The organism is Tumebacillus amylolyticus, assembly GCF_016722965.1.
Lineage (GTDB): Bacteria > Bacillota > Bacilli > Tumebacillales > Tumebacillaceae > Tumebacillus > Tumebacillus amylolyticus.
On sequence record NZ_JAEQNB010000001.1, the window covers coordinates 1 to 230686 of the forward strand.

Genomic DNA, 230686 nt, shown 5'->3' on the forward strand with positions numbered 1-230686 from the left:
CAGCGGGATGTCAAGTCTTGGTAAGGTTCTTCGCGTTGCTTCGAATTAAACCACATGCTCCACTGCTTGTGCGGGCCCCCGTCAATTCCTTTGAGTTTCAGTCTTGCGACCGTACTCCCCAGGCGGAGTGCTTAATGCGTTAGCTTCGGCACTAAGGGGTGGGCCCCCTAACACCTAGCACTCATCGTTTACGGCGTGGACTACCAGGGTATCTAATCCTGTTTGCTCCCCACGCTTTCGCGCCTCAGCGTCAGAAATCGGCCAGCAAGGCGCCTTCGCCACAGGTGTTCCTCCACATCTCTACGCATTTCACCGCTACACGTGGAATTCCCCTTGCCTCTCCGATCCTCAAGTCTCCCCGTATCCAAGGCAATCCCAGAGTTGAGCTCTGGGCTTTCACCCCGGACGTGAAAGACCGCCTGCGCGCGCTTTACGCCCAGTGATTCCGGACAACGCTTGCCCCCTACGTATTACCGCGGCTGCTGGCACGTAGTTAGCCGGGGCTTCCTCCTCTGTTACCGTCAGGTCCTGAGCTTTCTCTGCACAGGATGGTTCTTCACAGAAGACAGAGTTTTACAACCCGAAGGCCTTCATCACTCACGCGGCGTTGCTCCGTCAGGCTTTCGCCCATTGCGGAAGATTCCCTACTGCTGCCTCCCGTAGGAGTCTGGGCCGTGTCTCAGTCCCAGTGTGGCCGGTCACCCTCTCAGGTCGGCTACGCATCGTCGCCTTGGTGAGCCGTTACCTCACCAACTAGCTAATGCGCCGCGGGTCCATCTGATCGTGGAGCAAAAGCTCCTTTTACTCTCGAACCATGCGATCCAAGAGATTATCCGGTATTAGCACTCGTTTCCAAGCGTTATCCCAGACGATCAGGCAGGTTACCCACGTGTTACTCACCCGTCCGCCGCTGACCTCAAGAGAGCAAGCTCTCCATCAGTCCGCTCGACTTGCATGTATTAGGCACGCCGCCAGCGTTCGTCCTGAGCCAGGATCAAACTCTCAATAAAAGTTTGGTTCTGACTCGAATCGATCTTCATCTATCACTCGTTTAGTTTTCAAGGATCAATGCTGTAGCTCATCGGCTACTCAACTAATCTATCATATAGCTCCGGATCTGTCAACACTCTTTTTCAATGCACATAAAAAAACCGTGACTGCACTCGCAGCCACGGCGTTTTTCTTACTCTTCTTCTTTGGTTTCTTTCTCTTCTTCGTCGCTTTTCGGAACGCGAGCAACGGTGGAGACTTCCTCATCCTCATTGTGCAACGTGATCAACTTGACACCCTGCGTGATGCGGCTGAGTTCAGAGATGGTGTTCGACGCCATGCGGATCACGACGCCGGTGTTGGTGATGACCATGATGTCATCTTCTTCCGTGACCACCTTCAAACCGGCGATGTGCCCGGTCTTCTCCGTGCGGTCGATGGTCTTGAGACCACGTCCGCCACGTCCTTGGACACGGTAGGAGTCGATCGGCGAACGCTTGCCGTACCCTTTGCTGGAGACGACGAGTACATGGCAATCATCGCTGGTGACATCCATGTCGATGACGACATCTCCTGCATCGAGATCGATCCCTTTCACGCCGGCTGCGTTGCGGCCCATCGAACGAACGTCGTTCTCCGCAAAGTGAACCGACATGCCGTTGCGCGTACCGAGGATGATGTTGCGGTTCCCGTCGGTCAGCTTCACGCCGATCAACTCGTCCTCATCACGCAACGTCAGTGCGATCAAGCCACCCTTGCGAATGTTCTGGTATGCGGTGAGCGGCGTTTTCTTAACGATCCCGCGACGGGTCGCCAAGAACAGGAACGGTCCGTTCACAACTTCAGCGTCTTCGCTCTCTGCCACATCGTGCTCCACGACTTCCGCTTCATGCGCATCCGTGACGTTCTCAAGCGGAATGACCGCCGAAACCATCTCACCCTGCTCGATGTTCAGCACGTTGATGATCGGAGTCCCTTTCGCCGCGCGACCGAACTCCGGCACTTCGAACGCCTTGATCCGGTACGCTTTGCCTCGGTTCGTGAAGAACAACAGATAATTGTGCGACGAGGTCGTGAAGAGGTGCTCGACAAAGTCCTCCTCTTTCATCCCCGTTGCCGTTACACCGCGTCCGCCACGCTTTTGGCTGCGATAGGTGCTCGCCGGCAGTCGCTTGATGTACCCCTGGTGCGTAATCGTAATGACAACGTCCTCCACCGGGATCAGATCCGCTTCGTCGATATCACCTTCTGCTGCCGTGACAATCGTACGGCGGTCATCGCCGAACTTGTCGCGGATTTCGGTGATCTCTTCGCGGATGACGGCCATCAGCTTGGTCTGATCTGCGAGAATCGATTCGAGTTCTGCAATCAACGCCATCAGTTCGTTGTATTCGTTCTCGATCTTGTCACGCTCAAGACCCGTCAGACGTTGCAGACGCATGTCGAGGATCGCTTGCGATTGCTCTTCGGAGAGACCGAAGCGCTCCATCAAGTTGTTGCGCGCAACTTCCGTCGTGCGCGACGCACGGATCAGAGCGATGACCTCGTCGATATGGTCGAGGGCAATGCGCAGACCTTCGAGGATGTGGGCGCGGGCACGCGCTTTTTTCAACTCGAACTGGGTGCGGCGGGTGATGACGTCCTTCTGATGCTCGAGGTAGTAGTAGATCATCTCGCGCAGGTTCAGGACTTTCGGTTCCTTGTTGACCAGCGCCAGCATGTTCACGCCAAACGTCGATTGAAGTTGGGTGTGCTTGAAAAGGTTCATCAGCACAACCTGCGGCTTCACGTCGCGGCGCAGTTCGATGACGACGCGCATCCCGTTGCGGTCCGACTCGTCGCGCAGGTCGGTGATGCCGTCAATTTTTTTATCGCGAACGAGCTCGGCGATTTTTTCTACCAAGCGCGCTTTGTTGACTTGGTACGGAAGTTCGGTGACGATGATCCGCGCCTTGCCTGCGTTGGCTTCCTCGATGTGGGTCTTCGCACGCATGATGATCGAGCCGCGGCCCGTTTCATACGCTTGGCGAATCCCGGAACGGCCGAGAATTTGACCCGCGGTCGGGAAGTCCGGCGCGGTGATGATCTTCATGAGGTCTTGCACCGTAATCTCCGGGTCCTCGATCATCGCGAGAACCCCGTTGATAACTTCAGTCAGGTTGTGCGGCGGCACGTTGGTCGCCATCCCGACTGCGATCCCGCCGGAACCGTTGACGAGCAGGTTCGGATAACGAGACGGCAACACGTCCGGCTGTTTTTCCGAACCGTCGTAGTTCGGGACGAAATCGACGGTTTCTTTGTTAATGTCACGCAAAAGTTCCATCGCGATCTGCGACATACGCGACTCCGTATAACGCATCGCCGCCGCTGCGTCGCCGTCCACGGAACCGAAGTTGCCGTGACCGTCGACCAGCAGGTAGCGGGTGTTGAAGTTCTGCGCCATCCGAACGAGTGCGTCGTATACGGACGCATCCCCGTGCGGATGGTATTTCGCCAATACGTCGCCGACGACGCGGGCCGATTTTTTGTACGGTTTATCCGGCGTCATCCCGGCTTCGAACATCGCGAAGAGAATTCGGCGGTGTACCGGCTTCAAGCCGTCGCGCACATCCGGCAGTGCACGGGAGACGATTACCGACATCGCATAGTCGATGAAGGAGCTTTTTAATTCATGAGCGATGTCAATCGTCGGGTTGCGATCGATGTCTGCCATTGGTATCCCCTTAACTTAAAAAGATTAGATGTCGAGGTTCGCATAGCGTGCGTTCTGCTCGATATAGTCGCGGCGAGGTTCGACGCGGTCGCCCATCAGGTGATCGAACAGAATCTCCGCCTTCGCTGCGTCTTCGATGCTGACCTGGAGCAACGTACGGCTCTCCGGGTCCATCGTCGTCTCCCAGAGCTGCTCCGGGTTCATCTCGCCGAGACCCTTGTAGCGCTGGATGTTGACGCCTTGACGCCCGATCTCGTTCAGTCTGTCTTCGAGCTGCTTGTCGCTGTAGCAATAGCTTACGTTCTTGCCCTTGGAAACCTTGAACAGCGGCGGTTGTGCCATATAAATATAGCCCGCCTTGATCAGGTCCCGCATGTAGCGGTAGAAGAACGTCAGCAACAAGATGCGGATATGCGAGCCGTCCACGTCGGCGTCGGTCATGATGATGACTTTGTGGTACCGGGCTTTCTCGATGTTGAAGTCGTCTCCGATCCCCGTGCCAAGCGCCGTGATGATCGCGCGGATCTCGTTGTTGGACAAGATCTTGTCCAGACGAGCTTTCTCCACGTTGATGATCTTCCCGCGCAGAGGCAGGATCGCTTGGCGGTGACGGTCGCGGCCTTGCTTGGCAGAGCCGCCCGCCGAGTCGCCTTCGACGATGAACACTTCAGACTCCGCTGGGTCGCGAGACGCGCAGTCGGCGAGTTTCCCCGGCAACGACGAAACTTCCAGCGCGGACTTGCGGCGGGTCAATTCGCGTGCTTTGCGGGCCGCTTCACGAGCGCGGAACGCAAGCAGAGACTTCTCGATGATTTTCTTGCCGGTCGTCGGGTTCTCCTCGAGAAACTGCATGAACTTCTCGGCAAAAAGGGTCTCGACGATCCCCCGCACTTCCGAGTTGCCCAGTTTGGTCTTGGTCTGGCCCTCAAACTGCGGCTCCGGAACTTTGACCGAAATGACGGCACAGATCCCCTCGCGCACGTCGTCGCCCGTCAAGTTGCTCTCGTTTTCCTTGAGCAAGTTGTAGCGGCGGGCATAGTCGTTGATGACGCGGGTCAGCGCCGACTTGAAGCCGGATTCGTGCGTGCCGCCCTCGTGGGTGTTGATGTTGTTGGCAAACGAATAGATGCTGTCTTTGGAGTAGGAATCGTTGTACTGCAGAGCGACCTCCGCGGTGATGCCCTCCTTCTCCCCTTCGGTGAAGACCGGCGGTGAGAACAGCACTTCTTTGCCTTTATTCAAATACTCAACAAAGGACGCAATCCCGCCCTCGTAGTAAAATTCGTCCTGTTTTTCTTGCCCGGAGCGCTCGTCGACCAACGTGATGCGCAAGCCCCCGTTCAAGAACGCCAACTCGCGCAGACGTCCTTCGAGAATCTCGTACTCGTACACGAGCGTCTCTTGGAAAATCTCGTTGTCCGGCTTGAACGTAACAATCGTGCCGGAACGCTCGCCTTCCGCCATGTCGCCCACAGGCTCCAAGGAGTTTTGCGGCGCACCTCGCTCGTAGTCCTGACGATAGATCTTGCCGTTTTGGTGGACTTCGACTTTCAGCCACTCGGAGAGCGCGTTGACGACAGAAGCACCAACGCCGTGCAGACCGCCGGAAACTTTGTAGCCGCCGTCGCCAAACTTCCCGCCGGCATGAAGGACGGTGAAGACCACTTCAACAGTCGGAATGCCCATTTTCGGGTGAACACCCGTCGGAATGCCGCGGCCGTTGTCGATGACGGTGATGGAGTTGTCCTCGTGGATCTTCACGTGAACATGATCACAGTAGCCAGCGAGCGCCTCGTCGATCGCATTGTCGACGATTTCCCAGACGAGATGATGCAGACCCCGGGAAGTGGTGGAGCCAATATACATGCCCGGACGTTTGCGGACGGCTTCGAGTCCCTCAAGGACTTGGATCGAATTCTCATCGTAGACGTAGGCGTTCTGTTCCTGAGTCAATGTCAAACCCTCCAGAGGAAAAAGTAAATATGTATCTGTCTAAAAAGCTAGTATGACCCTAATCTATAAAATTCTATCACTTCTGCAAGCAAAGGAAAAGTCCACCGGGTCATAAGTCCCGATGGACCCCTCGTTCAAGGTCCCTATTCCAGTTCCGAGACGAACCCGGCCCGTTTTTTCAACGTCAGCGAAGAAATCGGCGAGTAAAAGACTTTACGGGTCGTCACAACAAACGACTTGCTTTCGTTTTCGTCAATGACCACGACAAATCCTTCCTCATCGGCCACGTCGAGAAACTCCTTGGTCGCATCTGCAGAGTATTTCATCTTGACGTCAAAAATCGCGATGACTTCCTTGCTCTGCACCATGACGTCCCCACCCAAGTGGATGAACATCCTGCCACACCTACCCTTCTTCCCTGGACATCGCGCCGTTGTCTACGCGGTACACGTGCGCTTCTTCCTGCATGAACTGCTCCAATCCGTACGTGCTGGTCGTGGTGATCAAAGTCTGCACGCGCTCGCCCATGCTCTCGACCAGATGCAGCTGGCGTTCGCTGTCCAGTTCCGAAAGCACGTCATCGAGCAACAACACCGGGTATTCGCCGACTTCCGCCTTGATCAATTCGATCTCCGCCAATTTCATCGACAGCGACGCCGTGCGCTGCTGACCTTGAGACCCGTACGTATGCACCTCTCGTTCGTCGATCCGCACTTCCAAGTCATCGCGGTGCGGACCGACGGACGTAGTCCCTCGAAGGATATCCAATCTGCGCTTCGATTGCAAGGTTTGGAAAAAGCGCTCTGTCACATCCGCGCCGTCCACCCAATCAAACGAGTTGACATAACGAAACGAAAGAATTTCTTTGCCCCCGGAGATGCGGCTGTGGATATCGCGGGCGAACCCTTCCAGTTTATCCACAAACTCAAAGCGTTTTTGCAAAACTTTCGCGCCATAGACGCACAATTGTTCGTCCCAGATCGCGAGCAGATCTTCGGTTTTTTCCTTCTTGGCGATCTCTTTGAGCAGCGTGTTGCGTTGGAGGAGCACTTTTTGATACTGGGAGAGGTTGTAGAGATATTGGGGCGAGACCTGACCGATCTCCACATCGAGAAAGCGGCGCCGCGTTTGCGGGCCGCCTTTGATCAATTGCAAGTCTTCCGGCGCGAACAGCACCACGTTCAAATGCCCGACAAAGTCGCTCATCTTGCGTTTTTCTACGCCGTTGACGCGGCTTTTTTTGCCTTTTTGAAGCAGGCGAAGGTCCAGTTTGTACGTGCGGTTGTCCCGCTCGACCATGCCTTGAAGCAACGCCGACTCCTCCCCGAAACGGATCATCTCCGCATCGCGGTTCGTGCGGTGACTTTTCGCCACCGATAGCATCAGCACCGATTCGACGACGTTGGTCTTGCCCTGTGCGTTCTGCCCGACAAAAATGTTCACGCGCGGCGACAGATCGAACAGCTGCAAGGATTCGTAATTGCGAAAATCACGAAGTTCCAGCGCTTTCAGCCACATCTAGCCTTGTTCCTTTTCCAGCTTGTACGTGCCGACGCCCTCGATGTGAACGAGATCGCCCGGATGGAGTTTGCGGCCGCGGCGGGATTCGACTTCCCCGTTGACCGTGATGTCGTGCTCCTCCAAAAACCACTTCGTGTGTCCGCCCGAGTCGATGATGTCAGCGAACTTCAGAAATTGGCCGAGCGTGATCTCGTCTTTGGACAGGTAAACCTCTTGTGCAGCCATGCCTCTCGACTCCTTCAGGGAATTAGTAAATGCGCACCGGCAAGATCAGGTGGAGATAGCGCGGGTTGTCCGGCAATTTGATCAAAAACGGGCTCATCGATCCCGTGAACTCGATCAAGATGTCCGGGGAGTCGATGACGCGCAGTGCATCGAGAAAATACTTCGAGTTGAACGCGATCACCAGTTCATCGCCGGTCACTTCGATCTCGTCGATCGGCTCGGAATACTTACCTGCATCCGGCGAGTTCGATGTGATCTCCAACCGATTGTGCTTGATGTTAAAGCGAACGAGGTTGTTGTCGTTCTCCTTCGCAACCAGAGACGCACGCTCGATGGAGCCTTGCAGTTCTTTGGTGTTGACGGTGAGTCCGGTTTTGAACGTGCTCGGGATGATGCGCGAGATATCCGGGTATTGACCGTCGATCAGGCGGGTATAGAACTTGGTGAGACCCATTTTGACCAACACTTGGTTCTCCGAAACCAGCACGTCGACGAGCGAATCGTCATCGGCAAGCAGGCGGCCCAATTCGTTCAGCGCTTTGCCCGGCACGATGACGTTGGCAAATTCCAACTCCGGCGGCGCTTCGACGATCGATTCGCGGGTCGCCAGTCGGTGGGAGTCGGTTGCGACGAACTTGAGGTTGCCGTTTTTCAGCGCAAACACGACGCCGGTCAGCACCGGACGAATCTCTTCGGTGGAGACGGCAAGCGATGTCTGGCGAATCATGTCTTTGAGAATATCGGATTGCACGGAGAAGACCTGGTTGTCGGCCACTTGCGGCAGACGCGGGAATTCTTCGTGATCAAGGCCGTGAAGATTATATTCGGTCTTGCCGGATCGGATGATCGTCAGGTAGTTCTGCTTGACCTCAATCTCAACCGTTTTGCCCGGCAGCTTGCGAACGATCTCGCCAAAGAAGCGAGCGGAAAGCACGATCGCCCCTGCCTCTTTAACCTGCACGATTTCTTCGTCGTCTATAAGAGTCGGTACCAAAGTCTCGATTCCGATTTCCAAGTCGGTGGCGGTGAAGTGCAGACCTTGTTCGTCGGCCGCCATCTTGATCCCCGACAACACCGGGATCGTGGACTTGCTGGAAACTGCTTTGTGTACGTTTTGTATAGCCTGGACCAACTGGTTTTTCAAAATAGAAATTTTCATCGATGAGCCCCCTCGCTGGCATCTCTCAGGTGTACTATAACAGCAACGCAATGCATATTGTTGTAGGTGATAGATATAAGATCTTTTTAGTACTAATACTAGTAGGCGCCCTGAATATGTGGATAACGCCGAAAACCCCAGCCAGAGCTAGGTTTCAGCGGTGTGGACAAATTGTGAGCATCTTCGACACAGTTATCCACATATCCAAGCCTCAAAATCACCCAAAAGTTATGCACAGTTTGATCACAAGTACTATCCCCAATTGTTAGTTGTGACCGAGTTTTTCTTTTAAAGCTTCGACGGTCTGCCGCAGCGTGAAGTCGGTTTGCAGTTCCTTCGCGATCTTCTCATGCGCATGTATAACCGTCGTGTGGTCGCGGCCGCCGAATTCGTCGCCGATCTTCGGCAGGGAAAAATCGGTCAGCTCGCGGGCGAGGTACATCGCAATCTGGCGCGGGAAGGCGATGGCCTTCGTGCGTTTTTTTGCTTTGAAGTCCTCCAATTTCATATCAAAGTGCTCGCCGACCGCTTTTTGGATGTCGTGGATCGTGATCTGCTTCGGCTTGTTGGACGGGATGATGTCCTTGAGCGCTTCGGCTGCCAGTTCCGCGGAGAGGTCCCGGTTGATCAACGACGAATACGCGACGACGCGGATCAGGGCACCTTCGAGCTCGCGAATGTTGGTGTCGATTTTGTTCGCGATGTGCGAGATGACGTCGTTTGGGATGTCCAAGGCTTCGGCCTTGGCTTTTTTGCGCAAGATCGCAATCCGGGTTTCATAGTCCGGCGGTTGGATGTCGGTGATCAAACCCCATTCAAAACGCGAGCGCAGACGGTCTTCCAAAGTCGGAATCTCCTTGGGCGGACGGTCGGAGGAGATGATGATCTGCTTGTTCTCCTCGTGCAGCGCGTTGAACGTATGAAAGAATTCCTCTTGGGTTTGTTCTTTCCCGGCCAAGAACTGAATATCGTCAATGAGGAGGACATCGACGTTGCGGTACTTGTTGCGAAAATCAATCGGCCGGTTGTCGCGGATGGCGTTGATGAACTCGTTGGTGAACTTTTCGGACGAGATGTAGACCACCTTGGCCGCCGGGTTCGAATCGAGAACATAATGACCGATCGCATGCATCAAGTGGGTTTTGCCAAGTCCAACTCCCCCGTAAATGAACAACGGGTTGTACGCTTTGGCCGGTGCTTCGGCCACGGCGAGCGACGCTGCATGGGCGAACCGGTTGCCGGCCCCGATGACGAACGTGTCGAACGTGTACTTCGGATTCAGGGCAGACGGCACAAATTCTTCGCCGGGCGTTCCGTTTTGCGTCGCGTTTGGCGGCACAGGCTTGGGTGAGTTCTCATAGAGAGATTCATCGAAAACCTGGGGGATGACAAACTTGACCGCAACCTCTGACATCGTTAACGCGGCGAGTGTATCTTTGATGATGTGGGAATACCGAGACTCCAACCAGTCGCGAGCGAAGTCGTTCGGGACGGAGACGATCAGGGTATTCGATTCAAAGGAGACGGGCTTCGTCGCCTTGAACCATGTCTCAAAACTAGGCTTGGAGAGCTTCGTCTCAAGCGTGGCCAAGGTCTTCTGCCACAGGTCAACTGCTTGCCGGTCCATAGAAGACGAGAACCTCCTCAAAAAATGCACAAATAAAAACCCACAGCCGATTGCTCTATCAACAAGAACTGTGGATAATGATGTACGCAAAGAATGTCGATATTTTATACGATTTGCCAATCGATGTAAACCATATCCCCACCCATGTGGACAAGCCGTACACAGGCAGAGGATAACTATCCACAAACTTATCCACAGCTGTTAATAACTATGTGGACGGGATTACGTTCTCCACAAAGGGCTTTTCCATTCTACCAGATAAGAAACCCTCATGACAACGGGACTTTTGGAACTTATCCACAAAGACAACACTAGGCAAGAACACTTGTTCACACCCATGTGGATTGTGGATAAGGGTGTTGCTAACCTTGTCGAAAACTCGCAAAGATGTCGAATGCGTTATCCACAGGCTTTTTCAGGCCTTTTTGCAAAAAGGAAACTTTCCCCGCAGCCTTCTTGCACTTGCGTCATCTGCCCACGTCCGCTATAATGATGAAGAATATTGTCTCTAACAAGTGACTTCGCGTCCTTGACATAGACAAGTCGTAGGGAGGTGTAATGATGGGACCGACTTACCGTCCGAATGTACGCAAGCGTAAAAAAGTCCACGGCTTCCGTAGCCGCATGGCGACCAAAAACGGCCGCCGCGTGCTTGCTCGCCGCCGTGCTAAAGGCAGAAAGGTTCTTTCCGCATAAGGCCACATTTTTGTGGCCTTTTTTCTACATAATAGGTGGGTTTACGGGCCAAAATGAGGCGGTTAAACGGCACCCTTGCTTCCGATACTAGAGATGGAATGGGGGCCAGCTCATGTTACAACGGGAACATCGACTAACAGACAAACGAGATTTTCAACGGGTGTTTCATCACGGGCATTCCTTTGCCAACCGCTATCTCGTGCTCTACTATATGAAGACTCCGAACAACCCCGCTTTTCGAGTCGGATTTTCCGTCTCTAAAAAAGTCGGCAAGGCCGTCACGCGCAACCGCGTCAAGCGCTTGCTTCGTGAAGCTTTCCGTTTAGAGAAGGAGAAAGTCACCGATCTCTACGACTTCGTGGTCATCGCGAGGCCGTCGGCGGCGGAGCTCGATTTTCATACCATCCGGCAAAACGTCCAGCATCTCTTGCGCAACATGGAGAATGGCAAGGACGCCAGCCAGCGCAAGGCCACAAGTCCCGGCAAAAAGGGCACGGGTGCCAAGCGCAATCCGCCCGCAGCTTCGAAGGGAGTCACTCCTTCATGAAAGCGGCGATCCTCGCGTTTTTTCGCTTCTATCGGAAGTTTCTCTCTCCGCTCAAGCCTCCGACATGTCGGTTTTACCCGACCTGCTCTGCCTACGGCGTGGAAGCTGTGCAGAAGCACGGAGTGACGCGGGGTCTTTTTTTGACTACCGTTCGTTTGGTAAAGTGCGGACCTTGGCATCCGGGAGGTTTTGACCCGGTGCCGGACGCTGTACATACTCATACTGATGCTCACACCACTCACACCAAGGAGGGGAACTCTGCGTGTTGCGTAAACAATCACGACTGAGCATCTTCATGCTGCTGGTCGTCCTCTCAATGACGCTCACCGGTTGTACGGCTCATACAACCAGCAATGGACAGATCGACCGTAGCGGAATTTGGGGCAAGTTCGTCGGATTCGTATCGGACGGCCTCGACTACTTCTACCATGTAATCGGCGACTACGGGGTTGCGATCCTGATCGTCACGCTGATCGTGCGCATCATCGTCTTCCCGCTGATGATGAAGCAGATCCGCTACCAAAAAGTCATGCAGTCCATCCAACCGGAGCTTGCAAAGATTCGGGAGAAACACAAGGATGACAAAGAGAAGATCAACGCGGAAACGATGAAGATCTTCCAACAATACGGGGCGAACCCGTTCTCCGGTTGCTTGCCGATCGTCGTGCAGATGCCGATTCTGTTTGCACTCTACCAAGCGATCAACTTGAACCCGGATCTCAAAGCGCATTACTTCCTCGGCATCCTCGCGCTGTCGCAGAAGCAAGGCGTCGCGAACATCATCCTCGCCGTTCTCTCGGCGACGACGACGTTCTTCCAATCCAAGATGTCGATGACAAGTGCCAAGGACGCCAACGCCAAAATGATGCTGTTCTTCATGCCGGCGATGATCGCGTTCTTCACCTGGCAGTTCCCGGCCGCTCTCGGTCTGTACTGGATCTTCGGTAACATCCTGACGATCATCCAAACGTACTTCACCAAAGGCATCCGCAACGCAGCACCGGCGGAACCGAAGGCGAAAACCGGAGGGAAGTCGAAATGAAAAAGGTGATCACAACGGGGAAGACGGTTGAACTCGCAACCGAACTCGCGCTGAACAAGCTCGGGGTCTCTCGTGATCGCGTGAACGTAACCATTTTGACGCAGCCCAATCGCGGTCTGTTTTTCGGCTTGTTTGGCAAGCGCGATGCAGAAGTTGAGGTGGAAGTGCTCGAAGTAGCAGCGGAGGTCGTCGTGCCGAAGGAAACTCCGGTTTCCACGTCGCAGTCGACTTCGGCCGCACCTCTTGCACCCGACCCGATTCTCGAAACGCGCAAATTCCTCGATGAAGTGCTGGCGGCGATGAACCTCTCGGACATCGCCGTCACTGTTGAGGAGGAGCAAGACTACAACTACTGTTTCCGACTTCGAGGCGAGTCGATCGGCATGCTGATCGGACGCCGCGGAGCCACGCTCGACTCGTTGCAGTACCTGGTGAACTTGGTGGCGAACAAGCACAGCGAGAAATTCTTGCGCGTGTCGCTCGACGCTGAGGATTACCGCTCGCGACGCAAGGAAACGCTCGAACGCCTCGCCGACCGTCTGGCGAAAAAGGCCGTCCAGAGCCGTCGCGAAGTGGTGTTGGAGCCGATGGGCAACGCCGAACGCAAAGTGATTCACAGCTACCTGCAAGGCCGTTCCGATGTGAAGACACATTCGCAAGGGGACGAACCGTACCGCAAAGTCGTGATCACACCGCGCGGCGTGACCCCGTCGCACCACAACAAACCCCGCCATCCGCGCAAATCGGAGAGCGGTGCTCCGAAAAAAAACGGCCCGCGCCGCCAAGGTTCCGGCAACAACAAATCGCCGAAATCGACCAAACGGCCGGATCGTGAACCGTCACCGAAAGCGTAGAGAAGCGGCCCGCGTGCTACACGTGGGGCCGCTTTTTTCATACTCTTGAAGCGAATCTGTGGATAACAGGTTCGCTTTTTTTTCGTGCAAATGGAACGGAATCGATATCCACATGTGGATAGTTATTGCCAATGTTTTGCGCTATGATAGAATGGTTATGCACAAGGGATGGAACGGGCAAACTGGATAGGAAGAAGCTAGACAGGAGCGAACTCGAATGAAGGAATTTGACACGATCGCCGCGATAGCCACAGCGCTTGGCGAAGGCAGTATCAGCGTCATCCGTGTAAGTGGCACCGACGCGGTGAGCGTTGTGGATAAGATCTACCGAGGCAAAAAATCGCTGGCCACTGTGGACAGCCATACCATGAATTACGGCTCGATCATTGATCCACAGACCGGCGAGCGCGTTGACGAAGTTTTTTGCGCCGTCTTTCACGCCCCGCGCACGTATACGGGCGAAGAGGTCGTGGAAATTCAAGGGCACGGCGGCATCGTCGCCGTTCAGCGCGTCATGCGTCTCGTCTTGAATCACGGAGCCCGACTCGCCGAACCGGGGGAGTTCACCAAGCGTGCGTTCCTCAACGGACGCATCGATCTCTCGCAAGCCGAAGCGGTCATCGACGTGATCCGCTCGAAAACGGACGCCGCGATGAAAGTCGCATTCCGCCAAGTCGAAGGCGGACTCTCCAAGAAGATCAAAGAACTTCGGCAAAAAATGGTCGAGATGCTCGCCCATATCGAAGTGACGATCGACTACCCGGAGCACGATGTCGAAGATGTCACCATCCAGCACGTCATTACGCAGGGTGATTCCATCGTCGAAGAGATTCACCGACTGCTCGGCGGAGCGACGACCGGCAAGATTTTGCGCGAAGGCTTGAAGACGGTCATCATCGGCAAGCCGAACGTCGGCAAGTCGTCGCTGCTCAATGCTCTCTCGCGCACCAACCGCGCCATCGTCACCGACATCGAAGGGACGACCCGCGACATTTTAGAGGAACACATCAATTTGCGCGGCATCCCGCTGAACATCATCGACACCGCGGGCATTCGCGAGACGGAGGACATCGTCGAGCGACTTGGCGTGGAGCGTTCCCGTGAAGCGTTGGAAGAAGCGGACCTCGTGCTGTTCATGATCGACGCTTCTCGTCCGCTCAACGAGATCGACCGCGAGCTGGCCGAAGCGGTGAAGATTCGCCCGACCATCGTGATCCTCAACAAAACCGACCTGCCGCGCCTCGCAGACCTCGAAGAACTGCGAACTCTCGCCGGAGACTTCAAAATCGTCGAAACGTCCGTCGCAACGGGAGAAGGCATGGAGCAATTGGAGCGAGCCGTGGAGGACTTGTTCCTGTCGGGCGGCATCGAAGGCCAAGAGAGCACCTACCTGTCCAACGCCCGCCATGTCGCGCTGCTTGAAAAAGCAGGACGCGAGATGAGCGAAGCGCTCGACAGCGCCCGGATGGGGATGACGCTCGATCTGGTCGCCGTGGACGTTCGCTCGTGCTGGATGTCGCTTGGCGAAGTGGTCGGAGAAGCGGTCGCCGACGACCTGCTCGACCAGATCTTCTCGCAATTCTGCCTCGGCAAGTAAATACGAACCATCCTAGAACCAACCAAGGGGGAGACACCCAATGCACTACCATGCTGGAGACTATCACGTCATCGTGATCGGGGCCGGACATGCGGGGGTTGAAGCGGCGCTTGCTTCGGCGAGACTCGGATGCAAAACGCTTTTGCTCACCATCAACCTCGACATGATCGCCCACATGCCTTGCAATCCGTCTGTCGGAGGCCCGGCGAAGGGCAACGTCGTGCGCGAAATCGACGCACTCGGAGGCGAGATGGGCCGCAACACCGACCTTACATATCTGCAATTACGTTTGCTCAACACGGGCAAGGGCCCGGCGGTCCATGCGTTGCGCGCACAGGCCGATAAATTTTTCTACTCGCACAAAATGAAAGAAACCATCGAGAACACGCCGAACTTGACCACGCACCAAGGCATGGTCGAGGAACTCGTAACCGAAAACGGCCGCATCAAGGGCGTCATCACCAAGACCGGCGCCACCTACACCGCGCAATCGGTCGTCGTCACGACGGGCACCTACCTGCGCGGCAAGATCATCATGGGCGAAGTCCAATACGCGGGGGGTCCGAACGGGCAGCTTCCGTCTGTCAAATTGACCGACTCGTTGCTTGACCTCGGGTTCCAACTGGCCCGCTTCAAGACCGGCACTCCGCCGCGCGTTCATCGCGACACCATCGACTTCACCAAGTGCGAAATTCAACCGGGCGACCGCGACCCGCTGCATTTCCAATTTGCAGACGACATCATGCCGCGTGAACAGATGCCGTGCTGGCTGACGTACACCAACCCGGACACGCACCAGATCATCCAAGAGAACCTGCACCGTGCGCCGATGTTCTCCGGCATGATCGAAGGCACCGGCCCGCGCTACTGCCCGTCGATCGAGGACAAAATCGTCCGCTTCTCCGAGCGTCCGAACCACCAAGTGTTCCTCGAACCGGAAGGCCGCTACACCGCCGAATACTACGTCCAAGGTCTGTCCACGTCGCTCCCGGAAGAAGTGCAGTTGAAACTTCTGCGCACGATCCCCGGCATGGAGCAAGTCGAGATGATGCGCCCCGGCTACGCAATCGAGTACGATGCGGTCATCCCGACCCAACTGCAACTGACTTTGGAAACGAAGCAAGTCGCAGGTCTGTTCACCGCGGGGCAAATCAACGGCACGTCCGGCTACGAAGAAGCAGCAGGTCAAGGTTTGATCGCCGGCATCAACGCCGCGATGAACGCCCTGAACCGCGAACCGGTCATCCTCGAACGCTCCGACGCCTACATCGCCGTCATGATCGACGACCTCGTCACCAAAGGAACGCTCGAACCGTACCGCCTGCTGACCTCGCGTGCCGAATACCGCCTGATCCTGCGCAATGACAACGCCGACCTGCGCCTCTCCGAAATCGGGTACCGCATCGGACTGCTCTCCGAAGAGCGCTTCGTCCGCTTCATGAAGAAAAAAGAAGCGATCGAACAGGAAAAAGCGCGCCTGTCCAAGACGCGCCTCAAAGCGGACGAGATCAACCCGAAACTCGCCGCACTGGGCTCCAAAGAAATTCACGACGCCGCGACGCTTGAACAACTCTTGCGCCGCCCGGAAGTCGGCTACAGCGTAATCGAAGACGTGGCCCCCGCCGCTGAACCCTTGCATCCGGAAGTGAAGGAGCAAGTCGAAATTCAGATCAAGTACGCGGGCTACATCGAAAAATCGAACGCCCAGATCGAAAAGCAACGCAAACTGGAAGAGAAAAAAATTCCGGAACACATCGACTACAACGAAATCAAAGGCCTCTCCAGCGAGTCGCGTGAAAAGCTGATCAAGATCCGTCCGATCTCCATCGGCCAAGCTTCGCGCATCTCCGGCGTCAACCCGGCAGACATCTCGATCCTCATGGTGTATCTGGAAGGCTTGCAGAGAAGGAGTGCCGTTCATGAGTGAGGTGCAAGCGCGATTTCGCGAGGCTGTCTCGACCCGCCTGGGTGTTGAGCTGACCGACCACCAGATGGGGCAGTATGAGACCTATTTCAAATGGCTCGTCGAATGGAATGAAAAAATGAACCTGACCGCGATCACCGACGAAGAGGGCGTGTATTTCAAACACTTCTACGATTCGATGATGCTGCTCAAACTCAAGCAATTCCGTCATGAAGGCACGCTGCTCGACATCGGGGCCGGAGCGGGCTTCCCGTCGTTGCCGGTTCATATCGCGGCGCCGAACACCGTTTGCACGGTCGTTGATTCGCTGAACAAGCGCATCGGCTTCCTCAACGAACTCGCCGCCGCCCTCGGCACGCCGAACTACAAAGGCGTTCACGGACGCGCAGAAGACTTCGCGAAGCCGGAAAAAAATTTCCGAGGAAATTTTGATCAAGTCACCGCCCGCGCCGTCGCTCGTCTGAACATCCTCTTGGAGCTGTGCCTGCCGTATGTGCGGGTCGGCGGGCACTTTTTTGCCATGAAAGGGCCGGAAGCAGACAACGAAGTATCTGAATCTGCCAAAGCGTTGCAAGTGCTCGGCGGCAAAGTCGTGGACCTTTTGAAAATGGACTTGCCCGACGAATTGGGCTCTCGAAACATCGTCGTCGTCGAAAAAGTTCGAGAAACGCCGAAACAATATCCGCGCAAAGCGGGGACTCCGTCGAAATCTCCGTTGTGAAGCAGGAAAAAGTGCAAGGATTGACGAAAATAGAATGTGACTTCTTTTTACCTGAGTTTTTTTACTGAGTAGGTGGGTGAGTCGGTGATGAAAGAACAACTGTCTCGTATCTTCGGTCTCGGAGAGCGGGAATCGGATAACGGTACCGGAAACGGGAGCAATCAAGAAGAAGTACGCCAGATTCCGATTGGTCAGATTGTGTCGAGCCCCTATCAGCCCCGGACGATCTTTGATGATGAACGCATCGAAGAGCTGGCGCAGACGATTCGAACTCACGGGATGATTCAGCCCATCGTCGTACGCAAAGTCGGCGAAACGTATGAATTGATCGCCGGTGAGCGTCGTTGGCGTGCTTGCACGAAACTGGGCTTTGAAACCATTCCTGCCATCATTCGTGAACTCAACGATTCGCAAGCCGCTTCCGTGGCGCTGATTGAGAACTTGCAGCGCGAAGGGTTGACGGCGATTGAGGAAGCGGTGGCCTATTCGCAGCTCTTGGAGCTGCACGGGTTGACGCAGGAGAGTTTGGCTCAACGCTTGGGCAAGGGTCAGTCCACGATTGCCAACAAGTTGCGCTTGTTGAACCTGCCGAGAGACGTACAAGAAGCGCTGATGGCACGTAAAGTCTCGGAGCGTCACGCTCGGGCCTTGCTGGCGTTGCCGTCGGAAGAATTGCAATTGAAAGTCCTCGCTGAAGTGATCGAGAAGGAAATGAACGTCAAGCAGACCGAAGCGCGGATCAAATTGTTGGTAGAAGCCGAGACACCGGCCAAGAAACCGCGCAAGATCTCGTTCTCCCGGGACATTCGCTTGGCGGTGAACACCATCCGTCAATCGCTCGACATGATTGTGCAGAGCGGAATTCATTGCGAGAAGGAAGAGGAGGACCACGAAGAGTATTACCAGTTCGTGATCCGTGTACCGAAGACCAAATCGTAAGGGTTCGCGATGATTTGGTTGCGTTTCCATGCATTGTTTTTCTAGCAGGCGTTTGCCTGCTTTTTCTGTTCTATTCTTTTTCTGCGATTTCTTGTAAAATGGAGATTGCGTGCTTACAGTTTTGAAAGAGGTGGATGCTCATGGCGAGAGTCATCGCAGTGGCGAACCAGAAGGGTGGCGTCGGTAAGACTACGACCGCCGTTAATCTGGGCGCCTGTCTGGCGAGTCTGGGGAAGCGCGTCCTGTTAATTGACATCGACCCGCAGGGCAACACCACGAGCGGGATTGGAATCAACAAAGCGGATGTGCGTTACGATATTTATGATGTGATTATCAACGAGGTCAACGCGGCCGATGCGATTTTGCCGACGGAAGTACCGCATCTCAGCATTTTGCCGGCGACGATTCAACTGGCCGGCGCCGAGATCGAGTTGGTGCCGACGATGTCGCGCGAAGTGCGTTTGCGTCAAGCGTTGCAACCGATCAAGAACCAGTACGATTACATGCTGATCGATTGCCCGCCGTCTCTTGGGCTTCTGACGGTTAATTCGTTGACGGCTTCTGATTCGGTGTTGATCCCGATTCAGTGTGAGTACTATGCGCTGGAGGGTCTGAGCCAGCTTTTGAATACGATTCGGATGGTGCAGAAGCATCTGAACACCGCTCTTGAGATCGAAGGCGTCCTGTTGACGATGCTCGATGCGCGGACGAATCTCGGCTTGCAAGTCATCGAGGAAGTCAAGAAATACTTCCGCGAAAAAGTCTACACCACCGTGATCCCGCGCAATGTGCGCTTGGGGGAAGCTCCCTCGCACGGCCAGTCGATTATCCAGTATGACCCGCGCTCGCGTGGTGCAGAAGTCTACTTGGAACTCGCGAAGGAAGTGGTGGGCGCATGAACAAACGACAAGGCGGTTTGGGACGCGGGTTGGATGCCATCTTCCACTCGAACCCGAAAACGGACGAGCAAGTGACCACAGCCACACCGAAGGAACTGCGACCGAACCCGTACCAACCCCGTCGCGTCTTCGATGAGGAGAAAATGGCGGAGTTGGTGCTGTCCGTCAAGGAACACGGGATCATCCAGCCGATTGTCGTGCGCCAAGCTGTGCGCGGCTATGAGATCGTCGCAGGGGAACGCCGTTGGCGTGCGGCCCAGGAAGCTGGGCTTGAGAACGTCCCGGTCGTCGTGCGTGATTTCACAGATGCGCAGATGAACGAAATCGCGCTGATCGAGAATTTGCAGCGCGAAGATTTGAATCCGATCGAAGTCGCCGAAGCGTATCACAGCCTCATGGAGACATTCAACATGACGCAAGATATCCTGGCGAAGAAAGTCGGGCAGAGCCGTTCTCATGTTGCCAATACGTTGCGCCTCTTGAACCTGCCGGGCGAGATCCGCGAGCATGTGTCGCGCGGGACGCTGTCGATGGGACATGCACGGGCGCTGTTAGGTCTGAGTGACAAGAAACTGCAAATTCAGCTGGCGGAGAAAGCCATCGACGAAGAACTCTCCGTTCGTGAAGTCGAACACATGGTCAACCGTCTGCAGAATTTGACCCAGCGTGAGGCGGAGAAGCCCAAACGCGTGGTGAAGGACAACCCGGTTCTCAAGCAATACGAAGAGGAATTTCGCTTCCGTTTGGGCACAGGTGTGAAAATTCACCAAGGCAAGAAGCGCGGCAAGATCGAGATTGATTATTTTTCACAAGATGATCTCGAACGCATCTTGAGTTTATTGAGCTCAAAGTAAATTGAATGTGTACCGCGATGAGCGGGATTGTGCATGAGGTTTAATGCGCGATCTCGCTCATTTTAATACGGAATTACATACCGGAGTCGAAGGGTGTAAGTTTTTGCCGTCGAGAAGCGTCGAAAAATTGTCTATTTGCTTTTTTCAGAGAAAGGGAGGGGTTGGAGGAGGGGAGCAGGGGGAAACCATGTGTTTTGTTGAGGCAAAAGAGGAAGAGAGCGCCCGGATGACAATTCGTGTGCCATAAAGTAAACTGCAAAGAGATGGTACAACCTAGATTCGAGGTTGGTTTTTACAAAGAACTGACAGGAGGCTTGTTCCGTGATCTACCTCGACAATGCTGCATCCAGTTTTCCAAAACCGCCGGACGTGCTGACCGCGATGGAAACGTGCCTCCGCGACTACGCCGCCAACCCCGGTCGAGGCACGCATCAACTCGCGATGAAAGCGTCCCGCGTGCTGTTTGAAGCCCGCTCCAAAGCTGCGAAATTGTTCGGTGTGAAGAACAGTGACAACATCGCTTTTACCAAAAATGCGACCGAAGCCCTCAACCTCGCCATTCACGGGCTTTTGAAAAAAGGTGACCATGTGATCACCTCCACGCTCGAACACAACTCCGTCCGCCGACCGCTCGAATTTCTTCGGCAGCAGGGTGTGATCGAATTGACGTATGTGTCGGGAGATGAGCACGGGCGTTTTCACGCGGAGTCGATTCGTCCTGCCATCCGTGAGAATACACGCCTGATCGCCGTCACGCACGGCTCGAATTTGACGGGGACGCTTCTTCCGATTGCCGAGATTGGGGAGATCGCCAAGGAGCACGGACTTCTCTTGCTCGTGGATGTCTGCCAGACGGCGGGGGTCTACCCGATTGATGTGGAAGCGATGAATATCAGCTTGCTTGCGTTCACCGGACACAAGAGTCTCTACGGCCCGCAAGGCACCGGCGGTCTCTACATTCATCCGGACCTCGATCTCGTTCCGCTCATGCAGGGCGGCTCAGGCGGGTACTCGGAGTTGATCGACATGCCGCCGACCCGTCCTGACCGCTATGAAGCGGGGACGCCGAACACCGTTGGATTTGCGGGACTGCTCGCCGGGCTGAACTTCCTCGAAGCGACAGGCATTGAATCCATCCGCGCCCACGAGGAAGCGCTGACCACACGCCTGCACCAAGGCTTACAAGACATCCAGGGCGTCACCGTCTACGGGCCGCCGCTCGGAGAGCCGCGTGTTCCGATCGTTTCCTTTACCATCGAGGGCTTTGAGTCGCACGAAATCGGCTTCATCCTCGATAAAAACTACAGCATCTGCGTCCGCACCGGTCTGCACTGCGCACCGCTCGCACACGAAACGGTCGGCACCCTCGAACATGGACTCGTTCGTACGTCCATCGGGTATTTCAATACAGAAAACGATATTGACGCCCTCCTGCAAGCGGTGCGTGACATCGCGTTTTAAGCAGGAGCGCTCTCTGGAGAGGAGACAACGATCCACGTGGCACTGCTAGGTACGATCGTCAATTCACTGGCGATCATCATCGGGTCTTTCATCGGGATGTTTCTCAACCGCATCCCGGATCGCATGAAGACCACTATCCTGCAAGGTCTTGGCATGGCGGTGTTCGTCATCGGTCTCTCGATGGCCTTGAAAACGGCGACCGCCGACGGGTACGACCTGTTCTACGTCATCGCCTCGCTCGTGTTTGGCGGGTTGCTCGGCGAAATTCTCGACATTGAAGGCAAACTGCACGCCTTCGGACGCTTCATTGAATCGAAGATGAGTCGCTTTGGCAACGGCAAAATTTCCGAAGCGTTCGTCTTCTCCTCGCTGGTCTACTGCGTCGGGGCGATGGCAATCGTTGGCTCGTTACAATCCGGTTTGGAAGGCAATCATAAAATTCTCTACACCAAAGCGATGCTCGACGGTTTCTCCGGGATCTTCTTCACATCGGCGATGGGCATCGGCATCGCGCTCTCGGCGATTCCCGTGTTCCTCTACCAAGGCTCGATTGCGCTCATGGCAGGCTGGCTTGCCAGCGTACTCTCTCCGGAGATCATCGGCGTCATGTCCGGTTGCGGTGGTCTCCTCATCATGGGGATCGCGTTCAACGTCTTGGAGATCAAAAAAATCAACGTCGGCAACCTGTTGCCGGCCATTTTCATCGCCGGAATCGTGAAATGGATTGCCATGAAGTACGGCTACTAAAAAGCACCACATCCGCGCACGCTATGTTACAATAGCAGTTGTGTCCTGAGGGGTACGAGGTCGAGAGGGGGTACATAAGATGGTCGATTCGAAGCAATGGATGTTGCAAAACATTGACCTCGTGATCGCGCTTTTATCCGGACTTGTCGTGCTCTTGCTGATCCTGTTCATCGTCAACACGATCCGCACAGCCCAAGTGCGCAAACGATACCGGAATCTCATGAAGGGCTTGAAGAACGCCAACTTGGAGGAGATTCTCTTCCACTATTCCGAGGACGTTCAGCGACTGCAAGAGCAAGTGCAGGGAGTTGCTTCCACGCATGAGCGCTTGCAACGCGAAATTGAATTGTCTGTCGGCCCGGTCGGCGTCCTGCGCTACAATGCGTTCCCTGATGCCGGAAGCGATTTGAGCTACAGCATCGCCCTTCTCAACCGCGAGGCGGACGGCGTCGTGCTCTCCAGCATCTTCGGCCGTGAAGAATCGCGCACGTATGCCAAACCTGTACTCGCAGGAGCTTCCACCTACAAGCTCAGCGAGGAAGAGCTAGAAGCGATCCAAAAAGCAATCGCTCAATTGAAGCGTTAGCACCCTGCCTGCAGGGTGCTTTTTTCATAGGAACCACGAGAAAAAAACATCCCGGGGCGCAGGGCACCCCGGGATGTTGTCATTCTCGATTGGACGGGACTACTGTTGTTGAATCTGTTTGAGGCGTTTCGAGATGTCCTCCGGCGTCAGGCCGTGCGCGTTGATGACCGGTGCTTGGGTCGTGGAGTTCTCGACCCCCATCACGTTGATGTCAGCGCCGGAGATGATGATGGCATCGAGGCCCTGACCGTTCTGGCTCTGATTGTCCAGATTGACGCATTGGTACCCCTCTTGGCTCAGGTAGTCACGGACCGTGCTGAGGTTTTGCTCAATCGCCACTTTTTTGTTCGTCATGATACCAAGCCCCCTTTGGATGGTCTTGTGAAACCTCTCCTAGTATGTGCGCGGGGGACAGGGCTATGCGAGGCGAACTTTTACAGAAACGGAAACAGGTTGGAACGCACCGAAGAGATCCGCTCGGAGAGCGTCGTTTTGGTGTCGAGGGACGATGCGTTCAGGTCGTTCACGGCAAGACGCGGCAGAGCTTGTGCCGCTTGAACGGCCTGAAACAGACCGTCGGCGATGCAGTCTGCCATGCGCATCACGATCGAGAGGCGCGTGTTCTGCAGCACGAAGTATTCCATGAACCCTCCGACGTTGACGATTCCGGTGATGTGGATGTTGCCGACTTCGGGCAACACTTTGTTCACACCGGCTCCCGGCTTCAACGGGCCGTTGCCGATGGTGACCAGTCCGACGCTTGCAATCTGCCCGAGGCAGGCATCGACGGCGATCACGAACGGGTCTTGGAAACGACCTTGAATCTCTTGGATCGTTTCTTTGAGGTTGACTGCATGGACAGGTGATTCAAGCGTACCATAGACAGTAACGTGAGGTTCATCGGACAAACGTGCCGACAGTTTTGCCCCCACCAGCGGGCCTAGTGCGTCGCCGGTGGAACGATCCGTACCGATACAAACGATCACGACATGGCGATCTGTGCCGTACTCCGAAACATGGGAGAGAAGTCGCTCGGCGAGAGATTCCACCGCCCGTGATTCGGTATGATCAACCTTGAACGGCGCACCGCCGATTTTCGCATTGTTTTCCTTCAACATGGACACCCTCCGCAAGCAAAGACTTTTAATAGTATATGCATGGGGGGGACATTCCATACGGGGCGGGTCGTCTAATTTTTCGAACCTTTGCCGCATACAGTCTCTAGAGGACAACCTGCGGAGGAGGAAGGTAGAGATGGTCGATCTGTGCATCGCCGTGGTACTATCATGGTGTGTCTGGTTCGGATGGCAACGAGGGTTCTGGCGGACGTGCATGGATGCCATTGCGCTGCTCGTGCCGATGTTCCTGCTGACATTTTCCATCCCGTTTTTGAAAGGCGTGCTCGTAGACAAGAGTTGGAGTTTCGCTCTCGCCAAATGGATGGCCGGTCACCTCGTTCACACATCGCCGCAATCGAGCGGTTTTTTAAATGTGACCCAAGCAACCCCCGTCGTGCAGGGACTCGGTCCGGATGTCTCCGTGATCGTGGAGCGCCTGTATGATCTGCTGTTGCTCGGCCTCATGGGCGGGACGGTGTTCGTCGGGTTGCAGATGATCTTGCGCGTCTATGAAACCCTCTGGCGCAATGCGCAGGGGATGTGGAAGTCGAGATTCGTGGGCAGTGCGGTCGGACTTGGGATCGGAGCGACGATTTCTACTTATCTGGTAAGCGTTCTGGGGCTGGTCTGCTGGTTGGACGGCATGCAGTGGTTAGACGGAGAATTAATGCATTCGATGTTTGTGCGGAGTTTGTACCGCTTGATATTTTGGTGAGGTCTCGAATTTTATAGAGAGAGTGGGGATTTGGAGCATGGAATACTGGTTGGTGGCTTTTGATTCGACGCACCATGCGTTGCGTGCCGAAGCGGAGTTGGAAGGAGCGGGGTTGGAGATCGACATCCGGCCGACGCCCAAAGCGGTGACGGCGGGCTGTGCGCTCGCGATTGATTTCGAACCGCAGGATTATGACGCGGTGCGTGCGATCATCGCCGACCGGGAGATTGTCGTGCGCGGCTATTTCAAGCCGGAGGGAGACGGCTACGAGGTGCTGCAAGCATGATAGAATAGAAGAGAGAAACCGGAGGTTTGGAGTATGGCTTACTACCTGCAGGTCTATGACAAGTTCATCGAGAAATTGCTCGACGCCCAGTTCTGGATCAACATCGGCTGGGTTGTTTTAAAAATAGCGGTGATCTTGCTGATCGCCAAAGCTGTGATGAAACTCGCGGACTCGGCGGTCACGAAGATCTTCAGCGGTCGTGCGATGCGCATGGACGAGCGCCGAAGCAAGACGATGACCACTTTGCTCCTGAACGTCACGCACTACGTAGTGTACTTCATGGTGATTCTCACCGTGCTGTCCAACTTGGGGCTCAACGTCACCTCGCTGATCGCCGGAGCCGGCGTGATCGGTCTCGCCATCGGTTTTGGCGCGCAAAGTCTCGTGAAGGACGTCATCACCGGGTTCTTCATCATCTTCGAAGACCAGTTCGGCGTCGGAGACAACGTCATGATCAACAACAACGTGAACATCCGCGGCAACGTCGAGGAAGTTGGTTTGCGCGTGACGAAAATTCGCGCGTTCCAAGGCGAGATGCACATCTTGCCGAACTCGCAGATTCAGCAGGTCACCAACTATTCGAAAACCAACTCGCTTGCGGTGTTGGACGTCTCCGTCGCCTATGAGGAGAATTTGGAGCACGTCTACCACGTCTTGCGTGAGGTAGGCGAACAGTTGCAAGCCGAAGACGAGCGCATCACCGGCAATCCGCAGGTGCTTGGCGTGCAGAACTTCGGTGCCCACGAAGTCGTCGTGCGGATGACGGTGGAGTGCAAACCGATGGAGCACTACGGAGTCGGGCGCGTGCTGCGCCAACGGATCAAGGTGGCGTTTGAGAAGGAAAACATCGAGATCCCGTACCCGAAGCAAGTCAACCTGTTCCACGGCGAAGGCGAGAAAAACGCGGCAAGCCGCCCTCAAGAGGAGCAGAAACCGGAAAAGCAAACGCAGACGGAGAAACAGCCCGGCAAGGCGTGAGACGAGAGCAAAGGGGTACCCGACATGGAAGGGAAACAGTTTGAACTGGGTGATGTCGTACAGATGAAAAAAGCTCATCCCTGCGGTACGAACGAATGGGAACTGCTTCGCTTGGGGATGGACATTCGCATCAAATGTGTGAAGTGTGGGAGAAGCGTGATGCTCCCGCGTCGTGAATTTGAGCGCAACATGCGCAAAGTGTTGCGCAGCAAGGGAGGGGAAAGCTGATGGCGGTCGAGTTGATCAAAACGGCGTGCCCGCTCGATTGCTGGGACTGTTGCGGCATGATCGCGCATGTCGAGGACGGGCACTTGATCAAAGTCGAGGGCGACCCCGACCACCCGATTACGCAAGGAACCCTCTGTGGCAAGGGCCGCAAACTCGTCGACCGCTACCATCACGACGAGCGCGTGCTGGAACCGCTGAAAAAAGTGGACGGTGATTGGCAGCCGATCTCGTGGGAGCAAGCCTTCCGCGAGATTGCTGACAAGATGAAATCCGCCCGCGTTCAATACGGACCGACTGCGATCATGCACCACTATGACTACGGGTCGTCGGGCTTGTTGAAAGTGCTCGAACAGCGCTTTTTCAATCTGTTTGGCGGTTTCACAGACACGATTGGCTCGATCTGTTGGGGGGCGGGCTTGGAAGCGCAGAAATACGACTTCGGCTTCGCGAAGAGCAACCATCCTGATGACGTGGCGGCGAATACCGATGTGATCGTCGTCTGGGGCCGCAATGTCTCGGTGACGAACATGCACATGATGCCCTATCTCAAGGCCGCGCTCAAACGCGGAGCGGAGTTGGTCATCATCGACCCGTTATTGACTGACTTGAGTGACAAGGCAGTCAAGCAACTGCATCCTCGACCGGGCTCCGACGGAGCTCTGGCGTTGGGGATGGCGCGTCATCTGCTGGATCGCGGGTTGGTGCAGGAATCGTTCGTACGCGATCATGCAGTTGGCTACGAAGTCTTCGCAGACTATCTGCGTCAGGAATGGACGGTCGAGCGAGCGGCTGATGTAACGGGGATTGAACCGGATGACATCCGTTGGCTGGCCGAGCGGTACGGTTCCGGGCAAGCGACGTCGACGATTCTCGGACTTGGCATGCAGCGCTACTCCAACGGAGGCAATACGATTCGTTTGATCGACGCACTCGTTGCGATGAGCGGGAATGTCGGGCGTCCGGGCGGCGGTGTGCAGTACGGAAACCAAGTGCATCGGTTTGACTATGACACGCTGATGGCCAATGACAAGCCGAGAGCGTACCGCGCGTTCACGAAAGTCACGGAAGCTGACGAGATGTTGGCTGTGCAAGACACCGAAGAACCGGTGAAGATGCTGTTCGTGACGCGAGCCAATCCCGTTGCGCAGTTGCCGGAGACGGGCAAGACGCTTCAAGCATACGGAGCGGTCGATTGCATCGTCGTGCTAGATATGTTCTTGCATGACACGGGTATGATTGCGGACTACTTCCTGCCTTGCACGACCGTTTTTGAAGAAGAAGACATCATGTACAGCTCGATGTGGCATCCGTACATGACCTATGTAAATCGCGTTGTCGAACCACGTGGGAACACCAAGCCCGATTGGGCGATTCTGCAAGGCTTGGCAAGAGAGTTGGGATTTGTGGAGGAATTCGGTGAGGGAGACAGTGTCCATGAGTGGATGGACATCGCCTTGAAACCGCTGGAGGAGCGCTTCGGCATCACCCGTGAGAAGTTGCAGGAGAAAGGCATCCTCGCGGCACGGGAGGAGCCGGTAGCATGGGCTGACTACAGATTCGCAACGCCCAGTGGAAAGTATGAGTTCTATTCAAAAACGGCAGAAGCGGACGGAGCTTCTCCGATTCCGGTCTACGAGGAGTCGGTGGAGAGCCCGCTGAGGGACCGAGCACGGGCAGAACAGTATCCGTACCATCTGCTGACGATTCACCCGCGCCGTTCGCTGAACAGCCAGTATTACCATGTGTTGAAGATGCCCGACAAACCGCTGGTGGAAATCTCGCCGTTGATCGCCAAAGAGACGGGCCTGACCGATGGCGACCTCGCCCGCGTCTACAATGACAGGGGCGAAATCCTCGGCACGATCAAGATCACAGACGGCCAACACAAGCGCACGATCAAGATCGAAGAAGGTTGGTGGGGAATCAAAGGCACGATGCTCAACGCCCTGACCTCCAACCGTCGCAGTGACTTAGGCATCGGCTCGACGCAGTACGATTGCCTCGTGAATCTCGCAAAAGCCTAAGCCGACGCAAAACGAAATCAAAAATCTCTATCTTTGAAATGGCTCCCAGGTCTCTGCTTTTGCGCAGAGTGTAGTCCTCCCTCGCCCAGAGCGGGTGGGGGACTTTTTTTATTTTATGGACTGGCATAAAGAACGTGTGTTCGTATATAATATAACCACAGAGAACAAACGTTCGCAAGTGTTTGGTTGAAAAAAAGTGGAGGTGACGACATGATGACCAACAAAGAACTGCAGATTGCCTACCGAGAGCACCGCCCCGTGTCTCTCATCTATATGGACCGCAACGGAGAGATCTCCCAGCGCGTCGTCCAAGTCCGAGGCTTCACCGACGACGGAATCCAAGCGTATTGCTACAAGCGACGCCAACCCCGCACTTTTTTACACGAACAGATCCTCGCCGTCTCGCTGCAAGTTCCGCGCTCTCATCTGTCGTCCCCTGCACGGCACTACGGATAGAGAACTCGCTCCCCGCACATTCTACCTCTAGACAGCAGGTTCAACAGGAGGGACAGAAATGGGCGAGAAGATCATCGCGGTCCGCAAAGACCTGAACGGAGACATCGCCGAGGTGATGACCCACACCGGGCGCGTACTCTCCATCGAGCATGCGATGCAAGAAGCTCGTCAAGGCAAATTTGACAGCATCGACGCACTCGATAAGGAAGGCAATTGGTACATTCAGTCCAGCACCGGCGATGGACAGCCGGAATCCGGGGGCAATCTCGACACCTTGCCGTCCTTCGAACAAGCGATGCACGAGGACAATCTGGAGGGCTGAGAAAAAGGGTTCCGGCACGCCCCGTGCGGAGCCCTTTTTTCACGTGGAACATTCGTTTTTTTTCCTTAGCGGATTTTGATATAATGGATAGTGGACTATTTTTGGAGGTGCTAGCCAAATGGCTTTATCCGTAGGGATCGTTGGGTTGCCGAACGTCGGTAAATCCACTCTTTTTAATGCAATCACCAAAGCAGGAGCAGAAGCGGCAAACTATCCGTTCTGCACCATTGACCCGAACGTGGGGGTCGTCGAAGTTCCGGACGAGCGTCTGACCAAGCTGACGGAGATCGTGGTACCGAACCGTGTCGTTCCGACCGCGTTTGAATTCGTAGACATCGCCGGCCTCGTTGCCGGTGCGTCCAAGGGCGAAGGTCTGGGCAACAAATTCCTCGGCCATATCCGCGAAGTCAACGCCATCGCGCACGTGGTCCGCTGCTTCGAGGACTCGAACATCACCCACGTTGCCGGCAAAGTCGACCCGCTCAGCGACATTGAGACGATCGATCTCGAACTGATCTTCTCCGACCTTGATTCGGTGGAGCGCCGTATCGACCGCACCCGCAAGTCTGCTAAAGCCGGCGTCAAGGAAGCGATTCTCGAAGTCTCGGTCCTCGAACGACTCAAGGATGCGTTTGAGAACGGCAAACCGGCGCGTTCCGTCGAGCTCGATGATGAAGAGAAATTGGTCGTCCGCGACCTGCACCTGCTCACCATCAAGCCGGTTCTCTACGTCGCCAACGTCGCCGAAGACGAAGTGGCGAATGCGGAAGAGAACCAATATGTGAAAAAAGTTCGCGAACATGCGGCTACCGAAGGCGCAGAAGTCGTCGTGATCTCGGCGAAGGTGGAATCGGAAATTGCAGAACTCGAGGGCGAGGACAAGCAGATGTTCCTCGAAGAACTCGGCCTTGCAGAGTCCGGTCTCGACCGTCTGATCAAGCAAGCGTACAAGCTGCTCGGTCTGATCACCTACTTCACCGCGGGCGTGCAAGAAGTTCGTGCTTGGACGATTTCGCAAGGCACGAAAGCACCGGGTGCTGCGGGCGTCATCCACACCGACTTTGAAAAAGGCTTCATCCGTGCTGAGACGGTCGCATACGACGATCTCGTGAACTACGGTTCGATGAACGCCGCGAAAGAAGCGGGCAAAGTTCGACTTGAGGGCAAAGAGTACGTCGTCAACGACGGCGACGTCATGCACTTCCGCTTCAACGTGTAATCCGTTCGCGCCTTACGCGACAAGCCCAATACGTGCCCCGCTGGTGGGCGCGAACTTTTTTCCGAGGAGGAGAATTTCATGTTGAACCGCATTATTCTGATCGGTCGTCTGACGGCCGACCCGGAACTGCGCTACACCCCGTCCGGTACGGCGGTAGCTCAGTTCTCGCTGGCGGTAGATCGCCCGCGCACGAACCAGAACGGCGAGCGGGAGACGGACTTCATCAACATCGTTGTCTGGCAGAAGCAAGCTGAACTCTGCGCGCAATACCTGCGCAAAGGTCGGATGGCAGCCGTCGACGGTCGTCTGCAGATCCGCTCCTACGAAAACAAAGAAGGCCAAAAAGTCCGCGTCGCAGAAGTTGTCGCGGAGGGCGTTCGCTTCCTGGACCGCGGTGAAGGCGGCGGCGGTGGTAACCAAGGCGGCGACTTCGGTGGAGGCAGCTATGGCGGCGGAAACCAAGGTGGTGGCTACGGTGGAGGAAACCAAGGAGGCGGAGGCTTCGGCGGTGGAAACCAAGGAGGCGGAGGCTTCGGCGGTGGAAACCAAGGAGGCGGAGGCTACGGTGGAGGAAACCAAGGAGGCGGAGGCTTCGGCGGTGGAAACCAAGGAGGCGGAGGCTTCGGCGGTGGGAACCAAGGAGGCGGAGGCTTCGGCGGTGGGAACCAAGGAGGCGGAGGCTTCGGCGGTGGAAACCAGGGAGGCGGAGGCTTCGGCGGTGGAAACCAAGGAGGCGGCAAGCGCAATGACGACCCGTTCTCCGATGACGGCAAGCCGATTGACATCTCGGATGACGACCTGCCGTTCTAGGGCGGTCATACGAACAGCATTGCAAGAAATGCGAGAGATCCCTTGTGTAACAAGGGGTCTTTTTGTTTTTGTACGTAAGGTTTGATTTGACAATCGATGAACCTGATGATACGATTGTGTTGTTTCAAAATAAATCGTAATGAGGTGAGGACAAATGAAAACAACAAAAAAATATACGTCCTACCCTCATCTTGCTATGTAGTTGTTCCTTTTACGAATTCATTTGGCTCTGAGGGTAGGATTTACTCTCAGGGCTTTTATATTTTGGCAAAAGGAAGGTGTATGCCTTCTTGCCGGTCAATGACAGCCACTTACGGAGTGGCTGTCATTTTTTTTTAGGGTGATTAAGAACTTCATCAGGGGGAATGTGTATTGACCTTGAGTTACACAACATGGAATTCGTTTCGTCAATCCCTTATTCCAAAGGATAAAGGACCCCCTTCGTAAGAGATCGTTTCAACCGGGGGTCGTTACCCGTTATTCAGCGCTTACCAATCATGAAGGGATGATGTTTTATTAAAAGACTCGCTCAGTATTTTCGCTCGTTACAATCCGGACAGTCATCGTACCGTCTGATTTATGAAGGTTCATACTTTGATCAAGCAGAAGGGGTGACGATCAGTGACCCAACCTATTGGAACAACGATGTTGCCTTTTGCTTTGAACGGACGCATAAACTCACACAGGATAAACCATGTATCACCATAAAAATACCGTTTGAACGTCTCGGTTTAGATGAAAGTATGGATGGAGTTGTTCTCTCAGATTTTGCATTAAGAGGATGGGTCGGTCATATTGAGGCATTAAATGAATTGATTTATAACCGTTCACGTCCTGATCAAGAAAATGGTGCTTTTTATTGTTTTCGTCCAACCAATGTGGTGTTGCAACGGAATGCATCCTTTGTCGAGTTCAGCTCAGGAACATGGTATCTATGCTTACTGATTACAGTTCAACTTCCGATCAAGGATAATGGGAAAGCGATGCGAATGCTCTGCAAAATGCTTCCCAAAGAAGTGGAGGAGTTTATTGCAGAGTTTGATCTCAGCGAATTACGTGCTTCCTTTGAGTTGGTAAAAAAACAAAACATGATTCGTGAATGGCTGAAATCCAGTGAGTATTGTGCATTTATTGCGAATGGCAGTATTTTGCCAAGAAATAAAGACAACAGCGGGCCACTGGAGGGTGCCTTGCCTTTTACATCCCCGGAAGATCTTGAAGTTGAAATTTGTGGTGTGCGTGGAATGGGAATCAAACAGGGTGTAACGGTCATCATCGGCGGTGGTTATTCGGGGAAAAGCACGATGCTGGATGCACTGAATTCGGGGATTTACAATCACGTCATAGGCGACGGACGAGAGTTTGTGATTACAGACCAAAGTGCCATGGAAATATCTGCAGAGGAAGGCCGTTCGATCCGAAATATCAATATTACGCCTTTCATAAAATGGATCCCGAATGGTTCGGCTGAACAGTTTTCAACTGACTACGCCTCAGGCTCCACATCTCAAGCTGCAAATATTATGGAGGCAATCAACTTCGGGTGTAAGCTTCTGCTGCTTGATGAAGACAGAAGCGCGACAAATTTTATGATTCAAGACGCTAAAATGCGTTCGTTAATCAAGCGTGAGCCCATTACACCTTTTACGGAACGTGTCAGGGAGCTTTATGAGTCTGTTGGCGTATCTTCCGTTCTTGTGATTGGAGGTAGCGGTGAATTTTTATCCGTTGCCGATCAAGTCATCTTGATGGACAACTTTGTGCCCAAAAACGTAACCCAGGAAGCAAAACAGTTATGTGAACACGACAAACCGAGCGAACGGATCCCCCTTACAAAATGGGAGATAGAAAGAAGGATCACCTCTGATCACTTTTCGAGCTATCCACAGGGCAGTGGTACGGAAAAGCTGATGGTTTCAGCTATGGGATACCTGATGGTAGGAGAAGAACAAGTTGATATCAGAGGACTTTACAATATCACCTCACACGCCCAGCTTGCAGCGATTGCCTTTTTACTTCGAAAAATTGCGATCAGCAATCAGGACCGAATCATCTTTCTTCATGATAAGATCAAAAATGCTCTCGAAGAGATGGAGAGAGAAGGAGTGGATCTTGTGTTTTCTTCCTTTTTCCCTGGTTTCGAGAGGTGGCTTGAACTACCAAGGATTAACGAAGTGTTATCTGTGATCAACCGAATGAAACATTTGGATTTTATAAAAAGTACACAGAACATGGAGGCGTGAATCAGTAAGAGACGTGGGGCGGGAGGGTATTCATTGGAACACGTTGAAAAAAAGAATTTAGAAAATATTTTTTATCCTGTCGATTTTGGTATCTCCCATTCGTTGCCCATATAGAGACAAGTTACAGACAAAAGGAGAAGATTCCCGATGAGATTCATGTTGGTTGTCAAAGCAACAAAAAGTTCAGAGGCCGGCATCATCCCCAATCAAGAGCATTTTGACGCAATGCGGAAGTTCAACGACGAGTTGGCGAGAGCAGGCGCACTGATTGCCGCTCAAGGACTCCACCCGAGCTCGAACGCGATTCGCATCTCGTATCCGGAACCCGGTGGAAAACCAAAGGTGGTGGACGGACCGTTCACGGAAGCAAAGGAACTGATCGCGGGCTTCACGTTGATCGAGGTGAAATCGAGGGAAGAGGCGATCCAGTGGGCGATGCGGATGCCGGACCCGCACGGCTTCGGCGAGGGCGAAATCGAGCTGCGCCAAGTGTACGAAGTGGCGGAATTTACGCAGGATCCGGAAGCGATTGCCAGAGAAACTGAAATGATTGAACGTGTGAAGAGGAAGCTGACGTAGTGGAGGAATCCGCTGTCCACCGCACCATCGATGGCATCTGGAGAATTGAGTCGGCCAAGATCATCGCCGCACTTGCACGGATCGTACGCGATGTCGGGATTGCCGAGGATTTGGCTCAAGATGCGCTTCTCATCGCGCTGGAACGGTGGACGGATGAGGGCATCCCAGAGAACCCCGGAGCGTGGCTGATGACAACTGCGAAACGTAGAGCTTTCGATCACCTGCGTAGAAGTAAGGTACGTGACCGCAAGTACGAGGAGCTAGGCCGGGAGATTGATTCACAGCAAGAGCCGGATTGGGACGAAGCGCTCGATGATCCCGTTGGCGACGACCTCCTTCGTCTCATCTTTACGACCTGCCATCCTGTTCTTTCCTCTGAAGCTCGGGTGGCGCTCACACTCCGGCTGCTCGGGGGATTGACGACCGAAGAAATCGCAAGCGCGTACCTTGTTCCGGAACCGACCGTTGCCCAGCGGATCGTTCGAGCGAAGCGTACGCTCACGGCTGTGCGAGTGCCCTTTGAATTGCCGCCGAAGGACGAGTTGCCGGCACGGTTGTCGTCTGTGCTTGAGGTCATCTACCTCATGTTCAACGAGGGCTACGCCTCGTCTACCGGCGAAAACTGGATTCGGCCCGTGCTCTGCCAGGAAGCACTGCGGCTTGGACGGATCTTGGCCGAAATCGCGCCCGATGAGCCGGAAGTCCATGGACTCGTGGCATTGATGGAAATTCAATCGTCCAGATTCAGGGCGCGGGTCAGTCCAAGCGGAGAACCGATTTTGCTCATGGACCAGAACCGAGCTTTATGGGATCACCTGCTCATTCGCCGAGGGCTGACTGCGATCGAACGGGCCGAGCGACTCGGCAGGGCGTTCGGTCCCTATCTGATTCAAGCTTCGATCGCGGCGTGTCACGCCCGTGCCCATACAGCTGCGGAGACGGATTGGGTCCGGATTTCGGCGCTGTACGAGGCTCTTTCCCAAGTCGCTCCTTCGCCCGTCGTCGAACTGAATCGTGCTGTCGCGCTCTCGATGGCGTTCGGCCCGGAAGTGGGTCTAGAAATCGTCGATGCGTTACTGCAAGAACCGTCCATGAAAAACTACCATCTCCTGCCCAGCGTTCGAGGAGACTTTCTCATGAAGCTGGGACGTAAGCAGGAAGCCTGTTTGGAATTCAAACGTGCCGCAACCCTGTCACGCAATGAAAAGGAACGCGATTTACTTTTGAGGCGCGCTTCCGATTGCGCCGCGGAGTAGGACCCCTAGAAGGACAAGGGGTCTTTTTTTTTCGGCGTGAACACCGGGGAGCGCGAAAAAAGATGATTTAAACCGTCGAAATTTGTTGAAAAGTAATAATTGTTTTTATTTTTAAAATATTGTATCTTTAAGGCGTAGGAGGGAGCACAAGTTTCCAACTACATACTACAACTCGAAAGGGAGGAATTTATCATGAAAAAAATGTCCATCAAGAAAACCGAGGCTGTAAAACTCACCACCGCTGCTTCGCTGTACGGCGAGCCGTGCTGGGTTATCGCGTAAGGACTTCTTCGTGAAAAAAGCGGGGCACAGCGATGTCCCCGCTTTTTTTCTTATCCATCGAGGAATTGAGGTGAATCACACATGGACGATCAACAAGACCAACGAAAAATACACCTGCACCCGCTGACCTTTCTCCCCGACTCGGAAGGGGTGTCCATCGGGAGGTTTGGAACGGATACATTTGCCGTGTTCCCGGAGGACGGCGCGGAGTTGATCAAGCAATTGCAAGCAGGTCTCACCGTGGGCGAAGCGGCCCGCTGGTACCAAGAAACCTATCACGAAGAGCTCGACATGGGGGATTTCTTGGAGATCTTGCGCGATCTCACGTTTGTCATCGAGGAACCCGAAGGCGGAGACCTACATACGAATGATCCCGCAACCTCCCGCTCGGACAGCTCACCGCTTCGAGGCCAAACGCTCGGAAAGTGGGCGTTCACTCCAGTCGCTTGGATTCTCTACGCGGTGCTGATCGGGGCGGGCGTTGCGTTTCTATGGAAGTACCCGGAGTTACGGCCTGCGCGAAAGCACGTCTTTTTCACCGACTATACAACCGCGATCATCCTCGGGCTGTTTGTCGGGCAGATGCTCGGCATTTTGGTTCATGAGAGCATGCACTTGCTCGCCGGTCGGCGACTGGGGCTGCCGTCCAAACTGAGCGTCGGACGTCGGATGTACATGCTGGTGTTCCAAACGTCGATGCCGGGAATCGCAGGTCTGCCGCGCAAGGTGCGGTATCTGCCGTTTTTGTCGGGGATGTTTGGGGACGTGCTGTTTTTCTCGGCGCTGGTCCTGCTTGCGGGGATTACGCAAATCCTCACAGGCGAGCTCAATCTCTTCGCAAGGTTCTGCTTAGCGCTCTCATTCACTACAATCCTGCGGTTTCTCTGGCAGTTCTACTTCCATTTGCAAACGGACATCTACTACGTCATCGTCACGATCCTCGGCTGCGTCAACTTGCAAGAGACGGCCCGGCAGAAGATCGCGAACGTTTGGTACCGCCTGATTCGCGCCGACCACAAAATGCACGACCCGTCGCGATGGGCGGAGACGGACACCAAAGTGGCGCGGTGGTACGGGCCGGTGTACAGCGTGGGGTATGTGTTTTTCCTGTACGTGTTGGTGTTTGTTATGTTCCCCATTGCGTATAAGTTTTTGTCCACCGTCTTCATGAATCTGTTGCACGGCTCCACCGACAAAATGTTGGATTCGGTGCTGTTCATCGTCTTCAACGGCATCCAATACGGGGTCGTGGTGTGGCTGTATGTGCGAGGTCGCCTGACGCGACGCCGCAGTCAAAAATCAATCGTCCAAGGAGGAGTAGGGAAATGAGCATGGCACAGACGCAAAAACATCGCTGGATCACAGGACAGACCCACGCCGACCGTGAAGCGGTGTATGGGGCAGGGGACGCGGGGCAAGGTGTCTTTTTCATCGAGGCGCATCGTCAGTTGAGAGGTCCGTATACGGCGGCCGGCGAGCTGTTGCGTCAACTGATTCCGACCGTGCAACAGCGTTGGCCGGAGCTTGTGGAACGCCACGTCGTCGAAATTTTAAGCCTTGCGCCGGAGTTGCGTGCAGTCGTGCCGACGTCCCGTGAAACGCTGACGTCTATCGCCATTCCCGAAGAGCGGACCCGTTTTTATGCCCGCGCACGCACGCTGCGCTTGACCAACGGCGTCATCGAGCTGTTGAAAAAACTCGCAGACCCGGCGCGCATGGGCCCGTTGAAACTCGTGTTTGAAAACGCGGGGGATTGCGAACACCTCGACGGCGAGTTTTTCGCGACGATTTTGCGCCGTGCTCATCCCGCGCAGATTGAAGTCACGCTCAGCACGAAGCCCGAAATAGAGCAAGAGATGGTTCGCGAAGCTCTGGAGAAATACGCCGAACGAGTTGAAGCTCCGGCGACAACCCAGCACCAACCGGCTTCAATCGAAACGGACGTTCTCGCACTCGCCAAACGCTTTGTGCAATCCGACGGCATCTCCGACCGTGCCGAGGAAATCGCGGCCTACGAATCTCTCACCGAGGAGCAACGCCAAGCTCTGCACGATGAACGGGCGGACGAGTTGGTGGCGCGTGACGAGGTAACCTTGGGTCTCGGGGCCATCCCGTGGCACCGCGAGCGGGGGAGTTCAACGAAAGCGGCGATTCTTGCGTTGCGTACTCCTCTGGATTACTGCCTCAACATGGGGTTCTACGAATCGTGCTTGGACTTCGGCTTGCGAGGACGCAAATTTGTGGATTGGTCGGATGAGAACTTGGAGATGATGTGGGCGTTCACGACGAAGTCGACCAACTCGCTGGCCGCTCTGGGTCGCGCCGAAGAAGCGGAAGTTCTCTACAACGACGCCCGCGCCCACACGGACAACGAAGTGATCCTCATGCAAGCCGCCTATGCCACGTCGATGCTCTACACCCGCCATCGCCAAGACCGCGACCACTCGACCGCCCGCTATTGGATCAACCAAGCGCTGGACCTCGCCGCGAAAGTTTCCGATGAAAAAGGGCGCATCTTCCGCACCGTTTTCTACAACAACGGCCTCGCTCTCGTCGAAATGCACGTCGGCAACATCGAAGAAGCGCTGCGCCTCGTGACGGACGGGCAAGCTCGCCTCAACGAGATGCTCGGCGAGAACGAGCAGATGTTGCACCGCTCGGTGCTCATGAACAACAAAGCGCATATCCTCAGCGCGATGAAACGCTACGAAGAAGCGCTTTCCGAATTAAACGAAGTAATCGCGATCGACCCGAACTACCCGGAGTATCACTTTGACCGGGGCAACGTGTTCAGCAAAATGGATCGTCTCGCAGAAGCCATCAACGATTACACGCACGGCATCGAAATTTCGCCGCCGTTCCCGGAACTTTACTATAACCGTGCCGCCGCGTACAACCGCATGGGCGAAACTCAAAAAGCGCTCGCCGACTACTCCTATCTCTTGGAAATCGAGCCGACCAACCTCGACGGACGCTTGAACCGCGCCACTCTGTATCTGGAAGCGGGAGAGACAGGTGCTGCCCGTTTGGACGTGGAGGAAGGGCTCGCCCAAGACCCGCAACACGCGCAACTTCTCTGCACGCTAGGCTTGATCGAGATGGCGGAAGAGCACCCCGAAGCGGCGGAAAAAGCGCTCCGCGCCGCCCTCGCCGTAGACGAAACTTTGCTGGAAGCCTACGCCAACCTCTCCGTCCTCCTGTTTGAAAAAGAGGATGCACAGGGAGCGGTCGAGGTTCTCACCGCCGCGATCCAGCACCACCCGCAAGCGGCCGTGCTGTACTTCAACCGCGCCTGGGCGTTGCAAGCGTTGGAACGTTATGAAGAGGCCGCCGAAGACTACACGCAAGCTCTGGAACTGGGCTCCGAAGAAGCGCAGGAGATCTATTTCCAACGCGGAGTTTGCCTGCTGGAACTGGGCCTTGAGGAGGAAGCGTTCGCCGATTGGAAGCGCCATCTCGCCAGCGGCGAGTCTCCGTACCTCGACACGATCCAGCAAGTCGCCCCCGTTTTGACCAATCTGTAACAAAAAAGAGGAGACCCCGCTCCGGTGGGTTCTCCTCTTTTTTCGTGCATGAGGGTCTCTATTTCGATAGACTGGACACATAACACTACTCGATGTAGACAGGGAGAGACTACGATTGACTGAGAAGAAAGAACTTGTAGCATCCTTACAAAAAAACAACTTCCTCAGCCTACAAGCCGACTGTGAGAGCTGCTTTGGGTTATGTTGTGTTGCACTGCCATACGCAGCTTCCACAGACTTCGCCAACGACAAAGAGGCCGGTCAGCCCTGCCAGAACCTGCAAGCGGACTTCCGGTGCGGCGTCCATCAAAACCTCAGAGAACTCGGCTTTCGAGGTTGTACCGTGTATGACTGCTTTGGCGCGGGGCAAAAAGTTTCCCAAGTCACGTTCGGAGGAAACGATTGGCGGCAAGTTCCGGGGTCGGCGAAGCAAATGTTCGACGTGTTCCCGGTCGTGCGTCAACTTCAGGAGTTGCTCTGGTATCTGAACGAAGCGCTGACATTCCAAGCGGCCCGTTCGATCCACGGTGCGCTCAGCGATGCAATCGACGAGATCGAGAGCCTCACACAGCGGAGTCCGGAATCTATTTTGGGGTTGGACGTTGCAGCACACCGAGCGACTGTCAACGAACTTCTCTTGCAAACAAGTCAACTCGTCCGATCTAAAGCACGTCATCAGCAGAAGTCCCCCACAGGGCATAAGAAGACCGCGGGTCGCGGTGAAAACCTCAGAGGTGCCGACCTGATGGGGGCAAAGCTTCGAGGCGCTGACTTACGAGGGGCCAACTTGAGGGGTGCTTACTTGATCGCCGCCGATCTCCGAGGTGCAGATTTGCGAGGGGCCGACTTCATCGGGGCTGATTTCCGAGACGCCGACCTCCGTGGTGCCGACCTGACGGACAGCATCTTTCTCATCCAAGCTCAACTCAACGCGGCGAGAGGCGACGCCGACACGAAAATTCCGAAGTCGCTCCTTCGCCCAATCCATTGGTAACGGTCTTCTCAAATATTCATTTACAGGAATATTCCTTGTGTGGTATATTTAGAACATGGGTACGGTAACAAGGCAAACGAAACGAGGTGCCCTACTATGAAGGAATCACGGAAAACATCCCAACCATGGACATAACAACATTCACCGCACTAGCCGAACCCAACCGCTTGCGTATCGTTGAGCTTCTGCGGGGCGGTCCCTTGACTGTGGGGGAGATCGCCGAGCGTCTTCAACTCCGCCAGCCGCAAGCCTCGAAGCATCTGCGCGTCTTGTTGGAGGCTGGGCTCGTCGAGGTAGAGGCAGTTGCCAATCGCCGGAACTACAATCTCCGAGCGGAACCGTTTCAAGCACTGGACGACTGGCTTGCTTCCTACCGCAGCATGTGGGAGGAACGATTCGACAATCTGGAGCACTACCTGCAGAAGCTCCAATCCAAGGAAAACAAGCCAGACTAAAACCAACCATCAGGAGGCCATACATGTCGAACAAAATGACGACCAAGGTAGAGGGGCAAGAATTGATTCTGGAGCGTGTTTTTGATGCACCGCGCGATCTTGTATTTCAAGCGTTCTCCGAAGCTGATCATCTGAAAAACTGGTGGGGACCGCGCGGCTGGACGCTCACGGTTTGCAACGTCGATTTCCGTCCGGGCGGCGTCTGGCATTACTGCATGAAGTGCATCGACCAGAACCAAGGGGACTTCTACGGATTCGAATCGTGGGGCAAGGCAGTCTACCAGGAAATCGTATCGCCGGAGAAGATCGTCTACATTGACTACTTCTCGGATGCACAAGGCAATGAGAACCCCGAGATGCCCTCTTCGCAGATCACGATGACGTTTGAGGAGCTCGATGGAAAAACGAAACTCGTAAGCCGCGCTCGATTCGCTTCCGCCGAAGCGCTCAAAAACGTCATGGATATGGGCATGGAGCAAGGCATCACGGAAACGTGGGATCGTCTCGCGGAGCACCTGCAATCAATCCAGTAGCCACTTGTTTAACGAAAAAAAAAAGACCACCCGTCTCCCTGAGACGAGTGGTCTTTTTTTCTTACCTACCATCTTTCCAAGCTAGATAGTCTTTTCTCAAAAGCCCCATTACAACCCCGTCCCAGTACCGGCCGTTCATGTACCATTTGTCCCGCAGGGTGCCTTCATAGACAAACCCGTTTTTCTCCAAAACTCTTCGCGAGCCCACATTCTCCGTGGCAAACGAAGCTTCCAGCCGATTCAACGCCAACTCCTCAAATCCAAACTGCACAACCTGCTCCAAAACCTCGGTCATAACCCCCCGACCCCAAAACTCCTTCGCCAGTTCGAAGCCGATCTCGGCACTCGCAAACTTCCTGCTCAACTTATACATCAACACCGTGCCCACGAGCCGATCGTCTTCCTTGCGTGCGATGCCCCACCTGATGGAGCGCTTTTCCTTGAACTCAAGTTCGTGCATCTCGAACCGCTTCACCGCTTCCTCCATCTCCACCATCGGGTCATCGTTGTACTTCATGACTTCCAGATCGGAACCGATGGAAAAAAGAGCCCCCACATCATCCGCACGCAAGGCACGCAACCGATATCCTTCGACCTCAAACTTAGGAAAACACTCAAACGAAAACACGGAATGCACCGTCCCCTCCATCCATCATCAACCGGCGGTTTCGCACGGTCCCGCGCACGATGATCTCATGATCAATTGTTACGCTTTGCAACTCTTCCTCGCGATTCTCAATCGCTTGAAACAGCATCGTCCCCGCCGTCTTGCCAATCTCGTAGATCTGCTGCGCCACCGTCGTCAGCCCCGGAGAGACCATCCGCGAAATTTCCAGATTGTCAAACCCCATCACCGACACATGCCGCGGCACTTCCAACCCTTGCTCATGCAAAAACTTCATCGCCCCGATCGCCATCGAGTCGCTTGCGGCATACACCGCCGTCAGATGCGGCATCTTGGCATAGAGCTTCGCCATCGCTTCATACCCGGCGTCAAACGACATCTCCGAATACACCACATTCTGCTCCGACGTCGGCAACTCATGAGCCGCCATCGCCCCCAAAAACCCTTCATACCGTTCCCTACCGGCAATCGGTGCGTGTGTCGGGCCGCTGATGAACCCGATGTCTTGGTGCCCGTTTTGAATCAAAAAAGCGGTCGCCTCGTAGCTCGCCTGGTAATCATTCACCCGCACCGACGGGAGATTCCACTCACGTCCCTCCGTCGAGGCGAGGATGACGGGGATCTTCAGGGCTTCGAAATTTTTTTGATAAAACTCCGTGATTTCGGTACTCGCAAAGATCAGTCCGTCCACTTTCATCTTGACGAAGTTTTTGACGTATTCGAGAAAACGTTCTTCGTTCTGAATGGTGTTGCCGATGATCACCGTGTACCGGTTGGAGAGGGCGACCTCTTCGATCCCGGACAGCATCTCGGCGTAATAGGAATTTCGTATATCGGGAATCATCGTGACGATGACTTTGCTGCGGTTGTCACGAAGCCCGGATGCAAACGGATTCGGAGCGTACCCGAGCTCTTCTATCACTTGCAGGACGCGCTCTCGCATCTCTTGGTTCACCGATTCCGGGTTGTTGAACACGCGGGAGACGGTGGAGATGGAGACGTTCGCTTTTTTCGCCACATCGCGAATCGATGGATTCATCCTGGACACCTCTTCTTCACTTACTGAGATCAATGTACCTGAAAGCAGAGCCTGGGAGCAAGCAAGGAGTTGACAAAAGATTCGAGATATGAGAAGTTTTTATCGAGAAAACGTTTTCTCGTCGTTTCTCCAGTGACGTGAACCTTGCTTATCGAATACCAAGAAAACGTTACCTATAGACTTTGGAGGGATCGAAGTGACCCAAAAGCTGAGAGTTGGCATGATTGGTTGCAATGGCATTGCCCGAGGAAAACACCTGCCGAGCTTGCAGAAGCTGCCGGAGGTGGAATTGGTCGCTTTTTGTGACGTTGTAGAGAGTGCAGCGGTCGCCGCGAGAGAGCAGTTCGGCGCTGCAGATGCGAAGGTCTATGTAGACTATCGGGAACTTCTGCTCGATGCCTCCATCGACGTTGTACATATCTGCACCCCGAACGACACGCACGCCGAGATCACCGTCGCGGCGCTGGAAGCGGGCAAGCACGTCATGTGCGAAAAACCGATGGACAAAACGGTGCAAGGTGCCAAAGCGATGGTCGAGGCCGCACGTCGCACCGGCAAGAAATTGTCGATCGGCTACCAAAACCGCTTCCGCAGCGACAGCCGCTATCTGCACGAAATTTGTGAGCGGGGCGACTTGGGCCACATTTATTTTGCCAAGGCGCACGCGATTCGTCGCCGAGCCGTGCCGACGTGGGGTGTTTTTTTAGATGAAGAAAAGCAAGGCGGCGGTCCGCTGATCGACATCGGGACGCATGCGCTGGACCTGACGCTGTGGATGATGAACAACTACAAGCCGAAAATGGTCGTCGGCACCACGCATCATCAACTCGGCAAGATGAAAAACGCCGCCAACGCGTGGGGACCGTGGGACCCGGAGAAATTCACGGTGGAGGACTCCGCGTTTGGATTCATCGTCATGCACGACGGCGCGACCATCGTCTTGGAATCGAGCTGGGCGTTGAACACGCTGCAAACCGGAGAAGCGAAATGCACGCTCAGCGGAACCAAGGGCGGTGCGGACATGCTGGACGGACTGCGCATCAACGGGGAAGACCTCGGTCGTCTGTACACCCGCCATGTAGAGCTGGAAGGCAAGGGCGTTGACTTCTACGACGGCGCGACGGAGAGCGCGGCCGATTTGGAAGCGAGACTTTGGATTCAGTCGATCCTCGAAGACACAGAGCCGGTCGTCAAACCGGAGGAGGCGCTCGTCGTCACCGAAATCTTGCAAGCGATCTATGATTCGGCCAAAACCGGCGAGGCCGTGTACTTCGATGAAAATGGGCAAAGGAGATGACGGCAATGAGCGCAGGGATTCGTGTCACCGTCTGGAATGAATACCGCCATGAACTGAAAAATCCCACGGTGGCGGAGATTTACCCGAACGGCATTCACAATGCCATCGCGAGCCCGCTTCGTGAGCAAGGCTTTGAAGTGCGCACCGCCACGCTTGACGAACCGCAACACGGCTTGACCGACGACGTGCTGAACGACACCGACGTTCTCGTCTGGTGGGGCCATATCGCGCATGACGAAGTGAGCGAGGAGATCGTCGCCAAAGTGGTGGAACGCGTCTGGAAAGGCATGGGGCTGATCGTCTTGCACTCCGGCCATTTCTCGAAAGTGTTCAAAAAACTGATGGGCACGTCCTGCGACCTGAAATGGCGGGAAGCGGGTGAGCGCGAACGACTGTGGGTCGTCGATCCGACGCATCCGATCGTCAGCGGCATCGGCGAGTACATCGAATTGGAGCACGAAGAGATGTACGGCGAGCATTTCGACATCCCGGCTCCGGATGAGTTGGTGTTGGTCTCGTGGTTTACAGGCGGCGAAGTGTTCCGCAGCGGATGCACGTTCCGCCGGGGCAGCGGCAAGATTTTTTACTTCCGTCCCGGTCATGAGACGCATCCGACGTACCACCACGAACAGGTGCAAAAAGTCATCGCCAATGCGGTGAACTGGGCGCACTCCACGCAAGGGCCGACGCCTGTGTACGGCAATGCGAAACCGCTCGAAGCGCTGGCAACGGAGGAATCGAAATGAAACTGGGCGTATTCATGGTGTTGTTCGGCGATCGATCCTTCACTGAAGCACTCGATTACGTAGCGCAAAGCGGACTGGTCACGGTCGAGATCGGCACCGGCGGCTATCCGGGCAAGGCACACTGCGACCCCGCCGAACTGCTCGCGGACAAAGCGAAACTTCGCGAGTTCGCACAGGCCGTGCAAGATCGCGGTCTGGAAATTTCGGCGCTGAGCTGCCACGGCAACCCGTTGCATCCCAACCAAGAGATCGCCAAGCAGTATCATCAAGACTTCGAGAACACCGTCCGCCTCGCCGAAGAGTTGGGCGGCTTGCAAGTCATCACGTTCTCCGGTTGCCCGGGCGAATCGGATACCTCGCAGAACCCCGTCTGGGTGACTTGCCCATGGCCGGAGGAATTCACGCAAGTTCTCAACTGGCAATGGAACGAAAAAGTGATCCCGTACTGGTCTGCCCAGCATGAGTTTTTGAAAAAACACGGTGTCCGTGTCGCCATCGAAGCACATCCGGGCTTCGTGGTGTACAACACCGAAACGATGCTGCGACTTCGCGAGGAGTGCGGCGACACGATCGGGATGAACTTCGACCCGAGCCACCTGTTCTGGCAAGGCATGGACCCGGTGGCGTGCATCAAGGAACTGGGGCAGAAGCAAGCGATCTTCCACGTGCACGCGAAGGACACGGCGTTCGACGACCGCAACATGGCGTTGCAAGGCGTCCTCGACACGAAGAGCTACCGTCAAGAATTGCAGCGCTCCTGGATTTTCCGAACGGTCGGCTACGGACACGGTGAAAAAACCTGGCGTGACATCGTCTCCGCCCTGCAATTGGTCGGGTATAACGGGACGCTGAGCATCGAGCACGAAGACAGCTTGATGGCGGTCGAGGAGGGCTTCCAGAAAGCAGTCTCCTTCTTGAAGCAACAGGTGATTCGGGAGAAGCTTGATAACGTTTGGTGGACGTAGGCACTAAAAAAGACCTTCAACGGCGTTGCTGTTGAAGGTCTTTTTTCATCAAAGCAGGGAAAAGCACACCCACAGCGAATACGTACCTCCCTGCCTAAAAACTGGAATCCAAGAGGTGTACTCATGCAAATTCTGCTCATCCGCCACGGCGAATCCGAAGCGGACATTCTCAAAGTCCACGAAGGCCGTGCCGACTATCCGATGACCGACCGAGGCCGTGCCCAAGCGCGCAAAATGGCCCGGCACGTTCTCGAAAAATTCCCGCCCGACATCATCTGGGCGAGCACGCTCAAACGAGCCAGCGAAACTGCCGAGATCCTCCAGTCCGCAATCAACTGCCCGATCCATTTCCTTGATGAACTCCGCGAGCACAACAACGGCAACCTCGCCGGCCAGCCGGATCACATCGGTCCGTTCCCGTGGGAGTTGCAACCGCATGAGAAGCACGGCGAGATCGGCGAATCGCACATCGAATTCCGTGGACGCGCCGAACAGGTCTTCTCCTACATTCGAAACCAAAGCCAAGATCACAAGCGCATCGCCATCGTCTGCCACGGCGGCATGATCTCGCGCCTCATGGAGAGCTTCCTGCAAACGCCCGTCGTCCAAAACCTCTGGACCCTCTCCGGCGACACCGCGATCCACCTGATCGAATTCACCCCAAGGGGCCGCCTCATCCACTTCACCAACAACACCAACCACCTGAACGACGAATAAAAAAAGGCCAACAAAAAAAAACGGAGCCCGCTTGCGCGACTCCGTTTTCACATACATATTGAAAAGCAAAAAGCCTCATGCTAAAATGAGGAATGGTATCTTTTTACTACGGTATTACGTTATAAAAGACCTACTATAATGATACCACATACAACGCACGTCTGTCAACCTTTGCAAAAAGGAGTGGTTCCATTGAGCATGCCCGAACAAGAAATACGAGCCGAACAACAACGGGTGGAGAAGGTCGTCACCGAAATTGACGGCCGAATCAAGACCCTGACCAAGCAACTCGGAGAGGCGAGAGCGGACATCGTGGAGATCCGCAACAACTTCTGGGACGACGTCACCGTGAATTTCGACGAGCCGGACGACATCATCGAGACGTACGCGGTGCTCAAGCAACAAGCGGAAGTCCTCTCAGAACGGGAACGCAGTCACCGGCATGCCCAGAACCAACTCAAGAAACTCATGCGCCTGCAGCAATCCCCGTACTTCGGACGCATCGACTTCACCGAAGGCGGCTCAGACAACACGGACCGCATCTACCTGGGCATCGGCTCTTTGCTGAACGAAACGGACGATGAATTTCTCGTCTACGATTGGCGGGCGCCGGTTTCCAGTCTCTACTACGACTACCCGCCGGGACCTGCCGAGTACGAAACTCCCGACGGCACCGTCCACGGAGAACTCGAACTCAAGCGCCAATACATCATCCGCGACGGGCACATCCAAAGTTTATTTGACACGGGAGTGACGATCGGCGACGAACTGCTGCAAGAAGTGCTCGGCAAACACTCCGACTCGCAGATGAAAAGCATCGTCGCCACGATCCAACGCGAGCAAAACCAGATCATCCGCAACACCACGAGCCGCCTCCTGATCGTCCAAGGAGCGGCGGGAAGCGGCAAAACGTCCGCAGCCCTGCAACGGGTCGCGTACTTGCTCTACCGCTTCCGAGGAGCCCTGACCGCCGATCAGATCGTGCTGTTCTCTCCAAACACCATGTTCAACTCCTACGTCTCGACCGTTTTGCCGGAGCTTGGCGAAGAGAACATGCAACAAACGACGTTCATCGAATACCTCGAACACCGTCTCGGCCGTGAATTCAACATCGAAGACCCGCTGACCCAGATGGAGTATGTCCTCACCGCCATGCAGGAGTCGGGCTATGAGGCACGCATCGCCGGCATTACCTACAAATCGACCACGAACTTCCTGCACGTCTTGGAACGCTATGTGGAGCACCTCGGCTCGCAAGGACTGGTCTTCAAAAATATCCGGTTCCGCGGCGAACTGCTTCTTTCGTCCGACCGCATTCGCGAGCAATTTTACTCCTACGAACCGTCGCTTCCGATTCCCAATCGCATGCGTCTGCTTGCCGATTGGTTGCAAGAAGAACTCAAGGAACTCGGGCGTAAAGAATTGAAAAAAGACTGGGTCGACGAAGAAATCGAACTCCTCGACACAGACTCCTATCTCAAAGCCTACCAACGCCTGCGCAAGAAAAACCGCTTCACCGAAAACTCCTTCGACGACCACAAGCGTGAACGGGACCAACTCGCCTACATGGTCGTCCAAGAGCGTTTCAAAAAACTTCGCTCCGGCGTCAAGCGCCTGCGCTTCGTCGACATTCCGGGCGTATTCCGTCATCTGTTCTCCGACCCAGAGCTTGCGAGACAGTTGATGGATGGAAACCTCCCGGCGCACTGGGAGGAATTTGCCGCCCAAACGGTTGAACTCGTTCGCGAAGCGAACCTCGCCTACGAGGACGCAACGCCGTACCTGTACTTGAAGGAACGACTCGAAGGCTTCCAAACCAACAACTCGATTCGCCATGTCTTCTTGGACGAAGCGCAAGACTACTCACCGTTCCAATTCGCGTTCCTCAAGCGCCTGTTCCCGCGTGCGAAGATGACGGTGCTCGGCGATTTCAACCAAGCGATCTACGCCCATGCCAACCAGAACTCTTCGTTTGAATGGCTCTCCACGCTCTACGGCTCGGAGGAGACGGAGATGATCGTGCTGACGAAGAGCTACCGTTCCACCCGTCAGATCGTGGAGTTCACGAAAACCATGCTGCCAAACGGCAACAACATTGAGCCGTTCAATCGCTCCGGCTCCGAACCGACGGTGCTCCAACTGCCGGACAAAGCCACGCTGGCCGCTCAAGTCACCGACCGCGTCTTGCAACTGCAGGCGCAAGGTCACAGCACCATCGGTATCATCTGCAAAACGGCCGTCGAGAGCCAAGAAGCCTATGACGTGCTGAAGGAACACCTCTCCCTGCGCTTGATCACGCAAGAGAGTGGCTCTTTTGAAGCCGGCACCCAAGTCATCCCCGCGTATCTCGCCAAGGGAGTCGAGTTCGACGCCGTCATTATCTACAACGCTTCCCAGGAACAATACGGACGAGAAAGCGAGCGCAAATTGTTCTACACCGCTTGCACCCGAGCCATGCACGACCTGCACATCTACTATGTAGGCGAAAAAAGTCCGTTTTTGCCGTAGACATGTATCTCTCAAAAATAAGGTAATCCAGAAGAAGTTGGACAACGTTTCATAGACATAATGTCGCAATCAAGTAACAAAAGCCCCTGGTACTCAACGTACCGGGGGCTTCTTTGATGAGTTTTGAGGGGGCGTTTTCCATTGGGTGATCTTCCATTATTTAATCATGTCACATAATGTTCATATTTGATAAGATGCACCTCTGAACTTTATTGAACTAGGAGGATTGATCTTGACTAACTCCGTTTTTCGAAACATCTTAGCCTCTGTCCTTATTTTTCTTATCACAATCTCTATCATCCCATCGCAAGCTTGGGCCTATTATGTCAACATGGAAACCATGACGCCTGTTGTTCCGGTGTACAGAAACCCGGCACCGATTCCTACGATGATTGGCGACTACAACCAGCGCGTCAATGCAGAGGTTTCCATGTGGAACGTGTGTAACACCAACCATGACCAAAAAGGCATGGACCTTGCACACGCCCAAGCGGACAAACTCCGTGCGGCCATCGCAGCCCTCAATGCGGGGCAGACGCCGCAACCCTTCACTGTAGACGATCTTGACTACCAGATGATCGCACAAGCGTATTACCACAACGCCAACACCGATGCGACCATTCTCTCTACGACCTCTTCCAACGTACAAAAACTCTTTTCGCAAATTACATCCTTGACCCCAGACCTGCAAACTCCCCCCACGACCACGACCACGACTTCGAGCGACCCGTACATCGGTCCGACCACCAGCGGATTCCCGGTCGACAAGCAAATGGTCATGAACAAGATCAAGTACTCCCTCGCGCTGGCTCGAAAAGACAACGCGACCATGACCCAAGCAGCCAATGACAACGTTACCTTGCTCGCCAAGGGTGGCACAATTGGCCCGGAACTCACGTTGGATCAGGGCATCGACCGATTATTGCTCGAATCCTCCTCACCACCCGTTTACGTTACGCCGGGCTACCCGAGTTTGAACAAAGCAAACAAAGGCGTACTCCTCTCCAAACTCGCGATTGACGTGGCCGGGTACAAAACAGATTTCACCGGCTTGATTAACGCGTCCAAACAGTTGGACGGCTTGCTTCCGAATCCGTCGGTTACCGTGCCGCAGACGTACGCAGATGGGTTGGACACCATGCTGTATTTCAATGAGCAATCCTGGCAGGGGATCTCCGAAATCTCAGGTCCACTACCCGGCACAATCTCCACGGTTGACGAGTATAACCAGATCATCACCGCCGAAGTAGAGACGTACAACGAAGCGAAGGCGATCAACGACCAAGAAGCAATGGCCGAAGCGCACTACCAAGCAGAAAAAATGCGTGGCCTCATCAACTTTAACATGGTCGGCTATTCACAAGAGGACGAAGAAGACTTGCAACAGCGCATCCGCGCAGAAGGCAAACTCTACATGTCCACGACCAATCCAAACATTCAATCCCAATCTCATGCGAACGCTGATTTCATGCGCAATCAATTGAGCATCGTGCAGATGACACCGCTGAAAGTCAGTTCGTACAACTTCGGAATTGACCGCCAGATGATCGTGAACAAGATTAAGTTTATGATCGCCAAAGCGACCAACGACCAAGCGACGATGAGCCGTGTGTCTTCGGACAACTTGACCTTGCAAAATCAGGGCGGTACAATCCGCTCGGAGATGACGTTGCCGCAAGCATTGCAACATTTGCAAGCGGAGTCTGCAACGGTCCCGATCACGGTCACAGCAGGTCATCACAGTGCCAACGAGATTGCTCGCAACACGATCTTGTACCGCGTGGCGTATGCCATCAACCAAGCCACCATGAACCAGAATGGCATGTTGCTGATGTCGGACAAGATCTACAAACTGAACCAGTTCAGCGCGTTCGACGTGGGCGGAACGTTCGAAAACGACCTGTCGAGCCTAGTATCCGTCAACACCCAAGATTTCCAAAAGGGTTTGGAAACCAACGAAGATCTCGACAAGGCGATCCAACAAATGACCAACGGCATCAACCAGATGTTGGTCGGGATTGACGAGATGAACAAGTCGATCAACGATATGATTATTGCCGTTGATCAAATGAATGCCGCAGTTGCACAAATGAACGTAGGAATTTCCGATGCCGTTGTGGGCATCAACCAAATGACAGATAACATCGCCTCTGTGAACCAAGGACTCAACCAGATGAACGCGGCTATATCTTCGATGAATGCGGCCGTTTCCCAAGTGAACTCAACTGGATCGTCCATGTCCGGCTCTGCCAGCGACGTATCGGGATTGAAGACCTCCCTCGGGTACGATGACAGCTACGGGGCTCCAGATGATGGTATGCTCAGCACCCTGTGGGGCTATGTCAAAGACTTCATGGGCGTCGACGAAATCCGCAACTCCTGGAATATTCTCATCGCATCCGGCAGTTCAGCTGCCGATCGTGCGAAAGCAGTAGCCATCCTCGTTCTCGACCTTGGACTCGACATCACGATGTTTACCGGGGGAGGGGAGATTGGCAAAGGCATCTGGGAACTTGCCAAAGCGGGAGAATGGTTCGGAGGCAAACTTGCTGCCGAATCCGCAGCTAAGCAAGCCGCAATCAAAGCAACCGCATACGAAAACCCATATGAACTCCTGCGCGAATTCAACATTCCGACCACGCTCTCCCAGGACGAAATCACACTTTCCAACCAAATCGGTTTACGCATGCAGTTGAACAACCCGACGGTTATGGGCAAACTAACGTATAATGGAAACAGCACATGGACTTCCTCTGGGGGCCTCATCTATGGGGAAGACAAGGCGTTCGGCAACCGTGTCAACCACGTATTAGCCCACTTCTCTGAGAATACAGCGAAATCTACACACACTGTTTTTAGCTTGGATCGCAACCAGATTCTCCCCCTGCTTGACGAAGCATGGGCGAAGAAAGGGGCACCGCTTGCGACTGATTCGTCCGTCTATATGGTCAACATGGGCCGCGTAATCGGGACGAATGGTGAGCGGTCTTTGAAATTGGTGGTCAGACCGGGTACCAACCAAGTGATCACGGCGTATCCCGTGCCGTAAGAGAGGTGTGACAGGACAGTGGAATTTTTCAAAGACCGTGTCATGTGCCCCCGTTGTGAGGGGGCAGGCAATGTTTACGAAGTGGAAATTGTCGAACTGAACAAGAGATTCCTGATCTGCGATGAAACGGACTGTTCTTGGGAAGCCGAGGACGACGTGCGCGCCGACAACTGGATGTATATTTTCGAGCGTTTAGAAAAACGCTACGGTGTGACCTATGAATCTGTAAAGTTTCAAAACATCAACTACGATTGGTGGAAACGCAGATAAACAAGAGAGACCTCCTTTTTCCAAAAAGGAGGTCTCTTTTTTCATAAGTTCTACCCGAACGATTATGAAATAACTTACAGACAACCTCTACAATACGCAGTATCATGGAACTAGTAACTATGACCTGTCACAATGGGGGTTGTTCACATGGGTGATTTTCAAAACATCGTCAAAACCCGCCGTTCCGCGAACAAATTCGTAGAAGGCATTGAGATTCCGCGTTCGGAGTTCGAAGACATCTTCAACGTCGTCAAATTCGGTCCGTCTGCATTCAATTTGCAGCACGCCCACTTCTTGGTCGTCGATGACCCGGAATTGAAAGACGGCGTCTACCAAGCCGCGTACCAACAATACAAAGTAAAAACCGCCTCGGCCGTCATCGCCGTCCTCGGCGACACGCTCGCGTACCAGAACGCCCCGGAGATTTACGAAGGACTGCGCAAGCTCGGCGTTCTCTCGCAAGGGGAGTACGACGAAACCATCGGTGCAATCAACGGAACTTACGAAGGCAACGGTCCGGTGTTCCAACGGGAAGAAGCGATCCGAAACGCCTCGCTTGCCGCGATGCTGTTCATGCTGACCGCCAAAGACCGCGGTTGGGACACCTGCCCGATGATCGGCTTCGTGCCCGATCAGCTCAAAGCAGTCCTCAACATCCCGGACCGCTACGTTCCGGTCATGTTGATCACCGTCGGCAAAGAGGACATCTCCTCCCTTCGCCCGCGCGGCTATCGCAAACCGGTCGGGGAGTTTGTCTCCTTCAACAAGCTCTAAGACAAGTAGAAACTGTCAGGAGGGACTTCCATGCAAATTTCTGTCGATTCCGAGCAATTACATAGCACCGGTGATTCGTTTGGCACCATCGTACAGGAGATCAAAGGCACGATCTCTTCGCTGAATTCGGCGGCGAATACGGCCTCCTCCGGCTGGTCGGGGTCTTCGCATACGGCGTTCCACGATCTCTGGACGAAGTTGCACAGTTCGCTGGATCTCTTGAGCTCCGCGATGGGCGACATCTCCGGCAACTTGCACGCGGCCGGCACCGCGTATTCGACAACCGAAAGCACCATCGCCAAGTCCGCCGGGAAGTAACATCGTCCTGCGCAGGGAACAGAGCCCTGCAAAGAGCCCGGCTATGAGAAAAGGCCCTCCACCAAAAATAGGTGGGGGCCTTTTTTTTTGCATGGTTTTTTTCAGTACTATCCTTGGGTCAGTTGCCCTTGTACGCTCGCGGGCAGTTTCGGAGCGATGTAGACGATCGGGCCGTCGAACTCGATCCAGTCGAGGTTGATCATCTGGAACACATAGCGCTTGCCGGTTTGCGGGTCGGAGATGATGATGTGGTCACGACCTGCCGTCTCGATACGCCCACGGACCACTTTGGCGTTCCATTGGGAGTTGTTTTCAAACGTCAGGTAGATCGTCGCGATCTTGCCGTGGTTGAAACGCAAGATGTTCTCGATGTAGGACTCCTCGCCGGGACCACCGATCGGGTTCGGAATGTCGGTGGTCGGTCCCATCGGTCCGTCTTGCTGTTGTTGCGGGTAGCCCATGCCGGGAGCCATCGGCATGCCAGGCATTTGCATCGGCATGGCGACCGGATGATACATGGGATTCATCGGAGCCGAAGACATCCGGTAGTATCCACGTTGGGAAGAAGATTGAGAGCAGGGGGAATTCATGTACATGGTTTCTATCTCTCCTTCATAATCGATCTAGGCGAAGTGTGGGCAATGCTGATACGTCGGCTGGTAGAAGCAATGTGCTTTGAAACGGCCGACATATTGTGCATTGCGGGTGGGCCAGTAGGGGGTGATGCAGACGTTGTGATTGATATACTTGGGGTTCATGTACCACAGCGACCGGGTGGCGGGCCATAAGCGCATGCCGTCGATTGCTTTTTCGGCGAGTCGGACGTCGGCGTTGCGTGCCTTGCGGTAGAACGTGGGCTTCTCGACCGCTTCAAACATAAAATGACGGCATGTCGGGCAATAGCGCTGGTTGATCATCTGTGTGATCGTTCGCATCCCTTTAAAGTCGGAGCAATTCGCACGCACGCGGTTGACGCCGACATTGCCGACCATCAACATGCCTTGGGACAATTCACCCTCTGCTTCCGCTCGCATCAAGCGCGCCAACAAACGCACTTCCGGTGCGGTTCTTCTGATAACCGCCATGGGGTCCACCTCCAAATCTCTACACCTTCAAGGTATTAAAAAACGGGCAATCGGGAACTTGGCCTATCCGCCCATTTTTTTGAGCGTTGTAAAAAAACGTCAGATGTCATATACTAGGAACAACTACGAACCGAAGGGTGGCCTTACTTACACGACATGGATCATTCTGTATGCTAACTGACCCGAACTTCAAAGGTCTGAATGCATACGCGGCTCCGAAATCTGAGGAGCGGTGGGACGGGATAGCTCTGTCCAGAATCCATGATACGGTGTAAGGGAAGCGACCTCTTTTTTATTGCCTAAAAAGGTCCTATTCTGCCGTGGATTCATGCGTATGCATGTCCACGGCTTTTTGATGTTCGCTACTGTGAAGTGAACCCCAAAAACGAAGGGACTGACCGCTTTATGATGTTGTTGCAAACTGTGAACCTGAGTCAATCGTATGGCATCCGCGAGGTGCTCAAACATATCGAAGTTGAAATTCATACCGGAGACCGCATTGGTCTCGTCGGACGCAACGGCGAGGGCAAATCGACGTTGATGCGAATACTCGCCGGAGAGGAGACCCCGGAGGAGGGGAGTGTTTCTTTTTACGGACGGGTTGCGTATGTAGCGCAATCGCTGGAAGGATTCGAGGAGCAGACCGTTTCCGATTGGCTTGCCGCTCAGAACCTTACCGTGACGACTGCGGCCGCGAAGGAGATGGGACTGCGCGACCACATCTGGGATTTGCCGATCGCGAATCTGAGTGGCGGCGAACAGACCAAAGTTGCCCTACTCGCAGCCCTCAGCACCCAGCCGGACTTACTCCTGCTCGACGAGCCGACCAACCACCTCGACCTCGACGCCGTTCAACTCTTGGAAAAAAAGCTCCGATCCGCGAAAGTATCATTGCTTGTCATCTCTCATGACCGCCGCTTCCTCGACAACGTAACCAACCAAACGTGGGCGTTGAAAGCCTGCGAAATCACTCCCTATCCGGGCAACTACTCCCAGTACGCCGCCTGGGTGACATCAGAAGAAGAGCGCATCGAGCACAACTACCAAGAGTACCTCAAAGAACGCGACCACCTCGAAGAAGCGATTGAACGCAAACGCCAATGGGCAACCAAAGGGGAAAAGGGCCGCAAAGCCACCGATTCTTTTGCCAGAAACCTCAAAGCGGGCGACAAAGCAACGGCTGCCAACATGTTCAGCAAAGCGAAGGCTATGGAAAAACGCCTCGAACAACTGGAACCGCAGGAAAAACCGGAGAACAAATTGGTGGCGAAGGTGAAGTTCTTGGAGATCGAGACTTCCGAGCGACCGTTGCTCTTGCGTGGAGAGGACGTAACGTTCGGCTATGAAGACCGTACGATCCTCAACCGTGTGAATTTCGAAGTCAACAAAAACGACCGCATCGCACTCGTCGGACCCAACGGGACGGGCAAGAGTACGCTCTTGAAACTGCTGACCGGTCAACTCCAAGGAGAGCGTGGGAACATCCGGGTGACGCCGACCGCGACGCTTGGGTATTTTGATCAGGTGTTTGATGCACTGAATTTGGATCGGACGTTGCTCGATGATCTGTTGTACCTCCCGAAGATGGACAACACGACAGCACGGCTTTTCCTAGGGTCGTTCCTGTTCCGAGGAGATGAGGTGTTCCGCAAGCTCTCGACGTTGAGCTATGGGGAACGCGTGCGGTATGTGTTTGTGAAATTGATCCTCAGTCGTTTCAACACGCTGATTCTCGACGAGCCGTCTAACCATTTGGACATCATGACTCGCGAAAAATTAGAAGAGGCGTTGGATGATTATCCGGGCGCTTTCATCGTGGCGTCGCACGACCGCTATTTCTTGGAGAAGATGACCAACAAAGTCTGGGAGATTCGCGACGGACAATTGATCGTTCACCCGATGGGCTTCCAAGAATACATGGAACGCAAGAGCAAACCAGCCCTTGCCCCCAGCAAGAAAGAAATCAAAAAACAATTGCAAGACGAACTCCTCCTGTTGGAAACGCGCATCTCGCAACTTTCATTCGAACTGACGACCGCTACAGATGCCGTGGCCAAACAACAGTTAGACACAGAATTTATCTCCCTGTCCCGCCAAGCCAATCAAATTCGGATGCAACTGCGATAACTTGTTTCACGTGGAACACAAGATGTGTTACAATATGTATCAAGAGGTAGTGGGGGCAATCTTGCTACGGAGGTGTTCCATGTCAGCGCTGCAAACTCGAAAAGTCAAAGTGCATGTGGGGAGCAAACGACCTCATCCTGTCAAAGCGGATGAGTCGCTCAAAACCTTGTTTCACTTGTCTTCAAGACCGATCGTCGATCTCTTGAACGGATTGTTTGGCGAGGCGTTTAACCCGGAGTCTGCGCAGGTAGAATCGTTGAATACGGAGTTCATCGATGGGGAGATGGATGCCATGTATGCAGATTCTCGAATTCGGGTTACGACGGAGCAGGAAACCAAGGAGTTTCACATCGAATTTCAAACCAAGAATGACGCGATGATGATCATTCGTATGTTTGAGTACGGCTTCCAAGCGGCCAAGGGAGGTTCGCAAAAAGTAGAGGAGGGAATCGTGATTCGCTTTCCCCCTCAACTTGTGATATATCTAGAGCATGGGCCGTTACGGACGGATGAGATCTCCTGTATTGTTCAGTTTCCGCCGTATGAAGCCGGGAACCAGTATGAGTACCGAGTCCCTGTGAAACGGTTTTGGGAATTCACTGACGAAGACTTTACGGGGGACTTGTATGCGTTGATTCCCTTTCAAGTCTTCACATTTCGCAAAGTGATCTCCAGCATCGTGCAGGATCAGGGCTTGTCAGATCAGGAAAAAAAGCTATTCGTACACCGTGAACTGGCAAGGTTGAAGGAATGTATCGAACAGAGTCATGAATACATTCTGGCTGTGCATCGGCAGCGCAAGATCACAGAAGATGATGTGAACAAAATGTCTACCGTCATCTACAACCTCAGTCGTCACTTGTATAACAAGTTTGAACCCTATTACGAGTCATTTTTCGTGGAGGTGGAGCAAATGGTAAAATCCATGATCGACATGAAACTCCTCAAACAAGCGAAAGAAGTAGCCATGAACGAAGGCAGAATGCTAGGCATCAAAGAAGGAAAGTCCGAAGGTTTAAAAGAAGGCAAACTTCAAGGTCTTATGGAAGGCAAGCTCCAAGGTCTTATGGAAGGCAAAACCCAAGGCCTTATGGAGGGCAAACACGAGATGCTGCTCTCTCAATTCTCCCAGCGAAACTTCTTGGACGACCAAATGAGGGCCTTCATCCTCGGGGTATCAGACGAGGAGATGATTCAAAAACTCTCGTCCCTGATTCTTACCGCATCCTCAAAGCAAGAAATCCTGCAAGGGATTCAAGCTGAATAAAAGAGTCCGCATCAAGCCCCCCTCTTGTGAACGCAGGAGGGGGGCTTTTCTTGTCTTTTTGGGGAACAATGATGGAAGGATTATACACGAATACGAAGGGAGTTCATGCCCTTGCAAAGCTCCACTGCTTGGAAAGCGATTGCCACCACGCTCGTCCTGACCTCCCTCGTAGGCTGTTCATCGAGCAGTTCATCCGACTCGGCCTCGGGCACCCAGACCATCAACGCTTGGATCATGGGCGACGGAACTTGGAAGGACTTCTACAGCAAACTCGCCGACCAATTTCACCAAGAGAACCCGGACATCCAAGTCAAACTCGACTTCATCCCGTGGGACCAAGGCCACGACAAACTCATCACCGCGGCCGCCTCTGACGCCGGCCCGGACGTCACCACCGACGGCGGCCGCTGGACAACGGAACTCGCCGTCATGGGAGCCCTCGAACCACTCGATGACTTCCTGAACGACACCTATAAAAAAGACTTCGTCGACGCCGCCTGGGAAACGACCCAATGGAAAGGCCGCACATGGGGAATCCCCCAAGGCTTCACGACCACCGCTCTGTTCTACCGCACCGACTGGCTGCAACAAGCAGGCTACGACCATCCACCCAAGAACTGGGCGGAATTCGAAGATCTCGCCAAGAAAATGACCCACAACCACCACTACGGCTTCGCTCTCGTCGGCGACAATTCGATGGATACGACGATGTTCTGGACCCCGTTCCTCTGGCAAAACGGCGGCGAACTCCTGTCCAAAGATTTGAAAAAAGCCACCTTCAACTCCTACGCCGGCATCCAAGCGCTCCAATTCTACGTCGATCTCTACCGCAAAGACCATGCCGCGCCAGACTCAGCTCTCAGCACCAAGCGCAACGACGCGAACAAACTGTTCACCAACGGCATCGCCGGGATGACGACGACCGGACCGTGGTTTTTTTCCGAAATCAAGCGAGACAAACCCGACCTCCCCTTCGCCGTCGCACCGTACCCGGTGGGCAAACAAGCCGCAACACTCGCCACCACCGACCACATCGTCATGCTGAAATCTGCAAAAAACAAACAAGCCTGCTGGAAGTGGATCGACTTTGTCACCAACCCGCAAAACTCCCAAGCTTGGAACCAAACCATCGGCTTCATCCCGTACCGCAAATCCGGCCTTGCAGCCCTCGCCAACACAAGCGACCCAAACTTCAAAGTCCTACTCAACGAGGTACAAAACGCCCATGCTTACCCCACGCTTCCGGATTGGCCGCAAATCGACGACGAAATCGCCAACGCTGTCCAAACGGCGTTGGCGGGCAAGAAAGCGCCGAAGGAGGCGCTGGACGATGCGGCCAAGAAAGTTGACGAGATTCTGGCGCAATCGAACTAACGCCTCAGCCTACCTCTTTCTCGCGCCTGCCCTGCTCATTCTGGGGCTGGTCATCCTCTACCCGTTGTTGAACACGCTGTGGCTTTCGTTCCAGCACAAAGTCTTGATCCGCCCGGATCAGGATTCTTTTGTCGGGCTCCAAAACTATGCAAAAGTACTCGCCGATCCGGATGTACGAGCGGCGGCGTCGCATACGATTCTCTTCACACTCTGCTCGGTGGGGATGAAGGTGGTGCTCGGAATGCTGGGAGCGCTCCTTCTGAATGTAAAAATGCGCGGAGCCGGCTGGGTTCGCACGCTCTACATGCTCCCGTGGTTGGTTCCTTCGGTCGTTGCTTCTCTCGTCTGGCGTTGGATTTTCAACGACCCGTTCGGCATCGCCAACACACTGCTGCAATCGTTCGGAGGGCCTGCGGTGAATTGGCTTGGGCAGGACACGACTGCAATGTTTGCTGTGATTCTCGTGGACATCTGGCGCGGGTTGCCGCTGATGACGTTGCTACTGCTTGCAGGACTGCAAATGATTCCACGTGAAACATTGGAGGCGGCGATGATCGACGGAGCGCATGCCGGGCAGCGCTTTTGGCGCGTGGTTCTGCCGATGATGCGACCGACGTTGATCATGGCGGGGACGTTGTCGTTGATCGGAACTTTCAACTCGTTCAACATCGTCTACGTCATGACAGGCGGCGGTCCGGCGCATGCGACTGAGATTTTGGTAACGTACGTGTTCCGCCTTGCGTTCCAAAAATTCAACTTCGGTTATGCGGGGACGCTGGCTGTATGGATCATCGTACTGCTCACGATACTTACCGGCATCTACAACCGCCTGTTGCGCGAAAGAGGGGAGGGAGACGCGTGAGACTGCGGAGAATTTTTTTCACCATCTCTTGGTGGGTGGCGGCGATTCTCTTTGTCGCGTTTCTGGCGTTTCCGGTGCTGTGGATGCTCTCCACTTCGCTCAAGCCTTCGGGGGAGATCTTTCACATCCCGCCGACATGGATTCCCGAGCATCCCACGCTCCATTCGTTTACAACGCTGTGGCAAAAAGGCAACTTCTTGCGATACCTGGGCAACTCCATCCTCGTGGCCTTGGCGACGACCGGGATCGCCGTCGTAGTCGCAAGCATGGCAGGGTACGCATTCGCCCGTCTGCCGTTCGTCGGGAGAAAAAGCGTTCTGTTCGGCATCTTGGCGGCGCAGATGATTCCCGGCGTGCTGTTTCTGCTCCCGATCTTCATGCTCATGAAGCAGTTGGGGTTGCTGAACTCGTATCTGGGCTTGATCTTGGCGAACGTGACGTTTGCGTTGCCGTTTGCAATCTGGATGATGTACGGGTTTTACAAGCACATCCCCGCCGAGATCGAAGAGGCCGCTTGGGTGGACGGCGCGGGATTTGGCGGGACTTATTTTCGCGTGGTCTTGCCGATGGGGAGGCCGGGGTTGTTGTCTTGTGCGATCTTTTGCTTTTTGAGTTCGTGGGATGAATTTGTGTTCGCGCTGGCTTTGAATACTCGGGATGAACTGCGAACGATGCCGGTGGGGCTGTACAATTTCGTCGGGCAGTACGGAATCGAGTGGAACTATCTGATGGCCGGTGCTTTGCTCGTTACGATTCCGGCGATGATCTTTTTTGCGCTGTTTCAAAAACAGATCTTGTCAGGCTTTGCGGCCGGTGCGGTCAAGGGGTGATCGCCCGGCCGTTTTTTGACAATTAGGGGTCTGAGGTGCTAGTATTTTGAGTATATATGTACATTGATCGAATGAGGTGGAGACGTTGGCAGAAGAAGTGAAAAGAGACCCGGCTGTCGAGGCAGAAGTAGCTCGTCAGATGGAAGTGTTAACCCGCGGCGCAGCCGAGGTCATCCCGGTTGAGGACTTGGAGAAAAAAGTCCGCAAAAGCATCAAAACGGGCAAGCAATTGACCGTAAAACTCGGCATCGACCCGACCGGCGCAGACCTGACCTTGGGTCACACGGTCGTCCTGCAGAAACTCCGCCATTTCCAAGACATGGGCCACAAAGTCCAGCTCTTGATCGGGGACTTCACCGGCATGATCGGGGACCCGACCGACCGCACCGAAGCGCGTAAGCAACTGACCCGCGAGGAAGTGTTGGAGAACGCGGCGACGTTCAAGGAGCAGGCGTTCAAAGTACTGGACACCGATCCGGCGAAGATCGAAGTCATGTACAACTCCGATTGGCTCAGCAAGCTGAACTTCGCAGACGTGCTCGAACTCGCGTCCAAGATGACCGTCGCACGGATGCTTGAACGCGACGACTTCAAGAAGCGCTACGAAGGCAAGATGCCGATCTCGCTGCACGAGTTCATGTACCCGCTGATGCAGGGATACGATTCGGTCGCGATGAAGTGCGACGTGGAAATCGGCGGCACCGACCAGACGTTCAACGTCCTCATGGGTCGCATGTTGCAAGAAAAGGACGGCCAAGAGCCGCAAGTCGTCATCACCATGCCGCTGTTGGTAGGTCTCGACGGCGTGAAGAAAATGGGCAAGTCCGCCGGCAACTACATCGGCGTGACGGAAGGCGCAAACGAGCAATACGGCAAGACGATGTCGATCCCGGACCATCTGATCGCTTCCTACTTCGAACTGGTCACCGACGTTCCGGTCGTCGAAGTGAAAGCCATCAAGCAAGGCTTGGAAGACAAATCTCTGCATCCGCGTGATGCCAAGATGGCGCTCGGTCGTGCGATCGTCACCAAGTACCACGGGGAAGAAGCGGCGCAGGAAGCGGAGAACTACTTCAAGACCGTGTTCCAGAACCGTGAAATTCCGGAAGACCTCCCGGAGTACGAAGTGGAGCCGGGCACGAAGTGGATCGTCGCTCTGCTGACGGAATTGAAGCTCGCTCCGTCCAACGGCGAAGCGCGCCGCCTGATCCAACAGGGCGGTCTGAAAATCAACTCCGAGAAAATCGAAGACCCGCAACTGCAACTTGACGTCGAGGACGGCATGATCCTCCAAGCCGGCAAGCGCAAGTTCGCCAAGTTGATTGTGAAATAAGTGAGTGAAGTATGAAAAAGAGCCCCTATCCTCTGCGGAGGAGGGGCTTTTTTTCTGATTTTCTATTTTTCTAGAGCTCGAAGCACTCCAAGCTTTGCAAGAGAACCGGCAGACGCTCCGCAATCGCTTCTCGGGTGCCGTATCGAATCGTCGTCTCCATGTTGAGGTCTTGCTGTTGCAAGAGGGAGTAGTGGCGGTACACGAGGCTCAGGAGCATGAAGAAATGCTCGCCGTTGATCCGTTTGCGACGCTCCAGATCTCCGTCGCTGTAGGCATCGAGGAAGCCGTCTGCGATGGCTGTCAACTGCGTGCGATAGAGATGGAAATTGTGCCGCTCATACCGCGGTGCTTTGTGAAAGGACGGGAACAAGTTCCTGTAACAATTCAAAAAGTTCCCCGCAAACACCATGTTGCTGTACGCCAACGGCAACGGGTCGATGATCCGCACACGCCCCTCTGCCAAGACGAGATTCTCCGGCGACAGGTCGCGGTTGGTCAGCACGATCAACTCGTCATCTGTAAGACGGTTGGCCGCAACTCCTTCAAACGTCCGCAACACCGCATCACGGGCGAACGACAGCTCCGAGTCGAGCAACGCCTGCAATTCTTCCCGGTACTCCGCAATCTCCTCCCGCAAGTTCGCATGAGCATCGCCGGGGGCCGCACCGTGAATTTTTTCCCCATCCCATTCGAGGAACCCAAACCCCTGAACCTCCACCGGCACCCCATCCACCGCACGGAAGTACACCCCGATCTGCTTCCCGACCTCGTACGCACCCTCTGTATCCAAAGCGGACAATTGCACAGTCGGTCCCGCGTACGATTCGATCGTGAACGTCAAGTGCTCCGAAACGTGGTAGAAAAAGTCCTCCGGGCACACGCCCGGTTGGACTTTGTTTGCGTAGGCGTAGTACAACTGTTGCGCGCCGTATTCCGAGCGGAACAGTTTTTCATCATAGCGCAGGGGCTTGCAATAAGACTCTTCCTTTTGAAAACGCAACACCATCTGACGTCCGTCTGCCAGTTGAAGCAGGTAGGCGATGTGCCACGCACCTTCTCCCAACTCCTTCACGTCGAATTCCGGAGACGTTAGCGCCGGAAGTCCGGCAATCTGCAGGGCGTCGGCAATTTTTGAAGACAACGGCAAGAGAATTCCTCCCTTATTACTTGGGAATATATTCCCAACAATTTATCACACTACTAGGAATGGTGCAATGACAACCGACGATTCATCATTTTGGTCAAAAGTGGGATGCTAGGAAAAAGCATACGTAATGAGGTGAACGCAGTTTGGCAGGGACGAAACGCACGGCTAGATGGGTGGCGGGAGGACTATTGGCGCTGGTCGTCGCGGCAGGGGCGGTCTCTGCCATCCAAAACTATCGAGAGTCACACCGTACCGTGGCGTTGCCTGAACTATCCCCGTACAAGAATCTGGCGGAGGAGCGCTTGTATCGCTTTGTCAAAACGTTTCTGACCGATGGACAGGGCGGTGTCCGCACCAACCTCATGCCGACGACTTCCGGCGCTGTGACAAGTGGAGACACGGCGAGAGGACATGCTGTGTTGTCCGAATCGGTGGGGCTCCTGATGGAGTATGCCGTGCGCGCAAGCAACCGCGAATTGTTCGAGATTGAAGTGCGACTCTTGGAACAGCGCTTTTTGACAGGAGAGTACTTCGTGCGCTGGGTGGCACCGCCGCTTGGGGAGAAAACTCCGGTCTCCACCGTCAACTCCTCGATTGACGACCTCCGTTTAATCGGGGCGTTGCTGGCGGGAGATGAGAAGTTTGGCGATGAACATGCCCGCCGACTTGCAGAGCACATCGCCAAGGGATTGCTTTCTTACAACGGGCAATCCGGGTTTCTGCGTGACTTCGCCGATGTAGCGACCGGGAAGCGGGCGGACGAGGTGTCGATTCGGTATTTGAATCTGGGGGTTTTAGCCAAACTAAGCGGTACCGACCTCGCCTACAAGCCGGTGTACGAGCAATCCCGTCAGCTTTTGCAGAGGGCCCAGCAACCTTCGGGCCTGTATGCGACGGTGTGGTTGCCGGACACGGGCGCTTTTCGTCAACAGGACGGGGAGGTGGAGGTCGACCCGCACATGGCGGAGCAACTGGTGGCGGCTCTCTATGCCCAAGAGGCGAAGTTGTCAACGGAACGAATGACAACCCTTTTGAAAAAAGCGCTCGGGGCCGCCGGCCGCCTCCCTGCTACGATCGACCGCGACGGAGCTCCGGCAACAGACATGGAATCGCCAGCGGTCTATGCGCTGGCTGCGATCTATCTGCATCGTGCGGGCGAGGAGTCTGCAACGGCCGCTTGTTTGAAGCGATTGGAAGAGATGCAAGTTCAAAAAGGAGAGCGCTACGACGGCGGATATGTGGATCTGAGTTCGTTGGAAGCGTTCTCGTTTGACCAACTGGAAGCGCTGCTCGCGCTGAGGGAAGCGGGGGAGACACCATGACCAACCAAGAAAACCCGTCCGAGCGCCAGGACTCGCAACGCAAGCTCGACATGCGTTTCCTCTGTGCCGTCATCGTGCTGGTCGTCGCCCAGTTTGTGACGCTGTTCAGCCAGCCGACACGGCCATTTACGTACATCTGGTACTCGATGTGCGTAGGAGTCTTGATCATCGGCTATGTTCGAGGGCGCGTGTTCGGGTTGCTGATGTCGCTCGTGGCGGTGTTTTTGTTCGGAAGCTTCAATATGTATCAGTTTTTCGTCGCGCATGATACGTCGCAGTTGTCGACGGTCGATGCGTTGTGGTTCTTTCTGTTTCCGCTCTGCGGGTTCACGGGAGGTCTCCTCGGGGACTTTGTGCGGGGACTGCTGACTCGCTACGAGGCGGTCTACGGATCGGTCGATGAGTTGTTGCTTGCCGATCCGTTGACGGGGTTGATGAACGCGAAGCGTTTTTTCTTCGACTTGCAGGAGGAGTTGGAGCGGGCGAAGCGGCACTTCATTCGGCGGGAACGTGCGGGGGAAGCGAGCGGGACATGGGAGTCGTTGTCGGCGGAACAAGCGAATATCAACGAAGTTCTCACCGTCATGCTGTTTGAGATTGTTCATTTCAATGAATTTGTGACGCTGTATGGAGAACAGCAGAGCAACAAATTGCTGGCGACGATTTCGGAGGAATTGCAGCACGTCACGCGACCCAGTGATCGCAAAGCGAGGATCGACCGGGCGCGGTTCGCTCTGATCTTGCCGGAGACGCCGCCGCAGAATGCCACCATCGTGCGAAATCGCTTGAACGAAGCGATCGACAGCTTCCAGATGACCGTGCGGGAGACGCGGACGCGTCAGGTGACGTTGAAGCTGAGATTCGGGATGGCGACCGCTCCGCAACAGGGAGCTACGGCCGAAGACTTGTTCGCAACGGCGGAAAGGGAGTTGTCGTTTGATCTGGGGTAGACGGTTGGGGCTGAGAGGTTCCCGAGTAGAGTGGAGGCGTTTCGGGCTGATTTTTTTGGTTGCCTTGTTCTTGTTCTCTTGGCTGCCTTGCCCGGCACGGGCAGACGACAAGCCTGCGGGTATTCTGCTCCTGTACCACACGGGATACGAGAACGAGCAGGTCTACATGCGGTCTCTGTTCAACCTCATGGCGCCTTTTGGCACGTCGATCACTCCGATCAACGTCGAAGAGCAGGCCCCGAACGATGCGGACGTGGTGGAGTTGGTGACCCATGCGAAGTACATCGTCTTGCTCGCAGACCGTGACGGCGTGCAAAAACTGCCGGACTCTTGGCGGCTCACGGCTCGCAAGTCTTCCGCCGCTCTGTACTTCATGGGGGAAAACCCAGCAGACGTATTTGGCGCAACGAACCCCGTGCAAGAAACGGTCGGCAAGCTCGCCAGCGCCACGACCTTGCTCATTCATGGGAATTCATACCCGCTCAACGTCTCCATCGACATGCCGCTTTTTCAACTGCCGTCTCCAAGGGAGCAAGTGTATGCGGAGATTGCGAACGGTGATCGCCGAGAGCCTTTTATCTCGTCCTCGCATCTGGGAGCGGGAACGGGAGCAGGCGGGCAGAAGCGATCCCTTTTCCTCTGCCTCCGATACACCGCGTTTGGCGAACTGAGTTTCGCGATTGCAGATTCGCTTTTTGATTTCTTCGGTGTGGATGTGAAGCCGTTGCACGAAGCTTATGTGCGGATCGAGGACATCCACCCCATGCGAAGCCCCGAGGAAATTCGCAACATCACCGATTTTCTCAGTGGGGAGGGGATTCCGTTCCTCCTCGGCGTCATTCCGATCTACCAAAACGGAGGAGAGCGTGTCGTGCTCTCCGACCGCCCGGAACTAGTGCAAGCGTTGCAATACGCCCAGTCCAAGGGCGGCACGATCATCCAGCACGGCACCACGCACCAATACTATCTGTCCGAGACGGGCGAGGGCTACGAATTCTGGGACTCGGCGAACAAAGGCCCGATTCCTGACGAAGACACGTACATCACCGACAAGTTGGAACTCGGGCTGAAAGTCCTCTTGGAGAACAAATTGTACCCTGTTGCCTTTGAACCGCCGCACTATGCGATGACGAGGCACGGCTACGAAATCGCTGCGAGGTACTTTTCCACGGTGGTCGGCAATTTGCAAATCACCGATACTTCGTTTGTCACGATGGAGCCGCCTTATGGAATCACGAACAGCTACCAAGGGGGGCTGACGTTTTACCCCGAGAACGGCGGCTACGTGTACGAGGAACACCCGAGTGTCGTTCCCGAAATGCTCGCCAACATGAAAAAAGTCGAGATCGTGCGCCGTTCGCAGACCGGGTTCTTTTTTCACTCGTATTTGCCGCTTCAAGATTTGAAAGAGTTGGTGAAGGGCATGAAGGAGTCGGGTCTCACCCCCTTCAACTTGCGAGACTACGAGAATACGGTCAAAACTCCGTGGGGCACGATTTCCACCGCCAACGGTCTCCTCCACACCGACATCAGACCGCCACAGGAGTCTACGGGGAATGTCGACGTCCCGCGCAGTACCGCGCAGAAAGTCTCGAACTTCGTGGCGTGGGGCGTTGTGAGCGTGGTGACGACGGTGATTGCGGTGTTTCTCATCCAAGTGCGGATCTTGCGTCGACGTCGTCGGGCGCGGCTGTTTGCGGAGAGGGGAGAGCTGAAATGAACGTCGACAAGCTCTTTTTGTTCTCGTTGATCATGATCTGGGTGATGTTGCTCTACCACGTGGCGTTGGCGATTGCCGGCTATCGCTATGAAAAAAAGCTGGAGAGCTTCGCGGACCAGCTTCCCTTACCGGACGTCGCGCCCTTCGTCTCGGTGATGGTTCCCGCCCACAACGAGGAAAAAGTCATCGAGCGCACCGCCCGCGCCCTCTGTTCGTTCGACTACCCGCCCGATCGCTTCGAAGTGATCATCGTCAACGACCGCTCCAAGGACCGCACCGGGCAAATTCTCGACGAACTGACCAAGGAGCACCCGATGCTCCGCCCGTATCACATCAAACCGGGCGAGGGCGGCGGTGGCAAATCGGCTGCCTTGAACAAAGGGATCGAATCGGCGAGAGGTGAGGTCATCGCCGTGTATGACGCCGACAACACGCCTGAACGCACGGCGTTGACGCGCTTGGTGTCCACACTCTGCAGCAACGAAAACTACGGCGCTGTCGTCGGCAAATTCCGTGTCATCAACGCCAAAAAGAACCTGCTTACGAAGTTCATCAACATCGAAACGATTTCGTTCCAATGGATGGTGCAAGCCGGGCGTTGGAATCTGTTTAAAATCGCCAGCATCCCCGGCACCAACTTCGTCATCTGGCGGCATGTGCTCGACGAAGCGGGCTCGTGGGATGAAAAAGCGCTCGCCGAAGACACAGAGCTCTCCATCCGCATCTACGAAACCGGCAAGATGATCTGCTTCATGCCCCTTGGCGTGACGTGGGAGCAGGAGCCTGAAACTTGGAACGTGTGGATCAAGCAGAGGACGAGGTGGGTGCAAGGCAACTCGTATGTGGTGATCAAGTTCGTCAAACAGATCTTCAAGCTCAAACGCAAGCGGATGGTGTTTGATATCTTGTACTTTTTCTTCACGTATTTTGTTTTTTTGCTGGGCGTGTTGCTGTCCGACCTGATCTTCGTGCTGGCCGCATTCGGGGTCGTGAAGCTGACGTTGAACGGGCCGTATGTGGTGATCTGGTTGCTGGCGTATGTGCTGTTCATCGTCGAGATTCTCGTCACTTTGGAAATTGAACGAACGGAACTGACGTGGCGCAATCTGTTCGTCGTGGCGTTGATGTACTTCACCTACTCGCAGCTCTGGTTGTACCTCGTCGTGCGCGGGATGTTCCTCCAACTCAAGAGCACGTTGAAGAAGGAAAAAATCGTCTGGTACAAAACAGACCGATTCTGACGTCAAAACCGGCAAGGGGTGGCAACGAGATGAACAAGAGATGGTGGCAGAGATGGCTCCTGAAAACCGCAGCCCTGTTGACCGCTCTGAGTCTGGTCTCACCGGCGGGGGCAGCACCTCCCGCGAAAACATCGGCTGTCCCGCAACCAACCGCCGAAGGGCTGCAAAACACATTTATCACGAGCTCCAACGTGACGCTGACCCCAATGTCCAGCCGCTTCGAGTATTTCCTGCAAGTGTCGCCGCGCTGGACGGTGCGTTCGGCAGACTTTACGATTCACTTCCGACACTCGGCAACGCTTGTGAAGGAACTTTCCAGCGTGAGTTTGCTCGTAGACGGGGTTCCGTACCATACGATCTGGCTGGGTCCGGAGAACGAAACAAACGGAGTGCTGAGCGCTCACATTCCAAGCGGTGCGCTCACGCCGGGTTTTCATCAGTTCAGCGTCGCGAGCAACATGCGCTCGCACCGGGAGTTGTGTGACGACCTGTCCGATCCGGCGAACTGGCTGGTCTTGGAGAATACATCGCTGATCCACCTCGACTATGCCAATCACAACGACACGCCGAATTTGCAGATGTTCCCGGTCCCTTTTCTCAGCGAATCGGGGGCAGGGCCTTGGAATGTCAACATCGTGGTGCCGGACCTTGCGAGCGACCGCGAGTTGAGCGTTGCGTATCGCCTCGTGACGGTGTTGGCGAAACTTCAGAGTTTGAATGCGTCCTCGGCACGGGTACTCAAGCTGTCCGATTGGACGCCTGACACCGACCCGCGAAATTTGATCGTCGTCGGGCAAGTGGAGAAGTTGCCGGCAGATTGGCAGAAACACTTTTCAGATTTGCTATCGACGGGGCGTGATGTGGGGCTCTTGCGGGAGGTCACCTCCACAGAGTCGGGCAAGCGGGCGGTGCTGTTCGTAAGCGGCCATACGGAGCGCGGGGTGGAGATTGCGGCAGAATCCCTGTCTTACCCGAACTTCCGCAAACAACTCTCCGGCGCAACGGCGCAAGTCTCAGAAGAAGTGCTGACGGCCGCCCAAGAGTTGCAAAAAAAAGAACGAGACGCGCTCGCACTGGCTACCCAAGAGGGCCGGGTGACCATGAAGCAACTCTCGTACAAGGAGGTCACGCTCTCCAACGTCCAGACTTCTTCGGCATCCTACACGTTCAACACACCTCCGATGTGGCAGTATACCAAGGGGGCAGGGGTCAAGCTTCATCTAAAATACTCGTCCCTGCTCGATGACAAACGCAGTGCCGTGATCGCCACCGTCAACGGATCGCCGCAGGTGAGCCAAAAACTTTCGGCTGCGACGGCGGAGGGCTTGGATTTGTTCGTTCCGTTCCCCGAAGATTTGCGAGTGGGGGAAGAGGTTCGGGTGAATGTTCAGGCGGAGATGTATTTGGAGACCAACAGTTGTATGGATGACAACAATCCCAGCGGGATGAGGCGGTATCTATCCATCGACCCGGATCAAAGCGAATTCATTCTCCCGCACATGAACAAAGAGACTGCCGCCCTTGCGAATTTTCCGGGGGCGTTCCTCTCCGAGAATTCGTCGTTGGAGCAGACGACGGCCGTTCTGCCCAGCAAGCCGACCGAGTCGGAGATGATCGCTTTGGCGCAAGTGGTGGCGGGTGCTTCGAATTGGGTGGAGAGAGATGGGCTGGAAGTCGTCCGGCATCACAGCGATGCGAATCTTCGAGACAAAGTCTGGGTGATCGACACCGCGGGGGACAACGAGTTCCTGCAACAGATGGCAGAGAACCGTGAACTTGCGATCCGCTCAACGCCGTCGGGTTTGCAAAGCGACACGGTGCCGCTGGTCAATACGACGCAAACCAACGGGGGGGCAATCCAGCAAGTCTTTCGGCCGAATGGGGGAACGGCGCTGGTTGTCGCAGCTCCGACTCCTGACATGCTTTTGGAGACGGCAACGGTGCTGGCAGATCGTACCGAGATTCGAGATGCGGACACCCAAGGGGCGGCTTTGCGGACGTCTGATCGGCAGACGGTGTTGATGACGATTGATACGCAGCCATACTTGAGTTTGCCGCAGAGAGTGGCAAACCGAGTCGCGGAGACGTATGGTTATCTGCGTTCATCGGAGGGGCAGTTGGTGATCTTCGGCAGTGCATTCGGGCTCACGGTGCTGGTGATTCTCTGGTTCATCTGGAAACTCATCTGGCGTCCCAAACTAGAAACGAAGGGCAAATGGAAACGTCGCAAGAAAAAGCCAAAACCGCCGAAAAACACGCCACCACCACCCACACCAAAGACTGAATCACCAACTGCACCAACCTATGACTTACCCGATCTCCTCCCACCCAAAGACCCCGAAGACCCAGCCAATTGGCCTTCACGAAAAAACCGCAACAAAAAATAAAACCACACCCATCAAAAAGGCATGCTACACGAAAAAAACATGCCACACGAAAAAAGCACGATCCACTCGATGGATCATGCTTTTTTTTTCAAACGTTCCACGTGAAACATTGCGTGTTAGAGAAACCGGGCTTCGAGCAGTTTGTACGCCTTTTGAATTCCGCGAAACAATCCTAGATCGCCACCACGGTCGGGATGGTGTTGGGATACCAACTCGCGGTACCGCTTCCGAATCTCGTCCCACGTCGCAGAGGCGGTCAGTCCGAGCACTTCATACGCCAATACTCTCGACTCGCTCTCATCTTCCCACGCAGACGTATTCCTCCGAACCTCCGTCAACGCCATCGCCCTCCGCAAGTCCTCCATTCGTTGCGCTCGCACCTCGGGCGACAACTTCGCCCACAAATGCACCACCTGCGGGTCCGCAATATCGAGCAACATCAGCAGAGGATACAGTTCCGGAATTCCTTGCAACGTAGCCGGAGTCAAACGAGCCCCTTTCAGCAACAACCGAATCGTTCGAGCCTCCTCCGGGGGAATCGACCTCCACCAACGCTCCGACAAAGCAGCCGTAGCCTCGTCCAGAACGTCATCGACTTTACGTTTCAGCAGGCTCAGCGTGCGATACAAATCAATCAAATCCTCTTCCCCAAGAGAATCCCAATCCGTCTTCTCCAACTCCGCAAGCCACGAAGTGGTAGGTCTATGGTCCATACCGGATTCAACTCCTCACGACATACATCCATTATGGCTATCTTACCATATTGCGGTATGGCAGAAGTTTGAGTTCCACATACTAGTGACGAGCTGGGATCATTGATGATGTATTGGTAAGATGTAGGGAGAGAGTCTGCAACATCTACTTTTACTATCTTTTTAGAAAGGGAACCCTCATGAATCTCAAATGGCACGAACTCACCACCCCCGCAGACCCGTATCTCTCAACGGCTCTGGATCTCTACGAAGCCGAGTTTGACGAGATCGTCCGCGAGCCTCGCGACATCCTCTTGCGGGGGATGCATTTGCAACACACGGAAGCCATTCGACCGAATGCCTTTCACTTTCTCATCGGTCTCGACACAGACGACCAAGATCGCGTCGTAGCGCTCACCATCACCAACTACTTGAGCACGGCGAACCGAGGATTCATCGTCTACCTCGCCGTGCATCCGGGCTACAGAAGCCACGGACTCGGTGGGAAGTTGCTCCATCAACTGGAACTCCTCCTCCAGCAAGACGCAGCCCGTGCCGGGCACGCACATCTCGACGGCCTCGTGTTGGAAACGGAGAACGACACCGACTACGAGCGTCGTCGACGCTTTTTTGAACGACAGGGCTTTCAGCTCGTGCCCGACATCCTCTACTACCAGCCCGCACTTCATCCCACAACCTGCGCTGTCCCCCTCAAACTCTTCGTCAAAGGCCCCCCAGACGACCTCCACACCCTCATCCGCGCCATGTACGAGGAAAAATACCACCTCCTCAACCAAATCCCGCTCGCAACGCTCCACCAACTTCTCCCGCGCTAAAAGAGAGCCTGCCGAAAACTCGCAGGCTCTTTTTTCTGTCATTTTTCCCTAGCTTCTCCCATAGACATAGGGTACTAGACTAAGGATTTGGGAGGAGACAAACACCATGAGATGGAGATGGGGAATTCCATTCATCGTCGTACTTGCCATGCTGCTCACGATCTTGCCTGTCCATGCCGCTGTCATCAACGAGGGAGGTGCCGATCCGATCTGGATCGCCGTGAACGACGAGCTTCTGACGTTCCCGGATGCACAGCCGGAACTTCATGATGGCGTCACGTACGCTCCGGTTCGCTTCGTCGCCGAGGCGATGCACGCCAACCTCCAATGGGTACCCGGCACCAACATCACCCAAGTTTACAAAAACGGCCGCCACGTCACGTTCGACACGCCTCATTCTGTCGTGAAAACGGATGACGGCACCAACCACGAAGTCCCGCTCTACATCCAAAACGACCGCCTGATGGCACCAACCCGCCTGCTCAGTGAGGGGCTCGGGTACACCGTCTCCTACCTCGAATCCGGCCCGATCACCCGAATCAAGGACAGCACCGCCAAACGCAGCGACGAAGAGTTGGCCTCCATATACCAAGACCGCATCGACCAAGAAAAAGCCAAATGGGAAGAAGAGCACAAGCCCCCACAACCGCCACCCGTCCCCGAACCTCCCAAGCCGGACAAAGTCGTCTACTTGACGTTTGACGACGGTCCGAATGAATACACCGCCAGAATTCTCGACACGTTGAAATCGGCAGGTGTCACGGCGACGTTCTTCGTCCTCGGCCCGCAGATTCAATCGCACCAAGACCTCGCCAAACGCATGGTGGAGGACGGCTACTCGGTCGGTTTGCACGGGATGACGCACGATTCCAGCAAGATCTACCGCTCTGCGCAGACTGTCGTGAACGAGATGGAAGACTGCAACACGATCCTCACCAACGTCACCGGCCTGCGCAGTGCGATCATGAGGGTTCCGTACGGCAGCAAGCCGTGGATGCCGCAGAACTATCGAGATGCGACCGTCAACGCCGGCTACCACATGTGGGACTGGAACGTTGACTCCTACGACTCGAAGTCCGCGACCCGCACCGCCCAAGAAACCTACGGTGAAGTCACCCGCCAAGTCCCCGGCAAAAAAGAAGCTGTCATCCTCATGCACGACAAAAAAACGACAGCCGACGCGCTGCCGAACATCATTCAATGGCTCAAAGACAACGGCTACAGCTTCGAGCGCATCTACGGAAGCACCCCGCCGGTCAACTTCTGGAACGACGCCAGATGAATTTTTTAAAAAAGAATTCACGAAACACAAAAATTGGAAATCAACCGTAACTTCAATCACAAAAACAATCCGTGACGAAACCCAAAATTCACCTTATAATTACTTTAATTACCAATCCCATATATCGGAAAAAGGTGGAGATCACGGATGTCACAAACTCAATTTGACGCCATTGTCGTCGGAGCCCGTTGTGCAGGGTCGACGGCGGCTTATTATCTTTCGCGTGCCGGATACCGCGTGTTGCTCGTAGACCGTACGTTTTTCCCAAGCGATGTCCTCTCGACGCACACGTTGTTCAACAACACCGTCGATACCCTGCGCGACATGGGCGTGCTCGACAAGCTCTTGGAAACGGACACTCCGGTTGTGAACGGGTGCCGGTTCCAGTTTGACGACGCCGTGATCGAGGGCAACATGCCGCTCTACAACGGCGAGTCGGCCAGCTATTGCTTCCGCCGAACCTACTTCGATCAGATTCTGCTCGACCATGCCCGCGCTCAGGAGGGGGTCACAGCGCTGGAAGGCTTCCGCGTAACGGAGACCCTTGAAGAAAACGGCACCGTCATCGGCGTGCGCGGTCATTTGCGAGACGGCGATGTTCAGGAATTTCGTGCCAAGATCGTCATCGGAGCGGACGGCCGTGTCTCCACCATTCGCAAACAAGTGGAAGCGCAACTGAAATTCTCCACGCCGACCGACTATGGAACTTACTACGGCTACTTCGCAAATCTCCCGGCGCATCCCCATTCCTACTTGGAAATCTACCAACTCGGCATCCCGCGTGCGTACATTTTCCCGACGTCGGATGGTCATCACATCGTCGCCGCTTGTTTCCCGCTCGCAGACAAAGACCTGATTCAGCTCTTCAAAAAGGAGCCGGAGAAGACCTTGCGCGACTACATGACGAACTTCATGGGGGAGACGAACATCCCGGAACGTCTGGAAAAAGCCGTGCTCGCCGAGCCGATCAAAGGCATCCTCGACTTCGACAACCACTGGTACCAAGGCATGGGCAAGGGCTGGGCGCTGACCGGAGACGCGATCTGTTTCAAAGACCCGGGGATGGGGCAGGGGATGCACGACGCCATTTTCGGCGCACGAATTCTCGCCAACGTCCTCTCTCGTTATGAAGATTGGGCGGCGAACTGGGAAGAGATGTCCAACGCCTACCAACAGGAGATCGAATCTGAATTCATGGTGCGCTTCCAAATGTGCTGCCAGATCACCAAAGCGGTCGCATTCCCGCCGGAGGAGCAAGCGAAAAACCGCGCCATCGCCGCGAACCCGCAAGCGACGCAAGCGTTCCTCGGCCTCTACAACTACGCCCACGAACCTCATGAGATCGAAGCGGCATTTCACACGACCAACGCCTAACCTCATGTACGCAAAAAAGGCCCGGACACTTCCCTGAGTGTCCGGGCCTCTTTTTCCGATCCCAAAAACAGTCTAGCCGAGCACTTTCGCAATCGACGCCAACACGCGCTCTTCGTTGAACGGTTTGACGACGAAATCGCGGGCTCCTGCTTGAATGGCCGTGATGACCATGTCTTGCTGGCCCATCGCCGAGCACATGACGATCTTGGCACCCGGGTCGAATTGCTTGATCCCGCGCACGGCCCCGATGCCGTCCATCTCCGGCATCGTGATGTCCATCGTCACGATGTCGGGTTGAAGCTCTTGGTATTTCTTGATGGCAACCAGGCCGTTCTCCGCTTCGCCGACGACTTCGTGTCCGCCGTTGGTGAGCATCGCTTTCAACGTCATTCTCATAAATGCTGCATCGTCAACAACCATAACTTTTGCCATAGTCTACACTACTCCTCGAAAATTAGTAATAGTGTCAACAGCCCTCTGTCCCCGGCTTCCAAGGGAACCTGAATGGCTGACTTGAAACCGGAAATGTTCGTCGTGCCGCTGAGTACGGTCGGGGGCGTGATGTCCACGCGGAATTTGCGCAACGACAACTTGGTCGCCATCGTCCCGGCTACGATATTGCCGATCTCTCCGACGAAGGAGCTTAACATCTCCCCGGAGAGGCTCATGCCGTACATACTTTCTGCTACAGAGCTGAAAACGCCATCCTCCGCAACCAAGAGGAAACGCCCTCTCAAATCGCCGGTCACCCCGATCAAGACTGCGGTCGCGGACATGTGGAAGCTGTTTTGGATCAGACTCGGTTTCTGGGTGACGAGGGGAAAGGGAAAAACGGAAGCGGAGCCCTCGATCGCCGAGTTCAAGATCGCTGTAATGACCTCATTCACATGCAAGTCCTCCTCCAAAATAGAGAATGTCAACAAAACTGATCTAGGATGATGATATTAATATAATAAATGCTAAAGTCCTATTTATCTAGGGGTTGACTGCATCTAGAGTCATACTTTTTCAGAAGGAACTTTTCGATTTGATGTAGAACATGTCACAAATCATAGCTTGGGGTAAGGAGGTTTCCCATGCGTAACTTCCAACGCAACGAGGTCGACATTGCGAAGAACATCCGCATGATTGAGTGGCTCAAGACGGAGCTCTTGGAGAATGTCTCGGGGCTGTTTCGCGGCTTTTTGAAAGGCAATGAGAGCGTGTTGCTCGATTTTTTGTCCAACATCGTGGTGTTCAGCTACATTTTGGCGCGACGGGTCGGGATTGATTTTCAGGAGTTGGATCGGTCGGTGTTGCAAAAAGTGGACCGCAGCATCGAGTTGGGGCACGAGGTCGAGGAATGGTACGGCGACCTCAGCGGGTTGCAGGAACATATCAAACGCAAGCGCTGAATTATGTAATTTCTGTTCGGGCTAGTGTACAATGGAATGAATACGTTGGTTTTGGCGGGGGAACAGCGTGGGCGTGGCGGTTGCCATAACATGCATGAAGAGTCTGTCGCTACTTTCTGTTATTCTAGTAGGCAGAAGACTCTCGTTCACGAGATCCTGTTCATGACCCGCGACGAGGAAATGGAGGGCATGTCAGATGAAAGTTATCTTTCTGCAAGATGTAAAAGGCCAAGGTAAAAAAGGTGAAACCAAGGAAGTGTCCACGGGATACGCGCACAACTTCCTTTTTAGTAAAGGTCTGGCCGTCGAAGCGACCGCCGACAATCTCAACAAACAGAAAATCGCCAAGGACGGCGAAGCACGCCGTGCCGCGCAAGTGCTCGCAGAAGCGAAGGAATTGGCGGAGCAATTTAAGGAACTGTCGATCACCATCAAGACCAAGTCCGGTGAAGGCGGTCGCGTCTTTGGCGCCGTTTCGTCCAAGCAAATTGCGGACGCGCTGAAAGACCAAAAGAAAATCAATCTCGACAAACGAAAAATTCTCCTGGACGACGCCATCAAGTCGCTTGGCACCACTGTGGTGACCGTGAAATTGCACCCGGAAGTGACCGCTGAATTGCGCGTACAGGTAGTTGCGGAGTAAAACATCTATGATCAAAAAACTGCTTACGAAACTCAATCGAATTCCCGGCAGTAAACTTCATGAAAAGTTGGAGAACGAAGAGGCGGTCCGTCGTCAGGTAACCGCTCTGTTTGGGGTTCTGAGCAGTGTCTATGGACCGGACAAATTGGTTTTGCGTGCGGGCAAACTCGATGCTCTTGGCTTGATGCGTTCGTCGAGCCTCGATGATCGAGTGCTTGCGTTGCAACGAATTGTCTTTGAGAACCCCGGACTGGAGGAGCGCCCGACGCCGGAGCGCATCCCGGAGATCTTGAATGAAGTCGAAGAGGCGCTCGCCGACTTCCTCGCCCGCAAAAGCGTGGAGGAAGACATCGAGCGCCGTGTCACCGACCGCATGCAGGAGAAGCATGAGGAGTACATCAAGGAAATTCGCACGCAACTTGTCAAGGAACAATCGGGCCCCGAGAACGCGCAGACGTTGAAAAAGTACGCACGTCTCGAAAAGCTCGAAACGGTCAAACTCTCCAAGTCGATGTTCGAAGCGGTTCGCCCGCAAGCGATGGAGCAGATCGTCGGCCAAGAGCAGGCGAAACGCGCGTTGCTTTCCAAATTGGCAAGTCCGTTCCCGCAACACATCTTGATCTACGGACCGCCGGGCGTCGGCAAGACGACCGCGGCGCGCATTGCGTTGCAAGAAGCGGCTCGTCTGGCTTCGACCCCGTTTTTGGCGAATGCGCCGTTCGTAGAAGTGGACGGTACGACGCTGCGTTGGGACCCGCGGGACATCACGAACCCGTTGCTGGGCTCTGTTCACGACCCGATCTACCAAGGGGCACGCCGCGACTTTGCAGACACGGCCGTTCCTGAACCGAAGCCGGGCCTCGTGACCGATGCGCATGGCGGAATTTTGTTCATCGACGAAATCGGAGAACTCGATGCCATGTTGCAGAACAAGCTCTTGAAAGTGTTGGAAGACAAGCGCGTGTCGTTCGATTCGCCGTACTATGACCCGGATGATGTCAACGTGCCGAAGTATATCAAGAAATTGTTCGAAGAGGGCGCACCGGCAGACTTCGTGCTGATCGGGGCGACGACTCGCGATCCGTCGGAGATCAATCCGGCGCTTCGTTCGCGCTGTGCGGAGATCTTTTTCGAGCCGTTGGTGCCGGACCAAGTCGAGACGATCGTCATGGAAGCGGCAGATCGTCTGGAAGTAAGTCTCGAAGCAGAAGTGGCTCAGACGATTGCTCGTTATACGATCGAAGGTCGTAAGGCGGTCAACTTGCTGGCAGACGCGCACGGACTCGCGGTGTATCGTGCAGGGGCTACGGCGGAAGAGGCTGTGTCGATTTCCCAACACGACATCGACGAAGTTCTGCGCATGAACCGCATGGTGCCTTTCGTGAAGGACCGTGAGACGGTGCAGTCTGAGATCGGCAAGATCTACGGACTGGGCGTTGCCGGGTTCTTGGGCTCTGTCTTGGAAATTGAGGCGGTTGCTTATCCTGCGGTGGAAGCGGGCAAGGGCCGGATGCGTTTTAACGACACGGCAGGCTCGATGGCGAAGGACTCTGTGTTCAACGCCGCAGCCGTTTTGCGCCGCATCACGGGCAAGGATTTGCAAGACTACGACATCCACGTCAACGTCGTCGGCGGGGGCCGCATCGACGGGCCGTCTGCCGGTGTGGCGATCACGATGGCGATCTACTCGGCCTTGACGGAGAAACCGATTCCGCAGAACCTTGCGATCACGGGGGAAGTCTCCATCCAAGGCAAAGTGAAACCGGTCGGCGGGGTGTTCGAAAAAATATTCGGTGCTCGTCAAGCCGGTGTCACCCAAGTCTTGGTGCCGTACGACAACCGTCGTGACGTGCCGACGGAGACGGGCGACGTCAATGTACACTGTGTACAAACGATCGACGAGGTGTTGGAACTCGTCTTCGCTGAGCAAAACCAAACGATCATTGCGAGCTAAAGCCTGAGAGAGCTAGGAGGAATGGGAATGCAAGAAGAATTACTGGAACGGGTTCCTCCCCAGCATATCGAGGCGGAGCAGGCGGTGCTTGGCGCTGTCATGCTTGAAGCGGACGCAATCGTCACCGTGCAAGAGATGTTGCAGGTGCCGGACTTCTATCGCAAGTCCCACCAGCTGATCTACGAAGCGATTCTTCTGCTCGCCGAGTCGGGCGAGCCGGTGGATGTTGTCACCATATCGAAGACGCTTGCAGACAACGGACAGATTGAAGAAATTGGCGGGGTCGCGTACCTCGCCAATTTGGCGAACAGCGTTCCGACAGCGGCCAACGTCGACCACTACGCGTCGATTGTGAAGGAAAAGTCGGTTCTGCGCCGACTGATCAACACGGCGACCAAGATCGCCTCCACCGGATACGCCGGCGGCGATGTCAACGAAATGATCAGCGACGCGGAAAAAAAGATCATGGAGATCTCCCAAGCCGGGAGTTTCAACAAAGGCTTCACGCAGATCAAAGACGTTCTGCTCGATACGTTTGAGCGCATCGAGTTTCTCTATAACAACCGAGGCGGGGTCTCCGGAATTTCGTCCGGCTACCCGGATTTGGACAAGATGACGAACGGATTCAACCGCTCCGACTTGATCATCCTCGCGGCCCGTCCGGCGGTCGGGAAGACCGCATTTGCCCTGAACTTGGCGACGAACGTCGCGGCACGAGCGGGGCAGACGGTCGCGATTTTTTCGCTTGAGATGGGCAAGGAGCAGTTGGTGCAGCGTATCTTGTGCGCCGAGGCCAACATCGACGCGGGGCGGATGCGTTCCGGGATGTTGGACGAGGACGACTGGCCGAAGTTGACGATGGCGGTCGGCTCGCTTTCGGAGACGCCGATTTTTATCGACGACACGCCGGGGATTACGGTGCATGACATCCGGGCGAAGTGCCGCCGTTTGAAAGCGGAGCATGGGATCGGGCTGGTGCTGATCGACTACTTGCAGTTGATTTCAGGGAACGGTCGTACGGACAACCGTCAGCAGGAAGTCTCGGAAATTTCGCGGACGCTGAAGTTGATCGCCCGTGAATTGGACGTGACGGTCATCGCGTTGTCGCAGCTCTCGCGTTCTGTCGAGCAACGTCAGGACAAGCGTCCGATGATGTCCGACTTGCGTGAGTCCGGGTCGATCGAGCAGGATGCCGATATTGTTTCCTTTCTGTATCGCGACGATTACTACAACCCGGAATCGGAGCGCAAGAACATCGTTGAATTTATCATCGCCAAGCAGCGTTCCGGTCCTACGGGGACGGTTGAATTGGTGTTCTTGAAAAACTTCAACAAATTCGTATCGCTGGAAAGGGCGCCAGGAGCATGAGTGACCGGAACTGGGACAACCCCGACTGGCACGAAGGCATGACCCTCCCCAGTCGCAAGGCCAAGCACAATCGGAAGAAAACTACCCGAGCAGCAAAAAAAGAGCAGCAACAATCCGCCGCTCTCCAAGAAATCCAACAAGCCCGCGAGGAAGCCACCGCCACTTCGGCGGCGATGGTGCCCACGCTTGACCCTGCATCGTCGCAGGTTGTTCCTCCGGTTGTTGAGGAGCAGGCGGAAGACGCCGACGGCGAGCTGCAGCCTTTTTTCAAGACGTGGCAGAGGGTGTTGCTTTGGATCGGGACGATTCTGGCGATGTTGTTCGTTCTCGCATGGGGCAAGATCGGCTACGTCCACCACGTGCCGGACATCGTCCGTGAGAATGTGCCCGCGTACAACCACGGCACTTCTGCCTACCTCGTCCTCAAACCGTGGTGGTTCGGCCCGCCCGTCCTTGATCTCAACAACTACTACCATGAGGCAGACCGCCCCGACTGGGAGAACTACAAAGCCCGTCTCGGCGACTACTCCTCCATCGTGGACAACCCGCACGTCCTCTGGACGTTCCCGGACGACTTGATGCAGTAACTAAAAAACCGGCCTCCCATTGGGAAGCCGGTTTTCTTTTACTCTGTTACTCCGAGACCGTCGGGTCCCAGATCATATTCGCATAACGGATCAACTTCGGGTTGATGACGGCGTAGAACAGCCCGCCCTCCGTCGTGTCTTCAAAAATCAACGGAGCCCCGTTCGGTTCAAACACCTGTGCATACCCGCCGCCCGCCGTGAACAACTCACGATCCCGGTCTGTGCGGCAAACCAAATGCGCAATCTCCGGCGACACCGTCGTCGCAGCGGCGATGACAAACGCTTGCGTACGAAGCGCATACGCCTGTGCCAGCGCAGCGTTGGCTCCTTGGCCCAAGGAGTAGTCCAGACCCAGCGTGAAGCCCGGATACGCCGTGATGTGAACTTGCTCGCCTTCTCGCTCCAGCTCTTCGTTGGCCGCGAAGAGGTCTGCAAGACCCGGCATCGTGTCTTCCCAGCTCAGATGCCCGCCGAGGATGCTGAGTTCCGTCGGAACGACTTGCATCGTGTCACGAGTACCCGGCTCCCAAATCATGCGCTCCGGCCCCGTCAACCGCACTTTGCGGTGTACGAGCGGGATGTTGCCTTCGTTATCGACAAACAGCAAGGAACTGTACAGCTTCTCACCTTCGCGCTCGGTAATCCCCATCACCACATGAACGTTGTGTTCACGAGCCGCTTGGCAGAGTTCTTGGGTCTCCTCACTGTCGAGAGTCAAGCTGTCATAGTACATACGCAGCGTCAATTCCACTTGATCCGGTTGCGAACGCAGCCACACCCAATACGGGTAGCCCGGCAACCAGGATTCCCCAAACACGATCAACTTCGCACCGTTTTCCGCGGCTTCGGCAATCAGGCCGATTGCTTTTTTCAAAGAGGCACGCAGATCGAGATAGACCGGCGCTGCCGTGACGACCGCTGTCAGAAACGAGGTGTTCCTCATGTCCTCACCCTACCTTTATATAACCTTAATTAAATCGTCATTCCCCTTACATTAAATCATCGCACATGTAAGTGACTCTAGGCATGGGTCGAAAGAATCATTTTCTTAAACACGAACATTGATCATTAAATGGGTCGGATACGTTCGCTTTTTTCATTGACATCCTCTGGAATCCTTGCTACACTCAATATGTTTTCTTCACGAGTAAGCCCGACGCAGGTCGGGTACGATATTTTTTGGAGGTGTTGTCGTATGGCAACTGTTGTTGTTGTCGGCACCCAATGGGGCGACGAAGGCAAAGGTAAAATCACGGACTATCTGGCGGAGAAAGCTGGTGTTGTTGCGCGTTACCAAGGTGGCAACAATGCAGGGCACACGATCTGGATCGAAGGCATTGAGTACAAACTGCACTTGATCCCGTCCGGGATTTTCTACCCGGAGAAGATCTGCGTTGTCGGTAACGGCATGGTGGTGAACCCGAAAGCCCTCGTCAGCGAACTGAACTACTTGAAGGACAAAGGCGTCTCGACCCACGGTCTTCGTATATCCGACCGCGCGCATCTCGTCCTCCCGTACCATCTCAAGTTGGATGAGTTGGAAGAGGAGAGCAAGGGCGACGCGAAAATCGGCACCACGAAAAAGGGCATCGGCCCGGCCTACATGGACAAAGCCGCACGTATCGGCATCCGTATGGTCGACCTGCTCGACAGCGAAGAGTTTGCGTTCGCACTCAAGCGCAACCTCAAGCTGAAAAACGACCTGCTCGTGAAACTCTACGGCGCAGAACCGTTCGACTATGAAGAGATCTTCAACGAATACATGGGCTATGCAGAGATTCTGCGCCCGTATGTCACCGATACTTCGGTTGTCTTGAACGAAGAGATCGACAAAGGCACCGACATCCTGTTCGAAGGCGCTCAAGCTTCCATGCTCGACATCGACCAAGGGACCTACCCGTACGTCACTTCGTCGAACCCAGCTGCCGGCGGCGTCACCATCGGCTCCGGCGTTGGCCCGACCAAGATCGACAAAGTCGTCGGCGTAGTCAAAGCGTACTCCACCCGCGTGGGCGACGGCCCGTTCCCGACCGAACTGCTCGATGAGACCGGTGATTTCATCCGCAACCAAGGTCGCGAATTCGGCACCACCACCGGCCGCGCACGTCGTTGCGGCTGGTTCGACGCTCTCGTCGTCCGTCACGCGCGTCGTGTATCCGGTCTGGACGGCATGGCGTTGACCCGTATCGACATCCTCACCGGCCTGGAAGAACTGAAAGTGTGCGTCGGCTACGACTACAACGGGGAAACCCTGCGTGAGACCCCGACTTCGCTGAAAGTGCTCGGCCAGTGCAAACCGATCTACGAAACGCTGCCGGGTTGGAGCGAAGACATCTCGGGCGTTCGTTCTTACGACGAACTGCCGGAGAACGCGAAAAATTACATCCGCAAGCTCGAAGAAGTCACCGGCGTGCAACTCGCCATCCTCTCGGTCGGTCCGGGCCGTGAGCAGACGATTCCGGTTGTGGAGCTGTACTAAGTACTAAGAAGAGAGAAAGTCGCCCTGTACGTGGGGCGGCTTTTTTTGCGTTCAGGGGGCTTCACAATTTTGCCAAGAGTTTCAAACCGAATTCAAATCAAACCCAAGCATACTGAGGTTGTAAGGAAGAGCCACCCAATAAGAGAGGATGATAAACTTTGAAAAAGTTCACGAAATATGCAGTCGCATTGGCAACGGTAGTCGCACTCGGAGGTACCGCAACGTACGCAATGGCAGCAACGTCCACGACGACCAACAAAACCGCAACGAACGATCAACAACAAAAAGGCAAGGGGCACGGTGAATTCTTCAACCAGAACAACACCGAGCTTCAAACTCTGCTGAAACTCTCCGCAGACGAGCTCACCACGCAACTCAAAGCAGGGAAGTCGCTCGCCGACATCGCAAGCGCTCAAGGGGTCGACAAGCAAGCGGTGATCGACCTGCTCGTCAAGCAAGACGCCGCTCACATCGACCAAGATGTAAAAGACGGCAAGCTGACCGCAGACCAAGCGACCCAAATGAAAGCCAACAGCGTGCAGCACGCAACCGACCAAGTAGACGGCAAGGGTGGATTCGGCGGCCCGGGTGGTAAACGCGGGGGGCACGGCGGCCCGGGCGGCCCGGGCTTCCATCTCGAAAACAACACCGATCTGCAAACTCTGCTGAAACTCTCCGCAGACGAGCTCACCACGCAACTCAAAGCAGGCAAGTCGCTCGCCGACATCGCAAGCGCGCAAGGGGTCGACAAGCAAGCGGTCATCGACCTGCTCGTTAAGCAAGACGCCGCTCATATCGACCAAGATGTGAAAGACGGCAAGCTGACCGCAGACCAAGCGACCCAATGCAAAGCGAACAGCGTGCAACACGCAACCGACGAAGTGGATGGCAAGGGCGGATTCGGCGGACCGGGAGGAGATCGTGATGGTCATGAAGGTCCGGGCGGTCCCGGCTTCCGTCTCGAAAACAACACCGACCTGCAAACTCTGCTGAAACTCTCCGCAGACGAGCTCACCACGCAACTCAAAGCAGGGAAGTCGCTCGCCGACATCGCAAGCGCGCAAGGGGTAGAGAAGCAAGCGGTCATCGACCTGCTCGTCAAGCAAGATGCAGCCCACCTCGACCAAGATGTGAAAGACGGCAAACTGACGGCAGAGCAAGCCGCGCAAATGAAAACCGACAGCGTGCAACACGCAACCGACCAAGTGGAAGGCAAAGGCGGTTTCGGCGGCAAGGGTGGCAAGGGTGGCAAAGGCGGCTTCGGTGGTGACCACGGCCAGCGTGGCGGTCACGGCGCACCGAACGGCCAGCAAGGCCAATCTCAAACCCAGCAACCGTCCACCCAAACCCAACAGTAGCCAGCCAGTTCAACCAAAAAGCTAGCCATGCTCAACAAAGATCTTGCAACCCTAAAACCATCCCCCGCAAAAAAAGCCGGCCCCTCACTGGGAGCCGGCTTTTTTTCCAAACGTGAAGAGAGAGATCAGTGCATGCCGCCGCATTCGTTGATGATGTTCAGCGCCTCATCGAGCTTGGCAATCGGAGCCACGACGGTCACGAGGTAGTTGCGACCGGACGTGCGCAGACCTTCCCGATCATCGTACCCGTCCGACATCCCCGAAACAGCAGGGTCTGCCCCGAGCGCGACCCCGGTATTGCGATCAATCCCGTCTCCGCCCTCCACCAACTCCCCGTGTGAGCCGAAGTCCGCTTGGATCGGGTTTTCCAACCCGCTCATCCCTTCACCCGGCACCATCGAAAAACGGTCAACCTGCACATCGTCGATGTCCAACTCATGCTGCACCCGTTCGGCGGCAATCTGTGCCTCGTCCGGGGAACTGAAGTAGGCGAGAATCGCTTGTTCCTGAGGTTGGTTCATGAGCAATCCCTCCCTTTCATGAGCTAGTTTGCACGAGAGCAGGGGAGAGGACACGCGGTAACATTTTGCATTCTGTGCGCCTGCTCACATTCTGCACGAGATCGGGCATGCTAAGATACAACCAATTACATTGTGCGCAATCAAATTGTATAAAACCAATCAAAGGGAGGCTTCCCCATGTCCAATCTCTACGACCTGTCCGCAAACCGAATCAACGGTCAAGCCCAATCGCTCCGCGACTACGAAGGCCAAGTTCTGCTCATCGTCAACACCGCCAGCAAGTGCGGTTTCACCCCGCAATACAAAGGTCTGCAAGCGCTCTACGACCAATACCAATCCCAAGGCTTCACCGTCCTCGGCTTCCCGTCGAACCAATTCGCAGGCCAAGAACCGGGCAACGCAGGCGAGATCGAGGAGTTCTGCCAGATCAACTTCGGCGTCAGTTTCCCGCTGTTCGAGAAATCGGACGTCAAGGGCGCGAACATCAACCCCGTCTTCGCCCATTTGACCAAAAACGCACCGGGCTTCCTCACTTCCGGCGTCAAATGGAACTTCACCAAATTCCTCGTTGACAAAAAAGGCCGTGTCGTCGAACGCTACGCCCCGACCACCGATCCGGCAAAAATCGCAGCCGACATCGAGAAGCTTTTGGCAGAGTGAGGCACGATATGTCTGACGAGCATCTCATCCTCGACAACCAACTCTGTTTCGCGCTCTACGCCTGCACCCGTGAGATGACGCGCCTGTACCGTCCCTTGCTCGAAGCCATCGGTCTGACCTACCCGCAGTACCTCGTGATGCTCGTGCTCTGGGAGGAGAACGAAGCCACCGTCAAACACCTGGGCGAACGGCTCTACCTCGATTCCGGCACGCTCACGCCGCTGCTCAAACGTCTCGAACAAAACGGACTTGTCACTCGCGAGCGATCCCTGGCGGATGAACGAGTCGTCCTCATCCGTCCCACCGACGCAGGGCGCGAACTCAAACAAAAAGCGTCCGAAGTCCCGCAACAACTCATGTGCAGAAGCAACCTCACCTTCGACGAATTCCACCGTCTCAAGGGGGAGTTCGATTCTCTGCTCAAACGCATGCACGCCATGCAAGCTGACTGAGGTCGAAACCAACCGAAAGGAGCCCAACATCATGAACTTCACACTCGAAACGCAAGTCGAAGGCCGCGAAGTGACTCTCCAAAACGTCATCGCACAGGAGAACCTCACCCTCGTCGCCTTCGTCCGTCACCTTGGCTGACCGCTTTGCAGAGACTATCTCGCGCAGTTGCGTGAGTCCGCCGACGAGATCACTTCTCACCATGTCCAAATCATCGCCATCACACCTGCCACCGGCTCGCTGGTCGGCAAGTACATCGAAGCGTACGGACCGTACCCGTTCCAAGTCCTCGGCGACCCGAACCAGCACGCGTTCGAAGGGCTCGGTCACAAAGTCATGCCCAAGTGGAAACTCCTCGGCATGGCGGGCATCGGCTTCCTCACCGGCAAGATGAAAGACTTCAAGCCCAAGGAAGCTGACAAACTCGCCGTCGTCAACGAGTCGATGAAGACCTCCGACATCTACCAACAGGGCGGCACATGGCTGTTCGACCGCAAGGGCAACGTCCTCTGGAAGCACATCGACGAAACCCCTGGCGACCACGCCACCATCGCCCAAGTCCTTCAAGCTCTGAAAAAAAACGCCTAAACCCGCGCGGGTTTAGGCGTTTTTTTCTTCTCCGTCCAAATGGAGCGCAACAGCGGAATCATCAACACAAAGACGGAGCCGAAGACCGCGAAACTAACCGCCAGCACATTGCCTTGCACATAATACTGCAAGACCAAGAACACCAGCAGACCCAGCGAACGGCCCACTCCAAGCGGTATCTCGCGAATCACCACATAATCGAGACGGCGAGCTTCGTAGTCGGGGTCTTTTTCAAACGATGCATACGTCCACGCGTAGAACGACGTCGAGATCAAGTTCATGCCCACGTTGGAGAGAATCGTATAGAACACCAACGCCATGAACACCATCTGCGCACTCAGCCAAATCGAAGAGACGCAGACCAGCAGTGCCCCGATCACATAAATTCGCAACCGATACTCCGGTTTTGAGACTTTCGACAGCACAAACGACGTCAACATGGAAACGACCGCTGCGAACGTCGCGATTCCGCCGAGCGACAGTTCGTTTTTTACAATCGCATACCCCATCATCGTGATGAGGAACGTCCCGTACACACCCTCCACAAAACCGGAGCCGATCGTGATCCAGTACATGCCGCGCCACTCGCGCGTGGGGTTTTTCCAGACGTTGAGCAATTGGGATTGCTTCGCCACGAACTTGCCCTTGATCTTCATCGAGACGGCGACCGCCAGCAGATACCAGACCAGCGTCACCGAGAACACGAAGTAGTACCCCGTCATCCCGTCAAACCGGTCGATCAAGAACCCTGAAACCAACGGCGCCGCAATCCCCGCGATGGAATTCAACAAATTCCCGAGATACAAAAAACGATCCCGTCCCGCGTCCTTCGTACTGTCCAACGCCTGCATATGCATCCCAATTGCAAAAAAGCTCGACCCCATCCCGATCCCAAACCCGATCAACCAGATGAAGTCCCCGGACGCTTCTTTCAACCAAAGCATCAACGCATAGGTCAAGATAAAGCACAGAATCCCGAGCCGCAAACTCGCCATCGGAGACGTCCGCCGCGCCAACCCCGCACAAAGCGGGAAACTCAAGACGACGACCAGCGAGTAGATCATGCTATATACGGCAAGCAATGTGAACGAGGAGTGCAACTTCCAGATGAAGACGTTGATAAAAAGCCCTGACATCGCCTGCCCAAACGTGAACAGCGCCATCATGAGCAGATACAACCGCGATTCCCGCTCCACGAACGAAGCCTCCTTTTTCCATGCGACCGAAATCGTTTTCGATACCTTTATCCTACTGCAACTCATCCCGAAGAAGAAGACCCAATATGCTACAATGGAGATTGGAGGTGACCCCAAACATGGACTACAAAATCCTCGTCGTCGACGACGAGCTTCCGATTGCAGATATTTTGAAATTTTCGCTGGAAAAAGAGGGCTACGACGTCGTGCTCGCTCACGACGGTCAAGAAGCGGTGGACCGCGCGTCTGCCGAACAGCCCGACCTGATCCTGCTCGACATCATGCTCCCGAAAAAAGACGGTTTCGCCGTCTGCCAAGAAATTCGCACGTTCTCCACCGTCCCGATCATCATGCTCACCGCACGGGACACCGAGATTGACAAAGTGCTGGGGCTTGAGATCGGGGCGGACGACTATGTGACCAAACCGTTCTCCAACCGCGAGCTGATGGCCCGCGTCAAAGCCAACTTGCGCCGCCAACAACCGGACACCGTCCGCAGTGAACAAAAACCGAAGTGGACCGTCGGTGATCTCATCATCGACACCGGCACGTACGAAGTTCGAAAAAAGGACGTCAACCTCGACCTCACGCACCGCGAGTTCGAACTGCTCGTCCATCTCATCAAACACCGAGGCACCGTCCTCACCCGCGAACAGCTTTTGCAAGAAGTCTGGGGCTACGATTATTTCGGAGACGTCCGCACCGTCGACGTCACGATCCGCCGCCTGCGCGAGAAAATCGAGGACGACCCTTCCAACCCGGAATACATCCTGACACGCCGCGGCGTGGGCTATACGCTGAGGAGGTAGGCGCGGTTGCTTCGTAGCATCCAATGGAAGCTGGTGATGATGTACTTGCTCGTCATTTTGGTGGCGATCCAAGTAATCGGCTTTTACTTCATCCAGCGCGTCAACGAGCATTTTCTGAACTCGTTTCAAGACAAAGTCAGCGGGCAGGTCATGGTGCTGTCGGACGTTCTGCCGCGTTACTTGAGCGACAACGGCGACCACCACGACTCCACGACCGATCTCGACTACCTCGCCGATTCGTTCGCCAACGTCGCCGGAGCGGAGATCAACATCATCAACGCCAACTCCATCCTCCTCGCGACGTCCGGCAACAAAACGTTCATCGGGCAAAAAAACCTCCAGACCGAAGTCACCCGCGCCCTGCTCGGCACACGAGTCGAAGCGATCAAAGTCGACCCGACGAACAACCAACGCTATCTCTACCTCTCCGTGCCTGTCAAAAAAGCCTCGCAAACGCTCGGCGTCGTCTATTGCATCGCGCCGCTTTCGTCGGTGTACCAGACGATTCACGACATCACGGTGATTTTTTACACCGGGACGGGGCTTGCGGTGCTGCTCACAGGTCTGCTGGTCATCTTGCTCTCGCGCACGATTACCAACCCGATTGTCGAGATCACGAAAAAAGCGGGCGCGATGGCCCGCGGTGATTTCGACCAAGAAGTGTCCGTGAAAAGCGAAGACGAGATCGGGCAACTGGGCGAGATGTTCAATACGTTGTCTCGAAGACTGCGCGAAGCTCTCAACGAAAACGCGCAGGAAAAAGACAAACTCGAAGCGATTCTCGAACATATGTCGGACGGCGTGGTTGCGATCGGTTCAGACGGGCGTATCTTGCTCGCCAACGCCGCCGCCGCCAAACTGCTCGGAGCGGACGACCCGGATCAACTGCTGGAGAAGCCGATGAACTCGGTCATCGTGCTCGCGGACAGTGACGAAGCGGACACGTCGAGCCTCTTGAACGGCGAGCACGAATTTACGCTGGGCAACCCGTCCGGCCGCATCTTGCATGCGTATGCGGCGTCGTTCCGCTCCTCGAACGAAGAGCGCGGAGCCGTCATCGTCTTGCGCGACGTCACCGAGCAGGAACAGGAAGACCGTGCCCGCCGTGACTTTGTCGCGAACGTCTCGCATGAAATTCGCACGCCGCTGACCACGATCAAAAGTTACATCGAGGCCCTTGAGGACGGCGCGGTCGATTCTCCGAGCCATGCCCGCAAGTTTCTGTCGGTCATTCATACGGAGACCGACCGCATGGTGCGCATGGTGTCCGACTTGCTGCAACTCTCGCGACTGGACTCCGGTCGTGAATCGTGGAAGTTCGACCCGCACAACTTGCGGGAGTTGGTGCAGAACGCCTGCTTCCGATTCGCGATGCAATTGCAGCGTCGCGAAGTGTCGTTGGCGTTTGAAGTGCCGAGCAATTTGAACGTCAACGTCGATGCCGACAAGCTCGATCAAGTGTTTGACAACTTGATCTCCAACGCGATCAAGTACACGCCGGACGGGGGGCGAATCCGCGTCATTGCGTACCGCCCGAGCGGCAAGTTTATCCTCGTGCAAGTCGTGGACAACGGGATCGGGATTCCCAAACACGACCTGCCGCAGATCTTCAATCGTTTTTACCGTGTCGACAAAGCGCGCTCTCGTGCGGCGGGCGGCACGGGTCTTGGCTTGTCCATCGCTCGACAGATCGTCGAAGTGCATGGCGGCCAGATTCAAATCGACAGTGAAGAAGGCAAGGGAACGGCGGTTTCCTTCACCTTGCCCGTTGGGACGGGAGGGAGTGGAGCTTGAGAGAACGGTTAAAAAACGTCGTCCTCACCGCGCTCGTCCTCATTTCGCTGTTGCTGTCTCTTGGCATTTGGAGCATTGCTCCGCAGTACGAGTCGATCAATGAACCGCAATATGCCAGCAACATCGGAGTGAGCGACCCGAGCTTTTACCGCACGTTTCAATCGGTGGCTTCTCCGCGTGAGATCGTGTTGCATCTGGGGGAGCAGAAACACACCGTTTTGGTTCCGGATCTCCCGGACTATGAAAATGCGATGACGTTGTTGCAGAAGTCCACGTTTCTCGATACGCAGTTGACCAACGACTATGGAGAAACGGAGTGGCGCAAGATCGTGGACGAGATTCCGGGATTGCAGTTCAACTTCGATTCCTACATGCCGGCGCAGTCTTTGGCTGACAACGGAATGATCAAGTTCAACACGCAAATCGACCCGCAGATGCAGATTCGATCGCTCTACCTGTTCCGCATGCCGGAGGAGAACGACTTCCGAGCGTTGATCTACGGGGGAGGAGACGCCAGGATGTATCTCGCGCGCGTCGAAGTGCCCAAGGACCGCTTGGCGGCGTTGATGGAAGCCGGTAAAAAGTTGCCGGAGTACGGCATGTTCGGCCAGAGTTTGAACAAGAACTTTTACCTGCCGCTCAACCGCATTCCGTTGCAGAATTACGCGATTGAATTGAATATAGAAACCCACAACCAGAGGTTGGTGGATTCCTTTTTCCTCGACAATTCGTTGACGTCCCGCGTGTTGGAGAAGGACGGTTCGCAGATCGTGACCGACGGCAACCGTTCGGTGCGCGTCGGGGCGTTGGACAAGATCATCGAGTACCGCAACCTCGCCGTCGACCGCACGTCGGTTCGCAAGCCGGACGGCGAGTACGAAGAAGTGCGGGCGTTGAACTTCGCCAACGAGCACGGCGGTTTTTCGGGCAATGTGTTCTTGCACGAAGTGGAGACTTCGACGGGGCACTCGGACACGAACAGCGTCCACGACTTCGAGTTTCGTCTGTACCAAAACGGACTGCCGGTGCTCGGGGACCTCACGACCGTCGGACTCAGTCTGTACCGCAATGACGTCGCCCAGATGTCGCGTTCGGAGTACAGCTTCGTGAAAGCTTACTCGGACAAAGTGGTCCAGATCATCTCCGGACCGGAGTTGCTCAAGATCATTGAAGGAAGCGTCTGGTTGGATCGCAATCGCATCACCAACGTGTATCTGGCGTACTTGCAACGAGCACCGCGAGACGGAATTGCGGCGCTGCGGCCTGTCTGGGTCGTGGAACAGACGCCCGACGCCCGCATGGGGATGTACGACGCCGTGACGGGGGAACGACTGCGCAGTGAGGAGGGGATGTTGCTTGGATTGGAGTAAAGCGAAAACCTACTTCATCGTGACGTTCCTGTTTCTCGATTTGTTGCTGGGCTACCAGTTTTACAACGCGCAGAAGGAAGCGGCGGAGTATGTGCAGTCGTTTACTTCGCAGTTGCAAGAGCTCAAGGACGTGCTGACCGAGCGCAAATTGGTCTTGCAGACGGACGTGCCCAAGGAAACGCCGGTGATGCATTTTTTGCAAGCGAATCATCCCAAGGAACTCTTGATGGACATCGCCGAGTCGACGTTTCATGAGGCGCATGTCATTGAGGATGACAAAAGCAAGGGCACGATGAAGTTCCAGACCCGTGTCGGCGAGTTCGGGGTGACGGGGAACGGGTATTTTACGATGCGATATCTGCCGACCCGTCATGTGGATGGCGAGGCGGCGATGAACAAACTCGGGACGGTCGTCATGGCGAAAATCGACAAGACCGTCTGGCACCAAGAATTGTATCGCGAAGACTTGATCAACCGCGATCACTCCATGGTTCGCTATCTGCAGAGTTACCAGAAGTATCCGATCTTCTCGGCGCTGCTGGAAGTTCATCTTCAAAATTCGGAGATCGTGAGCTATAATCAGAAAGCGTTGGAAGTCGGGGACGAGCAAGAGAGCGGGCAGCGGGTGCTGTCGGCGATCTCCGCCGTGCGGGCGGTGGCCGATTCTCTCGATCCGAGTGAGTTGGCGAGCGTCAACACGCCGGTTGCGATCCGAGACATCAAGCTCGGCTATTACAGCCCGAACTATGACGACGCAGACGTGTGGTACCTCTGGCCGATGTGGCGAATCGTCACCGACCAGAAAGTCTACTACGTCAACGCCTTCACCGGGCAGATTGAAAAAGGAACACCTTAGATTCGTGCTTCATAGAGGGAGGTACAGCCCTTGATACGCTTTAGCGTTTTGGCAAGCGGCAGTACGGGGAATGCGATCTACGTCGAGACAGACGAGACCGCCGTGTTGATCGACGCAGGCGTCAGCGGCAAGCAGATTACCAACTCGCTGACCGAGATCGGCGCCGATGTGAATAAAATAGAAGCTCTGCTCGTCACTCACGAGCATTCCGACCACGTGCGAGGCGTCGGCGTCATGTCGCGCAAGCAGAACCTCAACGTCCACGCGACGGCGGGTACGTGGGAGGGCATGGAGAAGTATGTGGGCGATATAGAGGTTGCGAAGCAGCATGTTTTTTCCGTGGGGGATTCCTTGCAGTTTGGGGACCTGCGGATTGAGCCGTTTCCGATCTCGCACGATGCGCGCGAACCGGTGGGGTTTTGTTTTTACCAAGGGGAGACGAAATTGGCCTTGGCGACAGACCTCGGGTATGTGAGCACGCGGGTTCGAGATGCGATCGTCGGGGCGGATGCGTTCATTTTTGAATCGAATCACGATGTGGAGATGTTGCGCGTCGGACCGCACCCGTGGACCGTCAAGAAGCGCATCCTCGGGGACAAAGGCCATCTCTCCAACGAGACGGCGGGGGATGCGCTGACGGACGTGCTGTCGGGGAATTCGGGGGATGTGTACCTCGCGCATCTGAGTCCGGACAACAACATGCCGGAGATTGCGGAGATCACCGTGCGCGGGATTCTGATGGAGAACGGGATTGCGGTGGGACAGGATGTTGTCTTGCACGATACGTATCGAGACAAGCCGACCCCGCTCAAGTCGATCAAACGGCTGTAGATTTTTTTTGAATACGCAAAAAAAGGCCCACCTCAACCGAACGAGGTGGGCTTTCAATATAGAGAAGGGGGAGACAAAAGCAAGCTGGCTCACAGCTTAGTTGGCATACAGCGAGCGATCCAAATCCAGGGAGAGATCCGTATCCAACTGACGGGCTTTTTGGATGACCTCTTGGCGGGTCAGGATGCCCTTTTCCACCAGAAGTTCCACCACCGCGGTGAGAACGAGAGTGTTTTTGTAATCCACTTCCTTCAAATCCGCGAGTTGTGCGATGAGATCGACCTCGCCAAAGCCTGTCAGTCGGTTCATGAGCGAATCCCTCCACTTCCGAACTTGTTTCGTTCGTGCCTAGTGGATAGTCTGATCCAATACGTGGCAATCTATACCTTCTCTTAGAAATTCATTAGAAAACTGTGGAGATAATTCAAACTTCCCCTTGAACGAATTGTGAACTGGAAAGTTGAGCCCTTGAGAAGAAACCAAACAGGTTTGTATAATAAGATCAACAACCGATACTGGTGAAAGAGAAAACCTACAAATGGGAGGTTCTTCAATATGGGATACTACGACGATTTTGAAAACAACAAACCGGCGAAGAAAAGCGGCGGGAACATGACGAGTTGGATCGCCGTGGCACTCGTGTCTGCGGTCATCGGTTCCGGCACGACCTTGGTAATGGTTCCGAAGCTCATCAACGCGAACATGATCCAAGTGAACGGCAACAGCTCCATCTCCAATCAAAAAGCAACCACGGCGGGCAGCACCGCGATTGGCAACGCCACCAACATGAGCGTCAACGTCAACACGGGCATCACCGAAGCGGTCAATAAAGTCAAACCGGCGATTGTCGGCGTCTCGAACATGCAGAAGCAAAAAGACTTCTTCGGCCGCACCAAGACCAACGAAGACGAAGTCGGCACCGGTTCGGGCGTCCTGTTTGACAAAAAAGGCTACATCATCACGAACAACCACGTCGTGGACGGCGCAGACGATGTCGAAGTCTCGCTTCCGGACGGTAAGCATATCAAAGCAAAAGTTCTCGGGTCCGACTTCTACACCGACCTCGCAGTGCTGAAGGTCGATGAGAACGACGTGAAGGACATCACGCCGGCGACGCTTGGCAACTCCGACTCCCTGAGCATCGGCGAACCGGCGATTGCCATCGGGAACCCGCTCGGCGCGAAGTTTGCACAGACGGTTACGGTGGGCGTCATCTCGGCGCTGAACCGCGAACTGCCGGTGACGGATGAACAATCGGGTCAAGAAGTGTACTCGATGAACGTCATCCAGACCGACGCCGCGATCAACCCGGGGAACTCGGGCGGTGCGTTGGTGAACATCAACGGTGAAGTTGTGGGGATCAACTCCGCGAAGATCGCGACTTCGGGTGTTGAGGGCATCGGCTTCTCGATCCCGATCACCGAAGCGCAGCCGATCGTGCAACAGCTGATCGACAAAGGCAAGATCGATCGTCCGGTGATGGGGATCACGCCGGTGAACTTGGCAGACCTCCCGGCGAAGCAACGTCCGGAAGCGCCGGTCGATACCGGGGTTGTGCTGTACCAAGTCTCGGACTACGCGAAAAAAGCGGGCTTTGAGCAAGGCGACGTCATCACCAAGATCGACGACACGCAGGTGGACGACCAGATCGCACTGCGCAAGGCGCTATATAAAAAGCAGCCGGGCGACAAGATCAAAGTCGAGTTCTACCGTGGGAAAGAGCAAAAGACGATTGAGATGACCCTCGGCAAGCAAGGCGACGTGAAGTAAGGAATGCAGGGTTAGAAAAAACAGGCAGGCCTCGTTTGAGGTCTGCCTGTTGTTTTTTGGACAAAAGCGGGGGAGACTGCTAGTATAAGAGACAAGCTAACGAGGTGAAACCGAGGTGGAATCCGTGTACGTAGTATGCAAAGAGCATGTTGAGATCGCACTGGATGAGTTTGTGGATGAATACGAAGGCCAAGCGCCCGACGTGTACAACCTGAAGGAAATCTCCTTCACCGCCTGGAGTGCTCCGGCGAAGTGTGAGTTCTGCGACAACAACCCGAAGTATCTGATCGTGTAGCAATGAACATCAATCTGCTCACGGTTGGGAAGTTAAAAGAAAAGTATTGGGTGGGGGCCGTTGAGGAGTACAAGAAACGGCTCTCTTCGTATGCGAAGGTTTCGGTAGTAGAGGTGCCGGATGAGCCGACGCCGGATAATGCGTCGGCGGCGCAGGAGGAGCAGATCAAGCGCAAGGAAGCGGAGAAGCTGCTCGCGAAGGTCGGGGAACGGGATTATGTGATTGCGCTTGCGATTGAAGGGAAGTCGATTACGAGCGAGGAGTTTGCGGAGCAACTGGATCGGATGGCGATTGAGAGGTTTAGTACCTTCACGTTTGTGATTGGTGGGTCGTTGGGGCTGCATGAGACGGTTTTGAAGAGGGCGAATTATAAGTTGTCATTCTCCAAATTCACGTTTCCTCATCAGATGGTGCGGGTGATTTTGTTGGAGCAGGTTTATAGGGCGTTTCGGATTCAGCGGGGGGAACCGTATCACAAATAGCGCATGTTTTTTTGGTGGATCTATTGAGGGCAATAGAAAAGCGAGACCTTGTACGAATCAAGGTCTCGCTTTTTGTACTACGACAGGTCGGAGAGGATCTTTTTGAGTGTCGCAACGAGTTCTTTGATGTCATCTCGTGCGGAGTCAACCAAATCCTCAAGCTCCTCGTAAGCATCGCTTGTGGCCGTTTCGATAGAACCGTTCAGTCCTTCATCGTATGCATCGCGGTCCTCTGACACGAGGTTGCTGATGCGATTGCTTACATCGAAATCGGCAAGATCGTAAATACTGCCGTCGTAGGAAAGCAAGTCACTCAACTTGTCGATGTATTCGGGAGAGATTTGAGGCAGGGACTCAACCTCTTCGTCCTCCACATCGATGTCTGAGAGCTCGCTCACCCAAGATTGCATCTCTTCAAAGAGAGACTTTGGAAATTGCGCGTCCCGTTTGATGAAGGGCTCGCCTTTAACCCCAGTACAGCTATCTGGAACATCGTAAAGATGCTCATCCAGCTGATCCAGAAACTCAGTGACTTGCGTTTTTACTTCATGAGATGAAATAGACATTTTGTGTACCTCCTGTTAGATGTTATCTAAATTATATGGTCAAAGATAGTCAAAGTCAAGGATTGGAAATTGACTCCTTGATCATCATAAATAGCTCATGTTTTTTGCTAGGAAGCCGCAGAAAGACTGAGAAAACTTGTAGTGTGGAACGGCTTCCCGATGGGGCAGATGGTCAAAAAAGATCGCGTTAAAGACCATCTTTCGGCTTTCTGACGCACAATGCAATTCACCTCCTTACGGGCTTTTCATCCTAAATTGCAATAGAGAAGGGCTGGATCGTGCTGATCCAGCCCTTTCTTTTTGTGGGCAATAGCAAAACCCCATCTGCGTCGGCAGATGGGGCATGGTTGAGGAAGTATTTTTGGATTTCTTCGTCGAAGCAAAGTTCGATGTTTTCGATCTTCCGTCTGTCCTTCTTGATCGTAATCTGTTTGATGATGAGGCGCAGGAGGGCTTTTTGCTGTTCGTTCGGAGCGGAACTCAGCAACCTATCGAATTCGGCGAGCACCGACCTAACGAACTCGTAGGAGATGGGCTGACGGTTCTGGGTTTCGAGTTGCGGGACGATCTCCGCTTTCCGAGCTTCCAGCCTCGCGTAGTCCGCTTTGAGCTGTTCAAACCGCTTGCTCAGGTCGTCTTTTTCAATCAGATCGTCCTCGTAGAGCTTGAAGAGCTTCTGCTTCTTCGCGTCGATTCCCGCGAGGGAATTGTCGATGCTTTGCAGTTCGTCTTCCAGTGGCTTGATCTTCCCGGACAGCTTGGTGTTGATGTTTTTCACGATGTCCCGAAGGATGGCAGGTTGCAGGACGACTTCCTTCAGTCGGTCGTTCACGTACCTCTCGGCCACTTCTTTGCGGATGGTGTTCGCCTTACAGACGGAAGAGCCCTTGTTCTTGAAGGCCCCGCAGGTGTAGTAGAGAATCGTGACGTTGCCGGACTTGCGCCTGCTAGTGTTCCGTTGCATGACCATGCCGGAGCCGCATTGGGGGCATCTCAACAGGCCTGTGAGGAAGAAGTCGTCGTTGTGAGTCCGCTTCTGTTTGCTCCCTTTGCTCTCGATGAGCTTTTGCACCTGCTCCCACCGTTCGTCCGCGATGATCGGGGGATGCTGACCTTCAACTACGATGGGATTGGAGTTCTTTCCTTTGCGGCGCTTCTCGTTCCAGTTTTCGCGGACGTTGTAGCGGATTTTGCCGACGTAGACTGGATTGGTCAGGATGTCGCGAATCGCGTTGATGGCGAAAGGGTTCCCCTTTTTTGACTTGTGCCCCTCATGGTTCAGGATGTTGGCGATTGCCTTGTATCCCTTGCCCGAGGCGTAGAGGTCGAAGATGCGACGGACGAGAGCAGCTTCGGAGGGGACGATCTGCAGCCCGTCATCGACCGTCTGGTACCCGAGCACAACGCCGCCGTTCCATTTCCCTTCTCTGGCGCGCTGTTTCATGCCGAGCTTCACGTTTTCGACGATCGTTCCGCGCTCAAGCTCACCGACAGCCCCTAGCATTGTGAAGAAGAACTTTCCAGTCGGGGTGGTGGTCTCGATGTTCGATTCGCTGTAACTTCTAAAGGCCACGTCATTCCTGTTGAGGTGCTCCACGATATTCAAGAGGTCAGAGCTGTTCCGTGCGAGACGGTTGATCTTCCAGACGACAACCTCGTCAAACTCCCCGTTGCAAGCGTCCGCCATCAGCTTTTGCAATTCAAGGCGGCCTTTTGTCGATTTCCCGGAAACGCCCCGGTCGATGTACTTTTTCACGACGAGTTTCTGGTGGGCCTTGCAGAAGGATTCGAGCGTTTCGATTTGAGCGTCGATGCTGTACCCGTGCTCGGCCTGCTCTTCGGTGCTCACGCGGGCGTAGATTGCCACACGGACGAGTTGTTGCAAAGTGGTCACTCCCTTTGTATGCTGTATGATCTCAGATGATTTTGTCAGGCGACGGCTACGAACTCGTCTGTGCCAAGTAGCTCGGCAGTGAGTTCATCCATTAACAACTGTTCCTCTTCTGCCTGGATGTGGCGTAGAAGTGACTTCCAGTCGCTCAATGGGACGACAGGTTTACGCTTCCATGAAGGAAGTGCGTGGAGGAATGTGGTCACCATGTCGGACAGCATCTCCACGAAAAGGGAGTAGGTTGCGTTTTGCTTATCGTTAATCAAGGTGCTATGTCTTGATGCCGAACATGTAGGCGGCGTTTCAAAGTCATAATATCTGTTCAAAAGCGGAATCAAGTCGATTTGACCTGACTGACCCGGCTCTGGACAGAGAAGAAAATTGACTGGACGGTGAAGGCTGGAGGGAGGTTGTTCGAAACGAAGTTTGTAGCTCCTCAGAGTTCGAAGCACACCGTTTCGTCCAGTCAGTTTGATTCGAGGTCATGGAGTCGGGGTTTCCTCCCCTTGCAAGAGGGTGTCACCCCACCAACTTTCCCCACAGTTACGTGGGGTTTTTCTTTGTTCCGTTTCAGGTTTGAGAACTTTCACCCTGCGACCCTCCAGTTTTGCCCGTGAGAGACAACAAGCTGGTTGTAGGCGTTTCCCATTTTTTCAGTATCAATTACTACTGAAACTGGGTGGTAGAAGGGGTGGGGAAGCCCAGTTTTCTTGCCGTTACATGTCTTTTGGCTTCCCCTCCCCGAGTCATTTGTAGGGTGCCATTGAGGGTGAGGGGGTGTCCTAGTTCTCGTCGAACAGGTTGGATGCCTTCGGGGAAGAGGGAACCGGCCTTTTCCGGGGCTTGGGCTTCTGTTCCTCCCAAGCAAGCTCGTCCTCAACGTCATCTTTGACCTGAATGACGTAGACCCGAACTGTTCTTCCGCAGAGCACTCTTTTGCGGGTGTGCTTCTTGGCTTCGCAGTTGAGAATCCCTTGGGCTCGCCACTTGTTCAGAATGACGGTGGTATCCTCGAATCCTCCCTCTGCCATGATCTTATTGAACACCTGCGGGAGAATGAGAACTTCCCGAGGTCGGCCGTTTCTGCTTTCGCACTTACCCCAGAGCTCTGAACGATTCCCTTCGAAGTGTTCAGTTTCGAACTTGGTGTTATGCTGCGCGACCGCTTCCATGAGATGGTTGTAAGCGTTCTTCGAAAGGTCTGCTTCGCCGCTGATGTTCTCCACCACTTCAAGGAGCATTTTTTTGATGCTCTCCGTGTTGAAGTTGACGTTCAAAGCGACCTTCGCAAGTTCAGTGGTGACCAAAAAGATGGCCATTTTGTCTGCAATCCTTTGGGAAAGCTGGTCCTTGTGGGCAATCTGCTCATGAAATCGCACCCGCCAAGCTCTCCACATGTTCAAAATCGCTTCGATGCCGATTTTCATCAAATGCTCGACGAAAACTGGGCCTGCGTGCCCGTAGTTTTTGAGGAGCCCCTCTATTAGCGCGTCGGCGTTGGCGGCAGAACGTGTCCAGTTGACGTTCCCGAACTCGGTCAATCTGACTCTTACGCCAGTGTTTTTGACAGCTTTGGCAAGGAGGGACATTTCGCCGTTCGAGAAGAAGACCCCTGACCACTGGGACGATTCTCTCAATTCGCTCTCCTTGTTAAGACGGGCTCGTTCAGTTCCGCCTGCAATCTGGTAGATCAACGTCGAGAATTCACCGCTGTGCATCGACGCCTCATCGAACACGATGGGAACCCCGTGTGTGTCGCGGATGCTTGCGAACATGGCGTTTTTGGTGCTGTTCCAGAGCCGAATGAGTCCTCCTTGTTGAGTGTGAGGACACCCGAAAGGCGAGACTGCCAGCCGAGTCGCCGTGGTTTTCCCTTGGGTGCTGTCGCCGTAGAGGTGGGCGACAATGACCTCCAGACCTGTCTCCTTCGCGACAAGAGAAGCGACAGGAGCGGCCAGCCCCATCACGAGAGCGAGCTCCAACGGTGTGTGCCCCAGAACTTCATCACGTACGATTCTGGCCCACTCTTCGAAAGAACCTTTTGATTCGACAAGAAGATTTCCAATGTACTCGGAGTTGGTACCGATCGCCGTTTGAAGCTTGAAGATTGGAGCACCATCGTGTTCACCGAAACCTACTAAGGAATGCGCGTACTTCAAGGGCGCTCTTTTTTCTCTCCCGTTCAGATAGACAAGGATTTGGCTTACGGTGTGTTCCGCTACATCGACGCCGTACTTCATCAGTTCGAGGAAGTTCCTCCTTGACAACATGCCGCGAGAAATGTACTTACTCATTTCTTGACCGTGTTGGTTGAAGACGAGTTCGAGCTCCATCTCTTTTGTGTCGATGTTTTGGCGCATCGAGGCAATGTCGATGCGTTCGCAGACGCGGGTTGGCTTGCCATCCGGGTCAGATGACACCTGCCAAAGGTAGCCGTCTTCCTCGAACAGAGGGCCATTCGTTCGTTGTCTGCCCTTAAACACCATGTCGTTCTTCTTTTCAAGCGTTTTATCTTCTTTGGAAGTGGAAGGCGAGGCAACATTGGGTGAAACTAGTGCTTGTTTACTTTCGATGTCCGCAACGTTTGCGGACGGGGCCAACTTTTTTGGTTGCTTTTTAATTGGGGGCATTACCTAGTCCTCCTCTGCCGTTTTCCTAAATTTACTTGTGGGCGGTACTGCCATGAACCATGTAGACATATAAGAGGTCTAAACAGTCTGCAAAGCATCTTAGGCATGCCGCGAACAGGAAGTAGCTTACCAGCTTGGGGCTGAAGTGAAAAACACAGCATGAGGTAGAAAATCGTAGATTGAGGAAGAAATAGTCTTGACATAGGGAGTTTGATTTTTCGGAAACCTTTTTGCCAGTGGACTTCGATCGCGTATGACATGCGCGAAAATTCAGGTTATTAGGGAGGCAGAAAAAAAGGCTTTTCACGGTAATTTTCAAGGCTTGCAAAAAAAGAACCGCTGATGTAAGCGGTAAGAGCCTATTTTCTCTTCTTCAAAAAAGCTTCTGTTAGGGCAATTTGAGCGATCTCCAGCACTTTGATCGCAATTGCTACCCAAGCGGGGTTCATTGAGTGCACCTGCTTTCTTGCTTGAATTGAACGACCTACCCCGATTGGAGTAGGTCGTTATTAAAATTCATCCATCGAACGCCAAAGACATCCTATCGAAGTACCCCGGAATCGGGTAGGAAAGGCGTTAGGGCAGCTCGATGTCCGCTAGGTCTAGGGCAGGGAGGTTGTCCTCGTCGTTGTAGAAAATGAGCCAGATCTCGCCGTACTCTGCCCAGTAAATCGTGTGGCGGTACCACTGGCCGAAACGAAGCCCGTGCTGTGCCATCTCCTCGAAGCTGTTCGAATCGACCAGTTGGACCTTCTCGTAAGGTCCTTTTTTGTCGGTCACTTCAAGGTCAGAGGTATCCACGCTACGGTACTCGTAGGTATCGTTCTCGACGGCCTCTTGGACTAAACGCTCCTGATCGGCGCGGTCTGGGGCATCCCCCCGGTAGAACAGGAGGTAGGGAACATAGGCTTCCTCCCACCAACCTCCCTCTTCAGGAAAAAGCACCTGAACCACGCCGTCGAAGTCGCGGTGGACGATACCGTAGTACGCGACTCCATCAAAGTCGTCCGACTCAACTACGATACGGACGAGGTAGTTTTGTTTCTCCTCAGTTTGCATGGCGAAGCCTCCTAGACAGAGAAATAGCGTGGCGGGAACACTCCTCGTCCAGCCACGCTTCAATTTCATGGTCATGGATGCCGACTTCCGAGAAAAAGGTCATCGTGTAGGCATCCGAGTAATTGATGTTCATGATGTAGACCGACCTGTCTCCGAGAGGGAGTGCGTCAATCCAATCCAGCCCGCCGAGCAAGCCTCCTTCGTCCCGATGGAGGCCGACCGTGCTCAAATCGCGCAGGTCGTCGCAAGTTTGCAAAACGACGATGTATCCATGATCGTCAAGCGTAAATTCCTCCTCCGTTTCGGTTTCCCGATGGCAGAGCGTGTCCATCAGACACATGAAGTTTTCTTCAATCATGGCGACGTAGCTGTCAGGCAATGCTTTTGAGCGCTTGAGACAGCGCAGGTTGGCCAAGGTTTTGATTACGATCAACGATCATCACTCCCAAAAACAAAAATGGCTTCCGTGTGGAAGCGTGGTTTAGTAGCAGGTGACTTCAATTCTCTGCCCTCTCGATGTGCTCGCGAATCCAGGCAGCGATCTTTTCTGTGTTCAAAGCGTACAGAAAGACAAAGCACTCGCTGTCCAAGAGATAGCACAGCTTGCAGACTTCCGTTTGGCCAGAGGACAGAATCTCCACGTACTCGGGCTTTCTGTACATGAGCGGACCGATGAAGGGAGGAGAGATAAGGGACGAAATCAGAGTGAAAAACTCACGGTCCTCCTCCAGCACGAAAAAGCGGATGTAATGCTCATCGAGAGAGACCTCATCAAGAGTCGCTTCGGAACTAAAAGCTTGCATTAGGAACTGGAACTCTGCTTCAATAGTGTCCGCCAGTTCCATCGGTAAGTTGTTACTCATCTTGAAATCTTCGAGATGGGCGAATGTAGAGATGATGTGCAAATGTGGTAAACCTCCTAACTAGTATTGTGTAATTCAAAATTATAATATATAATTTAAATATAATTTAATTCGATTGATATTCTGGAGGTGCTACAATGTTGGATAAGTTCGAGCGGTTTGTGGAGGAGATAGAAGGCGAACCGGAGATTGTTGAGGTGAAGGAGAAAATGATTGCGATCGAAGCAAAGATCAAAGAGGCGGCTGACGAATTAACTTGGGCTATGTTGTTGGAGTGGGAGTCGCTTTGGGCGGAGTATGTAGAAATCTGTATTAGGGAATTTTTAATAAATCAGAACATAAGTATTGAGTAGTCGTGTCATTCTTTTCAAGAAAAGGTATCGCACCTGTTCCTTGATGAATGCTATAATGTGCATAAATGTGGGATGTATATCCATTGTTCAATCGTTTCATCTCGTAGTATTACAAGACAGTCTTTCTGTCAAAGACAAGCAAAACGGCTGGTTGATGGTTAGGGGTCTATAGTCCTCCGATCTTGGAGAAGATTAGTGCCAGAAATGTATGTCATTAATTTGGAGGGCTTTAGGCTTTAGATGTAAAATTTAAAAAAGGTAGAGGAGGAAGTACAATGAGCGAAAAAGTATTAAACTTATTCCCGATAGACTATCCGTTTGAAACATTGGTAAATAGAGTTGAAAAAGGATCGTTAATTTTAAATCCGGATTTCCAAAGGAAGTACAAATGGAATAAGGAAAATGAAGAAAAAACCTCAAAATTTATTGAATCATGCTTGATGAGAATACCATTGCCTGCCTGTTATTTTGCAGAAAATGAAGATAAGAAACATTTTGTTATTGATGGGGTTCAAAGGATTACAACGATTATGAGGTTTCTTAATGATGAGTTTTGTCTTGAAGGGTTATCGACTTTTAGTCACCTTAATGGCAAGAAGTTTAGCGAATTAGGTGCTCACAAAGAAGATATTGAGACTTACACGATCCGATGTATAGTTTTGAGAAATGATAACTCTAAAGAATTAGTGCAGGATATTTTTGCACGTCTAAATCAAGGAGCAGTTGAATTAACTGATCAGGAAATTCGCCATGCAATTTTTCCAGGAATGCTAGACGATCTTTTAACTCAACTATCAAAAAAGGATATATTTGATTCGTTTGGAAAAAAAGACAAGAGTGGATTAGAAAATGAAGAACAGGTATTAAGATTTTTCGCCATGCAAGGTGATCTGAATGATTATGAGGGAAAATTATCAAAATACCTCGATGATTATATGAAGAATAACCAAAACATTTCTCCAGAGCAATATGGAGAGTTGAAGGATTTGTTTGAGGAAACACTTGATAAATGTATTTCCATTTTTGAAGATGACGTATTTATGGATACCACAAAAGATAGACCAAGAAGGAGTATTGTTTACTACGATCTTCTTATGTGGTCGTTTTCGAATCATGATAAGGCTTTTTTGCTCAATAATAAAGATGCAATTAAGGAAAAGTTTGTCGAACTTTGTAAACTTAGTGAATTCCAAAGGACTTTAGGGGGAGGTCTGCAGAATAAAAACTCAATTTTAAAACGACGGACTTTATGGAACAACTATATGGAGGGAATGGGATTGCATGAGTAATACACCTCCTTTTGAAAAATATACGGAATTGTACAATGAATTGATATCTTTAACAAATGGAGCAAATGCGCGTATTTTGCAAGAGGTTCCAGATGCTTATATATATGAAAATGTAAACTTTTTCCTCAAATCATTTATGGTGGTTGCTTGTGTTTATTTGGAAACTTATTTGAAAGAGGTAAGTCAGTTAGTTGTTGACAGCGTCCAACTTAGATTAAAAAACTATCCTTTGCCACACAATCTAATTAAGTGGAGTGTTGATAACAATAAAGATAAAGTTTTGAAATTCTCGGAATTTGAGCTTGAAATTACCAAAAAAGATATCGATGATATTGTCTCCGGTAATATCGGTAAGACAATCAATTTGTTTACTAAAATCGGAGTAGATATCGCTTCAGAACCTAGGTTTGATAGCAATAAGGATGTTGTTGGTGCCATCGTAACTAAAAGGAACAATATCGTGCACCATAATGATGATGCAAACGATTTAACGTTTCAAGATGTAATTAATTATATAGATACACTTAAAGTTTATATTCAGGCTATCGATGATAAGGTGATGACTTCAGGGCTTCTCTAAATTAAAGTGCCTATGCCTATCTTATTCAGAAAAAACATGCGGTAAGTGCGATACGCTGAACTGTATCATAAGTAAGGACATCGTTTTGAGGATTGGGAGAAGGGTCAAAGACAAGCGTAATGTCTTTGATCGTTCTCCCTTTGATGTTTTCGGAGGGATTCAGCGTAATGGATTCAATCAGGCTGTGGAGGATGTGCTTTTGCTTTTCGGGGGAGACGAGGGGCAAGGCTTCTGCGAAACGAGTTAGCACCTCTTAGACTTGATCGAACGAGACTTCTTCAATGGAGGTCGTGTTCAGTTCGCGGTCAATTTCTTTTTTGCGCTCTTTGAGTTCCTTGATTTCTCGTTCCAGAGTCATGATGTTTTCGCTGACCGTTTCAGATTCAAAATCGGGACGCATGAAGAGGGTCACGAGCTTGTTCAGGTTTTTTGTGGCTTGATCAAGCTGGGTTTCTGTATATGCTTGCTGTGACAGTAACGGGGCTTTCAGATTGGCGATCTTCTCATTGAGCTTGTCCACGATAGCTTGCAAGTTGGCTTCTACGAGGACAACGGATTGAATGCGTTCCAGAACCGCACTCTCCGCATAGTCAGCGCGAACCATGTTTGACGAGCAGACCGCAGAGCCTTTGTTGTTGAAAGCTCCACATTGGTAGTAGACGTTGTATTCGGTGTTGTGTTTGGACTTTTTGACCTTGTGCCCGACCATGCTACTTCCGCACGTTGGACATTTGAGCAAGCCAGCGAGAAGAAAGTGACCTGTGAACGTCTTGTTTGGCTTGTGGGACTTTCGCTGGAAGATTTCTTGTGCCTTCTCCCATGTCTCCATTTCGAGGATCGGTTCATGAATGCCACGTACTAGAATGTGGTTCTCATTTTTCCCTTTCCTCCGTTGCTCGTTCCAATTCTCTTGTTTGTTGAACGTGATGTAGCCTGCATATATGGGGTTGGTGACGATTCCTTTGACCGCTACCGTGGAGAACGTATTACCCGTTTTGGTCTTGTACCCTTCATGATTCAATTGATTGGCGATTGCCTTATACCCTCTGCCACTCACGTACAATTCGAAGATACGGCGAACCAGCGTAGCTTCCAGAGGTTCGATGACGAGTTGCTTGTCTATAGACTTGTAGCCAAGGACACGCCCACCGTTGAACATCCCTTTCTCTGCGCGTTCACCCATTCCCATTTTGACGTTCTCCACGATCTGCTCACGCTCAAACTCTGCAAACCCACCAAGTATGCTCATGAGCAATTTCCCTGCGGCGGTCGAATCGTCCACATTTTCAGAAAAGCTCATGAACTTGATTCTATTCGACTTGAAGTAGCCAATCATGTTGTGGAAGTCTGCCTGATTACGAGAGATACGGTTGAACTTCCAGACAAGTACGGCGTTGAAGGAGCCAAGTTTGCAATCTGAAAGCATTTTTTGCAGGCTTGGGCGTGCCGTGTTCTTCGCGCTAATGCCTTCATCCTTGTAGACCTGCACAACGGTATGCCCCCACAACTTGCAATACTCCGTTAGGACTTTGACCTGTCCGTCAATGGAGTAGCCCTCCTTCGCTTGTTCTTCGGTCGATACGCGCACATACAGCGCAACTCGTAACGATTCCTTCTCTTCCATCATTTCTTTGTTTCCCCCTCATTGTTCTCTGACTTTGCCTTGAAAAATCCCTGTAGGGATGAAAGAAGTTCCAAACGTTGCATATCGTCGAGTCGAGCAAAATCAAACTCGAACAATGCACACAGAAATTCGAAGTTTGGCTTCGACGCAAGCAAGTTTTCCATGTTGCCGATGACTGTTGACGCACGGCTCAAATCCTTGTCGATGAATACGTCAAGCATCTGATGTAGGCTTTTTGTCGCGTCCTTTAAGAGAGTAACTTGGTCATCATCATACCAATGTCGCCATTTTTCGAAGTATGCGTCAGGGTCATCTTGCGTTTCAGCTTCTTCGTACATAGCTCGTTCGACGTTTTCGTTGAGTTGATGTTCCTCTAACTGGGGAGAGATAATCCCGAAGGTTTCTAGGTGTTGGTCTATATGTTGTTTCGGGAATCCTACAGTCTCTAAAAGTTTGTAGCAAGCGTAATAGTCAGGATTTTTGATCAATCCACGTTCCAACTGTGAAACATAGGTAACGGCTCTCCCGATCTTCTGAGAAAGTTCTTTTGAGCCGATACTAGCCCTCTGACGCAAACGTTTTAGTTCCTTACCAAACTCTTGACCGCTCATTTGAAAAACTCCTTTCTGAAATAATTGTACATAACGTAGCATGAAAAGTCAACGTAGCATGAAAGCGAAATTTATGCTACGATAGGGATACGGCAATGGTCGGAAAAAACATACGAGGTGAAAACAATATGCAAGCAGTAGAAGCACAGAGAATGGAATTGCTAACTGACATGGTGGCAGAAGCGGTCTTTGACTTGATAGTGAACGACAAATTGCGGTTGGTCGGCGTAGGGTCGGACATATGGGGTATCGTCCCAAATGGTTACGGCGTTTACGACATTGACCGAGCAGAGAGGGAGTATTGGGAGTTGTACGAAAAATTCATACGTGAAATGGAAGAGAATGCGCAGTGGTTAAAACAGGAGATCGCTACGCAAGAAGCGAGTTGGGAAGTGCTGAATGCGGCGTAGACTTGGGGAAGAAGAGAGTCATTCATTTAGTTCTTATAACATGTCCAATAACATTCAAAATTTTGAATCCTAAATCATTCGGAGGTAACAAGAAATGTTCGACACTGTAAGACTACGAGCAAGAGGAATCCACATTGATCCTGAACGGCTCACAAATCTGTACCACAACAATCAAGACAATGTCACCTTACGTAGAAACATCACAGGTGACGGTGTAGTTGTCACCAGCTATGAACTCCACATTGACAAGCAGTTACCGTATATCAAGTACGTAGCGATCAGCGGAACTTTGACGATTCAGGTGTCCATTTCGAAGTTCCTGCATGGAGACAACATAACAATGGTCACGGAGTCCGACGTAAGCCGTTTCTTCGAACTCCTTCAATCAAAACTGTTTGACCTCCTTGGAGTGTTGGTGGAGCATGAACAGTGGATCACAGAGAGAGTTGACCTTTGCTACAACTTCGAGGTAGAAAGCGTTAGTGACTGCATGAAGCAGATCGCTATGCTTCGACTCCCAAGAAGGAACACGGTGACGTACAATCACAACGAGACTGTAGTTTTCAAAAACAAAAGTAATACGGTGAAATTCTACGACAAGGAAAAAGAATGTAGTGACAAACGTGCTAGTGGAATTGTACGAATGGAAATTGAAGCGTCCTATGCTGAACTTCGGAAATACTCGCATCCTCGCAGAGCGGTAGACCTACTGACGAAGCGTTTCTTCTTGAATCAGATGGACTACTTCCTACCACAGATCACAGAGAAGCTAGATGGTCTGAATCTCGAAAATTTTTCAGACGAATGGTTGCGTTCGGAGTCTATACAGAACATTGAACGGGCAATTGGGTTTCGGATGCTACAACAACGCGTGGACGAATCCACCCTGATTAACCTGTACAAGAGTGGAACTTACCGTAGCAGGCTCGTACTGGTGAAGAGTATGACCCCCCTCATCAAGGTGAACCAATTTGACTTATCAATTGACGATAGGAAATTAGGCTAGAGAACATTGACCCGCCAAACATCGCGGGTTTTTTGTTGTCCACAACCTGCTTCCAAGCACTCGCTGCCCTCCTATTCAGGAGCTTCGCCAACCGCTCTCACCGCTTCATCAAGCCTCTCACCACCTCGTACCCCACCGTTCCAAGCACCAACTCGCAGCTCGCAGCTCGTCTAAAAATTTCACCTGACTTTGCAGTAGAACCGAACAAACTGGGGGACAGAAACATGGCATATGAGAAGCTTGAAAAAACCACTGGATTTGGATACACAATCGCGGACAACGCGCATTGTCGCTTAATGATGCTTGAAGACATGCTGAACACGTATGTAGGTCAAATCAACCTTGCGAAAAACGGCTATGTGCCACAGTTCGGAATCGGGCAACTAAACCAGTCCACCCTCGACTATTTCGAAGACCTGCTGAACGAATTGTCCTTTGCAAGAGTGGCAAAAATCTACAACGATCTTGCAGAGGATTACCTTAAAGATTTCGAAGCAGACAACCAGCAAATCTTTCTTGAAGATGCATACAACTACTTGTCAATATCCGTATCAGTATCACCTACCGCACACGTAGAAAGGGCTCGTGCTTATACGTTGATGGGAAGTTATTATGCATTCAACGGTCAGCCTGACAAGTCATACGTACAGTTACAGGAAGCCTATCGTGTCCTAGAGGGACTAGGTAACGAGGAGCAGGTTGAACGCGCCAGAAAGCAACTTGAAGAGTGTCGAGTTCAGAAGTGAGCGGACTGTCTGGTAAAACAGCCATGATCGAAGAAATTCTGCAACGGCTGGAAGACCACGTAAAGCTAGAACGAGTTCCTGGCTACAATCTCCTTTTTGCCAAGATGGGAACGCAAGGATGCTTCCTGATCTACGACGAAGAAACGGGTCTTGGTGACTTTGACATGCCAGCCTTTACCGAAATGCACAAGGAAGCCCGTTTAGCTGGACTGAAATCGCCATACAACGTCTTCGCACGGTATGAGGTGTTTCAGTCCAAAAGCGTTCACTTTCACAAGGTCGTAATCAGAAAGGTTGATTCATAAGAGAGGGCAACCATCGAGGTTGCTCTTTTCTTTGTAGGTACTGGATAATTCGGCCGACCTATCAGGGTTTCCAGATCGGACGAAAAGGGCTTTGAACAGACCCACCCCGCCACCTTTGTTTTTGTTCTCGATAACGATTGGGCAGAGCCGGTGCTAAACGCCTGTCTTTACTTGGGTATTTGTCGTTTCAGCCGATAACCACCGACGACGATATTCGAATAACGAATGCTATATGGCTCTGTACGGCGAGTGCGGGGCTGGATTGTGTATATGTAACCTCTCTTGTTACCGTGAATTTACGTCCTGGAATTAGTATTCTAGGATGAATTTACCCGAAAAAAATTGATGTTTCGTCTTAGAATACGTTATAATAGTCTCATGAGTTCGTCCTAGAACACATTGAAACTATTGGAGGTACATACATGAGCTATCAAGCTGAGTTCAAGGCGTGGTTAGTGGAGGAAGACCGTGGGGAAAAAACGATTCAAACGTACATTTCCGTCTTGCAGATGTTCGTAAAGTGGTACGAGCAGACAGAGGGAGCGGAGTTCGACTTAAAGCAGATCACACCGCTCCATATCCATGACTACCGTTCATACCTAGCCAACAACCTCGAACAAAAGCCAGCAACGATCAACAAGGCTATTGCCACGTTGAAGACGTTTTTCACTTGGGCGGTGGAAGCGAAACATATTGGCAGCAGTCCAGCGGTGAAAGTCAAAATGAAACGTGTACAAAAGAACCAAACGCCGAAATGGTTGACCGACAACGAGAAGAACCGTTTGGAGACAGTGTTGGAGACGGAGAAGAACGAGTCTAAGAAGTCACGAGATAAGGCGATCATCTATACGATGCTGAAAGCGGGTTTGCGGATCGAGGAGGTCAGTGATTTGAAGCTGAACCATCTGGACATGAGACAAGCAACGGTGACAGTCTACAACGGCAAAGGCGGAAAGTTCCGTGTCGTGCCCATGAACAACGACTTGAAGAAGGCGTTGAAGCAATGGTTAGAGTTCCGAACCAACAGCACCAAGCCAGCCCATCAAGATAGCACTTATGTCTTCGTGTCGGAGCGATCAGGCAAGTTGGCAGAACGGGCGATGAACCACATGCTCGATGTGTACTTGGAGCGGTGTGGATTACTGGAACGGTCAGCAGACGGAGCGAAGTTGGAAGGTCAACACTCGTGCCATTCCCTTCGTCATACGTTCTGCAAAGACCTTGCGAACAAGGGCGTTCCAATTGAGCAGATCAAGGAGTTGGCTGGTCACGATTCGATTCAAACGACAGTGATCTACGTTCAATCGTCAGGGCACGATTTACGAAAATCTGTTAACAAAATATGAGTGATCCCATTGAATCCGCCTAAAGAAAGGTGTATTTTTCGCTTTATTTCGACATATATATAGACACGGTAGAAATGTGCGTGATAGAATTGAATTAGCACTCGAAGGTAATGAGTGCTAACAACAGGAGAGAAGGAGGAGATTTTATGCCGAACAAAAAGCAATCTAGCCCGTCGATCTCGACCACCGCGTCTAAGGTTCTGTCGAATCCGAAATCGAGCCAGACCGCAAAGAAGCTCGCAGGTAGCGTTCTTTCTCAGACCAAAACGAAGTAGTACCATCACAACTGAATATTTTCGCAGGAAGCAAAAGGGCAGTTACCTTCTCTGAGTTAGGACAAGGGGATTGCCCTTTTGTCTGTTCTTATAAAACATGACTTTCATCAAAATGAGGGTGAGCATTTGCCCACCCTTTTAACCGAGCTAGTTCATAAGACCGACAAGCTGTGCAAAGCCAAGACACAGTGAGACGACCGCACTGACAAGTTCAATCCATTCCTTGTGCTTCACGAAAATCCCCTCCCTATCATTACATACTCCACCTAAGGACAATCTGAAAGGATGCCATTCTCATCTATTCGGAAACACTATCGCTTTAGTTACCCTTATAGTTGCGGGAGGGGCGGGTAGTTTAGACCTTTTTGCCATGTCTCACTTTGGGAATTGGCGTAGTACACTCCACGTTCGAACCTGAACCATTTTTGACCGACAACAATAGAAAAACCCTCCAATGGAGGGTACACTAGATAGTAATCTGCATTGAATAAGGCATAAACTAATCAACTAAGAACCGAATCGAGAACTTGTATTATCTATATCACTTTTTAGCATGTTTTTAATCTCATTAGCAGTTTCCTCGTCCCCATCTTTTTTGGATAATTCGAACAAAACATCTGCTAGTGTGTCTCTTATAGTGGAGTCATCCAATTCGCTTTCAAGTAGATCAATGATTTTTTGAGCAATATCTCTGTTGCTTAGTGCAGAGTATTTTTTATAGGTTTTCCACCGATTTTTGATCGCATCAATCATATCTTCGATCAACAATTTCCACCTCCTCGGCTATAGCAGGGTGGTCTATATTCTATTTCGTAATACAAGTCTATGCTTATATTAGGGTATTTACTCATAAACGAGATGATCACGTACTCGCAACTTAGGCAAGGTTCTCTGTGTGTATACAAATGAATTTTTCCCTTTATAGTAAAATCTGTATAATTTATTGCGAACCAAGACAAGAGTTTGAACTCGGTATCTTCGTCTCGTACCACTCCACCTGCATTGATATTTCGATTTTTCGTTACTTTCAAAGGTGTAAAAATTTTTTTAGTAGGTTGTAGAACATATTTGCTTGCAAAAATGCTATTGGGAAACGATACACTACTATCAGCGAACTTACGAATGGGCAAACTTTTGATATTTTTATGTTGGTTAGGAAGCTCAATTTCTAAAACAGAGTCATTGCCTTTCTCAAGAAAAAAAATGTCGTCTTTCGCTTGCTTGGTTCTTTTTTTAGGAGTTCCATCAATGTTAGCTTTTTTTAGTCGTTTTGAGGCTTCGCGTAACTGAACTCCTTTAGTAACGTGCGAGTATAAATAGCGATTAAGAACACCCATTACTCTAGCAATCTCCTTATGTTTGAACAAGAATAGTTTACATCGGTGGTAAGTGGGGGTATTTATAATAGTCAATACGACAATAGATAGTTATTTCCTGCTGTTGCTGCTGATTCAATGTTGTTCGAGTCGTTCTTCTACCCAAAGTGAACCAAACATTGAGTGAAGTAAAGGGAAAACCCTCCATTGGGGGGTATACTAGATGGTGATCCGAACCATTCTGTCATAGACTATGTGCTTAGGATAGGTGCGGTGAACCGTATCATAAATAGCGCATGTTTTTTGGTGCGGTTTAGTAAAATAGAAGCCCGTAGATCGAGAGGAGTCGGTCTACGGGCTGGTTTTGTTCATTCCACACGAACGCTACCTTTCTCTGAAACCTGATCGATTTCAAAGGGCAACATCTATTTTAGCCAATCGACAGGCGAACTTTCCATTTCTCAATCTCATCTGCAGCCCTACGATATCCTCCCGAAGAACGAAGAGAGTCCCCGATTCGTTCAGCCGATTTCTTGTAGGTGGAGTCTTGCAGGAGCCTTTCAACGGCAGATCGCAGGCGACTTGGTGTGATTGCATTTTTGGCGATGCCGACGCCACAACCGAGGTCAATGATGCGAGCAGCGACCATGGGTTGGTCGGATGTTTGGGGTACGACGATGAGCGGGACATGGAACGCTAAAGCTTCCATAGTGCTGTTCATCCCACCATGTGTGATGAAGACGTCTGTACGTTTGAGAATCTCCAACTGAGGCACATAAGGACGGATGAGAAAGTTGTGGGGCGCATGCTCAAATTGCCTGAGGTCGGTATTTCTTCCTACTGACATGATTACTTGGCATTCGAGATCAGAAAACGCCTCGATACATTGCTGAAACAGCGAATTACTCTTTAAAACAGTTCCTATCGATACGTACACAAGCGGACGCCCATCCAATTTCTCAAAAGGAAACTCAACATCCCCACGTTTCTCTCCGATGGAAGGCCCCACAAAGACATATTCGCCTTTCAATCGGTGCCGATCTGGTTGGAATTCCTCACTCATGTAGACAAGGTTGAGATCACCTTTTTGATAAAAAATGTGGTCGATGGAGGGGACGGGGATGCCGTAGCAGCTAGCAAGTTGTTTGGATTTACGATTGATGCTGGGAATGTATTTGCCACCTGACAACAGATCTTTTACCTTTTGCATCTTTGTTTGACCGAACATCTTCGGAGGTTTCCCGGTCGAGGCAAATGACGTGCTCGAAGTGACAGACGGCACCTTTAATACTTGACTGATCAACCGTCCCCAGCCAAACAAGGAATCATGAATGACATAGTCGTATTGTTCACCTTGCACCTGTTGAAGGATGTCCGGAATTACCTGCTGACTGGAATCTAGTAAAAGTAAAATAAATTCTAAGAAATGTTGGATATCCTCTGGGCGTTTGCCATGTAAAAAATCAGCATAGGCTCGAAACTCCGCACCCGTTTCTGTGATCTTCTCTCGATACTCCTCCGAGCAAAAATATACGACTTCCTCGCCTCTGCGAATCAACTCTTTAACTAGAGGAAGCGTGGGGTTGACATGCCCTTCTCCAGGCCCTCCTATGAACAAGACTTTAGACATTGCATAACTCCTTTCGTTTGATCGGATGAAGAATCTATCGCTTCTCAGGATAGAATATGCACGTAATATAATCAATGAGAAAAAATAAAGAACACTCCCGCTGTTTTACCTGATGTTATGCAAGACGACAAAACGTAAGACACAGAACTACAGCTTCGCAGTTCTAGGTTTTTTTTAAGTTTCGATTTCATTGCACGAATAGAAAGTAACCTCCATGAGTTTGATTCAATTTCCAAATCGGGAGCAATTCGGGGCTCCTTTTTGCATGTATAAAAAGATCGCCGGCGAATTGATTCGCCAGCGATCTTTTTCATATCCGGTGTTATTGAGAGTTTCAGACTTAGATTTGTACGAATTTCCACAACTGACTTTGGACGCCAGAGATGTAATGCCATGAATGCAGATGCCAACCGTTATCGGTTTTGTTGAATTCTACATCGATTACATTGCCTGTTTGGAGATTTTTGATGATATAGGAATCTCCAACAGGATTTATCAGCCATTTTTGCTGCGGCACAGTATACTGGAAAGATTGCTGGAGTCTGCCTCCGTCACCATATTCAGTATTCTCAACATTCATACCGCTAGATGCACCCGTAATCCAGTAGGTTACACCATCACCTGTCGGTCTAACCACCCACTTCTGACTCGGAATGCCCAAGTAATCCCATTGATCAAGTTGGCCCCCGTTGTATGAGGAGCTACCATCTACGTCCATCACTTTTCCGCTGTTTACATTCACAATTTTGTAGGTGTATTGGTAACCAACAGGAAACACAGGCGTAGCATGCGCAGCAGTGGCAAATCCAACAGTGGTACCCGCGAACAGAACAGCACCCAGTGTCATCAATGCAAATAATTTCGATTTTTTCATCTAAATACCCTCTTTCGTATTTTGATAATAACTTTATCATGAAAATAATAGCTAAACAATAGAAATATGAAAAATAAATAGTTATAATTAAAAATACACCGAATTCTATATGGTGATCTGCACCTTCCTATCAAAAACTACATGCTTTGAACAGGTGCGGTGAACCGTAACACAAATTACGGCGAAAAATTGAGTTGGTGTGAAGTGTTTGTGGGCGTGCGATTTGATGGAATTAAATAGGCTTTAGTATCAGGGTCGTTTAAGCCTTTGCGACTAGAATACAGCCCGCTATTTCCCTGAATAGTGGTATCAACCGGAAACATTCGCACCACCTAACCACGTCATGACCACTCCCTCTAGTGGATGTATGAGGTAATAAATTCGTACACATAAGGAGATAAAACGATGGCAGAAAACAAACTACTAAGAATGGACAATGTCGGCATTGTTGTAGAATCCCTTGATGACGCAATCTCTTTCTTCGAGGAGATTGGCTTGAAGCTCGAAGGGCGAGCCACTGTCGAAGGTGAATGGGCGGGTCGCGTAACCGGACTGGGTTCTCAGTGCGTGGAGATTGCGATGATGGTGACCCCGGACGGCCACAGCCGACTTGAACTTTCGCGATTTCTCAACCCACCTACGATAGCAGATCACCGGACTGCCCCTGTAAACGCCCTCGGTTATCTACGCTGCATGTTCACCGTTGAAGACATTGACGAAATGGTTTCCAGACTCACTAAACGTGGTGCTCTGCTCGTTGGCGAAGTGGTTCAGTACGAGGAGTCGTATCGGCTCTGCTACATTCGTGGAACCGAAGGACTTCTAATCGGTTTGGCGGAACAACTGGGTACTAAATAAGTAGCTGACGTTTACGTATAGGGTGAACGAAAGGCGAACGATCGTTGAATCACCGACAAACAGGTCGTCGAGGACTTCGAGGGCCTTTTTGTGAAGGAGAGGCCTCGCCACGTATCCCATCGTGGGCGAGGTCTTTTTCTTGGAGATTGATCTTGTCGAGCTTACGTTGCAACGTTGTAGTGATTTGATTAGGTATTGCACGATCTGGTATTATTTATCTGGTAACTAATAATTGGATTACTAAATAAGGCGCAATTGAAAGTCGGAAGAATGAAACGTCAGAAGCACACATAGAAGAGGAGCCAGATTATGAAACTTCTACTCACATCTGCAGGCATCAAAAACAAAAGCATCCATGACGCGTTGGTTGACATGCTGGGCAAACCGATTGAGGAGTGTAACGCCCTCTGCATACCCACTGCGATCTACGCAAGTCCCGGTGGTGCAGAAAAGGCGTGGAGGTTCATCAATGGAAAAACCTCAACACCGATGTGTGAGCTGGGCTGGAAGTCCTTGGGCGTGCTGGAGCTCACCGCTCTTCCCAGCATCGATCCAGAGCGTTGGGTTCCTTGGGTCAAGGAGACGGACGTTCTACTCGTAAATGGCGGTGACGCGTTGTATCTGAGTTACTGGATGAAGCAGTCCGGACTGGCAGACCTCTTGCCGTCGCTGCGTGCCGTCTATGTGGGATTGAGTGCCGGGAGCATGGTGATGGCACCGAACATCGGGGAAGACTTCGTGGGCTGGACTCCACCCAACGGTGGTGATGAAACGCTGGGCTTGGTAGACTTTGCCATGTTCCCGCATCTGGATCACGAGATGTTGCCGGAAAACACGATGGCGAATGCGGAGAAATGGGCAGCCGGGATGCAGGGGCCGGCTTATGCAATGGATGATGACACCGCCATCAAAGTAATCGATGGAGCGGTCGAAGTTGTATCCGAAGGGAATTGGAAACTGTTTAACTCATGATCTTACTAGGTTGCTAGTTTCTAGTGACCAGGTGCTTGTTCCGAAGTTGAGAGGAAGTACACAGTCAGAAAAATGTATGAGAAAAAGAGGGCAAGGTTGTATAATGGAGGCAACATAAAAAACATCGCGGAGGATTTCATGGTAGAGCCTGTTGTTGTAAAAGTGCCTGATTTTCAAGTAGTAGGATTCTCTTTTTCCACAAACTTAAAGGAATTTGTAGATCATCAACTAGGACAGAAAGCGTACCAGGAACTGTTGTCTCGGGCGGGGGAGATGCCCGACAAAGTTGGTAACGAAGTCTACTTAATCCAGGTGTATCCAACCAAACCGGGATTCAATGCGATGGTGGATGTCTTCACGCAAATCATCGGCTATAAAGTTTCCAACGAGGCACGTGTACCGAGCGGTATGATGAAACATGAAGTTCCTGCAAATGAGTATGCGAAATACACGCACAAAGGGCTCGAATCTGAGTTGGTCGGCACGTATGACTACCTCTACGGAAAATGGCTACCTCAATCGGGGCGTCAGTTCGCGGGCTATGACTTTGAAATATGGGATGACCGTTACAAACCGGAAAGTCCGGAAAACGAAATCGATGTACACGTTGCAGTCAAATAAGTAAGAGGTTTCAACAAATGAGTGTGAAAAAAGAGGGGAGACCTCGCCACATAGACCATCGTGGCGGCGGTCTTTTTCTGTTTGTAGGGTCTTGTAGTGAACAACACGAAGTCTCAAGGGGCGACCAATGAACAAAACAGACCGTTTATTAGCCATCGTGCTGGAACTGCAAAGCAGAGAAGTGGTACGGGCAGAGGATTTAGCGACCCAATTTGAAATCAGCGTGCGGACCATCTATCGTGACATTCAGGCGCTCAGCGAAGCGGGCGTGCCGATCCTGGGCGCTCCGGGCACAGGGTATTCGTTGATGGATGGCTACTTCCTGCCACCCGTCAGTTTCACGGTAGAGGAAGCCGTGACCTTGCTTATAGGAACGGACTTTATCGAGCAACGATTTGATGATGAGTATCGTGTCAGGGGTCAAGCCGCTCGAAGGAAAATCGAGGCCCTTCTCTCAGAGAGCGTTCGCAAGGAGACGTCTCGTTTACGGAAGGCGCTGCGCTTGCTCGAGCCCGGCAAACAGGTCGCTGCGTCAAAAGAAAGGGACTCTTTCAAAACGATCCGTCGCGCGATCGTGGACAAGCGGAAGATCAGATTTCATTATTCGAAAAAGATTGCGGATTCCACGGGGAACCACCATAGCGATCGTATCGTCGCTCCCTATGGATTGGTACTCGTTGAAGGAGCGTGGATGCTCGTTGCCCATTGCGATCTACGCCAAGAAATTCGTCATTTCCGTCTGTCCCGCATGACCCAACTTCTCGATTTGGAAGATCGATTCGAACTGCCGGCCGATTTTACCTTACGAGACTATCAGCCTTCGGATGATCGGCATCTGCGCGTTCACCTGCGATTTACTCATGACGTGGCGGATCAAGTGAAGGAATCGAACCATCATTTGATAGAGGAAATGGCAGAGCATCAAGAGGGACTCGATGTGATCTTACGAGTCCGTCATCCAGATGAATTGATGCAATGGGTGCTGGGCTGGGGAGCGAATGTGAGGGTGATGGAGCCTGAATCATTCCGAAATAGAATTATGGAGGAAGCTGAAAAAATGCTAAAACGCTACTGACATCCTGTTGTCAGTAGCGTTTTTGTATAGTCGGAGTATGCGATGGGGCGACCTATCTCATCATCTAATCGTAGAGGTGGAATTTATTCGTGAGCAAAGTCAATTGGGAAGTGGATCAGGACCACAGTTCCGTCGAGTTTTCGGTGAAGCATTTGCTGATTAATCGAATCAAAGGAGTATTCGAGCATTTCCAAGCGGTTTTGAGTTTTGACCCCGACGATGTAACAACCATGGATATTCAAGCATCCATAGATGCAAATAGTATCACCACCCGCCAACCGCAACGAGATGAACACCTGAGGAGCGACGACTTCCTTCATGCGGCCCAGTATCCAACCATTACGTTTCAAAGCACCGGTTGCGTCCCTGCCGGCGAACGGCAATTTGAACTAACGGGCGATCTAACTCTGCATGGAGTCACGAAACCCGTCACTTTTCACACCGTTTTTGAAGGCCTGAACAAAGACCCTCGTGGCCGGGAACGTGCAGGGTTTCATTCAACAGCCAGTATTGAACGCAACGAATTTGGCTTGACGTTTAACTCGCCGCTGGAAACAGGGGGTATTGTCGTCGGTAACGAAGTGAGGATCGAGCTTTATATCGAGGCGGTTAAGATAGAGTAACGATTTGAAAGGCCATCCAACTTGCAGGATGGTCTTAATTTTCAAATGAGTGATCTCCTTGTATAATAATGTTACTGTGTATAGGGGGGTAAAAGATGAGAATTCGAGAACAAGATTTTTTTCATGGTGCAGCTCTGACTCGTATTGTTGAACATCAGTCGTTTAAAGCTCTAAACAAAGCTGATGATCGCTACGGGCATTACCTTATTAATGCGGACACAAGGATCTTCGTAAAGTATAGAAGTAATGAAGACTCTCCGTGGCAGTTTAATTTTACAGCCTCGGAATTAGAGGGGATAAGGGAAGACCTAGAAGCAGGAGCTCGTGTTTTTCTCTGTCTAGTCTGCGGTGAGACTACGATTTGCGCACTTGACTCTGAAGAAATCGCCACTCTCATTGATATAGGCTCGCCTACTCAACAGCGTATCAGTGTTGAAGTTCGACAGGTAAGAGGTTCGATGTGGATTAGTGGGAGCATCGGCAACTTGGATCGATCAATTCCTCATAACGCGTTTCCGAACAAGTTATTCCAAACTCTATAACTTCACTCACAACTCCGTCTAGAGTAAGGAATGGTACGTGTTTGCAGAATTCTTGCACCGTGTAGGACAAATATATGATCGCAGGTGTTGGTAGCACTTACGGTCGCTTGCACAACGTATAGCCAACATGGGTGTCGACTCAGAGGTAGAAATAGATCTCCTAAGCCGGTAAGCGAAAGGGAGGTTTATTTCTTTTGTCAGATTGAGTATGGACAAGACTACAAGTACCCCACCGAAAATGATCGTAGTGACACTTGGGGTCATAACTTAGATCGCGAGTTACTGCTGAAACGAGCTGCAGAGTGTGCGAAGGAATAGGCAGAGGCTTTTTTCAAAAAAGTTTTTTAGTCTGTGTCGATCTCGCTCTTTTCCGTTCGTCGTCTACTATAGAGACAAGAAAAAAAGGAGGATGTAACATGCAATTCCTATGTATGGGGTACTTCGTTCCGGAGAAAATGGACGCCCGCCCGAAGGAAGAGATCGAGGGTGTTATGAGTGAATGTGGCCCTCACCTCCAGGAATTTTACAAGACCGGCCAAGTGATCCTCGATGCCGGTCTCGACCTGGAGACCAAATCCCTAAGACGAGCGAACGGGAAGGTCACGGTAACCGACGGTCCCTTCATCGAAACCAAAGAGTTGATCGGCAGCGTGTTCCTCATCGAAGCAGAGAACATGGACGAAGCGATTCGGATAGCTTCCCTGCACCCGACCACACAAGTAGCGGCGGGCGAGAACTTCGGCTGGGGCATCGAGATCCGCCCGATCCATTACTTTAAGCTGAACGAGTAGAAGGTCTGCTTTGGTTTCAGCGAGGGAAAAGTATCTTAAGTTAGGAAAACGCAACCGTTGAGATTCCAATTCGACCTGTGCTAGAATAAACTCACAAGGAACGAGTAAACTAAAAAATGACCGCAGGTGGTGGTACACCTACGGTCGTTTGCACAAATGATACCCTTCAGGGGTGTCGGCTCAGGTTTCTCAGTAATAGACCTCCTAAGTGGCCAAACTCAAGGGAGGTCTATTTCTTTTTTGTCAGGTTGAGTATGGAGAGGAGTACAGTCAGTATCCCGAAAATGATCGCAGCAACAAGCGAACCAAATGCAATCATCACAGTCAGAGTCTGAAATTCCGTCATACCGATCTCACCCCCTTTCAGCAGGGGATGAGCCGACCGCCCTTGAGGAGCCTATTCAGTTGTGCTGATTGTATTCTATCATAGGAGAATCTAAAGAGGAACGCTCGTTCTTTAGGGTGAGGTAATAATTTTACAGCAATAAAAAGGGCCAGTAGACGGAGCGTACCTGTCTACTGGCCCTTTTTATGCTAATGAGACCACTCCACCGCAGGCTTCTCCACCTGCAAGGGAATCCCCAGAACGCGACTTGCTTCCAGCAACAGCTCTTTGCAGAAGTAGTAACTCTTTTGCAGGACAAGTTGCCCGCTATCAAACTCAAAGTGCGAGATGTTATGCAACTCCCAACCTCCCGCAGAATTTCTCGCGGACACCACGAGGACCTCTCGTCCCCAGAGTGTTTGCAAGGACGCTTGCAGATCGCCTTCTGCAAATCCGCACATGGAGCCGGTGAACATGTCGTCCTTGTTGAACTCTTGGAACCCGGGGGCTGCGTCGTTGTGCATGTGCTCGCTCATCAACGGGATCAGGGCGGCTGGGTCTCCGTTCTGGAGAGCGTGGATGATCGTCTGCACAGCTTCACGTTGAGAGGGGTGTGGCAGAGCTGTCACTTGCGTGCCCTGCTTGATTCCTCGCACGTTGCGTCTCGCGCGGTTTAGCAACGCGTACACCGAGCCTTGCGTGGCATGAATCATCCCGGCTACTTCGGACGCTTGAAATCCGAAGACTTCCATCAAAATGAACACGATGACCTGCCGCGGTGGCAAATGGGTCACGATCTCCTCCACAGCACCGGCAACCTCGATAGAATCGACGGTCTCCGCACCGACAAGTTCCACATCCTCTGAAAAATCCAGCGGGATGCGCCGTTTGCGGCAGTGGTCAATCCATGTGTTGCTGGCGATTCGAAACAAATACGCTTTGGGGAGCAGGGGATGCCACAGTTGGGCAAGGGAGGCAAACGCCTTGAGCATCGTCTCTTGAAAAAGGTCCTCTCCATCCCACGGAGACCCCGTCAACAGTTTGCAATACCGCCAAAGGTCCGCACGATGTGGTTCGATCTCTTGTTCAAATTGTCGGCGTAAGTCTCGCGCCGAGGAGCATAAGGTATCAGACATATAGGGTCCCTCCTTGGATACGTTCACTCGTATAGACGGAATTCCATAGCGAAATTATACGCGCCTGGAAAAAAGATTCCCAATGCTTCTTGGTCCAACCTGAAAAACTCCTCAAAGACTTGAGGAACGGATGACAAGACGGAACCTATAGAATTTAACCACGTCATTAGAATGGTTATCATGTATGGATTAAATCATAAAAAATATTTGAAAACGATTGACGTATTGTTACCTCTATATGTAATATAATATTTGTAACATAAAAATTCACATCGAGGTGACTACTCAATGAGCAACATGCAACTTGTAGCAGCGGTTACATCTTCCCCGCACCCGCAGGCAGGTCAGAGTCATCGTTCTAGTGGAAATTTTAGTTATCAAAACCTCCCGCCCGGCACAACCAGTTTGCTTTGGGAAATCGACCAGAGCAACCCTGAGTGGCAAAGCATTTCGTTTGATGTCATGCAGGATGTATCTGGAGGGAGCGACCCGGTCATTTTCAATTCCCTTATGTCGGGGAACCGTACCGACTTAGACGGGAGCGGTCGTTCGCTTTACATCGCGAATCCGGCTCATGCAACAGAAAGCTTTACTGTCCAGGTGTATGCACTTACTAATTAATTTGAAATAAATACCTAAGCTGGTTCTTGTTCAGACAGATGCCCCCTCTCTTCACGAAGGGCTCTGTCTGAATTCGTTTTTACCGGCATTCGTCTACGTTTCCCCACAAGGTGCCCACTCAGGTCAATGCCAATAGACCTCCTAAGCGGTTACGCTCAAAGGAGGTCTATTTTTGTCTGTTTATTTTTTATTGATCGTGATCGAAGAAATACTGCCGTTCGTGGCAAAGTCTTTCGTGTAGGAAATCGTAGCGGTCGCCGTCACGGTACCGTTGGGGCCGGTGATGGTGACGGTCGGAGCGGAGGAATACCCGGCTCCGGGATTCGTAATCGTGACCCCCGTTACGACCCCGTTTGTCACGATTGGAGTTGCAGTTGCCGGCGTCACTTGCCACGTTTTACTTTGCTTGCCGTTGTAGCGGTAGAAGTTGGACACCTCATCCAAGCGTTCGTTGGTGATCCCGTACGGAGCCAAAACTTTCAGCAGCGCCGCTTTGTTTTTTCGAGCCAGTTCGGGACTCGGCGGGCTGTCCAAGCCGGACGGGGTGACTCCGCTAAACGCTTCTCGAAACACCTCCGTGGGAACCCCGAGCGCGGAGGCAATCAGGACGACAGGCCGCCCCTTGTCTCGCGGGTCTGTCTCATATCCCCCCGAGATCACCACAGAATTCGTGACCGGATTGGTGGTCGGTGAAGGCGGGGACGGAGGGCGGGTATTCGTATTGTCGGTGCCACCCGGGCAGCCCTTCTGTGCTTGGCTTGTCGTTGCAGCAAATACTTTGTTCGTGCTGTTCCACGCAATTCCTACGCTCGTGACGACCATAACCGCTGCCATGCAGGTGATGAGGTTCTTCATTTTTTTGTTCATTGGGATCGCTCCTCTTATTTAGTAGGTGTTGATACCAATAGTAGGACGACTTGGAGAAATTACGGTGAAAAAGGTAACCAATTCGTTTATACTTTTGTTATGAAAATCTTATTAGCGGAAGACGATCTCCGACTGGGCGAATTGACCGCTCATATGCTGAAGAAAAAAGCCGGCTGTACGGTAGACTGGGTAACAACCGGAAACGATGCGTTCGACTATGCGGTGGCTTCCACCTATGATATCGTGATTCTCGATTGGATGATGCCGGAAGGAGATGGACGCGAAACGTGCGTCAAGCTGCGCAAAAGGGGCTATCTCGGCGCGATCCTCATGCTGACGGCGAAAGACACGTTGCAAGATCGCATCGAAGGTCTCGATTCGGGAGCTGACGATTATCTGATCAAGCCGTTCCAGATGGACGAGTTGCTGGCACGGTTGCGAGCTTTGATGCGCAGAAACTTCGTCCCTCTTCAGGAGGATGTCCTCAAGTTTCGCGATCTGGAACTGCAACGGAAGAGTCAGATCGTCATCCAAGACGGCCAGGTCATCCAGTTAACCCCGCGCGAATTTCAAATTTTGGACCTGCTGTTGCAAAACAAAGGGCTCACTCTGTCACGCGAGGTCATTTTGGACAAAGTATGGGGTCTTGATGCCGATGTGGGTCTGAAGACGATTGATGCTACCGTGAAATTAATCCGTAAAAAGCTCAAGCCATCCGACTCGCAGGGTCTCATCCTGAGCGTGAGAGGCGTAGGGTATAAAATTGAAGCATAACGGTGGCTCTATGAAAAGGCGGCTTTTTAAAGGCGATTTGTTCGATCGGACGCGCAATACGCTCACGTTGCAATACAGCGGTGTCCTCATTGCGTTTCTCAGTTTGTTTGTCATCTTGGTGTATGTCTCCCTCTATGTATTCATCTGGAACGACCAGCGAACTCAACTGAACGAACTCGCCGACCGCGAAATTCACACTCTGCAAGCGTGGGCCGACCAAGACAGCGATCCGAATCGACGCCCGCCGCGCTCTGTGGAGGACGCATTCTCGACGAGCACGGATCAGTCGTTCTATTACTTGCTTGCTGACAATGGGACCCTGAATTTGGCGGATGAGATGCAGTCGGAATTGCGCCCTCAGGTGATGGCGTACATTTCGGAGGGACACTTCAAGGGGAACGGAATCGAGCAAGCAACCTTTCAAACGTACGACAACTTATCTGCAGATGAGCTCGGGCACCCGAACCGGAGCAAGGACGCAACCTTCCTCGTCACCCATCGGGTGTTGTACGGGAATCAAGTGCCCATCGGCACTTTGTATTTGGGAAAGGAAGTTACGTTCCAGCACGATCTGTTCCGTTGGCTGCTCCTGTTGCTTATCGGGATGGCGCTCGTTTTCTTTGTACTGGCTCTCTGGTTCAGCCGTCTGATGTCGCGCAAAGCGATGATCCCGATTGCCAAAGCGTACACGAAACAACGCGAGTTCGTGGCGGATGCTTCCCATGAACTGCGCACTCCGCTGAGCGTCCTGCTGGCCTCGATCGAAGCCCTTCAACTGGAAGAAACGATTGAGAGCGACCCTTTTTCAAAAAAAGTACTCCTCGGCATGGAAGCGGAGGTTCACGCGATCACCAAGATGGCGGGAGAACTGCTGCAACTCGCCCGTTCTGATTCCAATGAACTCGTGCTGGATCGCTCCCTGTTCAATCTGAGTGCCGCCGCCGCAGGTGTGATTGAAAAGCTCCGGCCGTTTGCTCAGGCGAAGGGCATCGTCCTCCACCTGCACGCTCCCGACGAGCTGAACGTGCAGTGGGACGAGGAGAGAGCCACGCAGTTGCTTGTCCTGTTGCTCGACAATGCGGTGAAATATTCGTCAGACCCGGGAGGAGTCCATGTCACGCTCACAGATGACAGGGAGCACGGGACCCGCATCTTCACAATCGAAGTGAAGGACAGCGGAATCGGCATTGCGGCAGAAGCGCTTCCTCGCATCTTCGACCGCTTCTACCGTCAAGATTCATCGAGAACACGCCGAACCGGAGGACACGGTCTGGGTCTTGCAATCGCCAAGAACATCGTCGACGCCGGTGGGGGGACGATTCAAGTAGAGAGCGCAGTCGGGGAGGGCAGTACGTTCCGCGTGCGAATTCCTTGGTAACGAATTGAACGAAATGGGAGTGTTTCCTCTGACCAAAATCCACAATCTACACAACATGCCCGCCGAATCCATCGACATCTACGGGCCCATGAAAACTCTGTACCTTGGACGTGCCGCCGGAAGCGAGAAATTGTACGTGAACGTCGACTACGTACAGCCGGGGGCCAAGAGCACCAAGTACCACACGCATTCGTTGCAGGAAGAGTTTTTCCTGATCCTGAGCGGCACGGGGATCTTGCGCATGAACGATGAGGAGCATCCGGTGAAACAGGGCGACTTCGTGGCCAAGCCTGCCGGAAAGGGGATTGCGCACCAATTCATCAACAACGGTACGGAAGTCCTGAGCATTCTCGATTGCGGACTCGAAGCACCGCATGATGTCGCGACGTACCCGGACGAAGACATCGTCTATGTAAAACACCTCAGAAAAGACTTCAAACTCTCCGAAGCCGTAGAAGACTTTACATCCGATCCCAACGCCTAAAATCAAGCCACCGAAAAGAGGAAGAACACGATGTCCAGTTTGCCGAAATGTCCCGCCTGTAGTTCCGAATATACATACGAAGACGGCAGTTTGCTGATTTGCCCGGAATGCGGGCATGAGTGGTCGTTAGAAGCGGAAAGCGAAACAGCCGAAGAAAGCAAAGTCTTCAAAGACGCCAACGGAAACGTACTGCAAGACGGTGACTCCGTCACAATCATCAAAGACCTGAAAGTAAAAGGAACTTCCTCCGTCCTGAAAATGGGGACCAAGGTCAAAAACATCCGCTTGGTGGATGGAGACCACGATATCGACTGCAAAATTGACGGCTTCGGAGCGATGAAACTCAAGACCGAATTCGTCAAAAAGGCATAATCCAAAAAAAAAGACCGTAGGCGCGTGGACGCCTGCGGTCTTTTTTTTTACTCCCCGACAACAGCCGGTGCCAACTCCAGCCACGGAATGTCGCCCTGTGCGTCGAGCATTTTCATGTAGGCTTTGATGTTCTTTTTCGTGGGCGGGCAAGGGGTTTTGCCGCTCTCGATCTTCTCCAGGGGGCAGGCTTCCCCTTGGCAGGAGGGGCGGAAGAAGCACTTCTGACAACGGGAGTCTTCGGCGGCACCGTTGGCAACCCAGAGCATCAGGCGTTCATAGAACAATTCCATCTGCCCGTCTTCGTGCAACTGCCCGACATGGTTGCGCTCGTCGTCGAACGCGACCGTGCATTTGTAGACCATGCCGTCCGACCCGATGACAAATGAATTCGGACGCGCCGCATAGCACGTGCTGCCGGCCGGATTGAACATGCCTTTGTATTCAAAACGAAGACCCATCTCAATCCCTTCCTGCATCAACGGGATGATGTCTTTCGTGTCGCAGAGATGCATGTTGGTGTCGTTTTCGCCGCCGAGCTGTTGCACCGGAACGAAGTGATTGCTGAATCGCGGGTCATCGCCGAACGTCTCTTGCATCAAGTTCATATAAGCGGTCATGTCGTATTGGTTGGCTTGGTCGACGTTGGAGCGGAGTTTGATGATGAAGTCGCGGAGGGAGAGGGTTTTGATTGCTTTGAGGTTTTCAAAAATCACATCGAACGTACCGCTGCCGTCGATCTGAATCCGATGCGTATCGTGCGTTTCCTTGGTTCCGTCGAACGTGATCTGGTAATCGCGCATGCCGAGTTTGTAGAGCGTGTAGAACGTGCGCGGCGTCAAGTTGTACCCGTTCGTGGTCATGTTCGAGTAGTACAACTTGCCCTGCTCGCGAACGATCTCGAGGAATTGCTCCGACAAACTCTCGATGATCTCCATCGCCGTCAACGGTTCCCCGCCAAACCACGCTACATGCAACATGTCGTATTTGTACAGTTCGCGGCGGACGTATTCGACGACGCCTTTTTGCGTTTTTTCGTCCATTTTGTTTTTGGCAAACGATTCGTAGCAATACACGCAGCGGAAGTTGCAGTTTTCGTTGGGCATCAAGATCAGGTGCAACACGCGGTCGTTGCGTTGCATCTGTTTTTGCTGCATTGCGGCGCGCATGAACTCGTCGGTTCGCTCCCGGACCAAAAAACCGTCGGCAAACAGCGCCGGAACCAGCGGCGAGTCAGAGTCCGCCTCCGCTCCTTTGTCGAGGAGCAAGATCGTCTCTTCCTTGCGTTCGTGCGGCACCTTGCGGAAATTTCCGGTGTAGGAGTTGTACAGCAACAGGTTGTCCTGCTCATCGTACGTGCGGACGTTGTAGCGGGACGCCACGTAGCGCAACCCCGTCTCATTCAAGGAGATCAATTTGGCGCGTTGTACCATTTTTACGCACTCCCTTGTTCCAAAATTTCCGCCATGCGCAGGCGCAAGTCGGCGACTTGTGGCATGCACGGCGCTTCGATGCGTTTCCCGGTCGAAGCTTGATAGCCCACTTGCATCACCGGGTCGATGATGGCATACCCATCCTCGCGCAACTGCTTGATGTTACGCTGAATCGCCGGTTTGTTCATCATCACCGAGTTCATGTTCGGCACAAACGCGAGAGGCGACGTGCTGGCGATGATCGTCGTGGACAGCAGATCGTCTCCGATCCCGTGCGCCGCTTTCGCCAGCAGATTGGCCGAAGCCGGCAATATCAAAAAGAAATCCGCCCACTGTGCCAATTCGATATGTAAGACGCGCCCGGTGCCCGGCTCGTAAAAATCGGTGTACACACGACTTTTGCAGAGCGCTTCCACAGTAGTCGGCGGAATCATGCGGGCGGCTTTGTCTGTCATGATCACCTGAATTTCGCGTGCGACTTGCAAAAAGCGCATCGTAGACAGGTAATCGAGCAAGTTGGTCACGCCAATCGAAGCGGAAGCGCCGACCAGCAAGCGTTCCACCAAAAAACCGTCAGTACCTTGCATGTCAATCGCTCCTTTCTTGCATCAACCGGATCGGAGGGAAACACTCGGTGCGTACATCCACGGCACTTCGCGGGAACTCAACTGTTTTCGTTCCCGAGAGAGCACGAGCTGCGAACGGAAAAAAGGCAGAATGTCGAGAAAAAGTACAGACTTGGCAGGGACTTTGCCGATCACCTTGCCGTCTTCCACCCAATAGGCTTCCACGACCGGGATTCGTGCCGAGGTGAACAGATAGTCGCGGTTGTAACTCGGCGACAATTCATGAATCAGCAACCCGCGCCCCACAGAGGCGACCAACTCCGCAGAACTCACTTGTCCGCCGCTCACTCGCAGATAGGGAAGGGCAGAAGTCGGCAACGCGAAATTGGAAAAAGGAGTCGGGCGGGTTGTGCGAAATCCACTTCCTGTCAACGCGCCTCCGATCTGCTCCGCGCTCAGCCGGTCTTGAAACCCTGAAACAAAGTACCCGTCTTCGATCAGCGGCGTCTCAGACAACGGAACTCCCTCATCATCGACGGCGGGGCGGTAGGACACATTCGTATCCAGTGTCAGTCCGGCAGATGCGACCCGCTCCCCTTGGTGCAAGCGCAGAGCGGAGACCGGCAATTGGCTTTGAACGCCGGGGTTCAAGTACGGCACCCAGAGATTGAGCAACAGATCGAACGCTTGCGGGGTAAAAACGACTTCATACGTCCCCGAGTCGAGCGCCGTGGCGGGCACTTCATCCTCCAAACACAGCTCCAGTCGGGTCAGTTCGTCTAGTTCCGGGAGAGAATCAATCGTATAGGAAGTCGAGGAGTTCACTTTTGCATCAGGCGTTTGCTTGACATGCACGTGATGCTCGAAAAAGTCTTGGGTGAGAGCTACCGTTTCTTGCTGATCGTGCCACAATGTCATGTCTCGTCTGACATGGCGGGTGGTGAGCACGTAGCCTGCGTACCGAGCCGCCAATTTCTGCTGCGTCTCTGCCAACCACTGCTTCATCTGGTCGTGGTCGAGCCGAGCCGGTTGTTGCACGAAGCTGTGGCTGTGCAAAAAAGTCGGCGAGACAGGCACGCCGCCAAACACGACTTCCTCTGCACGCTTCACCAGTCCTTGATCAAGCGAACTCATGGCGGTGGCCACGCCCAAGCGACCGTCTTTGATACACCGCGCGGCAGAAAGAGTCTGTTCCTCAACGACAGGCAGCCCGTTCATTCGGCTGTCATACAGGGTGCTCGTCAAACGAAGGAGGCAAGTTTCAAGCGTCGCGTCGACTCCCATCGTCTCCTACCCCTTTCCGATCCACAGCGATTGAAACAACAGCTCCGGCGCCGTCGCAGATACGACCAACCCGTCCTGTTGATTTTTCCAGCAACTCAGCGCTTGTCGATGCGAGGTCGCCCCGACGCCCACGATCAAGCGCAACGCCTCAAGTCCGCTGCCGTGTACGATCACATCGTCGAGATCGGCCACTACAACGCTGTGTTCGAGCAATTTGGCCCGTTTGATTTGCAGAGTGAAATTCCCATTGCGGCAGACGGCGTTCGACGCGCGCTCCAGCAGCACGGTGCGGGGGAATTCACTGCGCAACGCCGCTTCGTCTGCATCGCCCGCCTCCATCAAAGTGTGATGCATGCGCGGAATCGGCGAGTGCCAACCTCGATAGGAGCGACCATGCCCGTTGGGCGGATCGCCAAACTGCAAGGCGGACGCTTTGGAATGCAACAGCGACCCGATGCTGCCCTCCTCAATCATGGGAGTGCGTTTCGTCAAAATGCCTTCATCGTCAAACAGATGGTCAGGCGCATCCGACACGGTAATCGGCAGGGGAGCGACCCGTCTGCCTCTGCGTTCCCGTAAAAAACGGCCGGTCGGCATATCGGCCTCAAACAGATGTCCAACCACTTCATGCAGGAAAAAACCGGCGACATCGCCAGTCATCAAGCAGGGGTAGCGTCCGGCGGCAAATTCAACGTCCCGAACTTGCCGAGGCCGAATCGTGTTCATCAACAACGGCAAGCGTTCGCGAAGAAGCTCCTGCACCGTCCCGTTGAACAATTCCTGATCGATCCGCAAACTTTTCGCCGCCGCATCCACATGTTCAAACTGCATCCGGGAGGAGAGTTCGTGCCGGATGAGGGTCCGGCCGTTTTTGTTCAAATAGTAGGAGGCTTGCACCGACTCTGAGAGCGTGGTAAAAATCGGATTGCCGTTGACCTCGACTCGGGTGTTCTCATGAAGTTCCTCCAACAAAGACAACATCCCGCCCGCATCAATCGTGGCGGGAGCACCGTCTGTCAAAATCAGCGGTTCTTGCTCTTCCGGCAAAAGCGTCGCCGCAAACACGCGGGCCGCGAGTTGCTCTTGCGCCTGTGCCAACGCGTTGGGCACTTCTTCAAACGTCTGAAAAGATGCCTGCCCGCGATGCGTGCCGTCGAATAACAGTAACCGCCCGCCCTGATGGGAAGCCGGAACGATCGGATAATGGAGTCCGCCTTGCGTGCAGTCAAACGATTCGCCCGTTTTCCACGTCACCTCTTGGAGCAGCGGATGTTGATCGAAGAGACTCTGTAACTCAGGCAGAACCCCGCTCATACTGAACTCCCTCCTTCATTTTTCCACCGAAGATCAGTGTGACCAAAAACGCGGTGAGCGCGAACAGGCCGGCGCCGCGATACAGCCACGTGATCGAAGCGGAGGCGACCAAACCGCCCACCAACATCCCCGTTACATAACAGGTCGTCGTAAAGATATTCAGCAAGCCGAAAAATCGCCCGATCAACGCTTCCGGTACCAATTGCTGAGTCAGCGTGGTCGCGACCAGATTGGGTGCCGTTTGGAAGACGCCGAACAGGAACAGCACGCCGAACGTAACCGGCATCGAGAAAAACGTCATCGAGAGAAGCACCAAACCCAGTCCGGCAAACGTCGTGTAGGTCATCGTGTTGTACGGGTTCCACTTCTGCACAAACTTCGGGAACACAAACGTCGTCGCCAGGGTGCCGACGGCAATCGTCGCGTTCAACAGCCCGTATTGGAATTCATCTCCGCCGAGATACGTGGCGTTAAACACAACCAACTGCGGGATAAACAGGCCCATCAAGAAACTGCCCATCGTGAAAATGAACAGCAATTTCGGGACTGCGGAGATTTTGCGGACTTCTCGCACACCTTCTGCGATGTCTTGAAAAATCGACGGTTTCTTGACCGGCGTCTCTTCGGAAGCAGCGGTTTCAGGCTCCCGCTGGACCATCGTATAGGCGATCCGCACCATCAAGATCGCAGAGAGCAGGTAGGAAACGGCGTCGATCAAAAATGGAACGTTATATCCAAGCATCCCGACGAACAGGCCGGCCGACATCGTGCCGATGATCCTGACAAAACCGGAAATGCCAAAACTCCAAGAGTTAAAGGTTGCCAGTTGATCTGTAGCGGCCGATTGGAGGATGACTTTTTGCTTGGCCGGGAAAAAGAAACAGCTAAACGACACTTGCACGATCAGCAACAGGTAGATCCACCAAAAGTTCGCGGATACCACGGGGATCAAAGCGACGCAGCCCGCACGAACCAGATCGCTCATGACCATCAACTTTTTCGGAGAGACGCGGTCGGCAACGGCACCGGCCACCGTAGAGAACAAAATGATTGCCAGATTCTCGGTAATCATGATCAGCGAGACCAGCAGTGGATTGGACGTGGCTTTGAAGATCAGCAGGGCCACCGTCCCCGCCGTGATCCAGTCCCCAATTTCAGAGAGGAACTGGGAAATCAACAGATAGATGATGTTGGAGCTTTTTTTCGTTTCGTTCATGAAAGTTGCACCTCGATGTTTCTTCTAAAAACTTTGAAAGCACCCGTTGCACACGGATGCTGACAGGACGCTTCGGTAGAGGTATAAGCAAATAGACCGCAGTCTATTTGCTTATACAGTCAAGCCATTAGCAGACGTTGTTGTTGGTGTTTTGGGTCGGGACGGTGCAGACGTTGTTGTTGGTGTTTTGGGTCGGGACAGTGCAGACGTTGTTGTTGGTGTTTTGGGTCGGGACGGTACAGACGTTGTTGTTGGTGTTTTGGGTCGGGACGGTACAGACGTTGTTGTTCGTGTTTTGAGTCGGGACGGTGCACACGTTGTTGTTGGTGTTTTGAGTCGGGACGGTTTGAGCTTCCCCGCTGAGTTCACCTGCGAGTTCTGCTTCGATTGCCAAGATCTCTTGTTCCAACTTGGTCATGTTGATTCCCCCAATCTCTAACTTTTCAGGCATCTCTGCCTTGGATTGATTATAGTTCACGAATTACTCAAGGGTCAATGGATAATATTTAAAGTTGTGAATGCATATTTGATATAAAATGAGCCTCGCACTGCACATTGAAGGAGTGACGCGCTTGAAAACGCTGTTGATGTATCCGCCGGTGACCGACCCGACTTCTGCCTATCACAGTCTGACCTATTTGGAAACGTACGCTCGTGAGCACGGTCATACCGAGATCGACATTGTAGATACAAACATTGAGGCGTTTCACTACTCGATGCGTCCCGAAGAAGTACAACGTGTTTTAACCCACATGCAACAGCGGAGAAGCACGTTGGAAGCGCAGGCCGAATTGAACGGCTTGGAACAAATCGAGCTGTTCACGATCGTCCAGGCAAGCTCTTTTGACTTCAGCCGACTGTCCGCCGCCGTGGATCTCTTGCGCGATCCGGAAGCGTTTTACCAATACGACCGCTACAAACACGCGGTGGAACTGGTCGTCAATTGGTTGGAATCGCTCAGCATCATGGGCTTCCCCGGACAGTTTGCACAGTTTGGCACCAACTTGCGCGGCCCGCTCAACCCGCAAACGTCTGAAGATTTGGTGAATCACGAACTGACGGAGCGGATGCTGTTGCCGTTCGAACCGTATTTCCAAAACGTCTTGCTCCCGCGCATCGCAGCAGGTGGGTATGCAACCGTCGGAATCAACGTGACCTATACGAATCAGTTGCCGTTTGCTCTGGGCATCTCGCGTTTGATTCGCAACGCGTTCCCCGAGATCACGATTCTGTTTGGCGGCACGGAGGTGTCCGACGTTTGGAAATACATGACGAAGCGCGAGCGCTTTTTCGAGATCTTCGATGCGGCCGATGCGTGCGTGGTCGGAGAAGGCGAGATCGCCTTTGTGCGCTTGCTCGACATGATCGAAAACAAACAGTTCACCAAGCACGCAAACGTGTTCTTCCATCCGCGCCACGAAGTCAAAGACGATCTGCCGGTGATCCAATACCTCGACATCGCAGCGTTGCCGACTCCGAACTTTGACAAAATCAACTGGGACCTCTACCTCTCGCCGGAACCCTTCATCTATTACTCGCCTTCGCGCGGGTGCTATTGGAACAAGTGTACGTTCTGCGACTACGGACTGAACGGCGATTCCCCGACCTCCCCGTGGCGTCACAACCCGTTGGAAAAAGTGGTCGAGGATTTGCGCGTGCTGTCCAAATCCTACAAGTTTATCTACTTCTCCGTGGATGTCTTGGCACCGTCGATGCTGTTGCATCTCTCGGAACGCTTGATCGAAGAGGGCATCGACATCCGCTGGGGTGCTGAAATTCGTTTGGAAAAATACTGGTCCCCGGAGCGGGCGAAACTGCTCAAGGACGCCGGCTGTGTAGCGGTATCGGTCGGGTTTGAATCGGGGAACCAACGCATCTTGAACTTGATCAACAAAGGGACGCAGATCCAGAGCGTCGAGGAAGTCATCAAAAACTTCTCGGAAGCAGGCATTGCGGTGCAGATCATGGGCTTCACCGGATTCCCCGGCGAGACGATGGAAGAAGCGAAGGAATCGATCGACTTCCTCATGGAAACGCGCTCCCAATGGACGTTTGGCGGCTTGGGACGCTTCATGTTGACACAAGGGGCGATCGTCGCCAAACAACCGGAAGAGTTCGGCGTAACCGAAGTAGGGGCGTACCAAAACGAAGACGTTCCGCGCAGTCTGCACTATCTGCATCCGGAAAAACGCACGAAAGAGGAAGAAGATGCGTTGGACCTGCTCAAATCCAAGATGATGACCTACGACTTGGACCGTCCGTGGGTCGGCGGGGTGGACGCGTCCCACTCGTTCTTCTACCATGATCGATTCGGCACCCACGTGCTCAAGCAGATTACCAAGAAACCGGAGGCGACGGCCACGCAAGAATTCGTGCTGAACGGCAACGTCGTCGAGGAGCCGGTCGGCTATCCGCTGAACAACATCCATTCGCCGCGTTCCTACGCAACGGTGCGCATCTCGCAAAAAGAGACTCACAAAGCGGGGATGGTCGCCCGCGAAATTTTCCCGCTCCTCGAATCGCTCGTCATCGCCAAGGACGAAACGGCGAACGTGGAGAAACGACTGATCCGCAACGACGGTTCGCACTTCAAATATTCGAATGAAATTCTCGACTTCTTCGCTTTCTTCAAGGAGGGAAACACGTTGCAAAACTACCTCGACCTCCATCCGGAAGCGGACGCTTCGCTGTTCAAACGACTGCTTCATGTCGCGTTGGAACGGAAATTCCTCAAACCTGCCTTGACCGAAGAGTTGGTATCGACACCGCTTCACCGCGCCTCCCTGTAAGAAAAGGAAATGCCCCCGTTGCCCTGTTGCGCAACGGGGGCATTTTTATGAGATAGAGGTAATAAGCGAGCATTCGACGTACTAGTAATAGAAGGTAAACCATAAGAAATCAAAAAATGAGGATGCAGAAGGCTCCTATATTGTTTGTATATAGATAAAAAACATATAAATAGGGGGTCTTACCAATGGCTGATGAGTGGGATAAACAAGTGAACATGGCACCCAACGGAAAACTACAGTTGGAATCCATTCTTCTCCATAGTGCAGATGCAATTTGGGTGGTTGATCTGGAAGAACGCGTCCGGCAAATCAATCCGGCGTTCGAATCGCTGTTTGGCTGGACGAAAGAGGATGTCATCGGGAACAGCTTGCCGATCGTGCCCGAGAATTTGGCGGGAGAGATCGAACAACTGCATCAAAAAATCAAAGCGGGACACTACGCAAGCGGGTACGAAACGCAACGGCTGTGCAAGGACGGACGCTTGATCTACGTCAGCGCCACGTTGTCACCCGTACGGGATGCGAACGGAGAAGTCATCGGCATCAGTGGAACCTGCCGTGATATAACCGCGACGAAACACGCGGAGGAAGAATTGCGCAAAACCAAGGAGATGCTGGAGTCGTTTGTTCTCAACAGCATGGATGCGATCTGGATGATCGATCTCGACGAACGTGTTCAGCAAATCAACCCGGCGTTTGAAATGTTGTTTGGGTGGACGGCTGAGGATGTCGTCGGGAACCGGCTGCCGATCATCCCCGATTTTTTGTTGTGTGAAATTGAGCAGGTCCACCAAGAGGTCAAGGCGGGCCATTCGAAAAGCGGCTATGAGACGCAACGCCTGTGCAAAGACGGCCGCCTGATCTACGTCAGCGCCACGTTGTCGCCTGTGCGAAACAAACAAGGGGAAGTCATTGGCGTGAGCGGAACCTGCCGTGACATTACGCACACGAAGCGGGCAGAGGAAGAACTTCGCAAAGCCAAGGACTTGCTGGAAGCGTTTGTTGAAAACAGCGCAGATGCGATTTGGATGATCGATCTCGAAGATCGCGTGCAACAGGTCAACCCGGCGTTTGAAACGTTGTTTGGCTGGTCCGAAGAGGAAGTCGTCGGGAACATGTTGCCGATCGTGCCCGACTTTTTGGCAGCGCAAATTCACGAGTTGCATCAAGAGATCAAGTTGGGAAATCGCAAGAGTGGGTACGAAACGCAACGCCGGTGCAAGGACGGACGTTTGATTCATGTCAGCGCCACGCTGTCCCCCGTGCGCAACTCTCAGGGGAAAGTCATCGGAGTGAGCGGCACCTGCCGCGACATCACCAAGAACAAGCAATCGGAGGAGATGCTGATCCAGACGGAAAAGCTGAGCATCGCGGGGGAATTGGCGGCCGGCATGGCGCATGAAATTCGAAATCCGCTCACCGCTTTAAAAGGGTTTGTGCAGTTGATGAGCTATGACCACGACTCGCAGAGCAAATATCTCGACGTCATGGCATCTGAATTGAGCCGCATTGAATTGATCGTGAGCGAGCTGCTTGTGTTGGCCAAGCCACAAGCCAATGTCTTTAAACGTAAGGAGATCAGCCCGATCATCCAAGATGTGTTGACGCTCAGTGAAGCGCAGGCGATCCTGCACAACATTCAGATTCAAGCTCTCTTGGAGGATGACTTGCCCGCACTTGATTGTGACGAAAACCAAATGAAACAAGTGCTGATCAACTTTATCAGAAATGCCATCGAAGCGATGCCGGGCGGTGGTACGATCCGCGTGGAAGCGACTCTTGCGGACCCCTCCCACATGCGGATTCGCGTTCAGGACGAGGGCAAGGGAATTCCCCAAGAGCAACTCGCGCGCCTCGGCGAGCCTTTTTATACAACGAAGACCAAAGGCACGGGACTCGGCCTCATGGTCAGCAAAAAAATCATCGAAGGGCATCAGGGAACACTGGAAATCGCAAGCGAAGTGGGAGTGGGGACGACGGTGGACCTGTACTTGCCGCTTCCGGACGGAGATTGATTCAGATAGACATGGAAAGCCGGTCACGCTCACTTGTGACGGGCTTTTTTTAATGCGCGTACGCAAGTGTGTAAATAAAAATACAAGATAATTAAAAATAAGTTGATTAGCCGTTGTGTGCGTGTTACAATCGAAACAAGCGAAGGAATTCGCTAAAAAATCAGAATATTTTTATAAAATTGGAGGTATCATGATGAAGAAAAAATTGGCGTTTGCTCTGATGTTGGGTGTTCTGGCTGGTTTCGCGCTTCAAGGTACGACCGTGACCCATACGGCAAGCGGGAATACCGCAGATCCCTTGCAAATCATCAATAATATGAGGTAGTTCTCTGACCCCTCGTCGCCGACGAGGGGTTTACTTTTGCGTTGTGGTAAGATAGAGACAACATGGAAGGAGTGACACCCGGTGAACCAAGAGAACAAATTATTGAAAGCCTTCAACCAAACTGCCTACCAAGTAGCGGGTCACGGCAAGCGAAACGTTCAGATATTGAAAGATGCGTTGGACGTCATCGAGGGCGATATCGAGAGCGATATGTACGGCTCAGGCAAGCTCATCGAAGACTTTCAAACCAAGATGGCGAAATATTTGGGGAAGGAAAGCGCCGTGTTTTTCCCGAGCGGCACGATGGCACAGCAAATTGCTCTGCGCATCTGGTCGGATCAAAAAGGGTTGAAACGGGTTGCCTACCATCCGTTGTCTCATTTAGAGATTCACGAGCAAGACGGGTTGAAGGAACTACACCATCTCGAACCGATCTTGCTCGGGGAGCGGGACGGCGTGATTCATTTGGAAGATGTCCTGAATATGAAAGAAGACGTCGCCTGCTTGTTGCTGGAGCTCCCGCAGCGCGAGATCGGCGGGCAGTTGCCGGAGTACGCGGAGCTCGAAGCGATCTCGGCCCATTGCCGGGAAAAGGGCATCGCATTGCATCTCGACGGCGCTCGACTTCTGGAGATTCTGCCTTTTTATCAAAAGTCGGCGGAGGAGGTCTGCGCGCTGTTCGATAGCGTGTATGTTTCTTTTTACAAAGGAATCGGCGGGATTGCAGGGGCGATTCTGGCGGGGAATGAAGCGTTCACCAAGGAGTCCAAGGTCTGGAAACGCCGCCACGGCGGGGATTTGATCTCCCTGTACCCGTACATCTTGAGCGCCGATTTTTACTTCGACCAAAGACTGCCCAAGATGGAACAGTACTACGAAGAAGCGAAGGAACTGGCGGGGTACTTCAATCAATGCCAAGCCATTGAAACAAAACCGGCCGTCCCCGTGTCGAACATGTTCCACGTACACTTCCATTTGCCGAAAGAGAAGCTCGAGTCGATTCTGGTCTCCGTGTATGAAGAAACGGGTGTCGGCCTGACCGCCTACCTCCGAGAAATCAACGAGACCACCTCCTATTCCGAAATCTCCATCGGCGATTGCTACTCCACAGTTCCCAAAGAAGTGCTGCAAAAAGCGTTCCAATTGCTTGATGAGAAAATCCGAGTCGTGCACAGCGATTGAGAAGCGGTCCCTGCTTGTGGTAGAATAACATCACAAGAAACGCGTAAACTAAAAAGTGACCGCAGGTGCGGGAAACACCTACGGTCATTTGCACAACTGATACCCGTCAAGGGTGTCGGCTCAAAATTGCTTAAAGAAGTAGACCTCTAAGCCTGGTAGCTCAAGGGAGGTCTACTTCTTTTTTAGTAGGTTTAGTATGTTGAGGAACACATTGATCAATCCGAAAATGATTGCCGCAACCAATGTTCCAAATGCAATCATCACCGTCAAAATCTGAAATTCCGTCATACCGATCTCACCCCCTTTCAACAGGGGATGAGCCGACCACCCTTGAGGAGCCTATTCAATTGTGTTGGTTGTATTCTATCATAGAAGAATTAGAAGAGGAACATCTGTTCTTTAGTTCAAAATAAAAAAGTTATCGGGGCGTGTCCAGTATGGAAGACGTAGAGAAGTGGATTCTTCAATCAGTCGAGGGAAGCACGGAAATTCTCTCGATGACTCCGTTAAAAGGCGGGATGTCCTCCACGCTTCATCGTGTGGAGCTTCTCGTGAACGGGGAAGTCGAGCATGTAGTCCTCCGTCAGTTTACGCTCCGAGAATGGCTCGAAGTAGAACCGGACCTCGCGCAGCATGAAGCGGAGAGTTTGAGATGGGCTCAGGAGGCAGCAATCAACACCCCGCAGTTGATCGCCTACAGCGAGTCCGAAATCCCTGCCGTCCTCATGACGAAACTGCCCGGCTCGGTCGTACTCCAACCTGAGAACTTGAACAACTGGCTCCATCAACTCGCAGAAACGCTCGTCCAAATTCACCAAGTCTCAGCGGAAGGCTACGAGCGGTCGTATCGCTCCTACAACGATCCGATGAAACTGCAAATTCCGGCGTGGTCGGAACACCAAGACCTCTGGCACCGCGCCTTTGAGATCGCACGCGGCCCTCGCCCGCAAACCCGTGAGTGCTTCCTCCACCGCGACTACCACCCCACGAACGTCCTCTGGCAAAACGGACGTGTCAGCGGCGTTGTCGATTGGGTCAACGCCTGCCGAGGCCCTGCGGGTGTGGACGTCGGACATTGCCGACTCAATCTCGCGCTCCTCATCGGTCAGGAGGCTGCCGACCGCTTTTTAGATGAGTACCAAAAACTCGCGGGACCTTCCTTCACCTACGAACCCTACTGGGACCTCATCTCGCTCCTGGAGTGGCTCCCGAACCCGCCCGCCGTCTACCAAGGCTGGGTGGACCTCGGAATTACGCACTTAACTGCCCCTCTGATGAAGGAACGATATGAACATTTGTTGGCAAGCCTAGTACAGAGGCAAGTTTAGAGAAAAACTCCTTTCCCCGAACCCTGCTTTTTTTGTATGATAGAAGCAAACTATTCATGTGACTTCAGTACATGTCGAAAGGTTGGTACCATGGAAAACACATCGAACTCTTCCGACTTCATTCGGGAGATTATCACAGAGGACCTGAAAGCGGGCAAGGTCAGCACCGTCATCACCCGATTCCCGCCGGAACCGAATGGCTACTTACATATCGGACATGCCAAGGCGATCTGCATCAACTTCGAAATCGCCAAGGACTACAACGGCAAAACCAACCTGCGCTTCGACGACACGAATCCGCTCAAAGAAGATGTCGAGTACGTCAAAGCGATCAAAGAAGATATCGCATGGCTCGGTTTTGAATGGGACGGACTGTTTTTCGCCTCCGATTACTTCGGAGAAATGTACGACCGCGCCGTACTGCTGATCAAAAAAGGGCTCGCGTTTGTCGATGATCTGTCTGCCGAAGAGATCCGCCAAACTCGCGGCACCCTGACCGAACCGGGCGAGAACTCCCCGTTCCGCAACCGCTCCGTCGAGGAGAATCTCGATCTGTTCGACCGCATGCGCAAGGGCGAATTCAAGGACGGCGAAAAAGTCCTGCGCGCCAAGATCGACATGACCTCTCCGAACATCAACTTGCGCGACCCGGTCATCTACCGCATCTCGCACACCACGCACCACCATACCGGCGACCAATGGTGCATCTACCCGATGTACGCATTTGCGCACCCGCTCGAAGACGCGATCGAGGGCGTCTCGCACTCGCTCTGCTCGCTCGAATTCCGCGACCAACGCCCGCTCTACGACTGGGTGGTCCGTGAATGCGAGATGCCGCACGTCCCGCACCAATACGAATTCGGCCGCTTGAACCTCACCGACACGATCATGAGCAAGCGCTTTTTGAAAAAGCTCGTGGACGAGCAAGTTGTCGACGGTTGGGACGACCCGCGCATGCCGACGATCTCTGCATTGCGCCGACGCGGGTTCACTCCGGAAGCGATCCGCGCCTTCGTTCGTGAACTGGGCGTTACGCTTGGCGGCGGCGAAGTGGACTACAAAATGCTCGAACACTACATCCGCGAAGACCTCAAGCTGAAAGCTCCGCGCACCATGGGCGTCGTCCGTCCGCTCAAGGTCGTCATCACCAACTACCCGGAGGACCAATCGGAGCTGCTCGAAGCTGAAGTGAACCCGGAAGTTCCGGAGATGGGCACGAAGCAAATTCCGTTCTCGCGCGAGATCTACATCGAACAGGACGACTTCATGGAAGTGCCGCCGGCGAAATACCACCGCCTGTTCCCCGGCAACGAAGTGCGTCTCAAAAACGCCTACTTCATTAAATGCAACGACGTGATCAAGGACGAAGCGGGCAACGTGGTCGAACTGCACTGCACCTACGACGTCGAAACCAAGAGCGGCAGCGGCTTCACGGGCCGCAAAGTCAAAGGCACGATCCACTGGGTCGATGCCAAGAGCGCCGTTCCGGCGGAGTTCCGTCTGTACGAATCCCTGCTGACCGGGGACAAAAACGACGGCGACTTCATCGACCGCCTCAACCCGAATTCGCTGGAAATCGTCCACGGCTTCGTCGAAGCGGACCTGCAAGACGCAAAACCGCAAGACAAGTTCCAGTTCTTCCGCCACGGCTACTTCAACGTGGACCCGAAGCACAGCACGCCGGAACACAAAGTCTTCAACTTGATCGTCTCCTTGAAGAGCTCGTTTCAAGTGAAATAAGCTTCACACGGAAAAAAGGGAGCCTACCGCGACACCGCGGGGCTCCCTTTTTTTATGAATCAAAGCATCTCCCGCAACTCTGCGGTCACGATCCTGGTTCAGTCGAGAGGCAGGTACTCTTTTTCCACAGCATCGCGGATGAGTTCCTGCGCGAACTGCCAGAGAGCCTCGGAGCCTTGCCCGATCTGGGCATTGCGGGTCATCACCATGTCGAGCGTGATGCCATGCTCCTTCCAAGTGGCCCCCTCGGTGTGGTAGTTGTGCAAGAGCGGTGCCAGTCGGTCCAGAGCGGCTGCAAACTGAGACGAGGGCGTACTTCTCTCCTCAAACTCTTGCCACAGCTCGAACATCTCGGTTTTTTGCTCCTCGGGCAGCATCCCGAACAGGCGATGGGCAGCTTTCAACTCCTGCACTTGCTTGTCTTGCTGGCCTGCCAGATCGTAGGCGGACACATCGCCCGCATCGATTTCCACGATATCATGAATCAGCACCATCTTCACCACGCGCAGCAAATCGACTCCGGGGTCGTTGGCGTGTTCGTGCAAAATCAACGCCATCATCGCCAAATGCCAGGAGTGCTCGGCGTCGTTCTCATGTCGAGAGCGGTCGACGAGGACGGCTCGTCTGTATATGCTTTTCAACTTGTCAATTTCGACGAGGAATCCAATCTGTTGCTTCAAGCGGTTCATGTCCATCTGCTGCAAGCCCCCTTTTTTTGTACTTCTACGTTAGCATTTTTTTCCATGTTCAACAAGACGGGGGCGACGGACCTGGAGTGCGGTCTTTTTTTTGTTTATATTGCGTTTACACAGCAGGGGTACAGTAGAGACCATAAAGGTTAGGAGTGATGCCTCATGAAAAAGCAAGACACCCAAGTCCGGCGTTTCGCGCGGCTTATCCTAGAGACGAATCCGCCGAAGCTCGTGCTGGCGATTGCGGTGCTCCTCAGCATGGTGAACACGTTGGTGGGACTTACGATTCCGCTTTTTACAAAGGGTTTGGTCAACGGGTTTTCAATCGGGTCGCTCAGCGGCGCGCAAATTGCGGGCATGGTGGGGGCTCTTCTGGCACAGCTGTTGTCCGGTGGGGTTTCGGTGTACCTGCTGCACTACGGCGGCAATAAAATCGTCTCGGCCATTCGAGACCGTTTGTGGAGCAAGTTGCTTCGACTTCCCGTTCCGTACTACGACAGCAAGGAAACGGGCGACACGATCTCGCGCCTGACGAACGACACGGCGGTGATCAAAGGGTTTGTCACCGAGAACGTCACCGGGTTTTTCACCGGGCTTCTGTCGATTGTCGGGGCGCTTGTGCTGATGTTCTCGATGAATTGGAAAATGACGCTGGTCATCCTCCTGCTGTTCCCGTTCGTCGCCCTCGTCATGGTTCCGGTCGGCCGCGCCATGTACAAAATTTCAAAAGCGACGCAAGCGGAGAACGCCAAGTTCACCTCGGTCATCTCCCGCGTCGTCTCGGAAATTCGGTTGGTCAAAGCGTCCGGTTCCGAACCGATTGAGTACGAGCAAGGTCGCACCGGCATTCTGAACCTGTTCAATTTCGGGATCAAGGAAGCGCGGATGCAAGCGATCGTTTCCCCGATTGTCTCCTTCCTCATCTTGATCGTGCTGGTTGCGCTGATCGGTTTTGGCGGCGTGCAAGTTTCCACCGGCGCGATGACGGCGGGGGAGTTGGTCGCGTTTCTGATGTACCTGTTCCAAATCATGTTCCCGGTGACGCAGATCGTGCAGTTTTTCACGCAGTTTCAGAAAGCGAAGGGCGCGACGGAGAGCATCATCGGCATCTTGGAGTCCGAAGAGGAGGACCAAGACGTTGGGCGGGAGGTCACCGATCTCCGACAGCCAATCTTGGTGGACGGCGTTTCGTTTGCCTACAAAGAGGAAGAACCGATTCTGCACGACGTCTCGATCACCGTCGAAGCGGGCAAAGTTACCGCCATCGTCGGTCCGAGCGGCGGGGGCAAGACGACCCTTTTTTCCCTGTTGGAGCGTTTTTACGAACCGAGTGAGGGCTGTATTCGACTGGGGGAGACGGACGTTCGCGAGTTCTCGCTGCGCTCGTGGAGGCAGAACATCGGGTATGTGTCCCAAGAAAGCCCGATCCTCGTCGGGACGATTCGAGACAATCTCTGCTACGGGCTCAACCGCGAGATTTCGCACGAAGAGATGGTGAACGCCGCCCGCATGGCGTACGCGGAGGGTTTCATCCAAGACCTGCCGAATGGATACGAGACAGAGGTAGGAGAGCGCGGGATCAAATTATCGGGCGGACAGCGGCAGAGAATTGCGATTGCCCGCGCCTTGCTTCGTGATCCGCAGGTTCTGATGCTCGACGAAGCGACGTCGAACTTGGACAGCAAGTCTGAGGAAGTCGTGCAACAGGCGTTGAAGAACTTGATGCAAGGACGCACGACCGTCATGATCGCGCATCGCTTGTCCACGGTGGTCGATGCGGACTCGATCGTATTTGTAGAAAAAGGGCGTGTCACCGGCGTCGGGACACACCAACAGCTATACGACACGCACCCGCTGTACCGTGAATTTGCAGACGGACAGCTCAAAATGAACTCCGTGGAAATTCAAGTGGAGTAACCGATAGAGAGGAGTGTGTGGAGGATGGCCTATGTACTGGTGGTGGACGACGATCCCCACATTCGAGAGCTCGTTCGAGTGATTTTGCAAAAAGAGGGCCTCGGCGTCCGCGAAGCCGCCGACGGGAGAGAGGCTCTGCAACTGATGGAGTCCACCCCGTCAGACATGGTCATCCTCGACATCATGATGCCGAACATGGACGGTTGGACGCTGTGCAGAGAATTGCGCAATCTCTACGACATCCCGCTTCTGATGCTGACGGCGAAGGGCGAGACGGTCGATAAGGTGCGAGGGTTCGATCTGGGGACGGACGACTACTTGGTGAAGCCCTTCGACCCGCCCGAGCTGATCGCCCGGGTCAAAGCACTCCTCAAACGCTACCGGATCGCCGCTTCTCAGCAGGTCGCGATTGCAGAACTTCTGATCGACCGGCAGACGTACGAAGTGAAAGTTCAGGGTCAACCCGTGACGTTGCCCCCCAAGGAATTCGATCTGCTCTTCACGATGGGCAGTCATCTCGGACGGACGCTGGCACGGGACCAATTGATCGAGTCGGTCTGGGGCTATGACTTTGACGGAAATGAACGGACGCTCGACGTTCACATCAACCGCCTGCGCGAACGGTTTTCAGACTGGGGCGTGTCACTTAGGATCAGCACGATTCGCGGGTTGGGGTATCGCTTGGAGATCGTTGCATGACCAAACGACCGGCCACGAGATATTTTACTGTTGCCAGAGTGTTGGCGAGCATCGGGATCATGATGTCCGCCAGCGCTGCGGCGTTTATTATGGGGTATTTTTTGACGAAGTGGGGGTTCGCTGCGACGGGAGCCCAATGGCCGGACTTTGCCAGGCAGTTGCTCAACTGGTTCGTGGGCTCTCTGCTGATGGTGGCGGCGATTCTCGTTTTTAACCTCTTCGCCCGCCCGAAGCAGATCGAATTCTGGGGCGAGATCAACGGCGCGTTGAAGCGGATCGCCAAGGGCGACTTCAACATCGTCCTCGACCGCGAAGAGAAGTTCCAAGGGCAGTTGCGCGACTTCGTCGATACGCTCAACCACATGGCACACGAGTTGAAGCAGATGGAAACGCTGCGCCAAGAGCTGATCTCCAACGTCTCACACGAAATTCAATCTCCGCTGACCTCGATTCGCGGGTTCGCCAACACGTTGCAAAACGACGACCTCAGCCCCGAGGACCGTCGGCATTACCTCTCGATCATCGAGACGGAGAGCACGCGGCTCTCCAAACTCAGCGACAACCTCTTGAAGCTGACCTCTCTCGAATCGGAGCACCAGCCCTTCGAACCAACGCCCTACCGACTCGACATCCAACTGCGCAACGTCATCCTCGCCTGCGAACCGCAATGGCTGGAAAAAGACTTGGAGTTGGAGCTGGACCTGCCCGAAACGACGGTCGTCGCCGACGAAGAGCTGATGGGACAAGTCTGGACGAACCTGATCCACAACGCGATCAAGTTCACCCCTCCGCACGGCAGTTTGCAACTCGTACTTGAAAAAACGGAGTCCGGCATCCGCGTCTCCATCACCGACACCGGCATCGGAATCTCCCCCGAAGACCAACTCCGCATCTTCGAACGCTTTTACAAGGGAGACAAGTCCCGTACCCGATCCATCACCGGCGGCGGCAGCGGACTGGGACTCGCCATCGTGAAAAAAATCATCGACCTTCACGCAGGCTCCGTTCGTGTGCGAAGCCAAGCGGGTGTGGGATCAACTTTTGAAGTACAGCTTCCAAAACTTCCTTCCGAGTCGTAAGGCACGTCACTTTCTTTCTGCGAGAAACTTTATAAAATGAAGTTCATTATAGAGCAGTCCGTCTCAGGGCAAAATTGAGTTTGCCAGATGGAATGGAAGGGAGCCTGATCATGAAGGAACAATTCAAACCGCTTTTTGAAAACTTCGCACTTCGCTCCGGCATCACGCTGAAAAACCGCATCGTGTTGGCACCGATGACGAATTTCTCTTCGAACCCGGACGGCACCGTCACCAAGGAAGAAGTGGCGTACTACGCGCGTCGCTCGAACGGCGTCGGCGCTGTCATCACCGCTTGCACTTACGTTACACCCAACGGCAAGGGTTTCCACGGCGAATTCGGCGCAGACACCGATGACCTGATCCAGAGCCTCAACGAATTGGCGACCGCCATCAAGCAACGCGGTGCCAAAGTCATCCTGCAGATCTTCCACGGAGGCCGTGCCTGCCCGCCGGAGCTCGTCCCGAACGGCGAGACCGTTTCGGCAAGCGACGTGGCACCGAACGCCGAAGGTGCCAAGCAGCCTCGTCCGCTGACCGAACCTGAAATTCACGAGATCATCGACGCGTTCGGTGAGGCGACCCGCCGTGCGATTGAAGCGGGCTACGACGGCGTGGAAATTCACGGAGCGAACGGCTACCTGATTCACCAATTCTTCTCCCCGCATACGAACCGCCGCGACGACCAATGGGGCGGAAGTCTCGAAAACCGTATGCGTTTCCCGCTCGCCGTCACCGCAGCTGTGAAAAAAGCGGTCGCCGAACACGCGAAGCAACCGTTCATCGTCGGCTACCGTTTCTCCCCGGAAGAGCAAGAGGAGGACGGTTTCACCATGGCGGACACCTTCGAACTGGTGAACGCACTGGCCGACCAAGAACTGGACTACCTCCACGTCTCGCTCATGGACTTCTGGTCCCGTCCGAGACGCGGGGCCGATGAGTCCAAGACCCGCTACGAGTGGATCGTGGACCGCGTCGGAGATCGCGTGCCGGTCATGGGCGTCGGATCGATTCATACTGCCGAGGACGCACAAAAAGCGCTGGCTTCCGGCGCTCCGCTGCTCGCCATCGGCCGTGAACTGATCGTCGACCCGGACTGGGTGGAGAAAATTCAAGAGGGTCGCGAATCGGAAATTATCACCACCCTCACGAAAAACGACCAAGACCGCGTGCTCGTCCCCGACCCGCTCTGGCAAGCCATCATCAACTCGCCGGGCTGGTTCCCTGTAGTAGACTAAGGAAAAAAGACCTCGCCAACTGCGGTTGGCGAGGTCTTTTTTGCGGTATCAGGGAGTGAGGAATGGGAGAACGTAAGGAGAGGTTTGTAACACGAGGAAGGAAAGAGGGGTTCTCCATGGACAATCTCCACCTGGGTTGGATGGCGGCACTTGGACTTTTGATCATTCGGTTGGTGATCGGACTGACCTTCGTCGGGCACGGAGCCCAAAAGTTATTCGGCTGGTTCGGGGGCACAGGCGTGAGTGAGACCGGGCAGTGGTTGGAATCGATCGGGATCAAACCCGGCGGCAAGATCTGGGCGGTCGTCGCAGGCGCCTGCGAACTCATCGGCGGCCTGCTGTTCGCCGCGGGCTGGATGACGCCGCTCGGGGCGGCACTGATTACGATCATCATGATCGACGCCATCATCACCGTCCACGGACGAAACGGATACTGGCTGACCAACAACGGTTTCGAATACAACTTCGTCCTCATCGCCGTCACGATCGGCGTCGCCTTCATCGGACCGGGGAGGTATGTGCTGTTCAGCCCTTGATCAGCTTCTCCTCGATCTGCGGGAGGAGGGTGTCCCAGTCGTGGTTGGAGTTTTCGAGGACCAACGTGTTCAGGGGGAGTTGTGGGAGGAGCGCCAATTCGAGGTCTTGTCTCATTTGGAGGAACTCGATGAGGCCGTCGAAGCCGTGTAGACCGTGCTCCAAACCGTAGCCTTGTTCGGTGTGGTAGGAGATGACGAAATCGAGCCATTCCTTGGAGCGGACTTCGCAGACTCGTTCGACCGACTCGCGGATGTTGGTTTGGTAGAAGTAGATCAACAGGGGATTGAGTGGTTGAATCAGCTCGGCCAAGTTGCGGATGTGCTCGACGACCGCTTCACGTCCTGCGTTGTGCTTCGCGAGGAAGGCGCACATCGGGTTTTGCAGAAACGCGCAGTCGAAGATCACCGTGCTCTCACGCTTGGCTTGCTGTGCGGCGAATTCGGACCAGCGGGCGAGCAGGAGCTCGCGGTGTTTGGACAGGGAGATCCCGTCGTAGATGTCGTACTTCGCAAGTTCTTCAAACTGCGGCAGGGCGAGGGCCGTGCCGATTTTTCCATAGGAAATGAGGATGTCATCCCCGGTTCGCGTGAGAAACGGGGCTATTTCTGCTTCCGACTCCGGATGATGGTTCACAAACTCCTGATACGTCGCTTCATTGAGACAAGCAACCCGATCATAATCGGCGGGGTGGTCGAGATTGCCTTCCAGAAACAACTCCGTGGCACGTCCGTTTTTTACAAGGACATCGGCGGCGAATTGGGCCGTGGATGTTTTTCCGGAACCCATGATTCCTTCTACTAAGACCAGCTTTGTTTGAGGCACGATCTCCATCGCCAACTCTCTTTTTCTTCCAATTTCTCATGAGTTTCAGGTGATGTCAATTGAAATAATGGACTGCCTGTCGAGCAGTCCACCGAATGTACGGTAGGCAAATTCTACCTGAACACCACTTAACTAAACGGAATCCGGAGCAAATGCAAGCATTCTCACGCACTATGCTCAGAATTATTAGATTATACGGAAAACTAGAATTGCACATCTGCAGCCTTCGCCGTATGATTGGCGATAATCATTTCACGAGGAGGCAGCCATGAACAAAATCTCTCCGAAAATTCTCATTGCCAGTCTGGCACTCTTGCCGTTCGTTGCGCAGTTGCTCGTTTTGCCGTGGGTGAATCGCATCGATCCGGTCATTCTGGGGCTTCCGTTCTTGCAGTTTTGGCTGTTCCTATGGATTGTGCTGAGCCCGCTCTGCACGTACAGCATCTACCGGATTCAGAAAGCGCAAGGGAGGTTCGAAGGATGACAGGCAACGCAACCGCTTTATCCGTTACGGCCAGTATCGTGTTGGTCGTGGTCCTGATCGGGTTCCTCGCGGGGAAAAACAAATCGTCCCGCAGCTCCGTCGAGGAATGGTCGGTCGGCGGCCGACGTTTTGGCACGCTCTTGGTCTGGTTCTTGGTCGGGGCCGACTTGTACACGGCGTATACGTTCCTCGCGCTGACTTCGCAGTCCTACACGGTGGGGTCGCTGGCTTTCTTTGCGATTCCGTACTCGATCTTGGCGTACTCCGTCGCGTACTTCTTCCTCCCGAAACTGTGGAAAGTCGCGAAAACCTACCAATACACCACCCTCGCCGACTACGCGAAGGGACGGTTTGACTCGAAACTCCTCTCGTCGCTGGTCGCCATCGTCGGCGTGCTGATGCTCATCCCGTACATCGACCTGCAACTGAGCGGCATTCAAAATACGTTGCAAATCGCCGGCTCCGGCATCGTCAACGTGAAAGTCGTCGTCATCATTTCGTTCCTTCTCGTCGCTCTCTACACGTTCTTCAGCGGCATCAAAGGCCCGACGTATACCGCGATCATCAAAGACATCCTGATCTGGGTCGTCATGCTGTTCCTCGTCGTCTCGCTCCCGATGATTCACTTCGGCAGTTGGGGCTCGATGGTGGACACGCTGACCCAAAAAGCGCCGAAGATGCTCACCATCCCCACCTCCGGCCCGAAAAGTTACGCGTGGTTCATCACCGCATCGTTCGTCTCGGCGCTCGCGCTGTTCATGTGGGCGCATGCGGCGACCGGGGTGTTCACGTCAAAAAGTGCGGATGCCCTGCGCAAGAACACGATCTTGCTCCCCGTGTACAACATCGTGCTGATCCTCGTGATTTTCCTCGGCATCGTCGCGAAACTTGTTCTGCCTGCGGGGACGGATGCGAAGTTTGCGTTGCTTGAACTCGTTCGCACCTCGTATGGAGGCGGGATGCAAGGCATCGTGTATGCGACGATTGCGCTGGCATCGTTGATTCCGTGCTCGATCATGGCAATCGGGGCTTCGAATCTGTTCGCGAACAACATCTACCGCGACTTGATCAACCCGAACGTCGCACCGAAAAAACTCACGATGGTCACCCGCTCGATGGTCTTCGTCGTCATCGGGTTGGCGTTGGTCTGCGGCCTGCTGTTCCCGACGGCGCTGGTGTCTCTGCAATTGCTCGGGGTTTCCGGCATGGTGCAAATCTTCCCGGCGATCGTGTTCTCGCTGTTCTGGAGATCGCAAACCCGTGAAGCGACGATCTCCGGTCTGGTCGTCGGACTCATTGTCACCTTCACCGTCTACGCAACCAACTCGGCCCACGGCATCTACGAAGGCTTCTGGGGGCTGGCGGCGAACTTCGTCGTGGTCTCCGTGCTCAACCCGTTCTTCGTGAGGAAACGTCAAGAGAACCAAGTGACGGAGTTCCTTTTTGGAGAGCAAGAAGCAAAAACCGGTGGCACTTTACTAGAAGAGGCCATGTAAGAGAGGCACTTGCAAAAAAAGGCACTCCCAACTCGTTGTGGGAGTGCCTTTTTTCTACTTCATCTGGCAAAGAATCTTGCAGACATCCCGCTCTGCCTTGGCACGCTTCTCCTGCGGCAGCCGGTTCAGCAGGTAGAGAGCGGCGTAGGGGACTTTGAGGCAGTGCGGGTCATCGTAGACGTTTTCCCAGTATTCGGGCGCGAACAGGGACTCGAACGGGGGATTCACGATCTCCATGTGCAGGACCTCCTCCGGAATTCGGCGGTTCAACTGCATCTGGATGCGATGGTTCACCATGCCGCTCTCCGTCAAGAACGAGTACCCCAGACGGTCGAACTCCATCAGAGCTTGCGCGTGGGTGAGTCCATGCTCGACTTCGCCTGTGAAGTGGTAGCGTTTTTCGCCAAGGGTCATGGTGGGGACGATCACCCGACACTCCTCCAACGCACGCTCCGCCAGATCTTGCAGACTGTTGTAAGCCGGAATCTCCGTGACCTGCTCCACGGTGAACGTGCTGTAGTCCGCAAGCCCGTAGTAGCGGTTGCCGGAGCCCTTCGAAGATTCCGTCAACGTGACGGAGAACCCGTTCACAAGGCTTGGAATCAGCATGTCGGGACGCTCGGTCAGCGCACGCAAAGCAAGAAACCCATACGCGAGACCATGCCCCGAATGACTCAGACGAGCTGCATTGGCCCGCAGGCCGTCGAGTACGACTTCCAGCAACGCCGGGTCGGCCTGCTCCTTCTCATAAGGCACGAACAACTTCGGGAACTTCGAAATAAAATGATCCGCCATCCGTTGCAACCCCACCTGCACATGCTCCGGCAGATTTTCTTCCCGACTCATATAGAAAGCGGCCAAAACCGCCGCCCCCGTATGTCCGCCGAACCAACCGCCTTCCTCACCGGCCCGACCTAATCCGATCAATCCAAGTTCAAGATACTTTTCGCTCAACATAAATCGCTCACTCCTTGTTGGAAATATTTGTTTGTTTCAGTATAGCACTAAGGAAACATATTTGTATATAAAGTTTCGCGTAATCCATCTGACAGAAGTGCAGGATAAGAATGCGTATACTGAGCCAATACCCTGTTGAAATAGGAGTGAATCACATGACGTTGAAAATTCAGGTGTACTCGGACTATGTCTGACCGTTCTGCTTCTTAGCGGAGGTTCCGCTACAAAAAGCAATCGCAGGCAAGGACGTCGAAGTCGAATGGATGCCGTTTGAATTGCGGCCGTATCCCAATGAAACGTTGCTTGTCGAGGGCGACTATCTCCAGCGAGCGTGGGCGCAATCGGTCTATCCGATGGCGGAGCGCTTCGGGCTGAAAATGGTCCTGCCCCGCGTCTCCCCGCAACCGCATACCCATCTGGCGTTTGAAGGGTTCCAGTTCGTGAAGGAACACGGCAAAGCAAATGAATACAACCACCGCCTGTTCGAGGCGTTCTTCCAAGAGGAGCAGGACATCGGAAGCGTCGAAGTCCTCACCAAACTGGCAGGCGAAATCGGCTTGGACGAAAAAGCCTTCCGAGAAGCCCTCGAAACGCGAACATACAAAGAAGTTCATCAAAAAGCGCTCCACCACGCCTACCACGAAGCCAACATCCAAGTCGTGCCGACGATCAAAATCGGCAACACCGTCCTCGAAGGGGTCCGTGGTCAAGCCGCACTCGAAGGCATCATCGACGAAGAACTCGCCAACACCAAACAAAAGTCCCCAGGCGACGGCATGGCCTGTGGGATTGACGGCTGTTGAAGTCACTGCTATGGTAAAACCGACAGGAGCTCGTGGAAACGGGCTGAGAGGGCAGCTAGGAAACTCCGTTGCCGACTGGTTGACCTGATCTGGGTAATGCCAGCGGAGGGAAGGCCCTGTTTTTCAAAAAAACGGGTACCATCGTGGTGTTTGTAAAAACCGCTCCTCTGCAGGGGCGGTTTTTTGCTGTGCCCTACTTACTTGCAACCTTTACGAATGGAAAGGGAGAGGGACTTACGTGGAAGAAGAACGAAATGAACAAAAACTCGCCGTGGGCTTGGAGGACAAGCTGGCTCCTGTGCCGACTCTGCTCTACGGCTTGCAGCATGTGATCGTGTCGAACGTCTGGCTGGACCCGCTGTTCGTGGCGGCGCTGATCGGGTTGCCGGTCGCCGTCGCGTCGAACATGGTCAACGCGATTTTTTTAGCGGCGGGGGTTGTGACGCTGTTACAAGCGATGAGACTCGCACGCTTGCCTGTCGTGCAAGGTCCGTCGGCGGCGTTTGACGCGCTGATGATCGCGGCGGGCAAAGCGAAAGGTCTCGGGGCGGCAGGCGGCGGAATTCTGTTGAGCGCAGGCATCGTCCTGTTGCTCGCCCTGACCGGCGTTCTGCAAAAAATGCGTGTGCTCTTCACGCCTGTCGTAACGGGTACGGTAATCGCCGTCGTCGGTTTTGCACTTTCCGGCTTTACCTTGTACGAATTTCTCGGCGGCTCGGCGGGAACGCCTACTTTTCTAAGCGGGTCTACGCTCGCGATGTCGATTCCCACCGCACTGCTCGTCATCTTGCTTTCTGCTTTTGGAAAAGGGCTCTGGCGATCCTACGCATTTCTCATCGCATTGGTCGTGGGCGACGGAATTGCACTCGCAACGGGCAAGCTGTCATTTGCAAGCGTGGGGGAAAAGGCTTGGTTCGGTCTCCCGCAATGGCTGCCTTATGGAAGTTTGACGCTCGATTGGAGCGTGTTCGCGACATTTTTCGTGGCCTACATCGTCGCAGTGATTGAAGCGATGGGCGTCTACGCGGTCGCCGCCGAGTATGTCGGCGTCCCGCTCGACGGCAAACGAATTCGCAACGGATTCGCGGGAGAGGCTGTCGGCTCGATGCTCTCCACACTTGTTGGAGGCTTTCCGACCACGGCGTATGCGCAGAATGTCTCCCTGCTTCGCTTGACAGGGATTGGGTCGAGGTTTACGGTAATAGTGGCCGGGTTGATTTTCATCCTCCTCGGCTTCGTGCCCAAGGCAGGGGCGGTGCTCGCTTCGACTCCCGATGCGGTGGTCGGCGGTCTGTTTTTGCCGGCGGCGGCGTCTCTGGTGATCACCGGCGTCTCGATTTTGGGCAGAATGGAGAAGACCGAGAGCAACCGATTGGTGGCAGGTCTTTCGCTTTTGCTGGCAGTAGCTTTGCCGCAAGCTTGTAACGGAGTCACAGGCTGGGCCGCTCCGTTTTTGACGAATACAGTTCTGGTCGGCGCGTTGTCTGCGGTGGTTCTGCAAGCGGTCTTGGTGCAGATCCCGCGTGTGTTCGGGCGTCGAGCAGAGTAGGGAAGAGGGAGGTCGACCGCGTGTCGGCCTTTTTTTCGAGGAGAACAGGAGGGATTCAACCATGCGCGAAGCATCGGAGCGTATCGTGGAACGCGTGCTGAGCTATATCGAGGAGTTCGCAGACTCTTCCAATCTAGAGAGCGTACATAATGAGGCATTCGGCAAACTGGCATTGGACTTGTTCGCCTACCAATTCCAACACAACCCCGCTTACAAAAAATACTGCCAAGCCCGCCGCAAGTCCCCCCTCACAGTGAAACATTGGCAAGACATCCCGCCGATCCCCTTCCAAGCATGGAAGGAGCTGACGATGAGCTGCGAGCCTGTCGAGGAGGCCCAAGCGGTCTTCATGACCAGCGGCAGTACCGATCCGACAAAAAAGGGTCGGAACTACCATCCGACCCTCCAAGTCTGGGATGCGTCGATGGTGCCGCCGTTCCGCAAATTTGTCATGGCAGGTCGTGACAAAATGGCGATTTTGGTGCTCTCACCCGCCGCCGATGTCAACGAAAACTCCTCCCTCTCCCGCTATCTCACGAAAGCGGTGGAGAACTTCGGGACGGAGGACAGCGGTTTTTATTACGACCGAGGCCTCGGGTTTGAAATGGCGCGCCTCGCCGAAACCATGAAAGACCTCGTCGCCCGCAACGTCCCCGTGATGCTGATGGGCGCGACGTTTGCCTTCGTGCATTTCCTCGACTACTGCAAAGAAACGAAGCTCTCGTTCGAACTCCCGGAAGGCAGCCGCATCTTCGATACCGGCGGGTTGAAGGGACAAGCTCGTGAAGTCTCGGCGGAGGAACTGCTCGCGAGCTTCCAAGCGGTGTTCCACGTCAACCGTGCGAACTGCGTCAACATGTACGGCATGACGGAGTTGAGCTCTCAGATGTACGACCGCAATTTGGAAACGCAAGCGGCGGGCGGCGAGATTCTGTACGACAAAGTCGGCCCTGCGTGGGTGCGTACCGTCGTGCTCGACCCTGACACTCTGCAACCTGTGGAACGCGGCCGCACCGGCGTCCTCGCCCACTATGACCTCGCGAATTGGAACTCGTCGCTCGCCCTGCTGACCGAAGACATGGGCTATGAAACGGACCACGGCTTCGTTCTGCTCGGACGTGCCAAGGGCGCAGAAGCACGCGGTTGCTCCATCGCCGTCGATCAACTTTTGCAGGCACAGAGGGGGTAACGAGATGATCGCGGCGTTTCATGTGCCAAGCGGCATCTCGTTTGCAGAGTACGAGGAGCGGGAGATTCAGACGGAGCAGGGGACGGTGACGTTGCAATTTCCTGTCCTCACCCCGGCGAACATCCACGAGATCGCCGAACGAGTGCGTCAAGGCCGAGCACAGGGTCTGGCTCGTTGGTCAACGGAGCAAATCGTCACCCTCATCGACGAAGCTGTCCACCTCTGGCTCAACCCCTCCTATGAAAAACGCCGCTTGGCAGAATCCCTGCTTCCCGTCCTCACCGGCTACGACGCGGAGATGATCCGTCTTGAGTTAAAAAGGTTCCTTCGCAACTTTCGTCGCAAGGAACTCCACCGCTTCCTCGCCGAAGAGTTGGACGACCCGGCGGTGCTCGACGGATTTCGTCCGCGCAAGTCGGGAGGGCAGAGTCGGGCGTTTGGGCCGGAGCTGTTGGTGCAGATTTTTTCGGGGAACGTGCCGGGGTTGCCGATCTGGAGTCTCGTCATGGGACTGCTCACCAAGTCGGGGACGATTGGCAAGACGTCGTCTGCGGAACCGCTGATGGCGGCTTTTTTTGCGCAGTCTTTGGTGGAGGTGTGTCCGGAGATTGGCGAGGCGATTGCGATACTGCCGTGGCGGGGCGGGACGGTCGATCTGGAAAAAGCCGCCTACGAGCAGGCGGACGTGATCATCGTCTACGGTTCAGACGAGACGGTTGAGCAAGTTCGCACCCAAGCGGGCGCCGGGAAAGTAGTCGTCGGCTATGGGCACAAGATCTCGTTTGCCATGATTGGACGCGAAGCACTGACGGCAGACCGCTACCAAGAGACGATCCACCGACTGGCCGAAGACGTCGCCATCTACGACCAGCAGAGTTGCCTCGCCCCGCAAACCCTCTTCGTGGAACAGGGCGGCGTCGTCGGACCGCGCCAAGTCGCCCAACTACTCGGGGCCGAACTGGAACGGTATCAGAAAAAACGCCCGCGTGCGACCGTCAGCGAGGAAGAAGCGCTGGCGATCCGTCGTTTGCGAAGCGAGGTGGAACTGGCAGAGATGGGCGGGGAAGAAGTGGCCCTTTTTGCTAGTGAGACGGGGACCGACTGGACGGTCACGTATCGAGAGAAGCCAACGTTCGCAGGCTCGACGCTCAACCGCACGGTTCAAGTCTCGGCATGCCATTCAGTAGAAGAAACCCTGCCTCTGCTGCGACCCTATCAACGCTATCTGCAATCGGTGGGTCTCGCCGTAGGGCCACAGCGTCTGTTCGAACTCGCGAATCTCTTAGGCGAAGCGGGCGTGAACCGTGTGACCGCCATCGGGCAGATGACACGAGCGGCGGCGGGGTGGCATCATGACGGCCGCTACAATTTGCTCGACCTCTTGCGCTGGACGGACATCGAAGCGCGGGTCGAGTTGGACAGTGAACGCTATGATCCCGATGTCGAGTAAAAGGAGGGAGGGAGCCAAAATGGAGAACCTATTCAGTTTGCAAGGAAAAATCGCCTTGGTCACAGGTGCCAGCCGAGGCATCGGCGCGGGAATTGCCAAGCAGTTGGGAAGTTTGGGCGCGTATGTCGTCGTGAACTATCTGAAAAACGAAACCGCCGCACAGCGCGTCGTCGCTGAAATCGAAGCAAACGGCGGCGGTGCCGTCGCTCTGCAAGGAGATGTGCGGGACGCCGACAGCGTGCAAGCGATGGTTGAACAAATCGTCGAGGCATTCGGGCGCGTCGACATCGCGATCAACAACGCCCTGAGCCCCTACACGTTCAACCCCAAAACGCGCAAGACCGCTTGGCAAACGCAGTGGAGCAACTACCAAGCGCAATTGGAAGGAAGCCTCGGCGGTGCGTTTCACGTCTGCCAAGCGGTCCTGCCGCACATGCAAAAGCAATTGTCCGGTCGCATCGTGAATCTGGTGACGAACCTCATCGAGTTTCCCATCGTCCCGTACCACGACTACACGACGGCGAAATCGGCACTCCTCGGCTACTCGCGCAACTTGGCGGCGGAGGTCGGTCGATTCGGGATCACGGTGAACTGCATCGCCCCCGGTTTGACCTATCCGACCGACTCCAGCCGCGAGACGCAAGAAGATGTGCGCGAGTCGATCCTCCGACTGACGCCGCTTGGCAGACTGGCGACTCCCGATGACATCGCGCGTGCAGTGGCGTTGTTCGCCACAGATGCCTCCGCTTTTATCACCGGGCAGTGCCTCTATGTCGACGGCGGGTTGGTCATGCGATAGAATTGGTATATATGTAAAGGAGATGGAGCGATGCGCGTACTACTCATGACGGCGGTGTCCGTCGAGCAAGAAGCGGTCTTGCGCGGACTGCAAGGCGCTGAAAACTTCGACGTTCAACTGGCGGGCGTCGGCCCGATTCAAGCTGCAATCAACACGACGAAAGTGTTGGAATCTGCAAAGTCCCCCTATGACTTGGTGATCAGCGCCGGCATTGCAGGCGGTTTTGTAGGACGAGCAGAAGTCGGCTCCATCGTGGTGTCCACCGAGATCATCGCCGCCGATCTGGGAGCGGAGACCCCCGAAGGGTTCAGTTCCTTGGACGAGCTGGGATTCGGCGCGACCCGCGTGCCGGTCAACCCCGACTTGGCAAAAAAGGTCATGGAAGCTCTGCAAACAGCGGGACTCCAAGCCCAATCCGGCCCGGTGCTCACGCTCTCGACCGTAACCGGCACCGCAGAAACGGCCGCTCAATTGGCGGCGCGAATTCCCGGAGCGGCCGCAGAAGGCATGGAAGGCTACGGAGTCGCTCTCGCCGCACACGAGCGTGGCATCCCCGTTCTCGAACTTCGCACCATCTCGAACCCGGTCGGTCCTCGTGACCGCGCCGCTTGGAAAATAAAAGACGCGCTGGTCGCACTCGAATCCGCCAGCCGCGTGTTAGTGGAGGTACTCCGATGAAAATTGCATACTCCCCCTGCCCGAACGACACGTTCGTTTTTCACGCATGGGCGCATGGTTTGATCGAGGGCGCACCCGAACTCGATGTGACCTACGCAGACATTGACATCACCAACGGACTGGCGGCGAACTCCACCGACTTGGACGTGATCAAAATTTCCTACGCCGCGCTCCCGTGGGTTTTGGAAAATTACGCACTCCTGCCGTGCGGCGGTGCTCTGGGTCGAGGCTGCGGCCCGCTGGTTCTCAGCGCCAACGCCGAAACTGCGAACAACCCCGCAGCCCTCTCCGGCAAAAAAGTAGCCGTGCCGAGCGAGCGCTCCACCGCCTACTTGTTGTTCCGCCTCTGGGCGGCACAAAACGTCCCCGGCGGCGTCGGCGAAATCGTCGTGATGCCGTTCCACGAGATCATGCCCGCCGTGCGCGACGGCAAAATTGACGCGGGCCTCGTCATCCACGAAGCGCGCTTCACCTACCCCCAATACGGCCTGACGCAACTGGTCGACTTGGGCAACTGGTGGGAATCGGACACCGGACTGCCGATTCCGCTGGGTGCGATCGTTGCGCGCCGCGACCTTGATCGAAACGCGATCACCGACTGGGTACGGCAATCGGTCGAATACGCGTGGGCACATCCGGAAGTTTCGAAGGACTACATCATGTGCCACGCCCAAGAACTCTCCCCCGAAGTCGCCCAACAGCACATCGACCTCTACGTCAACGAATTCACCCGAGACCTCGGCGACAAAGGATACGAAGCCATCACCGGCCTCCTCACACGCGCCGCCGAAGAAGGACTCGTGCCGAAGTTCGACCTTTCAAAGCTTCGATAAAAAAGAGACCATCCCGTCAGCGTGCGGGATGGCCTCTTTTTTTTCAAGACTCGAAGTACAGGTGGTGGTGCAACTGACACCCCGGATTAAACCCCGCCCCGCACTGCGGGCACTTCGACTCGCAATTTTTGTACTCGTTCACCGTCAACACATGCCCGCAACTCCCGCACAGCACGGCGGGTTCGTCAAACCGCGACTTCGGCCACGGCTTCGGCGGGTGGTCGGCCGTTTCGAGGTGGCATTCGTAGCAGGGGTAGTACCGCTCACAGCACCCGAACTTCAACGCGATCACATCGAGTTCGGAGTGATAGTGCTTGCATCGCGTCTCGTCATCGACTTCGACGCCGTAGACTTTGGGACGAACCATCGGCAACGGCTCACCGGAGACGACTTTGCGAATCCCGTCTTGGCAGACGCCGTAGGGGAGCCACGGACACGTCGAGCAGATGTGCAACAGATCGTCCGGGAGCAACGAACTCGCGACACGCCCGAGAATATCTCCCCACGTCGTCACCTGACCCGCTCGAAGCCCCAACTTCTCCAGAATCAGCGCATCCCGCTCCGCCACATTCCGATCTTCACAATGATACTCCCCGTCTGCCGGAAAGCACGCACACAACTGATCCGGCCCCGCGACAATTTCACACTCCGTCGCAGGCTCCTCCAACAATCTCCGGTACACCCCGGTCATATTGTCCACATACGTATCCGAATACCCCATCCCTCGATACCCGAGCAGACAGAGCAAATGATGTCCGCGCAACGCAATCGGCATGACGATTCATCTCTCCTTGCTGTCTTCAACATCCTACCGCAATACTCGGATGTAAAAATGGATATCCTGCCCATAGCGGTCCGGTTCACGCAGAAGTTCGTAGCCGTGTTTGACGACTTCTTGCGGGACGGTTTGGAACGACTGCGGACAGTCGGCGATCACGTGGAGAATTTGACTCGCCCTCATTGTTTGCAACGCATCCAGCGTTTGCACGACCGGAAACGGTCACGGTTCGCCGCGGATGTCGAGAACGAAATCTGCCTCAACTTGATTCATCATCAGGACCTCCTACTCCTTCATCGGTCGGGCGACAAACGCGTCCGATTTCACTTGCAGCCCTCGCCCGAATTTGTAATGACGGCTCCACCAATGCGCCGACAGCCACCAAAGTCCGAGCATCGCCAACGTGCCGAGCAGCCCGACCGTCTCGCCCCACGATTTCAGCAAGTTGATCGGTTGCCAGCCTTGCACGAGGGTGTTGTAAAAGCCGAGGTGGTCCCACGCGAACGCAAGCAGCGTCGCGCCGACGAGGTTGCCAAGTCCGACGAAGATGTAGAGCACTTGGCCTTCCATCATGCGATACATCATTCCGGTTTCACAACCGCCCGCCATGACGATGCCGATCCCAAACAGCAGACCGCCGAGCAACGTACTCGGAGCGGCCGGTTTGATCAGAGCCGGAATGCCGTTATGAATGTAGAAAAACGTGCAGACCGTCGCCACGATCATCCCGACGGCAATCGCTTTGGTCATCACGGCGCGACCGGAAATCCATTGGTCGCGAAACGCCGACGTGAAGCAGATTTGCCCGCGCTCGATCAGAATCCCGAAGCCAAGTCCGGCAAGAGCTGCGACGGCGAGCAAGTGTTTCCCTTGGATCGTGAAGGTGATGACGATCGCGAGAAAAACGAGGATGACGATCAGGCCAACCCAGGGTTGGACAGAGCGTTTTTTCCCGGACGGGGTCGCTTGGAGTTGTGCTTGTGAAACCGGCTTGAGGTTCGGTTTCCCGCGCCACCATTTGGTCATGACGATCTTGACCCCGATGTACGTTCCGGCGGCGGTTGCGAGCATGAACAGCCAGGCATGGAACGAAAACTGCGGCACACCGCTGAAAAAAGCCGCCAGATTGCAGCCAAGCGCAAGCCGTGCGCCGAACCCGGCGATGACGCCGCCGACGAAGCCTTGCAAGAGGCGGCGTTTTTGTTGCGGCACGCGAATTTTGAACGAGTTGCTGAGCAGGACGGTGATCAAAGCGCCGATCAACATCCCGATGACGATCCAACCGTCTGTGCGGGTGAGCGGCGAGCCTTGCATCTTGATCAGGTTGAAGTACGCCCACTTCGAGGTGTCGACCCCGAACCACTGCAACACATGTCCGCCCAGTCGGGTGAATTCGCCGGTCACTGCCCAGACGGTGCCCGTTGCGCCGAAGTACAGCGCACTCAGCACGCCGGCGAGTGAGATCGCGACGTACGGATTCCAGTAGGTTTGAAAGATTTTTTGATAAAAACGCAAGCGGATGACTTCCTTTCTCCCAATGATGTCCACTCCTGACACTACCACAGATATTTATATGTAGAAACCCTCTCCGCCCATGAGAAACAAAGAAGGAAACGAAAACGCAAAAGGGGAATGGAGTAAGGAGAACTATCGGAACACGAAACTTTTTCCCACAGGGAGTGACGTTATGGGCTTTCTAAAACCCTATTTCGGAAAATACGCCAAACCGTTCTCGACGGCGGTGCTTTTCTTGATGTTCGAAGCGTTGTGCGATTTGATGCAACCGACGATCATGTCGAAGATCATCGACGTGGGCGTGGCGAACGGCGACCTGCACTATGTCTTCAAAATGGGCGGCCTGATGCTGTTGATCACTGCGTTCGGCGCGATCTCGGCTTCCACCCGCAACGTGGTCTCAAGCCATGTCTCGCAAAACTTCGGAACGGAGCTGCGGTCTGACCTCTTCCGCAAAATCCAAGCGCTCTCCTTCCGAAACCTCGACAAATTCGACCGGGCTTCGCTCGTCACCCGACTGACCAACGACGTGACCCAAGTTCAAGTCTTCGTCAACGGCCTGATGCGGATCTTTGTAAAAGCGCCGCTGCTCTGCCTCGGCGGTCTCATCATGGCAACCCGCCTGAACCCGCAACTTGCCGTGGTGCTGGCGGTCGTCGTCCCGATTGTCGCGATCTTCATCGTGATCAACATGCGAGTGGGCTTCCCGTACTTCAAAAATGTGCAAAAAGCCCTCGACCGCGTCAACGGCTCGATGCGCGAGTACCTCTCCGGCGTGCGGGTGGTCAAGGCGTTCAACCGCTTCGACTTTGAAGTCAAGAAATTCAACAACGCCAACGAGGAATTCCAAGCGAAGTCCATCGCGGCGACTCGGGTGATGGTGGTGTTCTCTCCGTTGATCATGCTGACGGTCAACCTCGGCATCATCGCCGTGCTCTGGATCGGCGGACACCGTGTCGCGCAAGGGAATATGCAAGTCGGACACATCATCGCGTTCACCAACTACATGACGCAAATTCTGTTCTCGCTGATGTTGATCTCGATGGTCTTCAACATGTTCGTCCGCGCGAGAGCTTCGGCGAGTCGAATCGGAGAAGTGTTTGAGGAAGAGAACGTCATGACGTGGAGCGAAACCCAGTCCGTCGCAGCGAATGCGGGGGAGAAGGGCCGCATCGAATTCCAGAACGTCTCGTTCTCTTATGAGGGCGAACCCGTCCTGAAAAACATCTCGCTCACCTGCAACCCCGGCGACACCGTTGGAATCATCGGCTCCACCGGTTCGGGCAAAAGCTCTCTCGTCTCCCTGCTCCCGCGCTTTTATGACGTGGACGCAGGTTCGATCAAAGTCGACGGCCAAGACATTCGCGACCTCGACCCGAAAAAACTCCGCGAGAAGATTTCCATCGTTCCGCAAAAAACCACGCTGTTCACCGGCACGATTCTCGAAAACATCCAATGGGGCAACGAATCGGCAACCCTTGAAGAGATCGAGCAAGCGGCACGGATGGCGCAGGCGCACGACTTTATCACGACCACGCCGGACGGATACAACACCCGACTCGGACAGCGCGGGGTCAATCTCTCCGGCGGGCAAAAACAACGGGTCTCCATCGCCCGCGCCCTCGTTCGCCAACCGGAGATCTTGATCCTCGACGACAGCACCAGCGCCGTCGACGTCGCAACGGAAGCGAAGATCAAGGACGCGTTGAAAACCTATGCGCGAGGTCTCACGTGCCTCCTGATCGCGCAACGCATCACCTCCGTCATGGATGCCGACCTCATCGTCGTCTTGGACCAAGGCGAAATCGTCGGTCTCGGCACGCACGACGAACTGCTCCAAAGCTGTGACGTCTACCAGCAGATCTACCAGTCCCAAATCGGAAAAGAGGTGCGATAGAGATGTCCGACTCCAAGAAACAAAACCAAGAACAAGTCGCGCCTCCGCTGGTCGGCGGCGGTCCTCGACCGGGGCCAGGAGGCTTCGGTGCTCGCGGTCGCGGGCCGGTCGTGAAGCCGAAGAATTTCAAAGGCACGTTGAAACGACTCTGGCAGTATTTTGGCCGAGAGCGCAAACTCCTGACGCTGATCTTCGTGCTGATCCTCGTCGATTCGGCGATTACGCTCTCCGCTCCGTACCTGATCGGGAAATCGATCGACGCGATGGCGACGAGCGGCGGCGTGGACTTCTCGTTGCTGGAGATCACCATCGGAACGCTGTTGGTGGCGTATCTCGCAGACGGGGTGCTGACGTTTTTCCAAGGGTGGTTGATGGCAGGGGTTTCGCAGAGGATCGTGAAGCGACTGCGAGGAGCGCTTTTTGAGAAGTTGCAGAAGTTGCCGGTTTCGTTTTTTGATACGCGGACGCATGGGGAATTGATGAGCCGCCTCTCAAACGACATCGACAACGTGAGCAACACGATCTCGCAATCGACGACCCAATTGATGTCGGGGGGAATTGTGATCGTGGGGACGCTGGTGATGATGCTCGTGCTGAGTCCGTTGCTGACGCTGGCGAGTCTGATCACCATCCCGCTTGTGTTCCTGCTGACGCGCACGATTGCGAAGAAAACCAGCGTGCTTTTCAAAAACCAACAAATCCAACTCGGCAAGCTCAACGGGCACATCGAAGAGACGATCACCGGCCTGCATGTGGTCAAAGCGTTCAACCACGAGGAAAAAGTGATCGAGGAATTCGAAGCCGTGAACCAAACCCTTAAGGAAGTCGGGTTGAAAGCGCAAATCTGGTCGGGCTTCCTCATGCCGATCATGAACGTCATCAACAACCTCGGGTTCACAGTCGTCGCCGTCGTCGGCGGGGTCATGGCGGTGAACGGACTGGTGACCGTGGGGATCATCGCGAGTTTCTTGAGCTACTCACGGCAATTTGTTCGACCGCTCAACGACTTGGCGAACATCTTCAACGTCTTGCAATCCGGCGTCGCCGGAGCAGAGCGGGTCTTCGAGATTCTGGATGAGCAGGAAGAGCCCGACGATGCGCCGAACGCCATCGAGTTGCAGAATCCGAAAGGCCATGTCGTGTTCGAAGGGGTCAGTTTCGGGTACAAACCGGAAGTGCCGATCTTGAAAAACGTCAACTTCGAGTCTGTCGCGGGCACCTCAACCGCGCTCGTCGGACCGACCGGGGCGGGGAAGACCACCATCGTCAACTTGCTGACGCGGTTCTACGATGTGACGGACGGCACGATCTACCTCGACGGGCGGGACATTCGCGAGTATACGAGGGACTCGTTGCGCCGCTGCTTTGGGATCGTGTTGCAAGACACGTATCTGTTCTCAGGCACGATCAAGGAGAATATCAAGTATGGCAACCCCGACGCAACGGACGCCGAAGTGGAAGCGGCGGCCGCGATGGCGAATGCGGACGTTTTTATCAGACGCTTGCCGAAACAGTATGACACGGAGCTCGCGGAGAACGGCGGCAACTTGAGCCAAGGTCAACGCCAACTGCTCGCCATCGCCCGCGTCATCCTCGCCAAACCGTCGCTGTTGATCTTGGATGAAGCGACGAGTTCCATCGACACCCGGACGGAGTTGCACATCCAAGCCGCGCTGTTGGAAATTTTGAAGGGGCGCACGAGTTTCATCATCGCGCACCGTCTGAATACGATCCGTGACGCAGACACGATCATGGTTGTCGACCAAGGGCAGATCATGGAGCAGGGAAGTCACGATGTGCTGATTGAACAGCAGGGTCGGTATTACAACATGTTCTACAACCAGTTCAAGAACATCGAGGGGTGATCGAGATGTGGAAGGTACGGATGGTGAGAGAAGAGGATGTGCCTGCACTCGGGGAGTTGATGAAGGAGTACATCGTAGACTTCTACCAGCGACCGGAGCCGCCGAAAAAGCGGTTGGCGGAGTTGATCGAGTTGTTGCGAGAAGAGGAGCGGGGCGTGCAGTTCGTCGCCGAGCGAGACGGGAAGCTGATCGGATTCGCGACGTTGTACTTCACGTTCAGCACGTTGCGAGCGCAGAAAACCACGGTGATGAACGACCTCTATGTGGTCGAGAGCGAACGCGGATCAGGTGCCGCCGTCGCCCTGTTCCAGCAGTGTGAGTCGTACACCAAAAGCAACGGATACGCCTTCATGACCTGGGAGACGGCCCAAGACAACCACCGCGCCCAACGCTTCTACGAAAAAATGGGCGGGGTAAAAGGTGACTGGCTGACCTACTCCATCTAACGTTGAGTTCCCCGCTCCACTTATGCTAGAATAAAAAAGCAAGGAACGCGTAAAGTAAAAAATGACCGCAGGTGCTGGTAACACCCACGGTCGTTTCTGCACAAACTGATCCCCTCAAAGGGGTCGGCTCTCTGGGTTTAGAACAAAAATAGACCTCTTCCCATTCGCCTGCAAAGCTCAAGGGGGGTCTATTTTTGTTGTCTTAGTAAGTTCAGAATGCCAATGTCATACTCTCTCACCCCCTTTCCATAGGGGATGAGCCGACCGCCCTTGAGGACTTATTCAGTTGTACAGCTAGTATTCTATCATAGGAGAATCTAAAGAGGAACATCCGTTCTTTAGATGGAGATAAAAAGTTGAAAGATAACATCATCACTCTTAAAAAAACCCTTCCCCGCTTGCTCATCGGACTGGATGGCTTGAGCGGATCGGGGAAGACGACGCTCGTTGAGACCCTTACCGACGAACTTTCTCAGCAGAACCACTCCGTCACCGTCGTACATCTCGACGACCTTATCACCGAGCGAAGCAAGCGGTACCATACCGGATTCCCGCAGTGGCACGAGCACTACAACTTGCAGTGGGACGTCGCGCGCATCGCAGAGACGCTTTTCCAAAGCTGGCATCGCGGGGACCTTGAACTTCACCTCGACCACTACGATTCCACAACCGGCACCGTCTCCATCAAACCCATCCACGTCCCGCCCGAAGGCATCCTCCTCGTCGAAGGGGTTTTCCTGCAACGCCCCGAATGGCGAGACTTCTTCGACTACCTCCTCTACCTCGACTGCCCGCGAGACATCCGCTTCCAGCGCGTCTCCGCCCGAGGCAACCAAGACCCGCACGACCCGGCGCGTCTCGAAACCTACAAACTCCGCTACTGGGCTGCCGAAGACCACTACTTGGCGACCGTCCAACCGCACCTCCACGCCGACCACGTCCTGAAATCGAACTGAACCCGCCGCACTCGGTCGGGTTCTTTTTTCCATATCTGGGGCAAGATTCTGGAGTGAGATCATTGTTCAGGACTTGCCGGAATTGCGGTAAGAAAAAAATCTTTTCCCCCCTATGAACTGCTATATAATAGGAAAAAAGTGAATGCGTTTTCATCGTCCCAAGGTGGTGAGCCCGGTGCTAGACAGTCGAAAACAAGAGTTGCTTCATACACTTCTCCAAGCAGAGGGCTATCTCTCTGTCGACGACCTGTCCCAAACCCTGCACGTCTCCGAAAAGACGATCCGCAACGACCTGAAAATCCTGGACGAGTGGCTGCAACACTACCCGGACGTACAGATCATCCGCAAGCCCAGCGTCGGCGTGTACCTCGCCGCCGACCCCGAGGTCAAAAAGGAGATCCGACGCGCCGTCAAGCCGCATCCGCCTGAACCGCAAACCCGAAAACTGCAACTCGCGAAGTGGATGCTGGAATACGACAACGTGTGTACTATGCAACTGCTCGCCGATACCTTTTACGTCAGCAAGTCCACGATCAACTTGGAGTTGGGGGACGTGGAGGCGTGGCTGGCCCGCTTCCACCTCGACTTGGTTCGCAAACCGAACTACGGCCTGCGCCTTACCGGGGGAGAGCGAGACTGGCGATGCGCACTGGTCGAGACGACGCGACTCCTGCTGGAACGCGAACTCCCGAATCTGCGGACTCATCCCGACCTGCGCTTCTACGAAAGCAAAGTGCGGGAACTGGAATCCGCGATGGAGTTTCGCTTCACCGACCACGCGATCCTCACGCTCACCCTGCAATTCGAGATCACGGGCAAACGCATCCAACAAAAAAAGCCCGTCGAACTTTCACCCGACGAGCTGTCCCATTTGCAAGCCAAAAGAGAGTTTGCCCTCATCCGGCGAATGTTTCCCGCACTCGAAGACTCCGAAATCGGCTACCTCACCCTGCAAGTTCTCGGGGCGAAAGTACGAGTGGACGAAGACGTGCCGTCCGAACAAGTCGAGCAAGTGCTTCAACAGATCAACCCGGAGTCGCTCGTCCTCGCCCGTCAAATGATCAGGGAGATGGCACGCTTTCTCGAACCGGCGTTGCTCCATGACGAGGAGCTCCTCTCGGGACTCTCTCTTCACTTACACTCCGCTCTGCACCGTTTGCGATATGGCCGGATCGAAGAGAACCCGCTGATCCACGAGATCAAGAGCCTGTACCGACATACCTTCGAAGCGATGTACGCCGTCACCCAAGAGCTTGAAACGGAAATCGGCGCCCCCGTTCCCGAAGATGAAGTCGGATTTCTCACCCTGCATTTCCAAGCGGCCCTCGTGCGAAATCAACAGACGCAACCTGAGCCCAAGCGTGTGCTCATCGTCTGCTCCACCGGAACCGGCACCGCGAAACTGATTCAATCCAAACTCAGACAGCACTTCCCAACGCTCGACATCGTCAAAACGACATCGGCGTTTGACTTACAGGGAGACGTCGAGACCTACAACCCGCACGTCCTGCTCTCCACCATCCCTCTGCCGTCGAGCTCGGTCCCGACCCTCACCGTGTCCCCACTGCTAACCCCAGCGGAGATGCGAAGGATTGAACAATTTCTCGACCAGTTGCAGACGGACTCCGCAACCCCGCAGTCTTCTTCCACCGTATTAAAAAGCTATCTCACCGAGGAGCTCACGTTCCTCGATGTCGAGGGCGACCGACTCTCCATCCTCGGATGGCTCGCCGACCAGTTGCACGCCCGAGGGTATGTGACAGCGGAGTACAAGGAAAGCGCCGTCAAGCGCGAACTCCTGTCCTCGACAGCCATCGGCGGTGAGATTGCCATCCCGCACGGTCCGCTGCCTTGCATTCGCAAGCCGGGCATCGCCGTTGCCAGACTTTCGAAACTCATTGACTGGGGCGGGGAGAAGGTCCGATTTGTTTTTATGCTCGCCGTGCCGCCCGTCGATCCCGAGCAAACGAAGCGCCTGTTCCAAGACCTCACCGCCCTCGTCGACGACACCGAACGCCGCCGAGAGTTGCAGCAACGTCTCACAGCAACAGACTTCCTCCACCAACTTTAGAAAGGGGAACCCTCCCATGAAAATCACCGATCTCGTAACGCCCGAGCTCATCCAACTCGATGTCCAAGGCACGACCAAAGCAGAAGTCATGCAAGAACTCGTCAACCTGCTCGACAACGCAGGTGCGCTGAACGATGCGGCCGGCTACCTCCAATCCCTCAACGACCGTGAAGCGGTCGGCAGCACCGGCATCGGGTTCGGCGTTGCGATCCCGCACGGCAAAACCGATGCGGTCAAGACCCCGCGCGTCGCGTTCGGCGTGCAAAAGTCCGGCGTCGACTGGGACTCCCTCGACGGACTCCCGGCGAACCTGATCTTCATGATCGCCGTACCGGCGACGGGCACAGGCAACGAGCACTTGAAAATCATCCAAATGCTCTCTCGCAAGATCATCTCCGAAGACTTCCGTTCCACGCTCCTGCAAGCGGCAACCAAAGACGACGTCCTCAACCTGCTCAGCACCATCGAATAATTGAGAAAAAGGCACCCGACATCCGGGTGCCTTTTTATATTATGATAGAGACATCCATACATAAAAGGAGACCTGTCACATGAACGACAAGTACCAAACCCTTTTCCAACCTGTGCAACTGCCTGTAGGAATTGAATTGAAAAACCGAATCGCGATGGCTCCGATGACCATCATCTCCTCGAACCCGGACGGGAGCGTAACCGATGCAGAACTTGCTTACTACGCTCGTCGTTCCGGTGGTGTGGGCATGGTGATTACGGCGGCGGCGAAAGTCGTGACGACCGACGGAACTCCGGGCATACTCGCGGCAGACCGCGATGAGTTGATCCCGAGCCTGCGTCAACTCGCGACGACGATCAAAGGCCGTGGCGCACGCGCCGTTTTGCAAATCATCCACACCGGTCGCAAAGCTCCCCAATCGGAACACGGCCCCGTCGCGCCGAGTGCGGTGACCGACGATGTAGAGGGGGCAGTCGTTCCCCGCGAACTGACCGACGCGGAGATTCGCGAGATTGTGCAGGCGTTCGGGCAAGCGACACGTCGTGCGATGGAAGCGGGCTTTGACGGGGTGGAGTTGCACGGAGCGAACGGGTATCTGCTGCAACAGTTCTTCTCTCCGTTCACCAACCGCCGCGAAGACCATTGGGGCGGTACGCTTGAGAAGCGCCTGAACTTCCCGCTCGCCGTCATCGAGGAGGTCAAAAAAGTCGTGCAGGAGCACGCACGCGAGCCGTTCATCGTCGGCTACCGATTCTCTCCGGAGGAGCCCGAGACGCCGGGGATCACGATGGCGGAAACGCTCGTCCTCGCCGACACGCTTGCCGAGCAGAATCTCGACTATCTCCACGTCTCGCTCCACGATTTCTGGTCGGAACCGCGCCGAGGAGTCGAGGACACGCGCTCCCGGATGGAAATTCTCCACGAGCGCGTGGGCAAAAAAGTGCCGCTCATGGGAGTGGGCAACATCTTCACCGCCGACGATGCGGCAAAAGCGTTGCAAACCGGAGTGCCGCTCCTCGCTTTGGGACGTGAACTGATCCTCGAACCCGACTGGGTGGAAAAAATCACCGAAGGCCGCGAGCACGAAATCAAAACCACGCTCTCCCTGCAAGACCAAGCGCGCCTCCAACTGCCCGACCCCCTCTGGAACATGATCCAAGGCATGAAAGGCTGGTTCCCGATCGAGGAATAAAAGAACTCCAACCCTTTTCGAACCGACGCTTCGCAAGCAAGTTCAGCAAGCAAGTTCTGCAGGCGAGTTCTGCAGGCGAGTTCTGCAGGCGAGTTCTGCAGGCGAGTTCTGCGGAGTGGGCACCTCGAAAAAAGGCTGGTCCCATCAGGGGCCAGCCTTTCTTTTCTCAAGTTCGCGGTCCACGTCGCCGAGCACCATCTGCGAAATCTGCGCTTGTGACTCTTCGGTGATCCCTGCAATGTGCGGGGTGAGCAGGACGTTTGGCAACGCCGCCAAGGGATCGGGTTTCTCCGGCGGCTCTTGCTCCCGAACATCGAGGATGGCGAAACGTTGCGGGTTGTCTCGCAGACTGCGGACCAGCGCCGACTCGTCCACGATGGCACCGCGTGCCGTGTTGATCAGCACAGCACGAGGTTTCATCAGCGCCAACTCCTCGGCCCCGATCATATGGCGTGTCTCCGCAGTCAACGGGACATGCAGAGACAGATAATCTGCCCACGCACAAACTTCCGCAAGCGTCGCCCTCTGCACGCCGCCGTCCTGCACCGCGAGATGTGTAGGATGAAGCAATGGATCGTACGCGACGACTTCCATCCCCAGCACCCGCGCCCTCGAAGCAACTCGCTGCCCGATATCGCCCAAGCCGATCAAACCCAACGTCTTGCCGGACAACTCCTGCCCGATGCCAGACCCTCGATCCCACAACCCCTGCTTCGTCTGCACACCCAATCTCCCCAAAAAACGCGCCTGCTCAAACATTGCGGCGATGACAAACTCAGCCACCGCATTGGCGTTGCCACCCCTTGCGATCACCACCGCCACCTCGCGCTCACGCAGAGCGGCGAGATCGAGATTCTCAATCCCCACACCCAGACGCCCGACGACTTGCAAATCAGGCAACCGTTCCAACAGAGCTCGATCCACCTGCGTGCGATTGCGTACCACCAACGCTTTTGCCTTCGCACAGGCTTCCATCAACCGCTCCCGATCTTGAACGAGGGTCGGATCGTAGTGAACGGCCCACTTTTTCCAAAACCATTCGGGCACCGGGCCCAGTAAGTCTTCCGCGATGACGACGTCCATGATTACCGCCTTGCCTTGCGCCAGATGCGGGTAATTTCTTTGATGCGGCGATACATGCGCGGGTCGCGAAGTTTGGCGAACAACGAATGCGCGGGACCCGTGTTCTCCTCGATCATCCAGAGCCGTCCCGACGTGTCCACCGCCAAGTCGAGTCCGATTTGCGAGTAGTGCTTCCAATCTTCAAAGCGGTTGACCGTGCGGTGGGCGAGGGTGACCATTTCCTTTTTCAACTTGGCGCGTTGGGTCTCGGAGAGGCCGAGCGACTTTTTCAGAGCGGTGTCGATGTCGGATACATAGCCTTTGCCACGGGCGACGTTTGTGATGACGCTGTTCGGCCCGGCGACTTTGGCGAGCATCCCGACGTACTCCCATTTGCCGTGTACGCGCATCATCATCAAGCGAATGTCATAGGGACGTTCATTGATCTTGGCGAGTTGGATACCCCGCTGCACGATGTACGTGATCCCCGGACGTTGTCGTGCTCGCAGTTGACGGTAGAGTTCGGAGATCGTCTTGCTGTGTACGGCTTTGCCCCGCTCAACAACGAACGAATACCCGCTATCCTCACGCTTCCAAACTTTCGTAATCCCGCGGCCACCCCATCCGGCGCTCGGTTTCACGTAGACGCTTGAATATTTCCCGAGGAATTTTTGCAACGAAACTTGAGTGAGCACCGCCGTCTCAGGTAAGTATTTTTTAATCTGCGGGACTTGCGCGAAGAACCGCCAACAGCCCCATTTGCCCAGTTCAGGCTTGCGCTTTTTCAAAGGGATCACCGCCTTTCACAACAGGGTATGACAGGGCTGTCGAATTCGCATTGGGGCACATACCCTGATGGAGACGATTGTTTGGAAAAAAGGAGATGACCCCTCGTGCAACGCCTGATGTGCAAAGGCAAGATCCACCGCGCCGTCGTCACAGAAGCAGACCTCGACTATGTGGGCAGCATCACCATCGACTCTCTGTTGATGTCCGCTGCCGACATCCGACCGTTTGAAATGGTGCAAGTGACGTCTCTTCGCAATGCCACGCGCTGGAAAACCTACGCGATTCCCGCCGATCCGGGCTCCGGCAAGATCTGCTTGAACGGGCCGCCGGCGCGGCTTTTTCAACCGGGGGACATCGTGTTCATTCTCAGCATGGCAACGTATGAGGAGTCTGAACTCGGGCAACTCAAACACCGCGTCGTGCTCGTCGACGAACACAACTCCATCACCGAAATTCGCGAACACGACATGTAAAGCGGGGCGCAAAAAAAGGGTGACTTCTCCCGGAGGAGATCACCCTTTTTTTTGTATGGCGATGTACGCGTATGGAAAAAATGTCCTGTGTACTGCAAAAACGGAAGGTGGTCTCCACATGGACAACAACGAAATTCTCTCGGAAGGCGAAACGCAGCAGACGCTGACAGATCGCCAAGGACATCCGATTTCCGATAACCAAAACGTCAGAACTGTCGGCAACCGCGGCCCGGTGACGCTGGAAAACTACCACTTCCTCGAAAAAATCTCGCACTTCGACCGCGAGCGCATCCCGGAGCGCGTCGTGCATGCGCGCGGGGCGGGGGCGCACGGGTACTTTGAAGCGTACGGGAGCGTCGGGGACGAACCGATTGCGAAGTATACCCGAGCGAAGTTGATGCAGGAAAAAGGGAAGCGGACGCCGGTGTTCGTGCGTTTTTCGACAGTTGTGCACGGCGGGCATTCGCCGGAGACGTTGCGCGACCCGCGCGGGTTTGCGGTGAAGTTTTATACGGAGGATGGCAACTGGGATTTGGTCGGGAACAATCTGAAGATCTTTTTCATCCGCGACCCGCTGAAATTCCCGGACATGGTGCATGCGTTCCGTCCGAGCCCGGTCAACAACTTGAGTAATCCGGAGCGGATGTTCGATTTCCTCTCGCAGACGCCGGAAGCGACGCATATGGTGACGTTTGTATTCTCGCCGTGGGGGATTCCGGCGAACTACCGCGAGATGCAAGGGTCTGGCGTCAACACGTACAAGTGGGTGAATCAGGACGGCGAGGCTGTGCTCGTGAAGTATCATTGGGAGCCGCTCAAGCAGGGCATTCGCAACTTGCGCCAGAGTGAAGCGGACGAGATTCAGATGCGCAACTACAGCCATGCCACGCAGGATTTGTATGAAGCGATTGAGCGCGGGGACTATCCGGAGTGGGAGTTGTGCGTGCAGATCATGAGCGACGACGAACATCCGGAGTTGGATTTCGACCCGCTCGATCCGACGAAGCTCTGGCCGGTGGACAAGTTCCCGTTCCTGCCGGTGGGCAAGATGGTGTTGGATCGCAATCCGGAGAATTACTTTGCGGAAGTGGAGCAGGTGGCGTTTGGCACGGGGGTTTTGGTGGACGGTCTGGACTTCTCCGACGACAAACTGCTGCAAGGCCGGACGTTCTCTTACTCCGACACCCAGCGTCATCGCGTGGGGACGAACTACCTGCAAGTCCCGATCAACGCGCCGAAAACGCACGTCGCCACAAACCAAGAAGGCGGGCAGATGGACATGCGTGTCGACCGAGCACCGGGACAAAACCCGCACGTCAACTACGAGCCGTCGACGCTCGGCGGGTTAAAAGAAGCGCCGAAGCCGGGCAAAGACCACGAACCGCAGTACGACGCCAAACTCGTGCGTGAGAAACTCGATCGCACGAACGACTTCAAGCAAGCGGGGGAGACGTACCGTGCGTTTGAAGATTGGGAGCGGGACGAGTTGATCTCGAACTTGGTGGGAGCGTTGAGTGTGTGCAAACCGCACATTCAAGAACAGATGATCGAGTACTTCACCAAGGCCGACCCCGAGTACGGACAACGCGTCCTGGACGGTCTCGCCCTCGCAAACCGTGGGAGCAACGAGCACACCAGCTCTGCCTCCGCAGATTCCGCAGTCGACGCCGCAAAGAAAATGGGCGGAGAGTCGGATCGGTATTAGGCGAGAGGCTCTTTTATGAAAAAGGCACCCGCGAGTGGGTGTCTGAGAACCCGATCCACTTTTAAAATAAAAAAACACACGCTCCTCCCAGCGGAGGCGTGTGTTTTTTTTCGACCGTATTGACCCGCCCGCAACCTCCGTGATATAGTTTCATCGTTGAACCATTAGAATGCGGAACGTTGCAGTATCGAACAAGGAGGACAAGATGGAGACTTTACAGCTCAAACCGCTGATCGAGCGGTACATGTCAGCTTCGTTCAACGTCAACCGCGTCATGCATGCGCTGCTTCGCAAGCTGATGCCGGAGAACTTGACGGCCGATCAGCACGAGACGCTGTGCTACATACGCGAACGTGGCACCTGTACTTCGTCTGAGTTGGCGGATTATTTTTTTGTGGGCAAGAGTTCGATCACGGCGATTGTGAAGCGTCTGGTCGAGAAGGACTGGATCGAACGCCGTCCCGATGATCAGGACCGCCGTGTCACCTACTTGGCACTAACCCCCGCGGGGGAGCAATTGATAGAAGAAATGCAAACCAAGATCGAAGAACTGCTGGCGAGGTACATCGTGCATTTTGAAAACCAAGAAGCGCTGCAGTTCATCGAAACATTCGAGAAACTTGCCAACTTGCTGGTTTGCGAAGAGGAGGTCAAAGAGAACCTATGAAAACAATCGTCAAACTCAAGTGGTTCTGGTTGGTGCTCTGGCTGGTCGCAGCCGTAGGGCTCGCCCTCAGCGCCCCGAACATGGAACAACTCGTCCGTGACAAAGGCCAGATCAACGTCCCGGACGGCTACTCCTCTTCAACCGCCGCCAAACTGATTGAAGAGATGAACCAAGACAAACCCCAAGGCGCGCACGAAGAAGCGGCCGTCCTCGTCTTCCACGACGACAAGGGTCTCAGTTCAAGCGAGATGGACGAAGCCAAAACCGCCGTCGAAAACTTGAAAAAAAACCAAGACCAATACGGCATCGTCTCCGTCATCTCGCACTTCGACACCAAAGAGCTTGAGAAAAACATGGTTTCCAAGGACGGCAAAACTCTGCTCGTCCTCGTCAATGTCAGCACCAAAGACCGCACGCCGGCTGAAGCGCGCGATGCGTTGAACAAAGCGGTGGCCGACGTCAAAGTCGAGCACTACTACACCGGCAACATGCTGATCAACGAAGACGTCGTGCAAAGCTCGCAAGACGGGTTGAAAAAAACGGAGTGGATCACCGTCGTCTTCATCCTCGGCATCCTCTTCATCGTGTTCCGTTCGCTGGTCGCCCCGTTCATTCCGCTGCTCACCGTGGGGATTTCCTACCTCGTTTCGCAGTCGGTCGTGGCGTTCCTCGTGGACCTGTTCGACTTCCCGCTGTCGAACTTTACGCAGATCTTCATGGTCGCCGTCATGTTTGGGATCGGGACCGACTACTGTATCTTGCTGATCTCTCGTTTCAAAGAAGAGCTGGCACACGGGCACGACCGCGTGACCGCCATCCTCAACACCTACAAAACCGCAGGCCGCACCGTGTTCTTCTCCGGCCTCGCCGTGCTTGTCGGGTTTGCTTCCATCGGATTCTCGACGTTTGTCCTCTACCGCTCGGCAGTCGCCGTCGCAGTTGGCGTTGCGGTTCTGCTGATCGCGCTCGTCACGTTGGTTCCGTTTTTCATGGGCGTGATGGGCAAAGCGATTTTCTGGCCGTCCAAGGGCGCGCTTGAACACAAAGACAGCAAACTCTGGGGGAGCGTCGGGAACTTCTCGCTGAAACGCCCGCTCTGGGCGCTGGTGATCCTCGCGATCATCATCGTGCCGTTCCTCTCGGCGTACAAAGGCGCGACCTCGTTCAACTCGCTCGAAGAACTCGGCGACAAGTACGATTCGGTCAAAGCGTTCAACGCGATTTCCAACTCGTTTGGCCCGGGTGAATCGATGCCTTCGAAAGTCGTCGTCAAAGTCGACAAACCGATGGACACTTCGGCAGGGCTTGCCACCGTGGAGCAAATCTCCCGCGAACTCTTGCAAGTCGACGGGGTCAAAGCGGTTCGCAGCGCGACTCGTCCCAGCGGCGACGCCGTCGAAGAATTCGGAGTCCCCAAGCAAGCGACGCAACTCGGCGACGGGCTGGGGCAGGGGACGGACGCACTCGGCCAGATCAACAAAGGCCTGACCGATGCGAGCAACGCCCTCTCCTCCAACGCGCCGAAACTTAACGAAGCCGTTGCCGGCGCATCGCAACTCGTAGACGGCACCAACGCGCTCAAATCGGGCGTCGTCCAACTCGGAGACGGCCTGAAGCAGATTGAAAAAGGTCTCCGCGACGGTTCCGTCGGCGCAGCAGACCTGAGCAAAGGTCTGAAACAAGCGAAATCCAGTGCCGACCAGCTCGCCGCAGCCGCCAAAGAACTGCAAGGTCACTACAACGAGATGGGCACCGGACTGGACCAACTCTCCAAAGCCTACGATGGCGTTGCCACCCAATCGGCAGGTCTCGCCCAGGGTCTCGCCGATGTCGGCACGGGCCTGAACGGACTTTCGCAGAAATACCCGGATCTGCAAAAAGACCCGGACTTCTTGAAAACCCAAGGAGCGCTCACCCAATTGCAATCGGGCGCTACCCAACTGAGTGAGGGTCTCAAGCAACTGAACGAAAAACTCACCGCCGTATCCACCGGGATGACGCAAGCCAATGCCGGCTACAAGCAAGCGGCAGACGGGCAAGCGGCACTCGCCCAAGGACTCGCGCAACTCTCCGCCGGACTTGACCAACTGCAAGCGGGCATCGCCAAAGCGGCAGACGGCCAAGGCCAGATCGTCACGAAACTCCCGAGCGTCACCACGGGCTTTGACCAACTGACGACCGGACAAAAGCAACTGCAAAGCGGCTTTGCCCAATTGAACGGCCAACTCGGACAACTGACCGACGGCCTGAACAAGTCCACCGACGGTCTCTCCCAAGTCTCCGGCGGACTGAAAACCGCCAACGACTATCTGAAAGAACTGTCCGCTAACCCGAACCAAAACCTCTCGGGCTGGTACATCCCGGACGAAGCGCTCCAAAACGCCGACTTCCAAAAAGCGCTCGACAGCTACATGTCCAAAGACCGCAAGATCATCACGTTCGACGTGGTCTTTGACGGCAACCCGTACGCCGTCGACACGCTGAAAAAAGTCGACGGACTCACCGACGCCGTCGCCCGCGCACTCAAAGGCACCGACTACTCGAACGCCACCTACGCGGTCAACGGGGTCACCTCGATCAACAACGACTTGAAAAACATCTCGGCGGCAGACTACTCCCGCACCGTCATGCTAATGCTGATCGGGATCGGGCTGATCTTGATCCTCATGTTCCGCTCCATCGTGATGCCGCTGTACATCTTGGGCTCGCTGATGTTGACGTACTACTCGTCGCTTGCGATTGCCGAAGTGATCTTCGTCCGCGTACTCGGTCACACGGGCATCTCGTGGGCGGTTCCGTTCTTCGGCTTCGTACTGCTGATGGCGCTTGGGGTCGACTACTCGATCTTCCTCATGGACCGCTTCAAAGAGTACCGTGATATGAAACCGAACGATGCGATTCTGCTCGCCATGAAAAAAATGGGCGGCGTCATCATCTCGGCAGCGGTCATCCTCGGCGGCACGTTCGCCGCGATGCTGCCGTCCGGCGTCATGTCGCTCCTCGAGATCGCAACGATTGTGCTCTGCGGTCTCACGCTCTACGCACTCGTCATGCTCCCGCTGTTCATCCCCGTCATGGTCCGCATGTTCGGTGAAGCCAACTACTGGCCGTTCATGCGCAAACCGGCGGAAGTCAAACAGCAGAAGCAAGTTGAGGTTACGCTGTAACACGCTGTAAAAAGGAAAAGAGACACCCCGGTGAGGGGTGTCTCTTTTCTTCATTTTGCCACGCAAAAAATTTTTTTCAAAATCATATGTGCACTTTTGCCCCTTGCGTGCATGGTAGGGGGTGTAAGGCCAAAACAACTCTGGAGGGATACCACAATGATCAACACAAACCAAGGCTGGACGAGCATGGCGCTTCGTCTGCAAACCGGATTCGATGAGAAAGGCGCACCGCAGTTCAAGGACAAAACCTACTCCCGCGTGTTGCCGACCGCCACGCAAGACGATGTGTACGCCGTCGGCGAAGCACTCGCCAGCCTCAGTTCCTACAAGCTCCACCACATCCAACGCCTCAGCCGTGAAGACCTGACCCGCATCTAATAAAAAAACACCCACTAGGAGGAACTCCCCCATGGAAAAACGCGATCTCGAACTCTACTTCACCACCAGCCTCAAGAAAAAAGTCAAACTCGTCATCCCGGAACCGAAACCGGACATCACCACCACCGAAATCCACGCCGTCATGGACCTCGTGATCGAAAAAGGAATCTTCGGATTCCCCCAAGGTCTCGCCGTCGAGAAACTCTCGGCCCGCATCGTCGAGTCGAACGTGCAGAAGATCGAGATTTAATAGTAGAAATGAAAAAGAGACATCTCCCGCGCAGGGGGATGTCTCTTTTTTCGTACCGATCTACTCGGTCTTATTGAAGTGGTTCAAATCCCAATGGGTTCCGAACTTGTCGGTGAGCTTTGCGTATTTCCCGCCCCAGAACATTTGCGCGAGGGCGATTTGTACGTTGCCGCCTTGGGAGAGCTTCTCAAACGCGTGATTGATTTGCTCGTCGGAGCTAAACTCAATCGCGAGGCTCACGGAATCTCCGCTGGCGATCGGACGATCCGTATCGGAGAAGTAGAGGAAGTTGTCGCCGAATTTCACACGACCGTGCAATACTTTCTCTTCAAAGCCTTCCGGGATTTGCATGCCCGGAGCGCTGTTGTAACGGTCCAGTTGAATGATCTCGCCTTGCACGACATCTGCGTAAAAGTTCATTGCTTCTTCTGCTGCGCCACCGAAAGTCAGGTACGGTACCAACTTCATTGAGAAAAACCTCCTGAAAGTCTAGTTTATAGTGTCAATGCCAGTATACATGATAACTCTACGTCGGCACCACAACCAACTTGCGTTTGCGCTTGCTTTTGAGACTGACTTTGATTCTCCAGATGGCAAGACCCGTTACCATGAAGAACAGCGGCAACACCCCGATTAGCACATACAGCAACTTCGAGAACAGACCGCCCCACGACGCGAAGTGCAGACCGCGCTTCCAACGTTGATAGAGCGTGATGCCCGCTTGCGGGTTCGTCTTGTGCAGAACTTGCCCCGTGTACGGATTCACGTACGCCGTCGCGTTGCCGATGTCCGCGGGGTTGTAGCCTTGCTCCAAACTCACCGTCACCGCTTGCTTCCCGTCTGCGGGGAGTTTCACGTTCAACCACTGCGCATCCGGATACTTCGACTGTACGTTTTGCAGCAGGGAATCGACCGGCAGGGGAGAGCCCTCCGGCTTCACTTGTGTCACAGACTTCGGCACAACTTCCTGCGTCGGGCTCCCAAACCAACCGAACACATACTTGTCGAGCGTCATCGCCGTTCCCGTAAGCGTCAACACCAGCAAGAGCGGAACCGATAGAATCCCGAGCGACTTGTGCAGGTCGCGCTGGAACATCAGTTTTCCTTTGTTGCGCACGATGCGGAAGCCGAGCGCGAACTTGCGAAGCCCCGGCCACCAGAGATAGGCGCCCGTTCCCAGCACGAGCGTCAGCGCAATCCCCATCACCGCATTGACGACCTGCGCCGTCTGTTTCCCGAACAAATCCCCAAGCAGCAGGTAGCGATGAATCTTCAACACCCACGAGATGAACGTCGCCCCGGCCCCCGATTGCCCCAGCACATTCCCCGTGCCCGGATCGAGGTAGAGTTCTTGCGACCCGCCGCTTTTCTTCGAGAGGCGAACATGGTACCGCCCGTCTGCCTTCTCCGGCGACTCCACCGAATCGACATGCGCATCCGGGTACACCTTCGTTACAGTCGCAAGCACCGTCTCAACCGGCACCCGGCCCGGCGTCGTTGCATACAACTCCGGGTCCACCCACTTCTGGATATCTTCTTTCAAAACCAAGATCGAACCGGTCAAACAAATCATCACGAAAAACAAACCAACCCCCAAACTCAACCACAGATGCAACTTCAACATCCACTTCCGCACAGCCCAACACACTCCTTGTATATGATAGTGATAATCATTATCAACGACAACGGTGCAAGCATACCTCCTCGGAATTTTAGTTGTCAATACGGAATTCTCAAAAATCTAAACTTGACGGAACGCGAAGGAACTGGTACATTTGGGCATGTAAGTGATAACGATTATCATTACCAAATGCTGAGGGGGATTCCTCGTTATGAATAAGATGAAAAAAATGACCAAGGCTCTGATCGGCCTTGCTGTACTTAGTTCACTCGCACTCGTCGGCTGCTCGTCGTCCCAAGACGCCGCAGCTCCGACTACAGATAAGAAAGAAACTCCGCAAGCGCAAACCCAAGCACTCGATCTCAAAGAGCCGATCGCGCAATACCGCACCTTCGTCATTGAACAAGCGGACGGTCTCGTTTCCTCCACCACGAAGTTCGCAGAAGCGGTCAAAGCGGGAGACGTGGAAAAAGCGAAGCAGCTCTACGCGCCGACTCGCCAATACTACGAGCGCATCGAACCGATCGCCGAAGCGTTCGACAACCTCGACCCGGACATCGACGCTCGTGAGAACGACGTAGACCCGTCCGATTTCAAAGGCTTCCACAAAATCGAAAAAACCCTCTGGGAAAGCAACACCACCAAGGGCGAAGAGAAAACGGCAGACGAACTGCTCGCCAACGTCCAACTGCTGCGTGCAAAAGTCGAAACGGTCGACATTGAAGCGGCTCTGTTCGTGACCGGCCCGGTTGAACTGCTCAACGAAGTTTCGGCCACCAAAGTCACCGGCGAGGAAGAACGCTACTCCCACACCGACCTCTACGACTTCGCGGGCAATGTCGAAGGCGCTGACAAAATCTTCACCCTGCTCCAACCGGCGCTCAAGTCGCACAACGCAGAACTCACCGACACGATCGGTCAGCGTTTCAACGACCTGAACACCCTGCTTGCGAAGTACAAAAAAGACAACGGCTACACGCTCTACACCGAACTGAGCAAAGACCAAACCAAGGAACTCAGCCAAGCGGTCGACGCGTTGGCAGAACCGCTTTCGCAAATGGGCACGGTCCTGGGAGCGTCTAAATAATGGAAACGAAAAACGACCAAACCCTTTCCCGTCGTCAATTGTTGAAGATGGCAGGGGTCGGCGGCGCCGGTCTGCTCCTTGGAGCGGGCGGCGTCGGCACGCTTTTTGGGACCGGAGTGGTTTCGGCCAAGGGTTCCAAAGCGGCTACGGCTCAACCGAACGCTGACATCTTGCCTTTTTACGGAACGTACCAACAGGGCATCATCACCCCGCAGCAAGACTTCATCTACTTCGCCGCTTTTGACATCATCGGCAAAAAACAATCGGACGTGCGCGGACTCTTCGAAAAATGGACAGCCGCCGCAGCCCGCATGACCCAGGGCGAAACGGCAGGCGACGAAACGAACAACCAACACTTGCCGCCGACCGATACGGGAGAAGCGATTGGCTTGACTCCTTCGAAACTCACGCTGACGTTCGGCGTCGGACCGACGCTTTTCACCAAGGACGGTTCCGACCGCTTCGGACTCGCTTCGAAACGCCCGTCGCAATTGGCCGACTTGCCGGCGTTCTCCGCAGATGAACTGCAAGAGGAATGGAGCGGGGGAGACATCGGGGTGCAAGTCTGTGCGAACGATCCGCAAGTGGCGTTCCATGCGATTCGCAACCTCGCTCGCATCGCCCGCGGCACCGCAGTCATTCGTTGGAGTCAAGCCGGGTTCCAACGCACGGAGAAAGCGGCCGCCCAACCGGGCACGGCGCGCAACCTCATGGGCTTCAAAGACGGCACCGGCAACCCGGACGTCACCGACGCAAACGCGATGAACGACGTCGTCTGGGTGCAACCGTCCGAAAGCAAGGCTTGGATGACCAACGGTACCTACATGATCGTCCGCCGCATTCGCATGCGCATCGAAGAGTGGGACCGCTCCACGTTGAAGGACCAAGAGGCCACGTTCGGCCGCTCCCGCAATTCCGGCGCTCCGATCGGCGGCACCGACGAGTTTGAGAAACTCGATTTGGAGAAAAAAGACGCGAGCGGCAAACCGTTGATTCCGGTCGACTCGCACGTGGCACTTGCACACGGCGACGGCAAAGTGCGCATCTTGCGCCGTTCGTACTCGTACACCAACGGCATTGATTCCAAAACGGGCCAACTCGACACCGGGTTGTTTTTTGTCTGTTTTAACCGCGATCCGTTGAAGCAGTTCGTGCCGATGCAGACGCGTCTGTCGAAGAGCGATCGCTTGAATGAATACATCGTGCATGTGGGCAGTGCGGTGTTTGCTTGTTTGCCGGGCGCCGCGCCGGGCGGTTTTATCGGACAACAACTGTTCTAGGAGGGGTACGTGTGGCCAAATTCACAACTCGTGTACTGAGCGTCCTGTTGGTGCTGCTGCTTTGCTTCACCACGGGAGCTCATGCCGCCGATCCGCTCTTGCCGCTCGTCGGCAATGCGCTGACGCAAGCGAAAGCCGGGAACTGGCAAGCCGTCAACTCCGACCTGCAACAGTTTGAGACGACGTGGTCCGGCCTCTCCGCCCAACACCCGGAAGCCAGCCGTCAGCAACTCAACGACGCTCTCGCCGCGGCGAAAAAAGCCGCCCAAGGTGCGTCTCCCGATCCAACCGCTGTCAACACAGCCCTCGCGAACTTGGTCAAAGCGACCGACGCGCTTGCGTCCGACAAGACGGACAACGCCGACGGCAAACAGGATCTGAAAAAACTGACCGACTTTGTCCAGCAATCGCTGACCTCTCTGCAACAAGGGGATCTGGCAAAAGCGAAGAGCCAATACCGACTCTTCGAAACCGGCTGGAAAAAAGCCGAGTCCTACGTGCGCAACGAAGACTTCGCGGCGTACTCGAAGTTCGAAACCCAGCAGACCGCCGTCCACGTCGCGCTCAACGCAGAGACGATCGACGTCACGAAAGCGGAGAACGCTTTGCAGAAGTTGATCGCAACGTCGAACGACTTCATGAGCGGCAAAAAAGACACGTCCGCCTCCGCAGCGAGTGCAGAAGGCAAGACGCTCTCCGATGCGATTAAGTTCCTGACCGACGCCCGTGAGAACATCGAGTCCGGGGACGGCAAGCAAGCGGGCGATCTCGTTCAGCTCTTCGTCGAACTCTGGCCGTCCGTTGAAGGTCAAGTCTCTACACGCTCGGCACAAGCGTACAGCGAGACGGAGACGAAAATGGCAGAGGCGCTGCAAGACCTCGCCGCCACTCCGCCGAACACCAAGGCGGCGCAGAACGTCCTCACGTCGATGATCGATCAACTGCAACCCTTCGCAGATCAAACCCGTTACACCGCGTGGGACGCAGGTCTGATGCTGTTTCGTGAAGGCTTGGAAGCCTTGCTCGTCGTCGCCGCTCTGCTTGCGTTCTTGCAACGCACCGGCAACCGCAAGAAGCAAGTCTGGGTCTGGACCGGCGTAGGAGCAGGCTTCGGAGTTTCGGTGGCATTTGCCATCGTCATGTCTGTGTTCTTCTCCACCGTTGCGGCGGGAGGCAACCGCGAGATCATCGAGGGCGTAACCGGCCTGATCGCCGTCGTGATGATGTTCACCGTCGGGGTCTGGTTGCACAGCAAGTCCAGCGGCAAGGCGTGGAACCAATACATCTCCAAGCAGATGGACTCCGCTCTTGCTTCGGGCAGCCTCTGGTCGCTGGCGTTGATCTCCTTCCTCGCGATTGCGCGTGAAGGGGCGGAGACGATCATTTTCTACCTCGGCATGGCATCTGCCATCGACAAATCCCAACTGCTCCTCGGAATCGGCGTGTCGCTGGCCGTTCTCTTGTTGATCGGGTTTGCGATCCTCAAGTTCAGCGTGCGCATCCCGATGAAGCCGTTCTTCAGCGTGGCAAGTCTCTTGATCTACTACATCGCCTTCAAGTTCCTCGGGCAGAGTGTTCACGTCCTGCAGATTCAGGATTGGTTCTCCGTTCACACCCTCAGCGGGTTCCCGACGTTGGAGTGGATCGGCTTCTACCCGACATGGGAAACCATTGCGGCACAAGTCGTGCTGGTGCTGCTCATCCTCGCGACGACCTCGTGGACGAATCGCAAGCAAGCCATCAAGACCACCAGCGCGTAAAAAAACCGCCTCTCCCTGCATGCAGGCGAGAGGCGTTGTACTTTTCTTAATTTTCATATAACATGATAATTATATGAAAGAGAAAGGGAGGTACAGCAAATGAATCAAAAACAGGCATGGCGTCGCATCTTGGTCACATCTCTTGTGGGCATGGGGGTCATCGGACTTCTCGGCCCGTCTACTCTCGCAGGAGCCTCTGTGAATTCGAAAGGATCTGTTCCTATGAAGGCAACCAGCGTTGACACCAAAACATTTCGTGAAATCTCCGACTTCTCCGGCGGCACACACGCGGGAGTGACAGTTTCAGCAAATGGACTCACGCTCGATACCAGCGCCCTGCTCTCCGGCACCGACACGCTCGGTCGCTACAACGGCGGCGCGTACCAATACGGGCAGTACACGTCCGACGTGATTCCGGTCAATTTCAAAGAAGCGATTGCTTCGATTCAAGCGAACACCGCTCCGGGCACGTGGACCGAAGTGGAACTGAGCGCTGAAGTGGACGGCGTCTGGTCGAAATGGTACAGCATGGGGGTCTGGCTGGAAGGCAGTCAACCGTTCAAACGCCATTCGGTCAACGGCCAAGGCGATACGGTCGGCACGGTCTACACCGACACCCTCTCTCTGAAAAAAGCGGCCACCGCTGTGCGTGCCCGCGTCACGCTGTTCACAACTGATCCGACTGCAACGCCGTCTGTTCGCGACTTGGGCATTACGTTTGCAAACGGTACAGATACGGCGGGAGCAGTCCCGAGTACCGGCCTCGTCAGCGACTTGGCGGTGCCCAAACGCTCGCAGATGGTCTTCCCGAACGGCGGCGAAGTGTGGTGCTCTCCGACTTCGACGTCGATGGTGATGGCGTATTGGTCGAATCTGACGGGCAACGCGGCTTGGAACCAGACCGTGCCGACGGTTGTGAACGGGGTTTGGGATTACACGTACAACGGCGGCGGCAACTGGCCGTTCAACACGAACTACGCGTCTTCGTTCGGACTGGTCGGGAAAGTGGCACGGATGAGTTCGCTGGCAGAAATTGAGCAGTGGACGAATGCAGGCGTGCCTGTCATCGTCTCCATCGCTTATAAAAAAGGCCAGTTGGATAACTCCCCGATTCCGAGCTCGGCCGGGCATCTTTTGGTGGTTCGTGGGTTCGATGCAGCGGGGAATGTCCTGACGAACGACCCGGCCGCAGCGTCTGATGACAAAGTCGGCATCACGTACAATCGTCTGCAATTTGAACAATGCTGGCTCGGCAATTCCAACGGCACCACCTACCTGATCTACCCGCAAGGCTGGGCAGTTCCGTCCACCAACGGGCACTGGTAAGAAATCGCATAAAAAAGAAAACGGAGCCGCGATGCGCGGGTCCGTTTTTTTCTGCGTGCTTATGGCTACACCGTATGGTAAAGAGGTGATCCGTGTGAGCGCAGAGGAAGTTCAACCTGTGATGGGCGTGTTGACGGAGACGGAGATTCGGGAAGGGCTGACGAGCGGGGAGGTTGTGATCTGGCCGTTTGAGGAGGGAAAGTTGACTCCGGCGGGATATGATTTGACACCCTCGGAGTTTGTTTATTCGCTGAACTCAAGGTTGCTGGTGCCGGTGGTTCATGAAGGGCGGGAGAAGTTTTGTTGGGTGGAGGCGCAGGATACGGTATTGGTTTTGACTCGCGAGGCTGTGCGGATTCCTCGCTATATCGCCGGGACGCTGATGTCGAAGGCGAGTGTGACGGCGGTGGGGTTTGGGCATTTTTCGATGGCGTTGGATGCGGAGTGGCAAGGACCTCTGCTTTTGGCGTTGACGAATCCGACGGGGCGGCGGTTGAAGTTGCCTTTTGTGACGGTCGGTGAAGGTGGGGAGATTCGGGAGCATACGATTGCTGCTCTTCGGTTTGATTTGATTCGGTCGTTTATGGGGATGCCGGGGGTGGAGCGGGAGTCTCGGTTGCGAATCCCGGGGGTGGGGGAGAAGGGTGTTCTTGAGGAATGCTTGCAGGGGATTGCGGAGATCGATTTTTCGTCGGGGCAGGTGGAGTCGGGGAGGTTTGATGCAGAGGGGTTTAAGCGGAATTATGAGGAGGCGTTGAAGAGGATTCGGTTTTTTACGGAGCGGGGGCATAAGGTGTCCGGCGAGGTTTTGGGGAGGAGGCGGTGGATCGGGATTGGGAGGGAGGTTGGGTTTGGGGGGTGTTTGGTGGGGGTGGTTTGTTATATGGGGTATCAGGCGGTGGCGTTTGGGGACTTTACGTTTTTAGCGTTTGGGGGGTTGTTGTTGGGGGTATTGGCGTTTGGGAAGAGGTAGTGTGGGGGCTGGGTGGTGCCAACCTCCGGGCGGGCATGTTGTTCCTCCGCTCAAACAACCCCTTCGAGGACTCCAGGGGAAACTCGCTCCCCGAACAACACGCCCGCCCTCCGGTTGCATCGCCATGTGCCCGACGATGGGAAAAGCAAATCTTTTGAGTGAAAAAAAGCCCCGCTAGGCGGGGGCTTTTAGCGTTGAAAACCGCCTTCGGAGTGGATGATTTGGCCGGTGATCCAGGCGGCTTCGTCGGTGGCGAGGAAGGCGATCAGGCGCGCGGCGTCTTCGGGTTTGCCGATTCGGTTGAACGGGAATTGCGGGAGTAACGCTTTTTCGAGGTCGGGTGTCATCCAGCCCGTGTCGGTAGGACCGGGGTTGACGGCGTTGATGGTGATTCCCTTTTGGGCAAGCGGCGGCGCAAGCGTCGTCGTGAGCGTTTCGATCGTGCCCTTCGTTATCGCATACGCGATTTCGGTATACATGGGGCCGAGAGATTGGCCGGAGGTGAGGGAGATCACTCGCCCTCCCTCCGGGAGGTCGAATCGGCGAGCAAACTCTGCGGTAAGCAGAGTGGTCGCCCGCACGTTGATTTCGTAGTGGCGGTCGAGGATGTCCGCGTCGAGGGACTCGAGGCCGTCGTTGGTGGAGTAGCAGGCGTTGTTGATGAGAATTTGCGGTTTGCCCAGTTGGCTGGCGGCGTCTAGGACTTGTTTGTAGGCGGTGGGGTGGGCGAGATCGACTTCAAGTCGCTCGCAGGTGACGCCCATCGCTTGCAGTTCTTGTTGGAGTTGGATCGGTTCCAGTTCTCTGAGGTTGGCTGGGGAGAGCTCGTCATATTGGCTCCAATAGACGATGAGGATATCGGCCCCAAGGGCCGCCAAGGCCCTTGCGGTCGCAGCGCCGATGCCGACTTGGCGGCTGGCTCCGGTGATGATGGCGAGTCTGCCTTTGAGTTTTTGTTGGGTCATGTTTGGACCTCCAGTGAAGTGTTTTTTTGGTGGCGAAGGTATTCGACGAAGGCGTCTTTGACGTAGTAGTAGTCGTCGACGTGTAGAATTTTTGCCCCTGCAAGGGACGGATAGAGAAGGGTCTCGACGTAGCCGAGGTGCTCGCCTCCGCCGACGGTGTACCAGCGGTCGAGGTCGAGCGGCTCACCGTTGACTTGGACGTTGGAAATCGTTCCGTCGAGTTCCGTCCAGGTGAGGCCGTCGAATTGGAGTTTGCCAATCGGCAACCCCTTGGGGCGAATGCCGTTGCCGTATTTGGGATGTGCGTAGTAGTCGGGGTTGTTGCGTTCGTGGAGCAAGCCGAGCAATTGCTTGCCTTGGAATTCGAAATGGGCCACATTGACCAAACTCATCAGGTTTCGGTAGATGTCTCCCACTTGGATCGGACCCGCAGGGAATCCTTCGATGGCAACAGCCCCGAACATCATGCCCAGTTCCGCTTGGTAAAAGGTCCTCATCGCCTTGGCGATTCGTTGGACGAGCTCAACGTGTTCGAGCGGGTTGTCGAGAACACAGAGGACTTCGGACATTTTTTGTTGGACTTGGGTTTGAGCCGCTTGGTAGATGGCGTTCAATTCTTCGTCGGGGGTCATGTCTTCTTCGATGGGATGCAGGGTGCCGGTGGCACGGGTGATTTTTTGACCCGTTGGTTGGGTCAAATCGAGTTCGAGGTGAAGTTCACCGAGAAAACGAGCGTGCGAGCCCGTTTGCACGACCCAGATGCCGGCGTGGTGTTGCGGCTCGTGGAGCGCATCGTGCGAATGTCCGCCGATGATCAGGTCGATGTCACCCGTTACGCTTTGGGCGAGCTCGATGTCTTGTGGCAACCCGGCGTGCGACAGCACGACGATCAGATCGGCGCCTCGGGACCGCAGGTTCTCGGCGAGAGATTGGACGGTGGTGATCGTGTCCACGTTTTTGAGGGGCATCAGGTCTTCGTAGATGGTGCCGAATTGGTCGGTGATGCCGATCAGCCCGACTTGGATTCCTGATGCGTCCAGCAGAAGCGCATCCCTCATGCCGCCGATCAGGGAACCGTCCGACTCGCGGACATTTGCCAACAGCCACGGGACACGGGTTGCGTGGCTCATTTCGCGGATTCGTTCCAGCGAGAACCGCAATCCTTCGTTGTTGCCAACCGCCGCCGCGTCATAGCCGAGCGCATCGTGGAGGTCGAGGTTGAGTTGGCCGTTCGTGAACAAACACTCCATGACCGCCATGTCGAGGTGGTCGCCGCCGTCCACGACGAGGACGGGTCGACCCTGCGCGCGCAGGTCGGCACGTTTTTGGCGAAGCAGGCTTGCCAGTTTGAGCTCTTGGGTGAATGAGGAATGGATGTCGTTGGTGTGCAAAAAAGTCAGTTCTCGCTTCAATGGTGCTGCCCCCTCGAAATTCTGTTGTTGTGTAGTTCGACAGTTTTGAAAAAATTTCCTGTCAGATAGAAAAAAGGAGGTCTCCTCATGGATCAACAGAGTCGAATTGGCAGACTGGTGAAGTTGACAGAGCTGATCCACAAGAATCAGGATGTCATGGCGCTGTTGGATCATGTGGCGACCGCGATTCAAGCGGAAATCGTGCGGGTCGATGTCGTCGGAATCTATTTGCCCCAGTCGAATGGCCGCTACTCCTGTGTCTGCGGGAAACCGGAAGTCGTCAACGGCGTTTCTCTGGTAACGCTCATCGTGGATCCGGAGAAGGACCAATTCGTCCGGGAAATCATCGAAAGCAAGAGGGGCATCTATGTGTCCAACGCTCTCGATGACCGGCGACTCGACCCGGATAAAGTCAAAAGGCTCGACATCGATTCGGTCCTCGGCCTGCCGATCGTCTACGAAGACGAGGTCTACGGGCTGATGTTCATGCAAAATGTCGGAGCCAAGCTTCACTTAACGGAGTCTGACATTCAACTGGTCGAAACGTTCGCCAACATGGCCGCCGTCGCGTTGCACAACGCCAAGCTCATCTCCTCCCAGCAAGCGCTCTTGTTCGAAAAGGAACTCCTGCTCGACGCCACCCGCTCGCTGTCGTACTGCTCCTCCTTTGACGAAGTGGTCGAGACGAGCGTCCGCTTCTTGCGCGAAGCTCTCGGCATGGAGAAAATCGGTCTGCAATTGTACAACCCTTCACAAAAAAAATTTCGGTCCCTCAAAACGTGTTGCCCGATTGAGGAGCTCCAACAATTGATTCTCGACGACGTCAAACATCCGGTGTTCCTCGGCGACCCCGGTGGGGAGCGCGGAACGCTCCTGCTGCCGTTGATTGCGACCGGAGATTTCTTGGGGGCTTTTGCGGTGTGCGAGTACGAGGAAGCCCAATTCACGTTGCAAGGCTCGACCCATCTCGCGCAATCGCTCGCCGATGTGACGGCAACGGCGCTGGCCAATCTCATGCGCATGGAGCAATTGGAGTCACAAGCAATCGCCGAACGCCAACAATCCGAAGAGCTGCTGCAAAAAAAGGACAAACTCGCTCTCGTCGGTCAACTCGCCGCCGGAGTGGCACACGAAATCCGCAACCCCTTGGCGTCGATTACCGGATTCGTGCAGTTGATGCAGGAGGGAGTGATCAACTCCCGCTACTTGGAAATCATGAAGTCGGAGTTGGATCGCATTGAGCTGATCATCTCGGAATTCCTCGTGCTCGCCAAACCGCAAGCCGTGCGGTTCGCCCCCTGTGACTTGAGTCAGCTCTTGCAGAATGTCGTCGTGCTGATCGAATCGCAAGCGACGCTGAACAACGTGCGGATCGTCACCGACCTCTCGCCCAATCTGCCGCGCATCCTCGGCAAGGAGAACCAACTGAAGCAGTTGTTCATCAACATTTTCAAAAACGCCATCGAAGCGATGACCCATGCACCGGACGCCGTCCTGCACATCGGCGTGCAACCGTCCGAACGGCAAGACGCCCTCTCCATCCACATCACCGACAACGGCTGCGGCATCTCTCCCGACCGTCTCGCCAAACTGGGAGAGCCGTTCTACACCACAAAGGAAAAGGGCACAGGTCTCGGGATGATGGTTTCCTACAAGATCGTCGCCGACCACCAAGGAAACATCGAAATCTTCAGTGAACAAGGTCAGGGAACTCGTGTCACCGTGACATTTCCCTGTCAGTAAACGAAACGCGACCAAGTTCACTAAATAAGTAGGGATTTTTTACTAATTTCGTGATAAAATAAATGATATTCAAACTGTTGAGGAGGGTGTTCTCATGAGCGGGAGAAAGTGGGTGCGACATCCCGGTCAGGTCGTGACCTACGGCGAACGAGACCGATCCCAACTCGGCCCGGATTCGGTGGTCACGATTACGCGCTCGGAGCGCTTGAGTCTGTTTCGGTTGTTGGTCGCGGCGGTGTTGAACGAGACGATCATGCGACAGATGGTCAAGCGGGACACGGTGATTTTTGCCGAAGTGGCGGCGAATGTCCAAGAGGGCTGGGCGCAGACGATGTCCGTCTGGAAAAACGGACGCGAGATGACGGAGTTTCGCAATTCCGGCGCGCACGGCAAGGCGTTGAAGTTTTTTCACTGGGTCTTCTACGGGGGTCGTGTTCACTCGTATGTTCTGACGTACAAAGCCCTCGGGCAAATTCCGCACATCGAGGAGGCAGCCCAGATCGTCAAGCAGTACGGACGGTTTGCCGAGTCCGGTGAGATTGTGCGGACGGCCAAGAGCCCACATGCTTCCTGAAAAAAAGAGCAACGAGTACGCCGATGCGTGCCTCGTTGCTTTTTTTGTTTCAAATTCTGGATGGAAGGGGAAGGTAACAGGGAGAAAATGGAGGGGGTGTTGAGGATGGATCAAGTGCTTTTGGCGCGGTCGTTGTTCGGCACGACGATGGCCTTTCATATTATCTTCGCGACGATCGGGGTCGGACTGCCGCTGATGATCTTGATCGTGGAAGTGTTGTACCAGTTAACGGGGGACGGCGATTATGCGTTGATGGCGAAGCGCTGGACTCGCGGATTTGCGGTGTTGCTCGGCGTGGCGATTCCGTCCGGCACGATTGCGGGCGTGCAATTGTCGTTGCTGTGGCCGGAGTTTATGAAGGTGGTCGGCAAAGTCATTGCGTTGCCGTTTCAGATTGAGATCTTCGCTTTTTTGCTGGAAGCGTTGTTCATGTCGATCTATGTGTACGCCGCCGACCGTCTGTCGCGGGGGATGCGGATTCTGAGCGTGGTGTTGGTGGCGTTCGGTGCGGTGATGTCCGCGATCTTGATCACCAACGTGCATGCGTTTGAGGGAACGCCCACCGGGTTTAAGATCGTGAACGGGGAGCTGGTGGACATTCATCCGTGGGAAGCGTTTTTCAACCCGAGCTTTGCCGTTTCGGCGACGCATGTCACCGTGTCCGCGTACATGACGGGGGCGTTCGTGGTCGCTTCGATGGCCGCCTACAAAATGCTTCGTCGCGGGTTGCCGCAAAAAGAGTACGTGTTCCATCGCAAGGCGTTGCTCTGCGGCCTGATCGTCGGCGGGATTTTTTCCGCGTTGACGGGGTTGAACGGGCATGCGTCGGCGCAGCACTTGTATCGCGAGCAGCCGGAGAAGTTGGCGGCGGCAGAGGGGCTTTTCGAGACGACGACGTATGCGCCGCTGACGATCGGCGGGTTCACCGATAAAAAAACGCACGAGGTCAAGTACGGGATCGAGATTCCGTGGGCGTTGAGTTTCTTGGCAGACAATCGCTTTGACACGGAGGTCAAGGGCTTGAACGAGTGGCCGGAGGAGGATTGGCCGCCGCTGTTCATCCACACGTTATTCAACGCAATGGTCGGCGTGGGGATGTTGTTGTTGCTGATGTCGATCGTCGGGTTTGCGTGGCATCGATTGCTCAAGCGGCAGACGTTTCCGCGCTGGATGATCTGGAGCTTTTTTGTCTCGGGGCCGTTGTCGATGCTTGGGATTGAGTTTGGGTGGATTTTTTCCTGCACGGGTCGTCAGCCTTGGATTCTGTATCGGGTGATGCGGACTTCGGAAGCTGCCACGCATACGGGGAATCTGGGGACGCTGTTCTTGCTGTTCACGGGCGTCTATCTGATGCTGGCGGTCGTGGTCGTCGTGGTGCTGCGTGCCTACTTCAAACGCCATCCGCTCGGGGACGACTTGCTGACAGAGGAGGACGGGATGCATGTCTGATGAACTGATTGCCGTGAGTTTGCTCTGGCTGTTCGTCTTCATCTACGCGATGGCCGCTTCCATCGACTTCGGGGCGGGATTCTGGGCGCTGATGTATCTCTATAGGAAGGAAAACAACATGACGACGATTGCCAATCGCTATCTCTCGCCGTCGTGGGAAGTGACCAATGTGTTTATCGTCTTGGTCGTTGTCGGGATGGTCAGTTTCTTTCCCGGCGCGACGGGGACGCTTGGGACCGTTTTGCTTTTGCCGTTTTCGATTGGGCTGTTGCTGTTGACGGTACGAAGTGCGTTTTTGGTTTTCTCGCATGCTGCGGAGAAGAGGTATGCGCGGACGCTCAGCGTGATCTCGGGGGCGACGGGGATTTTTTTGCCGATGCTGTTGATTTTGGTGTTGCCGATTACGTACGGCGATGTGATCGGAGTCAGCGGCGGGACGGAGCATTTGTTGTGGGGGGCGTTGCTGAGTTCTCCGAGCACGTATGCGTATCTGGCGTTTGCCGGGTTGTCCACGCTGTTTCTGTCTTCGTTGTTGCTGGCGGATTACTCGCATGTGTCGGAGGATTGGCGGGCGTACAAGGTGTACCGCAAAGACGCGATTTGGATGGCGCCGTTTGCGTTTCTGGCGGCGATTTCCGTGTTGGTGACGATGCGGGGAGACGCGCCGTGGATGTATGAGAATCTCTCGGCGCACAAGGGTTGGATTCTCGGGTCGGGTGTTTTGTATCTGCTGGGGTACCTGGCGCTGTTCGCACCGAAAAAAGCGGGCATGCCCGCCAATGGACGTCCACGGCTGGCGGTGGTGGCGACGATTTTCCAATACCTGCTGGCGGCGACGGGGTACGGCATGGCGCACTTGCCGTATATCGTGTATCCGACGGTGACGATCGAGTCGGGGTTCACGGATGAGAGCACGTTTCATGCGTTGTTTGCTTCCTATCTCGTCGGATTCGCGATCTTGACGCCGGGGTTTTGGTTGTTTTGGCGGATGTTTATGCGGGACAAGAAGTATTTGCGACAGAAGTAGAGAGTTATGGCAAAAGGGAAAAAGGGGCACCTCACGCGTCAGGGCGGGAGGTGCCTTTTTTAGTTGGGAGGTTGTTGCGTGGCACGAGCGGTGTGGAAGTGGGTCATGGCTTTTTTGAGGAAGTCGCGTTCTTCGTCTGTGAAGTGGTAGGCGGGGGGCCGTTCCTGTTCGGGCAGGGCGTTGTAGGAGGTCCAGGATTTTTTCATGCCTTCGAGGATCGCGGGGTCGCCTTGGGAGACGCGGGCGTTGATTTCGGTGAGCAGGTGCGCCATGTGTTGTGATTCTGCAGAGGCGGGGTCTGCTTGTTGTGCCGTGAGGGTTTGGAGCTTGGTGCGGAATTCGTCGTACTGCTCGTGGTGGAGACGGCGGGTTTCGTCTGTCCAGACCTTGGTTTGCAGTTTGTGCCGCGCTTCTTCGGAGTAGGACGATTCATAGAGGTCGCGCATCTTCAAGCGTTGGGCGGGGGTGAGGTGTTGGCGAACCCATTCTGGTTTGTGTTCGGCTTGGTAGACGTGCAGGATCGAGGAGAGCGCTTCCGGGTCGTCCGGGTTTTGTTGCAAGAGACGCTGACTGGCTTCGACGGCGCGCAAGATCAAGTCGAGTTCCGCCCGCTTGTCCAAAAGCATCGCCCGCTGTTGGGCCAATCGCTCCGAGAGGTCCTGCGGGCTGGTTTGGAGACAGGCTTTGATCTCTTCGAGCGAGAAGCCGAGGTATTTCAACGCGAGGATGTATTGCAAACGGTGCAGGTCCTCTTCGGTATAGAGCCGATACCCCGACTCGCTATGTTGAGAAGGAGAGAGCAGCCCCGTCTGGTCGTAATAACGCAAGGTGCGGATGGAGATCGAAGCTTTTTTGGCAAGTTCGCCGGTTTGATAAAGTGGCGCCGTCATGAAGGCCTCACTCCTTTTCTACCTACAGGATAAAGGGTGACGTTGGGGAAGGGTCAAGCACAAAATCTTGCAAAAATTGGAACTCTGTCGTACTCTTGTGACAAGATGAAGAATTCGGAGGTAGTAGAGATGAACAAACAAACAATCCCGCTGCTCACGTCAGAACTGGCAGACCTGATTGAAAAATCGGACTGCGACGTGATGAAGGGTCGGATGGAGTACATAGGTCGTCATCAAGGCAACCCCTACGGCGTGGAGATTCGCCAGTTTGGGCGGGCGACGGCGATGTTGGCGCATAAGTTTCCGGTGATCGATTTCAATCGGGTGTACGGCATCGGGCATGAGGAGATCGAACATCTCGATGAGATCTTCGCCTTTTTCGCAAGCGCCAACCGTGAATTCATGATCGACATCGCGCCGCAACGCATGTCTACGGAACTGCTGCAAGCGCTCACCCAGCGGGGATTCCTCCAAACCGGCTTCCATACCGCGATGTATGGAGTTCCGGACCTCTCCCACGTCCACCCAGTCGACGGACTTGAAGTTCGCCGTGTTCAAAAGGAAGAAGTCGAGCTGTACGGCCGAATTTTTACCTCCTCTCTGGAAATTCCCGACGACATCCCGGAGCGCAAGGAGAGCAATCTCCTGCTTCTCGAAGACCCGCACTGGACCCTCTACCTCTGCTGGCAAGGAGAGACTCCGATCGGATTCACCATCATGCAGATCGTCGACGGTGTCGCCGGATTCGCTCTCGCCGGGACTGTGCCGGAGTACCGTAACCGAGGTGCCCAGACGGCGATGTTGCATCAGCGAATGGTGGACGCCCTCGCCGCCGATGCCCGTCTCGTCGTCGCCCAATGCGAATTCGCCAGCGGATCGCAACGCAATTTACAACGAGCAGGTTTTCAGGTTGCCTACACCAAGTCGGTCTGGAAACGACAGGAGGCTTAATTTCAAATTATGATCCCTGCCATCCAAGAACGTTTCAACGACACCATCCTGCAAGACGCAGCCAACCGCTACGGCACCACCCTTGACGGGTTGAAAAATCTCGGCGGCTTCGAGAGCAACGTCTATGAATTCCACCGTGACAACCACGCCTACATTTTAAAAGTGACGCACACCATCCGCCGCAGCGTGAACTATTTGCTCGGCGAACTGGAATGGCTGAACCACCTCGTCGACGGCGGCGTCTCTGCGTCGCGTTGCATCCCGTCCACCAACGGCAACCTCGTCGAAGTCATCGAGGAAAACGACGGCCACTCCTTCCTCGCCATGGCCTACGAAAAAGCACCCGGTACCCGCGTGCCCAAGGAACAATGGGGTCCCAATCTGTTCCGCGAATGGGGTCGTGTCATCGGCCGGATGCACAAACTCACCCAAACCTACGAACTCCGCGACCCGGCACTTAAGCGTCAGGAGTGGTACGAGGAAGAGTGCCTTCAACTCAGAAAATACCTTGCCGACGACCCCGAAGTCATCGCGGCCGGTGAGGAACTCCTGCAACGCATCCATAAGTTGCCCCAAGACGCTACTTCCTACGGTCTCTGCCATACCGACCTGCACCAAGGCAATTTGCACGTCACCGAGGACGACTCCATCGTTGCGTTCGACTTTGACGACTGCGGATACAACTGGTTTGCAAACGACGTAGCAATTATTTTGTTCTACGCGATGCGATACCCGTCTGAAACCTATCCGACGCGCGCGGCGACGACCGAGGCGTTCCTCACGCACTTTATCGCAGGCTACCAAGAGGAGAGCGAATTCAACCCGGAATGGCTGACCCTGTTCCCCGACTTCCTCCGACTGCGTCACCTGCTGCTCTATATCGTCATGCAACAAGCGGGCGAGACCATACCGGAAGAGTACCGCCAAAAACTCATCGACGGCACCCCGCTGGTCGAGTTTGACTTCACGACGATTGCCGTCCCGCGCGCGTAAGTGAGTGAAAGCCCTCCAACCTGCACAGACTTCAAGCAGGGGGTGAGCGCATGGATCAAGGCACTCTGGCAAACCTGAACACCGAGCAAGCCCGCAAGATCGACCAACTTGAAGCAGAGCTTGGTGTCGTGTTGGTTGCGTATGACGGCTACAAGCAAGAGAACGAGCAAGGCCAACCGCAAGCGTAAGAAAAAGCCTTTGCCACTTCGGTGGCAGAGGCTTCCGTGTGAAGACAAAGTACCTCTGGAAAACGAAAAAAATTAAGTCGAGTCTGCTTATATAAGAAAGCCCTCGTTGTCTCACGACACGAGGGCTTTTGTCTGCATGATGACGGCTCGTTACTTTCGATGCAAGCTTACGCGCAGTCGTCCCGTGTCGGGCAAGTCATGGTTTCCAAAATGGTCCAAGACACAGCAAGGTCGGCGGAGCGAGAAGCCGTCATCTCAGTCGTCACTTGAACGTCGAGATCGAACATGTTTTCCATTAGAATCATCCTCCTTTACATAAAATGTACTAGGATGTATGTCTAAGGAGTCGTGTGAGTGACGTTTGGCAAAAGCCTTTGACAAACGTTATCTCACAAATAAACTATACCATGATTAAATATATACTTCAACAAATTATATTATATTTTTCTGTGTTTCTGAAAATGATAAATAAATTTTCTCGAACGGGGAATGGAACCACCATGCAACAAGCAACCGCCAAGGTGGCAGAGGCCTTTTTTCTCAGTGTCGTCCGAAAAATTGCGGTATCGCGCAGTCCACTCAAGAGGTATACTAATTCCGTATGGATACCTAGAGGAGGAATTTGTAAATGAGCGTACATATTGGAGCTACCGAAGGCCAAATTGCAGAAACGATCCTGCTGCCGGGCGACCCGTTGCGGGCGAAATACATCGCCGAAACGTTCTTGGAAGGCGCAGAAGTCTACAACAACGTTCGTGGCATGCTCGGCTACACCGGTACTTATAAAGGAAAGCGCGTCTCTGTGCAAGGCACCGGCATGGGCATCCCGTCGATGTCGATCTACGTGCATGAATTGATCTCGCAATACGGCGTCAAAAACTTGATCCGCGTGGGCACCTGCGGCGCGTACAAAAACGACGTCAAAGTCCGTGACTTGATCCTCGCCCAAGCGGCTTCGACCGATTCGGCGGTCAACCGTCACCGTTTTGGCGGCAACATCGACTTCGCACCGGTTGCGAACTTCAAGCTGTTGAAAAACGCCTACGACGTCGCCGTCTCGCGCAACATGCCGGTTCACGTGGGCAATGTGTTTACGAGCGACACGTTCTACAACGACCGTGGCGCGGAATTGGTCCCGTTGCTGGCGTCGTACGGCGTGCTGGCGGTTGAGATGGAAACGGCGGCTCTGTACTCGCTGGCTGCGAAGTTCAACGTGAACGCACTGGCAGTCATGACCGTCAGCGACCACTTGATCACCGGCGAAGAGACCTCTTCGGAAGAGCGTCAATTGACGTTCAACCAAATGATCGAAGTGGCGCTGGAAGCGGCGTTGCAGGAGTAATTCTCTCATGGCGGCATCCGATCTTGCTGTGAAAAAACTCCGCCTGCGCCCGGACGCCAAAGCTGTCGTGTTGAATGCGCCGGAGGGATATCTGGACTTGCTCGGGAATCTCGACGGGTACGATCTGCGGACAGATGTGGACGAGCCGGGGACGTTTGAGTTTGTGCAGGTGTTTGTCAAAAGCGTGGCCGAGTTGGCGCAATGGGCTCCTCGCGCGATTCAAGCGCTGAACGGGCCGAACGCGATGTTCTGGATCGTCTACCCGAAGAAAAGCGGCAAGATCAAAACGGACATCACCCGCGATGTGGGGTGGGACGTGTTGGATCAGGCGGAGTATGAGGGAGTGGCGTTGGTGTCGGTGGATGAGACGTGGTCGTCGATGCGATTCCGGCCGCAGACGATGGTCGATCCGAACTCGATGCGCAACGGCAAGACCCGGGCGGAACGCATGGCGGCGATGAAGCAAGCGGTGAAGGACAAACCGGTTGGCGACCGCACCGTCGAAGTGCCGGAAGACTTTCAAGCGGCGCTGAACGAGAGTGCGCAGGCCAAGGACTTGTTCGACAACCTCGCGTACTCGCACCGCAAAGAATACGTCACTTGGATCACGTCCGCCAAGCGCGAAGAGACCCGCACCCGCCGAATCGCCCAAGCCATCGAGAAACTCCAAGAAGGCAAAAAGCGCCCGTCCGGGGTGTGACATCTTTACAGCTGTGTGATAAGATAAAAAAAGACCGCAGATGCGTCAACATCTACGGTCGGCACAACAGTGGATGCCCACAAGGGCGTCGGCTCTTACAGGTTGCTACAAACAAGATGTAGACCTCCCGTGGCCAGGAAAGCACAAGGGAGGTCTACTTTTTTCTCGTCACGCGAACCAGAATCTCTACGTTAAAGAACCACGCTTTGATCTTGCTCACAAACTCGAATTTTTTCATCCGCTCACCCCCTTTCTATCGGGGAGTGAGCCGACCTACCTTGGGTGCTTATCCAGTTGTACTTCGAGAATTATACCACAGTGAATCTGGATTACCATCTTAAACGAAACAATAGATTCGCGTAGTCCTACTTAACTCTCATAGAAGAAGAGCACTCCCACGTGGGTGCTCTTTTTTTCGTACTCCTCTGCGCATAGAGCCGCAGTCGATTGGAAACGATTGGGGTGAGGAGGTGAAGCGTGATGCAGTTTGATTGGTGGGATATCTTGAGTCGAGTGGCGTTGGCGTTTCTCTTGGTCCTGCTTGCCACGCGGACGCTCGGCAAGAAAATGCTCCAAGGTCTGAGCTACCTCGACTTTATGGCGAGCATCACGCTCGGGGCGCTTACGGGAGCGATTGTGCTCGACCACAACTTGACCATCGCCGACCTCATCCTCGCCATCTCGTCTTTTACCGGACTCGTCCTGATCATGTCCTTTTTTCAACTCAAGATTCGCCGCGTTCGTCGCCTGCTTTCCGGTCTCCCGCTTGAAGTCATCCACGATGGCAAGATTCTGGAGCGGGAACTGCGAAAGTCGCGGATGACGATGGAGTTGTTGATGCAGCAACTGCGAATTCAAGGTGTTTTTAACATCGAAGACGTCAAGCAAGCCTATCTCGAAACCAATGGCAAACTCAGCGTTCTGTTACGTCCGCAAGCCTTGCCGTTGACCCTGGGGGACTTTCTCTCCCCAGACCCCCGGTTGCCCGAACAGCGTCATCCGGTGGAACTGATCGTCGACGGCGAAGTGCTCACACACAACTTGGAGCGCTGGGGATTCAACCTCGCGTGGCTGTTGCAAGAACTTGAACGCCAAGGGGCGCGGGACAGTGCGGACGTCGCGTATGCCATCCTCACTTCACAGAACAAGCTGTACGTCGATCTCTACCGCGATGACTTGCAGATGTGAAAAAAAGTTGCCTTTCGTCTCGGGACGAGGGCAACTTTTCTTGGGGTGCTATTCGGCAATTCCCACGCGGCAACGCAGGAAGTCGGTGCTTTGTAAGAGGTGGTATGTGAATTCGGCGGTATCTCCGGTCGTAATTCGCATGCCGCTTTCGGGGAGGGCATCCCGTTCCACACGATAGGTGCCGGTGGCGGGGCCTTCGGGGAGATACGTGGGGCACACGAGCGTCCAAGCAAGTTCAGGCTCCGACGAGGCAAGCAAACGATAGGCACGTTCATGGTCTTCTGCCGCCGCCGTCGAAGTGCGGCGTGTTTCGCTGGAACGATAGCGGAGGAGGTGCGGCTCCGACCGAGCTTGCAAAATGCCCGCCGTGCCCACCGACACGATCCGCTTCACACGCAATTCCCGCATCACATCCAAAATCACAGCCATGCTCTCAGAGAGCACCGTCCCGCCGTCTGTATTCAACGAGCAAAGCACGGCGTCCACGCCAGTCATCGCCCGAGTAACATCCTCGCGCGACCGCGCATCTCCCACTACAAAGCCAAGTCCCAAAACCTCACGCACGACTTCGACAGACTCGGCACTTCCGACAGACTCAGCACTTCCGAAAGCTTCAGCACTTCCGAAAGCTTCAGTACCCCCGAAAGCTTCAGTACCCCCGAAAGCTTCAGCACTCCCGAAAGCTTCAGCACTTCCGAAACCCTCAGCACTCCCGCTTGCTTCTATGAAATGCCGGGGCTGCATTTGTTCCCGCAACCACTCCGCTTTTTCCTCGCTTCTCACCAATGCAACTACTTCGTTCCCGTCTTGCAACGCAAGCCTTACAAGTTCGCGTCCTACGCGGCCCGTGGCTCCTAGGATCAACAGTTTCATCGTACTTTTCGATACCTCCACGCTTCATGGAACACAAGCGTCGGCTGCTTCTCCTCTCCAAAGTACGCAAACCGAATCAACCCTTGCGTCTTCGAGAGAAACACATCCTTCGCCAGCGCCTCAAATTCATGCTCCCGCCCCGAATCGGCGACACTCAACTTCCCGTCTCGCACATCGACTTCGTACTGCTCCACCGTGTCATCATAGACTCCGATCCAGTCCGCCCACTCGGCCGGATTCGCTTCATACACCGGAATTTCTCGTCGCCCGCGCACATGCCCGTTCAAAATAATGCCTCGAACCGGACTTTCATCTTCCACAGGGAACCCGACCGAGTACAAAGCTCCGTCGGCGTTTTGGGTGAAGTAGACGCGTTCCCGGAGAGGGGACAGCGTCATTTTTTCCCCGTGGATGTTCAGGAGGAGGTCGTGGCCCTCGGTCAGCACTTCGACGGGTCCATGCAAGTTGGAGAAGTACGTGCCTACATAGTGCGGCCACTCCGCAGAATTCGCGGCACTCTCGTCCACAACAGGCTCAGGTTCCGGCACAACCTCCCCGAACCGCAACACGTCAAACATCTCCAACCCTAACCCGTACAGCTGATCGCCGTTCCCCAGCACCACCAACCCAATCTGATCTTCCGGCGAAAACACAAGCAACGACTCATACTGGTTGCTAAACTGCCCAAAATGGTAAAAACGCACCTTGCCGCGCTTCGAATCTCGAAACCACGTCAACCCGCAAGCGAAGTCGCTCACCCGATACCCCGGCGTCTGCGGTGCTTGCATCTGCGACGGAATCGACCCGCCCTGCAAATGAAACCGAGCAAACTTCGCCAAGTCATTCGCGCTCGACATGCAATACCACGCCGGATAATTCGCAACTCCTTCCAAGAAAGTCCGACTCACTTCCCACGTGCCATCCGCCTTGCGAACATGCGGACGCGCAAGGGGGGAGGAGAGCGCAACCAACGGATCAAACGTCGTATTCGTCATCTCAAGCGGTTCAAACACCAACTCCTGCATGAGCTTCGAAAAGTGCGTGCCCGTCACCGCTTCGGCGACATACCCCGCGAGATTCAAATTGTGGTTGCTGTAATGATACCCCACACCGGGAGCGGACATCAGCGGAATCGTCGGCACATACTCGCGCACATAGCGCTCCAAACCCTCGGGATCACGCGACCCCATCGGTTCTCCTCCGGTGGGGAAGCCGCTTCGATGTGAGAGCAACAAACGCAACGTCAGGAGTTCGGCGGCACCGGGCTCACTCAATTCCAACCACGGCAGGTAGGTGCGAATCGGCATGTCCAAATCCAGCACGCCTCGCTCGACAAGTTGCAGAATCATCGTCCCCGTCAACGGCTTCGTCACCGACGCAATTCGAAAAAGCGTATCGGCCGTCACCGCCGGCGAATCCGCGAGTATGCTTTCCTGTCCGTAGCCTCGTGCGTAGAGAATTTCATCCCCGGAGACGACAGCGACGGCGGCGCCGGTGATGTGGTTTTTTTGCATATGAGATTCGACCATGGAGTCGAGTTTTGCGAGGGTATTGTGAGAGAGCATGAAGGGTCCTCCGACTTTCTTTGACTTATACTTGGTAGTATCCCATGATCTGGACATTTCTGGCAACCGGAGAGTAGCGGTTCGTCAGTTGTGCATTCACTTTTTTAACAAGTCATGATACCATGAGGGCATGAGTTTTTTGGACAGGGGGATTTGCTTGAAGGCGACCGCAACCAAGATCTTGCCTCATGGGATTCACGAGGTGTTCACGTTTGTCTCGAACCCGGACACCATGCACCGCTGGGTGGACGGCGTGTCCAACCCGCGCCGCACATCGGATGCAGAGCTCGGGGTGGGACTGACGTTCGCCACGCACTATGCGTTCAATGGGCGGCAGGCGGAGATCGACTATGTGATTACGGAGTTCGAAGCTCCGCATCGCTACGGCATCAAAGCAACGTCCGGCCCGTTCCCGTTTGCGAGCGAAGTTCTTCTCGAAGAAGTTCCCGAGGGCACCTCGATGACCTACACCATCGACGCCGGATCGGACAGCAAGGCGACGTCTGTGATTTTTGCTTTGTTCGGCCCGTTGTTGCGCAAGGCGATGGTCAAGCGCCTGCACCGACAATTGGAAGACCTCAAAGCTCTCGTATAAGCGAAAAAAAGCCCGGCTCCCAGTAGGAGAGCCGGACTTTTTTTGCTAAAATGGAATGTATCTAAAGCGAGGTGTTTCGGTTGCTACAACACGCAACAGAGCTACTGAAGAAATACTACGGCTATGATTCCTTCCGCAAAGGACAGGAGTCGATCATCGACAACATTTTGACAGGCCACGACACGCTCGGCATCATGCCGACCGGCGGCGGGAAGTCGATCTGCTACCAGATCCCGGCGCTGTGCTTCGACGGAATCACCCTCGTCATCTCCCCCCTCATCTCCCTCATGAAAGACCAAGTCGATGCTCTGCACAGCATCGGAATCCCTGCCGCCTACATCAACTCGTCCCTCTCCCAAGCCGAAGCTGACAACACCCTGCGCGCCGCGCGTTCGGGCGCTTACAAACTGCTCTACGTCGCACCGGAGCGACTGGATACGGAACGGTTCCGCTCGGAATTGCAGATGTTGCCCGTTTCGATGCTCGCCATCGACGAGGCGCACTGTATTTCGCAATGGGGTCATGATTTCCGACCGAGTTATTTGGCGGTGCCGAAGATTTTGGATTTGTTGCCGGAGCGTCCGCGTGTGACGGCGTTTACGGCGACGGCGACGCCGGAAGTTACGCGCGACATTACGAGGTTGCTGGGGATTGCGGGCAGCGATGTTTTTGTCACGGGGTTTAATCGGGAGAACTTGCGGTTTGCAATCTTGCGCGGCGAGAACAAGCGGGACTTCACGCTCGACTACCTGCGACGCAATCGCGACCAATCCGGTGTCATCTATGCCGCGACGCGCAAGGAAGTGGATCAGCTCTATGAGACGTTGACTGCATCGGGATTTGCAGTCGGGAAGTACCATGCGGGGCTGACCGACGAGGAGAAATCGAAGTGGCAAGACCAGTTCCTGTACGACGACGTGCGGATCATGGTGGCGACCAATGCGTTCGGGATGGGGATCGACAAATCGAACGTGCGCTATGTGTTGCACGTGAACATGCCGAAGAACATGGAGTCCTACTACCAAGAGGCCGGTCGTGCGGGCCGTGACGGGGAGCCGTCGGAGTGTATCTTGCTCTACCATGCGCAGGACGTGCAATTGCAGAAGTTCCTGATCGAGCAGTCGGTTTCGTCCCCGGAGCGCAAAGCGGGGGAGTACAAAAAACTCCAGAGCATGATCGACTTCTGCCACACGACGCAATGTCTGCGCAATGCGATCTTGGAGTACTTCGAAGACGAAATTCCCGAGCCGTGCGGAATTTGTTCGAACTGCCGCGACGATCGCGAGTTGCGGGATATGACGCGGGAGGCGCAGATGATTTTTTCCTGCATTCGTCGGATGCGCGAGCGGTTCGGCGCGGCGTTGGTTGCACAGGTTTTGAAAGGGTCGGCGAACAAAAAGGTCAAGCAGTTCAACTTCGACGAACTGCCGACGTACGGCCTGATGAAACAGTACAAGGAAAAGGAAATCTCCGACCTCATCCACGTCCTGACCGCCGAGGGGTACTTGGCGCTCAGCGAAGGGCAGTACCCGGTCGTGCGGTTGGAGCCCAAAGCGGTGCTCGTGTTGCAGGGGCAAGAGCAAGTCTTCCAACGCGTGCAGCCGGTGCGCGAGACGGTGTACCAGCGAGACGACACGCTGTTCGAACGCCTGCGGAATTTGCGCAAGGAGATCTCGCAGCACGAGAAAGTCCCGCCGTACATCATCTTCGCGGACAGCACGTTGCGCGAGATGGCAGACACCTGCCCGACGGACGAGCCCTCGCTGAGACGGATCAAAGGCGTCGGGGAAGCGAAAGTCGCAAAGTACGGGGAGCTCTTCCTCGAACTGCTGCAAGCGTATGCGAGGGAAAAAGGGTTCCAACCGTCTGCGGGCGGTGGGGGAGAGACGTCGTCATCAGGCTCAGGCTCCGGCACTGCTTCAGCCTCCGACGAGACCCCGAGTCACATGATCACCTACGATCTCTTCCAAGCGGGTCTCGACGTGGATGCCATCTGTACGGAACGCAATCTCAAAGCCCAAACCGTCCAAGACCACATCATCCGCGCCGTCACCGAAGGCCACGAAATCGACTGGACGCGCATCGTCTCCGCCGAGCATGAACCTCTCATCCACACCGCCATCGAAGACCTCGGCGCCGAAAAACTCCGCCCCCTGAAGGACGCCCTCCCCGAGGAAGTGGACTACTTCGCGATCAAAGCGGTGATTTGCAAACGGACGTTGTAACAAAAAAAGGAGCGGTCAGCATGATCTGACCCTCCTTTTTTCATTCGTTCTCTTCTCGATTCCGCTTCCGCTCAGCAAGGAGTTTACGGATGACTTCGATTTCCTTGGTTGCGGGTTTCATGATATCTTCCAGAAGCTTTTTTGCTAGGGGTCCTGCGGCTACATACTTCGGTTCAGAAGGCTTTTTCATGCAAGTCCTCCCTGATCACTGATTCGTATTTCTTACGATCAGTTTGATCAAAAAAGAACGGGGAAACACAAACTAGAAGAGATCTTCAAACTCTTCTTGCGATAACTCTCGAACCGTCGGCAACTTGAACGACATGGGCTGAGTATACTCGTCTACAACTTCGAACTGAATCGGAACGAATTCAAACTTCCTGTACCACTGAATCAACCAATCCGCTTTTACGGCACGCAAAAACAAATACCTGCACCCTAGGAATTGAGAGAGGTAAACAGTGCGCAAAATGATTTCGGTCAAAACTTCTGTTCCCACGCGATTTCTTTGAAAACGATGATCCACTGCCAGCATGGGGATCTCTACGGCTGGTACGCTCTGATCCTTTGACCCGATTTTCATTCGCTCTGTCTCGTTGATCTCCAGCTTTGAGCATTTGGAACTGTAATAGGCCACCACCACTCGACCCTTGCAAAGGACCCGAGTCTGCGAAAGTCCGCCGGCTTGGTCAAGAACGGCATCTCTGCGCAAGTATTCATCAAACTCCTCATAACCAGAAGAAAAGCCTTGGACATCGTGTTTGTCACGGTCCAAGACTTCCCATACAAAGCTATTCATGTTCATCTTGCGTCCTCACTTCCATGGCCCGTAATTCGCGAGACTTCAGCAAGTTCCGAATGACTTCAACTTCACGTGTGGCGGGTCGAGACAGGTCTTGACGAAAGAACTCTGCAAGCTCACCCGTTACTTGCAAGGGTAGAAATTCCTTGGATGACACTGCAACCGCCCCCTTTTCATGTACGTCCATTTTAACATAAAAAGACCGGGTATACCTCCCCGGTCTTTCCTCTTACAAATACCTCTCCTGCATCAACTTCACGTGATCCACGATGTTCTCCGACACATGGGGGATCGAGTACCCGACGAACAGCGGGGTGGTCGGGAAACGGGGGACGATTTTGCAGAGCAGGGTGCCGTCCAGTTCGTAGAAGAACAGGTTGTAGGAATTGCAGTTTTTGTTAAAATGGTTCATCACGTAGTCGACCGTCATCTGGATGTAGTCCGCCCAACTGTCCATCTGACTGCGATCTCGCAAGATCACGTTCCACTCGAAGAACCCGACACGCGGTTTCGTGGAGACGTTCAGCTCAACGCCCGGCTGCTGGTCAATCACCAAGCCCTCAAACTGCTCCCACGTCACATGCGTGCGGTAGTCCAGATGCTTCAACCCGACGATCTGCATGTGCGGGTGGCGAATCGAACCGCCGGAGAGGGGGCCGTGGTTTTTATAAAAAATCACCGAGCGAAACTCGCCGGTCGCTTCCATCGCTTCCCACTGCTCCACGCCAAACCGAATCAGCTTGTGCAGATGCTCACGGTCGTACTGCCACAGGTCCGACTCGCACTGGTCGGTCTCGATCAGCACCGTCTGCAGCGTGTCCCGCAACACGGGGAACTTGTTCTTGAGCAGGATGATCGAGTCTTGCTCCGCGATCACATCCTCCAGAGAGTCACGGTCGCAAAACGGACAGGCCGTCGTGCGGTTCATGATGCTGTTCGGTTTCTGTCTCCCGAGCATCGAATCAAAGTGTAGATGTGTATGGTTCATGTTCAAGATCACCTTTTCTCAACGATTTCTCGCCGGCCCTGTAGAACGGCAACGCCAGCAGGGTCAACCCTGCCAAGATGCCAAACACCACGGCTCCGTGGTCATACCCGAATCCATCTAGCAACAACCCGCCGGCCCACGGTCCGAGGCTCTGTCCAAGAAACTGCAACCCGGTCGCCCCGAAGTACACGCCGCGCAAACCCTCCGGCGCCAAGTCCGCTACGGCGACTTCCGATACGACAAAACACAGAATCTCGCCCACGGTGAACAACAACATTCCGAAAATCAACAGCCAAAGCGACTGAAACACCCCGAAACACACGAGGCTCAGCACAAAACTCACTCCGCCAAGCGTCACCGCCCGCATCGGCGAGAAGCGCGACGCCCACTTGCTCACGGGCGCTTGCAGGACCAACACCCCGACGGCGTTGGCGACCAGCAGATACGAAAACCATTGCACCCCGTTCGAGAAGTCGGGCGAGACGCCCAGATACTGCCCGAGCGTCGAATCCAGATGCGAGTACGCCGTGCAGACAAACGCCTGCCCGATCAACAAGTTCCGAAACACGCGGTCGCGCAACACAACTCGCAACGCCTCGCGCACCGTCACTTTTTTCGGCAGGTCTTGTGCCGCAGGACGAACGGACTGCTTTTTTCCTATCATAGCACACGAAATGAGAGTCCCATAGAGCAAATACACCCCCGCCGTCATGGTAAAAGGAGTCGTGCTCACCGTGCTTCCGGCGTACACACCCACCAACGGCCCCAGCGACGCCCCGAGATTGATCGCAAAGTAGCGCACGGAAAAAACGCGCAGGTGTTGCTCCTGCGGCGTCACATCGGCGAGCAACGCCCTCGCCGCCGGCTCAAACAAGTTCCGAAAAAGTCCGTTGAGCATCGAGCAGACCAGAAACACCCAGGTCTCCGTCGCCAACGCAAACCCCACGAAGACCAACACCATCGCCAACACCGACCCGACCATCACTGGAAACCGTCCCCAGCGGTCTGACAACCACCCGCCGACAAACGAACTCACCGTCCCGACCAACAGCCCCGCGCCGAGAATCGCGCCTACCGAACTCGCTTCCAACCCTTGTACATCATGCAAATAAATCGCCAAAAACGGGATCGTCATGAAATACACGCCCCGTGACAAAAACGTCCCGACCACCACCAACCACGCAACCGGATGCAACGACGAAAGTTTTCCTTCCATTCGCTTCCACTCCTCTCTTATAATCTTAATTGTAGAGAGGAACCGGAGAGGTGGCTTGGCAAGGGTTGCTTGCCGGGCACCGCAATTTTTGCCGAGTGGAGGGTGAGGGCGTGAGATATCTGAACTTGGAGCTGGGGCGCAGCAAGATCATGCTCACCCAGTTTGACCCGCATGGCTCAGACCCGAAGTTGCACGGGCACGGAGATGAATTTCAGATCTCCATCCCGCTGATCGGGGTGCCGTTGTTGGAACACGGCGATGCGCCGAAAGTCGCGAAATTGCCGGATTACGGGCGTTTCATCACCGCTCCGGGGGAGTTGCATCGGCATTTTGCCGGAGAGGGTGCGTCGCGGTTGTTGCTGATCAACTTCAAGCAGCGTTTTTTGGAAGACGTGTTGCAAGACCGACTGCACCACCTTCCGACGTCGCTTGAGTTTGCGCCGTGGAGCGAAGGGCCGAACGATGCCTTTCGAAAACTGGCGGAGCGGCTCATGAAAGTCTCGATGGCGGGCCCGTTCGATGTGGAAACGCAGGAGGTCGAGCTTGAACTGGCACAGGTCTTGCTCTCGGCGCAACCCGGAACGCACACCGCGTATTGGAATGCGAACCCCGAAGCTCAGCATCATCCTGCAATCGGACGGGTCTTGGCGTTGATTCATGACACCCATGCTTCAACAGACCTCTCACTGGATGGTCTTGCGGAAGAAGCGGGGCTTAGCAAGTACCATTTGCTGAGACTGTTTCGGACGGTGATTGGCCGAACGCCGGGGCAGTATCTCGCCGAGGTGCGGTTGGAGCGGGCGGAGGGTTTGCTTGCCGAGACGGAGCTCGATGTAACCACCGTTTGTTTTGACGTGGGGTATGGCAGTTTAAGCAGTATGGAGCGGGCGTTCAAACAGAAGTACGGGATGAGTCCGACCGAATATCGCCGACAGAAGAGGGGAAGTTGAGCCATGAGTTCCTTGCATTACTATGGAAACGAGACGATCATGTCGTTGGATCAAGTCATTCACCTGCGTCCGAATGAAGTTCGCGTGTTGGAATGGGTGCGGACGTATGAATTTCTGGAGAACAGCGCGGGGGAGGACGACCCTGTGCAGGAGTTTTTGGAGATCAAAATCGTGGAGGACGCTGCGGTGCGGGTGCGTCGCAATCGGATCACGGAGTTTCCCGAGTTTGTGACGGAGCGGGAAGAGTTGCATCCCGACGTGGAGACGGCGCTTGACGTATTCATCGGGTGGGCAGCGGCGTTGTTGTAAAAAAAAGACCTCCGCGCGGGAGGTCTGCTTGTACTACGCGAGCTCTGCGTACCCGTCGACGACGAGGTCGAGCTTGCCGGTTTCCGGGTCGATGACCAGACCGTGGACCGGGGTGTTTTTCGGGAGCAGCGGGTGGTTGCGGACGACTTCGACGGAGCCGCGAACCGACTCTTCGACGTTGGCAAAGCCGTGCAGCCATTTTTCCAGATCGAGTCCGGAATAGTCGAGGACGTCGAAGGTTTTCTCGTCGACGCCGCGCGATTTCATTTTTTCAATCGTTTGCGACGGATTGATGGAAGCCATGCCGCAGCCGTGGTGCCCGATGACGCAGACTTCCTGCGCGCCGAGTTCGTACAGCGCGACGATGATCGAGCGCATGATGCCGCCAAACGGGGAGGTGAGGATACCGCCGGCGTTTTTGATGATCTTGGCATCTCCGTTGCGCAGGTTGAGCGCGCGCGGGAGCATCTCCGTGAGACGGGTGTCCATGCAGGAGAGGATGACGAGTTTTTTGTTAGGGAATTTGTCTGTTTGGTACTTTTCGTACTCTTTGTTGTCAACGAATTCTTGGTTGTAAGTTAGGATGTCTTGGAGGATTGTCATGGGTTACTCCACTCCTTCACTTGATAAGCAATTTTCTCCATCATTGTACCATAGGAGGTATGTGGGTGTGTCAAGTCTTGATGTTTTGCTTGGACAAGGTCGTACTGCGGAAGTATATGCGTGGGGAGAAGGGTTGATTCTCAAACTCTATCGCACAGGGTTTCCGAAGGAATGGGTGGACCACGAGTTTCGCGTGGCCCGTGCGGTTCGGGAAACGGGGGTTGACGCTCCCGATGTGCGGGAGCGCGTACATGTGGAAGGTCGGGAAGGGATCGTGTACGAGCGAGTGGAGGGTTCGACGTTGCTCGGCGCGTTGCAGATCGGATGGTCGCCGGAGCGAATTGGGGAAGTTCAGGCGGAGTTGCATGTGAAGATGCAAGGCAAGACCTTGCGTGGAGTACAAGGATTGGACGCAGCGAAACAAGAAGCGAGTCCTTTGCCCTCCATGCGTGTCCGCTTACAAGACGAAATCTCGCGTGCCGAGAGCCTGTCCGAAGACGTTCGATCTCGCGTGCTCGATGTGCTTGCGAGCTTGCCTGATGAACAGGCGCTCTTGCACGGCGACTTTCATCCGGAGAACATCTTGCTGACTCAAACTCGCGGCCCTGTGGTGATCGACTGGACGACGGCGACAATCGGTCACCCGCTTGCCGACGTGGCCCGCAGTTCCTTGCTGCTAACGCTTGCCGCACTCCCGCCGGGTCTGGAGGGCAACCCCGTCATCGAAGCCATGCGCCAAACCATCCATGACGCGTATCTCGCCCACTACCACGAACTCACCCACACCAGCCCCGCCGACCTCCTCCCCTGGAAGATCGTCAGCGCCGCCGCCCGTCTCAGTGAAAAACTCCCCCAAGTCGAACACGATCGAGTCCGGGCCTTCCTCGAAACCAACCTCATTTATAATTTGTAACTCTCCTGTTACTCACAAATGTAAGATAAGAGAGAGCTTCTGTGGATGGAGCCCAGCACTTTTCCATCGTATAACCGCGCCCTGTGGCTGCGGTTCTTTTTTTACGTAAATTTCCCTTGCCTCAACTGGGGGAAATCCCTTGCTCTTATCAGGGGATTCCCTTACAATTTATAGATGAGAGATTTGAGAGAGGGGGTTGCGCAAGACATGGCACACATTCCGATGAACCCGAACCCGAAACGCACCAACAATGATCCGATCAATGCCACGATGGCAGACGTAGTGCTCTTCCCGTTGCTGATCGTAGCGATGGCTCTCGGCGCTCTGGCATTCGTTACTCACTTGATCTAATACATTCGTCTGCGAAAAAATCCCTGTGCCGCACCTGCGCCGCAGGGATTTTCTGTACATACTGAATACCAGAGAGGAGCCTACCCGCCCATGATCAAAACCACGAAATTCAAAGGCGTCCGCGTCCAATTCACCCGCGACCGCATCGAAGAGGACGACCGTGACCTCGACAAGTTCTACTACGAAATCCAACACGACGACGAACGCACCTACCTCCCGATCAAACTCGAAACTCAAGTCACCCAAGACTTCTGGGGCACGATGATCGCCGACGAAGAAATCGAGTTCAACAACGGCGACTTCCACTCCCTAACCGAAGACCTCGGCCTCAAAATCGCCAAAGCGTTCGGCCTCGTCGAATAGCCCGTTTTTACAAAAACGTCCCTGCCAAAAAGCCCCCCGTCCGCCTCTGCGTTCGGGGGGCTTTTTTAGTTCTAGAAGTAGACTGTCCAGACTACAATCTAGAAAACACGCAAACAAGAAGGAGAAGAGTAAGTCACCTCGAATCATAGTATCAATCAAATTAATTAAATCATTTATATTATTTATCACTTTGAGAGGTGATGTACGTGAGACCGATTATCGGCATAACCAGCACCTTGGTCAAACTCAACGAACTGAGCGAAGGCGTGTACGTTCACCAAGACTACTACCGAGGCATTGAAAAGTGCGGCGGTCTGCCGCTCGTGCTCCCGCTGACCGAGCCGGAACTGTTCCAACGCACGCTCGATTTCTGTGACGGCGTGATTTTTACCGGCGGGGAAGACGTTGATCCTGCTCACTACGGCGCCGAACCGCATCAACAACTCGGCCCGACCCTCAAGCATCGCGACCGCGTCGAAGTCGAAGCGATTCGCTATGTTCGCAACTTGGACAAGCCACTGCTCGGCATCTGCCGTGGTGCCCAAGTGCTGAACGTCGCCCTCGGCGGCACCCTCTACCAAGACCTGCCCAGCGAACTCCCGCACGCCCTGCAACATCTGCAAAAAGCCGCCCGCGGCGTCGATTCGCACTGGGTTCATGTCTCTGAAGGCAGCCGCCTCCACCAAGTGTTCGACAGCACCAAAGTTCGCGTCAACTCGTTCCATCACCAAGCCATACGCGATCTTGCACGAGGTCTCGTCGTGACGGCGACCGCTTCGGACGGCGTCATCGAGGCTGTTGAAGACCCGAATTCCACCTACACCGTCGGCGTGCAATGGCACCCGGAATCGATGTGGGCCACCGATGACAACATGCTGCGCCTGTTCCAAGACTTCGTGGACCAATGCCGCCGCTGATTGTAGAGAAAGAAAAAGGGGGAACCAAACGTATGACTTCCAAACAAGCTGTCAAACTCGCGCTGACCGGCCTGCTCGCCGCAAGCGTCGTCCTCACCGGTTGCTCGACGTCCACGACCACAAGCGACCCCGGCTCCAGCACATCCAATGAGAAAAAACGTACCGACCTCACCGTCGCCCAAGCGGCCAACCCGACGACGATGGACCCGCAAGACGCGCAGGACACGCTCTCTTTTTCGATCATGAAAACGATGTACGAAGGCTTGCTCGGCTTTGACAAAGACATGAAAGTCATCCCCGTCCTCGCCGACGGCATGCCGACTCTGTCTGCCGATGCCAAGGAAGTGACGTTCAAACTCAAACAGGGCATCAAATTCCAAGACGGTACCGACTTCAACGCCGAAGCGGTCAAAGCGAACCTCGACCGCGTCAAGGACCCCAACAACAAACTCAAACGCGCCTCGCTGTTCGCCACCGTCGACCACACCGAAGTTCTCGACCCCTACACGGTCAAAATCGTGCTGAACAAACCGTTCGCCGCCATCGTCGAAACGTTTGCCCACCCCGCCGCCATGATGATCTCCCCGAAAGCGATCAAGGACTTCGGCAAAGACGTCCAACGCCATCCGGTCGGCACCGGCCCGTACCAATTCGTCGAATGGAAAGACGCCGACCACGTCACCGTCAAGAAATTCGCCGACTACCATGACAAAAACAACCTCGCGAAGCTCGAAACCATCGTCTTCAAACCGGTCACCGAAGCGTCTTCCCGCGTCTCGATGCTCAAAGCGGGCGACGCCCAATACGTGTACCCGTTCCCTCCCGACCAAGCGGCAGCGGTCAAAGGCGACGACAGCATCGCCCTCGACCAAACGCCGTCCATCGTCGAGCGCTACGTGGCGTTCAACACGACGAAAAAACCGTTCGACGACAAGCGCGTTCGCCAAGCGCTCAACTACGCCGTCAACAAAGACGCGCTGATCAAAGTCGTCGCCAACGGCTATGCACAACCCGCCAAATCCGCCATCGCACCGAACGTCTGGGGCTACAAGGAACAAACCCCGTACAACTTCGACCTCGACAAAGCCAAAAAACTCCTCGCCGACGCGGGCTACGCGAACGGCTTCGACACCACGATCTGGACCGCCAACGCTTCCGAATCCGCCAAAGTCGCAGAATTTATCCAACAGCAATGGAAACAAATCGGCGTCAACGCCAACGTCCAGCAAATGGAATCGGGCACGCTTTCCAACCAAATGTACGTCAAACCGGAAGAGTCGAAAATGCTGACCTACTCCGGAGGCTGGTCACCGTCCACGGGAGAAGCAGACTGGGGTCTTCGTCCGCTCCTCACCAAAGACCTGTTCCCGCCGGCGGGCTACAACGTCGGCTACTACGTCAACGACCAAGTGGAAAAAGACATCTCCACCGGACTCTCCACCGGCAACAAAGACGAGCGTCTCGCCGCCTACGCAGACGCGCAAAAAGTCATCAACGACGATGCCCCGTGGCTGTTCCTCTACGTATCGGACAACCTCGCAGGCAAGCGCAAAAACGTCTCCGGCGCGTTCGTCCTGCCCGACGGTGCGCTCGATTTGACGCACGCAGAGTTCAAGTAAGAGGAAGCACATCTTGAAAAAAGAGGTCCAAGGACGTGAGGCCCTTGGACCTTTTTTTCCAAAGGAGGAGGGATGGACGTGCTCGTGTATGTCGGCAGGCGGTTGCTTGGGATGGTGCCGATTTTGCTCGTGGTGGCCGTGGTGATCTTCATGTTCTTGCATCTGATTCCCGGCGACCCGGCGCGGTTGATCGCAGGGCCGGAAGCGTCGCTTCAAGACGTCGAGAATGTGCGGTCGTCGATCGGTCTCGACCTTCCGATCTGGAAGCAGTTCTGGTTGTTTTTCTCCCGCGCTGTGCAAGGGGACTTCGGAATGTCGTATCGGACGCACCAGCCGGTTTTTCAGATGATCTCGGAACGGTTCTGGCCGACGCTTGAATTGGCGTTTTGGTCGATGATCTGGGCGATGGCGGCAGGTCTTCTGCTTGGCGTCGTCGCGGCGACGAAACGCGGCAAGTGGGCGGACAACCTCGCGATGTTCGGGTCGGTGACGGGGATTTCGATGCCTTCGTTTTGGCTCGGGCTGTTGCTGATCGAGTTGTTCGCCGTGAAGCTTGGCTGGCTGCCTTCGGGCGGGGCAGGCGGTTTTAAGTACGTGATCTTGCCCGCCATTACGCTTGGGTCGGGGGTCGCGGCGGTGATTGCGCGGTTCACGCGGAACTCGCTTTTGGAAACGTTGCGCGAAGATTATGTGCGCACGGCGAGGGCCAAAGGGGCGCGGGAGAGCGTCGTGGTCTGGTCGCACGCCTTGCGCAACGCGTTGATTCCCGTCGTCACGATGACCGGCTTGCAGTTCGGGTTCCTGCTCGGCGGGTCGGTGGTCGTGGAAGCGGTGTTCACTTGGCCCGGCATGGGTCGTCTGCTCATCGACGCCGTGAACTTTCGCGATTATCCCGTGATTCAAGCGGAGATGTTGCTGTTTGCACTGGAATTTATGGTCATCAATTTGGCGGTCGATGTGCTCTACGCGGTGCTCAATCCGCAAATTCGACTGGATCGCTAGAAAGGGGGAGAGGACATGTCGCAAGTCTCGCAAGGCAAGGCTGGAAACTCCCCGTGGAAGCGGTTTGTGCGAAAGTTCAGTCGCCAGCGGATGGGGATGGTGGCGCTCGTCGTCGTTGTGATTTTGTTTTTGCTGATGCTGATCGGACCTTCAATTTCGCCGTTTGACCCTGCGGAGCCGGATTACAACGCGGTGATGGAGGGACCTTCGGGGTCGCATTGGATGGGCACGGATGATTTTGGCCGTGACATTTTTTCCAGAGTGTTGAACGGGACGCGCATCTCGCTGGCGGTGGGCTTGAGCTCGGTGTTCGGCGGGGCGTTGATCGGGATGTTCTTCGGTTTGACGGCCGGGTATTACGGAGGGAAGTACGATTCGCTGGTGATGCGGGCGTGCGATGTGCTGTTTGCGTTTCCGGGCATCTTGCTTGCGATTGCGATCATCGCCATCCTAGGTCCTGGTCTGCCGAATGTCGTCGTCGCCGTGGCGGTGTTTACGATTCCAAGCATCATTCGTATTGTGCGGGGGGAGACCCTTGCGTTGAAAAACAAAACGTACATCGAAGCGGCCCGTGCGACAGGACTTCGGGACCGCGAGATAATCTGGCGGCATATCTTCCCCGGCACGATTTCGGTCGTGTTGGTGTACGTGACGATGCGGATCGGGTCAGCGATTTTGATTGCGGCCTCGCTTTCGTTTCTCGGCATGGGCGCTCAACCGCCGACGCCGGAGTGGGGGGCGATGCTTTCGAGTGGTCGTGATTACCTGACGACCGCCCCGCACGTCGCGATGTTTCCGGGGTTGGCGATCTTGGTGACGTGTCTGGCGTTCAACCTGCTCGGCGACGCCCTGCGCGATGCGCTCGACCGCAAGCTGACCGATTGAGAGGAGGGAGAGCATGGCACTTTTACAAGTTTCAGACCTGGAGATTGCATTCAAAACGGAACGGGGCGACGTCACCGCCGTGGCGGGCGTTTCCTTTTTTCTCGAAAAAGGAGAAACGCTCGGCATCGTCGGGGAGTCCGGCTGTGGAAAGTCGGTGACGTCGCTCTCGATCATGCGCCTCTTGCCGAACCCGCCGGGTCGAATCTCAGGCGGGAGAATCGAACTTGGCGGGCGCAATTTGGTGGAGTTGAGCGAGCGGGAGATGCGCGAGGTGCGGGGGAATCTCGTTTCGATGATCTTTCAAGAGCCGATGACGTCGCTCAATCCCGTGTTCACGATTGGCAAGCAGATTGATGAAGCAATTCGTCTCCATAAAAAGGTCAGCAAACGCGAAGCCCGCGTACTGACCGTCGAGATTTTGAAAAAAGTCGGCATCCCGCGCCCCGAGCAGATTGCGAAGGAATACCCGCATCAGTTGAGCGGCGGGATGAGACAGCGGGTGATGATCGCAATGGCGCTGGTTTGCGAGCCGCAGTTGTTGATCGCCGACGAGCCGACGACCGCGTTGGACGTGACGATTCAGGCGCAGATTCTGCATCTCATGGACTCGTTGAAGCGGGAGACGGGGACGTCTATTTTGTTGATTACGCACGATTTGGGCGTGGTGGCGGAGATGTGCGATCGGGTGTTGGTGATGTATGCGGGGCAGGTGGTGGAGGAAGCGACGGTGGAGTCGCTTTTTGCAGAACCGAAACATCCGTATACGGTGGGGTTGCTGAACTCGATCCCGCACGCAGATCGCAAGTCGGAGCGGTTGCCTTCGATTGCAGGCAATGTGCCGTCGCTGGCGGAGATGCCCGTCGGCTGTCGCTTCGCTCCGCGCTGTCCGGTTGCTTTAGAAAAATGCCACTCGCAGAATCCGGAGTTGCTCACCGTGAGTGAGAGCCACGCCTGCCGTTGCTGGCTTGCGCAAGAGGAAGGAGGGGAGATGTCGTGAGTGAACGTACGAAGGAAGTTTTACTCGACGTCCGTGGACTGAAAATGTACTTCGAGCTCCGCGGCGGGCTGCTTCATCGTGTGACCGGCCATGTCAAAGCGGTCGACGACGTCTCCTTCTCCGTGCGTCGGGGCGAGACGTTCGGGATCGTCGGCGAGTCGGGGTGCGGGAAGTCCACCACGGGGCGGATGCTTCTGCGTTTGCTCGACCCGACCTCCGGCACCGTCCTGTTCGACGGCGTAGACCTTGCGCAGTTGAATCGTGAAGCCATGCGCCAAAAACGCCGCGAAATTCAGATGGTCTTCCAAGACCCCTACGCTTCTCTCAACCCGCGCATGACCGTCGCCGACATCCTCGCCGAACCTCTGCGTGCGCACGGCGTCACAGACCGCGCCGAAGTCGAGCGACGCGTCTCCGAAATCCTCGCGGCCTGCGGACTTTCTGCGGAACAAGCCCGCCGCTACCCGCACGAATTCTCAGGCGGTCAACGCCAGCGAATCGGCATCGCCCGCGCCTTGGTGTTGCAACCGAAACTCATCGTCGCCGACGAGCCTGTTTCTGCACTCGACGTCTCGATCCAATCGCAAATTCTCAACCTCCTGCAAGACTTACAAGACACCTACGGCCTCACCTACGTCTTCATCTCCCACGACCTCTCCGTCGTCCGCCACATCTCCGACCGAGTCGGCGTCATGTACCTCGGTCGCATGGTTGAAATCGGAGACGCCGAAACCCTCTACGAAAAACCGCTCCACCCCTACACGCAATCCCTGCTCGCCGCCGTCCCCATCCCGGACCCGACCCAGAGACGCGAGCGAACCCTCCTCCAAGGCGACGTTCCCTCCCCCGCCAACCCGCCCCAAGGGTGCGCCTTCGCCCCGCGTTGCCCCCATGCGACCGAAATTTGCCATACCAAACGCCCCGAGTTGCAAGAACTCGCACCCGGTCACCAAGTGGCGTGCCATCTGTACTAAAAAAGGAGCCCTCCGCCCAAGCGGAACAGGGCTCTTTTTCCTTGAAAAAAAGACCCCTGTTACATACAAGGAATCATTTTTTCTCTATAATGGGGAGAAAAATGGAACGTCAGGAGGGAACCTTTTTTGAACACTGTCGCTGTCTCTCAGCCTGCCAAACGCAGCAAGGTTTGGCTGATCATCGTACTGGGCGCGTTGGCGGCGTTTGCCCCGCTCTCCATTGATATGTACTTGCCCGCGTTGCCGACGATGGCAAACGATCTGCAGACCAATACGTCCTCCGCCCAACTCACGCTGACGGCGTGTCTGCTCGGGTTGGCGCTCGGCCAATTGTTCGTCGGCCCGATCAGTGACATCCGAGGTCGTCGGGGTCCGCTGTTGATCGGCCTTGTCGTCTATACGCTGGCTTCGTTTCTCTGCGCGATCTCGCCGAACATCTGGATGCTCGTGGGACTGCGCTTCCTGCAAGGGTTGGCCGGGTCCGGCGCCATCGTCATCTCGCGGGCGATCGTCCGCGACTACTACTCGGGCTCGGAGATGACGAAGTTTTTCTCCCTGCTGATGCTGGTCAACGGCTTGGCTCCGATCTTGGCCCCGATCATCGGCGGGCAACTGCTGAAATTCACTTCGTGGCAGGGGGTCTTTATCGTCCTCGGCCTGCTCGGTGTCATCATGTTCCTCGCGACGTTCTTCGGGCTAAAAGAAAGCCTGCCCGTTGAAAACCGCTCCGAAGCGGGCATTCGCAACACGCTCTCGACGCTTGGCGGCATCATGAAAGACCGCGTCTTCATGGGCTACGCGTGGTCGCAAGGTCTGGTCATGGCGTCGATGTTTGCGTACATCTCCGGTTCCCCGTTCGTCTTGCAAAATGTCTACGGCGTATCGCCGCAGTTGTACAGTCTGTTGTTTGCGATCAACGGGATTGGGATCGTGCTCGCCGGGCAAGTGACGGGACGACTGTCTTCGAAAGTCGAAGCGAAAAAAGTCTTGGTCACCGGCTTGCTGATGTCGCTCCTCGGCGCGGTGCTGCTCAACATCATGTTCGTCTCCGGCATCGGGTTGATCGGCGTCATGGTCTCGCTGTTCCTCATCGTCTCCTGCGTCGGAGTCGTCGGCCCGACGTCCACGTCGCTCGCGATGCAGAACCACGGCCGCTCGGCAGGCAGTGCCGCCGCGTTGCTCGGTGTCACCCAACTTTTCGCAGGTGCGATTGCCTCCCCGCTCGTCGGTCTGGGCGGGAGCAACAACGCGACCCCGATGGGCCTCGTGATTTTGGTCGCCTCGGTCGGTGCCATGCTGTGCTTCGTACTGCTGGCGAGAAGGAAGTAAGAAAAAAGAGAACCCGTTGCGTGCGGGTTCTCTTTTTTTATGCTCCATTCTTACTCGTTCGTATCATGGCGAGGTGGGCATACCTCACACCGACTGGCTATGAGAATATCATATTATTTAGTATAATCAAATTAAATAGAACGAAGTCGTGTTTAGGGGAGGGTTTTCAAATGAGCAGAGGGAGACGGAGACGGTCCGGCGGGACATTGGGGGATGTGTTTGGGCTGTTGGGCGCGGGCGTTCAGTTGGTCGCGGAGGTTGGCAAGCACTCGCCGGTGGAGAAAGTCCGCAACTTGTCGCAAACGGTGGAAAACTTCCTCGACGCCAACGACCCGGGTCGTGTATCGAAGCGATTGCGAACCGATGAAACGCATCGCTTGCAAGCGGGCGATCATATCTACTCCCAACGGGTCGGGTATACGCATCATGGAATTTACGTCGGATCGGGGCGCGTCATTCATTATCTGCTGGATCACGGCATTTGCGAGACGACGCTCGATGGATTCGCTTGCGGGTCGAACATCCACCGCAAATCTAGCATCAAGCGCTACTCCGACCGCGAGATCGTCCGTCGAGCGTATGCGCGAATCGGCGAGAGTGACTACAACCTGTTCCACAACAACTGCGAACACTTCGCCAACTGGTGCCGAAACGGGAGTTGAGGAAAAAAAGGGAGTGTCCGCAATCGGCGGAACACTCCTTTTTTTACAGATCACGAAGTTTTCGTACACACGGCGATGCCGAGGAAGTACCGGACGCCCTCACGGCGTTCTTTTTCAAACGTGGGGCCGCGCTGGTTGTAGAACTCGACGCTGAGCTCCGGATAAGAGGCGAACAGGTGTTGAAACTCCGCCTCCGTCAGTTGGTGAACGTGAAACGGTTCGCTCGTCGGCATCCCGCGACCTCGACCGTACGGGGTGGAGATCACAAGTGTCCCTCCCGGATTCAACATCTGCACGAGATGGTCCAGAAACAGCCGGTCATCGGCGACATGCTCCAACGTCTCAAAGCTCAAGATCGTATCAAACGTCCCCAAAAGCGCCGGTAACTGCGGGTCGAGTGCATCTCCTTGGCGGTAGGTCACTTTTTGGTGATGGTATTCGCGGGTTGCATACGCAATGGCCTCGGGGTCGTTGTCCACCCCCACCATCTCGACCAACTCCCGCTTGCGGTCCTTCGCCACCATGTGGCATCCGTAGCCGCTGCCGCACGCGATGTCCAGCACCCGCCCCTGCACATACGGCAACGCAAAAAAGTACCTCGCCACATGCTCCAACAACATCCCGTTCGTCGGCTTCAATAATTTCGGGATGATTCGCTCGCCTGTCCACTCCATGTTGTCATCTCCGTTACGCATTCGAATTTGCTTTTTAGATTTTAACATAATGTAGCTGTCATCACATGCAATCTCTGGCATAATAGGTACGTGTATTCGGACACGGGGAGAGGGGTCTGTCCTTGAGCAAGGATTTCTTTTTGAATGTCATGATCGTCTTGTTTCCGGTTCTGTTCTACCAAGTGTTCCATAACAGCCCGAGACGGAAACGGACGCAGCGCAACAAACTCTTGATCGGACTGTTCGGCGGCTTGTCTGCCGTTGCGTGTTTGAATTATCCCTTTGTGGATGGATACGGTATATTTTGGGACTTTCGCGTGATTCCGCTGACGCTCGCGATGGTTTACGGCGGTCGAGCGGCCGGTGGATTGGCGTTGGGGATGGAGATCGTGTTTCGACTGTGGATCGGAGGTCCGCAGGCGTGGTTTTCCGTGCTGTTCTCGTTGGTCTTGTATGCAATCCTCTTGGGACGGGAGAAAAAATTCCTTCGTCTCCTCCCCCGCCAGCGTGTCGCATTTGTCACGATGTTCTCCGTGGCGGAGTATCTGGCCTTTCTCGGGATGCTTGCGTACGAACTTCAACTGTTTCACGCGTTGTCCTTTCGCGAAGAAGGGGCCAAAAATGCGCTGTTCCTCCTCTTGATCGGGCTCTTGCAAGCGGTCGTGATGGCGATTGCCGCTTTGGTCGTCGAGCACCTCATCTCCACATCGCGCATGCGGTCGGAGGTGCAACGCACGGAAAAGCTCGGCGTGATCAGCGAATTGGCCGCCTCCGTCGCGCATGAAGTTCGCAATCCGCTGACAGTCGTGCGCGGTTTCTTGCAAATCGCGCGCGGGAGCCTGGACGACCGAAACCGGCAGTATATGAACACGGCCCTCGCCGAACTGGACCGCGCGGAATTCATCATCAGCGACTATCTCAACTTCGCCAAACTGCAAGTCGAGACGGTCTCCGTGTTTGAGGCGTCCCTTGACTTGCACCATACGGTCAAGCTGATGAGTTCCTACGCGCTGCTTCGCGGGGTGAAACTTGACCATCAGATCGAGCCGGGTCTGTGGGTACACGCGAACCAAGAGAAATTGAAGCAAGCGGTCATCAACCTCTTGAAAAATTCCATTGAAGCCTGCCACAACGGCGGTCAGGTCAAGATGCAAGCCTATCGCGACTCCCAACAAGTCATTCTACAAGTGCTCGACACGGGTGTCGGCATGAACGAGGAGCAAATCAAGCGCCTCGGCCATCCCTTCTACACCACCAAGGAAAAAGGAACGGGTCTCGGACTGATGGTGACGTTCCGCATCCTGCAAGCGATGGACGGGCAGCTCGCCTTTGAGAGTAACGTGGGCGTCGGGACAACCGCTACGATTCGGTTGCCGCTGACAGCTCCGTAAAAAGAAAAAACCTTCTCCGCGCGGGCGGACAAGGTTTTTTTTTTGTTAGGCTTTGACGGTGTGGGTCGGGGTGGTGTTTGCACCGATCCTTTTTTTCCGAACCCAGAAGCAGGCGGGGATGCCGATCAGGGCGATGAACGTGGCGAGCAGGTAGACGTCGTTCATGGACAGCGTGAACGAATGGATGGCAATCTGCTTCGCAGTCCCTGCGTGTTGCGCTGTGAGGTCGGCGGTGTGAACGGTCTCGCGAGCGCCGAGCATCGACGTAAACATCGCGATGGCAAACGAACCTGTCATATTGCGCAACCAGTTGGTGATCGAAGACGCGTGGCCGGAGACGTTGCGCGGAATCTCCTCCATCGCAGCCGTTTGAGACGGCATGAACGACAGCGAGATGCCGAGGTTTCGGACGACCATCCACCAGACGACATAGCTGCGTGTCGTGTCCGGTGTCAGTTGCGCCATCTGCCACGTGCCGATTGCAATCAGGACGATGCCTGTGATCATCAGCGGCATCGGGCCGGTTTTGGAGTAGAGACGACCGACGAGCGGCATCATCAGCGCCATGACGAGGGAGCCCGGCAAGAGAATCAGTCCGGTATCGAGCGGCGAAGCGAGCAGGACATTTTGCAAGAACAGCGGCGTGAGATACGTGCCGGAGTACAAAGTGAGCGTGATGATGCAGAGGATGATCAGGGAGATGTTGTAGCGTTTGTTTTCGAAGACGCGGACGTAGAGCAGCGGAACGTCGATTTTGAATTCGCGCCACAGGAACAGAGCGAGCATCAAAACGCCGAAGACCAACAGAGAGACCGTCGTCAGCGAACCCCAGCCCCATGCATTGCCTTTGGAAAACGCGATGAGCAGAGAGAGGCTCCCGGCGATGCAGGTGAGCAGCCCCGGCAAGTCGAACGATTTCGGGACGTTGAGACGGTAGTACGGAATCAAACGCTGGGTTAGAATGATCGAGAGCAGACCAATCGGTACGTTGAGCAGGAAAATCCAATGCCATGAGAAATTCATCAACCAACCGGCAAGCGTCGGTCCGATCGCCGGGCCGAGCATTGAGGACAGCGACCAGAGCGAGAGCGCGAGCGGTTGCTTTTCTTTGGGCACGACTTGGAAGATAATCGTCATGGTGGCGGGCATGACGAGACCGTTGAACGCCCCTTGCATCGTGCGGAAGGCGACCAGCGACCAGTCGTTCCACGCAACGGCGCAGAGCAGAGAGAACAGGGTGAATCCGATCAGCGACCCCAAGTAGAGCCGTTTGTACGAAAAACGCTCCCCCAAGTATCCGCAGATCGGAGCCGTCGTCCCCGTTGCCAACAAAAATCCGGTCAGCGCCCACTGCATGGTGCTGAGGTCGGAGTGGAAATGCTCGATTAAAACAGGTACTGCTACGTTGATCGTCGAGGTGCTGAGGACCGTAAGGAAGGCCCCGCAGAAGATCGCGATCATGATCGGCCAGAACTTCACGGTGGAAGTCTGCGCTTGGGACGTCTCACTCAAACTGGATCTCCCCTTCTAGAAGTTGAACATATGTCAATCCTGACATATAATTACTCTATATGTTACGCTTCCCGAAATTCTATGTCAACAGTTACATATGCGGAGGTTTCGATGAATACGCTTGCATACGCATTATTAAGCTTTTTGGCGCGTCGTCCGATGTCGGGGTATGACCTGATGTTGGCGATTCAACCGCTGTGGCAAGCCAAGCACAGCCAGATCTACCCCCTGCTCGCCAAGTTGGAGACGGAGGGCCATGTCGATTATGTGCTGGTCGAGCAGAAGGACAAGCCGGACAAAAAAGTCTATTCGATCACCGAGTCCGGACATGTTGCGCTCCAAGACTGGTTGCAGCAACCGAGCGGCGACCCGATCATTCGCGACGAGATGGTGTTGAAGCTGTACACGTTGTGGCTTGGCGACCATGCCAGCGCGAAACGCGTGGTGGAGGAGCGGATTGCGTACTTCCGCAAGCGTCTGCAACGATTGGAAGTTACGCTCGCCGACGTACAGGACGAACACAGTGAAGTCCTCACCGAGCCGGACATCCTCTCCCCCGTCTTCACCCGCCTCAAACTTCTGGAACGCGCCATCACCACCGCCCGCTTGGAACTCGACTGGTGCTTCGACTTCCTCAAACAGATCGAGCAAAGTGAAAAAAAGCCCCGCTGACACGATGGTGTCGGCGGGGCTTTTTTTGTATCTTAATCCTCTTCTTGATTACTCTAGTGAATGAGTCTATAATTACTCAGTAGTGAAACTATAATTTCTAAAAAGGAGAACAAACTTGGATATCATACAACTCCCTGATATCTGGTTTCATGGAACAACGGAAGCAGAGAGTCCAACGCTTGCTTCAGGAATTCAGGTGTCATTCGGTCGTGAGTTCACTGACTTTTGGCAAGGTTTTTACGTAACGTCCTGTCCGTTCCAAGCCTTTTACTGGGCTCAAGAAAAACGGAATACGTATAATGAACGACAACGCTTCCGCAGAACCAAGATTAAAGGCTACAAGCCGGAATTCACGAAAGCCCTCGTGATTATTTATAGATTGGACAAGCAGAAACTCTTTGCCTTCCGAGGTCGTATCTTTGCAAGAGAGCCCGATGCAGACTGGGGTGGTTTTGTATATAATAATCGTAACGGCTTACACGTCTCCGCACATTACGGAAGATACAAGACCTATGAATTCGTAGAGCATAACCTGGATTTTACCTACGACTATGTCTTTGGTCCGTTAGCCGACGGCCTGCCCAATTTCGCTGAGGTCTCATCCCTTCTTCGTTTGAAGAAAATTCCCTTTGAAGACTTTGTCAGTGCGATTTCCCCAAGGGGCGTGATGAAAGATCAACTTTCCTTCCACTCTGATCAAGCTGCCATATGTCTGACACCACTTCTGGAGGTGAACACCGATGCCGAAGCCAATCAATTTTTACAAGAATACCGATCTGCCCGATGATCTTTATGATTCTTATCTAGAGCGAGTGGAAAAAGCACTGGTTCAAGAGCATTCTCTCTCGGCGGGAGATGCCAAGAATCTACTGAAGGATTCATGGGTCGAGAAGTCCCTTAAAAAAAGCACCGTCTACATCACCCACTACCGCCCCGAACATTGGGCGAATGAACTGTACCAGGACTTTTTGCTGATGAACCACTAAAAAACCACGAGGACACTCCTGTCCAAGTGGTTTTTTGTTTGATTCAGCTCACTCCCACACCATCCTCAATCCGCCCTTGATCCTGAGCGAAATGGAAGGCTCCGGGGTTGCGGTGAAGGTGGGATCTGCGAGGCGGAGAGTTCCCGTGCGCCAGAGGGAGGCGAGGATGAGGACCGATTCCATCATGGCGTATTGGCTGCCGATGCAGGCGCGGGAGCCGGCTCCGAAGGGCAGGTAGGCGAAGCGCGGGATCTCCTGCTCGCTTTCGTAGAAACGCGAAGGGTCGAACACTTCCGGCTCTGAAAAAACGGCCGGGTCGCGGTGGATCGCATAGGGCGAGATGATGTACGTCCCTCGACCGTTCACTGGCACGCCGGAGAGTTCGACGGGCTCGATGTTCTCGCGCAGAATCGCCCACGCCGGCGGATACAAGCGCAACGTCTCTTGAATCACCGCCTGCGCATACGGCAGTCGGGCGACATGCTCGTACGTCAACTCCTCCTCCCCGACAACTTCTGTGATTTCCTGACGCAATCTCTCCCCCGCTTCCGGATGCTTCGCCAGCAAGTAGAACACCCAGCCCAGCAGATTCGCCGTCGTCTCATGCCCCGCAATCAAGACGGTGATGATCTGAAACCGAATGTCCTCCTCGGGAAACGCATTCGCCAAGAGCGGGCTCAACAGCGGAGCCTGATTCCCCTGCGTCTCCTGCGCAAATCTTCGCAACACCGCCCGCGACGCTTTGAACGTGCGGTTGCTTTTCAAAGGCAACGCCAACGGAACCGGCCACGGCGAATAAATTCGATCTGCACTGTACTGAATGCACTCCTCCACCGCAATCCCCAGCCGTTCCGCTTCCTCTTGCAATTCCACTCCGAGCATCGTCTTGCAGATAATCCGCAGGGTGAGCATCATCATGTCGTGCGACAACGAGCGGGCTTGTCCGCTTTTCCAAGAAGACACCGTCTCTGCCGAATACCTCGCCACCTCTCTTGCGTAACTTTCGAGGTTCGGTTTGGTAAAAGCGGACGTCATGACGCGTTTTTGCCGATCGTGGGTGGAGCCTTCCGATGTCAGGACGCCTGTGCCGACGGTGCGTTGGAGAATGGACGAGGAGCGGCCTTTGACGAAGCTCTTCTCCTTGGTCACGAGAATTTGCTGGATGACGTCGGGGTCGTGGACGACGAAGGACGGGCGTTTTTCGCTGTTGTAAAGGGACACGACCTCGCCTGAATCCCGAGTTGCGACCATGAACCCGAGAGGGTCCCGCTGGAACCATAAATAATTCTGCAACCGACTGCCCGGCATGCGTGAAAAAGTCGTCATATTTTGTAAAATTCTCCTTCCATTAACATCCAAGTCGTGCTATTATGAATTTCTGTCTCTCCAAGAGAGGGGGAAAACAAGAGCTGTGAACTTCTATCTCACGCTGTTTCGCAAGACGTATGTACGGAACTTTCAGTACCGGATCGCGGCGCTCGTCAACAACTTTGGAAGCTTGATTTTCGGCTTCATGTACATCGCGATCTGGCAAGGCACACTCGGCTCCAACCGGCATGTGATCGGGTTTGGGAGCGAGGAGATGGGCTGGTACATGGCATTCGTGCAGGGGGTTTTCTTCCTGACGATGGGCCTCCCGCGGGGCTTTCGAATCGACGAAGCTGTGCGGACCGGCGAGATTTCGCTGCAGTTGATGCGTCCGGTGAGTTTTTTCGGGTACTATGTGGCGCAGTGTTTTGGGGTTCAAGTGTATAATATCATCTTCCGTTCGATTCCCATCTATATCATCTTGTCACTTTTCGTCGGTTTCCCAACCTTCGCTGTGACACAACTCCCCTGGTTGTTGCTCTCCTTGCTGCTCTGCATGTATCTTGCCTTTCTCATGACGTACTTTGTTGGCATCACCGCATTTTGGACGAACTCGGTTCGATGGTCGTTCATCGTCCAGTATACGCTCATTATGACGTTCTCCGGTTTCCTCGTGCCGCTGCCGATCTTGCCGGGCTGGCTCGCGACGATTTCCCTCTATTCGCCGTATGCGGGCATGCATTATTTTCCCGCGATGTTCATACTCGGGCGTCCGTCTGTGGAAGGGATTGCGCTTCCGCTGTTTTGGTGCGTTCTGCTGACGTTCGTCGCCCTTGCCCTGACCCGTGTGGCACGGCGCAAGCTCGAAGTGCAAGGAGGTTGACGGCGTGAATCTCTATTGGAAGTTGCTCAAAGCGAGCATCAAGTCGCAGATGGAGTACAAGACCGCTTTTTTCATGGAACTGCTCGTGTTTATGATCTTGCAGGCGCTGGACTTCCTGTTGGTGGCGGCGATTCTGTTGAAGTTTGATACGGTCGGCGGGTGGAATCTGTACGAAGTCGGATACTTGTTCGCGGTGGCTTCGATGGTGCGCTCGCTGTATCGCGTGTTTGCGAACGACATTCATAATTTTGAGAAGTACACGGCGAACGGGGAGTTCGATCAATTGCTGACCCGCCCGGTTTCGCCTTTGACTTTGTTGATTGCACGGGGTGTGTATTGGAACCAGATCGGCGGGTTCATTCAAGGTGGGATTATGCTCGGACTCTCTCTTTGGGGGATGCATGAGCAGGGTGTTTCGATTGGCCCCGCGCTGCTCTATCTGCCCATTTCGCTCGTGACCGGGACGATCATCGTGTTCTCGCTGGGACTTGCGACGGCGACGATCGGGTTCTGGACGGTGCGGATCAATGAGTTTCTCGCGTTTACCCACTACGGTCCGCTCAATGCGGCGAGTTATCCGATGCACATCTATCCGGGCTGGTTGCGCGGCATCCTGTTCACGCTGATTCCGGTTGCGTTCATCACGTATGTTCCGGCGCTGTACCTGTTTGACAAGGGCGGTGCGTTTTGGTATCTCCTCGTCTCGCCGTTGGTGGCACTCGCGACGATGGGCGTGACGTGGAAGTTTTGGAGCTTTGGGATCAAGCAGTATCACAGCACAGGCTCTTGAGGAGGTTTTCAAGATGATCAAAGCCAACGACCTGACGAAATTCTACTACGTCTCCGAGCAAAAAAAAGGCCGCTTCGCCACCCTCCGCACGTTCATCTCCGGCAAGCAAAATAAAATTCCCGCCGTGTCCGATATGTCGTTTGAAATCCCACGCGGCGGCTTCGTCGGGTACATCGGCCCGAACGGGGCCGGCAAGTCCACGACGATCAAGATGCTGACCGGCATCCTCCACCCCGACGGCGGCACGGTGGAAGTCGCGGGACTCAGCCCGCAACGTCACCGCAAGGAAGTCGCCCGCAAGATCGGCGTCGTGTTCGGGCAGCGGACGCAATTGTGGTGGGACTTGCCGACGCGCGATTCGTTTGAACTGCTGGCGGCGATGTACAAAGTCGGGAAGCAGGACTATGACAAAGCGATGGAGGTCTACGCGGAGTTGCTCGGTCTGCATGAGTTTCTCGATACGCCGGTGCGCAAGTTGTCGTTGGGGCAACGGATGCGGGCGGACTTGTGCGCGGCGCTTTTGCATGATCCGGACGTGGTGTTTCTCGACGAGCCGACGATTGGGCTGGACGTGACGGCGAAGACGCGGATTCGGAGTTTTTTGAAGGAACTGAACGAACGGGAGCAAAAAACGATCCTGCTCACCACCCACGACATGGACGACATCGAGCAGTTGTGCAAGCAGATCATCATCATCAACCACGGGCAGAAGGTGTACGACGGGTCGCTGGACTCGCTGCGGGAGCTGTATCCGTTGCCGAGTGTGTTGGAAGTGGAGTATCACGGGCGGGTGGAGGAGGTATTGTTGCCTCCCGGTACGCAGTATGACGCGGGGCGCAATGTGGCGCGGATTTCGTTCGACAAGCAGACGACCCGGCCGATGCAGTTGATCGACGCGCTGGGGCAGTGCGGGGAGGTTCGAGATATTCGGGTGCAGACGCCGAAGATTGAGGATATTATTTCGGAAATGTATGCCCAGCCGCAGATGGTGTAGGGGTATTTCTGAGAAAAGAGAGGCTGGCCGGGCGAGGACCGGACAGCCTCTTTTTTAGTGGAGGAGGGCGAGGTGGAGGCTCTGTTTGGCGGTGGCAACGAGCTGGGGTTGCTGTTGGTCATAGCCGTAGAGCATGAGAACCAGCGTGGAAAAAACGGCTCGGAACCGCGCCATCTCTCGGGTTTGGGCGTCGACTTCGCCGTAGATTTTGTAAAAAAGGTCACGGCCCTCGGGCGGCAAGTAGCTGTAGACGATGGAGAGGTCGAGAGCTCGGTGCCCGATGTGTGCATCGCCCCAGTCGATGATTCCTGTCAGGGTGCCTTCGAGATTCACCACGAGGTTTCGG

General features: G+C 54.5%; 231 protein-coding genes, 1 rRNA gene and 1 riboswitch (1 of these 233 cut by a window edge). Of the genes, 162 read left to right on the forward strand and 70 right to left on the reverse strand.

The window, feature by feature from the left end; translation table 11 throughout:
- From JJB07_RS00005 to dnaA, 8 genes are all read right to left on the reverse strand, one after another.
- Nucleotides 1-1010, reverse strand: a 16S ribosomal RNA gene (locus JJB07_RS00005); the annotation flags it as partial.
- A gap of 173 nt (nt 1011-1183) precedes the next feature.
- Nucleotides 1184-3703: a DNA gyrase subunit A gene (gene gyrA, locus JJB07_RS00010; RefSeq protein WP_201630120.1), complete on the reverse strand. Its 2520-nt coding sequence runs from the start codon at nt 3701-3703 to the stop codon at nt 1184-1186.
- Nucleotides 3704-3727: 24 nt separating this feature from the next.
- Nucleotides 3728-5656 carry a DNA topoisomerase (ATP-hydrolyzing) subunit B gene (gene gyrB / locus JJB07_RS00015; RefSeq protein ID WP_201630121.1) on the reverse strand — a complete coding sequence of 643 codons (1929 nt, stop codon included), beginning with the start codon at nt 5654-5656 and terminating at the stop codon, nt 3728-3730.
- 143 nt (nt 5657-5799) lie between these two features.
- Nucleotides 5800-6051 (reverse strand): extracellular matrix regulator RemB, encoded by a 252-nt coding sequence (remB, locus tag JJB07_RS00020; protein WP_201630122.1) that lies wholly within the window; start codon nt 6049-6051, stop codon nt 5800-5802.
- 10 nt (nt 6052-6061) lie between these two features.
- On the reverse strand, nt 6062-7174 hold the full coding sequence (recF, locus tag JJB07_RS00025; RefSeq protein WP_201630123.1) for a DNA replication/repair protein RecF: 1113 nt from the start codon (nt 7172-7174) through the stop codon (nt 6062-6064).
- A complete protein-coding gene (gene yaaA / locus JJB07_RS00030) occupies nt 7175-7402 on the reverse strand; it encodes a S4 domain-containing protein YaaA (protein WP_201630124.1) in 228 nt (75 codons plus the stop codon).
- A 22-nt stretch (nt 7403-7424) separates the two neighbouring features.
- Nucleotides 7425-8561, reverse strand: a complete 1137-nt coding sequence (gene dnaN, locus JJB07_RS00035; protein ID WP_201630126.1) for a DNA polymerase III subunit beta — start codon at nt 8559-8561, stop codon at nt 7425-7427.
- A gap of 265 nt (nt 8562-8826) precedes the next feature.
- A complete protein-coding gene (gene dnaA / locus JJB07_RS00040; RefSeq protein ID WP_201630127.1) occupies nt 8827-10188 on the reverse strand; it encodes a chromosomal replication initiator protein DnaA in 1362 nt (453 codons plus the stop codon).
- Between the two features lie 561 nt (nt 10189-10749).
- Between dnaA and rpmH the strand changes: the two genes are divergently transcribed.
- From rpmH to JJB07_RS00110, 14 genes are all read left to right on the forward strand, one after another.
- Complete coding sequence (rpmH, locus tag JJB07_RS00045) at nt 10750-10884, forward strand: 50S ribosomal protein L34 (protein WP_430727189.1); 135 nt, start codon at nt 10750-10752, stop codon at nt 10882-10884.
- A gap of 112 nt (nt 10885-10996) precedes the next feature.
- The gene (rnpA, locus tag JJB07_RS00050; protein WP_201630129.1) at nt 10997-11431 is read left to right on the forward strand and encodes a ribonuclease P protein component; all 435 of its coding nucleotides are present in this window, start codon (nt 10997-10999) and stop codon (nt 11429-11431) included.
- Nucleotides 11428-11718 carry a membrane protein insertion efficiency factor YidD gene (gene yidD, locus JJB07_RS00055; RefSeq protein ID WP_201630130.1) on the forward strand — a complete coding sequence of 97 codons (291 nt, stop codon included), beginning with the start codon at nt 11428-11430 and terminating at the stop codon, nt 11716-11718. Before rnpA ends, yidD begins: the two co-directional genes overlap by 4 nt.
- Nucleotides 11694-12473 carry a YidC/Oxa1 family membrane protein insertase gene (locus JJB07_RS00060; protein WP_347338300.1) on the forward strand — a complete coding sequence of 260 codons (780 nt, stop codon included), beginning with the start codon at nt 11694-11696 and terminating at the stop codon, nt 12471-12473. The genes yidD and JJB07_RS00060 overlap by 25 nt, the downstream gene beginning before the upstream one ends.
- Nucleotides 12470-13327: an RNA-binding cell elongation regulator Jag/EloR gene (gene jag, locus JJB07_RS00065; RefSeq protein ID WP_201630131.1), complete on the forward strand. Its 858-nt coding sequence runs from the start codon at nt 12470-12472 to the stop codon at nt 13325-13327. The genes JJB07_RS00060 and jag overlap by 4 nt, the downstream gene beginning before the upstream one ends.
- A 217-nt stretch (nt 13328-13544) precedes the next feature.
- On the forward strand, nt 13545-14924 hold the full coding sequence (mnmE, locus tag JJB07_RS00070; RefSeq protein ID WP_201630133.1) for a tRNA uridine-5-carboxymethylaminomethyl(34) synthesis GTPase MnmE: 1380 nt from the start codon (nt 13545-13547) through the stop codon (nt 14922-14924).
- 40 nt (nt 14925-14964) lie between these two features.
- Complete coding sequence (gene mnmG, locus JJB07_RS00075; protein ID WP_201630135.1) at nt 14965-16851, forward strand: tRNA uridine-5-carboxymethylaminomethyl(34) synthesis enzyme MnmG; 1887 nt, start codon at nt 14965-14967, stop codon at nt 16849-16851.
- Nucleotides 16844-17569 carry a 16S rRNA (guanine(527)-N(7))-methyltransferase RsmG gene (gene rsmG, locus JJB07_RS00080; protein WP_201630136.1) on the forward strand — a complete coding sequence of 242 codons (726 nt, stop codon included), beginning with the start codon at nt 16844-16846 and terminating at the stop codon, nt 17567-17569. The genes mnmG and rsmG overlap by 8 nt, the downstream gene beginning before the upstream one ends.
- Nucleotides 17570-17656: 87 nt before the next feature.
- Nucleotides 17657-18508, forward strand: a complete 852-nt coding sequence (gene noc, locus JJB07_RS00085; protein ID WP_201632594.1) for a nucleoid occlusion protein — start codon at nt 17657-17659, stop codon at nt 18506-18508.
- A 140-nt stretch (nt 18509-18648) separates the two neighbouring features.
- Complete coding sequence (locus tag JJB07_RS00090) at nt 18649-19407, forward strand: ParA family protein (RefSeq protein WP_201630137.1); 759 nt, start codon at nt 18649-18651, stop codon at nt 19405-19407.
- Complete coding sequence (locus tag JJB07_RS00095; protein ID WP_201630138.1) at nt 19404-20261, forward strand: ParB/RepB/Spo0J family partition protein; 858 nt, start codon at nt 19404-19406, stop codon at nt 20259-20261. The genes JJB07_RS00090 and JJB07_RS00095 overlap by 4 nt, the downstream gene beginning before the upstream one ends.
- A 321-nt stretch (nt 20262-20582) precedes the next feature.
- Complete coding sequence (locus JJB07_RS00100; protein WP_201630139.1) at nt 20583-21722, forward strand: aminotransferase class V-fold PLP-dependent enzyme; 1140 nt, start codon at nt 20583-20585, stop codon at nt 21720-21722.
- 36 nt (nt 21723-21758) lie between these two features.
- Nucleotides 21759-22469 (forward strand): DUF554 family protein, encoded by a 711-nt coding sequence (locus tag JJB07_RS00105; RefSeq protein ID WP_201630140.1) that lies wholly within the window; start codon nt 21759-21761, stop codon nt 22467-22469.
- Between the two features lie 79 nt (nt 22470-22548).
- Nucleotides 22549-23055 carry a DUF4446 family protein gene (locus JJB07_RS00110; RefSeq protein WP_201630141.1) on the forward strand — a complete coding sequence of 169 codons (507 nt, stop codon included), beginning with the start codon at nt 22549-22551 and terminating at the stop codon, nt 23053-23055.
- A 99-nt stretch (nt 23056-23154) separates the two neighbouring features.
- Here JJB07_RS00110 and JJB07_RS00115 read toward each other — a convergent pair whose 3' ends face one another.
- Together JJB07_RS00115 and yyaC are read right to left on the reverse strand one after the other, a co-directional pair.
- On the reverse strand, nt 23155-23409 hold the full coding sequence (locus tag JJB07_RS00115; protein ID WP_201630142.1) for a YkuS family protein: 255 nt from the start codon (nt 23407-23409) through the stop codon (nt 23155-23157).
- A gap of 80 nt (nt 23410-23489) precedes the next feature.
- Complete coding sequence (yyaC, locus tag JJB07_RS00120) at nt 23490-24173, reverse strand: spore protease YyaC (protein ID WP_201630144.1); 684 nt, start codon at nt 24171-24173, stop codon at nt 23490-23492.
- A gap of 136 nt (nt 24174-24309) precedes the next feature.
- On the opposite strand from yyaC, the gene JJB07_RS00125 reads away from it, so the two are divergent.
- The 17 genes from JJB07_RS00125 (at nt 24310) to JJB07_RS00210 (ending at nt 41077) form a co-directional block, all read left to right on the forward strand.
- The gene (locus JJB07_RS00125) at nt 24310-24888 is read left to right on the forward strand and encodes a hypothetical protein (protein ID WP_201630146.1); all 579 of its coding nucleotides are present in this window, start codon (nt 24310-24312) and stop codon (nt 24886-24888) included.
- Between the two features lie 37 nt (nt 24889-24925).
- Entirely contained in the window at nt 24926-25174 is a 249-nt protein-coding gene (locus JJB07_RS00130) for a putative Se/S carrier protein (RefSeq protein ID WP_201630148.1), read from the forward strand.
- A 33-nt stretch (nt 25175-25207) separates the two neighbouring features.
- Entirely contained in the window at nt 25208-26152 is a 945-nt protein-coding gene (locus JJB07_RS00135; protein WP_201630149.1) for a mechanosensitive ion channel family protein, read from the forward strand.
- A 24-nt stretch (nt 26153-26176) separates the two neighbouring features.
- Nucleotides 26177-26380 (forward strand): DUF951 domain-containing protein, encoded by a 204-nt coding sequence (locus JJB07_RS00140; RefSeq protein ID WP_201630150.1) that lies wholly within the window; start codon nt 26177-26179, stop codon nt 26378-26380.
- Nucleotides 26380-28404: a molybdopterin-containing oxidoreductase family protein gene (locus JJB07_RS00145; protein WP_201630151.1), complete on the forward strand. Its 2025-nt coding sequence runs from the start codon at nt 26380-26382 to the stop codon at nt 28402-28404. Before JJB07_RS00140 ends, JJB07_RS00145 begins: the two co-directional genes overlap by 1 nt.
- A 210-nt stretch (nt 28405-28614) precedes the next feature.
- Nucleotides 28615-28860: a WYL domain-containing protein gene (locus JJB07_RS00150; RefSeq protein ID WP_201630152.1), complete on the forward strand. Its 246-nt coding sequence runs from the start codon at nt 28615-28617 to the stop codon at nt 28858-28860.
- A gap of 58 nt (nt 28861-28918) precedes the next feature.
- Nucleotides 28919-29182 carry a DUF3892 domain-containing protein gene (locus JJB07_RS00155; RefSeq protein ID WP_201630153.1) on the forward strand — a complete coding sequence of 88 codons (264 nt, stop codon included), beginning with the start codon at nt 28919-28921 and terminating at the stop codon, nt 29180-29182.
- A gap of 118 nt (nt 29183-29300) precedes the next feature.
- Nucleotides 29301-30401: a redox-regulated ATPase YchF gene (ychF, locus tag JJB07_RS00160; protein ID WP_201630154.1), complete on the forward strand. Its 1101-nt coding sequence runs from the start codon at nt 29301-29303 to the stop codon at nt 30399-30401.
- A 78-nt stretch (nt 30402-30479) separates the two neighbouring features.
- Complete coding sequence (locus JJB07_RS24460) at nt 30480-31211, forward strand: single-stranded DNA-binding protein (protein ID WP_283809030.1); 732 nt, start codon at nt 30480-30482, stop codon at nt 31209-31211.
- A 611-nt stretch (nt 31212-31822) separates the two neighbouring features.
- Nucleotides 31823-33454 carry a P-loop domain-containing protein gene (locus JJB07_RS00175; protein ID WP_201630156.1) on the forward strand — a complete coding sequence of 544 codons (1632 nt, stop codon included), beginning with the start codon at nt 31823-31825 and terminating at the stop codon, nt 33452-33454.
- Nucleotides 33455-33601: 147 nt separating this feature from the next.
- Nucleotides 33602-34033 carry a YciI family protein gene (locus tag JJB07_RS00180; protein WP_201630158.1) on the forward strand — a complete coding sequence of 144 codons (432 nt, stop codon included), beginning with the start codon at nt 33602-33604 and terminating at the stop codon, nt 34031-34033.
- Complete coding sequence (locus JJB07_RS00185; protein ID WP_201630160.1) at nt 34033-35289, forward strand: sigma-70 family RNA polymerase sigma factor; 1257 nt, start codon at nt 34033-34035, stop codon at nt 35287-35289. The genes JJB07_RS00180 and JJB07_RS00185 overlap by 1 nt, the downstream gene beginning before the upstream one ends.
- 363 nt (nt 35290-35652) lie before the next feature.
- Nucleotides 35653-36900: a hypothetical protein gene (locus JJB07_RS00190; RefSeq protein ID WP_201630161.1), complete on the forward strand. Its 1248-nt coding sequence runs from the start codon at nt 35653-35655 to the stop codon at nt 36898-36900.
- Nucleotides 36897-39095, forward strand: coding sequence for a tetratricopeptide repeat protein (locus JJB07_RS00195; protein WP_201630162.1), 2199 nt, complete (start codon nt 36897-36899; stop codon nt 39093-39095). Before JJB07_RS00190 ends, JJB07_RS00195 begins: the two co-directional genes overlap by 4 nt.
- Before the next feature lie 115 nt (nt 39096-39210).
- Nucleotides 39211-40089, forward strand: a complete 879-nt coding sequence (locus JJB07_RS00200) for a pentapeptide repeat-containing protein (RefSeq protein ID WP_201630163.1) — start codon at nt 39211-39213, stop codon at nt 40087-40089.
- A gap of 125 nt (nt 40090-40214) precedes the next feature.
- Nucleotides 40215-40544, forward strand: coding sequence for an ArsR/SmtB family transcription factor (locus tag JJB07_RS00205; protein WP_201630164.1), 330 nt, complete (start codon nt 40215-40217; stop codon nt 40542-40544).
- Between the two features lie 23 nt (nt 40545-40567).
- Nucleotides 40568-41077: an SRPBCC domain-containing protein gene (locus JJB07_RS00210; protein WP_201630165.1), complete on the forward strand. Its 510-nt coding sequence runs from the start codon at nt 40568-40570 to the stop codon at nt 41075-41077.
- 61 nt (nt 41078-41138) lie between these two features.
- Here the strand turns inward: JJB07_RS00210 and JJB07_RS00215 are convergent, their stop codons facing one another.
- Together JJB07_RS00215 and JJB07_RS00220 are read right to left on the reverse strand one after the other, a co-directional pair.
- The gene (locus JJB07_RS00215; protein WP_347338301.1) at nt 41139-41714 is read right to left on the reverse strand and encodes a GNAT family N-acetyltransferase; all 576 of its coding nucleotides are present in this window, start codon (nt 41712-41714) and stop codon (nt 41139-41141) included.
- Nucleotides 41692-42741: a LacI family DNA-binding transcriptional regulator gene (locus JJB07_RS00220; RefSeq protein WP_201630167.1), complete on the reverse strand. Its 1050-nt coding sequence runs from the start codon at nt 42739-42741 to the stop codon at nt 41692-41694. The genes JJB07_RS00215 and JJB07_RS00220 overlap by 23 nt, the downstream gene beginning before the upstream one ends.
- 196 nt (nt 42742-42937) lie before the next feature.
- Here JJB07_RS00220 and JJB07_RS00225 point away from each other — a divergent pair, with 196 nt between their 5' ends.
- The 9 genes from JJB07_RS00225 to JJB07_RS00265 all read left to right on the forward strand — a co-directional run bounded on the left by JJB07_RS00225 (nt 42938) and on the right by JJB07_RS00265 (nt 53385).
- Nucleotides 42938-44038: a Gfo/Idh/MocA family oxidoreductase gene (locus JJB07_RS00225; protein ID WP_201630169.1), complete on the forward strand. Its 1101-nt coding sequence runs from the start codon at nt 42938-42940 to the stop codon at nt 44036-44038.
- Between the two features lie 5 nt (nt 44039-44043).
- Nucleotides 44044-44784 carry a ThuA domain-containing protein gene (locus tag JJB07_RS00230; protein ID WP_201630171.1) on the forward strand — a complete coding sequence of 247 codons (741 nt, stop codon included), beginning with the start codon at nt 44044-44046 and terminating at the stop codon, nt 44782-44784.
- Nucleotides 44781-45749 (forward strand): sugar phosphate isomerase/epimerase family protein, encoded by a 969-nt coding sequence (locus tag JJB07_RS00235; RefSeq protein ID WP_201630173.1) that lies wholly within the window; start codon nt 44781-44783, stop codon nt 45747-45749. Before JJB07_RS00230 ends, JJB07_RS00235 begins: the two co-directional genes overlap by 4 nt.
- A gap of 123 nt (nt 45750-45872) precedes the next feature.
- On the forward strand, nt 45873-46466 hold the full coding sequence (locus JJB07_RS00240; protein WP_201630175.1) for a histidine phosphatase family protein: 594 nt from the start codon (nt 45873-45875) through the stop codon (nt 46464-46466).
- Between the two features lie 198 nt (nt 46467-46664).
- Complete coding sequence (gene helD, locus JJB07_RS00245) at nt 46665-48974, forward strand: RNA polymerase recycling motor HelD (RefSeq protein WP_283809031.1); 2310 nt, start codon at nt 46665-46667, stop codon at nt 48972-48974.
- Between the two features lie 331 nt (nt 48975-49305).
- Entirely contained in the window at nt 49306-52023 is a 2718-nt protein-coding gene (locus tag JJB07_RS00250) for a methyl-accepting chemotaxis protein (protein WP_201630179.1), read from the forward strand.
- 18 nt (nt 52024-52041) lie between these two features.
- Nucleotides 52042-52293 (forward strand): hypothetical protein, encoded by a 252-nt coding sequence (locus JJB07_RS00255; RefSeq protein ID WP_201630181.1) that lies wholly within the window; start codon nt 52042-52044, stop codon nt 52291-52293.
- Between the two features lie 147 nt (nt 52294-52440).
- Entirely contained in the window at nt 52441-53067 is a 627-nt protein-coding gene (locus JJB07_RS00260; RefSeq protein WP_201630183.1) for a nitroreductase family protein, read from the forward strand.
- Between the two features lie 30 nt (nt 53068-53097).
- A complete protein-coding gene (locus tag JJB07_RS00265; RefSeq protein WP_201630184.1) occupies nt 53098-53385 on the forward strand; it encodes a WXG100 family type VII secretion target in 288 nt (95 codons plus the stop codon).
- 107 nt (nt 53386-53492) lie between these two features.
- On the opposite strand, the gene gerQ is transcribed toward JJB07_RS00265, so the two are convergent.
- Both gerQ and JJB07_RS00275 read right to left on the reverse strand, forming a co-directional pair.
- Nucleotides 53493-53912, reverse strand: a complete 420-nt coding sequence (gene gerQ, locus JJB07_RS00270) for a spore coat protein GerQ (RefSeq protein WP_430727211.1) — start codon at nt 53910-53912, stop codon at nt 53493-53495.
- Nucleotides 53913-54008: 96 nt separating this feature from the next.
- Nucleotides 54009-54470 (reverse strand): cell wall hydrolase, encoded by a 462-nt coding sequence (locus tag JJB07_RS00275; RefSeq protein ID WP_201630185.1) that lies wholly within the window; start codon nt 54468-54470, stop codon nt 54009-54011.
- 405 nt (nt 54471-54875) lie between these two features.
- On the opposite strand from JJB07_RS00275, the gene abc-f reads away from it, so the two are divergent.
- The 6 genes from abc-f (at nt 54876) to tyrS (ending at nt 62263) form a co-directional block, all read left to right on the forward strand.
- Nucleotides 54876-56597 carry a ribosomal protection-like ABC-F family protein gene (abc-f, locus tag JJB07_RS00280; RefSeq protein WP_201630186.1) on the forward strand — a complete coding sequence of 574 codons (1722 nt, stop codon included), beginning with the start codon at nt 54876-54878 and terminating at the stop codon, nt 56595-56597.
- Nucleotides 56598-56676: 79 nt separating this feature from the next.
- Nucleotides 56677-57864: an RpnC/YadD family protein gene (locus tag JJB07_RS00285; RefSeq protein WP_201630187.1), complete on the forward strand. Its 1188-nt coding sequence runs from the start codon at nt 56677-56679 to the stop codon at nt 57862-57864.
- 111 nt (nt 57865-57975) lie between these two features.
- Nucleotides 57976-59238, forward strand: a complete 1263-nt coding sequence (locus JJB07_RS00290) for an extracellular solute-binding protein (protein ID WP_201630188.1) — start codon at nt 57976-57978, stop codon at nt 59236-59238.
- Complete coding sequence (locus JJB07_RS00295) at nt 59195-60100, forward strand: carbohydrate ABC transporter permease (RefSeq protein WP_201630189.1); 906 nt, start codon at nt 59195-59197, stop codon at nt 60098-60100. Before JJB07_RS00290 ends, JJB07_RS00295 begins: the two co-directional genes overlap by 44 nt.
- Nucleotides 60097-60930: an ABC transporter permease subunit gene (locus JJB07_RS00300; protein WP_201630191.1), complete on the forward strand. Its 834-nt coding sequence runs from the start codon at nt 60097-60099 to the stop codon at nt 60928-60930. The genes JJB07_RS00295 and JJB07_RS00300 overlap by 4 nt, the downstream gene beginning before the upstream one ends.
- 85 nt (nt 60931-61015) lie before the next feature.
- Nucleotides 61016-62263 carry a tyrosine--tRNA ligase gene (gene tyrS, locus JJB07_RS00305; RefSeq protein WP_236587530.1) on the forward strand — a complete coding sequence of 416 codons (1248 nt, stop codon included), beginning with the start codon at nt 61016-61018 and terminating at the stop codon, nt 62261-62263.
- A 70-nt stretch (nt 62264-62333) separates the two neighbouring features.
- Here tyrS and JJB07_RS00310 read toward each other — a convergent pair whose 3' ends face one another.
- Nucleotides 62334-63410 carry a hypothetical protein gene (locus tag JJB07_RS00310; protein WP_201630192.1) on the reverse strand — a complete coding sequence of 359 codons (1077 nt, stop codon included), beginning with the start codon at nt 63408-63410 and terminating at the stop codon, nt 62334-62336.
- Between the two features lie 143 nt (nt 63411-63553).
- Here JJB07_RS00310 and JJB07_RS00315 point away from each other — a divergent pair, with 143 nt between their 5' ends.
- The 5 genes from JJB07_RS00315 (at nt 63554) to JJB07_RS00335 (ending at nt 71030) form a co-directional block, all read left to right on the forward strand.
- Nucleotides 63554-64732: a hypothetical protein gene (locus JJB07_RS00315; protein ID WP_201630193.1), complete on the forward strand. Its 1179-nt coding sequence runs from the start codon at nt 63554-63556 to the stop codon at nt 64730-64732.
- On the forward strand, nt 64729-65682 hold the full coding sequence (locus JJB07_RS00320) for a GGDEF domain-containing protein (RefSeq protein ID WP_201630194.1): 954 nt from the start codon (nt 64729-64731) through the stop codon (nt 65680-65682). Before JJB07_RS00315 ends, JJB07_RS00320 begins: the two co-directional genes overlap by 4 nt.
- A gap of 70 nt (nt 65683-65752) precedes the next feature.
- Nucleotides 65753-67402, forward strand: coding sequence for a polysaccharide deacetylase family protein (locus JJB07_RS00325; protein WP_201630195.1), 1650 nt, complete (start codon nt 65753-65755; stop codon nt 67400-67402).
- Complete coding sequence (locus tag JJB07_RS00330; RefSeq protein ID WP_236587532.1) at nt 67399-68643, forward strand: glycosyltransferase family 2 protein; 1245 nt, start codon at nt 67399-67401, stop codon at nt 68641-68643. Before JJB07_RS00325 ends, JJB07_RS00330 begins: the two co-directional genes overlap by 4 nt.
- Nucleotides 68644-68672: 29 nt before the next feature.
- On the forward strand, nt 68673-71030 hold the full coding sequence (locus JJB07_RS00335) for a cellulose biosynthesis cyclic di-GMP-binding regulatory protein BcsB (RefSeq protein ID WP_201630196.1): 2358 nt from the start codon (nt 68673-68675) through the stop codon (nt 71028-71030).
- Between the two features lie 116 nt (nt 71031-71146).
- Here the strand turns inward: JJB07_RS00335 and JJB07_RS00340 are convergent, their stop codons facing one another.
- Nucleotides 71147-71743 carry a J domain-containing protein gene (locus JJB07_RS00340; RefSeq protein ID WP_201630197.1) on the reverse strand — a complete coding sequence of 199 codons (597 nt, stop codon included), beginning with the start codon at nt 71741-71743 and terminating at the stop codon, nt 71147-71149.
- A 179-nt stretch (nt 71744-71922) separates the two neighbouring features.
- On the opposite strand from JJB07_RS00340, the gene JJB07_RS00345 reads away from it, so the two are divergent.
- The 3 genes from JJB07_RS00345 (at nt 71923) to JJB07_RS00355 (ending at nt 75214) form a co-directional block, all read left to right on the forward strand.
- Nucleotides 71923-72558: a GNAT family N-acetyltransferase gene (locus JJB07_RS00345; protein ID WP_201630198.1), complete on the forward strand. Its 636-nt coding sequence runs from the start codon at nt 71923-71925 to the stop codon at nt 72556-72558.
- 106 nt (nt 72559-72664) lie between these two features.
- Nucleotides 72665-73840: a polysaccharide deacetylase family protein gene (locus JJB07_RS00350; RefSeq protein WP_201630200.1), complete on the forward strand. Its 1176-nt coding sequence runs from the start codon at nt 72665-72667 to the stop codon at nt 73838-73840.
- A 147-nt stretch (nt 73841-73987) separates the two neighbouring features.
- Nucleotides 73988-75214 carry an NAD(P)/FAD-dependent oxidoreductase gene (locus JJB07_RS00355; RefSeq protein WP_201630202.1) on the forward strand — a complete coding sequence of 409 codons (1227 nt, stop codon included), beginning with the start codon at nt 73988-73990 and terminating at the stop codon, nt 75212-75214.
- A 72-nt stretch (nt 75215-75286) separates the two neighbouring features.
- Here JJB07_RS00355 and JJB07_RS00360 read toward each other — a convergent pair whose 3' ends face one another.
- Together JJB07_RS00360 and JJB07_RS00365 are read right to left on the reverse strand one after the other, a co-directional pair.
- On the reverse strand, nt 75287-75646 hold the full coding sequence (locus JJB07_RS00360) for a response regulator (protein WP_201630203.1): 360 nt from the start codon (nt 75644-75646) through the stop codon (nt 75287-75289).
- A gap of 8 nt (nt 75647-75654) precedes the next feature.
- Nucleotides 75655-76101: a chemotaxis protein CheX gene (locus tag JJB07_RS00365; RefSeq protein ID WP_201630204.1), complete on the reverse strand. Its 447-nt coding sequence runs from the start codon at nt 76099-76101 to the stop codon at nt 75655-75657.
- Between the two features lie 189 nt (nt 76102-76290).
- Between JJB07_RS00365 and JJB07_RS00370 the strand changes: the two genes are divergently transcribed.
- The 5 genes from JJB07_RS00370 (at nt 76291) to JJB07_RS00390 (ending at nt 81160) form a co-directional block, all read left to right on the forward strand.
- Entirely contained in the window at nt 76291-76608 is a 318-nt protein-coding gene (locus tag JJB07_RS00370; RefSeq protein WP_201630205.1) for a MazG-like family protein, read from the forward strand.
- A 196-nt stretch (nt 76609-76804) separates the two neighbouring features.
- Nucleotides 76805-77251: a 50S ribosomal protein L9 gene (gene rplI, locus JJB07_RS00375; protein WP_201630206.1), complete on the forward strand. Its 447-nt coding sequence runs from the start codon at nt 76805-76807 to the stop codon at nt 77249-77251.
- A gap of 7 nt (nt 77252-77258) precedes the next feature.
- A complete protein-coding gene (gene lonC / locus JJB07_RS00380) occupies nt 77259-79205 on the forward strand; it encodes a Lon family ATP-dependent protease (protein WP_201630207.1) in 1947 nt (648 codons plus the stop codon).
- Between the two features lie 27 nt (nt 79206-79232).
- Nucleotides 79233-80573 carry a replicative DNA helicase gene (gene dnaB, locus JJB07_RS00385; protein WP_201630208.1) on the forward strand — a complete coding sequence of 447 codons (1341 nt, stop codon included), beginning with the start codon at nt 79233-79235 and terminating at the stop codon, nt 80571-80573.
- Nucleotides 80570-81160: a hypothetical protein gene (locus tag JJB07_RS00390; RefSeq protein WP_201630210.1), complete on the forward strand. Its 591-nt coding sequence runs from the start codon at nt 80570-80572 to the stop codon at nt 81158-81160. The genes dnaB and JJB07_RS00390 overlap by 4 nt, the downstream gene beginning before the upstream one ends.
- Before the next feature lie 46 nt (nt 81161-81206).
- Here the strand turns inward: JJB07_RS00390 and JJB07_RS00395 are convergent, their stop codons facing one another.
- Complete coding sequence (locus JJB07_RS00395) at nt 81207-82103, reverse strand: nitrilase-related carbon-nitrogen hydrolase (RefSeq protein ID WP_201630211.1); 897 nt, start codon at nt 82101-82103, stop codon at nt 81207-81209.
- 252 nt (nt 82104-82355) lie between these two features.
- Here JJB07_RS00395 and JJB07_RS00400 point away from each other — a divergent pair, with 252 nt between their 5' ends.
- Nucleotides 82356-83639 carry an adenylosuccinate synthase gene (locus tag JJB07_RS00400; RefSeq protein ID WP_201630212.1) on the forward strand — a complete coding sequence of 428 codons (1284 nt, stop codon included), beginning with the start codon at nt 82356-82358 and terminating at the stop codon, nt 83637-83639.
- A gap of 158 nt (nt 83640-83797) precedes the next feature.
- A complete protein-coding gene (locus tag JJB07_RS00405; protein ID WP_201630213.1) occupies nt 83798-84997 on the forward strand; it encodes a hypothetical protein in 1200 nt (399 codons plus the stop codon).
- Between the two features lie 125 nt (nt 84998-85122).
- On the opposite strand, the gene JJB07_RS00410 is transcribed toward JJB07_RS00405, so the two are convergent.
- On the reverse strand, nt 85123-85518 hold the full coding sequence (locus JJB07_RS00410) for a hypothetical protein (protein WP_201630214.1): 396 nt from the start codon (nt 85516-85518) through the stop codon (nt 85123-85125).
- A gap of 177 nt (nt 85519-85695) precedes the next feature.
- Here JJB07_RS00410 and JJB07_RS00415 point away from each other — a divergent pair, with 177 nt between their 5' ends.
- The 3 genes from JJB07_RS00415 (at nt 85696) to JJB07_RS00425 (ending at nt 87216) form a co-directional block, all read left to right on the forward strand.
- Complete coding sequence (locus JJB07_RS00415) at nt 85696-86178, forward strand: glutathione peroxidase (protein ID WP_201630215.1); 483 nt, start codon at nt 85696-85698, stop codon at nt 86176-86178.
- Nucleotides 86179-86186: 8 nt separating this feature from the next.
- Nucleotides 86187-86630, forward strand: a complete 444-nt coding sequence (locus JJB07_RS00420) for a MarR family winged helix-turn-helix transcriptional regulator (protein WP_201630216.1) — start codon at nt 86187-86189, stop codon at nt 86628-86630.
- A gap of 166 nt (nt 86631-86796) precedes the next feature.
- On the forward strand, nt 86797-87216 hold the full coding sequence (locus JJB07_RS00425; RefSeq protein ID WP_201630218.1) for an AhpC/TSA family protein: 420 nt from the start codon (nt 86797-86799) through the stop codon (nt 87214-87216).
- Here JJB07_RS00425 and JJB07_RS00430 read toward each other — a convergent pair.
- Nucleotides 87213-88478 carry an MFS transporter gene (locus JJB07_RS00430; RefSeq protein ID WP_201630219.1) on the reverse strand — a complete coding sequence of 422 codons (1266 nt, stop codon included), beginning with the start codon at nt 88476-88478 and terminating at the stop codon, nt 87213-87215. The two genes, JJB07_RS00425 and JJB07_RS00430, sit on opposite strands and share 4 nt — an antisense overlap.
- Nucleotides 88479-88531: 53 nt before the next feature.
- Between JJB07_RS00430 and yycF the strand changes: the two genes are divergently transcribed.
- From yycF to JJB07_RS00455, 5 genes are read left to right on the forward strand one after another with little or no spacing between them, the layout of a single operon-like run.
- Complete coding sequence (gene yycF, locus JJB07_RS00435; RefSeq protein WP_201630220.1) at nt 88532-89221, forward strand: response regulator YycF; 690 nt, start codon at nt 88532-88534, stop codon at nt 89219-89221.
- 6 nt (nt 89222-89227) lie between these two features.
- Nucleotides 89228-91015 (forward strand): ATP-binding protein, encoded by a 1788-nt coding sequence (locus JJB07_RS00440; RefSeq protein ID WP_201630221.1) that lies wholly within the window; start codon nt 89228-89230, stop codon nt 91013-91015.
- Nucleotides 91012-92385, forward strand: coding sequence for a two-component system activity regulator YycH (gene yycH / locus JJB07_RS00445; RefSeq protein ID WP_201630222.1), 1374 nt, complete (start codon nt 91012-91014; stop codon nt 92383-92385). The genes JJB07_RS00440 and yycH overlap by 4 nt, the downstream gene beginning before the upstream one ends.
- Nucleotides 92372-93241 (forward strand): two-component system regulatory protein YycI, encoded by an 870-nt coding sequence (yycI, locus tag JJB07_RS00450; protein ID WP_201630223.1) that lies wholly within the window; start codon nt 92372-92374, stop codon nt 93239-93241. The genes yycH and yycI overlap by 14 nt, the downstream gene beginning before the upstream one ends.
- Before the next feature lie 33 nt (nt 93242-93274).
- Nucleotides 93275-94072 (forward strand): MBL fold metallo-hydrolase, encoded by a 798-nt coding sequence (locus JJB07_RS00455; RefSeq protein ID WP_201632605.1) that lies wholly within the window; start codon nt 93275-93277, stop codon nt 94070-94072.
- 96 nt (nt 94073-94168) lie between these two features.
- On the opposite strand, the gene JJB07_RS00460 is transcribed toward JJB07_RS00455, so the two are convergent.
- On the reverse strand, nt 94169-94381 hold the full coding sequence (locus tag JJB07_RS00460) for a hypothetical protein (protein WP_201630225.1): 213 nt from the start codon (nt 94379-94381) through the stop codon (nt 94169-94171).
- A 246-nt stretch (nt 94382-94627) separates the two neighbouring features.
- On the opposite strand from JJB07_RS00460, the gene JJB07_RS00465 reads away from it, so the two are divergent.
- The 3 genes from JJB07_RS00465 to rlmH all read left to right on the forward strand — a co-directional run bounded on the left by JJB07_RS00465 (nt 94628) and on the right by rlmH (nt 96619).
- Nucleotides 94628-95842 (forward strand): S1C family serine protease, encoded by a 1215-nt coding sequence (locus JJB07_RS00465; protein WP_201630226.1) that lies wholly within the window; start codon nt 94628-94630, stop codon nt 95840-95842.
- A 124-nt stretch (nt 95843-95966) separates the two neighbouring features.
- Nucleotides 95967-96137: a CxxH/CxxC protein gene (locus tag JJB07_RS00470; RefSeq protein ID WP_201632607.1), complete on the forward strand. Its 171-nt coding sequence runs from the start codon at nt 95967-95969 to the stop codon at nt 96135-96137.
- Nucleotides 96138-96139: 2 nt separating this feature from the next.
- Complete coding sequence (gene rlmH, locus JJB07_RS00475; protein ID WP_201630227.1) at nt 96140-96619, forward strand: 23S rRNA (pseudouridine(1915)-N(3))-methyltransferase RlmH; 480 nt, start codon at nt 96140-96142, stop codon at nt 96617-96619.
- Nucleotides 96620-96696: 77 nt separating this feature from the next.
- Here rlmH and JJB07_RS00480 read toward each other — a convergent pair whose 3' ends face one another.
- The 6 genes from JJB07_RS00480 to JJB07_RS00505 all read right to left on the reverse strand — a co-directional run bounded on the left by JJB07_RS00480 (nt 96697) and on the right by JJB07_RS00505 (nt 103670).
- On the reverse strand, nt 96697-97185 hold the full coding sequence (locus JJB07_RS00480; RefSeq protein ID WP_201630228.1) for a hypothetical protein: 489 nt from the start codon (nt 97183-97185) through the stop codon (nt 96697-96699).
- A gap of 250 nt (nt 97186-97435) precedes the next feature.
- Nucleotides 97436-99070, reverse strand: a complete 1635-nt coding sequence (locus JJB07_RS00485; RefSeq protein WP_201630229.1) for a recombinase family protein — start codon at nt 99068-99070, stop codon at nt 97436-97438.
- 788 nt (nt 99071-99858) lie between these two features.
- A complete protein-coding gene (locus JJB07_RS00490; protein ID WP_201630230.1) occupies nt 99859-101706 on the reverse strand; it encodes a DUF927 domain-containing protein in 1848 nt (615 codons plus the stop codon).
- Nucleotides 101707-102282: 576 nt separating this feature from the next.
- Nucleotides 102283-102765, reverse strand: coding sequence for a hypothetical protein (locus JJB07_RS00495; RefSeq protein ID WP_201630231.1), 483 nt, complete (start codon nt 102763-102765; stop codon nt 102283-102285).
- Nucleotides 102755-103198 (reverse strand): hypothetical protein, encoded by a 444-nt coding sequence (locus JJB07_RS00500; protein ID WP_201630233.1) that lies wholly within the window; start codon nt 103196-103198, stop codon nt 102755-102757. The genes JJB07_RS00495 and JJB07_RS00500 overlap by 11 nt, the downstream gene beginning before the upstream one ends.
- A gap of 64 nt (nt 103199-103262) precedes the next feature.
- Nucleotides 103263-103670 carry a hypothetical protein gene (locus JJB07_RS00505; RefSeq protein WP_201630235.1) on the reverse strand — a complete coding sequence of 136 codons (408 nt, stop codon included), beginning with the start codon at nt 103668-103670 and terminating at the stop codon, nt 103263-103265.
- Between the two features lie 95 nt (nt 103671-103765).
- Between JJB07_RS00505 and JJB07_RS00510 the strand changes: the two genes are divergently transcribed.
- The 3 genes from JJB07_RS00510 (at nt 103766) to JJB07_RS00520 (ending at nt 105850) form a co-directional block, all read left to right on the forward strand.
- Nucleotides 103766-103981, forward strand: coding sequence for a hypothetical protein (locus tag JJB07_RS00510; RefSeq protein ID WP_201630237.1), 216 nt, complete (start codon nt 103766-103768; stop codon nt 103979-103981).
- A 275-nt stretch (nt 103982-104256) separates the two neighbouring features.
- Nucleotides 104257-105270 (forward strand): DUF262 domain-containing protein, encoded by a 1014-nt coding sequence (locus JJB07_RS00515; protein ID WP_201630239.1) that lies wholly within the window; start codon nt 104257-104259, stop codon nt 105268-105270.
- Nucleotides 105263-105850, forward strand: a complete 588-nt coding sequence (locus JJB07_RS00520) for a HEPN domain-containing protein (RefSeq protein ID WP_201630240.1) — start codon at nt 105263-105265, stop codon at nt 105848-105850. Before JJB07_RS00515 ends, JJB07_RS00520 begins: the two co-directional genes overlap by 8 nt.
- 253 nt (nt 105851-106103) lie before the next feature.
- On the opposite strand, the gene JJB07_RS00525 is transcribed toward JJB07_RS00520, so the two are convergent.
- Both JJB07_RS00525 and JJB07_RS00530 read right to left on the reverse strand, forming a co-directional pair.
- Nucleotides 106104-107477 (reverse strand): recombinase family protein, encoded by a 1374-nt coding sequence (locus tag JJB07_RS00525; RefSeq protein ID WP_201630241.1) that lies wholly within the window; start codon nt 107475-107477, stop codon nt 106104-106106.
- The gene (locus JJB07_RS00530) at nt 107474-108085 is read right to left on the reverse strand and encodes a helix-turn-helix domain-containing protein (protein ID WP_201630242.1); all 612 of its coding nucleotides are present in this window, start codon (nt 108083-108085) and stop codon (nt 107474-107476) included. Before JJB07_RS00530 ends, JJB07_RS00525 begins: the two co-directional genes overlap by 4 nt.
- A 128-nt stretch (nt 108086-108213) precedes the next feature.
- Between JJB07_RS00530 and JJB07_RS00535 the strand changes: the two genes are divergently transcribed.
- From JJB07_RS00535 to JJB07_RS00555, 5 genes are all read left to right on the forward strand, one after another.
- Entirely contained in the window at nt 108214-108495 is a 282-nt protein-coding gene (locus tag JJB07_RS00535; RefSeq protein WP_201630243.1) for a hypothetical protein, read from the forward strand.
- 94 nt (nt 108496-108589) lie between these two features.
- A complete protein-coding gene (locus JJB07_RS00540; RefSeq protein ID WP_201630244.1) occupies nt 108590-109501 on the forward strand; it encodes a phage/plasmid replication domain-containing protein in 912 nt (303 codons plus the stop codon).
- Between the two features lie 224 nt (nt 109502-109725).
- Nucleotides 109726-110247 (forward strand): hypothetical protein, encoded by a 522-nt coding sequence (locus JJB07_RS00545; protein WP_201630245.1) that lies wholly within the window; start codon nt 109726-109728, stop codon nt 110245-110247.
- Complete coding sequence (locus tag JJB07_RS00550) at nt 110244-110552, forward strand: hypothetical protein (RefSeq protein WP_201630247.1); 309 nt, start codon at nt 110244-110246, stop codon at nt 110550-110552. The genes JJB07_RS00545 and JJB07_RS00550 overlap by 4 nt, the downstream gene beginning before the upstream one ends.
- A gap of 422 nt (nt 110553-110974) precedes the next feature.
- Nucleotides 110975-111898, forward strand: coding sequence for a tyrosine-type recombinase/integrase (locus tag JJB07_RS00555; protein ID WP_201630248.1), 924 nt, complete (start codon nt 110975-110977; stop codon nt 111896-111898).
- Between the two features lie 782 nt (nt 111899-112680).
- On the opposite strand, the gene JJB07_RS00560 is transcribed toward JJB07_RS00555, so the two are convergent.
- The 4 genes from JJB07_RS00560 to JJB07_RS00575 form a co-directional block, all read right to left on the reverse strand.
- The gene (locus JJB07_RS00560) at nt 112681-112938 is read right to left on the reverse strand and encodes a hypothetical protein (RefSeq protein ID WP_201630250.1); all 258 of its coding nucleotides are present in this window, start codon (nt 112936-112938) and stop codon (nt 112681-112683) included.
- Nucleotides 112935-113510 (reverse strand): deaminase domain-containing protein, encoded by a 576-nt coding sequence (locus tag JJB07_RS00565; protein WP_201630252.1) that lies wholly within the window; start codon nt 113508-113510, stop codon nt 112935-112937. Before JJB07_RS00565 ends, JJB07_RS00560 begins: the two co-directional genes overlap by 4 nt.
- Before the next feature lie 409 nt (nt 113511-113919).
- Nucleotides 113920-115119: a macrolide family glycosyltransferase gene (locus tag JJB07_RS00570; RefSeq protein ID WP_201630254.1), complete on the reverse strand. Its 1200-nt coding sequence runs from the start codon at nt 115117-115119 to the stop codon at nt 113920-113922.
- Between the two features lie 340 nt (nt 115120-115459).
- Nucleotides 115460-115993 (reverse strand): RICIN domain-containing protein, encoded by a 534-nt coding sequence (locus JJB07_RS00575; protein WP_201630256.1) that lies wholly within the window; start codon nt 115991-115993, stop codon nt 115460-115462.
- Between the two features lie 405 nt (nt 115994-116398).
- Here JJB07_RS00575 and JJB07_RS00580 point away from each other — a divergent pair, with 405 nt between their 5' ends.
- From JJB07_RS00580 to JJB07_RS00610, 7 genes are all read left to right on the forward strand, one after another.
- Complete coding sequence (locus JJB07_RS00580; RefSeq protein ID WP_201630258.1) at nt 116399-116851, forward strand: VOC family protein; 453 nt, start codon at nt 116399-116401, stop codon at nt 116849-116851.
- Nucleotides 116852-117160: 309 nt separating this feature from the next.
- Nucleotides 117161-117823 (forward strand): Type 1 glutamine amidotransferase-like domain-containing protein, encoded by a 663-nt coding sequence (locus JJB07_RS00585; RefSeq protein WP_201630260.1) that lies wholly within the window; start codon nt 117161-117163, stop codon nt 117821-117823.
- A gap of 138 nt (nt 117824-117961) precedes the next feature.
- Nucleotides 117962-118444: a GyrI-like domain-containing protein gene (locus tag JJB07_RS00590; RefSeq protein WP_201630262.1), complete on the forward strand. Its 483-nt coding sequence runs from the start codon at nt 117962-117964 to the stop codon at nt 118442-118444.
- A gap of 127 nt (nt 118445-118571) precedes the next feature.
- Nucleotides 118572-119519: a helix-turn-helix transcriptional regulator gene (locus JJB07_RS00595; protein ID WP_201630264.1), complete on the forward strand. Its 948-nt coding sequence runs from the start codon at nt 118572-118574 to the stop codon at nt 119517-119519.
- A gap of 89 nt (nt 119520-119608) precedes the next feature.
- Nucleotides 119609-120142 (forward strand): YceI family protein, encoded by a 534-nt coding sequence (locus JJB07_RS00600; RefSeq protein WP_201630266.1) that lies wholly within the window; start codon nt 119609-119611, stop codon nt 120140-120142.
- A gap of 95 nt (nt 120143-120237) precedes the next feature.
- Nucleotides 120238-120684: a hypothetical protein gene (locus tag JJB07_RS00605; RefSeq protein ID WP_201630268.1), complete on the forward strand. Its 447-nt coding sequence runs from the start codon at nt 120238-120240 to the stop codon at nt 120682-120684.
- 416 nt (nt 120685-121100) lie between these two features.
- Complete coding sequence (locus JJB07_RS00610; RefSeq protein ID WP_201630270.1) at nt 121101-121475, forward strand: YciI family protein; 375 nt, start codon at nt 121101-121103, stop codon at nt 121473-121475.
- A 229-nt stretch (nt 121476-121704) separates the two neighbouring features.
- Here the strand turns inward: JJB07_RS00610 and JJB07_RS24465 are convergent, their stop codons facing one another.
- Nucleotides 121705-121821 carry a putative holin-like toxin gene (locus JJB07_RS24465; protein ID WP_430727190.1) on the reverse strand — a complete coding sequence of 39 codons (117 nt, stop codon included), beginning with the start codon at nt 121819-121821 and terminating at the stop codon, nt 121705-121707.
- A 188-nt stretch (nt 121822-122009) separates the two neighbouring features.
- Complete coding sequence (locus JJB07_RS00615) at nt 122010-122936, reverse strand: RNA polymerase sigma factor (protein ID WP_201630271.1); 927 nt, start codon at nt 122934-122936, stop codon at nt 122010-122012.
- Nucleotides 122937-123224: 288 nt separating this feature from the next.
- Here JJB07_RS00615 and JJB07_RS00620 point away from each other — a divergent pair, with 288 nt between their 5' ends.
- Nucleotides 123225-123557, forward strand: a complete 333-nt coding sequence (locus JJB07_RS00620) for a DeoR family transcriptional regulator (RefSeq protein ID WP_430727191.1) — start codon at nt 123225-123227, stop codon at nt 123555-123557.
- A gap of 180 nt (nt 123558-123737) precedes the next feature.
- Here JJB07_RS00620 and JJB07_RS00625 read toward each other — a convergent pair whose 3' ends face one another.
- The gene (locus JJB07_RS00625) at nt 123738-124424 is read right to left on the reverse strand and encodes a hypothetical protein (protein WP_201630272.1); all 687 of its coding nucleotides are present in this window, start codon (nt 124422-124424) and stop codon (nt 123738-123740) included.
- A gap of 99 nt (nt 124425-124523) precedes the next feature.
- Between JJB07_RS00625 and JJB07_RS00630 the strand changes: the two genes are divergently transcribed.
- From JJB07_RS00630 to JJB07_RS00645, 4 genes are read left to right on the forward strand one after another with little or no spacing between them, the layout of a single operon-like run.
- A complete protein-coding gene (locus tag JJB07_RS00630) occupies nt 124524-125198 on the forward strand; it encodes a response regulator transcription factor (RefSeq protein ID WP_201630273.1) in 675 nt (224 codons plus the stop codon).
- Nucleotides 125199-125208: 10 nt separating this feature from the next.
- Nucleotides 125209-126576, forward strand: coding sequence for a sensor histidine kinase (locus JJB07_RS00635; protein WP_201630274.1), 1368 nt, complete (start codon nt 125209-125211; stop codon nt 126574-126576).
- A gap of 13 nt (nt 126577-126589) precedes the next feature.
- A complete protein-coding gene (locus tag JJB07_RS00640; protein WP_201630275.1) occupies nt 126590-127060 on the forward strand; it encodes a cupin domain-containing protein in 471 nt (156 codons plus the stop codon).
- Nucleotides 127061-127090: 30 nt separating this feature from the next.
- Entirely contained in the window at nt 127091-127432 is a 342-nt protein-coding gene (locus JJB07_RS00645; protein WP_201630276.1) for a zinc ribbon domain-containing protein YjdM, read from the forward strand.
- A 47-nt stretch (nt 127433-127479) separates the two neighbouring features.
- Here JJB07_RS00645 and JJB07_RS00650 read toward each other — a convergent pair whose 3' ends face one another.
- From JJB07_RS00650 to JJB07_RS00675, 6 genes are all read right to left on the reverse strand, one after another.
- Nucleotides 127480-128862, reverse strand: a complete 1383-nt coding sequence (locus JJB07_RS00650; protein WP_201630277.1) for a radical SAM/SPASM domain-containing protein — start codon at nt 128860-128862, stop codon at nt 127480-127482.
- Between the two features lie 2 nt (nt 128863-128864).
- Nucleotides 128865-129449 (reverse strand): flavoprotein, encoded by a 585-nt coding sequence (locus JJB07_RS00655; protein ID WP_201630278.1) that lies wholly within the window; start codon nt 129447-129449, stop codon nt 128865-128867.
- 21 nt (nt 129450-129470) lie between these two features.
- A complete protein-coding gene (locus JJB07_RS00660) occupies nt 129471-130712 on the reverse strand; it encodes a metallopeptidase TldD-related protein (protein ID WP_201630279.1) in 1242 nt (413 codons plus the stop codon).
- A 6-nt stretch (nt 130713-130718) separates the two neighbouring features.
- Nucleotides 130719-132026, reverse strand: a complete 1308-nt coding sequence (locus JJB07_RS00665) for a metallopeptidase TldD-related protein (RefSeq protein ID WP_201630280.1) — start codon at nt 132024-132026, stop codon at nt 130719-130721.
- On the reverse strand, nt 132007-133242 hold the full coding sequence (locus JJB07_RS00670) for an MFS transporter (RefSeq protein ID WP_201630281.1): 1236 nt from the start codon (nt 133240-133242) through the stop codon (nt 132007-132009). The genes JJB07_RS00665 and JJB07_RS00670 overlap by 20 nt, the downstream gene beginning before the upstream one ends.
- A gap of 127 nt (nt 133243-133369) precedes the next feature.
- On the reverse strand, nt 133370-133660 hold the full coding sequence (locus JJB07_RS00675) for a hypothetical protein (protein ID WP_201630282.1): 291 nt from the start codon (nt 133658-133660) through the stop codon (nt 133370-133372).
- A 154-nt stretch (nt 133661-133814) separates the two neighbouring features.
- Between JJB07_RS00675 and JJB07_RS00680 the strand changes: the two genes are divergently transcribed.
- From JJB07_RS00680 to JJB07_RS00690, 4 genes are all read left to right on the forward strand, one after another.
- Nucleotides 133815-136031: a B12-binding domain-containing radical SAM protein gene (locus tag JJB07_RS00680; protein ID WP_201630284.1), complete on the forward strand. Its 2217-nt coding sequence runs from the start codon at nt 133815-133817 to the stop codon at nt 136029-136031.
- A 185-nt stretch (nt 136032-136216) separates the two neighbouring features.
- On the forward strand, nt 136217-138046 hold the full coding sequence (locus tag JJB07_RS00685) for a PAS domain-containing sensor histidine kinase (RefSeq protein WP_201630286.1): 1830 nt from the start codon (nt 136217-136219) through the stop codon (nt 138044-138046).
- 193 nt (nt 138047-138239) lie between these two features.
- The gene (locus JJB07_RS24150; RefSeq protein ID WP_283809033.1) at nt 138240-138371 is read left to right on the forward strand and encodes a hypothetical protein; all 132 of its coding nucleotides are present in this window, start codon (nt 138240-138242) and stop codon (nt 138369-138371) included.
- Nucleotides 138372-138452: 81 nt separating this feature from the next.
- The gene (locus tag JJB07_RS00690) at nt 138453-139553 is read left to right on the forward strand and encodes a beta-eliminating lyase-related protein (protein ID WP_201630288.1); all 1101 of its coding nucleotides are present in this window, start codon (nt 138453-138455) and stop codon (nt 139551-139553) included.
- 171 nt (nt 139554-139724) lie between these two features.
- Here the strand turns inward: JJB07_RS00690 and JJB07_RS24470 are convergent, their stop codons facing one another.
- Nucleotides 139725-139841 (reverse strand): putative holin-like toxin, encoded by a 117-nt coding sequence (locus JJB07_RS24470; protein WP_430727192.1) that lies wholly within the window; start codon nt 139839-139841, stop codon nt 139725-139727.
- 149 nt (nt 139842-139990) lie between these two features.
- Between JJB07_RS24470 and JJB07_RS00695 the strand changes: the two genes are divergently transcribed.
- Together JJB07_RS00695 and JJB07_RS00700 are read left to right on the forward strand one after the other, a co-directional pair.
- Entirely contained in the window at nt 139991-140881 is an 891-nt protein-coding gene (locus tag JJB07_RS00695; RefSeq protein WP_201630290.1) for a phosphotransferase family protein, read from the forward strand.
- Between the two features lie 90 nt (nt 140882-140971).
- A complete protein-coding gene (locus JJB07_RS00700) occupies nt 140972-142621 on the forward strand; it encodes a glutamine--tRNA ligase/YqeY domain fusion protein (protein ID WP_201630292.1) in 1650 nt (549 codons plus the stop codon).
- 98 nt (nt 142622-142719) lie between these two features.
- On the opposite strand, the gene JJB07_RS00705 is transcribed toward JJB07_RS00700, so the two are convergent.
- On the reverse strand, nt 142720-143316 hold the full coding sequence (locus JJB07_RS00705) for an HD domain-containing protein (RefSeq protein WP_201630294.1): 597 nt from the start codon (nt 143314-143316) through the stop codon (nt 142720-142722).
- A 159-nt stretch (nt 143317-143475) separates the two neighbouring features.
- On the opposite strand from JJB07_RS00705, the gene JJB07_RS00710 reads away from it, so the two are divergent.
- From JJB07_RS00710 to JJB07_RS00730, 5 genes are all read left to right on the forward strand, one after another.
- Nucleotides 143476-145230, forward strand: a complete 1755-nt coding sequence (locus JJB07_RS00710) for an ABC transporter ATP-binding protein (protein ID WP_201630296.1) — start codon at nt 143476-143478, stop codon at nt 145228-145230.
- 24 nt (nt 145231-145254) lie between these two features.
- Nucleotides 145255-145929 (forward strand): response regulator transcription factor, encoded by a 675-nt coding sequence (locus tag JJB07_RS00715; protein WP_201630298.1) that lies wholly within the window; start codon nt 145255-145257, stop codon nt 145927-145929.
- Nucleotides 145926-147008, forward strand: coding sequence for a sensor histidine kinase (locus tag JJB07_RS00720; RefSeq protein ID WP_201630300.1), 1083 nt, complete (start codon nt 145926-145928; stop codon nt 147006-147008). Before JJB07_RS00715 ends, JJB07_RS00720 begins: the two co-directional genes overlap by 4 nt.
- Before the next feature lie 110 nt (nt 147009-147118).
- Complete coding sequence (locus tag JJB07_RS00725; RefSeq protein ID WP_201630302.1) at nt 147119-148243, forward strand: NADH-dependent flavin oxidoreductase; 1125 nt, start codon at nt 147119-147121, stop codon at nt 148241-148243.
- Between the two features lie 140 nt (nt 148244-148383).
- Nucleotides 148384-148779, forward strand: coding sequence for a DoxX family protein (locus JJB07_RS00730; protein ID WP_201632612.1), 396 nt, complete (start codon nt 148384-148386; stop codon nt 148777-148779).
- On the opposite strand, the gene JJB07_RS00735 is transcribed toward JJB07_RS00730, so the two are convergent.
- On the reverse strand, nt 148769-149611 hold the full coding sequence (locus JJB07_RS00735) for a P-loop NTPase family protein (RefSeq protein WP_201630304.1): 843 nt from the start codon (nt 149609-149611) through the stop codon (nt 148769-148771). The genes JJB07_RS00730 and JJB07_RS00735 overlap by 11 nt on opposite strands.
- A 259-nt stretch (nt 149612-149870) precedes the next feature.
- Here JJB07_RS00735 and JJB07_RS00740 point away from each other — a divergent pair, with 259 nt between their 5' ends.
- Both JJB07_RS00740 and JJB07_RS00745 read left to right on the forward strand, forming a co-directional pair.
- Nucleotides 149871-150086 (forward strand): DUF3311 domain-containing protein, encoded by a 216-nt coding sequence (locus tag JJB07_RS00740; protein WP_201630306.1) that lies wholly within the window; start codon nt 149871-149873, stop codon nt 150084-150086.
- A complete protein-coding gene (locus JJB07_RS00745) occupies nt 150083-151582 on the forward strand; it encodes a sodium:solute symporter family protein (protein ID WP_201630308.1) in 1500 nt (499 codons plus the stop codon). The genes JJB07_RS00740 and JJB07_RS00745 overlap by 4 nt, the downstream gene beginning before the upstream one ends.
- A gap of 54 nt (nt 151583-151636) precedes the next feature.
- On the opposite strand, the gene JJB07_RS00750 is transcribed toward JJB07_RS00745, so the two are convergent.
- Nucleotides 151637-152539: a hypothetical protein gene (locus JJB07_RS00750; RefSeq protein ID WP_201630310.1), complete on the reverse strand. Its 903-nt coding sequence runs from the start codon at nt 152537-152539 to the stop codon at nt 151637-151639.
- Nucleotides 152540-152694: 155 nt separating this feature from the next.
- Between JJB07_RS00750 and JJB07_RS00755 the strand changes: the two genes are divergently transcribed.
- The 7 genes from JJB07_RS00755 to JJB07_RS00785 all read left to right on the forward strand — a co-directional run bounded on the left by JJB07_RS00755 (nt 152695) and on the right by JJB07_RS00785 (nt 159840).
- On the forward strand, nt 152695-153342 hold the full coding sequence (locus JJB07_RS00755) for a DsbA family oxidoreductase (protein WP_201630312.1): 648 nt from the start codon (nt 152695-152697) through the stop codon (nt 153340-153342).
- 12 nt (nt 153343-153354) lie between these two features.
- Nucleotides 153355-153470: riboswitch (TPP riboswitch) on the forward strand.
- Nucleotides 153471-153580: 110 nt separating this feature from the next.
- Nucleotides 153581-154891 carry a solute carrier family 23 protein gene (locus JJB07_RS00760; RefSeq protein WP_201630314.1) on the forward strand — a complete coding sequence of 437 codons (1311 nt, stop codon included), beginning with the start codon at nt 153581-153583 and terminating at the stop codon, nt 154889-154891.
- A 61-nt stretch (nt 154892-154952) separates the two neighbouring features.
- The gene (locus JJB07_RS00765) at nt 154953-156080 is read left to right on the forward strand and encodes a LuxE/PaaK family acyltransferase (RefSeq protein WP_201630316.1); all 1128 of its coding nucleotides are present in this window, start codon (nt 154953-154955) and stop codon (nt 156078-156080) included.
- A 4-nt stretch (nt 156081-156084) separates the two neighbouring features.
- Nucleotides 156085-157530 (forward strand): acyl-CoA reductase, encoded by a 1446-nt coding sequence (locus tag JJB07_RS00770; protein WP_201630318.1) that lies wholly within the window; start codon nt 156085-156087, stop codon nt 157528-157530.
- A gap of 19 nt (nt 157531-157549) precedes the next feature.
- A complete protein-coding gene (locus JJB07_RS00775) occupies nt 157550-158329 on the forward strand; it encodes an SDR family oxidoreductase (RefSeq protein ID WP_201630320.1) in 780 nt (259 codons plus the stop codon).
- A 30-nt stretch (nt 158330-158359) separates the two neighbouring features.
- Nucleotides 158360-159007: a futalosine hydrolase gene (locus tag JJB07_RS00780; protein WP_201630322.1), complete on the forward strand. Its 648-nt coding sequence runs from the start codon at nt 158360-158362 to the stop codon at nt 159005-159007.
- Nucleotides 159004-159840 (forward strand): 1,4-dihydroxy-6-naphtoate synthase, encoded by an 837-nt coding sequence (locus JJB07_RS00785; RefSeq protein WP_201630324.1) that lies wholly within the window; start codon nt 159004-159006, stop codon nt 159838-159840. Before JJB07_RS00780 ends, JJB07_RS00785 begins: the two co-directional genes overlap by 4 nt.
- A gap of 43 nt (nt 159841-159883) precedes the next feature.
- Here JJB07_RS00785 and JJB07_RS24330 read toward each other — a convergent pair whose 3' ends face one another.
- The 3 genes from JJB07_RS24330 to yedE all read right to left on the reverse strand — a co-directional run bounded on the left by JJB07_RS24330 (nt 159884) and on the right by yedE (nt 162133).
- Nucleotides 159884-160615, reverse strand: coding sequence for a DUF1284 domain-containing protein (locus JJB07_RS24330; RefSeq protein ID WP_347338302.1), 732 nt, complete (start codon nt 160613-160615; stop codon nt 159884-159886).
- A 33-nt stretch (nt 160616-160648) separates the two neighbouring features.
- Nucleotides 160649-160828, reverse strand: coding sequence for a sulfurtransferase TusA family protein (locus JJB07_RS23845; protein WP_347338303.1), 180 nt, complete (start codon nt 160826-160828; stop codon nt 160649-160651).
- A 75-nt stretch (nt 160829-160903) separates the two neighbouring features.
- On the reverse strand, nt 160904-162133 hold the full coding sequence (gene yedE, locus JJB07_RS00805) for a selenium metabolism membrane protein YedE/FdhT (RefSeq protein WP_201630326.1): 1230 nt from the start codon (nt 162131-162133) through the stop codon (nt 160904-160906).
- 172 nt (nt 162134-162305) lie between these two features.
- On the opposite strand from yedE, the gene JJB07_RS00810 reads away from it, so the two are divergent.
- The 7 genes from JJB07_RS00810 (at nt 162306) to JJB07_RS00840 (ending at nt 171032) form a co-directional block, all read left to right on the forward strand.
- Nucleotides 162306-164030, forward strand: a complete 1725-nt coding sequence (locus JJB07_RS00810) for an ABC transporter ATP-binding protein (RefSeq protein ID WP_201630328.1) — start codon at nt 162306-162308, stop codon at nt 164028-164030.
- A 2-nt stretch (nt 164031-164032) separates the two neighbouring features.
- Nucleotides 164033-165895 (forward strand): ABC transporter ATP-binding protein, encoded by a 1863-nt coding sequence (locus tag JJB07_RS00815; RefSeq protein WP_201630330.1) that lies wholly within the window; start codon nt 164033-164035, stop codon nt 165893-165895.
- Nucleotides 165896-165900: 5 nt separating this feature from the next.
- Entirely contained in the window at nt 165901-166341 is a 441-nt protein-coding gene (locus JJB07_RS00820; protein WP_236587536.1) for a GNAT family N-acetyltransferase, read from the forward strand.
- 356 nt (nt 166342-166697) lie between these two features.
- Nucleotides 166698-167297, forward strand: coding sequence for a kinase (locus tag JJB07_RS00825; RefSeq protein WP_201630332.1), 600 nt, complete (start codon nt 166698-166700; stop codon nt 167295-167297).
- Nucleotides 167298-167472: 175 nt separating this feature from the next.
- A complete protein-coding gene (locus JJB07_RS00830; protein WP_201630334.1) occupies nt 167473-169368 on the forward strand; it encodes a PRD domain-containing protein in 1896 nt (631 codons plus the stop codon).
- A 16-nt stretch (nt 169369-169384) separates the two neighbouring features.
- A complete protein-coding gene (locus JJB07_RS00835) occupies nt 169385-169840 on the forward strand; it encodes a PTS sugar transporter subunit IIA (protein ID WP_201630336.1) in 456 nt (151 codons plus the stop codon).
- A 79-nt stretch (nt 169841-169919) separates the two neighbouring features.
- On the forward strand, nt 169920-171032 hold the full coding sequence (locus JJB07_RS00840; protein WP_201630337.1) for an NADH-dependent flavin oxidoreductase: 1113 nt from the start codon (nt 169920-169922) through the stop codon (nt 171030-171032).
- A gap of 144 nt (nt 171033-171176) precedes the next feature.
- Here the strand turns inward: JJB07_RS00840 and JJB07_RS00845 are convergent, their stop codons facing one another.
- On the reverse strand, nt 171177-172115 hold the full coding sequence (locus JJB07_RS00845; protein ID WP_201630338.1) for a hydroxyacid dehydrogenase: 939 nt from the start codon (nt 172113-172115) through the stop codon (nt 171177-171179).
- A gap of 2 nt (nt 172116-172117) precedes the next feature.
- Nucleotides 172118-172882: a YheC/YheD family protein gene (locus JJB07_RS00850; RefSeq protein ID WP_201630339.1), complete on the reverse strand. Its 765-nt coding sequence runs from the start codon at nt 172880-172882 to the stop codon at nt 172118-172120.
- A gap of 105 nt (nt 172883-172987) precedes the next feature.
- On the opposite strand from JJB07_RS00850, the gene panD reads away from it, so the two are divergent.
- From panD to JJB07_RS00880, 6 genes are all read left to right on the forward strand, one after another.
- Nucleotides 172988-173356, forward strand: coding sequence for an aspartate 1-decarboxylase (panD, locus tag JJB07_RS00855; RefSeq protein WP_201630340.1), 369 nt, complete (start codon nt 172988-172990; stop codon nt 173354-173356).
- 118 nt (nt 173357-173474) lie between these two features.
- Nucleotides 173475-175061 (forward strand): catalase, encoded by a 1587-nt coding sequence (locus tag JJB07_RS00860; RefSeq protein ID WP_201630341.1) that lies wholly within the window; start codon nt 173475-173477, stop codon nt 175059-175061.
- A 205-nt stretch (nt 175062-175266) separates the two neighbouring features.
- Nucleotides 175267-175728 (forward strand): MarR family winged helix-turn-helix transcriptional regulator, encoded by a 462-nt coding sequence (locus JJB07_RS00865; RefSeq protein WP_201630342.1) that lies wholly within the window; start codon nt 175267-175269, stop codon nt 175726-175728.
- Complete coding sequence (locus tag JJB07_RS00870) at nt 175725-178895, forward strand: MMPL family transporter (RefSeq protein WP_201630344.1); 3171 nt, start codon at nt 175725-175727, stop codon at nt 178893-178895. Before JJB07_RS00865 ends, JJB07_RS00870 begins: the two co-directional genes overlap by 4 nt.
- 156 nt (nt 178896-179051) lie before the next feature.
- A complete protein-coding gene (locus tag JJB07_RS00875) occupies nt 179052-179273 on the forward strand; it encodes a DUF1659 domain-containing protein (RefSeq protein ID WP_201630346.1) in 222 nt (73 codons plus the stop codon).
- A gap of 31 nt (nt 179274-179304) precedes the next feature.
- Nucleotides 179305-179523, forward strand: coding sequence for a DUF2922 domain-containing protein (locus JJB07_RS00880; RefSeq protein ID WP_201630347.1), 219 nt, complete (start codon nt 179305-179307; stop codon nt 179521-179523).
- A 60-nt stretch (nt 179524-179583) separates the two neighbouring features.
- Here the strand turns inward: JJB07_RS00880 and JJB07_RS00885 are convergent, their stop codons facing one another.
- Both JJB07_RS00885 and JJB07_RS00890 read right to left on the reverse strand, forming a co-directional pair.
- Complete coding sequence (locus JJB07_RS00885) at nt 179584-179991, reverse strand: VOC family protein (RefSeq protein ID WP_201630348.1); 408 nt, start codon at nt 179989-179991, stop codon at nt 179584-179586.
- 58 nt (nt 179992-180049) lie between these two features.
- A complete protein-coding gene (locus JJB07_RS00890; protein WP_201630349.1) occupies nt 180050-181159 on the reverse strand; it encodes a PepSY domain-containing protein in 1110 nt (369 codons plus the stop codon).
- Between the two features lie 205 nt (nt 181160-181364).
- On the opposite strand from JJB07_RS00890, the gene efeO reads away from it, so the two are divergent.
- From efeO to JJB07_RS00915, 5 genes are all read left to right on the forward strand, one after another.
- The gene (efeO, locus tag JJB07_RS00895; RefSeq protein ID WP_201632621.1) at nt 181365-182231 is read left to right on the forward strand and encodes an iron uptake system protein EfeO; all 867 of its coding nucleotides are present in this window, start codon (nt 181365-181367) and stop codon (nt 182229-182231) included.
- A complete protein-coding gene (gene efeB, locus JJB07_RS00900) occupies nt 182231-183511 on the forward strand; it encodes an iron uptake transporter deferrochelatase/peroxidase subunit (protein WP_201630350.1) in 1281 nt (426 codons plus the stop codon). Before efeO ends, efeB begins: the two co-directional genes overlap by 1 nt.
- Before the next feature lie 11 nt (nt 183512-183522).
- Complete coding sequence (locus JJB07_RS24335; RefSeq protein ID WP_201630351.1) at nt 183523-185271, forward strand: FTR1 family protein; 1749 nt, start codon at nt 183523-183525, stop codon at nt 185269-185271.
- A 99-nt stretch (nt 185272-185370) separates the two neighbouring features.
- Nucleotides 185371-186597, forward strand: coding sequence for a C39 family peptidase (locus JJB07_RS00910; protein ID WP_201630352.1), 1227 nt, complete (start codon nt 185371-185373; stop codon nt 186595-186597).
- Nucleotides 186598-186691: 94 nt separating this feature from the next.
- Nucleotides 186692-187570: a dCTP deaminase domain-containing protein gene (locus JJB07_RS00915; RefSeq protein ID WP_201630353.1), complete on the forward strand. Its 879-nt coding sequence runs from the start codon at nt 186692-186694 to the stop codon at nt 187568-187570.
- Between the two features lie 188 nt (nt 187571-187758).
- Here the strand turns inward: JJB07_RS00915 and JJB07_RS00920 are convergent, their stop codons facing one another.
- Both JJB07_RS00920 and JJB07_RS00925 read right to left on the reverse strand, forming a co-directional pair.
- Nucleotides 187759-188535, reverse strand: a complete 777-nt coding sequence (locus tag JJB07_RS00920; protein WP_201630355.1) for an SDR family oxidoreductase — start codon at nt 188533-188535, stop codon at nt 187759-187761.
- A complete protein-coding gene (locus tag JJB07_RS00925) occupies nt 188532-189947 on the reverse strand; it encodes a bifunctional metallophosphatase/5'-nucleotidase (protein WP_201630357.1) in 1416 nt (471 codons plus the stop codon). The genes JJB07_RS00920 and JJB07_RS00925 overlap by 4 nt, the downstream gene beginning before the upstream one ends.
- Nucleotides 189948-190034: 87 nt before the next feature.
- Here JJB07_RS00925 and JJB07_RS00930 point away from each other — a divergent pair, with 87 nt between their 5' ends.
- The 4 genes from JJB07_RS00930 to JJB07_RS00945 all read left to right on the forward strand — a co-directional run bounded on the left by JJB07_RS00930 (nt 190035) and on the right by JJB07_RS00945 (nt 194740).
- Nucleotides 190035-191690: a GAF domain-containing sensor histidine kinase gene (locus tag JJB07_RS00930; RefSeq protein ID WP_201630359.1), complete on the forward strand. Its 1656-nt coding sequence runs from the start codon at nt 190035-190037 to the stop codon at nt 191688-191690.
- Between the two features lie 94 nt (nt 191691-191784).
- Nucleotides 191785-192264 carry a DUF3291 domain-containing protein gene (locus JJB07_RS00935; RefSeq protein ID WP_201630361.1) on the forward strand — a complete coding sequence of 160 codons (480 nt, stop codon included), beginning with the start codon at nt 191785-191787 and terminating at the stop codon, nt 192262-192264.
- A 105-nt stretch (nt 192265-192369) separates the two neighbouring features.
- A complete protein-coding gene (locus JJB07_RS00940) occupies nt 192370-193713 on the forward strand; it encodes a cytochrome ubiquinol oxidase subunit I (RefSeq protein WP_201630362.1) in 1344 nt (447 codons plus the stop codon).
- Nucleotides 193706-194740, forward strand: coding sequence for a cytochrome d ubiquinol oxidase subunit II (locus JJB07_RS00945; protein ID WP_201630363.1), 1035 nt, complete (start codon nt 193706-193708; stop codon nt 194738-194740). The genes JJB07_RS00940 and JJB07_RS00945 overlap by 8 nt, the downstream gene beginning before the upstream one ends.
- A 59-nt stretch (nt 194741-194799) precedes the next feature.
- Here the strand turns inward: JJB07_RS00945 and JJB07_RS00950 are convergent, their stop codons facing one another.
- Nucleotides 194800-195630: a MerR family transcriptional regulator gene (locus tag JJB07_RS00950; RefSeq protein WP_201630364.1), complete on the reverse strand. Its 831-nt coding sequence runs from the start codon at nt 195628-195630 to the stop codon at nt 194800-194802.
- Between the two features lie 129 nt (nt 195631-195759).
- Between JJB07_RS00950 and JJB07_RS00955 the strand changes: the two genes are divergently transcribed.
- From JJB07_RS00955 to JJB07_RS00965, 3 genes are read left to right on the forward strand one after another with little or no spacing between them, the layout of a single operon-like run.
- On the forward strand, nt 195760-196581 hold the full coding sequence (locus tag JJB07_RS00955) for a GNAT family N-acetyltransferase (RefSeq protein WP_201630365.1): 822 nt from the start codon (nt 195760-195762) through the stop codon (nt 196579-196581).
- 9 nt (nt 196582-196590) lie between these two features.
- Complete coding sequence (locus tag JJB07_RS00960) at nt 196591-197574, forward strand: phosphotransferase enzyme family protein (protein WP_201630366.1); 984 nt, start codon at nt 196591-196593, stop codon at nt 197572-197574.
- Between the two features lie 50 nt (nt 197575-197624).
- Nucleotides 197625-197762 carry a hypothetical protein gene (locus tag JJB07_RS00965; RefSeq protein WP_201630367.1) on the forward strand — a complete coding sequence of 46 codons (138 nt, stop codon included), beginning with the start codon at nt 197625-197627 and terminating at the stop codon, nt 197760-197762.
- A gap of 167 nt (nt 197763-197929) precedes the next feature.
- On the opposite strand, the gene JJB07_RS00970 is transcribed toward JJB07_RS00965, so the two are convergent.
- A complete protein-coding gene (locus JJB07_RS00970; protein WP_201630368.1) occupies nt 197930-198058 on the reverse strand; it encodes an FDLD family class I lanthipeptide in 129 nt (42 codons plus the stop codon).
- Between the two features lie 332 nt (nt 198059-198390).
- On the opposite strand from JJB07_RS00970, the gene deoD reads away from it, so the two are divergent.
- The 3 genes from deoD to JJB07_RS00985 all read left to right on the forward strand — a co-directional run bounded on the left by deoD (nt 198391) and on the right by JJB07_RS00985 (nt 200992).
- A complete protein-coding gene (deoD, locus tag JJB07_RS00975; RefSeq protein ID WP_201630370.1) occupies nt 198391-199104 on the forward strand; it encodes a purine-nucleoside phosphorylase in 714 nt (237 codons plus the stop codon).
- Between the two features lie 7 nt (nt 199105-199111).
- Nucleotides 199112-199804 (forward strand): YdeI/OmpD-associated family protein, encoded by a 693-nt coding sequence (locus JJB07_RS00980; protein WP_201630372.1) that lies wholly within the window; start codon nt 199112-199114, stop codon nt 199802-199804.
- 480 nt (nt 199805-200284) lie between these two features.
- The gene (locus JJB07_RS00985; RefSeq protein ID WP_201630374.1) at nt 200285-200992 is read left to right on the forward strand and encodes a YetF domain-containing protein; all 708 of its coding nucleotides are present in this window, start codon (nt 200285-200287) and stop codon (nt 200990-200992) included.
- 48 nt (nt 200993-201040) lie between these two features.
- On the opposite strand, the gene JJB07_RS00990 is transcribed toward JJB07_RS00985, so the two are convergent.
- Nucleotides 201041-201865: an NAD(P)H-binding protein gene (locus tag JJB07_RS00990; RefSeq protein ID WP_201630376.1), complete on the reverse strand. Its 825-nt coding sequence runs from the start codon at nt 201863-201865 to the stop codon at nt 201041-201043.
- Complete coding sequence (locus JJB07_RS00995; RefSeq protein ID WP_201630378.1) at nt 201862-203430, reverse strand: serine hydrolase domain-containing protein; 1569 nt, start codon at nt 203428-203430, stop codon at nt 201862-201864. The genes JJB07_RS00990 and JJB07_RS00995 overlap by 4 nt, the downstream gene beginning before the upstream one ends.
- A 157-nt stretch (nt 203431-203587) precedes the next feature.
- Between JJB07_RS00995 and JJB07_RS01000 the strand changes: the two genes are divergently transcribed.
- On the forward strand, nt 203588-204025 hold the full coding sequence (locus JJB07_RS01000; RefSeq protein WP_201630379.1) for an SRPBCC family protein: 438 nt from the start codon (nt 203588-203590) through the stop codon (nt 204023-204025).
- Between the two features lie 80 nt (nt 204026-204105).
- Nucleotides 204106-206250 (forward strand): DNA helicase RecQ, encoded by a 2145-nt coding sequence (recQ, locus tag JJB07_RS01005; RefSeq protein ID WP_201630380.1) that lies wholly within the window; start codon nt 204106-204108, stop codon nt 206248-206250.
- A 40-nt stretch (nt 206251-206290) separates the two neighbouring features.
- Here the strand turns inward: recQ and JJB07_RS01010 are convergent, their stop codons facing one another.
- The 5 genes from JJB07_RS01010 to JJB07_RS01030 form a co-directional block, all read right to left on the reverse strand.
- Complete coding sequence (locus tag JJB07_RS01010; RefSeq protein WP_201630381.1) at nt 206291-206440, reverse strand: hypothetical protein; 150 nt, start codon at nt 206438-206440, stop codon at nt 206291-206293.
- Between the two features lie 72 nt (nt 206441-206512).
- Complete coding sequence (locus JJB07_RS01015; RefSeq protein ID WP_236587539.1) at nt 206513-207049, reverse strand: hypothetical protein; 537 nt, start codon at nt 207047-207049, stop codon at nt 206513-206515.
- Nucleotides 207042-207209: a hypothetical protein gene (locus JJB07_RS01020; RefSeq protein ID WP_201630383.1), complete on the reverse strand. Its 168-nt coding sequence runs from the start codon at nt 207207-207209 to the stop codon at nt 207042-207044. The genes JJB07_RS01015 and JJB07_RS01020 overlap by 8 nt, the downstream gene beginning before the upstream one ends.
- 72 nt (nt 207210-207281) lie before the next feature.
- Entirely contained in the window at nt 207282-208040 is a 759-nt protein-coding gene (locus JJB07_RS01025; RefSeq protein WP_201630384.1) for a DUF4931 domain-containing protein, read from the reverse strand.
- A complete protein-coding gene (locus JJB07_RS01030) occupies nt 208015-209256 on the reverse strand; it encodes an MDR family MFS transporter (RefSeq protein ID WP_201630385.1) in 1242 nt (413 codons plus the stop codon). Before JJB07_RS01030 ends, JJB07_RS01025 begins: the two co-directional genes overlap by 26 nt.
- 110 nt (nt 209257-209366) lie before the next feature.
- Between JJB07_RS01030 and JJB07_RS01035 the strand changes: the two genes are divergently transcribed.
- Together JJB07_RS01035 and JJB07_RS01040 are read left to right on the forward strand one after the other, a co-directional pair.
- The gene (locus JJB07_RS01035) at nt 209367-210206 is read left to right on the forward strand and encodes a helix-turn-helix domain-containing protein (protein ID WP_201630386.1); all 840 of its coding nucleotides are present in this window, start codon (nt 209367-209369) and stop codon (nt 210204-210206) included.
- 12 nt (nt 210207-210218) lie between these two features.
- Nucleotides 210219-210515: a hypothetical protein gene (locus JJB07_RS01040; protein WP_201632624.1), complete on the forward strand. Its 297-nt coding sequence runs from the start codon at nt 210219-210221 to the stop codon at nt 210513-210515.
- Nucleotides 210516-210548: 33 nt separating this feature from the next.
- Here the strand turns inward: JJB07_RS01040 and JJB07_RS01045 are convergent, their stop codons facing one another.
- Entirely contained in the window at nt 210549-211118 is a 570-nt protein-coding gene (locus JJB07_RS01045) for a beta-class carbonic anhydrase (protein WP_201630388.1), read from the reverse strand.
- 67 nt (nt 211119-211185) lie between these two features.
- Here JJB07_RS01045 and JJB07_RS01050 point away from each other — a divergent pair, with 67 nt between their 5' ends.
- From JJB07_RS01050 to JJB07_RS01100, 11 genes are all read left to right on the forward strand, one after another.
- Entirely contained in the window at nt 211186-212031 is an 846-nt protein-coding gene (locus JJB07_RS01050) for a phosphotransferase (RefSeq protein ID WP_201630389.1), read from the forward strand.
- A 207-nt stretch (nt 212032-212238) separates the two neighbouring features.
- Nucleotides 212239-212382, forward strand: coding sequence for a hypothetical protein (locus JJB07_RS01055; RefSeq protein ID WP_201630390.1), 144 nt, complete (start codon nt 212239-212241; stop codon nt 212380-212382).
- 90 nt (nt 212383-212472) lie between these two features.
- Nucleotides 212473-212745: an LPD28 domain-containing protein gene (locus JJB07_RS01060; protein WP_201630391.1), complete on the forward strand. Its 273-nt coding sequence runs from the start codon at nt 212473-212475 to the stop codon at nt 212743-212745.
- A 200-nt stretch (nt 212746-212945) separates the two neighbouring features.
- Nucleotides 212946-213662, forward strand: a complete 717-nt coding sequence (locus JJB07_RS01065; RefSeq protein ID WP_201630392.1) for a gamma-glutamyl-gamma-aminobutyrate hydrolase family protein — start codon at nt 212946-212948, stop codon at nt 213660-213662.
- A 32-nt stretch (nt 213663-213694) separates the two neighbouring features.
- Nucleotides 213695-215281 (forward strand): glutathione ABC transporter substrate-binding protein, encoded by a 1587-nt coding sequence (locus tag JJB07_RS01070; protein ID WP_201630393.1) that lies wholly within the window; start codon nt 213695-213697, stop codon nt 215279-215281.
- A gap of 78 nt (nt 215282-215359) precedes the next feature.
- Nucleotides 215360-216283, forward strand: a complete 924-nt coding sequence (gene nikB, locus JJB07_RS01075) for a nickel ABC transporter permease (RefSeq protein WP_201632627.1) — start codon at nt 215360-215362, stop codon at nt 216281-216283.
- A 15-nt stretch (nt 216284-216298) separates the two neighbouring features.
- The gene (locus JJB07_RS01080; protein ID WP_201630395.1) at nt 216299-217168 is read left to right on the forward strand and encodes an ABC transporter permease subunit; all 870 of its coding nucleotides are present in this window, start codon (nt 216299-216301) and stop codon (nt 217166-217168) included.
- A 13-nt stretch (nt 217169-217181) separates the two neighbouring features.
- Nucleotides 217182-218165 (forward strand): ABC transporter ATP-binding protein, encoded by a 984-nt coding sequence (locus tag JJB07_RS01085; RefSeq protein ID WP_201630396.1) that lies wholly within the window; start codon nt 217182-217184, stop codon nt 218163-218165.
- A complete protein-coding gene (locus JJB07_RS01090) occupies nt 218162-219139 on the forward strand; it encodes a dipeptide ABC transporter ATP-binding protein (protein ID WP_201630397.1) in 978 nt (325 codons plus the stop codon). Before JJB07_RS01085 ends, JJB07_RS01090 begins: the two co-directional genes overlap by 4 nt.
- Nucleotides 219140-219265: 126 nt before the next feature.
- Nucleotides 219266-220468 (forward strand): multidrug effflux MFS transporter, encoded by a 1203-nt coding sequence (locus tag JJB07_RS01095; RefSeq protein ID WP_201630398.1) that lies wholly within the window; start codon nt 219266-219268, stop codon nt 220466-220468.
- A gap of 170 nt (nt 220469-220638) precedes the next feature.
- Entirely contained in the window at nt 220639-221130 is a 492-nt protein-coding gene (locus tag JJB07_RS01100) for a lecithin retinol acyltransferase family protein (protein WP_201630399.1), read from the forward strand.
- A gap of 50 nt (nt 221131-221180) precedes the next feature.
- Here JJB07_RS01100 and JJB07_RS01105 read toward each other — a convergent pair whose 3' ends face one another.
- On the reverse strand, nt 221181-221804 hold the full coding sequence (locus tag JJB07_RS01105; protein ID WP_201630400.1) for a class I SAM-dependent methyltransferase: 624 nt from the start codon (nt 221802-221804) through the stop codon (nt 221181-221183).
- Between the two features lie 122 nt (nt 221805-221926).
- Between JJB07_RS01105 and JJB07_RS01110 the strand changes: the two genes are divergently transcribed.
- Entirely contained in the window at nt 221927-223195 is a 1269-nt protein-coding gene (locus JJB07_RS01110; protein ID WP_201630401.1) for an ATP-binding protein, read from the forward strand.
- Between the two features lie 45 nt (nt 223196-223240).
- On the opposite strand, the gene JJB07_RS01115 is transcribed toward JJB07_RS01110, so the two are convergent.
- Entirely contained in the window at nt 223241-224707 is a 1467-nt protein-coding gene (locus JJB07_RS01115; RefSeq protein ID WP_236587546.1) for an MDR family MFS transporter, read from the reverse strand.
- 111 nt (nt 224708-224818) lie between these two features.
- Between JJB07_RS01115 and JJB07_RS01120 the strand changes: the two genes are divergently transcribed.
- The 3 genes from JJB07_RS01120 (at nt 224819) to JJB07_RS01130 (ending at nt 226365) form a co-directional block, all read left to right on the forward strand.
- Nucleotides 224819-225379 (forward strand): PadR family transcriptional regulator, encoded by a 561-nt coding sequence (locus tag JJB07_RS01120; protein ID WP_201630403.1) that lies wholly within the window; start codon nt 224819-224821, stop codon nt 225377-225379.
- A 115-nt stretch (nt 225380-225494) separates the two neighbouring features.
- On the forward strand, nt 225495-226166 hold the full coding sequence (locus JJB07_RS01125; protein ID WP_201630404.1) for a DUF3990 domain-containing protein: 672 nt from the start codon (nt 225495-225497) through the stop codon (nt 226164-226166).
- Nucleotides 226120-226365 (forward strand): hypothetical protein, encoded by a 246-nt coding sequence (locus tag JJB07_RS01130; protein ID WP_201630405.1) that lies wholly within the window; start codon nt 226120-226122, stop codon nt 226363-226365. The genes JJB07_RS01125 and JJB07_RS01130 overlap by 47 nt, the downstream gene beginning before the upstream one ends.
- A 48-nt stretch (nt 226366-226413) precedes the next feature.
- On the opposite strand, the gene JJB07_RS01135 is transcribed toward JJB07_RS01130, so the two are convergent.
- Nucleotides 226414-227691, reverse strand: coding sequence for a cytochrome P450 (locus JJB07_RS01135; RefSeq protein WP_201630406.1), 1278 nt, complete (start codon nt 227689-227691; stop codon nt 226414-226416).
- Nucleotides 227692-227776: 85 nt separating this feature from the next.
- On the opposite strand from JJB07_RS01135, the gene JJB07_RS01140 reads away from it, so the two are divergent.
- Genes JJB07_RS01140 through JJB07_RS01150 form a run of 3 tightly spaced genes read left to right on the forward strand, consistent with a single transcriptional unit; the run spans nt 227777 to nt 230340 of the window.
- Complete coding sequence (locus tag JJB07_RS01140; protein WP_201630407.1) at nt 227777-228556, forward strand: ABC-2 family transporter protein; 780 nt, start codon at nt 227777-227779, stop codon at nt 228554-228556.
- Between the two features lie 4 nt (nt 228557-228560).
- Nucleotides 228561-229346 (forward strand): ABC-2 family transporter protein, encoded by a 786-nt coding sequence (locus tag JJB07_RS01145; protein ID WP_201630408.1) that lies wholly within the window; start codon nt 228561-228563, stop codon nt 229344-229346.
- 13 nt (nt 229347-229359) lie between these two features.
- Nucleotides 229360-230340 carry an ABC transporter ATP-binding protein gene (locus JJB07_RS01150; RefSeq protein ID WP_201630409.1) on the forward strand — a complete coding sequence of 327 codons (981 nt, stop codon included), beginning with the start codon at nt 229360-229362 and terminating at the stop codon, nt 230338-230340.
- Between the two features lie 54 nt (nt 230341-230394).
- On the opposite strand, the gene JJB07_RS01155 is transcribed toward JJB07_RS01150, so the two are convergent.
- Nucleotides 230395-230686 carry the end of a phosphotransferase gene (locus tag JJB07_RS01155; RefSeq protein WP_201630410.1) on the reverse strand. 632 nt of this gene lie beyond the right edge of the window, so the window shows 292 of its 924 coding nt (coding positions 633-924); its start codon lies off the right edge, out of view; it ends in the stop codon at nt 230395-230397.

Excerpts from the sequence above, each read along its gene's own strand:
- gyrA (WP_201630120.1), bottom strand. The coding sequence starts at position 3,703 with ATGGCAGACATCGATCGCAACCCGACGATTGACATCGCTCATGAATTA.
- remB (WP_201630122.1), bottom strand. The coding sequence starts at position 6,051 with ATGTTCATCCACTTGGGTGGGGACGTCATGGTGCAGAGCAAGGAAGTC.
- recF (WP_201630123.1), bottom strand. The coding sequence starts at position 7,174 with ATGTGGCTGAAAGCGCTGGAACTTCGTGATTTTCGCAATTACGAATCC.
- yaaA (WP_201630124.1), bottom strand. The coding sequence starts at position 7,402 with ATGGCTGCACAAGAGGTTTACCTGTCCAAAGACGAGATCACGCTCGGC.
- dnaN (WP_201630126.1), bottom strand. The coding sequence starts at position 8,561 with ATGAAAATTTCTATTTTGAAAAACCAGTTGGTCCAGGCTATACAAAAC.
- dnaA (WP_201630127.1), bottom strand. The coding sequence starts at position 10,188 with ATGGACCGGCAAGCAGTTGACCTGTGGCAGAAGACCTTGGCCACGCTT.
- rpmH (WP_430727189.1), top strand. The coding sequence starts at position 10,750 with ATGGGACCGACTTACCGTCCGAATGTACGCAAGCGTAAAAAAGTCCAC.
- rnpA (WP_201630129.1), top strand. The coding sequence starts at position 10,997 with ATGTTACAACGGGAACATCGACTAACAGACAAACGAGATTTTCAACGG.
- yidD (WP_201630130.1), top strand. The coding sequence starts at position 11,428 with ATGAAAGCGGCGATCCTCGCGTTTTTTCGCTTCTATCGGAAGTTTCTC.
- jag (WP_201630131.1), top strand. The coding sequence starts at position 12,470 with ATGAAAAAGGTGATCACAACGGGGAAGACGGTTGAACTCGCAACCGAA.
- mnmE (WP_201630133.1), top strand. The coding sequence starts at position 13,545 with ATGAAGGAATTTGACACGATCGCCGCGATAGCCACAGCGCTTGGCGAA.
- mnmG (WP_201630135.1), top strand. The coding sequence starts at position 14,965 with ATGCACTACCATGCTGGAGACTATCACGTCATCGTGATCGGGGCCGGA.
- rsmG (WP_201630136.1), top strand. The coding sequence starts at position 16,844 with ATGAGTGAGGTGCAAGCGCGATTTCGCGAGGCTGTCTCGACCCGCCTG.
- noc (WP_201632594.1), top strand. The coding sequence starts at position 17,657 with ATGAAAGAACAACTGTCTCGTATCTTCGGTCTCGGAGAGCGGGAATCG.
- JJB07_RS00090 (WP_201630137.1), top strand. The coding sequence starts at position 18,649 with ATGGCGAGAGTCATCGCAGTGGCGAACCAGAAGGGTGGCGTCGGTAAG.
- JJB07_RS00095 (WP_201630138.1), top strand. The coding sequence starts at position 19,404 with ATGAACAAACGACAAGGCGGTTTGGGACGCGGGTTGGATGCCATCTTC.
- JJB07_RS00110 (WP_201630141.1), top strand. The coding sequence starts at position 22,549 with ATGGTCGATTCGAAGCAATGGATGTTGCAAAACATTGACCTCGTGATC.
- JJB07_RS00115 (WP_201630142.1), bottom strand. The coding sequence starts at position 23,409 with ATGACGAACAAAAAAGTGGCGATTGAGCAAAACCTCAGCACGGTCCGT.
- yyaC (WP_201630144.1), bottom strand. The coding sequence starts at position 24,173 with ATGTTGAAGGAAAACAATGCGAAAATCGGCGGTGCGCCGTTCAAGGTT.
- JJB07_RS00125 (WP_201630146.1), top strand. The coding sequence starts at position 24,310 with ATGGTCGATCTGTGCATCGCCGTGGTACTATCATGGTGTGTCTGGTTC.
- JJB07_RS00130 (WP_201630148.1), top strand. The coding sequence starts at position 24,926 with ATGGAATACTGGTTGGTGGCTTTTGATTCGACGCACCATGCGTTGCGT.
- JJB07_RS00135 (WP_201630149.1), top strand. The coding sequence starts at position 25,208 with ATGGCTTACTACCTGCAGGTCTATGACAAGTTCATCGAGAAATTGCTC.
- JJB07_RS00140 (WP_201630150.1), top strand. The coding sequence starts at position 26,177 with ATGGAAGGGAAACAGTTTGAACTGGGTGATGTCGTACAGATGAAAAAA.
- JJB07_RS00145 (WP_201630151.1), top strand. The coding sequence starts at position 26,380 with ATGGCGGTCGAGTTGATCAAAACGGCGTGCCCGCTCGATTGCTGGGAC.
- JJB07_RS00150 (WP_201630152.1), top strand. The coding sequence starts at position 28,615 with ATGATGACCAACAAAGAACTGCAGATTGCCTACCGAGAGCACCGCCCC.
- JJB07_RS00155 (WP_201630153.1), top strand. The coding sequence starts at position 28,919 with ATGGGCGAGAAGATCATCGCGGTCCGCAAAGACCTGAACGGAGACATC.
- ychF (WP_201630154.1), top strand. The coding sequence starts at position 29,301 with ATGGCTTTATCCGTAGGGATCGTTGGGTTGCCGAACGTCGGTAAATCC.
- JJB07_RS24460 (WP_283809030.1), top strand. The coding sequence starts at position 30,480 with ATGTTGAACCGCATTATTCTGATCGGTCGTCTGACGGCCGACCCGGAA.
- JJB07_RS00180 (WP_201630158.1), top strand. The coding sequence starts at position 33,602 with ATGAGATTCATGTTGGTTGTCAAAGCAACAAAAAGTTCAGAGGCCGGC.
- JJB07_RS00190 (WP_201630161.1), top strand. The coding sequence starts at position 35,653 with ATGGACGATCAACAAGACCAACGAAAAATACACCTGCACCCGCTGACC.
- JJB07_RS00195 (WP_201630162.1), top strand. The coding sequence starts at position 36,897 with ATGAGCATGGCACAGACGCAAAAACATCGCTGGATCACAGGACAGACC.
- JJB07_RS00205 (WP_201630164.1), top strand. The coding sequence starts at position 40,215 with ATGGACATAACAACATTCACCGCACTAGCCGAACCCAACCGCTTGCGT.
- JJB07_RS00210 (WP_201630165.1), top strand. The coding sequence starts at position 40,568 with ATGTCGAACAAAATGACGACCAAGGTAGAGGGGCAAGAATTGATTCTG.
- JJB07_RS00220 (WP_201630167.1), bottom strand. The coding sequence starts at position 42,741 with ATGAATCCATCGATTCGCGATGTGGCGAAAAAAGCGAACGTCTCCATC.
- JJB07_RS00230 (WP_201630171.1), top strand. The coding sequence starts at position 44,044 with ATGAGCGCAGGGATTCGTGTCACCGTCTGGAATGAATACCGCCATGAA.
- JJB07_RS00235 (WP_201630173.1), top strand. The coding sequence starts at position 44,781 with ATGAAACTGGGCGTATTCATGGTGTTGTTCGGCGATCGATCCTTCACT.
- JJB07_RS00240 (WP_201630175.1), top strand. The coding sequence starts at position 45,873 with ATGCAAATTCTGCTCATCCGCCACGGCGAATCCGAAGCGGACATTCTC.
- helD (WP_283809031.1), top strand. The coding sequence starts at position 46,665 with ATGCCCGAACAAGAAATACGAGCCGAACAACAACGGGTGGAGAAGGTC.
- JJB07_RS00250 (WP_201630179.1), top strand. The coding sequence starts at position 49,306 with ATGGAAACCATGACGCCTGTTGTTCCGGTGTACAGAAACCCGGCACCG.
- JJB07_RS00260 (WP_201630183.1), top strand. The coding sequence starts at position 52,441 with ATGGGTGATTTTCAAAACATCGTCAAAACCCGCCGTTCCGCGAACAAA.
- JJB07_RS00265 (WP_201630184.1), top strand. The coding sequence starts at position 53,098 with ATGCAAATTTCTGTCGATTCCGAGCAATTACATAGCACCGGTGATTCG.
- gerQ (WP_430727211.1), bottom strand. The coding sequence starts at position 53,912 with ATGAATCCCATGTATCATCCGGTCGCCATGCCGATGCAAATGCCTGGC.
- JJB07_RS00275 (WP_201630185.1), bottom strand. The coding sequence starts at position 54,470 with ATGGCGGTTATCAGAAGAACCGCACCGGAAGTGCGTTTGTTGGCGCGC.
- abc-f (WP_201630186.1), top strand. The coding sequence starts at position 54,876 with ATGATGTTGTTGCAAACTGTGAACCTGAGTCAATCGTATGGCATCCGC.
- JJB07_RS00285 (WP_201630187.1), top strand. The coding sequence starts at position 56,677 with ATGTCAGCGCTGCAAACTCGAAAAGTCAAAGTGCATGTGGGGAGCAAA.
- JJB07_RS00295 (WP_201630189.1), top strand. The coding sequence starts at position 59,195 with ATGCGGCCAAGAAAGTTGACGAGATTCTGGCGCAATCGAACTAACGCC.
- JJB07_RS00320 (WP_201630194.1), top strand. The coding sequence starts at position 64,729 with ATGACCAACCAAGAAAACCCGTCCGAGCGCCAGGACTCGCAACGCAAG.
- JJB07_RS00330 (WP_236587532.1), top strand. The coding sequence starts at position 67,399 with ATGAACGTCGACAAGCTCTTTTTGTTCTCGTTGATCATGATCTGGGTG.
- JJB07_RS00335 (WP_201630196.1), top strand. The coding sequence starts at position 68,673 with ATGAACAAGAGATGGTGGCAGAGATGGCTCCTGAAAACCGCAGCCCTG.
- JJB07_RS00340 (WP_201630197.1), bottom strand. The coding sequence starts at position 71,743 with ATGGACCATAGACCTACCACTTCGTGGCTTGCGGAGTTGGAGAAGACG.
- JJB07_RS00345 (WP_201630198.1), top strand. The coding sequence starts at position 71,923 with ATGAATCTCAAATGGCACGAACTCACCACCCCCGCAGACCCGTATCTC.
- JJB07_RS00350 (WP_201630200.1), top strand. The coding sequence starts at position 72,665 with ATGAGATGGAGATGGGGAATTCCATTCATCGTCGTACTTGCCATGCTG.
- JJB07_RS00355 (WP_201630202.1), top strand. The coding sequence starts at position 73,988 with ATGTCACAAACTCAATTTGACGCCATTGTCGTCGGAGCCCGTTGTGCA.
- JJB07_RS00360 (WP_201630203.1), bottom strand. The coding sequence starts at position 75,646 with ATGGCAAAAGTTATGGTTGTTGACGATGCAGCATTTATGAGAATGACG.
- JJB07_RS00370 (WP_201630205.1), top strand. The coding sequence starts at position 76,291 with ATGCGTAACTTCCAACGCAACGAGGTCGACATTGCGAAGAACATCCGC.
- rplI (WP_201630206.1), top strand. The coding sequence starts at position 76,805 with ATGAAAGTTATCTTTCTGCAAGATGTAAAAGGCCAAGGTAAAAAAGGT.
- lonC (WP_201630207.1), top strand. The coding sequence starts at position 77,259 with ATGATCAAAAAACTGCTTACGAAACTCAATCGAATTCCCGGCAGTAAA.
- dnaB (WP_201630208.1), top strand. The coding sequence starts at position 79,233 with ATGCAAGAAGAATTACTGGAACGGGTTCCTCCCCAGCATATCGAGGCG.
- JJB07_RS00390 (WP_201630210.1), top strand. The coding sequence starts at position 80,570 with ATGAGTGACCGGAACTGGGACAACCCCGACTGGCACGAAGGCATGACC.
- JJB07_RS00395 (WP_201630211.1), bottom strand. The coding sequence starts at position 82,103 with ATGAGGAACACCTCGTTTCTGACAGCGGTCGTCACGGCAGCGCCGGTC.
- JJB07_RS00400 (WP_201630212.1), top strand. The coding sequence starts at position 82,356 with ATGGCAACTGTTGTTGTTGTCGGCACCCAATGGGGCGACGAAGGCAAA.
- JJB07_RS00410 (WP_201630214.1), bottom strand. The coding sequence starts at position 85,518 with ATGAACCAACCTCAGGAACAAGCGATTCTCGCCTACTTCAGTTCCCCG.
- JJB07_RS00415 (WP_201630215.1), top strand. The coding sequence starts at position 85,696 with ATGTCCAATCTCTACGACCTGTCCGCAAACCGAATCAACGGTCAAGCC.
- JJB07_RS00420 (WP_201630216.1), top strand. The coding sequence starts at position 86,187 with ATGTCTGACGAGCATCTCATCCTCGACAACCAACTCTGTTTCGCGCTC.
- JJB07_RS00430 (WP_201630219.1), bottom strand. The coding sequence starts at position 88,478 with ATGAGTTGCAGTAGGATAAAGGTATCGAAAACGATTTCGGTCGCATGG.
- yycF (WP_201630220.1), top strand. The coding sequence starts at position 88,532 with ATGGACTACAAAATCCTCGTCGTCGACGACGAGCTTCCGATTGCAGAT.
- JJB07_RS00460 (WP_201630225.1), bottom strand. The coding sequence starts at position 94,381 with ATGAACCGACTGACAGGCTTTGGCGAGGTCGATCTCATCGCACAACTC.
- JJB07_RS00465 (WP_201630226.1), top strand. The coding sequence starts at position 94,628 with ATGGGATACTACGACGATTTTGAAAACAACAAACCGGCGAAGAAAAGC.
- rlmH (WP_201630227.1), top strand. The coding sequence starts at position 96,140 with ATGAACATCAATCTGCTCACGGTTGGGAAGTTAAAAGAAAAGTATTGG.
- JJB07_RS00480 (WP_201630228.1), bottom strand. The coding sequence starts at position 97,185 with ATGTCTATTTCATCTCATGAAGTAAAAACGCAAGTCACTGAGTTTCTG.
- JJB07_RS00490 (WP_201630230.1), bottom strand. The coding sequence starts at position 101,706 with ATGCCCCCAATTAAAAAGCAACCAAAAAAGTTGGCCCCGTCCGCAAAC.
- JJB07_RS00495 (WP_201630231.1), bottom strand. The coding sequence starts at position 102,765 with ATGCAAACTGAGGAGAAACAAAACTACCTCGTCCGTATCGTAGTTGAG.
- JJB07_RS00510 (WP_201630237.1), top strand. The coding sequence starts at position 103,766 with ATGTTGGATAAGTTCGAGCGGTTTGTGGAGGAGATAGAAGGCGAACCG.
- JJB07_RS00515 (WP_201630239.1), top strand. The coding sequence starts at position 104,257 with ATGAGCGAAAAAGTATTAAACTTATTCCCGATAGACTATCCGTTTGAA.
- JJB07_RS00520 (WP_201630240.1), top strand. The coding sequence starts at position 105,263 with ATGAGTAATACACCTCCTTTTGAAAAATATACGGAATTGTACAATGAA.
- JJB07_RS00525 (WP_201630241.1), bottom strand. The coding sequence starts at position 107,477 with ATGATGGAAGAGAAGGAATCGTTACGAGTTGCGCTGTATGTGCGCGTA.
- JJB07_RS00530 (WP_201630242.1), bottom strand. The coding sequence starts at position 108,085 with ATGAGCGGTCAAGAGTTTGGTAAGGAACTAAAACGTTTGCGTCAGAGG.
- JJB07_RS00535 (WP_201630243.1), top strand. The coding sequence starts at position 108,214 with ATGCAAGCAGTAGAAGCACAGAGAATGGAATTGCTAACTGACATGGTG.
- JJB07_RS00540 (WP_201630244.1), top strand. The coding sequence starts at position 108,590 with ATGTTCGACACTGTAAGACTACGAGCAAGAGGAATCCACATTGATCCT.
- JJB07_RS00545 (WP_201630245.1), top strand. The coding sequence starts at position 109,726 with ATGGCATATGAGAAGCTTGAAAAAACCACTGGATTTGGATACACAATC.
- JJB07_RS00555 (WP_201630248.1), top strand. The coding sequence starts at position 110,975 with ATGAGCTATCAAGCTGAGTTCAAGGCGTGGTTAGTGGAGGAAGACCGT.
- JJB07_RS00565 (WP_201630252.1), bottom strand. The coding sequence starts at position 113,510 with ATGGGTGTTCTTAATCGCTATTTATACTCGCACGTTACTAAAGGAGTT.
- JJB07_RS00570 (WP_201630254.1), bottom strand. The coding sequence starts at position 115,119 with ATGTCTAAAGTCTTGTTCATAGGAGGGCCTGGAGAAGGGCATGTCAAC.
- JJB07_RS00575 (WP_201630256.1), bottom strand. The coding sequence starts at position 115,993 with ATGAAAAAATCGAAATTATTTGCATTGATGACACTGGGTGCTGTTCTG.
- JJB07_RS00580 (WP_201630258.1), top strand. The coding sequence starts at position 116,399 with ATGGCAGAAAACAAACTACTAAGAATGGACAATGTCGGCATTGTTGTA.
- JJB07_RS00585 (WP_201630260.1), top strand. The coding sequence starts at position 117,161 with ATGAAACTTCTACTCACATCTGCAGGCATCAAAAACAAAAGCATCCAT.
- JJB07_RS00590 (WP_201630262.1), top strand. The coding sequence starts at position 117,962 with ATGGTAGAGCCTGTTGTTGTAAAAGTGCCTGATTTTCAAGTAGTAGGA.
- JJB07_RS00595 (WP_201630264.1), top strand. The coding sequence starts at position 118,572 with ATGAACAAAACAGACCGTTTATTAGCCATCGTGCTGGAACTGCAAAGC.
- JJB07_RS00605 (WP_201630268.1), top strand. The coding sequence starts at position 120,238 with ATGAGAATTCGAGAACAAGATTTTTTTCATGGTGCAGCTCTGACTCGT.
- JJB07_RS00610 (WP_201630270.1), top strand. The coding sequence starts at position 121,101 with ATGCAATTCCTATGTATGGGGTACTTCGTTCCGGAGAAAATGGACGCC.
- JJB07_RS24465 (WP_430727190.1), bottom strand. The coding sequence starts at position 121,821 with ATGACGGAATTTCAGACTCTGACTGTGATGATTGCATTTGGTTCGCTT.
- JJB07_RS00615 (WP_201630271.1), bottom strand. The coding sequence starts at position 122,936 with ATGTCTGATACCTTATGCTCCTCGGCGCGAGACTTACGCCGACAATTT.
- JJB07_RS00620 (WP_430727191.1), top strand. The coding sequence starts at position 123,225 with ATGAGCAACATGCAACTTGTAGCAGCGGTTACATCTTCCCCGCACCCG.
- JJB07_RS00625 (WP_201630272.1), bottom strand. The coding sequence starts at position 124,424 with ATGAACAAAAAAATGAAGAACCTCATCACCTGCATGGCAGCGGTTATG.
- JJB07_RS00630 (WP_201630273.1), top strand. The coding sequence starts at position 124,524 with ATGAAAATCTTATTAGCGGAAGACGATCTCCGACTGGGCGAATTGACC.
- JJB07_RS00635 (WP_201630274.1), top strand. The coding sequence starts at position 125,209 with ATGAAAAGGCGGCTTTTTAAAGGCGATTTGTTCGATCGGACGCGCAAT.
- JJB07_RS00640 (WP_201630275.1), top strand. The coding sequence starts at position 126,590 with ATGGGAGTGTTTCCTCTGACCAAAATCCACAATCTACACAACATGCCC.
- JJB07_RS00645 (WP_201630276.1), top strand. The coding sequence starts at position 127,091 with ATGTCCAGTTTGCCGAAATGTCCCGCCTGTAGTTCCGAATATACATAC.
- JJB07_RS00650 (WP_201630277.1), bottom strand. The coding sequence starts at position 128,862 with ATGGTACAACGCGCCAAATTGATCTCCTTGAATGAGACGGGGTTGCGC.
- JJB07_RS00655 (WP_201630278.1), bottom strand. The coding sequence starts at position 129,449 with ATGCAAGGTACTGACGGTTTTTTGGTGGAACGCTTGCTGGTCGGCGCT.
- JJB07_RS00660 (WP_201630279.1), bottom strand. The coding sequence starts at position 130,712 with ATGGGAGTCGACGCGACGCTTGAAACTTGCCTCCTTCGTTTGACGAGC.
- JJB07_RS00665 (WP_201630280.1), bottom strand. The coding sequence starts at position 132,026 with ATGAGCGGGGTTCTGCCTGAGTTACAGAGTCTCTTCGATCAACATCCG.
- JJB07_RS00670 (WP_201630281.1), bottom strand. The coding sequence starts at position 133,242 with ATGAACGAAACGAAAAAAAGCTCCAACATCATCTATCTGTTGATTTCC.
- JJB07_RS00675 (WP_201630282.1), bottom strand. The coding sequence starts at position 133,660 with ATGACCAAGTTGGAACAAGAGATCTTGGCAATCGAAGCAGAACTCGCA.
- JJB07_RS00685 (WP_201630286.1), top strand. The coding sequence starts at position 136,217 with ATGGCTGATGAGTGGGATAAACAAGTGAACATGGCACCCAACGGAAAA.
- JJB07_RS24150 (WP_283809033.1), top strand. The coding sequence starts at position 138,240 with ATGAAGAAAAAATTGGCGTTTGCTCTGATGTTGGGTGTTCTGGCTGGT.
- JJB07_RS24470 (WP_430727192.1), bottom strand. The coding sequence starts at position 139,841 with ATGACGGAATTTCAGATTTTGACGGTGATGATTGCATTTGGAACATTG.
- JJB07_RS00695 (WP_201630290.1), top strand. The coding sequence starts at position 139,991 with ATGGAAGACGTAGAGAAGTGGATTCTTCAATCAGTCGAGGGAAGCACG.
- JJB07_RS00700 (WP_201630292.1), top strand. The coding sequence starts at position 140,972 with ATGGAAAACACATCGAACTCTTCCGACTTCATTCGGGAGATTATCACA.
- JJB07_RS00705 (WP_201630294.1), bottom strand. The coding sequence starts at position 143,316 with ATGGACATGAACCGCTTGAAGCAACAGATTGGATTCCTCGTCGAAATT.
- JJB07_RS00710 (WP_201630296.1), top strand. The coding sequence starts at position 143,476 with ATGAAAAAGCAAGACACCCAAGTCCGGCGTTTCGCGCGGCTTATCCTA.
- JJB07_RS00715 (WP_201630298.1), top strand. The coding sequence starts at position 145,255 with ATGGCCTATGTACTGGTGGTGGACGACGATCCCCACATTCGAGAGCTC.
- JJB07_RS00720 (WP_201630300.1), top strand. The coding sequence starts at position 145,926 with ATGACCAAACGACCGGCCACGAGATATTTTACTGTTGCCAGAGTGTTG.
- JJB07_RS00725 (WP_201630302.1), top strand. The coding sequence starts at position 147,119 with ATGAAGGAACAATTCAAACCGCTTTTTGAAAACTTCGCACTTCGCTCC.
- JJB07_RS00730 (WP_201632612.1), top strand. The coding sequence starts at position 148,384 with ATGGCGGCACTTGGACTTTTGATCATTCGGTTGGTGATCGGACTGACC.
- JJB07_RS00735 (WP_201630304.1), bottom strand. The coding sequence starts at position 149,611 with ATGGAGATCGTGCCTCAAACAAAGCTGGTCTTAGTAGAAGGAATCATG.
- JJB07_RS00740 (WP_201630306.1), top strand. The coding sequence starts at position 149,871 with ATGAACAAAATCTCTCCGAAAATTCTCATTGCCAGTCTGGCACTCTTG.
- JJB07_RS00745 (WP_201630308.1), top strand. The coding sequence starts at position 150,083 with ATGACAGGCAACGCAACCGCTTTATCCGTTACGGCCAGTATCGTGTTG.
- JJB07_RS00750 (WP_201630310.1), bottom strand. The coding sequence starts at position 152,539 with ATGTTGAGCGAAAAGTATCTTGAACTTGGATTGATCGGATTAGGTCGG.
- JJB07_RS00765 (WP_201630316.1), top strand. The coding sequence starts at position 154,953 with ATGCGCGAAGCATCGGAGCGTATCGTGGAACGCGTGCTGAGCTATATC.
- JJB07_RS00770 (WP_201630318.1), top strand. The coding sequence starts at position 156,085 with ATGATCGCGGCGTTTCATGTGCCAAGCGGCATCTCGTTTGCAGAGTAC.
- JJB07_RS00775 (WP_201630320.1), top strand. The coding sequence starts at position 157,550 with ATGGAGAACCTATTCAGTTTGCAAGGAAAAATCGCCTTGGTCACAGGT.
- JJB07_RS00780 (WP_201630322.1), top strand. The coding sequence starts at position 158,360 with ATGCGCGTACTACTCATGACGGCGGTGTCCGTCGAGCAAGAAGCGGTC.
- JJB07_RS00785 (WP_201630324.1), top strand. The coding sequence starts at position 159,004 with ATGAAAATTGCATACTCCCCCTGCCCGAACGACACGTTCGTTTTTCAC.
- JJB07_RS24330 (WP_347338302.1), bottom strand. The coding sequence starts at position 160,615 with ATGCCGATTGCGTTGCGCGGACATCATTTGCTCTGTCTGCTCGGGTAT.
- JJB07_RS00810 (WP_201630328.1), top strand. The coding sequence starts at position 162,306 with ATGGGCTTTCTAAAACCCTATTTCGGAAAATACGCCAAACCGTTCTCG.
- JJB07_RS00815 (WP_201630330.1), top strand. The coding sequence starts at position 164,033 with ATGTCCGACTCCAAGAAACAAAACCAAGAACAAGTCGCGCCTCCGCTG.
- JJB07_RS00820 (WP_236587536.1), top strand. The coding sequence starts at position 165,901 with ATGTGGAAGGTACGGATGGTGAGAGAAGAGGATGTGCCTGCACTCGGG.
- JJB07_RS00835 (WP_201630336.1), top strand. The coding sequence starts at position 169,385 with ATGAAAATCACCGATCTCGTAACGCCCGAGCTCATCCAACTCGATGTC.
- JJB07_RS00840 (WP_201630337.1), top strand. The coding sequence starts at position 169,920 with ATGAACGACAAGTACCAAACCCTTTTCCAACCTGTGCAACTGCCTGTA.
- JJB07_RS00845 (WP_201630338.1), bottom strand. The coding sequence starts at position 172,115 with ATGGACGTCGTCATCGCGGAAGACTTACTGGGCCCGGTGCCCGAATGG.
- JJB07_RS00860 (WP_201630341.1), top strand. The coding sequence starts at position 173,475 with ATGGACAACAACGAAATTCTCTCGGAAGGCGAAACGCAGCAGACGCTG.
- JJB07_RS00865 (WP_201630342.1), top strand. The coding sequence starts at position 175,267 with ATGGAGACTTTACAGCTCAAACCGCTGATCGAGCGGTACATGTCAGCT.
- JJB07_RS00870 (WP_201630344.1), top strand. The coding sequence starts at position 175,725 with ATGAAAACAATCGTCAAACTCAAGTGGTTCTGGTTGGTGCTCTGGCTG.
- JJB07_RS00875 (WP_201630346.1), top strand. The coding sequence starts at position 179,052 with ATGATCAACACAAACCAAGGCTGGACGAGCATGGCGCTTCGTCTGCAA.
- JJB07_RS00880 (WP_201630347.1), top strand. The coding sequence starts at position 179,305 with ATGGAAAAACGCGATCTCGAACTCTACTTCACCACCAGCCTCAAGAAA.
- JJB07_RS00885 (WP_201630348.1), bottom strand. The coding sequence starts at position 179,991 with ATGAAGTTGGTACCGTACCTGACTTTCGGTGGCGCAGCAGAAGAAGCA.
- efeO (WP_201632621.1), top strand. The coding sequence starts at position 181,365 with ATGAAAAAAATGACCAAGGCTCTGATCGGCCTTGCTGTACTTAGTTCA.
- efeB (WP_201630350.1), top strand. The coding sequence starts at position 182,231 with ATGGAAACGAAAAACGACCAAACCCTTTCCCGTCGTCAATTGTTGAAG.
- JJB07_RS00910 (WP_201630352.1), top strand. The coding sequence starts at position 185,371 with ATGAATCAAAAACAGGCATGGCGTCGCATCTTGGTCACATCTCTTGTG.
- JJB07_RS00920 (WP_201630355.1), bottom strand. The coding sequence starts at position 188,535 with ATGACCCAACAAAAACTCAAAGGCAGACTCGCCATCATCACCGGAGCC.
- JJB07_RS00930 (WP_201630359.1), top strand. The coding sequence starts at position 190,035 with ATGGATCAACAGAGTCGAATTGGCAGACTGGTGAAGTTGACAGAGCTG.
- JJB07_RS00935 (WP_201630361.1), top strand. The coding sequence starts at position 191,785 with ATGAGCGGGAGAAAGTGGGTGCGACATCCCGGTCAGGTCGTGACCTAC.
- JJB07_RS00940 (WP_201630362.1), top strand. The coding sequence starts at position 192,370 with ATGGATCAAGTGCTTTTGGCGCGGTCGTTGTTCGGCACGACGATGGCC.
- JJB07_RS00945 (WP_201630363.1), top strand. The coding sequence starts at position 193,706 with ATGTCTGATGAACTGATTGCCGTGAGTTTGCTCTGGCTGTTCGTCTTC.
- JJB07_RS00950 (WP_201630364.1), bottom strand. The coding sequence starts at position 195,630 with ATGACGGCGCCACTTTATCAAACCGGCGAACTTGCCAAAAAAGCTTCG.
- JJB07_RS00955 (WP_201630365.1), top strand. The coding sequence starts at position 195,760 with ATGAACAAACAAACAATCCCGCTGCTCACGTCAGAACTGGCAGACCTG.
- JJB07_RS00960 (WP_201630366.1), top strand. The coding sequence starts at position 196,591 with ATGATCCCTGCCATCCAAGAACGTTTCAACGACACCATCCTGCAAGAC.
- JJB07_RS00965 (WP_201630367.1), top strand. The coding sequence starts at position 197,625 with ATGGATCAAGGCACTCTGGCAAACCTGAACACCGAGCAAGCCCGCAAG.
- JJB07_RS00970 (WP_201630368.1), bottom strand. The coding sequence starts at position 198,058 with ATGGAAAACATGTTCGATCTCGACGTTCAAGTGACGACTGAGATGACG.
- deoD (WP_201630370.1), top strand. The coding sequence starts at position 198,391 with ATGAGCGTACATATTGGAGCTACCGAAGGCCAAATTGCAGAAACGATC.
- JJB07_RS00980 (WP_201630372.1), top strand. The coding sequence starts at position 199,112 with ATGGCGGCATCCGATCTTGCTGTGAAAAAACTCCGCCTGCGCCCGGAC.
- JJB07_RS00985 (WP_201630374.1), top strand. The coding sequence starts at position 200,285 with ATGCAGTTTGATTGGTGGGATATCTTGAGTCGAGTGGCGTTGGCGTTT.
- JJB07_RS00990 (WP_201630376.1), bottom strand. The coding sequence starts at position 201,865 with ATGAAACTGTTGATCCTAGGAGCCACGGGCCGCGTAGGACGCGAACTT.
- JJB07_RS00995 (WP_201630378.1), bottom strand. The coding sequence starts at position 203,430 with ATGCTCTCTCACAATACCCTCGCAAAACTCGACTCCATGGTCGAATCT.
- JJB07_RS01010 (WP_201630381.1), bottom strand. The coding sequence starts at position 206,440 with ATGAAAAAGCCTTCTGAACCGAAGTATGTAGCCGCAGGACCCCTAGCA.
- JJB07_RS01015 (WP_236587539.1), bottom strand. The coding sequence starts at position 207,049 with ATGAATAGCTTTGTATGGGAAGTCTTGGACCGTGACAAACACGATGTC.
- JJB07_RS01025 (WP_201630384.1), bottom strand. The coding sequence starts at position 208,040 with ATGAACCATACACATCTACACTTTGATTCGATGCTCGGGAGACAGAAA.
- JJB07_RS01030 (WP_201630385.1), bottom strand. The coding sequence starts at position 209,256 with ATGGAAGGAAAACTTTCGTCGTTGCATCCGGTTGCGTGGTTGGTGGTG.
- JJB07_RS01045 (WP_201630388.1), bottom strand. The coding sequence starts at position 211,118 with ATGACAATCCTCCAAGACATCCTAACTTACAACCAAGAATTCGTTGAC.
- JJB07_RS01055 (WP_201630390.1), top strand. The coding sequence starts at position 212,239 with ATGGCACACATTCCGATGAACCCGAACCCGAAACGCACCAACAATGAT.
- JJB07_RS01060 (WP_201630391.1), top strand. The coding sequence starts at position 212,473 with ATGATCAAAACCACGAAATTCAAAGGCGTCCGCGTCCAATTCACCCGC.
- JJB07_RS01065 (WP_201630392.1), top strand. The coding sequence starts at position 212,946 with ATGTACGTGAGACCGATTATCGGCATAACCAGCACCTTGGTCAAACTC.
- JJB07_RS01070 (WP_201630393.1), top strand. The coding sequence starts at position 213,695 with ATGACTTCCAAACAAGCTGTCAAACTCGCGCTGACCGGCCTGCTCGCC.
- JJB07_RS01080 (WP_201630395.1), top strand. The coding sequence starts at position 216,299 with ATGTCGCAAGTCTCGCAAGGCAAGGCTGGAAACTCCCCGTGGAAGCGG.
- JJB07_RS01085 (WP_201630396.1), top strand. The coding sequence starts at position 217,182 with ATGGCACTTTTACAAGTTTCAGACCTGGAGATTGCATTCAAAACGGAA.
- JJB07_RS01100 (WP_201630399.1), top strand. The coding sequence starts at position 220,639 with ATGAGCAGAGGGAGACGGAGACGGTCCGGCGGGACATTGGGGGATGTG.
- JJB07_RS01105 (WP_201630400.1), bottom strand. The coding sequence starts at position 221,804 with ATGGAGTGGACAGGCGAGCGAATCATCCCGAAATTATTGAAGCCGACG.
- JJB07_RS01120 (WP_201630403.1), top strand. The coding sequence starts at position 224,819 with ATGAATACGCTTGCATACGCATTATTAAGCTTTTTGGCGCGTCGTCCG.
- JJB07_RS01130 (WP_201630405.1), top strand. The coding sequence starts at position 226,120 with ATGCCGAAGCCAATCAATTTTTACAAGAATACCGATCTGCCCGATGAT.
- JJB07_RS01135 (WP_201630406.1), bottom strand. The coding sequence starts at position 227,691 with ATGACGACTTTTTCACGCATGCCGGGCAGTCGGTTGCAGAATTATTTA.
- JJB07_RS01150 (WP_201630409.1), top strand. The coding sequence starts at position 229,360 with ATGATCAAAGCCAACGACCTGACGAAATTCTACTACGTCTCCGAGCAA.